Source organism: Arthrobacter zhangbolii (assembly GCF_022869865.1).
GTDB lineage: Bacteria > Actinomycetota > Actinomycetes > Actinomycetales > Micrococcaceae > Arthrobacter_B > Arthrobacter_B zhangbolii.
On the sequence record NZ_CP094984.1, the window covers coordinates 2,526,309 to 2,755,279 of the forward strand.

The following is a 228,971-nucleotide window of genomic DNA, read 5'->3' on the forward strand; positions in this document are numbered from 1 at the left end:
CCGGAGAACGGCCTGCTCCGGATCGGAGGGTTCCAGGGCTGCCGCGCCAGCCGGATGCACGTCCGCCGTCAGGGCATACAGACGCTCAAACTGCACAGTGCGGCCCGCGGAGCTGACGCGGCCGGAGGCGAACAGATCCTCCAGCACCCGTTTGACCGCGTTCCAGTTCCACCCCCAGTGCCCGGCGTCCCGGACCTGCCGGTGACCCAATGCCTCTGCTGTCTGCCGGGCCGTCAGCGGCTGCAGCGACGTGGCGAGAAGTTCAAGGACCCGCTCCCGGAGGTCCTCCGCCACATCGGGAGGAAGGGAACCGGCAGTCATCCAGGTGCGCCGCTGAACAGCCCGCAGATCGGCAAAAAGGTCCGGACGCACGAAGCTGGCCTCATGCGCCCAGTATTCGACCATCCGCCGGGGCCGCCGCGTGGCCATGCGGTCCACGATGGCCCGGTCATAGGGGCCGAGCCGGGAAAACAGCGGAAGGTAGTGGCTGCGTGCCAGGACATTCACTGAATCGATCTGCAGAAGTGCCAGCCGCTCAAAGATACGGCCCGCCTGCCTTGCGTTAACAAGGCCGGCGGGCCGTTCACGGGCCAGTCCCTGTGCCGACAGTGCCGCCCGGCGGGCCTGGCGGAGCGACAGTCTGGTTCTCATGCCCTCATCCTAGGCCCGCCCGGAAGATGGCGGGCGGGCCCGTGGGCGACGGGATCAGGCTGTGGCGCGCTCCCCGGTTTCGGTGACGCGGTATCCGCGCGTTTCCTCCCGCGGATCCTCCATGCCCTCGGCGCACTTTGAATCCAGGGTGATCACGCCGTAGGTCCAGCCGCGGCGGCGGTAGACCACCGACGGCGCCCCGGTCGCGGAATCCACGAACAGATAGAAGTCGTGGCCGACCAGCTCCATGTTGTCGACGGCGTCGTCAAGGCTCATGGGGGCACCCGGGAAAACCTTGCGCCGAATCAAAACGGGGCAGTCGCCGGCAGCGTCTTCATTCTCGGCTGTGTCGGCCTCGGTTGCTTCCGCTTCCGCCGCGGCGGCAACCTGTTCGTGGAGCGGTTCGGAGGTACTTACGGGACCAAGATCAGCGGTGGCTACCCGGACGGGAATCGGGGCGTGGCGTCCGTGGTGGACCTTGCGCCGGTCGCTGGCCCGGCGCAGCCGTTCGAGCAACTTGCCGTAGGCGAGGTCGAAGGCTGCGAACTTGTCGCCGGACGTTGCCTCGGCGCGGACAACCGGGCCGCGTCCGGTGACGGTGATTTCCACAGTCAGGGCACTGTCTGCATCACGAACGTTGCCCTGCTTCGTCACTCGGGCTTCCACCCGCTGGACCTTGTCGCCGAGCGCTTCCACCTTGCCGATCTTCTCTTCGGCGTACTCGCGGAACCTGTCCGATACTGCAACATTGCGCCCGCTGATCATGAATTCCATGGTGCCCTCCAATAGATTCGGTGACACAACAACGGCCGCTGCCAGTTTCCTTCACGGCCGTTGCCGCAGGATAACTCCGCTTCTTGAAGCTATCCATACCAACACGTTAGATCACCGCCGACCTTTATTCACGTCCCGTGATTCCGTTTCCGTTACCGGCTGCCGCGCTCCCCGGCACCGCAGCGGAGGAGGGAGAAGTGTTACGTGCCGGGGCAGGTGTGACGGCGATGACAACGGCCCCGCGAACAACGGCTCCCGCGGAACGAAGCGCCCGTACCGTTTCCGCGAGGGTTGCCCCGGTGGTCAGGACATCATCCACCACCACGCAGGTGCAGCCCTCCAGACTCCCGGCGGGTCCGGCGGTCATGGAGCCGTGTACGTTGCGGCGGCGGCCGGAGCGGCCCAGCCCCTTCTGCGGACCGGCCACCCGCCCGCGGCTGAAGTCAAGGCCCCGGAAACGGGCAGCCGAAATGCCCGGCGGGCCGGGCGCGTGCCTGACGAGGGACGCCAGCCTGGACCCTGCAGGCAGCAGCCGCCGCCGTTCAATCAGTCTCATCAGCAGCATCAGCGGCTGGTAACCGCGTTTGCGCAGTGACCGCGGCGTACCCGGCACGGGCACCAGCACCACATCCGGAGCGCCCGGCTCGGGGCAGGCACTCCGCACTGCGGCATGCAGCGCGCCCGCCAGTACCGGTGCAAGGAAAACCGCAAGGTCCGTGTGCCCCCGGTTCTTGAAGGCGAGCAGCGTCCGGGCGAGTCCTCCGGCATAGGTTCCCGCGGCAAGCACCGGAAGAGGGACAAAACCGGTGTCTTCCCTGCTGCGGTCCTGCGGCGGGAGGTATCCGGGCTCCGGTTCCGCAGCCGGCAGCGCGGCCGCACCTTCCTCCGCAGGGTAGGGATGCAGCGTGGCCCGGCGGATTCCCGCCGCACAGCCGCTGCACAGGCTCCGGTCCGGCGTTTCACAGACAACGCAGGAAACAGGCGCCACGGCGGCGGCCAGCCCGGTGACAGCCTCGGCCGCTGTCCGGCCTGCAGGCGAGAACAGCAGCCTGTCCAGCCGTGCGGGTAGTTTTGCCACCTGTGCGGTTAGTTTCACCATCCACCCAGACTTGCCCGTCCCGGAGGAAACACCGACGCTTCCCGGGGCCTTCGGCGGGCCGGCCGGCCTGCGCGCTGCGCCGGCCGGAGGCTGTGGAGGAAAAGCCGTATTCGCCGGCCGGTCCTACCCGGGGAAGGCGGGGTCCCGCACTCCTTCGGTCCTCAGCGGCCAGCTGCTGCCGACCTTGTTGAAGATGCCGGCATCGGTCTGGATGAAGATGTCCTCAACCCCGTTTCCGGCACTGAGGCCTTCGATCCCCTCCTTGGACGCCAGCAGTTCGGGCTCCCGTCCCGCACCCAGGATGACCGGTGTGCCCTCCTCCGCACCTGCCCGAACGGCAACCACGGTATCTTCCGAAGCCCACTTCACCCTGTTCACGGCGCCGGCATCCCCGGGGACCTGCAGCGTCAGGGGTGCGGTCAGGGACATCGGGACGCCCTCCGGGGAACGGACAATTCCGGCAATCATCACGGCGCTGTCGCCATTCTGCCCGGCGGCGAAAAGAGCCCGGCTGCCGTCCCGGGAAATCCGTACCTCCGTAACCGAGAGGCCTTCGAGCCACGCAGCTGAAAGCACTGCTGCGGAGTCCTGGTTTCCTCCCGGTGGAATGGCCAGCACTTCGGATCCGGTTCCGGACGGCCGTGAGGTCCATACCCACTGCCGGTTGTCGACGCTTGGCGCCGTGAACCGGCTGCCGTCAGCGGCGGTCCGGACATCCTGTCCCCGCCCGGTGACCAGAAGAGTGTCCTGCCCGCCGTCCAGGAACGCTATGGTTTCGCCGTCCGAGGACATGGCCGGGTTGCGCGGGGAGTACTCCGCCACCGACGGCACATCCTCAATGTCGGCGGGGCCGTCACTGTAGAAGGCAAGCTCTCCCTGATAGACCACAATCTGCGTTGCACCCGCGGACGGGTCACTGATTGCCGACTGCACCTCGCCGTTCCCCTTGCCCAGGTCCACCGGGCGCTGCTGGGCTGTCAGATTCACAGAGGTGACGTTGTTCAGTCCGCGCAGGTTTACTTCCAGCTGCTTCACCATCTGCTGCCGGTTCAGATCCGACGATTCGGACAGGGGTTCCGATAAGTCCACCGACGCCTCGCCTGAGGCTACGGGGACGGCGTCCCGGGCCAGGGCGGTACCTGCCGGGAACGCACTGACGACGGCGCCTTCCAGATACGGTGCCGGCCCCACGAGGAGGGCACTGACGATGTTGGCTGCTATGCCGGGACGCTGGATGAACCACCGGGTGTCCGGCACCCAGTACTGGTAATCACTTGAATAGAAATACAGGTTGTGCGCCTTGAACACGAGCGGGAAGGTGGCCGAAGAAAGCATGATGCCGTCGGGGATGCCGCTCACCCGCCACTGTCCGTCCACTTCCTCGAGCCGGACCGGAATGGTCTCGGTGCTGCCCTCCGGGACATCGGTGCGGACGCCCTGCGAGCTGACGCTTCCCTGCACTTCAAGCTGGATCTGGAAAAGGTTGGGTTCGGGCATGGCAACAATGCGCGAAGAGCGGTAGACGGTAACCTTCTGGCCCGGTGACCAGGCCTCGGCCAGTTCCGGACTCAGAAACTGGCGCGCAACACTGTAATCGTCCGTAGCGCCTTTTCCCGCCTCCATAAAACCGCGGATGATGTCCTGCGGGGACGCGTCCTGCGCCGGGCCCTCGGGTGAGAACACGGCTTCCGTCTGCGCTTCGCTGCCGCTCTCGGCCGACGCCGTACCAACGGGGCCCACCGTCGGTATTGATGAACACCCGCCCAGGAACAGGGCGGAGCCGACCAGGACCGCCAGCAGCCGTGCCGCCTTTGCATGCACGGGCCGCCTGTCCTGCCCGGGCGTGCTCTTGCTACAAGACATCCGATTCCTCCTCGGCGGTCACGGCCGCCGCGCTGAGTGCGCGGGGGCCCCCGGCGTCGTGCGGTGAGAGCGGCACGGGAGACGAGTCGAACGTCCCTCCGTGGCGGAGCGGCAGGGTCAGCCGGAAACATGACCCGTTGCCCGGATCACCCCAGGCCTCCAGCCGGCCCCCGTGCAGCCGGGTGTCTTCGGCAGCAATGGACAGTCCAAGGCCGCTGCCGCCCGTAGTGCGCGCCCGGGCCGGATCCGCCCGCCAGAAACGGTCAAAGACCCGGCCGGCGGCTTCCTCAGTCATGCCGATACCGTGGTCGCGGACGGCGATGCCCACCGCATCGGCGTTCACCGCCACGGCAATCTCGATCGGCTCTCCTTCGCCGTGCTCCAGCGCGTTGACCAGCAGGTTGCGCAGGATCCGTTCGATGCGGCGCGGATCGGCGTCCACCACGCAGCTGGATTCCTTGGATACCACCAGCACCTCGGAGCCGCTGTTGTTCGCCAGCGGTTCCGTGGCGTCCATGACATCGCGGACAATGTGGAAGACATCGGTGGGCTCCAGGTCCAGCGCCGCTGCACCGGCGTCGAACCGCGAGATCTCCAGCAGGTCCGCGAGCAGCGCCTGGAACCGTTCCACTTGGTGGTAGAGGAGTTCCGTGGAACGCCGGTACATGGGGTCGAAGCTCTCGCGCGCCTCATAGAGCACCTCAGCGGCCATCCGCACCGTGGTGAGCGGGGTGCGCAGTTCGTGCGAGACGTCGGAGACGAATACCTGCTGCATGCGTGAAAGCGTCGCGAGCTGGGTGATCTGGTCCTGCAGGGTCCCGGCCATGTGGTTGAACGATGCCGCAAGGCGCGCCACTTCGTCCTCGCCTTTGACCTCCATACGCTCCTGCAGTTCGCCGGCGGCAAGCTTTTCCGAGACGGCCGCTGCGTCGCTGACAGCGCCCAGGCCCGCCTTGGTGACCACCCAGGCAATGGTTCCGCTGATGGCCAGCAGGAGGAAACCCGCGATCCAGAGGATCCGGTGGATGTCATCCAGAGTTTCCTGCATGGAGGAGAGGTCATAGATCAGGTAGAGGGCGTACTCGGCGCTGTCCGGGGGCAGCGTGACCTTCGTAGCGAAGGCGATGCCGGGTTCCCCGTGGGCAAGTTCCAGCGGCGCCCAGTACACGTAATCCGTCTCAGCGTCCCCTACGGCGCTGGCCGCAACCGCATCGCTGAGCGCCACCGGGATGCCGCTGGCAGTGATGTTTCCGGTGTTCACCGACGAGGGGACATAGAGGGGGTCGGAGGTGGGCAGGGGCGTCAGCAGGTATGTCCGCTGGGCGTCGGCGCCCTTGCCCTCAAGCAGGGGAAGGGTGTCCATGACCAGCCGGTCGGTGCTCTCCCTGTCCGTGGCCGTGGTCTCGCGGAAGTTGTCCTTCACATTGGAAAGGCCGGCGGTGGCTTCGGTCCGGAACTGGGCCAGCCGCTCCTCGTAGAGGGACCCGGCTATCTGATGGGAGAGAAACGCGCCGATGCCGGCACCGGCGAGCGCCACGAGCAGCAGCGTGGACATGATCGTCTTGAACTGCAGGGACCGCCGCCATAGGCGGGCGATCCGGTGAAAGGTGGCCCGGCGGAAGGAATGCCGCAGGCGTCGAAGATGCTCCAGGGCCCTGGCAATTCTTTCGGACTTCCCGGCCGCCCCGGCCAGGAAACCCGGCAACTTAGCTCTGTCCCGCTTTATATCCGACACCGCGCACCGTCAGTACTATCTCGGGTGCTTCGGGGTCGCGTTCAATCTTGGAGCGGAGCCTCTGCACATGCACGTTGACCAGCCGCGTGTCGGCGGCGTGGCGGTAGCCCCACACCTGTTCCAGCAGCATTTCACGGGTGAATACCTGCCACGGCTTGCGGGCCAGCGCCACGAGCAGGTCGAATTCCAGCGGGGTCAGCGAAATGTTGTCCCCGCCCCGGGACACGGAGTGTCCCGCCACGTCGATGGACACTTCACCAATCCGCAGGGTCTCGGGTGACTTCTGGTCCCCCGGGCGCAGCCGGGCACGGACACGGGCCACCAGTTCCGCCGGCTTGAACGGCTTGGGTACATAGTCGTCGGCACCGGATTCGAGTCCGCGAACGACGTCGGCCGTGTCGGCCTTGGCGGTGAGCATCACAATGGGGGTGTCGGATTCGTTGCGGATCTGGCGGCACACTTCAATGCCGTCAATCCCCGGCAGCATGAGGTCAAGCAGCACCAGGTCCGGCTTGCTGTTGCGGAAAACATCCAGCGCCAAGGAGCCGTCTGCGCAGAACACCGGATCGAATCCGTCGTTGCGCAGCACTATGCCAATCATTTCGGCAAGGGCTTCGTCGTCGTCTACGACCAGTATGCGTGCCTTCATAACTCCCTGTTCACTGCTTGCGTCCGTCCGCGCGCAACCGCGCGCCGGGGTCAGCAGTCATAGCGGCTGCCGCTCCCCCAGGCGTGCAAAGCCGCCTAAGTCAATCCCTATCATCCTAAGCGACACAAATCCGGCCGCGGCTCGCCCCGGATGCCGAATGACCGCGCTGTCACTATAGTCGAGGTAACAAAGTCAACTGCCTGCAGGGGGATACGGGTAAAGATGAGCGAGCAAGAACACAAGGGTCAGCAAGACGGACCACAGGGGCCCGTGCCGGGCCCGCCGCCGCCCCGCCTTCAGGACCAGCCCCCCGCCGCTCCGTGGAATCCTGCTCCTCCGCCGCCCGGCGCATGGCAGTCCCCGCAGGGAGGGGCGCAGCAGCCGCCGGCGAACCCGTGGGCACAGCCGCAGCAGGGCTCCGCCTGGGACAGCCCGAATCCCTATGCCGCTGCCGGCCCCGGCTTTCCGCAGCAGCACGGCTATACCCCGCCGCCCAAGCCGGGCATCATTCCGCTGCGCCCGCTCGGACTAGGGGAAATGATGGACGGTGCGTTCCAGGCCTGCCGCCGGAACGTGCTTGCCGCTTTCGGTAACTCACTGCTCATCCAGGGCATTATCACGGCCCTGACCGTCGGACTGGGCTTTGGCATGATCTCCACCCTCGAGGACGCAGCGCTGAGCGGCGCCTCGGATGATGAGCTGGCCGGCCCGGTATTGGGGGCGCTCACCGGGTTCGTCGGGCTGGGCATTATATCCCTGGTCGGAGTAATGGTGGTGCAGGGCCTGCTGGTGGTCCCGGTGGCACGGGCCACCCTGAACCTGCGGACCGGGTTCAGCCAGATGTGGCGGATTGCACGGCGGAGCATCCTCCGGTTGGCCGGACTGGCGCTGGTGCTGCTGGCAGCGTCAGCGGTTGCGGTTACCGTCCTAGTCCTGCTGTTCAGCCTGATCATCTATCTGCTCGGAGATGCCGGGATTGCCGTGGTGGTGATAGCCGTGCTGGCCCTGGCGGCAGTCACCGCCTGGGTATCGGTCAAGCTTGCACTGGCCCCGGCAGCACTGGTACTCGAGGGCACCGGCATCTTCCGGTCCATCGCACGGTCCTGGCAGCTAACCGGCCGGAACTGGTGGCGTACCTTCGGAATCCTCATTCTCACCAGCATGATCGTCGGCATCCTGACGCAGATCCTGACCATCCCCTTCAGCTTCATCATCGGCTTCGCCGGCGCATCAACTGAGGACCCGGCCGCCCTCGTGGCCAGCAGTGTGCTGCTGATCGCCGTCACCCTGCTCGTTTCGGCCGTCGGGTATGCCTTCCAGGGCGCAGTCACGGCCCTGCTGTATGTGGACCTGCGCATCCGGCGCGAGGGATTCGATCTGGCCCTGATGAAGGACCAGGAGGGTCCGCATACCCAGGACCCCGATTTCCTTCCTGGCCGCCACGCCGTGCCTATGTCGCGTAAGGCACCCGTCGGGCCTCCCATGGGTATGCCCTAGGCATGCTGTTCCCCGTACGGCTCCCGGCCGGTTTTCCTCTCGAACGGTTGCCTGTCCGGTTGCCGGGAGACGTTCCCGTTGAGCCGGACGCGGACCAGGCCCGTGACTGGGCGCGCGAGGAGCTGGCCGGACGGATCTATGAAGAGGCGAAGCCCGGCCTGGCGGAGCGTGTACTCCAGTCCGTGCTCGACTGGCTCGGCGACGTGCTGAACGGGTTGGGCGGGCTCGGCACCGGCCCCGGGGTCCTGATTCTCGCGGCGACCGCCGTCGTCCTGATCGCGGTCCTGGTGCTGGTGGTCCGTCCGCGGCTTAATGCAAAGGCAAAAAAGAAGAAAACGTCCGAAGTGTTCGGCTCGGATCTGGTGGAAACTGCGAACGACCACCGGGCACGCGCCGACGAAGCAGCGTCGGAACAGCGCTGGGATACAGCCGTTGCGGAGCGCTTCCGCGCCATGGTCCGTTCCGCGGAGGAGCGCGTCATTTTCGAGGTGCGTCCGGCGCGGACAGCGGCTGAAGCCGCCACCAGCCTCAGCGGTGCTTTCCCGGGTTCCGGGACCGACATCGCATGGCTTGGTCATCGCTTCGATGAGATTCTCTACGGGGACAAGGCAGCCCGCGCCTCGGACTACCAGCGCGCCGTTGAACTGGATTCCACCCTGATGCACACCCGGCCGGCCATGGCGGATTCCGCTTCCCTGCCCGGAATGGCGGTACCCCGATGAGCACATCCCCCGTGCAGGATGCTTCCCCCGGGCCGGACGGCACCGGCAGCGCCCCGGCTCAGCCGGTGCCGGATCAGCCGGTGCCGGATCAGCGCGAAGCTGCAGGGCACCGCACTCCCCTGCGCAGGGCTGCTGGCTGGTTCCGGCAGCACCGTGTCGTCATTCTCCTCATCCTTCTGCTCTGCGGCATGGTGGCGCTTTCCCTGTGGGGCCGTACGGACGCGGACGGAGTTGCGCTCTCACCGGATAATCCGGCACCCGACGGCGGGATGGCCGCTGCGCAGATCCTCTCCGGCCAGGGCGTGGAGGTACTGCAGCCGCAGGACATTGACGAAGCACAGACTGCGCTGGAGGAACATCCCGGCGCCACACTGCTCTACCTTGACCCCAACGGGTTCCTGGACAACAGCCAGATGGAGGAGCTCGCGGACGCCGCAGGCCGGACAGTGCTGGTTGCCCCCACGTTCGCGCAGCTCGCAGCCATCGCCCCGGACATCCGCCAGGCCGGGCTCCTGCCCGCCGATCCCGGGCAGCACCTCCTTGAGTCCGGGTGCCGGAACGAGGATGCACTCGCTGCAGGCAGCGTCGCCACCGGTGGCCGGACCTACCGCGGTCCGGTGACCTGTTTTCCGTTCACGGAAGGGGGTGAATCCGACGCCGGTGAAGCTGCCGGCTCCTACGCCGCCACCCGTGACGGCTCCACGGTTGTGCTGGGCAGCCCGGACCTTATCGCCAACAAAGCGCTGGCATCAGAGGGCAACGCCGCGCTTACGCTGCGGACCCTGGGCCCTGACGAAACGCTGGTGTGGTACCGGGCCGTTCCGGCCGATATCCCCGTCACGGACCAGCCTGCGGACCCCTTCGCCTATCTGCCGGCATGGGTCGGCCCGCTGATGCTCTGGCTTGTGCTCGTAACGGCGCTTGCCGGTTTCTGGCGCGGCCGGCGGCTCGGTCCGCTGGCGGAGGAGCCCCTGCCGGTAGTCGTCCGGTCTGCCGAAACGGCTGAAGGGCGGGCCCGCCTCTACCAGGACAGCCAGGCAGTGGACCATGCCGCCGCCACACTGCGGGCCGCGGCCATGACGCGGCTGGCTGCCCACCTGCGGCTGGGACCGGGAGCCGGCACCGAGGCCGTAACCCGCGCCACAGCCGAAGCGACCGGCCGCAGCTACGCGGAAACCGACATACTTCTCAACCAGCAAAGGCCCGGCACCGGATCCGAATTGGTCCGCTGGGCACAGGACCTGCACGACCTAGAGGAAGAAGCCACTTCATCATGAGCCAGCAGTTCGATACCTACCCCGTGCCGCCCGGAGCGGCTGACGGTACGGCACCGGCACCTCCGCTTCCGCCCGGAGAGGACCCGGTCCGCGCCGCGCTGACACAGGTGCGGCAGGAAGTTGCCAAGGCGGTGGTGGGACAGGACGCCGCTGTCACCGGGCTGATCATCGCGCTGCTCGCCAAGGGACACGTGCTGTTGGAAGGCGTCCCCGGCGTGGCGAAAACACTGTTGGTCCGTACCCTCTCCGCCGCCCTTGACCTGGACACCAAACGGGTCCAGTTCACCCCGGACCTGATGCCCGGCGACGTCACCGGTTCGCTGATTTATGACGGCCGTTCCTCGGAATTCTCCTTCCGGGAAGGCCCCGTCTTCACCAATATCCTGCTCGCCGACGAGATCAACCGGACGCCGCCCAAAACCCAGGCATCCCTGCTCGAAGCCATGGAGGAACGCCAGGTCACGGTTGACGGCGCCACCCGCAGGCTGCCCGAGCCCTTTATTGTCGCTGCCACGCAGAACCCGGTGGAGTACGAGGGAACCTATCCCCTTCCGGAAGCCCAGCTGGACCGGTTCCTGCTGAAAATGACGCTGGATCTGCCCGGCAGGGACGACGAGATTGAAGTGATCCGCCGGCACAGCAGCGGCTTCGATCCCCGCGACCTTGCCGCTGCCGGTGTCCGGGCAGTGGCCTCGGCACGCGACCTGGAGCTGGCCCGCAAGGCTGTATCCGAAGTATCCGTTGCCCCGGAGGTGCTGGCCTACATTGTGGACATTGTCCGGGCTACCCGTTCGGCGCCGTCGTTCCAGCTCGGGGTCTCACCCCGCGGCGCCACGGCGCTGCTGAATACCTCCCGCGCGTGGGCCTGGCTATCGGGCCGGAGCTTCGTGACGCCCGATGATGTAAAGGCGCTGACGCTTCCCGCCCTGCGGCACCGTGTGTCCCTGCGCCCCGAAGCGCAGATGGACGGGGTCAATGCTGACCACGTGCTGGGAAGCATCCTCTCCACCGTCCCGGTCCCCCGGTAGCCGGGGCCGCGCGCATGGCTGTCTCCGGCCGGTTCGTCCTTCTGGCGGCTCTGGGAACCGTTGCGGTGGTGCTGTACCCCGGCGCCGCTTCCTTCCTGCTGTGGCTGGCATTCCTGACTGCGGCGGCGGCAGCCGACCTGCTGCTGGCAGTGTCCCCCAAGAAGCTGCAGGTCCAGCGGCAGCTACCGGACAGTGTGCGCCTGACCGAGTCCGCCCTCAGCGCGCTGGTGGTGCGTAACGGCAGCGGCAGGGCGCTGCATGCGGTAATCCGCGACTGCTGGCAGCCCTCCGCCGGGGCCCGCAACCCCGAACAGCGCCTCACCGTCCCCGCAGGTGAGGCACGCAGGATGGCCGTCGATTTGGAACCCTCCCGCCGCGGTGTCCTGCGCAGCGGGTACATCGGCGTGCGCAGTTTCGGTCCCCTGGGCCTGGCCGCCCGGCAACGGACCCTCAGCCTGCCCGGTGAGATCAGGGTGCTCCCGCCGTTTTACGCCAAACGGCATCTGCCGTCCAAGCTGCGCCGCCTGCGTGAACTGGATGGAAACGCCTCCGTGCAGCTTCGCGGCGCAGGTACCGAGTTTGATTCGCTGCGTGAATACGTCCGGGGCGATGACGTACGTTCCATTGACTGGCGAGCCACCGCCCGCCGCCGCGACACCGTGGTGCGGACCTGGCGTCCGGAACGGGACCGGAGGGTAGTCCTCCTTCTGGACACGTCCCGGACCTCCGCCGCCCGGATAGATGATGAGCCGCGGCTGGACACGGGGATCGAGGCCACACTGCTGCTGGGTGTGCTCGCCGCCGGCGGAGGAGACCGGGTGGATTTCCTCGCCTTTGACCGCAGGGTCCGCGCCCGCGTGGATTCCGGCGGCAAAGGCAACCTGCTCAGCAGACTGGTCAACGCCGCCGTCCCCCTGGAACCGGAGCTTATCGAAGCGGACTTCTCGCTTCTTCCCGGGGCCGTGCACGCCGTGACGGCGCGCCGGTCCCTGGTGGTCCTGATCACCTCCCTGGATTCCGGCGCAGTGGAGGAAGGCCTGGTCCCCGTCCTCCCCCGACTTTTGGAGAAACACGTGGTTGTTGTGGCCTCGGTCCGCGACCCCGGCCTGAATGATCTGCGCACCGCCGGTGGCAGCACCCCGGCGGTGTTCCGCGCCGCAGCAGCCGAGCGTGCCCTCCTGGACCGGGCAGCGGTGACCGAGCAGCTGCGCGCCATGGGAGCCGAGGTGGTGGACGAACCGCCGCACGAACTGGCGCCCAAACTGGCCGACATGTATATCCGGCTCAAGGCAGCAGGAAGGCTCTAGCCATGGCATCCGCGTCCATTTACCGGCAGGTCCTGGGCGCAGACTATGCCCGGTTGCAGCCTGAGCTGCAGGACTACTTCGATCCCGGCGAGGGGGCCGGCCAATACGGAGCAGGCAGCGGCATCTTCGCCCGGGCCGGATGTCCGCGTCCGTGGCTGCGGCCCCTGCTGCGGCTGGTTCCGGTCTCCAACGCCTTCTTCCCTGACTACGGAACCGAGGTTCCGTTCACCATCCGCAACTACCCGCACCGCGATCCCTGGGGACGTCAGGCACTCACGGCGGTGCGCTCCTTCGGATTCCCCGCGGGACCACGGATTTTCGAAGACACAACGGTGCTCACTGCACCCGGCGTCCTGACGGACTATCTGGGCAGGCAGCGGAATCTGGCCACGAACCTGGTTCTGCAGGTCACGGATGAGGGGCATCTGCGGATGAATTCCCCGGCCAGCCGGCTTTTCCTGGGCCCGCTGCGGCTGCCGCTGCCCGGCTTTGCCGCGGCCGAAGCGCACGTTGAGCAGTGGTGGGATGAGGCTGCCGGATCCTTCCGGATCCGCACACAGGTGATCCAACGCCAGCTGGGTACCGTTTTCGAATACGACGGCATGTTTCACTACGCCCTCCGCCCGTTCGACGGCGTCCTGCCCGGCGACGTCGAACCGGACAGGTGGGAGCACCGGGTCTAGGGAGCACCGGGTCTAGCCCTCGCCGACCACCTGATCCAGTGCGGCAGCTGTTCCGGTCAGCCGGGTGAGGACCCTGCGGGCTGTTTCCGGCGACACATCGGCAAGGCCGGAGGCGGGGGTCAGGCGGAGCGCGGGCAGGCTCGCGGCGGGAAGTCCAAGCTTGTTCCACGGGCGCAGGACACTCTCCACCAGCCGGGTGACCTGGGGCAGTTCACCGCCCTCACGCGGAACCGGCAGGATACCCAGCCACACCCGGTCTCCATCTTCCACTGCCTCGGCGATGCCCTCCCAGTCGCGGGCGGTCAGGGAGTCGGCCGCCAGCGCGACGCCCTGCGCCCCGGCCTGCCGGGCCAGTTCGAACGGTGATTTGGTGCCCTTGCGCAGCGGACCGAACGCGTCCGCCCGGGGCAGGGCGAACACCGTGTCCGCTCCGGCGGCTGTTATTGCTGAGCACATCTGTTCCCAGGCGGCGGAGACCTCCGATGACGGCACGGAGCGCAGCGTGCGGTATCCGGAGGCGGTGGGAATGCCGCCGCCCAGCACCGCGGCTATTTCCGGTTCATCCACCTGGATGGTGATCTGTGCTCCGGGAACCGATGATGCAGCGCGGGAAATATAGGATCCCACCCCGGCGACGAGTGACTGGAGCAGGTCCCGGCGGGCTCCGGCGTCGGAAAGCGCCCGCTCGCCGTTGTGCAGGTACAGGTTGGCGGCGAGCGAGAGCGGTCCGCGCAGGGAAATCTTCAGGTCCCCGCCCGGGTGTTCCCCGGCGACGTCGGCCAGGGCGTTGATGTCCTGGTTGAGCAGCGACACTGCCCTCCTGTGGTCCTTGCCTGGGCGTTCGACCAGCCGCCAGCCGTGCGGCTGGGTGTCCACGAAAATGTCCACCAGCAGGGAGGCGCTGCGTCCCACGGGATCCGCTCCGGGACCGCGCTGCGGGAGTTCAGCCAGGAAGGGAAGGTGCGGGGCACCCAGTTCGCCGCGGATCACCCGGCTGGATTCCACCGGGTCGTTTCCGGGCCAGCTGCCCAGGGCCGTCGCGGCCACCGTGCCGCTCACCGCCTCCGGGCGGGCAGCAGGCCCGGCCGGGTCAGGATGCTGCGGCATCTGTTCCGCCGTTGCGGGTCTGGGAGATGGCCTGATGGTGCCGGATGACCTCACGGATGATGAAGTTCAGGAACTTCTCGGCAAAGGCGGGGTCCAGGTGCGCGTCCTCGGCCAGCCGGCGCAGGCGCGCTATCTGCGCCACCTCACGGCCGGGATCAGCCGGAGGAAGGTTGTGCTCAGCCTTCAGGTGGCCCACCCGCTGCGTGGCCTTGAACCGCTCCGCAAGCAGATAGACCAGGGTGGCGTCGATGTTATCGATGCTGCTGCGCATGGCAAGCAGTTCCGCCATCACGTCATCGGCAACCTTCCCGGAGAGGGAACTTGCGCGCGGATCGAACTCATCGTCCGAAGAATTGCTCATAGGTCCTGTCTGGCTCATTCGTCCAGTTTAGGGTGTAGCGGCGCCCCGGCCGGAGCAGGTTACGCTGCCCTCTCCGGACCGGCCGCACCGGAACCCGTCAGGAGACGGCTGCCGGGTTCCATTCCAGGGAGCGTGCGGAGTCGATCGTGGCCTGGCCCAGCACGCGCGTGCCCTGGTACAGCACCATCGACTGGCCGGGGGCCACCCCGCGCATCGGTTCGGTGAGCCGGACCACCAGCTCCTCGCGGGCGGTTCCGGTTTCACTGTCCGTGGTGTCTTCCATCCAGCCGGTGGCCGCGACGGGATCCCCGTGCGCACGGACCTGGACCATGCAGTCGAAGGTGGACCGGTTGCCGATTTCGGCGATGGGCCGGCCGGCCCAGGAAATCTTGATGCCGCGCATCTGGTCGATGTTCAGCAGCTGCTCCGGTCCGACAATGACCTTGTTTTCCTTGGGCCGGATTTCCAGCACAAAGCGCGGCTTGCCGTCGGAGGCCGGGGTGCCCAGCTTCAGGCCGCGGCGCTGGCCCACGGTGTAGGCATTGGCGCCGGGGTGGGTGCCGAGCTTTGCGCCCGTCTCGTCCACAATGTCGCCCTCGCTCATTTCAATGCGCTCTTCAAGCCAGCCGCGGGTGTCGCCGTCGGGAATGAAGCAGATGTCATGGCTGTCCGGCTTGTTGGCCACCGACAGGCCACGGCGCTCCGCTTCAGCCCGAACCTCGGCCTTGGACGGAGTTTCAGCCAGCGGGAACATGCAGTGGCGCAGTTGCTCTTCGGTCAGCACGCCGAGCACGTAGGACTGGTCCTTCGCCCAGTCGGCGGCACGGTGCAGTTCCGGGTTGCCGTCCGCATTGGTCAGGACCTTGGCGTAGTGACCGGTGCAGACCGCGTCAAAGCCCAGGGCCAGCGCCTTTTCCAGCAGTGCGGCGAACTTGATCCGTTCGTTGCAACGCATGCACGGGTTCGGTGTGCGGCCGGCTGCGTATTCCGCGACGAAGTCATCCACCACGTCTTCCTTGAACCGCTCCGAGAAGTCCCACACGTAGTACGGAATACCCAGGATGTCGCAGGCACGCCACGCGTCACGGGAGTCCTCGATGGTGCAGCAGCCGCGGCTGCCGGTGCGCAGGGTCCCGGGCATCCGGGACAGCGCGAGGTGGACGCCGACGACGTCGTGCCCTGCCTCGACTGCCCGCGCCGCTGCCACGGCGGAGTCCACTCCGCCGCTCATTGCTGCCAAAACCTTCATGAAATAAAACCTGTTCCTGCTGTCTGGATGCTGCTTACGTGTCCGGCCATGCCGGCCTTCTTTGCCCGTTCATACGCTTCGGGCAGTACCTGCAGTAACGTGTCAACGTCTTCAGCCGTGGTTGTATGCCCGAGGCTGAACCGCTGCGCTCCGCGGGCCTCGGTTTCACTCAGTCCCATGGCCAGCAGAACGTGCGACGGCCGGGGCACACCGGCGGTGCAGGCCGAGCCGGTGGAGGATTCAACGCCCGCCAGGTCCAGCAGGAAAAGCAGCGAATCCCCTTCGCATCCCGGAAAGGTGAAGTGGGCGTTGCCGGGCAGGCGGCGGCCCTCGCCGTCGCCGTCGCGCGCCCCGCGCAGGACGGCGGCCGGGATGGCCCGTTCGACGCCGGTGATCAGGTAGTCCCGCAGGGTACGCAGCCGCTCTGCCTCATCGGTCAGGTGCTCCACGGCCTCCCGCGCGGCGGCGGCAAACGCCGCGATGCCTGCCGCGTCCAGCGTGCCGGAACGGATGTCGCGTTCCTGCCCTCCCCCGTGCAGGACCGGAGTGAGTTTCACGGCGCGCCCCACAACCAGTGCGCCCACGCCTACCGGTCCCCCGATCTTGTGGGCACTGATCGCCATCGTGTCCAGGCCGGCAGCCCGGAAATCCACCGGCAGGGCACCGAAGGCCTGCACGGCGTCCGAATGCACCGGAACACCGAATTCGTGGGCGAGCGACGCCAGGGCACGCACGTCCTGGACCGTCCCGACCTCGTTGTTCGCCCACATGGCCGTCAGCAGGGCGGTGGAATCAGCGTTGGCTTCAAGTTCACGGCGGACCGCGTCCAGGGAGATCACCCCGTCGCTGTCCACCGGAATCCACACGGGAACAGCGCCCTCATGCTTTTCCAGCCACTCAACGGTGTCCAGCACGGCATGGTGCTCAACGCCGGAGACCAGGATCCGGGTGCGCCGGGGATCGGCATCCCGGCGGGTCCAGTACAGTCCCTTGACCGCCAGGTTGTCCGCCTCCGTGCCGCCGGAGGTGAAAATGATCTCCGAGGAGTGGCAGCCGGCGGCAGCGGCAAGGATCTCGCGGGATTCCTCCACGACCATCCGGGCGCGGCGGCCCGAACCGTGCAGCGACGAGGGGTTGCCGCTGCGGCTGAGTTCTGTGGTGAGTGCGGCGAGGGCCGAAGCCGAGATCGGCGTGGTCGCCGCGTGATCTAGATACACGGGCACCAGCCAATTCTAACCGTCATGGCGGCTCCTGCCGATTCGGGCGGCTGAGACTTTCCTGATCATCCGGCACTTGCCCTTCCCGCCGCCCTTCCCCCAACCGGGCTCCCCTGCGATGTGCACCGGATGCGCTGCAGGAATCCGGACAGTCGGTAGAATTGCTCCACTTAGCCCCGCCCGAGCATCCCCGCCCGAAAGGAACCGCCGTGAGCCCGTCAGGCCCGACACTCTATGAGGTCCTGGGACTGACTCCAGCGGCATCAGCTGCGGAGATCAAATCGGCATACCGGAAGGCAGCACGGGAAACCCATCCGGACCACGGCGGAGACGGCGAGAAGTTCCACCGCGTGACGAACGCCTACCGCGTCCTGTCCGATCCGGGGCAGAAGGAATCCTATGACCGGACGATCGGCAGCGGAGGCAGTGGCAGCGGCAGTGCCGGCCGCCCCGCGGGCGGTACCCCCGGACCGGCGAACCCCGCAGCACGCCGTGCTGCGGCCGGAAACACCGCCGGGAGGACCCCTGCTGCGGATCTGGACACCCCGCCCGTTTTTGTCCCGGACTTCTCCCCGCGCAACCCGCCCCTGATTCCCTTGACACTGGCCGGCCAGCAGGTCCACGGGTCTCCCCGCCGTCCCGGTTTACTGTCCCGGTTCGGTGCCGCCGCCGGACGGTTTGATGCCGAGAACCGCACTATTCGGCTGCTGGACCGGGAACTGCTCGACGAATACCCGGCAGCACGCCTGGTCAACGGCCTCCACATCCCGGACGCCGGCCCGGGCGGAGGCAACCTCGACGTCGGGCACGTACTGCTGGGCGGCTACCGCATGGCCGTGCTCGGGTCTTTGATGGCATCTCCGGGCAACTACCGGTGGGACGGCAGGCACCTGCAGCACCGCGGGCGGGAAGTTTCCACCCTCCGCCTTGCCGACGCTGTCCGTACACTGCAGTCACGCTTCCCGGACTGCAATGTTGCAGGCTGGCTGGTCCTCCACAGCCCGAACGGTAACCCGTTTGAACCGATCATTGACTATCCGCCCTCCCTCAGCCGCTCCGCGCCCGCCACCCTGCACGTGGCCAACCCCGGCGGGCTGGTCCGTGAGCTGCGCCGCTTCTTCGCCGAGGGGCCCACACCCAGCGTTGTCCAGCTGCCGGTGCTGGCACCGCTCATCGACGCCTCGTCGCGCTGACCGGATGCGGCCCGGCCCGGGTACGCGGGCATAGGATATAGCTGTGTTCCGCATCCTTTTCCATACCCCTGAAATCCCGGGCAACACCGGGAACGCCATCCGCCTTGCCGCCATCACGGGCGCCGAGCTGCACCTGGTGGAGCCATTGGGCTTTAGCCTGGAGGATTCCAAGCTGCGCCGGGCGGGCCTGGATTACCACGACCTCGCCGTGCTCCATGTGCACAAGACGTTGCAGGACGCCTGGGATACGCTGCAGCCGGAACGCGTTTTCGCGTTTACGTCCGACGGCGATACCTCCTATACCGATATCGAGTACCGTGCCGGTGACGTCCTGATGTTCGGCCGCGAGTCTGTCGGGCTGCCGGCGGAGGTCAAGGAGGACCCGCATGTCACCGCCCGCGTACGGCTGCCCATGCTTCCGTCGCTGCGTTCGCTCAACCTTGCCAACTCCGCCTCCATTGCCGTTTACGAAGCCTGGCGCCAGCACGGCTTCGCCGGCGCCCAGCTCTAGCGAAGGATCCACCCATGTCTGAACACCCGCTCGGGGCCACTTACGACGACGGCGCAGCCGACTTCGAACGCCTCGCCCCGTCGCTGTGGAATCCGATGGGCAACGCCCTGGTGGCGGCCGCAGACATAGCCCTGGGTGACCGGGTCCTGGATGCCTGCTGCGGCAGCGGAGCCACCACCATCCCGGCGGCACAGTTCGCCGGGCCGGACGGCGAGGTGCACGGGGTGGATCTCAGCGGGGAACTGCTGGCACTGGCCCAGGCCAAGGCAGACACCCTCTCGCTCAACAGCGTGCAGCTGGCGAAGGCGGATGTTACCGAGTGGGCAGCAGAGGCCCCCTATGACGCAGTGCTGTGCGCCTATGCGGTGTTCCTGCTCCCGGACATGGACGCCGCCGCTGCCGGCCTGGTCTCCTCGCTCCGCAGCGGAGGACGCTTTGCCCTCAGCACCTGGCAGGAAGGCGCTGCAACGCAGTTCAACGAACTGCTGTGGAAGGCATGCCGGCTGGAGCGTCCGGACCTGGCTGAAACCGCCGCCCATCCCGCCGTTGAGAACCTCAGCCGGCTGGACTCGGTGGAAAAGCTCACGGCCTGGCTGCAGGGGCTGGGGCTGCAGGATGTCACTGTGGCGCCCACCCCGGGCCGGGTGCAGCTCAGCGGTTCCCTGGCTTGGTCGCTGGTGCTGGGCAGCACCTACCGGACGCTGCTGCCCGCCGATCCGGCGGCCGTGGAACGGGTACGCCAGGCATTCCTGGCCGAGCTCGGCGATGATTTCGAGCTCAACACCGACACACTGATCGCCACCGGCGTCCGTCCCTAGCCATTAGCTGTCCGCCCGTCCGGGCCGGATGCCGGTAGCCGGTGTCCCGGACGGGGCCGAGCCGGCGGTCAAAAACCGGCGATGGTTTGCTCTGTGTTCACGCCAACAGCGTGGAAAACCTCTGCACTGGAGCCCTCGGGCAGGTGATGCCGTTGGGCGTTCTCCTGCAGGAGCCGGCGGACGGTGGCGTCCATGCCGTCAATATCCGGGTGCTGGCTGGCATGGACCCGGATCGCGGCAAGCTTCGCGTCCACCGTCCCGGTGACGTCCACGGCAATGTTTTCGCGTTCGCGGGGAGCACCGTAGAACCACAGCCACGGCACTTTGTACGCCTCGAGGCCCTGCTCCGCCAGTTCGGGATAGGCAAAGGGGTTTTCCGCGGCCGGATAGACGGCACGGGTCACGATCTCGCCGCAGGCGAGGTGGTCCGGATGGCTGGCCTGCAGCCTGTCCCAGTTCCGTTCCGGATGCATCGACAGAACCACGTCCGGCCGGACCCGGCGGATCAGTTCCACCGCCCGGGCAATGACCGCATGGTTAACCTCCAGGTAGCCGTCCCGCTCGCCCAGGAACACGACGTCCCGGGCACCGACCTGCCGGGCCGCCTCCCGTTGTTCGTCACGGCGCAGCCCGCTCACATTGGAGCGGTCCGACGGATCGAACCCGCCGGCGTCGCCGGAGGTCATGATGCAGTAGGTGATGTCGGCGCCGTCGCGTGCCCAGCGGGCCACAGTGCCGGCAGCACCGAAGTCGATGTCATCCGGATGGGCAGCGAAGGCCAGGACCCGGGCCGGCGTGGAGACGGACGCAGACGCCATCCTAGGACCTGCGCTTCCGGATCTCTTCGGCGGCCTGGGGCAGCACGGAGAACAGGTCCCCGACGACACCGAAATCCGCAATTTCGAACACGGGCGCGTCGGCGTCCTTGTTCACGGCGACAATGACCTTGGCGGTCTGCATGCCGGCCTTCTGCTGGATGGCACCGGAGATACCCACGGAAATGTACAGCTGCGGGGACACCGTCTTGCCGGTCTGGCCCACCTGCGCCGAGTGCTCGATCCAGCCTGCATCGGTGGCGGCGCGGGAGGCACCCACGGCGCCGCCGAGCAGATCCGCCAGTTCCTCCACCGGCCCGAAGTTTCCTTCCACGCCGCGTCCGCCCGCAACAATCACCCGGGCTTCTGAAAGTTCCGGACGCCCGCTGACGCGTTTGCCGGTGCGGCTTGTCACGCGCGCGGCGGGACCGGGTTCGGGCACCGGCAGCTCGACCAGTTCCGGAGCCGGAGCGCCTTCCTGTTCCGGTGCCGGCTCGATGCTGTTGGCCTTGACCGTGATGATGGGCGTGCCGCTCTGCACGCGGCAGGTGGAGGTGTAGGAACCGGCGAGGACGGATTTGGTCACGGCCAGGTCCGGGGCAACCGCCACCGCATCGGTGACAACTCCTGAACTGAGCTTGATGCCGGTACGTCCGGCAATCTCGCGGTCTTCAAAGGAGTTGCCCAGCAGGATGGCCGCCGGCTGTTCAGCCGTTGCTGCGGCCGCCAGGAAACCGGCCTTGGCAGCCACCAGGACGCCGTCCAGTTCTCCGGCGGGTTCGTAAACCTTGCCCGCACCATAGGAGGCGAAAGCGGCAAGAAGCTCCGGGTCCGGGCGGCGGGCCGCGGCGACCACCGGCTCTCCTATGCTGCCGGCCAAGGTCAGCAGTTCACGGGCGGCACGGGGCAGGGGTAGATCGGGGACATCTAGAAAAACCAGAACGGACGCCATGAATGCGCTCCTTTGGGACGTGGACGGTGGCGCGTGACCGGCGCCGGTTAGAAATGATCGGGTGCGCTAGATGAGTTTCTGCGCCGCGAGGTAGTCCACCAGCTGAACGCCGGCAGTACCGTCGTCAGTGATGACGGTCCCCTGGGCGCGCGGCGGCCGCGGCGCCGATGCCGCAACCGACGTCCAGGCACCCTCCAGACCTACCTGCGAGGGCTCGAGGCCGATATCTGCGAGGGAGAGGACCGTGATGGTCTTTTTCTTCGCTGCCATGATGCCCTTGAAATTCGGGTACCGGGGTTCGTTGGCCTGATCCGTCACGGAGACCAGTGCGGGCAGGGGTGCCTCGACTGTTTCCGTAAAGGAGTCGCCGTCGCGGCGTGCCTTCACCATGGCGGTGCCGTCCGTGTCAGTGACCTCAAGTTCCGAGGCGAAGGTGACCTGGGCCAGCTGCAGGCGCTCGGCCAGCTGCGCAGGGACAAGAGCGGTTTCGCCGTCTGTGGAGGACATGCCGGTGATCACCAGGTCCACCGGGCCCAGGGTCCGGGCTACGGATTCAATGGCGGCGGCCAGCGCCAGGGACGTTCCGGCGGCATCGGAGCCGGCGAGGGCGGCATCGCACAGGTGGACCCCGGTGTAGGCGCCGATCTGGAGGGATTTCTTGACCGCATTGACGGCGGCTTCGGGCCCCATGGCGAGGGCAGTCACCCGGTTTCCGGCTGCCTCGCCGCCGCGGGCCTCGGCCAGGGTCAGCGCGGCTTCCAAGGCGTATTCATCCAGTTCCGAGAGAATGCTCTCCGAGCGGTCGAGGGTATGGCCGGGGCCGGTGAGGTGCCGGTCGAACTGCGCGTCGGGGACGTGCTTTACCAAGACAACAATATTCAGCGGACGGTTGGCTGAGTCCTGCATTCCGGCCTTTCCGGTTGGAAGATCAGTTCCCGACGGCCCGGAGGTTCTCCTGCCGACGTTCCCGCCCGTTGGGCGGTGCGTTTAAAGCTAATCACACCCCGGAAGGCCATTGTGCCCGTTACAGGCGGAAGGGCCGCCCCGGATACGTCCGGGGCAGCCCTTCGTCCTGTTTTCTGGTCCACCCGGTCCGGGTTACTGGCTGGCGGAATCCCCGAGGGTCACCTCGGTGCTGGAGGCTTTGCCTCCGCGGGTGTAGTCCACGGTGGCCTTACCACCGGCAGGCTGCATCCGGATGGCTGCGGTCAGGGACTGGGCATCGGTGATCGGGATACCGTTCACCGAGGTCACCACGTCACCGGCACGAAGTCCTGCCTTCTCCCCCGGTGACCCCTGAACCACTTCGGCTACTTCTGCACCCACCGTGAAGGAAGAGGACGAGTTCGACGCCGTGGCCGGCTTCACGGAAACCCCGAGGTATCCGTGCGTCGCGGAGCCGTTGTCGATAATCTCCTCCGCTACCCGTTCCGCGTAGCTGATGGGAATGGCAAATCCAACGCCGATGTTCCCGCTGTCTTCACCCGCGGTACCTGAGGCGGCCGAGGCGATGGCCACGTTGACGCCGATCACGTCCCCGTCAGTGTTCACGAGGGCACCGCCGGAGTTGCCATGGTTGATGGCAGCATCCGTCTGCACCACGTTCAGGTAGATCGAGCTCTCCGCTGAGGACTGGTTCTCCGAGGAACCGTCCGGCGGTGCGAACCGGAAGCCGAAGCCGTCATCCTCGGGTTCCTCCGAGCTGTCCGTTTCCCCCTCCGGAGCGGCGGAGGACTGAACGCTGATGGTCCGGTTAAGCGTGGACACAATACCGTCAGTGACCGTGCCGGACAGCCCCAGCGGGGCACCGATGGCGATCACGGTGTCGCCGACGTTCAGGTTTCCCGAGTCGCCGAGTGACGCCGGCGTCAGGTTGGCTCCGTCCACCTTGATGACCGCAAGGTCGGAGACGGGGTCAGTGCCCACGATGGTGGCCGGCAGCACCCGCCCGTCGGACGTCTGGACCTCAATGCCGGGGTCACCGGTCAGACCGCCCAGGGTCACCACGTGGGTGTTGGTGAGGATGTGCCCGTCATCGTCCAGGACAATTCCGGAGCCCGTGCCGCTGCTGCCCGAGGCGGCAACCTCAATGGTCACGACGCTCGGGGAGGCCTTTACCGCTGCCGCAGTGACCGCATTGACGCTGTCTTCATTGTTAACCACAACGGTCTGTGACTGGCCGGCCTGGCCCGCAGTTCCGTTCCCGTCATCCATCAGTGCATTGGCACCCACTGCCACACCGCCGCCGACGAGCCCGGCAAGGAGCATTCCCCCGACCAGGGTTCCGGCGCCGAACTTTTTTGCTGTGGACCGTCCCGACGGCGAAGCAGCCGGGGGCTGCTGGAACGAGCTGCCGGTGGACTCGCCGAAGGTCTGCGGCCCGTAAGGGGTGGCGCCGTGCGCTGACGGGGCCTGCGGGGATGAGCCGTGCGCTTCCGCGCCCTGAGTGGCATCCGTGCCGGCGTTCTCACCGGCACCATGTGCTGCCGGGTCGTTCAGCGGGTCGTTCAGCGGCTCGGTCAGCGGTCCTGTCTGCGGCCCGGTCTGCGGATCGCTCTGGGCGGAGCCGGCGGAGGACGGCGGTGCCGGCGGGCGGGGCGGCAACGGGCGTGCAGCGCCGTCGTTTCCCCCGTGGTGCTCAGTCATGTGGGCTGTCCTTTCGAAGTTCGATGTACCCATGGTGTAGCCACAACGTTCTGTACCTACTATGACAGCGCTTGCTGGGACATATGAGGATGGATGCTGAACATCGGCTGTGAAAACCCCGAATGTCCGGTAGACAGCAGGTTCGACCTCCGGACGGTAAACGGGCAGGTCAGACAGGGGTGCGGCCACCGTCCGGAGACAGGGGCGGGGCCCTGACGTGGTGGACGCCGCATAGGGCGGCCCCTAGAATCGGTACCAACGATTGCTGGGACCTGAACCCGGGGCGAGATGCAACCAAAGGATTATTTATGCGGTCACGGTACAGGTTGGCAGCCATTCTAGGCCTGGGTGCTCTGGCGGTCGTGCCTCCGGCGGCGGCTTTCGCCGGCACGGTACCGGCACATACCGTTCCTCCCCTGGCGATTCACGGATCATTGCCCGCTGCCCCCGCTGTTCCGGCGGAATCCCCCGTGACCATCCCGCCGGGAGAATACGTTGTGGATCCCGCCGATGTGCTGGGGAGCAACGCCGCAGAGGTGAAGCAGGCAATTGCCGATGTACAGGACAGCACCGGGTACACCCTGTACGTGGTTTACGTGGACTCCTTTACCAGCCCGACAGATCCCGTCGCCTGGTCCCGGGATGTAGTGGAGAGCAAGGGCATGGGAGCCAGGGAGGCCCTGCTCAGCATTGCCACAACGGACCGGAAGATCCAGGTTTCCACCGGCGACCAGAGCGTCCTGAACCAGGAGCGGCGGAATGCCATCCTGGCGGCGGCCACCGATCCCCTGTTGGGTTCACAGAACATTACGTCCTCCCAATGGGCGGATTCGGCAGTGGCCGCGACAGAATCGCTGGAGGACATTGCCGGCGGAGGAGACGGGGACGTTGCGGCCGCCGGTTCCGGCTCGGGCATTGCCCCGTTGGTGGTAGGCGGCCTGGTGGTGGCCGGCGGTGTGGGCACTGCCCTGCTGATGCGTAACCGCCGGAAGAAGAACGCCGGGACCCTGGAACCGGGCCGGCGCCAGGGACCCGCCGCACCGGTGGACCCGCTGGACACCATGAGCGTTCCCGACCTGCGGAAACGGGCAGGAAGCCTGTTGGTTGCCGCAGACGATGCCATCAAGTCCAGCGAGCAGGAACTGGGCTTTGCCATGGCCGCCTACGGCGAGGATGCCGTCGCGACCTTCTCGGAGGATCTGGCCTCTGCCCGGAACCATATGGGCGAGTCCTTTAAGCTGCAGCAGCAGCTGGATGACCACATCCCCGACACCGAAGCACAGCAGCGGAGCTGGCTGAAGGAAATCATTCGCCGGTGCGAAGCGGTCAACGAGTCCCTGCAGGCGCATAAAGAGGACTTCGATGCCCTGCGGGAACTGGAGAAGAACGCGCCGGCCGCGCTGGCTTCCGCCCGCGAGTCAGCCGGACAGGCATCCGCGCGGCTCAGTGCTGCCGCCGCGACTCTGGACGCGCTGCGCTCGCGCTACGCGGCGACGGCGGTACAGCAGGTCAGTGACAACATCGACCAGGCCAATGAACGCCTCGCCTTCGTCACCAATACCGCCGCAGAGGCCGAGGAAAAACTCGCTGAACAGGACACCTCCGGTGCGGTGGTGCTGGTCCGCGCTGCCGAAGAGTCCGTCCATCAGGCCAATGTGCTGCTGGACGCGATCGACAAGCGGTCCCGGGAGCTGGATGCAGCACGTACTGAGCTGCAGCGGGCCGTGGCCGATGCCCGGCAGGATCTCGCCCAGGCAGATGCATTCTCCGCGTCCGGGGCCTCCCCCGGCCTCGCCGGCCCCGTGGCCGGCGTGCGGGCAGCCCTGGAGGAGGTGGAGCAGGCAATGCAGTCCGGCCCGTATGATCCGGTGGAGCTGCTCCGCCGGCTGGAAACCGCGAACACCCAGCTCGACACGGCGCTGGAAGGCATCCGCGACCGGCAGGAGCAGGAGCGCCGGGCAAGGGACTCCCTCCAGCACGCCATCATGGCCGCCCAGGCCCAGATCTCCGGCACCTCTGACTACATCAGGGCGCGCCGCGGCGGAGTGGGCAGTGAGGCACGCACCCGCCTGGCTGAGGCCGAGCGCAACCTGCAGCAGGCTGTCGCCATGCAGTCCTCCGATCCGGTCAGTGCCCTGGCCTATGCCCAGCAGGCCAACGCCCTGGCAGCACAGGCCGCTGACATGGCCCAGCAGGATGTCGACGGTTTCGGTGGCGGCGGATTCGGCGGAGGCTTCGGCGGCGGACGCGGGAACGGGATGGGCGGTGCCATCCTGGGCGGCATCCTGATTGATTCCATCCTCCGCGGCGGCTCCCACGGCGGAGGCTGGGGCGGCGGCGGTTTCGGCGGCTTCGGCGGAGGCGGCGGTTTCGGCGGAGGCGGCGGCGGTTTCGGATCCTCGGGAGGCAACTTCTGATCCACCCGGGCGGATGCGCGGGAAGGGCACCAAGATGTACCGTACGGGTCTCATGGCCGGTGCGGGGCAGTACTTACACACAGCAGATTGAAAGGCAGACATCGTGGTTAAGCAGTCGATTTTCGGACGTATCACCCAGTTGGCGAAGGCCAATATCAATGCCATCCTCGATCAGGCCGAGGACCCGCAGAAGATGCTCGACCAGATGGTGCGGGATTACAGCAACAACATTGCCGAGGCTGAAAGCGCCGTCGCACAGACCATCGGCAACCTGCGCATGCTCCAGGACGACTACAACGAGGACATCCAGAACGCGCAGAACTGGGGCAACAAGGCTCTGGCCGCCTCCCGCAAGGCCGACGAGTTCCGCGCCGCGGGCAACGCCGTCGACGCTGAGAAGTTCGACAACCTGGCCAAGGTAGCCATCCAGCGCCAGATCGCCTCCGAAAACGAGGCCAAGGGCGCCCAGCCGACCATTGCCTCCCAGGAAGAGATCGTTGAGCGCCTGAAGACCGGCCTGAACCAGATGAAGGGCAAGCTGGATCAGCTCACCAGCAAGCGGGACGAGCTGGTTGCCCGGTCCCGCAATGCCGCTGCCCAGACCCAGATGCATGATGCCATGAAGAGCATCGACGTGATGGATTCAACGTCCGAGGTGGGCCGTTTCGAGGAGAAAATACGCCGTGAGGAAGCCCGTGTGCGCGGCGCCAACGAGCTGGCGTCCTCCAGCCTGGACGCCCAGTTCGAAAGCCTCGAGGACCTCGGCGAGCAGACCGAGGTCGAAGCGCGCCTCGCTGCGTTGAAGTCCGCCTCCGGCGGCAAGCAGTCCGCTATCGAGGACTAACTCCGACCGTTCCCTCCGCCGCCGTCCGAAGGGCGGGCACCCCGCTGGGGGTGCCCGCCCTTCGGCTGTCTGCGGATGGCTGACTGGCGGCTGTGATTGCGGTTGCGGTTGCGTAGTGCCCGGCGGCGCAGGCGTAGCGGCAGGAGCAGCCACAGCAGCCCCACTGCTGCACCCATCGCCAGCGCCGCCACGGCTCCGGCCATGCCGGAAAGCACAATGTCGAAAATCAGCCCGATGGTGCCGATCAGGATGAGGCCGACCAGTACCAGGGTGGCGCGCAGCAGGACGTCCGAACTCCGGACCAGATCCCGTTTAATCCCCTGCCGGAAGAAGGTCCGGTGCATGACCACCGTAGAGATCAGTACCGCGGTGACCAGTACCGACAGCACGACCAGACACAGGTAGATGGCCACTTGGACCCGGGTTAGTTCGGCAAAACGTTGCTGGAACGGCAGGGTTAGCAGGAAGCCGGTCAAAATCTGGATACCGGTCTGCAGGACCCGCAGTTCCTGCAGCAGGTCCGTCCAGTTGCGGTCCAGTTTCTGCAGCAGGGTTTCACCGCGGTCCGGATCGCGTGCTGCGGGGGTATGGCCCATGGGGGAAGTGTAGTTCGCCCACCGGCAACGGGCCGTGCCGTACGGAAACTGTTCGGGCGCCTCCATGCGTCCGGATCCCCGTAACCGTTCCCGGGACCCGGCGGGGCCTGGGGCCTGGGGCCTGGCAAGCAAGGGCAAACAAAAGTCCCCCGAGGTTCCTTGCGGATCCTCGGGGGACTTTCCTTGGTTGCGGGGGCAAGATTTGAACTTGCGACCTCTGGGTTATGAGCCCAGCGAGCTACCGAACTGCTCCACCCCGCGGCGTGATACTCAACTCTACCCGCCGCGGGGGCCCGGCGCAAACCGGGATCATTTCACGCGCCTAGTCGCCGCCCTCACCGTCAGCCGAATCGGTGGCAGCGTCGCTGGGTTCAGCCGTGGCACCGTCGCCGGCGGTGTCGCCTGCCGCGCTGTCCAGCTGTTCCTGCGCAGCGGTGGCCCGTGCAATGGCGTCCTTGAGCTGGTTCTGCGTTTCCCCGTAGGCGGCGAAGTCACCGCGTCCAAGGGCAGCCTGCCCGTCCCGGATCGCCTTGCCTGCATCCGCGAGGGCTGTAGCCAGCTCGGACGCGGCCGTTGCGTCTCCGCCGGCACCCGGGGTTTCCGGGGTAGCGCCGACGTTCCCGGTGTCGCCGGTTTCCGCACCGGAGTCGCCGCCGAAGATCTGGTTCAGTGCTTCGTCGAGCGTCGGAGCGAATCCGACCTTCTCGCCGAAGTTGACCAGCACCCGCTGCAGGGTCGGGTAGGAGGAGGCGCCCGAAGACTGGACGTACACCGGCTGGACATACAGGATGCCGTCGCCGACCGGCAGGGTGAGCAGGTTGCCGTTGATGACTTCAGATGCACCCTGGCGCAGCAGGTTCAGCGCGTTGGACACCGTGGGGTCGGAGTTGAAGGTGTTCTGTGCCTGGCCGGGGCCCGGCACAGCAGTGTCCGTGGGCAGGGCCAGGAGCCGCAACTTGCCGTAACCATCACCCTTCACGCCATCCTCGCCGGTGCCGGCATCCGCGTCTGCGGAGAGGAAGCCGTACAGCACGTTGCGGGCCTCGCCGTTCTCCGTCACGAACGGGATGAACGGTGTGGTCAGCGAGAACGTGGCCTCGTCCTGTCCCGGCATCTGCAGGGAGAGGTAGTACGGCGGCTGCTTGACGTTGCCGTTGCCGCCGGTGGGATCACTGGGAACGCTCCACGCGTCGTCGTTCTTGTAGAACGAGTCCGGGTCAGTCACGTGATACTTGCCCAGCAGTTCGCGCTGGACCTTGAACTGGTCCTCCGGGTAGCGGACATGTGCCATCAGATCGGCAGACATCTCACTGTAGGGCTTCAGGGTGGACGGGAATACCGCCTGCCAGGACTTCAGCAGCGGATCCTCGTCATCCCAGGCATACAGCGTGACGGAACCGTCGTACGCGTCAACGGTGGCCTTGACCGCGTTGCGGATGTAGTTGACCTGTTCCTGCGGCAGGGCTGCCGCTCCCGGAGTCAGCGAGTCGGTGGTGGCGTCCTGCAGCTCCTGCTGGGTGGAGTACGGGAAGTACTTGCTGGTGGTGTAACCGTCCACGATCCACTTCACGCGGCCGTCGACAATGGCCGGGTACGCGTTGCCGTCAACGGTCAGGTACGGTGCTACCTTTTCCACACGCTCGGTGGGGTCCCGGTCATACAGGATCTGGGATTCCTCATTGATGGCATCCGCAAGCAGCAGCTCGGTGGACTGGAACTTAATCGCGTACACCAGCTGGTTGAAGAGGTTGCCCACGCTGGGGCCGCCGTTGCCGCTGAAGGTGGTCTGCGACTCCTCCTCCGAGTTGCCGGTCTGCGGACGGTCGATTTCCACTGGCGGGGTGCCTTCCGGCGCGCCGACCACAGAGTACTGCGGTGAGTTCTCGCCGAAGTAGATGCGCGGCTCGTAGGATCCGCCTTCGGTGAGCACACCGGTGGAGGGGATCCCCGATTCCATGAAGCTGGGCTTGCCGTCCGCCTCAACCGTGGAGCCGCGTGCGGCCACCACGCCATAGCCGTGGGTGTAGAGGATGTGCTCGTTCACCCAGCCCGAGGGCACGCCGCCGACGTTCAGCTCACGGACCGCGATCACAGTGTCCTGGACTTCGCCGTCAATCTCGTAGCGGTCCACGTTCAGCGTCTGCGGGAACTGGTAGTACTGGCGGAACTGCTGCAGCTGGCTGAACGCGTCGGAGACCACGTTGGGGTCCAGCAGACGGATGTTGGTGGTGGTGCCCGCATCCTGGGCCAGGGCGCCGGCATTGGCGTTCACCGTGGCGTCATACGGGATGACCTCGGTGTCCGACAGTCCGTAGGCCTCACGCGTCATATCGATGTTGCGCTGGATGTATTCGCGTTCCAGGCTCAGCTCCGACGGCTGCACCTGGTAGCGCTGGACAATCCAGGGGTAAACGCCGCCGGCCACGATGGCCGTGATGATCAGCATGGCGGTACCGATGATGGGCAGGCGCCAGCGCCCGATGACGGCGGAAAGGATAAAGAGGACAGCGACAATGACCGATGCCACGGCCAGGATGGCCTTGGTGGGGATCACGGCCTCGACATCGGTGTACAGGGCACCGGTCCAGGTTCCGGAGGTGCTCAGCAGCGTGTCATAGCGGTCAAGCCAGAAGTTGATGCCCTGCAGGATGAGGAAGGCTGCGGCCACGACGGCCAGATGAATACGCGCGGGCCGGCTAACGAACACGCCCTTCTCCTCGAGGCGGATACCGCCGTAGAGGTAATGCGTCAGCAGTCCGGCAATGCCGGCAATCACTACGACGCTGATGAGGAAGCCGACAAGGAAACCAATGAACGGCAGCGTGTTCAGGTAGAAGCTGTAGTCCATGTTGAACTCGGGATCGGTCTTGCCGAAGTCCCGCCGGTTGAAGAACAGCAGTGTCTGCTGCCACATGGACATGGCCGCGGTGCCCGCGAAACCGCCCACAACAATCGGGATGCCGATCATCAGCAGTTTACGGATGGGCTCCAGCTGGGCCTGGTACCGGTTGAGGTTGTCCTGGAGCGCACTGTCCGGGGCGTAGATGGGCCGCGAGACGTAGGCGACCCGGATACTGGCGAAAACACCAGCGGCCATCACCAGGAAGGCTGCCAGGAACATGCAGATCCGGGTCAGGTTCTCCTTGAAGAAGACTTCCAGATAACCCAGCTGGTTATACCAGAGGATATCTGCATAGACCTGCGAGAAATACACAAAGCCAATGACGAGCACGGCAACCACAATCAGCGTGGCAATCAGCGGGCTGCGCCGCCGTCGCCTTCCGCTGGACGTGGCCGTGCCGGGTCGGGAAAATGGGCCGTTTGGTCCGGAAGTCACAGTTACCTCATCGTTCGGTGCGTCGGCTCGCGGCATTGCCGGCCGCACCGGAGGGACTTGCTGCCGGGGGCGGTGCCCCGTCGCATACATGTCCCCGCCGGATGGCCCGGAAGCCGTCCGTAGACCATTCTGCCTTGGAATGCTCTCCCGCTGCTACTTCTCCAGGGAGCCGGAGAGAACCTTGTCCCGATCGTAACGAGGCACGGCCGCACCTGCCAGTGCCTGCGGCCGCTGCCCGGCTATGAGGTGCACTGCGGCAGATCCGCTGCACTGCCGCCGGCAGCCAGTTTCTGCACCGCGTCCAGCGCCTCTTCGAGGGTGGAAACACGGACAACGCCCAGGCCCTCGGGCACGTGGCCTACAACCTCGGCGCAGTTCGCGGCCGGTGCCAGGAAGAATTCGGCTCCGGCGTCCGAGGCGCCGATGAGTTTCTGCCGGATGCCGCCGATCGGTCCCACATTCCCGGCGGCGTCGATGGTTCCGGTGCCGGCAAAGTGCTTTCCTTCGGTGAGCTGCTCCGGGGTGAGGCGGTCGATGATCCCCAGCGCGAACATCATTCCCGCCGACGGTCCGCCCACCCGTTCCATGCCCTGGCCGATTTCGACGTCAAAGGGGAAATCGAAGGTGGTCGCCAGCTCAATGCCCAGCTGGTAGGTACCTGCGTCTTTTGGCGCGGGCGTCACGGTCTCCACCTCCTCCGCGCCGTCACGGCGAACGGTGACCTCCGTGGGCGAGCCGCCGACGTCGTTCAGCGCGTTGCGCAGGGTGTCGATGCCGTCTATCCGGGTGTCCCCCACCGCCAGCACGGTGTCCCCGGGCTGCAGCAGGCCTTCCGCCGCCGCGCCTTCCACCACGGCAGCGACGGTGAGTTCCTGCGTGTACGGAATCTCGAGCTCCGTCAGGGCAGCGGCGACCGCGGCTTCCTGGGATGAGGTCATGGCGGCGGCGTTTTGCTCGTCCACCTCGTCGCTGGTGGTTCCCGGGGCGTAGAGGAACTCGGTGGGGTACACAACGTCGTCAGGGTTCAGCCAGCCGCCCACGGCCTGGAAAATGCTGATGTTGGTGCTGGGACCGCCGGACACGTACACCGTGGTCAGGTCCAGTTCGCCGTCGGCCGGGTAGCTGGTGCGCCCCTCGATTTCGATGATGTCCTTGTCCCCGGCGCTGCCCAGCGTATTGAACGTGGGGCCCGGGGATTCCACTACGTATTGTGCCGGCAGCAGTACGGCCGCTGCGCCCAGCAGGAGTGCCAGCGCACCGGAGACAAGCATTGCCCGTGCGCGCGGCGTACGCCGGCCCGGAGCAGGCTGTCCCTGCCCCAGCCCCTGGTACGGGTAGACGGAGTAGCTGCCGTCCGGCTGCGGGGCGGGAACCGGCATGCCGGGGCGCCCGTCGCCGGGTCCGGCGTTCCCTGCGGCACCGCTTTTGCCATAGGGGGCACTGCTGTCGTCATGAGAGGGGCGCAACTGACCAACCTTTTCCTGCGCTCGTACGGCATGTTCCCGGCGCCGTGGTCCGGCGGCCAACCCTGCAAGCCTACGCCGCGCAGGTGCGTGCAGGCGCGCAGGTGCGCAGCCCCGGCTTTGCCTACAGCGAACGATCAGCGTCGTACAGGACACACATTAGGCACTGCCGGTAACGTAAAGGGAACATGTCCGGCAGCGCCGGGCACCGTAAGGCACTATCTTCTTCCACAGGACCGGTGGTATCCCATGAGCTCCAACCCATCCGACCGAGGGGACAACCCGCAGGATCCCCTGTCCGAGATGCTTGCACGCCTGTTCGGCGGCGGCGGCGCCGGCGGCATGGATCCCGCTGAACTTGCCAAAGCCGCAGGCCTGCCCTCCGATCCCAATGCCATGGCCATGATCTTCCAGCAGGTCCAGGCCATGTTCAGTGCTTCCTCAGACGGTCCGGTGAACTGGCAGCTGGCCAAGGACAATGCCAGGCGGGTGGCCGCCACCGGGAGCGACCCCTCCACCGGCCCCACGGCTGCCCGTGAGGTCGACGAGGCCCTGCACCTGGCCGGCCTCTGGCTTGATCCGGTTACCGACTTTGCCGCCACGTCCACCCTCGGCCGGGCATGGTCCCGCGCGGAGTGGGTTGAAGCCACCATGGATTCCTGGCGCCGGCTCACGGAGCCCGTGGCCGTAAGCATCTCCGAAGCACTCTCCAACGCCATCACCACCCAGATGCCGGAGGAAATGAAGTCCATGATGGGCGGAGCCTCCTCGATGCTCGCCAACATGGGCGGTGCAATGTTCGGCATGCAGCTCGGCCAGGCGGTAGGCGCCCTGTCCAAGGAAGTGGTCAGCTCCACCGACATCGGGCTGCCGCTGGCGTCCGGAACCATGGCCCTGCTGCCGGCCAATGTTGCCGCCTTCGGCGAAGGACTGGACGTTCCCGAAGCGGAAATCCGGCTCTACCTCGCGGTCCGTGAAGCCGCCCATGCCCGCCTGTTTGCGCACGCCCCCTGGCTGACTGCCCACCTTTTCGGTGCCATTGAGAGCTATGCGCGCGGCATCCACATTGATATTTCCAAGATCGAGGAAGCTGCCCGCGACATCGATCCCGCCAATCCGGAATCCATCCAGTCGGCGCTGTCCGGGGGCGTATTCCAGCCGCAGCGGACCCAGGCGCAGGAAGCTGCACTGGAACGTCTGGAAACCGCCCTGGCCCTGGTGGAGGGGTGGGTGGACGAGGTCACTGCAGCGGCCACCGCCAATCTTCCTTCCGCGGGCGCGCTGCGTGAGATGATCCGCCGGCGCCGTGCCAGCGGCGGACCTGCCGAGCACACCTTCGCCTCGCTGGTGGGCCTGGAACTGCGGCCGCGCCGCCTGCGGGATGCCGCAGCCCTCTGGGCGCACCTGACCGAAGAACGCGGAATCGAAGGCCGCGACGCCGTGTGGGAGCATCCGGACCTGCTGCCGACGTCCGAGGACCTGGACGATCCCAAGGGCTTCGGCAAGCGGCGCCAGCTCATCGAAGCAGCTGACTCCGACGTCGATGCCGCGCTGAAGCGCCTGCTTGACGGCGGCTTTGATACTCCGGAGGAGACGGACAAGCCCACCGACGCGTCTTCCGGTGAAAGCACTGACGGGACCGCCGGTGAAGGAACCGTTCCTGAGGGCGGATCCCGGAATGACGACGACGGCGGGGCCGGCGACGGAACCGACGGGACCGACGAACCCGGGAAGCCGGGTTCCAACTAACCTGTTCCGGCCGTCAACCGGGCGGAATGATGGAGGACTGGTGCAGCGCCCGCAGGGGCATTGCGCTAGTCCTCCCCCATTTCCCCCTTAAGTCCGCGTGAACTGGCAAAGGCGGCTCCCGAGAGGAACGCCTTCGCCGTTTCCGTCTGCGGATAGTTTTCCAGCAGCCGCCAGAAGGCCGGGCCGTGTGACGGGACCAGGAGGTGGGCCAGTTCGTGGAGCAGCACGTAGTCCACCACCCATTGCGGCATCCCCTTCAGCTTGTCTGACAGCCGGATGGTGCCCCGGCCGGGCGTGGCCGATCCCCAGCGGGAGTTCTGGTTACTGACCCACCGCACGGATGCAGGCCGTGCGTGCCCGGAGAGATAGCGGCTGGATAGTTCGGCTGCCCGGCGCATCAGGTCGTTTTCGCTGGCGGCCTCATCGGGTTCCGTGGAAACACGCTGTTCGAGCCGTGCGACCATACGCTGCACCCACTCGGCTTCCTGCGCGGCGGAGAAGTGTGCCGGGATGGACACCAATGCCACACCGTCCCGGAAAACCGCATTCACGGTGCGCTTGCGGCGGGCGGATCGGCGTACCTGGATGGGGATTCCGCTAGTGGTGGTTGCCGGTATCGAGGCGTCGGCGGTCCGGGACGGGGAAGGCATGTTTCAAGCCTAACCTCCCGCCCTGACGGCCCTGCAGCCTGTGGATAACCGCCGGCCCCGCGGGCCCGCGTGCCAGCATGGTCTGCAGTTGGGCCGGCTGGGGGCGGCGTCGTGCACACCGCAGGGAGCAGACCATGCGCATCAATCCGGGAATCCATGTACTCAACATTTCGCCGCGGGCCAGGCAGCTGGGGATAGGCTCCGGTTCCTTGCTCCTGCGCAATCTCCAGGATGCCGATGTTGCCTTCCTGGGAGCGCTTCGCGGCGGGGTGCCCGACGGTACGGAAGCCGCTGCTGCGTCCGCGCTGCGGGTGCCCCGGGAGCGGGCAGCAGCACTGATAGAGGCGCTCCGCCCCCTTCTGGTCCCGCATGAGGTCTCTGCCCCGCCGGTTCCTTCGCTGCGTTCCGAACGCCTGGCTCCCGATGGCCGGCGCCTTTCCGCTGCCTATGGCATCAATGGCGAGGAACCCGTCCGACGCCGGTCGCAGGCAACGGTTTTTATTGACGGTCTCGGCCGCGCCGGGGCACTGCTGGCCCGTACGCTCGCCACCGCAGGGGTAGGCCGGCTGCTCCTGCGCGATCCTGCCGTGGTGGCCCCTGCCGATGTGGGCACCGCCTATGCGGTGACGGATATCGGGATGAACCGGGCTGCAGCGGTTAAGCGGCATCTGTTCCGGATTGATCCCACCCAGCAGGTGCTGACGGTCACCGATGGCGGGGAGCGCACGGAGCCCCGGGCAGTGGATCTCGCGGTGACGGTGAGGGCTGTGGGGGCCGTTCCCCGAGGCAGCGAACCGGGGACGTCGCCCGGCGTGCCCAGCCTCCTCCTGTCCGTCAACGAAACCGGCTGGGATGTCGGCCCGCTGCTGGTGCCGGGAGCAACGCCGTGCCTGGAATGCCTGGACCGGCGGCGCGCGGACTCGGACCCGGGCTGGTACGCGGCGGTCGAGGCCCTCGCCGGCCAGGACAGGCAACGCTCAGGCGCGGGTCCTGTCCGGAGTCCCGCCGGGAACGCGGAGTGTGCCATCCCCGAAGGTGAGGAAGCGGCAGGCGCGGCCCTCGCGGCGGGAGCGGCATCCCTGGCGGCCCTGGTCTTCCTCGACGGCATCAACCAGCCCGCCCTGCTCTCCGCAGTCCTGTCACTGCGTACCTCGGACGGCTTTTCGCGGCTGCAGGAACTGGACTACCACCCGGCCTGCGGGTGCCGGCTGCAGCACCGCGAAACCCGTGCCGGGCGGCCGGGGCATGCAGCCTAGGAGTCGGTGCCCTGGGAGAGTACCTGCAGCACCGCCTCGCCGTAGCGCTCCAGCTTCGACGGACCGACGCCGGGCAGCGTTGCCAGCCGGTTCAATGACGGCGGGCGGTCTTCGGCAATGGCCACCAGGGTCGCATCGGTGAACACAACAAAAGCGGGGATCCCGGCCTCCTGCGCCGCTTCCCGGCGCCACTCCCGCAAAGCCTCAAAGGTCGCTTCTTCATAGGTCACCGGGCAGTCACCGCAGCGGCCCACCTTGCGTTCGGCGCCGGTGGTGAGCAGAGCCCCGCAGCTGCGGCATTTTGCCGGCCCGGTGACCTTGCGCCTGGGCTGCTTCGCCGGGCCCGCCGTCCGGACAGTGTCACGCTCGGTGCGCGGACGCAGCCCGTCGAGGAACCTGGACGGTTTCCGGTTGGCACGGCCGCCCGGCGTCCGCGCCGTGGACCAGGACAGTGCCAGATGCTCACGGGCACGTGTGATGCCCACGTACAGGAGCCTGCGTTCCTCATCAACGGCCTCAGCGGTGTCGGCAAAGGAGATCGGCATCAGTCCTTCGCTGAGCCCCACCAGGTACACCGCGTCCCATTCCAGACCCTTGGCGGAGTGCAGGGAGGCAAGCGTGACGCCCTGGACCCGGGGGGCGTGCTGCGCTGCCGCCCGTTCCTCCAGCTCGGCCACGAAATCCTGCATGGTGAAGATGCTGTCCGGGTCACGGGTACGGGTTACCTGCAGTTCCTCGGCCAGCGCCACCAGGGCAGCCAGTGACTCCCAGCGTTCCCGGGTGGCTCCGCCGCCCGCCGGTGCCTCCGGTGTGTAGCCGAGCGAGGCCAGGATGTCCCGCACCAGCTGCGGCACCGGTTCGTTGCCCACGGACCGGGATGCCGCCCGCAGCTGCAGGACCGCGTCGCGGACCTCGCGCCGGGCGAAGAACCTTTCACCGCCGCGCAGCTGGTAGCCGATCCCCGCGGAGGCCAGGGCCTGCTCATAGGCCTGCGACTGTCCGTTGGTGCGGAAAAGGACCGCGATTTCGCTGGCCTGGACTCCCTGGGCTATCAGGGCCTTGATGGAGGAGGCGACATGCGCGGCCTCTGCCTCGTCGTCGGCGCACTCGGTGAAGGTGGGTTCCGGCCCGGCCGGACGCTGTGCCACGAGCTCCAGCGGTGTGGGCCAGGACGGAGCGTTCCGGTTGCGCTCCCCCTCGGCCGTACGCGCTGCAAGGATCCGGTTTGCCAGCCCCACCACCTGGGGAGTGGAACGGTAGTCACGGACCAGTTTGACGACGTCGGCGTTCGGGAAGCGCTTGGTGAACTCAAGCAGGTGCCGGGGCGTGGCACCGGTGAAGGAGTAAATGGTCTGGCTTGAATCGCCCACCACGCACAACTCGTCGCGGGCACCGAGCCACAGGTCAAGGAGCCGCTGCTGCAGCGGGGAAACGTCCTGGTATTCGTCCACCACGAAGTGCCGGTACTGGTCCCGCACCATGGCAGCGACCCGCTCGTCCTCCTGGAGGATGCCCACCATAATCAGCAGGACGTCCTCGAAATCGATGATGTTCCGGTCCACTTTCACGTCCTCATAGGACTGGAAAATGCGTGAAATGGCCGTGAGGTCAAACCCAGCCGGGGGCTCACGGTCAGCAGCTGCACGGACATAACTGTCCGGTGTGAGCATGGAGACCTTGGCCCACTCGATTTCCGCGGCCACGTCGCGGATGGCGGCCCGGTCCGTGGACAGCCGAAGCCTGCGGGCTGCTTCGGCGATGATTTGTGCCTTGTGGTCCAGCAGCCCCGGCAGGGCTCCGCCAACAGTGTGCGGCCAGAAGTACTGCAGCTGCTTGAGCGCTGCGGCGTGGAAGGTTTTGGCCTGGACGCCGTGGGCGCCGAGGTCACGCAGCCGGGTACGCATTTCCGCCGCCGCCCGCGCCGTGAAGGTCACGGCCAGGACCTGCTGCGGTTTATAGACGCCTGTGGCCACCCCGTAGGCCATCCGGTGGGTGATGGCACGGGTTTTGCCGGTACCGGCACCGGCCAGGACGCAGAGCGGGCCGGTCAGGGTGGTGGCCACTGCCCGCTGCTCGTCGTCGAGGCCGGACAGGATGCGTGCTTCGGGTGATTCGCTGCTCATGCGCGGGCGTTGGCCTCCGGTTCGGTGATGGGCCCGCCGTACCAGCGCTCGATCAGGTTCCGGGCGATGGAGATGGGGCCGGCAATGGTAATTTCGCCGCTGGACACGGCGTCGGCAAGGTCGGTGCGGCTGAACCAGCGGACATCGGACATCTCCACGCCGTCGGCCTGCGCCACGGAATCCCCGGCCCGGGCAGTAAACCCGAGCATCAGTGAACACGGGAACGGCCACGGCTGGGAACCGAGGTACTGCGGGGAGTGGACAACCACACCCGACTCCTCCTCCACCTCACGGATCACCGCCGCCTCCAGCGACTCGCCCGGTTCCACGAAACCGGCGAGCGTGGAATAGCGGTTGCCGGGCCAGGCTGCCGCGGAACCGAGCAGGATCCGGTCCTGGGCGTCGATAACGGAGACGATGATGGCCGGGTCGGTGCGCGGGAAATGCGAGCTGCCGTCCTCGGGACAGCGGCGGACCCAGCCGCCCTGCTCCGGAACGGTTCCGGCGCCGCAGCGCGGACAGTGGGTGTGCCCCGCGTGCCAGTTCGCGATGGCCGCGGCCTCCACGAACAGGCCCGCATCCAGGGCACCGAGTTCCGTGGCCGCATGACGAAGGCTTACCCAGGCTGCGCCGTCTACCGCGAGCGCAGGATCGGGCTCGGCCAGTGTTACCAGCACGACGTCGGTCCCCAGCGGCACCTGCGCTGCCTCCAGCGTGCGGCCAAGATAGACGGGCACCTCGCCGAAACCGGTTTCAGGCGGCTCCTGCAGAACCAGTACGGAGTCCCGGACGAGCGTCCTGCCCTGGGCGAAGTACATAACCCGGGTTCCGGCCGCACCGCGGATTTTCTCGAAAAGGTCAGGGGCGACGCGTCGCGCGGAGCCGCGGTCCACGGCTGTCCGGGCCAGCGGTAACAAGCCCAGGGGGGAAACTTCTGCTGCCGGTGCCGGGATACTCATACCACCACCGTACTGACTACTCCCCCCGAAACTGTAGTTGGGCCGCAGGGCACTACCCGGCCTGAGGTTTTCCTCACGGTTTGGGCGACTCGCCGCCGCACAATGGTTATTCGGGACACATCTGCCCATACGGTTGAAGATGTGAAACGGACCCCCATGGAATTGGCTGCAATGGCCAGCGCTGCCGTCCCAGGGCTGACCCCCACCGGCGTTGCCGGTTCCCCCGACGACGCCGCGGATTTCGACGCCGCGCTGCTGGTTGACGATGCCGGGCGCCGGTGGCGCGTCCGGTCCCCCAAGCACCTCGAAGCCAGCATGCGGCTGGAAACCGAGCTGCTGGTGCTGCGCACCTTCGTGCCTGCGGTCCGGGCTGAATTGCCGTTTGCGCTTCCCTATGTTGCCGGAACTGTCCGTCAGGGCGAGCTGTGCACGTTCGTTTATTCCCATCTGCCCGGAGCCACGCGCAGTATCGATCAGCTGATGACTGCCGGAAAGTCCGTGGCGGCGGAGATCGGACGGGCCATGGCCGCCGTCCACGCCCTCCCCCGCGACCTGGTTACCAAGGCGGACCTTCCCAGCTACAGTGCCAATGAATTCCGCCAGCGCCGGCTGAACGAGTTGGACCAGGCCGCCACCACCGGAAAGATCCCCTCCGTGCTGCTGCGGCGCTGGGAACATGCCCTCGAGGATGTCTCGCTCTGGCGGTTCAAGCCAACAGTGGTTCACGGTGACCTGCATGAAGACAACATCCTGCTCACCGGCGAGCGGGTCAGTGCCGTTACCGGCTGGACGGATCTTCGCGTCGGCGACCCGGCTGACGACTTCGCCTGGCTGATTGCCGCCAATGATCCAGGCTTCACCCGGAACGTGCATGAGGCCTATCTCGAAGCCGGCAAGGATCCGGAGGATCCGCACCTGATCCGCCGTGCCGCCCTGTCCGCCGAGTTTGCCCTGGCCCAGTGGCTGGTGCGCGGCGTTGCCGCGGAGAATGACGCCATGGTGGACGAAGCCGTGGAGATGCTCCGCACCCTGGAAGAGGACGTGCGTGCCCAGGAAGCCGCCGACAAACGCTCGGGGCAGGCCCGGGCAGCAGAGGCACGCGCTTCGGTCGCCCGGCCGGAGGGAACGGTAACCCCTGCATCGGAGTCTTCACCGGCGGCCGCCTCCACGGCGGAACGCCCTGCCTCCACCACCGGGACCACCGGCGTCGAAACCTCCGTTGCTTCGAAGGGGAAGGCCAAGGTAACGGTCGCCCCGATAGCGCCGGACTCCGCTCCCGCGATCACCCGCCCGGATGCTCCCGGCGAGGACACCTCCGCCGGGAAAACCGCCGGATCGGATGAACCCCTGGCCGAGGTCATTGCGCTGCCGGCCCGCGCTGATGGCACGGAACCCGAAACGACAGCACCGGATACTACGGCACCTGACGCCGCGGAAGCGGACACGGACCCGGCGGAACAGGACAAGGCCGGATCCTCACCCGCCGGGGACACCGGCGACGAAGAAAAGATCGCCGCCGACGCAGACACCGCACGCAAACCGAAGAACAGGCTCGGGGATACGGCGGAGCCGGGCAGCCCGGAAGACGGCGACGGCACGGCGGGTAAGCCCGGCCCTGCCGGCCCTGCCACCACGTCCCTGCCCCTGGCTCCGGTCCCGGACAAGTAGTCCGCCGGATCCTCCACTAAAAGGTGCCCCGCCCCGGCGGGGCACCTTTTTTGCTGCCCTAAGACTTTTGCTGCTGAGACTTTTGCTGCCCTGAGACTCTTGCTGCCCAGAGACTTCTGCTGTGCGGTGACGCCTGCCGAAAACCCGTGGGGCAGGAGTCTTGCCTCAACCAGACAATGGTCCTATGGTTAGTTACACAAGTAATGAACCAAATAACCACCCGGGCGGGATTCGTGTTCGATCCCGGGTACCCAGCGCAGGAGCCGCTTTGATTGATGACAGCAGGCCGATCTTCCAGCAGATCGCAGAACGCGTCGAAGGCGACATCCTTGACGAAATCCTCAGAGAGGAAAGCCAAGTGCCGTCCACCAACGAGTTCGCCGCCTTCTACCGGATCAACCCGGCAACCGCAGCCAAGGGGATCAACCTCCTGGTCGATGAAGGCATCCTCTACAAGCGCCGCGGCATCGGCATGTTTGTTGCCCCCGGCGCCCGGGAAGCCGTTCTGAAGAAGCGCCGCGAGCAGTTCTATCAGCAGTATGTCCGTCCGCTGACTCTCGAAGCCCGGAGGCTCGGGATCGATGACGAGCAGCTCTCCGGCTTAATCCACCGCAGCACCGCCGACACCGAAGGGAGCATGGCGCCATGACCGCCGGCACCGAGAACGTGATAGAAACCCGGAACCTGACACGCCGCTACCGGGACCAGCTAGCGCTCGACAATGTGAACCTGAGCATTTCCGGCGGCCGGATTTACGGGCTGCTCGGCCGCAACGGGGCCGGTAAAACCACGCTGATGTCGATCCTGACCGCCCAGGGGTTTGAGTCCGCGGGTGAGGTGCGGGTCTTTGGGGAACACCCCTTCGAAAATGAGCGGGTGCTGCGCAGGCTGTGCTTTGTCCGCGAGTCGCAGAAGTATCCGGATGACTTCACGGCCGCGAATGCCTTCGCGTCGGCCCGGCTGTTCTACCCCAATTGGGACGCCGGATACGCCGCCTCCCTCGCGGAAGACTTTCACCTCCCGTTGAAGCGCCGGATCAAGAAACTTTCCCGCGGCCAGCTCTCCGCCGTCGGCGTGATCCTCGGACTGGCTTCGCGCGCAGACATCACGTTTTTCGACGAACCCTATCTGGGCCTCGACGCCGTTGCCCGCCAGATCTTCTATGACCGGCTGGTTCAGGACTTTGCCGAACACCCGCGCACCATCCTGCTTTCCTCACATCTGATCGATGAGGTGGCCAATCTGCTGGAACACATCATCGTGATCGACGACGGCCGGATAGTCCTGGACGATGACGCCGAGAACATCCGGGGCAGTGCCATCACCGTGACCGGAACGGCGGAAGTCGTGGAGGCCTTCGCTTCCGGCCGGACGGTGTTGCACCGCGAATCCCTGGGATCGCTCGTGTCGCTGACCCTGGAGCACCGAATGGACGACGGCGAGCGCCGGGAAGCCGCCGAACTCGGACTGCAGCTGACACCCGTGTCCCTGCAGCAACTCGTTGTCAGGAAATCCCTGCAACCCGATGGCCTGGAGAAACCCGGCACCGGCGCACCTAGCCTGGAGGCGTTCAAATGAACCAGTCACTAGCCGTTGCAAGGATGCAGCTGACCAACAAGTGGATCTACCTGTGGACCCCGCTCATCATCCTCGTGGCCTCAACATTGATTTCCCTGGCCATCTTCGCCATGGTCCCTGATGACGCCACCACCGTCATTTCAGGCTCCGGGCAGGCCGTGATGTGGTATTTCTTTGCACTCGGCATCCAAGCCATGACACTGCTCTTCCCTTTCTCCCAGGCCATGAGTGCCAGCCGGCGTTCCTTCTACATGGGGACCGTGGGGCTGTTCGCCGGTGTGGCCCTGGTACTGGCAGTTGTGTACTGGATCCTGGGGCTGATCGAGCAGGCCACCGACGGGTGGGGCATGGGCGGAGCCATCTTCGCCATCCCGTGGATTGCGGACGGCGCCTGGTACACCCAGATCCTGTTCTACTTCGCAGTCACCATCCTGTTGTTCCTGGCGGGCTTCTGGAGTTCGACAATCTACAAGCGGTGGCGGACCGTCGGCCTGACCACGGCTCTGGTCGGAGTCGGGGCAGTGCTGCTGGGAGTCATCGCCCTGATCACCTGGCAGGACGCCTGGCCGTCAGTGGGTGCCTGGATCATGGAACTGACACCGCTCTCCCTCGCCGGCTGGGTGCTTGCTGCCGGAGCGCTTCTTGCGCTGACGTCCTACGCCACCCTCCGGCGGGCAGTCCCGTAGGCGAAAGCCCCAGCCACCCTGTCCGCCGGGTCAGAATCCGGCGGACGGGGTCTTCGCTGCCTCACCGATGATGCGCTCCAGCTCGGCTTCCCCGGCCAGGTTGAACGGCCGGATAAGTTTGTCCGCCGCCACGTAATAGAACGCGGCGCGGACCTTCTCCAACGCCACACCCTTCAGCCGGGACCAGGCAAGCCGGTACACGGCCAGCTGCACGGCGCGGACGTCCAGCTTCGAGGACGACGGCGGGGCACCGGTTTTCCAGTCGATCAGGTCCCAGGTGCCGTCGGCGTCCTGGAAAACCGCGTCGATACGCCCTCGGACAACCACGGCGTTCACCTTGGTTTCCACCGGAACCTCAATATAGGCGGGCGTCCGCTGCGCCCATTCGGATGCCTCGAAGGTCGCCATCATGTCCTCGAGCTGGTACGCCTCATCCACGTATGCGTCGGCAGCCCCGGGGTACTCGTCGATATCCAGCATGCCGCTGCTACCGAAGAACTCCTCCACCCAGGCGTGGAAAGCGGTGCCCTTGCGGGCGGCCATACCGGGCTGGCGGGGAACCGGACGCCGAAGCTGACGGGTCACCTCAGCCGGATCATCCTTCAGGTCCACCAGCATGGACGCCGAGATGTGGGCGGGGAGTTCCACCTGCACCACTTCATTCGGCGGCCGGTGCCGAGCCAGCAGCAGCTCCGTTTCCCGCCCCCAGCGGCCGTCCGGCACCGGGACATCCGCGCCGTCCGGGGACAAGGCACGGTCAGCGGCCTGCCGCTCCGCAGCAGCCAGGACGGACCGGGCCGCCGCTTCCATCCGCGGGCGGCGCGCTCCCAGCGGATCCAGCGGCCAGCGCGCCCGTTCCGCTTCAGCGTTCGCCGGGTTCTCGGTCCCTTCTTCCTCGGGACTGACCCATTGCAGGAGCCGGTAACCGGCTGCGCCCTCCTGCTCCAGGTCATAGAGGTCCCTTAGGTACCGGGATGGTGCCAGCGGTTTGGAGCGTCCGCCGCCCCAGGCGGAGGAAGTGCAGATCAGCACCGATTTGGCGCGCGTGAAGGCCACGTAGGCAAGCCGGCGTTCCTCCCGCTCTGCGTGCCCCTTCGCATCTTCGCTGAAGAGCTTTTCGCTCTCCAGCCAGGTCTTCTGGTCAATTTGGTCCCATTCCCACTGCGGCAGGTCCAGGCTGTCCCCCCGAAGGGTCCAGGGCACGGCCGCGTCGCCGCTGCTCCAGCGTGAATCCTTATCGCTGGGGAAGGATGCTTCATTCAGGCCGGGGACAACCACAATGTCCCATTCCAAGCCCTTGGAGGCGTGGACGGTGAGCAGCTGCACCGCTTCGCGGCTGGGTTCCAGCGGCGTGACGGGCAGGCCGTTTTCCTCACTGTCGGCGGCTTCCAGCCAGGCCAGGAACGCGGCCAGGTCCACCCGTTCCGCAGCAGAACTGAACGTGGCTGCAGCGTCAATGAAGGCGTCCAGGTTGCGGCGGGATTCGTGCAGCGTGACACCGGGCTTGGCCGCCACTTCAATGTCCAGCAGGATCCGCCGCTCCACTTCCCCGATCAGTGTGGTCAGGTCCTCGCCCACAAACCCGCGCAGGTCCCGCAGTTCATCACGCAGCACTGTCAGCCTGCGCAGGCCCTCTTCGGAAAGGGACCGGCCCGCATTGGAAACCCAGCCGGGCCGCGGCAGGGAATCCACAGCTTCCACAAGGCTCCCTGCCTCCACGAGATCGGCCTCCACCACGAGGTCCGGCGCTTCGTCCGGACCGTGAATCTCCGCAGCATCGGCCACCCGCACTGCCCGTTCCCGGACCCGGACCAGGTGCCGGGACCAATCAGCCAGCGCCATCAGATCTGCCGGGCCCAGACGCCAGCGCGCCCCGGCCAGGATACGCAGCATCGAGTCCGAACGCCCCGGATCGCCCAGCACCCGCAGGACAGCCAGGAGGTCCACGACTTCCGGTGTTGACAGCAGTCCGCCGAGTCCAACGATCTGCACGGGAATGCCGCGCAGTTCCAGTTCCTTCCGAATGGGTTCGAACTGCTTCCGTCCGCGGCACAGCACAGCCACGGTCGGCCGGACCCCCTGGTTCCGCTCATCGCGTTCGAAGAACCGCTCCCGGTGGTAGGCCACCTGCTCTGCCACGGCTTCAGCTTCTCCGAGAATCCGTTCCGGGTTGCCCTTGCCCGGTTCCACCGATACGTCGCACAGGTAGCGCCCCAAATAGACTTCGCCGACCGGCGCGTTCGGCTTGGCTTCGAGTGCGGGCACGTTCGGGAGCCGCTGGTGTTTCAGCCAGGGGGCAGCATCGTTGAGCTGCCCGGCAACCGTGTTGGCGGCGGCCAGCACGGATGTGGAGTTACGCCAGGCCACTGACAGGTTCGCGAGCGGCGCCAGGTCCCTGCGGTGTTCGCCTATCAGCGGGAACTTCTCGCGGAACGTCCCCAGCTGGCCGGCGGAGGCGCCACGGAAACCGTAGATGGACTGGTGCGGGTCGCCTACGGCCGTCACGGCCCGGCCGTCACCGAACAGGCTGGAGAAGAGCACCATCTGCGCGTGGGAAGTGTCCTGGAATTCGTCCAGCAGGACCACCTTGTATTTGGCACGTTCCATTTCCACTGCTTCGGGAATGGTGGCGGCAATCCTGGCAGCAAGCTCCACCAGATCACCGAAGTCCAGCTGCCGGCGCTCGGCTTTGGCCCGCCGGTACGCTTCCACCACTTCCGTTACCGTGATGCGCGTACGCAGCCGGTTGAGCAGCTTCCGGGCAGCCTGCGTGGGCTCCTTGGGTTTGCCGAAGTGATACGGCAGCGCAGAAACCGCATCTACGTGCGTCTGAAGCTCGGCCCGCACCTCGGCTGGTGTGCGCAGATGCTCGGAGCACTCCCCCGCCATTTGCAGGACGGCATTGACCAGGGTGGATTTCGCGGCAGTGAAATGGTCGTATTCGCCGGAGTAGGCTTCCACCACTTCGTTGGCCAGCTGCCAGGCCTGGGCACCGCCGAGCATCACCGAATCACGTTCCACCCCGATCCGCAGACCGTAGTCGTTGACGATTCCGTTGGCGTAGGAGTGGTAGGTCGAAACGCTGGGGTCCAGGCGCTCGTCACCGCCGGGACCTGGTTCCCCGTTGTCTCCGGCCTGCCCCTCGGCCCCGTCCAGCTGCCGGTACAGCAGGTTCAGGCGTCCCCTGATCCTGCTGGCGAGTTCGCCCGCCGCTTTCCGGGTGAAGGTCACGCCCAGAATCTGTTCCGGCCGGACCAGCCCGTTGGCCACGAGCCAGACCACCCTGTCGGCCATGGTTTTGGTTTTCCCGGACCCGGCGCCGGCGATCACCAGCAGGGGCTCCAGCGGACCTTCGATAATGCCGATCTGGTCCGGTGTGGGGTACTGCACCGAGGAATGGGGATCGGTGTGCAGCAGTTCGGCAAGCTCGCGGGCGCTGTACTTCGGCGCCTGTGCAGCCTCCGGCGCTCCGCTGGAGCCCTCGTCAGTGACGGCACTCATTCAGTGACCTGCTTTCCTTCAGCACACAATGGACAGATTTCCGGCAGCCGGCAGCCGTTGCCGCCGAACCCGCTGCGGCCGGGATCGTGAACCGTTTCGAAGAACGCTGCCGACATCAGCCGGGCGGCCTCCCGGACCATGTCACGTGCCGAGGTATCCTCCGGATCCAGCGGTGGCTGCTCCTGGACGGAAACGCCCTTGTTGGTGGTACCCAGCTGCACCAGCGCCGCACCGCCGGGGGCCTGTGATGCCTCCGGGAAGGCACCCTCACGGATAGCCTCCTGATAGGCCGCCAGCTGCGGATGGCCCGCAAGGTCATCCTTTTTCGGCGCAGACTTGCCCGTTTTCAGGTCCACAATGAACAGCCGTCCGTCAGCGTCTTTCTCCAACCGGTCAATCTGGCCGCGGAGCAGGGCCGTACGTTCGGCACCGTTGATCTCCACCGGCAGCTCCACCTCGAAGTCCTGTTCCACGCCGGCCAGGGACCGTCCGCTGCGGCGCATGCTGATCACGTATTCGGCGAGCTTGCGGACCATTGTCTCGGCCCGGTGGAAGTCCATCTGGCCTTCCCAATTCTCCTTCATGCCCAGCGACGGCCAGCGCTTCTGCAGCTCGGCTACGTATTCGCTGCCTGCGGCGTCGGGCATGTCCTGGGCAATGGCGTGCACCAGCGTCCCCAGTGAGCGGGCAAAATCCGTCGCCTGCTCACCACCCGCTGCGGAAACGAACCAGCTCAGCGGCGACTTCAGGACGGCATCGACCTTGGAAGGGGACACGGGGATCGGGGCATCCGGCGGGAGGATCGGCTCGTCCGTGGACTGCGACGCCAGGCCCCACCACGAATCAGGGTGCGCGCCCGGAACGGGAACCTGGTGATTGAGCATGGTGCCCAGCCGGTACACCGCTTCATCCGCCGCACCCCGGTCGGCGTCGGGCTGCTGGGCGTACCTGCGCAGTTCCGCCACCAGCGAGCGCAGCGTGCTGGGCCGCAGTACCTCGGTGCGTGCGCGTTTCTCGGCGCCCGGTTCCAGCGGCGCCACCAGGTCCAGGAACTGCGAAGGCTGTTCGTCCTCGGAGGACACCGCGGTACAGATCAGTACCTCTGTTGCCCGCGAGATGGCAGTGGAAAAACTGCGCAGCTCATCAAAGCGGATGGACTGCATCAGGGTCAGCGGGTCGCGGTGGGCCCGGAAGCTGTCTCCGTGCTCCACCGCCGCCACCAGTTCCCCGCTTCCCAGCAGTTCCCCGCGCAACCGCAGGTTGGGCCAAACATCCTGCTGGATCCCGGCCACTATGACCATTGGCCACTCACGTCCTGCCGCGCTGGCGGGAGTAAGCAGTTCCACCGCTTCCCGGCGCTGGGCCCGGGCAGCCAGCGTATCCATCGGCAGCTCCGAGCTCGTGAGGTAATCCAGGAACTGTGCAGGAGTGGAGCCCGGCAGCTGGTCGACGTAGCGTTCAGCAGTCTGGAACAGGGCCATGATGGCGTCCAGGTCCCGGTCCGCACGGGACGCGGCGGGACCGCCCGCCAGCGCCGTCTCGGCCCATTTTTTGGACCAGCCCGATGCTGACCAGAGCGCCCAGAGAACTGTTTCCGCGGTGGCCCCGGGTTCTGCTGCTGCCTTCCGTCCGGCGATGAGCATTCCGGCGATGCGCCGGGCCGCGGTTCGGGCATCCCATTGCAGGCCGGCAAGCGCCAGCCCTGACGACGATTCCGGGTCCAGCAGCGATTCCACCAGGAGCACGTCGCTGGTGCGCCCGCCGCCGCCGCTGAGTTCCTCGCGCCGCAGCGCCTGCCGCAGCCGGCGCAGTTCCAGGGTGCTGGCACCGCCGATGCGGGAGGTCAGCAGTGAAACAGCAAGTACCGGCGTCAGCAGGTCCGGATCGAGGACGACGGCGAAGGCGTCCAGCAGCGGACGGACGGCGGCTTCGTCGCGGACCGCCTTTTCGGCAACCGGAACCTTGACCTCAATTCCCTGGCCCGAGAGATAACGCTGCAGTGCGGCCAGCTGCGCACCGGTCCGGACGATCACTGCCATGTCCTCCAGCGAGCGCCCCTGCAGCAGCTGGGCTTCGAGGATCCGCTGGGCAACATAGCGTTGCTCATGCATGGGCGAATCCACGACGTGGGCTTCGGCGGCGGGGACCAGGGCGGGAGCGGGTGCTTCGTCCCCGGAATCGGGCAGATCCGGAGTTCGGGCCGGATCCGCAGCTTCGGGCAGGTCCGCGGCGCCGGCAGCCGCAGGGCCTGCGGCTGCCTTGTGGAACGGGAACCGGGCATCGGCAACCGCAGTGCGGTAGGACGGCAGTGACCCCACCACGGATATGCGTGCGGCGGTCCGGGTCCAGGCCCCGGCCAGTTCACCGGTCAGCCGGTGCGAAGTAGTGAGGACGTGCGTTTGAATACCGCCGGGGAAACGGTTGCCCAGCTTGCCCACCAGGTCCGGGCGGGCACCGCGGAAGCCCTGGACCACAGTGTCCGGGCACGCCGTGGCCACGGAATCCCCCGTGCCGGCCAGAAGTGCGAAGAGGCTGTGGATGGCGGGGTTGGCTTCCTGCAGGTCATCCACCAGCACCAGTTGCTGGCGGTCCTGCTCGGCGGCCAGGAACTCCGGATCGGAGCGCAGGATGTTTAGCGCGGAGGTAATGATGCCCGCCGGGTCGAAGGACTCCGGCATCCGCAGGTCCAGGACATCGCGGTACTCGGCATAGAGGTCTCCCGCCGCCACCCAGTCGGGGCGGCCGTACCGTTGTCCGAGTTCCCGCAGCTCCTGGGCGGAAATGCCGTATTCGATGACCCGGTCGAAAAGCTGACGGATTTCCTGCCGGAACCCGCGGGTGCCCAAAGCAAGGTCCAGGCTCTCGGGCCACGGCAGCTGCGGAACGCCATGCTGCCCGTGTCCGGCCAGCAGTTCCTTGATGATCACGTCCTGTTCGGCACCGGAGAGAAGTTTCGGCGCACGGGTGAGGTACGGGAGCCTACCTTCGGTCTTGGCGCGGCGGATCAGGTCGAAGGCGTAGGACGCCCAGGTCCGCGCCGGAGCGGTGCTTAGTGTTCCCTGCAGCCGCGCGGACAGTGCATCGCGCAGCCCCGCCGCGGCAAGCCGGGTCGGAGCGAGCATCAACAGGTTCGCGGGATCCAGCCCGTCCCGTTCGATGCGGGCGACGGCGGCTTCCACCAGGACGGTGGATTTACCCGTTCCAGGTGCCCCGAGCACCAGCACCGGACCGCTTCCGGCGGGAAGGTCCACCACGGCCTGCTGGTCAGCACTGAGCTGCGGGGCACCGGCTGCAGCAGCAGCCGGTGAAACGAGTTGGAGTTTAACGCTCATGGCTCCACTTCATCATGACCCACTGACATTCCTGTTATCCGCCGAACCCGCGTGTGGTGCGGCGCCGGGTACGGGATCCGCAGCCTGGCGAAGCCGGTTCCGGAGCTCATCAAGGAACCTCCACTGCTCCTCCGTCGGCTGCCAGCGCGCCGTACCGATCAGCACCCGGTAACCGTTGCCGCCGTCGTCGGCCGTTCCCCGAACAGGGGTGCCCTCCCGCCGGTAGTGTTCCCATGCCTGCCCGCCGTGGCACCGGGGCGGCTGACCGGAGGCACGCAGTACCCGCCACCAGCAGACCTCCGATCCGCGGGCGGACATCACCGCACCGACCTGGCGGGGGCCGCCTGTTCCGAGCAGTTCGGCTATGTCGCCGTAGGACAGCACCTGGCCGGACGGAATGAGATCCGCTACTGACAGCACCGCATCCGCATACTCCGCCTGCATATCCAGTAGGGTACCGAGGCCGCGGCACACCCCGCCAATTCCGGGATTGTCGGTGCCCGCCGGTACGTTTGATGCATGAACAGCTGGCATGAACTCCCCCGGGCCGCCTTCGATTTGGAGACCACGGGCCGGGACCCGCAGACCGCGCGGATAGTCACCGCGTCCATCATTCTGGTCAACGGCAGGGGTGACACGCTGCAGCACCATGAGTGGCTGGCCAATCCGGAAATACCCATTCCCGCGGAAGCGGCCGCCATTCACGGGATCACCACCGAGCGTGCCCGTGCAGAGGGCGGATCGCCGGCATCCGTGACCGCGGAAGTCGCCGAAGTGCTGGGCGGCTTCTTCGCCGCCGGGATCCCGGTGATGGCGTTCAACGCCTGCTATGACTTCACGGTCCTGGCACGGGAATGTGAGCGCTTCGGCCTCACCGCCCCGACCCCGTTCCCGGTGATTGATCCGTACATCCTGGACAAGCAGGTGGATCGGTTCCGCCGCGGCAAGCGCACCCTCACGGCCATGGCGGAACACTACGGTGTCGGTTTTGAGAATGCCCACACGTCGGCTGCGGACGTTGCCGCCACGCTGTCCGTGGCAGCGGTCATGGCAGCGAAGTACCCGGAACTGCAGTGCGAAGCCGCACAACTGCACCAGTACCAGATCGGATGGGCCGCCGGCCAGGCTGCCAGCTTCCAGGAATACCTGCGGCGCCGGGATCCGGAGGCCGTGATCGACGGCGCCTGGCCCCTGCGCCAGGCACCGGACCTTGATCCGCTGGCGGTGCCGGCCCCGGCCTGACCTGTCTTTGGCCCGTCGTCACAGGCCGTCACCTTGGCAGGACGCCTGTTGGTGTCATGAGATACTGGTAGTTGTGTCAGGCGCTGATGGCGCCCGGGCGTACCCGCGCACCATGCGCGCGCATCCCGCCCCGCGCCACGAGATTGGCGGGCACCCTCCGCACGGCCGGCCCTTGGCCACGGCACCCCTGAGTGCCCTCTCCAGGCACGCCCCTGTCCGGCCGCTTACGCACATGACGAGGACCAATGATCACAGTTACCGACCTCCGCAAGGTCTACCGGCAGGGTGAGCGCGATGTCACCGCCCTGGACGGCGTCAGCCTCAGCGTGCCGAAAGGCTCCATCCACGGCATCATCGGGCATTCAGGTGCCGGTAAATCCACGCTGGTGCGCTGCCTGACCCTGCTGGACCGGCCGACGTCGGGCTCCGTGACCATCGACGGACGCGAACTGACGGCCGTAAAGGACTCTGAGATCCGCGCGGCCCGACGCCGCATCGGCATGGTGTTCCAGCACGCGAACCTCATGGATTCCCGGACTGCGGCAGCCAATATCGCCCATCCCCTGGAACTGGTGGGAACCAAAAAGAGCGTCATCGACGCCAAGGTGCGGGAACTGCTGGGCCTGGTGGGACTGGAAGGTTTTGCCGGCGCCTATCCCGCCCAGCTCTCCGGCGGCCAGAAGCAGCGCGTCGGCATTGCCCGGGCACTGGCCTCGGATCCTGATGTCCTGCTCTGTGATGAGCCCACGTCCGCCCTGGACCCGGCAACCACCGATGACATCCTGGATCTGATTTCGGACCTGACCCGCCGACTGGACCTGACGGTGCTGATCATTACCCATGAAATGAACGTGGTGAAGCGCATCTGCGATTCCGTCTCCCTGCTGGAGGCGGGCCGCGTCGTGGAGCACGGACCGCTGCGCGAGGTTGCCTCGGATCTGCGCGGCCGGCTCGCCAAGCAGCTCATTCCCCTGCCGGCCACTCCCCCGTCCCCGGGCGGACCGGTGCTGGAACTGCTGTTTACCGGCCAGACCACGTCGGACCCGGTGCTCTCGGCGCTGACCCGCCGCTTCGACACGGACGTCAACGTCCTGGCAGGCAGCGTTGAGCTGCTGGCCGGTACCCGCTTTGGGCGGCTGCGCATCCAGCTGGACACGCACACCGACATGACCGCCGTCCATGAATACCTCGCCCTGCAGGGCGTCACCGTGGAGGTGGCCGCATGAACTTCCTGAACGAGCTTTTCGACAATCCCGGTATTACCAAGGCACTGCCCGAAGCAGTGGTTGAAACCCTGCAGATGGTTGGCATCTCCGGCTTCTTTACGCTGCTGATCGGCCTGCCGCTGGGCGTGTTCCTGCACACCAGCGCACCGGGCGGGCTGCGGCCGCTGCGCATCACGAACCGGATTGTCAGCGACATCATCGTGAACATCACCCGGTCGGTGCCGTTCGCGATCCTGGCCGTCACCCTCATCCCGCTGGCCCGGCTGGTTACCGGAACCTCCATCGGCCCGGTGGCCGCGTCCGTGTCGCTGAGCATCGCCACCATTCCGTTCTTCGCCCGCCTGGTGGAAAACGCCCTGCGTGATGTCTCCGGCGGCAAGATCGATGCCGCCCTGGTAATGGGCTCCACCAAGATGCAGGTGGTCTCCAAGGTCCTGCTGCGCGAGGCCATGCCCGGCCTGGTGGCTGCCCTGACCACCACCATGGTGACCCTGGTCGGATACTCGGCCATGGCCGGCATCATCGGCGGCGGCGGCCTGGGCCGGCTGGCCTACAACTACGGCGTCCAGCGTTTCGACACGCAGGTAATGCTCGTGACCATTGTCGTCATTGTGGCGCTGGTACAGATCATCCAGCTGGTGGGCGACTTGTTCTCCCGCCGGGTGGACCACCGTTCAGCCTCGGGCAGCAGCAGGCGCCGCCGTCCGGCCGCCGCTGTCCCGGGTACCGACGCCGAAGCAGCCGTGCGCCCTGCCGGCGGAGCGGACCGCGAACGGGACGGTGCCGCAGTCTGATTCCCTCAGTTTTCCGCACAGTCCGGGCAGCGTCCGGACTGATTCCCGGATCTGCAGCCAGTAGCCGCTAGCTGCACCCCACCCGCGGGCGGAGTTCCGTCACGGGTTTCGCGAAAGGAACGCACTCGATGCGTAAAGCACTAACCCTCGTTGCCACCGGTGTGGCCACGGCTCTGGCGTTGACGGCTTGTGGTGGATCCGATTCCGCCCCCAGCGCCGTGGAGAGCCTTGACCCCGCCAATCCGGTAACCCTGACCGTGGGCGCCAGCCCGACGCCGCACGCCCGGATCCTGGAATTTGTCCGTGACAACCTCGCCGAAGAGGCCGGGCTGGAACTGGAGATCCAGGAATTCGACGATTACATCACGCCGAACATCTCCCTGAATGACGGCGACAGCGACGTCAATTACTACCAGCACCTGCCGTACCTGGAATCCCAGATGGAAAGCCAGGGCTACGACTTCGAGCACGGTGCCGGCATCCATGTGGAGCCGTACGCCGCCTTCTCGGAGAAGCACAAGGACGTCTCCAGCATTGAAGACGGTGCCCGCGTCATGGTCACCAACGATCCCTCCAATCAGGCCCGTGCCCTGAAGATGCTCGAAGATGCAGGCCTCGTCGAAGACATTGCCGAGGATTCCTCCGTGCTCACCCTCACCGACGAGCAGAACCCGAAGAACCTGGACTTCCAGGAAAACCAGCCCGAACTGCTGGTCAACGATCTCAGTGATCCCACGGTGGACCTGGCTATCATCAACGGCAACTACATCCTCGAGGCGGGGCTGAGCACCGATGACGCCCTGCTGGTGGAGTCCGTGGAGGAGAACCCCTACGCGAACTTCCTGGTCTGGAAGACCGGCAGCAAGGATGCCCGGATCGACAAGCTCGAAGAGCTGCTGCACTCCCCCGAGGTCAAGGCCTTCATTGAAGAAACCTGGCCGAACGGCGACGTGACCGCTGCGTTCTAGCCCACAGGCACAATAAAAAACCCCGCACCTGCCAGGTGCGGGGTTTTTTATTGTCAGGATCCCGGGATCAGGGCTGCGCCTGAGCGGCCGCCTTGGCGGCTGCCGGCAGCGCCGCGTAGATGCGGTCCATCGCGGCGTCGTCGTGGGCACCGGAAAGGAACCATGCCTCGAAGACCGACGGCGGCAGGTACACCCCGGAGTCCAGCATGGAGTGGAAGAACGGCCGGTACCGGAACGCTTCCTGCGCCTGGGCCTGCTCGTAGTTGTGCACGCCGGTGGCGGAGGTGCCGAAGGCGACACTGAACAGGCTGCCTGCGCGCTGGATGCTGTGGTCCACGCCGGCCTTGTCCAGTTCGGCGGATACCGCGGCGGAGAGCTCCGCGCTGCGGGCGTCCACCGTGGCGTAAACCTCGGCGGTGGCTGCCTTCAGCGTGGCGACGCCGGCGGCCATGGCGATCGGGTTACCGGAGAGGGTTCCGGCCTGGTAGACCGGTCCCAGCGGGGCCAGATAATCCATTACGTCGGCGCGGCCGCCCAGGGCCGCCACGGGCATGCCGCCGCCGATGACCTTGCCGAAGGTGAACAGGTCCGGCGTCCAGCGCTCCGCCGCGTCGGCTGCGCCGCCGGTGAGGCCCCAGTAGCCGGCCGGCCCGGTGCGGAAGCCGGTGAGGACCTCGTCCAGGATCAGCAGGGCACCGTGCGAGGCGGTGATGCGGGACAGTGCGGCGTTGAAGCCCTCGTCCGGGGTCACCACGCCCATGTTGGCGGGGGCAGCCTCGGTAATGACCGCGGCGATGTCGGAGCCGTGCTCGGCAAAGGCCTTTTCCACGGCGGCAACATCGTTGTACGGCAACACCAGGGTCTCGGCAGCGGTGGCTGCCGTGACGCCGGCGGAGCCGGGCAGGGCCAGCGTGGCCAGGCCGGAGCCGGCGGAGGCCAGCAGGCCGTCCAGGTGTCCGTGGTAGCAGCCGGCGAATTTAATGACCAGGTTCCGGCCGGTGTAGCCACGGGCCAGCCGGATGGCGGTCATGGTGGCTTCGGTGCCGGTGGAAACCATGCGCAGGCGCTTCACAGCCGGCACGCGGTCCATGACCAGCTGCGCCAGCTCTGCCTCGGCGGGGGTGGAAGCGCCGAAGGAGAGCCCGTTATCGACGGCCGCGTGCACGGCGGCCAGTACGTCCGGGTGCGAGTGGCCCACCAGCGCCGGACCCCACGAGCAGACGAGGTCCACGTAGTCGCGGCCCTCGGAGTCGGTGATGTACGGCCCCTTGGCGGAGACCATGAACTTCGGCGTGCCGCCCACCGAGCCGAAGGCCCGGACCGGGGAGTTCACGCCGCCGGGCATCAGGGCCCGGGCACGGTCGAAAAGCTCGTCATTGGAGGACGGTGTTACAGGTGAGGACATTACTTGCTTTCCTTCAGCCAGGCTGCCAGCTCGGCGGCCCAGTAGGTGAGAATCATGTTCGCGCCGGCCCGCTTGATGCCCAGCACCGACTCTTCGATGGCCCGGCGGCGGTCAATCCAGCCGTTGGCGGCGGCAGCTTCAATCATCGCGTACTCGCCTGAAATCTGGTAAGCGCCCACCGGCACCGGTGACATCGCGGCCACGTCGGCCAGCACGTCCAGGTAGCTCATGGCCGGCTTGACCATCACCATGTCGGCGCCTTCTTCGAGGTCCAGCTCCACTTCCAGAAGCGCCTCACGGCGGTTGGCAGCTTCCATCTGGTAGGTCCGGCGGTCGCCCTTGAGCTGGGAGTCCACCGCTTCACGGAACGGTCCGTAGAACGCCGAGGCGTACTTGGCGGCGTAGGCGAAGAGGGAAACGTCCTGGTAGCCGGCCTCGTCCAGAGCCTGGCGGATAACGGCTATCTGGCCGTCCATCATGCCGGACGGGCCCAGGACGTGGGCGCCGGCGCGGGCCTGCTCCACAGCCATCCGGCCGTAGATTTCCAACGTGGTGTCGTTATCCACCACGCCGTTGTCATCCAGCACCCCGCAGTGTCCGTGGTCGGTGAATTCATCCAGGCAGACATCGCTCATAATCACCAGCTCGTCGCCCACTTCTTCGCGCACCGCCGCGATGCCGCGGTTGAGGATGCCGTTGGGGTCCGTGCCGGCGCTGCCCACGGCGTCGCGTTCAGCGGGGATGCCAAAGAGCATGATGCCGCCCACCCCGAGTTCCACTGCTTCCGCGGCGGCCTTCTTCAGGGAGTCCATGGTGTGCTGGACAACGCCGGGCATGGAGGTCAGCGGATTGGGTTCGGTAATCCCCTCGCGAACAAAGGCGGGCAGGATCAGCTCGGCCGGATCGAGCCGGTATTCGGCGGTCAGGCGGCGCATGGCGGGTGTGGTGCGCAGCCGGCGGGGACGGTGCTGGGGGAAGCTCATAGAGGTAAGTCTGCCTTCCGGTATTGGTGGAGCTAGTTTTTGGAGCCCGTTGACATAGCAACGGACAGTGCCTGCGCTATTCCCTTGGGAGTCGGGTGTTCCGCCACGGCATGCAGCGGCAGGTGAAGCCCGCGCATCTGCGCGGCTGTGCTGTCTCCGATCGCCACCAGCAGTGTGCCCGCAGGTACCGGGGAACACCGCGTCGCGAAACGCAGGGCAATGCTCGGGGAGGTCAGGACGACGGCACGGGGCCCGGCAGGCGCCAGGGCGCGGAACGCCGAAGCGTCCAGGAGTCCGTCAGCGGGAACCTCAGGGGTGAAGCGCATTCCCGGCGCCGGGAAATCAACGGTGCAGTAAGCGGTGACGGCACGCACCTCCCAGCCCAGGGCGGTCAGCGCGTCATGCAGCGAAGGGTCGGCAATGTCCGCCTGGGGCAGCAGGACCCGCAGGTCTCCCCCTTCGGGGTCTGAGCCGGAGGGGTCCGGCCAGGACGCAGCCAGTCCGCGGGCAGACTGGTCCGAGTCGGGCATAAAATCGACGTCGAAACCTGCCTCCTCCAAGGCATGCCGGGTGCCCGCACCCACCGCCGCGATCCGGGTATCCGCCGGAACCACGGATCCGGGGAGGATCCCCAGGGCAGCACACCGGTGCGTGACGGCCCGGACGGTTGTCACGGAAGTGAACACCACCCAGGCGAACCGGCCTGCCCTGAGCGCATTCAGTGCTCCGTCCAGTGCCGCCGTGTCCGCGGGGAACTGGAAGTCGATCAGCGGCATCAGCGCTACCGCTGCACCGCAGTCCTCCAGTTCCCGGACCATGGCCGAGGCCCGGTCCGGGGTACGCGGAAGCACCACGCTGAGTCCGGTGAGGTCCGGACCGTTATGCCTGGTGGCTGCCATCTCAGCAGGACCCGTGGAGCATCAGCTGGCGGGCAGATCTGTGAGCTGCCCGGCGCCGGCTGCCAGCAGTTCCTCGGCAACCTGCACGCCGAGGGCGCGGGCTGCGTCTTCGCTGAGGTCCGCGACGGCGGCGCTGCGCCGCAGCAGGCGGGTTCCATCATCGCTGCAGACCACTGCTTCGAGGCTGATGGTGCCTTCCTCCACATGCGCCAGTGCGCCTACGGGGGCGGTGCATCCGGCTTCAAGCCTGCCCAGCATGGCGCGTTCAGCGGCCACGGTGAGCCTGCTGTCCCGGTGGTCATATGCCTGCAGTGCCTTCGCCAGCGCACCGTCTTCGGCATCGGCGGTACGGCACTCCACGGCCAGGGCGCCCTGGCCCGGGGCAGGTAGCATCACGGCGGGATCAATGAACTCGGTGACCACACCCAGACGGCCCAGCCGGGCCAGTCCGGCCGCGGCGAGCACCACGGCGTCGAGGTCTCCCGGCGCGCCTGCCACGAGTCCTGCCACGCGTCCCAGCCGGGTATCCACGTTGCCGCGGATGTCCACGATCTCCAGGTCCGGGCGGGCGGCCCGCAGCTGTGCGGCACGGCGCGGCGAGCCGGTGCCGATTTTGGCTCCGGCCGGAAGCTCCGCCAGGGTCAGGCCGTCACGGGCGCAGAGCACGTCGCGTACGTCCACGCGTTCGGGAATGGCGCCTAGCGCCAGGCCCGGGGCCGCAGCCGTCGGAAGGTCCTTGAGCGAATGCACGGCGACATCGCAGTCCCCCCTCAGCAGCGATTCGCGCAGTGCAGCGACAAAAACCCCGGTTCCGCCGATTTGGGACAACGCGGCACGGTTGATGTCCCCCTCGGTACGCACGCGCACCAGTTCGACGTCGAACCCGCCCAGGGCCGAAAGCGCTTCGGACACCGTGGTGGTCTGCGTAACGGCGAGGGCACTGCCGCGGGTCCCGATCAGGACGGGCGAGTGGGCCACTATTCGACACCCACAGTGGAATCAGCGCCGGCGATGGTCGGCTTTTCGCCGCGCAGGTTCGCGCAGCAGCCGGGACGGCAGACGTCGTACCACGGACCGAGCGCGGTCAGCGCGGGACGGTCGGCAATGTTGTTCTCCACCGTGCGCTCCTGGACCAGGTCCACCAGGCCGGAGACAAAGGTGTCGTGGATGCCCGGTGTCGGAGTGCGGTCTGCAGCGAGGCCAAGTTCCTTGCAGGTATCCATGGCTTCGGTGTCCAGGTCCCAGAGGACTTCCATGTGGTCGCTGACAAAGCCGAGCGGGACAATCACCACGCCGTTGACGCCCTTGGCCGGCAGTTCGGCAATGGCATCGTTGATGTCCGGTTCCAGCCAGGGAATGTGCGGGGCGCCGGAGCGGGACTGGTAGACCAGCTGCCAGTCCAGGCCTGCCGCTTCGGGGATCCGGTCCATGATGGCGCGGGCGTTGGCCAGGTGCTGGGCAACGTAGGCGCTGCCTTCTTCGAACTCCCGGTCGCGGGGGCCGGAGGCCTCGGCGTCGGCAGTGGGAATGGAGTGAGTGGAGAAGAGGATTTCAATCTTCCCGTCCGTGATGCCCCGGGCCTCCAGCTGTTCGCGGACCTTGGCGACCGACTCGCGCACGCCTTCGACGAACGGCTCCACAAACCCCGGGTGGTCGAAGTACTGACGTACCTTGTCCACCTGCAGCTTCTTGTCCAGGCCGGTCTTGAGCAGGTTCATGCCCAGGTCCTCCCGGTACTGGCGGCAGCTGGAGTAGGAGGAGTAAACACTGGTGGTGACCATCAGGATCCGGCGGTACCCGGTGTCATAGGCGTCCTGCAGGACATCCTTGATGTAGGGCGCCCAGTTGCGGTTGCCCCACAGTACGGGCAGCTCCACGCCTCGGCGTTCCAGCTCAGCCTCGAGTGCAGCCTTCAGCGCACGGTTCTGGGCGTTGATGGGGCTGATGCCGCCGTTGGCCCGGTAGTGCGTGGCGACTTCCTCCAGCCGCTCATCGGGGATACCGCGGCCGGCGGTGACGTTGCGCAGGAAGGGAATTACGTCTTCCTGGCCTTCCGGGCCGCCGAAGGATGCCAGCAGGATGGCGTCGTAATGCTTCGGTTCCATGCGCCCGTTTTCGTCAACCCCTTCCAGCGGGTTGAACGCAGCGGGCTCGTGGGAAAGGTCGGATGTCATTTAAGTACCTCGGCAACTTCGGCGGCCGGGATACGCCGGCCGGTATAGAACGGAACTTCCTCGCGGACATGGTTGCGGGCTTCAGTGGAGCGCAGGTGGCGCATCATGTCGACCAGATCAACCAGATTGGGGGCCTCCAGGCCAAGGATCCACTCCCAGTCGCCCAGGGCGAAGGAAGCTACGGTATTCGCAAGGACCTGGGGGAATTCGCGGCCCAGCATACCGTGGTCGCGCAGCATCTTGCCGCGCTCCTCGGCGGGCAGCAGGTACCACTCGTAGGAGCGGACAAAGGGATAGACGCAAATCCAGGCCTCGGGCTCGATACCGCGGGCAAAGGAAGGCCAGTGGTTCTTCGAGAACTCCGCATCGCGGTGCACGCCCATGGCGGACCAGGCAATTTCGGTGTTCGCAAACAGTTCCGTGCGCCGGATCCGGCGCAGGGCTGCCTGCAGCGCTTCGGCCTTGCTGCCGTGCAGCCAGACCATCACGTCCGCGTCAACGCGCATGGCGGACACGTCGTACAGGCCGCGCAGTGTCACGTTGTCGGCGCCGAGGTCCTTCGCGAGGGTTTCAAAGGCCTCCACTGCACCGTCGGAGACCGGTGTCGCGGGCGCCCCGGACCGCTTGAATACGGTCCAGAGGGTAAAGAACTGCTCTTCGTTTTCAGCCGCCCCGGAGGCGCTCTGATCCATCGTCTCAGTCATGATTAACAGTCTGCCCCTTGCTTGTGGGTAAATCGAAACACAGAACTTCTACAACTTGTAGAAAGTGGTTAATGTCACACCTGCTGCAGCGCCCGCGCCAGAGCCGCCGTCCGGGTCCGGGTATCCGCGGTTACCGCGGCCAGCCCGGTACCGGCCAGCCAGGCGCCGACCGCTTCCAGCCCGGATACTTCTGCCACGGCTGCCCGGACCGCAGCCACCCGGTCACTGTGGCCCACTGCTGCGGACGGCAGTGCACCGACCCAGCGCACCACGTCGGCGCCCACCACATCCTCGGCACTGAGGGAAACCTGCAGCAGTGCGGAGGCATCCGCCACGGCCTGCCGGAGGAGGTCCTCGTCAGCGCGTTCGGCGTGGGCGGGTTCGCTGGCCGCGTCATCAGGTGAAAGTGCCCGCCCGTAGGAAAGGCGCAGCACATGCGTGCCGGGTCCGGTGGAATCCGCGAGCCACTGCCACTTGGCGGTGGCATGGGTCAGTGCCTTGGCATCCACGCCTTCCACCTCCCGGTCAACCAGGACGCCGGTGCCGCGCGGCATGGCATCCAGTTCCGGCCGGTCCACTACCAGGGTGACCAGTGCGACGCCGGGTCCCGGCGAGGGCTTGTACGCGGAGAGCTCGGGCAGGGCCCCGGACATCAGGTCCACGGCTGCCGGGCCGTCCGTGGCTACCACCACGGCATCGGCGCTGAGTTCCCGGGTGTCGCCGTCGCCGTCAGCGACGCGGATCTGCCAGCCGTCGTTATGCCGGCTCAGTTTTTCGGCCCGCGTTCCGGCGAGCAGCAGCACGCCCGAGGCTTCAAGATCGGCTGTCAGCGCCTCGGCCAGGCGGCCCATGCCGCCCTCCAGTCCGGCCACTGCCGAACCGGCCGGGGCGGCGGCGCGGATGGCCCCCACCGCAGCAGCCAGCGAGCCGTGTTTGGCAATGGCCGCACGGAGCCCGGGGGCAACGGAATCCACATCCAGTACATTCGGGTCCGCTGAATAGACGCCGCCAACCACCGGGGTGACCAGCCGGCGAAGCACCGCTTCACCCATCCGGCTGCGGACCACCTCCCCCAGACTGACGGATTCCCGGCGCTGCAGGGCACCCACCGGAAGAACCTTGTCCAGGGCTGCACGGGCAGCCCCCACCCGGCCCAGGGCACGGACTATGTCCGGATCGCGCGGATCCGCCGGGATGCCCAGGATCCCGCTGGCAGGCATCCGCTGTGCGCCGGCGGGCAGGTCAGCGGCGGCCAGCTGCAGCCAGGAACCGGCAGGGTTCGGCTGTACGACGGCACCGGAGAGGCCCAGCTCGCTGATCAGCTCGGGCACGGCAGTGGATTTGGTGGCGAAGGATTCAGCTCCGCTGTCCAACCGGATACCAGCCACCTCATGCCGCCCCACACATCCGCCGAAGGAGCCGGTGGCCTCCAGGACGGTGACGCGGATGCCGGCCCGGGCGAGGTCACGCGCGGCGATCAGGCCGGAGATGCCCCCGCCCACAACAACGGCGGAAGGGGTGTTTTCAGGCGGGACGGCGCCGGACTCAGTGCTTCTGCCGGGCCGGGCTGCCCGTCCGGTTTTGGCGGCAAAACGGTGCGGCATAGTTACGGCTCCACCGAATGAATCAGTTCAACCACCCGGGTCAGCACTGTGGCGTCGGTTTCCGGGGGAACACCGTGGCCAAGGTTGACTACGTGGCCGGGAGCCGATGCGCCGGCGGCGAGAACCTCACGGACGTGGGCTTCCAGGATGGGCCACGGGGCGCTGAGCAGAGCGGGGTCGATATTTCCCTGCAGCGGGGTCCGGCCGCCGAGCCGGCGGTTGGCTTCGTCCAGCGGAAGCCGGTAGTCAACGCCCACTACGTCCACGCCGACGTCGCGCATGGCCACCAGGAGTTCGGAAGTGCCGGTGCCGAAGTGCACCAGCGGGGCCCCCAGGCCGCGGACGTGGTCCAGGGCGCGGGCGGAGGCCGGGGCAACGTGCCGGACGTAGTCCGCCAGGCCCAGGGAACCGGCCCACGAATCGAACAGCTGTCCGGCACTGGCACCGGCTTCAAGCTGGGCGCGCAGGAACATGCCGGAGGCGTCGGCTGCCCAGGCGGTCAGCGCCTGCCAGGCATCCGGATCCGCGTGCATCATGGTGCGCGGGCCGAGGTGGTCGCGGGAAGGCTTGCCCTCCACCATGTACGCCGCAAGCGTGAACGGGGCGCCGGCAAAGCCGATCAGCGGCTTGGACCCGAGTTCGGCAACGGTCAGCCGGACTGCCTCGCGGATCGGCTCCAGGGCTTCTTCGGTCAGCCGCGGCAGGGCGGCAACGTCCGCTGCGGTGCGCACCGGGGAACCAAGCACGGGACCAACGCCGGGAACAATGTCCACGTCCACCCCGGCGAGTTTCAGCGGGATGACAATGTCGGAGAAGAAGATGCCCGCATCAACATCGTGACGGCGCACCGGCTGGAGGGTGATCTCCGCGGCAAGTTCCGGCCGCAGGCAGGAGTCGAGCATCCCGATTCCCTCGCGCGCCTTCAGGTACTCGGGCAGGGAGCGGCCTGCCTGGCGCATAAACCACACCGGGCGGCGCGTCGGCGTGCCGCCCCGGTAGGCGGTGATCAGGGGGGAATCGGCCGTGCGGCCATCCAGCAGCGGATGAGTGGCGCTAAGAGTCATACTTTGATTCTCTCCAAAATCCGCGGCAATCGATAACCGGGGCCATCCGGGCCCCCCTGGTGTCCCTTCTCACATCCCCGCAGGCGTGATTCCGGCCCGCCCGGTTGAAGGGAACCTGCCGGGGGTGGCTAGTATTGACCTACTGTGGTTCTACTTTCCCTTATTGCTACGCACACCGACGTAGACCTGGAGACTGTCGCCCGCCTGAGTGCCGGCGCGTCCGAGGTCCCGTCTTCGCTGGTCGAATCCGGAACCGCCGTTACCGGCTCCGTGGTCCTTGCCACCTGCAACCGGCTGGAGGTGTACTGCGAAACGAAGTCCGATGACGACGTCGAGGCCGCACGTTCCGCCGTGGTCGCAGAGATCAGCCGGCTCTCCGGCATGAGTGAGGACCAGGTGTCCCGTTCCTTTGCCACCAATACCGGTGAATCCGTTGCCCAGCACCTGTTTGCCGTGGGCGCGGGCCTGGACTCCGCCGTGGTGGGCGAACGCGAAATCGCCGGCCAGGTGCGCCGGGCGCTGATTGAAGCCCAGGAATCCGGCACGGTCAGCGGCGGGTTGAGCAGATTGTTCCAAACCGCTTCCCGCACCGCGAAGGATGTTGGTGCCATGACAGCCCTCGGTAAGCGGGGGCTTTCCATTGTGTCCGTTGCCCTCGGCCTGGCTACCGACCTTTCCGAAGATACCGACTGGTCAAAGAAGTCAGTGGTGGTCTTCGGCACCGGCGCCTATGCCGGCGCCACCATGGCCCTGCTTAAGGACCGCGGCTGCACTGACATCAGCGTCTACTCCTCTTCCAACCGGGCCGAGTCCTTCGCCGCCTCCCGTGGCGGCCGGCCGCTGACGCGCAAGTCCCTTCCGGACGCGCTGACCAACGCCGACGTCGTGATCGGCTGCAGCGGCAGTGACAGCCAGGTCAGTGCCGACGATGTCCGCCGCGTCCGCGCGGCAGCCGGCAAGCCGCTGATCATCATCGACCTTGCCCTCACCCATGACTTTGATCCCGCCGTCCGCGAGATCGACGGCGTCGAACTCATTACCCTGGAATCCGTCCGGCTGGCAGCCCCCGCGGAGCAGGCCGAGTCGCTGAAGCAGGCCAGCAGCATTGTTGCCGAGGCAGCCAGGAATTTCTCCAAGCAGCAGCTCAGCCGTGAAATGGATTCCGCGATCATCGCGCTGCGCCGGCACACCCTGAACGTCCTGGAGTCCGAGCTGGAAAAGGTCCGCTCCCAGCACGGTTGCTCCGGCGCGGCCGAGGAAGTGGAGTTTGCCATGCGCCGCATGGTCAAGCAGCTGCTCCACGTGCCCACGGTCCGTGCCCGCGAGCTCGCTGCCAGCGGCCAGCAGGAGGACTACATCCGCGGACTCGAAGCCCTGTACGGCATCACCGTGGACCGTGCGGACACGGCAGGCAATGCCACACCGGCTGCTCCCTCCTCCGCCGCCGAAACGGACGCAGAGGACGCCGGCCGGAATGAACCCAGGTCCGCGTAGTCTCCTGCACCGTCCCGCATAGTCCTGGCCCGCCCCCCTGGCCCTGCCACCGTCCGTAGCCGGATTCGTCAGTACAGCGGTTTCTCCGGTTCCACCCGGCGCACCCATTCAAGAATCCCGCCGGTGACGTTATAGACCTCCGGGTAGCCCTCGCCCCGCAGATAAGCAGCCACTTCCGCAGACCGGCCGCCGGATTTGCAGTGCACGTACACGGGGCGGCCGGGATCGGGCCGGAACCCGCCCGCCAAAACCGTGCCCCGCGGCACCAGCCGCGCCCCTTCGATGTTGACAATCCCGTATTCCCCCGGCTCGCGCACGTCCAGAAGTTCGAAGTCGCGCTGCCCGGCGGAGCGTTCCGCGAGCAGTTCCTGCAGGACCGCCACGTCCACCTCCGGGCCGGCCGGTGCTGCCGCCGGCGCCACCCCGCAGAACGCCTGGTAATCGGTGAGCTCCGTGACCGGTTCGGCGGCCGGGTCGCGGCGGACCCTTACCTCGCGCCAGCTCATTTCCATTGCATTGAAGACCAGCACCCGCCCCAGCAGGGTCCGGCCGGTACCGGTAATCAGCTTGATGGCTTCGTTGACCATCACGGAACCGATCTGTGCACAGAGCACACCAAGCACTCCGCCCTCGGCACAGGAAGGCACCGATCCGGGTTCGGGTGCCTGCGGAAACAGGTCACGGTAGGTCGGCCCGTGCAGGCCCCAGAAGACGCTGACCTGGCCGTCAAAGCGGAGAATGGAACCCCACACGTACGGCTTGCCCAGGATCTCCGCCGCGTCATTGACCATGTAGCGGGTGGCGAAGTTATCCGTGCCGTCCACAATCAGGTCATAGCCGGAAAAGATATCGAGCACGTTTGAATTATCCAGCCGCTCCCGGTGCAGGATGAGATTCACCAGCGGATTCAGCTCGGCCACGCTGCGGGCCGCGGATTCCACCTTGGGACTGCCCACATCCGAGACCCCGTGGATCACCTGGCGCTGCAGGTTGGAAAGATCAACCACGTCGTCGTCGACAACACCGAGGGTGCCTACTCCCGCGGCCGCCAGGTACAGCAGCGTCGGGGATCCCAATCCGCCGGCCCCGACCACCAGCACCCGGGCGTTCTTTAGCCTGCGCTGGGCCTGGACCCCGAACCCGGGGATGATCAGGTGCCGGGAGTAGCGTTCGGTTTCTTCACGGGTGAGTTCCGCTCCCGGCGCCACCAATGCGGGTAGTTCCGTGGCAGGAACCGGTGAACTTGCTAAGGTCATGAAGTCCAATCTAAGCCACGGGTATGGCTCTTGGACCTGTCGCTACAAACACCCGCAGGTAAAATAATGGTCATTGTCCGTGCAGCGGACCGCGCCGGAACTGTTGAAAGGTCCATCAGTGAGTAACCAGGCAGCCGGCAAACCGGTTCGACTCCCGCGGGAGGAACGCCGCCGGCAACTGCTGAGCGCCGCTCAGGAGGTGTTCGTAACGCACGGTTTCCACGGTGCGGCAATGGACGAGATCGCCGAGGCCGCGCATGTCAGCAAGCCCGTGCTCTACCAGCACTTCCCAGGCAAGCGGGAACTGTATATGGCGCTGCTGGATAACCACCTCAATACCCTCACCGAATTCCTGGATACGGCGCTGAAGTCCACCACGGATAACAAACTGCGCGTGCGGGAAACCATGCGGGCCTATTTCCGTTTCGTCGCCCAGGACAGCCAGGGGCACCGGATGGTCTTTGAATCCGATCTGACGTCCGATGCCGAGGTCAGCGCACGCATTGAGGAATTCAATGCCCGGTTCGCCAGCAGTATTGCCGGTGTAATCGCCGAAGACACAAAGCTCTCCCATCTGGAAGCCACCCTGCTTGGGCGTGCGCTGGCCGGCATGGCGCAGGTCAGCGCACGTTACTGGCTGGAAACCGACGGCGGATTGGACATCGATGCCGCGTCCGAGCTGGTCTACCGTTTAGCTTGGCGCGGAATCAGCCGGTTCCCCAAGGAGATCTAGAGTAGATTTCGAGAAGTTCTTAATCGTTTACAGGAGGCACCACGGTGGAAGTAAAAATCGGCATTCAGAACGTAGCCCGCGAGATTGTCTTCGAGTCCGGCCAGAGCGCCGATGAAGTTGCCGACGCCGTGGAGCAGTCCCTGGCCAGCGGCGCGCTGCTGCGCCTGAAGGATGTCAAGGGCCGCCTGATCGTGGTGCCCGGAGCTTCCATCGGCTATGTGGAGATCGGCGCCGAAGAGGTCCGCCGCGTCGGTTTCGGCGCACTCTAGCCGCACCGCCGCCGGATTATGCTCAGCCTGATCCTCGTTACCCTGACCGCCGCGGCGGCCGGTCTTGCCGTCTGGGCTGCGGACCGGCACCGGGACAGATACGGTGTGCTGCTGCTCCCGGGCATCGCCGTCTGTGCCGCGATCCTGACCTGGATTGCGTTCCAGATGGCCGGGGCCGCGTCCTTTGAATCCGCATGGATCGGATGGGCGGTGCCGGCCGCGGTAGCGGTCCTGGCCCCGCTCATCGCAGCCGTACCCATCGGCCGCAAACGGGCAGCTGCCGACACAGCAGAGCAGGACCGGATCCTCCGGCTCTGATCCAGCCTCGCCGAGAAGGCCCGGCCCGTGCACGTTCGGGGAAATCATGCCGGGCGAGGCTGAGACGCCAATCAATAAGGTGCTGCTCCAAAAAAAACACAGCTCCAAAAGACACAGCTCAATAGGACGCAGCTCAACAGGACGCAGCTCAATAACGGGACGGCACTTCGGTGCCGTCCCGTTTGCCGTTTCCGGTTCCGGTTCCGGCCGGGGACCGGCTGCCCGTCCGGGAGGCGGGCGTCCTTCCGGGTGCCCGCTGCCGCTTACTGCAGGGCACGCGCCGGCCGGCCCGAGGAAAAGCCGCTGTCCACGGGCGCGATGCGTTCTAGTTCGCGGGCCAAAACCCCGGCTGTCCTGGCGTGGCCTTCGGGGCTCAGGTGCCTCCCGTCCGGCCGCATCGCCCCATTAAGGCCGTAGCGGGCCCACCAGTCCCCCGGGCTGAGGAATTCCAGCCCGGCTTCTGCTGCGGTAGCCGCGAGCAACCGGTCCACGTCCTTCCGCGGGCCGGTGCCGTCTCCGATGACTCCGACCATAAGGATCCGTGCAGAAGGATAGCTCTGGCGTACATCGCTGATCAGCCGGCGGACGCCGCTTTGAATCTCTGCCGCTGAATGTGCGGTGTCGTTGCCGCCGCCCTGCAGGATGATCAGCGCGGGCTCTCCCCACGGCAGCAGCCACTGATGTGACTCGAGTGCCTGGGCATATGCGGAGACCGTTCCGTTCCCGTGGGCGAATCCGGTGCCGTTGGCACCCCGGAGGATGGGCCGGTAACCGGCCTGGACCAGGCCCTGTCCAACCCAGGTCTTTATCGAAGTCTGGGAATCGCCGATCACCAGGGCGGACTCATCGACGCCGGGAACCACGCTCATTACCCGTCCGGTCACGGGGTCATACATCAGCGAACCGTTCTGGAAGTCAGTGCGGAATCCGTTCCCATGGGGGTACTCGGAGCGTATCGGAAACCCGAGGGATGCCCCCTCGGGGGTGTTCCAGACGCGATGGACGGCGTCGCGGACCAGATGCGCGCCGGTGTCGGCATTCCACAGTTCCAGGCGCGCACCGATCTGCCGGCTGCACCCGGCAGCATTACAGGTCACCTTCCCTGCCTGCACGGCCGGTGACAGCCCCGCTTTCCGCTGGGTTTCCGCCAGCACCTGCAGGTCCCGCCAGGCTTCCCTGGGAACGCCTGCGGGCGCAAGGCCGGCTTTGAACGATCCCGAATTCAGGGTCTTGGCGGCTGCGGCAGGCTTGGCGTATCCCGGCCGGTCCGATCCGCCGGGGCCGGGAAACGGGCTGCACAGGAGCAGGCAGGTCAGCACGGCAACACCCGCAAGCCGCCGCGCATGAAGGACTGGCCCCATTCGTTCCTCCGCGTTGGTTCCCCCGTAGCCGCCGGTCCTGGCCATTGGCTCCCTATGGGGGAAGCGTAGCGGCCGTCAGGCAGTTAACCCCAGAAGACTCATACGTTTCGAATGATTACGTGTCAGCTGTGCGATGAGCGCCTTGATTTCGGCGTCGACGGCCTCGCGCCCCTGCCCCTCAAGCAGGCTCCCCGGGAAGGCACGTTCCACCACTACGCGCTGGGCCTGGGTCAGGGCCTCGCCCACCAGGCGCCGGCCCCACAGTGCCAGCCGGGAGGCAAGCCGCGGATCGTCGGCCAAGGCTACCTTCAGCCGGCCCTGAAGGATCTCCCCGGGCTGTTCCGTGGCTTTTAGTCCCTGGATCAGGCTGTTGGTCTCTGCATCCAGCCAGGAGGCGACAGCCTGGTAGAAGTCATCGGAGATGGCATCCGTGACGTAGAACTTCATCAGTGACTCGTACCAGTCCGCGGGCCGGGTCCGGTCATGGAAGGCGTCCACCGAAGCCTGGAAGGGCCGCATGGCTTCTTCCGGGTCCACGCCCATGGCGGTAAGCCGCGTGCAGATCACTTCGAAGTGCGCGTATTCGTGCACCGCCAGCCGTCCGAGCGTGGCGCGGTCATGCAGCGTGGGGGAAAACCTTGCGTCGGAGGACATCCGTTCAAAAGCGGATAGCTCCCCGTAGGCGATAGCCCCGAACAGATCCGTCAGGAACCGCTGATACGTCTCCGAGGCGTCCTGTGCGTCCGTTGCGGAAGAGGCCGGCAGATCCGAATGATGCCCGTTAGTCATAACGGCCAGCGTACCCGGCGCCGGAGCCCCGAAGCACGGCGGCGGCGCGCCCGGGCCCCTCCACGTGTCACGGATGCAGGGCGATCAGCGGGTGCCGGGTAGACTGGTGAGGTAGTAACTGGATGCCCGGTCGTCTGTCGTATAAGTAACGTATGAATAGTCACGTGACCTGCTCACGTGAAGTTATTGTTTTGACCAGACCCGCAAACCCTACGCGATCTTGAATTTTCGGCCGCCGCCGTGGCCAATGGAGCACAGGCGGCCCGCAGTTGTTAGCCCGCGATCGGCTTCCGCTGGACGCGCACCGCGTGCGTGCCATCCGCTCCGGGATGGGCTGTCTCAGCCACTCGTCGAGCCTGGCACCCCGCGCTGCCTAAACTGAACGGTATTTAATTGAACACTGAACTTTCCCAGGTTGAGGACGATCGTCACCTCACCGCAGATGACAGCAACGAAGAACTGACGGTTGCCGACAGTCTGGCCACCAAGGCCGAGGCTGCGGAAATCCCCGAACTGACCTTCGCCGATTTCGGCGTTCGTGCCGACATCGTGGAATCCCTTTCCGATGCCGGAATCACCCACCCCTTCCCGATCCAGTCCATGACCCTGCCGGTTGCACTCGGCGGGCATGACATCATCGGCCAGGCCAAGACCGGTACGGGTAAGACCCTCGGCTTCGGCATCCCCGCCCTGCAGCGCGTGGTGGCGCCCGACGACGAAGGCTATGCCGACCTCGCGGTCCCCGGTGCCCCGCAGGCCCTGATTGTGGTGCCTACCCGCGAACTGGCTGTCCAGGTGGCCGGCGACCTCACCACCGCGGCCCGCCGCCGCGGTGCCCGCATTGTCACCATTTACGGAGGCCGTGCCTACGAACCGCAGATCGAGGCGCTGGCTACCGGCGTCGAAATTGTTGTCGGCACCCCCGGACGCCTGATCGACCTCTACAACAAAAAGCACCTCTCGCTGAAGAACGTACGCATTGTTGTCCTCGACGAGGCCGACGAGATGCTGGACCTCGGCTTCCTGCCGGACGTGGAAACCCTGATGGCTGCCACCCCGGCGGTCCGCCAGACCCTCCTGTTCTCGGCCACCATGCCCGGCGCCGTCGTCTCCATGGCACGCCGCTACATGACCAAGCCCACCCACATCCGGGCGGCCGATCCCGATGACGAAGGCCTGACGAAGAAGGACATCCGGCAGGTGGTCTACCGGGCGCACAACCTGGACAAGGCCGAGGTGGTGGCCCGCATCCTGCAGGCCCGCGGCCGCGGCCGGACCATCATCTTCACCAAGACCAAGCGCACCGCGGCGAAGCTCTCCGAGGAACTCGTGGACCGCGGCTTCGCTGTTGCCGCCATGCACGGCGACCTGGGCCAGGGCGCCCGCGAGCAGGCCATGCGCGCCTTCCGCAACGAGAAGGTGGACGTACTGGTGGCCACCGACGTCGCCGCCCGCGGTATCGACGTCGACGACGTCACGCACGTGATCAACTACCAGTGCCCCGAAGATGAAAAGACCTACCTGCACCGCGTGGGCCGCACCGGCCGCGCCGGGCACAAGGGCACCGCGGTAACCTTCGTGGACTGGGACGATGTTCCCCGCTGGGGCCTGATCAACAAGGCCCTGGGCATGGACCAGGCCGAGCCGGTGGAAACCTACTCCTCCTCCCCGCACCTGTACACCGACCTTGATATCCCCGAAGGCACCAAGGGCCGGCTGCCGCGTGACAAGCGCACGCACGCCGGTATTGACGCCGAGAAAATCGAGGATCTGGGCGAAACGGGCAAGTCCGGCGGACGCAGCGGCTCCACCCGCGACGGCGGCCGCGGCCGTTCAGAGCGCAGCGGGTCGGCCCGCTCCGGCTCCCGGGAAGGTTCCCGCAGCTCCTCCCGCGAAGGATCCCGGCGCGGCGAGTCCCGCTCCGAATCCCGCAGTGCCGACCGTCCGGCCGAATCGCGGCAGGCAGAGGCACGGGCGGCAGCGCCCGCAGCCGACAAGGCCGCGGACCGGCCCCGCCGCAGCCGCACGCGCCGCCGCAACGGCGAGGTAGTGGCCAAGTCCGGCCCCGCCGCCGAATAGCCGCAGCACTGCTATGAGCACCCCTTTGTGGACGCCGGACGGCGGGTCGCTGGTGGTACACGCGGACAACGCGGAGTTCCTCCCGACCCTGCCGGACGGCTCCTTCACCATGATTTACGTGGACCCGCCCTTCAACACCGGGCGCGCCCAGCGCCGGCAGCAGACCACCATGGTCCGCAGCATCGACGGCAGCGGCGACCGGATCGGTTTCAAGGGCCGCAGCTACAGCACGGTCAAGGGGCTGCTCTCCAGCTACGACGACGCGTTCGAGGACTACTGGGCGTTCCTCGAACCCCGGCTGGCCGAGGCCTGGCGCCTGCTCGCCGACGACGGCACCCTCTACGTGCACCTGGACTACCGCGAGGTGCACTACGCAAAGGTGATGCTGGACGCCCTGTTCGGCCGGGACTGCTTCCTGAACGAAATCATCTGGGCGTACGACTACGGCGGACGGGCGAAAAACCGCTGGCCGGCCAAGCACGACAACATCCTGGTCTATGTGAAGAACCCGGACGCCTACCATTTCGACAACGCCGAAGTGGACCGCGAACCGTACATGGCCCCGGGCCTGGTCACCCCGGAAAAGGTGGCGCTGGGCAAGCTGCCCACCGATGTCTGGTGGCACACCATCGTCTCCCCCACCGGCAGGGAAAAAACCGGTTACCCCACCCAGAAGCCGGAGGGCCTGCTGCGCCGTGCCGTGGCCGCCAGCAGCCGCGAGGGCGACTGGGTGCTGGACTTCTTTGCCGGGTCGGGCACGCTCGGCGCGGTGGCAGCAAAGCTGGGCCGCAAATTCGTCTGCGTGGATGCGAACCCGCAGGCCATAGAGGTCATGTCCCGGCGGCTGGGCTCCGCCGCATCCGTGGTGTCCGCCGAAACGGGCCGGCCGCTACCTGCTGCGGGCGCCTGACCAACGCGGCCCCGGTGCCGGGGCAGGCTTCCGGTTCAGTCCGGCACGGTGCCGGGGCAGGCTTCCGGTTCAGTCCGGCACGGTGCCGGGGCAGGCTTCCGGTTCAGTCCGGCAGGGTGCCGACGACGGCGCTGCCGGTGCCCAGTTCCGCGATGCGTACCAGCACGGCCGGGTCGGTGGTGAATTCCGCCAGCCGGTTCGGCTTGCCGGTTCCGTGGTAGTCGCTGGAGCCCGTGACCAGCAGCGAGTTTTCCCCGGCGAGCCGGCGCAGCCATTGCCGGCCCTCTTCCGGATTGTCCCGATGGTCAACCTCCACACCCAGCAGCCCGGCGTCGATCATCTCGTGGAAGGTGGCCTCGCCGACCACCCGCCCTCGTGAGGACGCCACGGGGTGCGCGAACACAGGCACTCCCCCGGCCTGCCGTACCAGTTCCACGGCGCGGGCCGGCTCCGGCGCATAGTGCGCCACGAAGTACGGGGACCGCGCAGTCAGGATCCCGCTGAATGCCGCCGAGCGGTTCGGCACCACGCCGGCCGCCACGAGGGCATCGGCGATGTGGGGCCGGCCGATAGTGGCTCCGGGCGCTACCTGCTCCTGCACCGCTGCCCAGTCGATGGGAAAGTCCTCGGCCAGGCGGGAAACCATCAGTTCCGCGCGTGAGACCCGGGCCGCGCGTGAGCGGGCGATTTCCTCCAGCAGCCCGGGATGCTCCGGATCATGCAGGTAGGACAGCACGTGCACGCTGATGCCCTCCGCACTGCGGCAGGAGACCTCCATGCCCGGCACGAAGGCCAGGCCCAGCTTCGCAGCCGCCGCCGCGGCTTCGGCCCAGCCGGCGGTGGTGTCATGGTCCGTCAGGGCCACGACGTCGAGCCCGGCGCCGGCAGCTGCGGCCATGACTTCGGCGGGCTGTTCGGTGCCGTCCGAAACGCTGGAATGGGTATGCAGGTCTATTCTCACGATTCCAATCTAACGCCCCGCTCCGCCTTCTCTCCGCTGCACCTGCGGGTGCCGGCGGGAAAGGGTGTTTTGCCGCTTAGCGGGGCGGTGAGACGATGGAGGGGTGACTACAGACGCTAAGGCCTTCCCCGAGAAGGCATTGACAGAGAACACCCTGCCCGAGCCCTCCGAGGGCCAGCCGCTCGAGGACCGGGTCAACAACCGCTCACAGCGGCCCTCCTCCGAAGCGTTCAAGAAGTTCATGTCTTCCGGCTGGGCCCCCGAGTCCGGCGAACTTCCGGAGCGCGACGCCGTGGCTGATTTCGCTGCACGCCGCCGCCTTGCCCTCTCCGGGCGTTTCCCCGGCGAACGGCTGGTCATCCCCGCCGGTCCGCTGAAGGTCCGCTCCAACGACACCGACTACCGCTTCCGCGCGCACTCCGGCTTCGCCCACATGACCGGCCTTGGGCTGGACCGCGAACCTGACGCCGTGCTGGTGATGGAACCGGTGGAAAACGGCACCGGTGACGACGGCGGCAACCACACCGCCGTTCTGTACTTCCGTCCCCTCGCCGGCACCGACAGCGACGAGTTCTACTCCAACGCCCGTTACGGTTCCTTCTGGATCGGTGACCGCCTGGGCCTGGAGGCCGTCAGCAGCATGCTCGGCCTGCCCGTCCGGCACCTGGACGAAGCGGAAACCGCCATCACCAACAATGTGGGCGATCCGCAGTTCGGCGGCGTCTCCGTCCGGCTGCTGCGCGGCGTCGACGAAATGGTTGACGCCCTGGTGGACACCGTCCGGTACAACACAGCGCTGGATCCGGAGAACGCCGATCTCAGCGCACTGGATGCTTTGGACGGCGAGCTCACCGAGGCCCTTTCCGAACTCCGCCTGATCAAGGACGAGTGGGAAATCGAGCAGATGAAGGCCGCCGTGGCCGCCACCGTCAACGGCTTCACCGAAGTGGTCAAGGCCCTGCCCCGCGCCATTTCCCACCCCCGCGGCGAGCGCGTTGTCGAGGGCGCGTTCTTTGCCCGGGCCCGTGAAGAAGGCAATGACCTGGGCTACGACACCATTGCCGCGGCAGGGAACAATGCCACCGTGCTGCACTGGATCCGCAACAACGGTGCGGTGCGTGCCGGTGAACTGCTCCTGCTCGACGGCGGAGTGGAAGCCGAAAGCCTCTACACCGCCGACGTCACCCGCACCCTGCCGATCAACGGCACCTACACCGAGGTCCAGCGCAGGGTCTACCAGGCCGTCCTCGACGCAGCCGACGCAGGCTTCGCCGCTGCCCTGCCCGGTGCGAAGTTCCGCGACGTGCATGCTGCATCGGTGAAGGTCCTGGCCGAGCGCCTGGACGCGTGGGGCCTGCTGCCCGTTTCGCTGGAGGAGGCGCTCTCCCCCGAGGGCCAGCAGCACCGCCGCTGGATGCCGCACGGCGTCAGCCACCACCTCGGCATGGACGTACACGACTGTGCCCAGGCCCGCGCCGAGCTGTACCTGGACGGCACCATCACCGAGGGCATGGTGTTCACCATCGAGCCCGGCCTGTACTTCAAGGACACCGATCTTGCCGTGCCCGAGGAATACCGCGGCATCGGCGTGCGGATCGAGGATGACATCCTGATCACCGCGGACGGTCCGGTGAACCTGAGTGACGCCCTCCCCCGCAACCCGGGCGACGTCGAGGACTGGATGGCCGGTATCTACGCCGCAGAGTAACCACTCGTCAGCCCCGGCCGGGTACGCAGAAGGCCCGCACTTTGATAAGTGCGGGCCTTCGGCGTACCTGCCGTTTCTTAGCCGCGGTGGCGGCCTTCGCCGTTGTCATCGGATCCGGAGGCGGCGGGCTGCTGTTCGGGGCTGCCCGGTTCCTCCGGTGCCTTGTCCAGCGTGGGTGCCTGTCCGGGGGAAACCTGGGCCTGTGAATCCCGTGCCGGCGACTCGTGTCCCGGCGCATCCGACGCCGGAGCCGGCCGGGGCGTGCGGCGGATGCCGTACTGGGGACGGCCGTCCGGCAGGTCCGGGAACTGGCCGCGCCGGGTCGTTGCCCGGGCGGGGTTTTCGGTTGCCGAAGCGCCGGCGGGAGCCTGGCCGGAGGTCTTCGGTTCCTCCGGAGCGGTGTCCGCTGCCGGCCGGCCGTAGGGGTTGGCCCAGCCGGAGGGACGCTCGGGAGCCTGTCCCTGCGGGCCGTTGACCGGCGGCTGGAAGGTGGGTGCGTTCGGTCGGGCGCCAGGCGCCTGCGGGTGGCCGGCCTGGCCGACCATGGGCAGCTGGTGCAGCAGCCGGCGTGCCTCATTGGCTGCCTCCGGGGCCACAATCACGTCGTAACTGGTGGCTATGACCTGGCTGGTGGAGGTGAAGTCCCTGCGCCCGCGCTGCAGTGCGTAGGCGAGCACGCCGAAGAGTACCCAGAACACGGCGCCGAGTGCCATGGACGGAATCAGGGAAATACCCGCGCCGCTGCCGCCGAAGAGCATCAGGGCAAGGCCCACAAAAAGGCCGAACCAGGCACCGGTGGCTGCACTGGAAAGCGCCACCCGCGGATACGTCAGCCGGCCCGTGACCCGTTCCACTGACTTCAGTTCGTTGCCGACAATCGAAACCATCTGCACCGGGAACTTGCTGTCAGCGAGGTAGTCCACTGCTTTCTGGGCGTCCAGGTAGGCGGTGTACCGTCCTACGGTTTCGCCCTGGGGCAGGCTGCGGCCTGTGTCCGGCTTGGGTGTGGCACCAAATAGGTTCGACATTTCCCCATTCTCTCGCATGGGCGTCCCGGAAGGGTAACGTATCGCTGGCAGTGAACGGTCCGCTGCCGGCCTACCTCTTAATACGGCGTTAGCTGCGGGCACAAAGTAGCCTAATGATGTGAGCACAAATCCTACCCGCGTCTTTATCGCGCGCCTGCTCGGCCTTGATGTCTTCGATCCGCTCGGTGACCGCCTGGGCCGGCTGCGCGACGCCGTCGTGCTCGACCGCGGTCCCGGCCGGCCGCCGCAGGCGGTGGGCATTGTGGTGGAGGTACCCGGCAAAAAACGCGTTTTCGTTCCGCTGACCCGCATCACCTCCATGGACCCGGGGCAGATCATCTGCACCGGGCTGGTCAATCTGCGCCGGTTTGAACAGCGCGGCGCGGAGATGCTGGTAGTCGCAGAGCTCTTTGACCGCCGGGTCAAGCTGCGTGACGGCAGCGGCGACGCCACCATCGAAGACATTGCCATTGAACAGAACCGTGCCGGGGACTGGCACGTGTCCAACCTTTTTGTGCGCCGCGGCGGGTCGGCGTCCCGGCTGGGGTCCCTGCGCCGGCGCGGCGAGCAGATGATCGTGGATTGGAAGGACATCGTCCACTGGGACACCTCCGGGCCCCAGGCTGCGACCTCCTTCGTGGCGCAGAATGATGATCTGAAGGCCGCCGACTTCGCCGAGGCGCTGCACGAGATGAGCGGAAAGCGCCGTATCGAAGTCGCCAGCGAACTGCAGGACGAGCGCCTCGCAGACGTGCTCCAGGAACTCCCCGATGATGACCAGGTCGAGATCCTGCAGTCCCTCCATGTGGAACGGGCGGCCGATGTGCTGGAGGAGATGGATCCCGATGACGCGGCCGACCTGCTCAACGAGCTGCCGGAGGAGCAGAAGGAAGAACTGCTGCAGCTGATGGAGCCCGAAGACGCCCGTGACGTCCGGCGCCTGATGAACTATGAGGAAGACACCGCCGGGTCGCTGATGACCCCGGTCCCGGTCATCCTGCCGCCCGAAGCCACGGTGGCCGAAGCACTGGCCCATGTGCGCCGGGAGGAACTCACCCCCGCCCTGGCCTCCTCCATCTACGTGTGCCGCCCGCCGCTGGAGACGCCCACCGGGAAGTATCTCGGCGTGGTGCACATCCAGCAGCTGCTCCGTTCCGCTCCTCCGGAGGCACTGGGCAACATCCTGGACACGGACCTGGAACCGGTCCGGGACTACGCCACCATCAGCGAGGTGTCGCGGATGCTGGCCACCTACAACCTGAATTCACTGCCGGTCATCAGTGACGCCGGACGGCTGGTCGGGGCGGTGACGGTGGACGATGTGCTGGACCACCTGTTACCGGACGACTGGCGCGTTTCCGACGAGACCGGCCCGATAACGCAGCAGGGAAGGAAAAATGGCTGAGAAGATCAAGTCGACGACCAGCGGCCTGGATACTCCCCGCACTGCACGTACGCGATGGCTGCCCCGGCTCTCCCCCAACCCGGATGCCTTCGGCCACGCCACGGAGAACTTTGCCCGGTTTATGGGCACCCCGCAGTTCCTGGTCTACATGACCGTTTTCTGTGCGGTCTGGCTCATCTGGAACACCTGGGGTCCGGAATCGGCCCGGTTCGACAGCGCTGCGCTTGGCTTCACCGTCCTGACGCTGATGCTCTCGCTGCAGGCCTCCTACGCCGCACCGCTGCTGCTGCTGGCCCAGAACCGGCAGGATGACCGTGACCGTGTCTCCGTCCGTCAGGACCGGGAACGCGCCGAACGCAATCTGATGGACACCGAGTACCTCACCCGGGAAATCGCCGAGCTGCGCATTGCCCTGCGCGAAGTTGCCACCAGGGACTATGTACGGTCCGAAATCCGCGGACTGCTCGAAGAACTGCTCGAAGCCAATGACGAGGACGGCGGCAGCAGGCGGCGCCGGCGTAATGGCGAGGGAGCCGATGCCATGCCCAAACTCAATCCCGGCGGGAGGGACAGCTAGGCCGTGACACTGCCCGAACCCGCTTCCCCTCTGGAAGCACAGGTACTGCGTGCCCTCGACGGCGTCCAGGATCCGGAGTTGCGCAGGCCCATTACCGAGCTTGGAATGCTCAAAGGCGTCACCGTGGACGACGCCGGCAATGTCGCGGTCCAGGTCCTGCTGACCATCGCCGGCTGCCCGCTGCGCGGCACCATCACTGCCGACGTCGAACGTGCCCTTGCCGCGGTCCCCGGAGTCGCCAGCGTGGGCGTGGAGCTGGACGTTATGACGCCCGAACAGCGCAACGCCCTGAAGGACCGGCTGCGCGGCGGCGACCCGGTGCGCACCATCCCGTTCAACCGGCCGGATTCACTCACCCGCGTCTACGCGGTGGCCAGCGGAAAGGGCGGTGTCGGCAAGTCCAGCGTCACCGTGAACCTCGCTGCAGCCATGGCGGCCCAGGGACTGCGTGTGGGAATTGTCGACGCCGATGTGCACGGGTTCTCCGTGCCTGGCCTGCTGGGCATTACCCAGCCGCCCACCCGCGTGGATGAGATGATCCTGCCGCCGGTGGCCTACGGGATCAAGACCATCTCCATCGGCATGTTCGTGGACGGCAACCAGCCGGTGGCCTGGCGCGGGCCGATGCTGCACCGCGCGCTCGAACAGTTCCTGACCGATGTGTACTTCGGCGACCTGGATGTGCTGTTCCTGGACCTTCCCCCGGGCACCGGGGACATTGCCATTTCCGTGGGCCAGCTGCTTCCCGGGTCGGAAATCCTGCTGGTCACCACTCCGCAGAGCGCGGCAGCCGATGTCGCTGAGCGGGCGGGCAGCGTGGCCCGGCAAACCGGCCAGAAAGTCACCGGCGTGATTGAGAACATGTCATGGCTGGCATTGCCGGGCGGTGAACGCCTGGAGGTCTTCGGCTCCGGCGGGGGCGCAGCGGTTTCCGGCCGGCTGGGTGACGCGCTCGGGTACCCGGTGCCGCTGCTCGGAAGCATTCCCCTGGACGTTTCCCTGCGCGAGGGAGGCGACAACGGCCGCCCGGTGGCGCTGGGTCCTGACGGCGGCGCCGGAGATGACGGCCGCGGAAAAATCGGTACCGTGGAAGACGGGGACAGGGAAGATACTGTCGGAGCAGATACCACCGGGGAAGATACCGCCGGGGAAGATACCGCGGCGGCTGAACTCCGCCGCATTGCACGGAATCTGGCACGCCGGCCCCGTGGGCTGGCCGGCAGGAACCTGGGCGTCAGCCCCGTCTAAAACCGGGCAGGCTGCCTCCGCGGGGGCGGAACGGCTGCCGGACGGGCGTGCCTCGCTCAGTGCCCCTAGGTGGCCTCGATGTCAAAGGGCGCGCGCTGACCGGCTGCCAGCCGCTCAAGCGGTTTTACCGCGGGCGGGCGGGATGCAGCAGGCGCGGCCGGAGCCTTAGCCAGGCTCGGGGCCGCCCCGGGGCCTGCCGGTGCCGGAGCCGCAGGCCGGGCAGCGGCCGGTTTGGCGGTGTCGTCGAAGTCATCAAGCAGCGCTTCCTTGATGATGCGGCGGGGATCGTACTGGCGCGGATCCATCTTGCGCCAGTCCACCTGGTCAATCTCCGGCCCCACTTCTTCCCGCAGCTGCTCGCGCGCTCCGGTGGCCATCCTGCGGACTTCCCGAACCAGCCGGGCTAGCTGCGAGGCGTATTCGGGCAGGCGCTCAGGACCCAGTATCACCACGGCGATAATCGCCAGGATGATGAACTCGTAACCGTTGATTCCTACCACTCTTGAAGACTACCTTTTCGCGGGAGCCGGGAGCCACTTGCCGCCATTTAGAGCGCCCACCCGGTGCGCGAGAACACGGCCAGCCCGCGGACTATCCGCTCCATGGGTTCGGGCTCGGCGGGCGGCCGGTCCAGGCGGGCGGATTCCATCACCGAGATCTCCTCCACGGCACGTGGCAGGGTCTTCACCGGCAGCGTGGATTCAAAGGTGTAGGTGACGCTTCCCGCGGCTATCACCGTCTGTCCCGGATTCCCGTCCGCGCCGAACACTGCGGGTCCTTCGGTGGAGCCGGTGACCCTGAATCCGTCGGCAGCGACCGCCCGGCCGCTCACCGCGTTGATAACCGGCTGCCGGTCTTCACCGGGCAGCGGATGCTGTTCCACCAGCCGGATCTGTTCTCCGTTGCCGGTAAACCGCATTTCGACGGCGGGGCGGCCGGCCACTTCCAGGGAGCGGGCGGACTCCAGCGTCAGGCCCAGATCCGCAAATTCAGGGCAGGACCATCCGTGCGCCCGCAGCGAGGCGAGCTGCTCCTGTCCCAGTGTGTCGGAGCCGCGGGTTACCGTATGCCAGCCCGCGGCCATGGCTGCCGGTGTTCCGGCGACGGCGGGAACCTCCAGCAGGGTGCCGGCAAAGTAGGCCCCGGCCAGCAGCACCGCTCCCGCTGCGGCCACGGCGCCGGCAGCGGGAAGCACATGGCTGCGTCCGTCCAGGCCGGGCTCGGGTGGCGCAGTACCCGTCCCGGTTCCAGCGCCGGCTCCGGCTGCGGCGCTGGCCACGCTGAGGTTGATCCTGTCCTTGAGTTCCGGGCCGGCACCCGGAACCCTCAGGGAGCGCAGGCGGCTGCGGAGCCGCCGCTCTTCGGCCACTCGGGCACGGCACAGGGCGCACCGGGACAGGTGCGCTTCGATAGCCTGCATGCGGCGGGGAGGCATTTCAGCATCAATGTAGTCGCGGAGGTGCCGCGTAGGGTGTCGCACTGCTCAGCTGGCTCCTGCAACCCGGGGAAGCTTCAGGCGCGGCATGCCCGCCGGGCGGGCCTGCGGATCCCTGTGGGCGAGCTTTTCCTTCAGCATCGCCCTGCCGCGGTGGATCCGTGAACGGACGGTCCCCAGTTTCACGTCCAGGGCCCGGGCCACTTCGTCATAGGAGAGACCCTCGAGGTCGCATAGAACCACGGCGGCCCGGAAATCAGGGGGCAGTTCCTCCAGCGCCCTGGCAATATCAACATCGAGGTTGTTGAACTCGAAACTGCGTTCGGGACCCGGTCCGCTGCTCGGCAGGCGGCTCTGGGTCTCTTCGGTCATGCCGTCAAACCGGATGCGGCTGCGGCGCCGGGCCTGGTCAAGGAACAGGTTGGTGGTTATCCGGTGCAGCCACCCGTCGAGGGTGCCCGGCTGGAAGTTCTCCAGGGAGCGGAAGACACGCACGAAGACTTCCTGCGTCAGATCCTCTGCGTCATGCTTGTTGCCGGTCAGGCGGTAGGCCAGCCGGTAGACCTTGGCCGAATGCGCCTCCACAACTTCCTCCCATGTGGGGCGTACCCACTGGGCAGCGGTATCGGTTGCAGCGGTGTCGGCTGAAGTCCTGTCCGCTGCAGTGCTTTCCGGCGTAGTCGCCATGGCCTTCCTCCTTCCGTCCAGCCCTGCCGCTTCCCTGCACAGCCAGCCGTCCCTGGCCCTGTCATACCGGTACAGGCCCATCACGGCGGCTCAAAAGATCCCTGCGGATCGGGAAACGGAATCAGCGTTACCGGATGCGGCAAACCCCCGGACTTCAGTTCCAACCCGCCCGTGACGTCCGCACATCCAATTAACAATGTTTACGCATGAATCTGGGAGTTGGCTGTTAGCACGCAGTCAGTACGTAGACAAGACGCTCCGGCCGCGCGTACGCGGTTAGTCCGCCGCTGGCCTTAAGCTTGTCAAAGCAACAACCCCCTCCGGACCGAAAGTGAACCCCCATGCGCGCCGACAAGCAGACCAGTTGGTCCTACACGGAGGCCCTGCCTACCGAGGATGAGGTGCTGCTCCGCGCGCGTGAGAGGTCCTACGAGCTTGGCGTCAGTGCCGTCTCCAGCGGGGTGGGTGCCGCGCTAACCGTGCTGGCAGCCGCCAGCAAGGCTGCCACCGTGGTGGAAGTGGGCACCGGGGCCGGGGTGTCCGGCGTCTGCCTGCTGCGCGGACTGGGCCGCAACGCTGTCCTGACCACCATCGATTCAGATGTTGACCATCTGCGCGCCGCCCGCGAAGCCTACGCGGAGGCCGGAATTCCCGGGAACCGCACCCGCACCATCTCCGGCAGGGCCGCGGAGGTACTCCCCCGGCTCACCGATGCTGCCTATGACATGGTGTTTATCGACGCAGACAAAGCCTCGTTCCCGCTCTACGTCGACCAGGCCGTGCGGCTGCTCAAACGCGGCGGTCTGCTGGTGGTCAATGACGCCCTGGATCACGGCAAGGTGGCCGATCCGGCGGTGCGCGAAGCAACCACCAATACCCTACGGAAGGTCGGCAAAGCCATCCGGGAGAACGAAAACCTTGCCTCCGCCATGCTCCCCACCGGCGACGGGCTGCTGCTGGCCGTAAAAACCGCCTAGCGCCGGTGCCCGGGATCCAGTCCCGGGCACCGTCCCTGCCCCCGGCGCCTTAGCGTCCCTTCAGGCCTTGGCGTCCCTAAGCGCCGGGCTTCGGCTGGCCGGCCAGGTAGGACAGCAGTAGCCGTACGCCGAACCCGGTGGCTCCCTTGGTGAGTTCACGGCTGTCCTTGCCGATGCGTGCGGGACCGGCAATATCAATGTGGGCCCAGGGCACGCCTGCGGTGAATCTCTGCAGGAACAGCGCTGCGACAATGGCCCCGGCACCGAACTTCGCCTTTACGGGCGCGATGTGCGCAACATCGGCTATATCGGAGTCGAGTATGGACGCGTAGTCGGAAACCAGCGGCAACTGCCAGACGGCGTCGCCGGAAGCCGCACCTGCAGCTTCCAGCCGGGTCAGCACCTCGGGATCGTCTCCGAACAGCGCGGCGTGATTGTTGCCCAGCCCGACGGCGGCCGCACCCGTCAGGGTTGCCACGTCAATCAGCACGTCCGGCGCGAGTTCAGCTGCGGCGTAGGCCAGGGCATCGGCCAGCACCATCCTGCCCTCGGCATCGGTATTGCCCACTTCGACCGTGGTGCCGTTGTAGGTTCGCACAACGTCGGCGGGACGGTAGGAAGCAGCTCCAATGGCGTTCTCGGCAAGGGCCAGCACAGCGGTTACCTTCACCGGAAGCTTCAGCTCCGCGGCGGCCGCCACCACTGCCAGCACGGCGGCAGCACCTGCCATGTCCGTTTTCATGGTCATCATGGCGTCCCGCGGCTTCAGCGAAATGCCACCGGAATCAAAGGTGATGCCTTTGCCGACAAGGACCACGTGCTCAACGTTGGCCGAGGCGCCCTCGGGAAGGTACGAAGCCTCCACCAGCCGCGGCGGATGCTCGGACCCTGAGCCCACCGCAAGCAGTCCGCCGAATCCTTCAGCCCTGAGTTCGTTTTCGGTGCGTACGCGCACCGACAGTCCGTTCCGCTCGCCCAGAGTCCGGGCCTGGTCCGCCAGCCATGCGGGGGTGGCTGTCTCAGCGGGGATGTTCGTCAGGTCCCGGGCCGTCCATACGGCCTGCGCGGTAATCAGCGCCCGGGACACGGCGGCGGTGTCCGCGCCGGTCAGTTCAAGATGCGCCGCAATCGGGGCGGGCGCAGGGGTCACGCCTGCACGGGGCACCCGGTAGCCGCCGAGCAGGAAGCCCTCGATGAAGGCCTCCTGCGCTGCCGGCTGAAGCCCGTCCACGGCAGCGGCCCGCACGCGTACGGCCCCCATGGTGGCCCGTGCCAGGGATGCGCCTGCGCGCCTTAGTGCGGCCGGCGACTCATCCCCGACTCCCACGTAGATCAACTTTCCGGGCAGTTCCGGGGCGTCCCGCGGCGGTTCGATGACCAGGATTTCGCCGGGTTTGCCCGTGACCCGGGCGTTCCGGGCCCGTACGGCGACGTCGGCACCGTAGCGGACTGCGGCCTCCACGGCGCCGGGGCGCGGCTGCGGAACCGGAGCTTCTTCGTCCTCGTCCTGTCCCGAACCGGCAGCCGGCGCCGGCGCCATGGCTACTGCCAATACATCCACTCCCTCCCCGGCAGCGGGATGCAGTCCGCTGCCGGGCTCCTTCGTCCCGTCAGCAGAACCCAGCGTCGCCAGGGCAGTGACTTCAGGCAGTGACGCTGTGAGGAAGGGAGAGGCCGCACCGGCGGCCTTGGACGAGGGCTTGGAAGGCAGCTGCATGGGTTAAAGGCTAGCCCGTAACTCCCAAAAGGCATTCCCTCAGCTTGCCGGCCTCTTCAACGTTGAGCTCAACCACCAGACGCCCGCCGCCATCAATCGGCACCCGCAATATGAGGCTGCGCCCCTCCTTTGTAACCTCCATGGGTCCATCACCCGTACGCGGTTTCATCGCAGCCATTTCTAAGATTCCCCTTTCACAGTGCGCCGGTTTTACCGGATCACCTGTAATCCGCTGCCTGCGAAATAAATGATCCCGCGGGCAATTGCTGTCATTATTCCGCACAAGTGCCAGCCAGAGGAAATTTCGTGTGTTCCGTGCCACAAACCTACGGCGGATAGTCCCCGCCTGCCGGAAGCGGCGTCCACCGCCAGAGCCAGGCAACCCAGACAATCTGCAGCACGGCGAAGGTCAGTGCCACGGTTCCCCGGTAGGCACGGGAACGGCTAAGCCACGCGGTGGAAAGCGCCAGCGGGAAAAGCGGCAGCAGCAGGCGGAAGGTGCTCGTCTGCGGGTTCAGGAACACCAGCAGGTACAGCAGGTACGCTGCGCACCAGAGCTGGAGTTCCAGCCCCAGCCGCCGCACCGGCGGTGAGGTGAGGTACAGCGTCACGGCAAGGAGAAGGGCTGCCAGCAGAACGGGGCCAAAAACCGGGCCGACCAGGTTCCGGGCCATGGTCAGCCAGGGCATGAACGGGACCAGATCCCCAAACCGCCAGGCACTCTCGGTATCCGTGTAGGCGCGCAGGTCCCCGGTTGCAGCCCAGGCAAGGGCCGGCCAGGCCAGCGCTGCCGCGCCCGCAGCTGCCGCCAGGGCAGTAAGGCGCCAGGCTTCCGGGGCGGGGAACCCTGCCCGCCGGCGTCGTGCAAGGCGGATGAGCAGAATCAGCCCCACCGTCAGGGCAAAGGGAACACCCACCGGCCGGGACAGGCACATCAGCAGCACCACCGGGATGGCCGTGAGGTAGCGGCGTTCAAGGAGCAGGTACAGGGCACCCGCCAGCAGCAGGAGGTTCAGGGCCTCGGCGTAGGGAATCTGCAGGATGGGTGAAACCGGGAAGACGGCAACAAACAGCACTCCCCACAGGGCGCTCCCGTGGCTTGCCCGCAGCCGGAACAGCCGGTAGATCACCAGGGCCGCGGCAGTGCCCGCCGCCATGGCAACAATCGGCGCCAGCAGGTTCCAGCCGAGGCCGGTCACCGCATCCAGGCCCCGCACCAGCAAGGGAAAAAGGGCATAAAACGCCCACTCGTTTTCAAGCGCGTTCCCGGCATCGTCCCTGGGGACGGTGTCCGGATAGCCGGTCTCATAGATACGCGAATACCACTCCGCGTCCCAGATATTTATGAACTGCCAATATGACGGGGACGGGCCCCACCACGGCCCGGCCGGTTGGAACCGTGCAACAGCCGCCAGGACCGCCAGCGAGAAGAGCCTCGCACCCACCCACAGGGCGAGGACCTGCAGATACCAGGGCCACCGGAAGAAGACGGCGGCGCTCCGCCGCGCAGCAGTCCGCAGCCGGGCGTGCACCCGGCCGGTTGTGTCCGGGGAGGTTTCCTGCATGCGGTCAGCCACCGTGACGGACCCAACAGGAGGCAAGGTGGTCATTGACGTACCCGGTGGCCTGAAGCATGGCGTACGCGGTAATCGGGCCGACAAAACGGAACCCGCGTTTCTTCAGCGCGGCGGCGAGCGCCGCGGATTCCGGTGTGGACGCGGGAACCTCCGCGGAGGTCCGGGGAGCCGGCCTGCCTGCCGGGGCCCGGTAGCGTTCGAGCAGGCCGCCAAGTCCGCCGGCATCCGGAAGCGCCAGCAACGCCCGCGCATTGGCTATCACAGCATCAATCTTCGCGGCATTGCGTACGATGCCGCGATCAGCCAGCAGCCGCTCCCGGTCGGCGTCGCCAAAGGCGGCGACCGCTGCCGGCTCGAAGTCCGCGAAAGCCGCGCGGAAAGCCTCCCGCTTGCGCAGGATGGTGATCCAGCTGAGGCCGGATTGGAAGGCTTCCAGGCTGAGCCGTTCAAAGAGGGCGCGGTCGCCCTCCACCGGCCTGCCCCACTCGGTGTCGTGGTAGTGCTGGTAATCCGGGCTTGCCAGCGCCCACCCGCAGCGCAGCTGCCCGTCCGCGCCGGGCAGGGCGCTCACGCGGACTCTCCGTTTGGCGCCGCGTCCTGACCGTGCCCCCGGCGTTCAGCCTCAAGCCTGCCGATCCGCGCGTCCTTCTCCGCCAGGGCCTGGGCCAGCCGCTCCAGTACCGCGTCCACCTGGTCCATCCGGTACCCACGGGGGGCCACGGAGAGGCGGAGCCGCGAAATGTCATCCGCCCCCGGATCCTGCGGCAGCAGCACCGGGGGAAGCCGAGGGTCCGGCTCGGCCAGGCCCTGCACCTCCGCCGGGCCCCGGACTACCCCGGAATCCTGCTCAGCTGAAGCCGAACGCAACCGCCCGGAGGAGAACGCCGCCGCCACGCCAAGGACGGCAATGGCAAGGAATACCAGAAGGAGTGTCACAGGACCATCGTGCCAGATGCGCGCTACGGAGAGACGTGGCCGGCGCTGTCCGCAATCATCAGCCGCACTGCCTCGGCCGGGTCATCCACCACGTGGATGAGCTTCAGGTCGGTTTCCGCCACCATGCCCTCGGCCAGCAGCGTCTCGCGGATCCAGTCCAGCAGCGGGTTCCAGAACTCGGAGCCGACCAGCACAATCGGGAAGGAGGTTACCTTCTGTGTCTGCACCAGGGTCATGGCCTCAAACAGTTCATCCAGCGTGCCGAAGCCTCCCGGCAGGACAATGAAACCCTGGGCGTACTTCACGAACATGGTCTTCCGCACAAAGAAATAGCGGAAGTTCACGCCGAGATCCACCCATTCGTTCAGGCCGGTTTCGAAGGGCAGCTCAATGCCCAGTCCCACCGACAGCCCGTCCGCGCCCACGGCACCCTTGTTCGCCGCCTCCATGGAACCAGGCCCGCCCCCGGTGATCACGGCCAGCCCGGCTTCCGCCAGCAGCCGGCCAACTTCCTCGCCAAGCTTGTAATAGCGCGAGCCCGGCACGCTGCGGGCTGATCCGAAGACACTGACTGCCGGCCCGAGTTCGGAGAGGGTGCCGAATCCCTCCACGAACTCGCTCTGGATCCGCAACACCCGCCACGGATCGGTATGCGTGAAATGGCTCGAGCCTGCGGAGTCCAGCAGGAACCGGTCCGACTGAGGCGTCAGGGCGGCGCCGCGCCGCAACTCCACCGGTCCGCGCTTCCGCGGGGCGTTCTGGGTCAGGTGCTCTTCACTCGTAGGCATGCCTCTAGGCTAGCCGCGATGGCGCCGCTGGCAACGCGATCATACTCATCGGCCCGCATCATCCGATTTAGGTTGCTCTTGAGTCACAATTACCGCTCCAAGTGGCCCCTGACACATGCCTGCAACATAATCTGGTTAGATTTTCCTTATGACCAGTGACACAACCCCAGGCACGTCCGCGCCTGAATCCGCTGCACCGCTTGTTTCGCTGAAGAACGTGAACAAGCACTTCGGGGACCTCCACGTCCTGCAGAACATCAATCTCGACATCGCCCGCGGTGAGGTCGTCGTCGTGATCGGTCCCTCGGGATCCGGCAAGTCGACCCTGTGCCGTGCGATCAACCGTCTCGAAACCATCGACGACGGCGAGATTACCGTCGACGGCGCTGTCCTGCCGGCCGAGGGCCGCGCCCTGGCCAAGCTCCGCGCCGACGTCGGGATGGTCTTCCAGTCCTTCAACCTTTTTGCGCACAAGTCCATCCTGGACAACGTCTCGCTGGGGCCGGTGAAGGTCCGCAAGTCCAAGCCGGCCGAGGCAAAGAAACTGGCCATGGAGCTGCTGGAGCGGGTCGGCGTTGCCAACCAGGCCAACAAGCTTCCGGCCCAGCTCTCCGGCGGTCAGCAGCAGCGCGTGGCCATCGCCCGCGCACTCGCCATGAAGCCCAAGGTCATGCTCTTTGATGAGCCCACCTCGGCGCTGGACCCGGAAATGATCAACGAGGTCCTGGACACCATGGTCGGCCTGGCCAAGGAAGGCATGACCATGGTGGTGGTCACGCACGAAATGGGCTTCGCACGCAAGGCCGCAGACCGCGTCATCTTTATGGCCGACGGAAAGATCGTCGAAGAGGCAACGCCCGAGGAATTCTTCACGAATCCCAAGAGCGGCCGGGCCAAAGACTTCCTGGGCAAAATCCTTTCGCACTAGACCGTCCACGTAATACCGGCAGTACCGCAATACCGGGGTTTCACCAGTTGGGGGAAATCCTTATGAGGCTAGGTGCCCCGTTTCACCGGAGCACCGCAATGCAAGGAGAAATCATGCGCAAGACCCGTTACGCCGCGGCCGCAATCGCTGCCGTTGCCGCACTCACCCTGTCCGCCTGCGGCGGGGATTCCGGCTCGGATTCCGGCAGCACCGAAGGCTCCGGCGAGAAGATCCGCATCGGCATCAAGTTCGACCAGCCGGGCCTGGGCTTCAAGGACGGCAGCGAGTACACCGGCTTCGACGTAGACGTCGCCAAGTACGTGGCCAACGAGCTGGGCTACCCCGAGGACCAGATCGAGTTCATCTCCAGCCCCTCCGCACAGCGCGAGAACATGCTCGAGAACGACCAGCTGGACATGATCTTCGCGACGTACTCCATCACGGATACCCGCAAGGAGAAGGTTGCCTTCGGCGGACCGTACTTTGTGGCCGGCCAGGACCTGCTGGTTCCCTCCGACAGCGACATCTCCGGCCCCGAGGACCTGGACGGCAAGAACCTGTGCTCCGTCACCGGCTCCACCTCCGCCCAGAAGATCAAGGACAACTACGCCGCCGGCGTGAACCTGCTGGAACAGCCGAGCTACGCCGAGTGCGTTACGGCCATGCAGGGCGGCTCCATTGACGCCGTGACCACCGATGACATCATCCTCGCCGGCCTGGCCTCCACGGACGCCAACAAGGGCAAGTTCAAGGTAGTGGGCAACACCTTCTCCGAAGAGAAGTACGGCGTGGGCCTGCCGAAGGAAGGCAGCCTCGTGAAGTGCGAGGACGTCAACACCGCGATCACCAAGATGATCGACGACGGCGCCTGGGAAGAAGCCATCAAGAAGAACACCGAGGGAGCCGACTACACCTTCAACGCGGAGCTGAACCCGCCGACGATGGATGCCTGCGCCTAACCAGTACCTCCGGTGCCTGAGGCACCGTCCGTTCCACCCCGCGGCCGGGAAAGCACTCCGCTTTCCCGGCCCGGGCTTCGTCCACCATAAAGAGGTGAAACATGGAGGGTTTTACTGCCCTCTTCGAGCAGTACGACGTCGTCGGCGCTTTCTGGGTTAACATCCAGCTCGCGTTCTGGGCGGCTCTCTGGTCGCTGATTCTGGGCACCGTCCTCGCAATGATGCGGATCTCCCCGATCCCCAGCCTGCAGTGGTTCGGTGCTGCCTACGTGAATATCTTCCGGAACACCCCGCTGACCATCATCATGGTGTTCGGTTCGCTCGCCCTGTGGTCGCAGCTGAATGTCAGCCTGTCCTCGGACTTCACCACCAACTTCTTCCGCCTGGCGGTCCTGTCCCTGACGGTCTACCACGCGGCCTTTTTCTGTGAAGCCATCCGCAGCGGCGTCAACACGGTTCCGCTGGGCCAGGCGGAAGCCGCCCGGGCCATCGGCCTGGGCTTCCTGCCGGCCGCACGGATTATCATCATGCCGCAGGCCTTCCGCGGCGCCATTGCCCCGATGGGCAACGTGCTGATTGCCCTGGTGAAAAACACCACCGTGGCTGCCACGGCCGGCGTTGCCGTGGAAACCTCCAGCACGATGAAAACAATGATTGAGTTCTACCCCAACCTGATGACGCAGATCTTCCTGACCTTTGCCATCGGCTACGTCATCATTGTCATCCCCATCGGCCTGCTCACCACCTGGGCCTCGAAGAAACTGGCGGTCGCACGATGAGCGCACAGAACGTCCTGTTTGATGCTCCGGGACCCAAGGCACGCCGGAACATCCGAATCGCCAATATCCTGGGCATCCTGCTGGTCCTGGGGCTGCTCTGGGTGGCAGGATCCGGGTTGGCGGAAAAGGGCCAGTTCGAGGCCGCCAAGTGGACGCCGTTCCTGGAATGGGGCACCTGGCAGTATTACCTCCTGCCGGGCCTGCTTTCGACTCTGAAGGCTGCCGCCGTCGCCGTGGTCGCCTCCATTGCCTTCGGCCTGCTCTTCGGCATCGGCCGGCTTTCCACCTTCAAGCCGATCAGCTGGGCCTGCGGGATCGTGGTGGAATTCTTCCGCGCCGTACCGGTGCTGCTGATGATGGTGTTTTTCTACCAGTTCCTCTCGAAGTCCACGTCGGTGGATCCGGCACAGGTGCCGTTTTGGGCCGTGGTCATTGCCCTGACCCTGTACAACGGTTCGGTCATTGCCGAACTGGTGCGCTCCGGCGTGTTCGGCCTCCCCAAGGGCCAGCGTGAGGCGGGCCTGGCCATTGGCCTCACCCCGGGACAGTCACTGCGCTCCATCGAAATGCCGCAGGCGCTGGTGGCCATGCTCCCTGCACTGCTGAGCCAGTTTGTGGTGATCCTGAAGGACTCGGCACTGGGTACCTTCATCGGCTACACCGAGCTCCTCGAATATGCCCGCCGCCTGGCATCCGGCGAAGGCAATATCCTGCCGGCACTGCTGGTCACGGCGGCGATCTTCATCCTGCTGAACTTCCTGCTCACGTTCGCGGCGCAGCGCCTCTCCCGGCGTCTTGGTGCCCGGGCCGGGAAGCTGCTCAAGATCGAAGACACCATCGAACCCGAAGGAGTCGAGGCTCCCGCTCCGGTGAAATAGCCGACGGACCCGGAACGACACGAAAAGGGGAGGACAGGTGTACTGAACTGGTCCCCGAAAGTTGGACTGGCCAAATAAAAGTCTAGGCCGCGAGGGCCTGAGCACGGTATTGCACCGGGCTCAGGCCCTCGAGCTTTGTCGAGATACGTTCAGTGTTGTACCAGCGGATGTACTCATCCAGCTGGGCCCTCAGGGCATCGGTGTTCAGGAACCGGACCCGGTGGAAGAGTTCCTCCTTGAGGTGTCCGAAGAAGTTCTCCATCACCGCGTTGTCGTAGCAGTTGCCCTTGCGGGACATCGATTGGACCGCTCCGGCGTTCTTCAGCAGCGTCCGCCACGAGACGTGCTGATACTGGAATCCCTGATCCGAATGCACGAGCGGCTGCGCCCCGGGCTCGAGACCGGTGAGGGCTTCACGCAGCGAGGAGTTAGTGAGCTCCAGATTCGGGGATAACCCGATCGAGTACGAGATGATCTGCCGGTTGAAGAGGTCCATCACCGGGGAGAGGTAGAGCTTGCGGTCACCGACGCTGAACTCGGTCACGTCGGTCACCCACTTCTGGTTCGGTGCAGCAGCTTCGAACTCCCGGTTCAGCAGATTCGGTGCCACCACGCCCTGTTCACCGCGGTAGGAGACGTAACGCTTCCTTCGCCGTACTTTGCAGACCAGCCGCAGCGAACGCATCAGCTTCAACACGGTCTTTTTCGCCACCGTCCACCCGTGCTTGAGCAGCTCAGTATGAATGCGGCGGTGCCCGTACCGGCCGTGGTTCTTCTCGAAGATCTCCCTCACGGCAGCCTTAATCTCAGCTTGCGGGTCTGGGCGCTGGAAGCGGGCCTGATGATAGAAAAACGTCGAACGGGCCAGGCCCGCGACGTCCAGGAGCACGTCCAGCCGGTGTTCGGCCTTGAGAGCGATGACAGCGCGGACCTTTACGGCCGTTCCTCGTCCCTCAAGGCCTGCACTTTTCCCAGGAACGCGACCTCTGCCCGCAGACGCTCGTTCTCGCGGCGCAATCGTTGTATCTCTGACTCTGGCTGCGTCGATGCCTCAGGATTTGTCTTCGGGCGGCCCTTGGGCTTCGCGCGCAGTCCGTCTTCGCCTTCCGCCCGGTACTGACGTGCCCACTTCTCGATCAGCTGCGGAGAGGACAGCTGGAGCTCTTTAGCCAGGGCGACTTTGCTCTCTCCAGCTTGAAATCGGCGCACGGCATCGAGTTTGAACTCGAAGGAGAACAAGCGTTTGGTTGGCTTGGCCACTAGCGTCGAACCTCCGCGAACTCTCCACCGGTCGTATAGCCGGCGGATTGCTTTCACGCGCACCCCGAGCCTTGTTGCTACGGAGTTGGGACCCCAACCGGTCTCGAACAACGCTACCGCGGCCTTGCGTTGTTCCTCGGATAACGAACTGCTCTTCTGCAAAAACTGCTCCCCGAAAGTCAGAACTGATTTCTCAGTCCAACTTTCGGGGAGCAGTTCATACGCCTGTCCTCCCCTTTTCGTGCGTCCTTTTTGAGCCTCGTCCCGTCCCGGACGGGCAGGCTCAGCTCAGCCAGGTGCGCAGCGACGCCAGGCACGTGCGGATGGCGGCGGCGTCCACATGTTCGTTGTCCGTGTGGGCCAGCAGCGCATCCCCCGGCCCGAAGTTCACCGCGGGAACTCCCAGCGCGCTGAACCGCGCGACGTCGGTCCATCCGTACTTGGGCTTCGGCTCTGCGCCCACGGCGGCGACGAAACTCGCTGCTGCCGGTAGGGTCAGGCCCGGACGGGCGCCGGCTGCCGCATCGGTGCGGACCACGTCGAATCCGGCCAGCAGGTTCCGGACATAGGCTTCGGCCTCCGCGACGCTCTTATCCGGGGCGAAGCGGTAGTTGATTTCCACCGTGGCGGCATCGGGGATGACGTTGCCTGCTGTTCCGCCCCATACCTTTACCGCGTTGAGCGATTCCCGGTAATCGAGTCCCTCCACCGATACCGTGGCGGGTGAGTGGTCGCGCAGCCGCACCAGGATTTCAGCGGCGGCGTGGATGGCGTTCTCCCCCATCCAGGCACGGGCGGAGTGTGCCGCCCTGCCGGTAGTGGTGGCGTGGAAGCGCATGGTGCCGTTGCAACCGCCCTCCACGGTCCCGTTGGTGGGCTCCAGCAGGATCGCGAAATCCGCCCTGAGCCACTCGGCGTGGGACTCGGCCAGGCGTCCGAGACCGCTGAGGGACGCATCCACTTCCTCGTGGTCATAGAAGATGTAGGTGACGTCCCGGGTGGGATCGGTGAGCGTGGCTGCCAGTGCCAGCTGGACCGCCACCCCGCCCTTCATATCCGTTGCGCCGCGGCCGTACAGGACGTCCCCGTCCCAGGACGGCGGCACGGTTCCCCGCGAGCCGGGGACAGTGGGCAGCGGCACGGTATCCAAGTGTCCGGCCAGGATGACCCGCTCGGTCCGTCCGAGGTTGGTCCGGGCCACCACGGAGTCCCCGTCCCGGGACACCTCCAGGTGCGGGTAGGCGCGCAGCGCGTTCTCCACGGCGTCGGCAATGGTCTTCTCGTTGCCGGAGACGCTCTCGATAGCCATGAGTGCGGCCGTAAGTTCCGCTACGTCGTCGGTAAGGTTCAGGGAAGGCACAGCTGTATCAGTCACCGTCCCACAGTACCGCTCGGTAGACTGGAGCCCATGACTTCAAGCTCTGCCCCCACCCCCGCCGAAACCACAGACAGCCGCACTGCCTCGGGCCTTGGCCTGGCTACCGTCACTTCCGACGGCGCGGTGCTCGATGTCTGGTTCCCCCGCCCCGTTCTGGGCACCTCCGAGGCTGACGCCGCACTGCGCAGCGACCTCGACGCCGCTGCCGAAGCCATGGCCGATGGCATCCGCGGCACGCACGGAGAAGTGCTGGAAACCCGGATCGACCTCGACGCCGCCCCCGCGGACACGGCCGACGCCTACCTCCGGCTGCATCTGCTTTCCACCCGCCTGGCCGCACCGAACAGCATCAACCTGGACGGCATCTTCGCTTCCCTGCCCAACGTTGTCTGGACCAACCACGGCCCGTGCGCCGTGGCTGACTTCGAGGCCGTCCGCCTGCGGCTGCGCAGCCGCGGCCCGGTCACCGTGTACGGGGTGGACAAGTTCCCCCGCATGACCGACTACGTGCTGCCCTCCGGCGTCCGCATTGCCGACGCCGGGCGGGTGCGCCTTGGCGCCCACCTGGCCGAGGGCACCACCGTGATGCACGAAGGGTTCGTGAACTTCAACGCCGGGACGCTGGGCACCTCCATGGTGGAGGGGCGCATCTCCGCAGGCGTCGTGGTTGGCGACGGGACCGACGTCGGCGGCGGCGCCTCGATCATGGGCACACTCTCCGGCGGCGGCAAGGAAAAGATCACCCTGGGCGAACGCGTGCTGCTGGGCGCCAATTCCGGTGTCGGTATCAGCATCGGCGATGACAGCGTGGTGGAAGCCGGCCTGTACGTTACCGCCGGAACCCGCGTCAGTGTTGCCTCTGCTGACGGCGGTGAGGCACGGGTGGTGAAGGCCTCCGAGCTTTCGGGTGTGCCGAACCTGCTGTTCCGGCGCAACTCCGCTACGGGCGCCGTGGAGGCGCTGCCCCGCAACGGACGCACTGTGGAACTGAACTCCGCACTGCACGCCAACTGATACCCCGGCACACGCTTCGACGGCATGATATTGCTCCGGCAGCAGGAGACCCGCAGCTTTCGGCTGCTGGTCCTGCTGCTGGTGCTCTGCGTGCTGGCCTTCGCGGTGCTGTTCGCGGTGTCCGCCCTCTCGGGAAAGAAGCAGACGCCGGTGATCTCTGAACGCTGTGTGGCGGCTGTGGGCGGCGCGGAATACTCCCTGACGCTGGAACAGGCCACCAATGCCTCCATCATCTCCGGCGTGGGCGTTGCCCGCGGCCTGCCCCCGCGGGCCGTCTCCATTGCCCTGGCAACGGCCCTGCAGGAATCCGGACTGCGCAACGTGAACTACGGCGACGACGCCGGTCCGGATTCCCGCGGGCTGTTCCAGCAACGCCCGTCCCAGGGATGGGGCAGCGAGGAACAGGTGATGGACCCGGTATACGCCGCCAACGCCTTCTACAACGGGCTGGAGCAGGTCCCGGGGTATCTTGACCTGCCCATCACCGTGGCGGCGCAGGCCGTGCAGCGCAGCGCCTTCCCTGACGCCTACGCCAAGCACGAAGGCCCGGCACGCGCCTTTGCCTCCGCGCTGACCGGGCAGACCCCCGCTGCACTGTCCTGCACCCTGCGGGCGCCGGTGACCACCTCCGACCCTGCGGCCGGCGCCTCGGCTGTCGAGGCGATCTACGGACCGCTGGGCGGCACGGTGCTCGGCCCGCTGTACCTGGCCGACGTCAGTGGAACCTACGGCTGGTCGGTGGCCTCCTGGTTCGTGGCCAATGCCAAGGCCCTGGGCATTGAATCGGTAGCCTATGAGGGGCGGACCTGGCATGTGGGGACGGCCGTCTGGGAGGAATCCCCCGCCGCCGCCGGGCAGGTAGCCGTAACCGTTTTCAGCCCACCGGAGGAGTAAAACCCGGTACTGGGGCCCAGTAACGACAGCGCATCCCCGACGCGGAGCGTTTAGGCTTAGGACCATGCGCATTCTAGTCACCGGTGGCACCGGTTATATCGGATCCCACACCACCCTCGCCCTGCTTGAAGCCGGCCACGATGTGGTGGTGCTGGACAACCTCATGAATTCCAGCGAAGAATCCCTGCGCCGTGTTCAGGAACTGACCGGCCGGAAGGCCGAATTTGTCCGCGCCGATCTGCTGGACACAGCGGCCCTCGAGGAAGTATTCGAAGGCGGCAGCATTGACGCCGTCATCCACTTCGCCGGGCTCAAGGCCGTGGGCGAATCGGTGGCGAAGCCCCTGTTTTACTACCACAACAACGTAGTGGGAACCATCAACCTGCTTGAGGCAATGGACCGGCACAACGTGCGGACCCTGGTCTTCTCCTCCTCCGCCACGGTCTACGGCGCCTCCGAAGAGGTGCCCCTCACCGAGGATGCTCCACTGGACGCGGTGAACCCGTACGGCCGGACCAAGGAGCAGATCGAGGATATCCTCAGCGACCTCGGTGCCGCGGACGGGCGCTGGAACATTGCGCTGCTGCGCTACTTCAATCCGGCCGGAGCCCATGAATCGGGCCGTATCGGTGAAGACCCCACCGGCATCCCCAACAACCTGCTGCCGTTTGTGGCCCAGGTTGCCGTGGGACGCCGCGAAAAGGTGCTGGTCTTCGGCAACGACTACCCCACCCCGGATGGCACCGGTGTGCGTGACTACATCCACGTGGTGGACCTGGCCGCCGGGCACCTCGGCGCCCTGGACTACCTCCGTGGAAACGCGGGTGTCTTCCGCTGGAACCTGGGCACCGGCAACGGTTCCTCGGTCCTGGAGGTGCTGACCGCTTTTTCGGAAGCTGCGGGCAAGGATATCCCCTACGAATTCACCGACCGACGGCCCGGCGACGCCGCCGTCAGCTACGCCGACCCCTCCGCCGCGCACCGGGACCTTGGCTGGCGCGCCGAGCGTTCACTGGCCCAAATGTGCGAGGACCACTGGCGCTGGCAGAAGAACAACCCCGAGGGTTACGCCGGATCCTAGCCGCCCCCGCCGGCGGGCGTTGGAGCGGGTTCCAGCCTGCGCGAACGCCCGCCGGCAAGCAGGAGCGCAGATAGGCAGACAGATAAAGGCAACATAAAAGGGAAGGTCCCCGGAATTTTCCGGGGACCTTCCCTTTTATGTTGTTCGCATTCCTGCCGTGCCCGGAGGCCGGGACCGGCGGAACCGTTAGCGCTGCGGGTAGTTACGCTCCGGAGCACCCGTGTACAGCTGACGCGGACGGCCGATCTTCGTCTGCGGATCCTGCATCATCTCGCGCCACTGGGCAATCCAACCCGGGAGGCGGCCAATGGCGAAGAGGACGGTGAACATCTTCTCCGGGAAACCCATGGCCTTGTAGATCAGGCCGGTGTAGAAGTCCACGTTCGGGTACAGCTTGCGCTCGATGAAGTAATCATCGGCCAGGGCCTTCTCTTCCAGGCGCATGGCGATATCCAGCAACTCGTCATTGCCGCCGAGCTTGGACAGGATTTCGTGGGCCGTGGCCTTGACGATCTTGGCCCGCGGATCGTAGTTCTTGTAGACGCGGTGCCCGAAGCCCATAAGCTTCACGCCGTCTTCCTTGTTCTTGACCTTTTCCATGAAGGTCTCCGGGGCCATACCGGTGCCCTGGATGTCGCGCAGCATGTTCAGCACGGCCTCGTTGGCGCCGCCGTGCAGCGGGCCGAAGAGTGCACTGATGCCGGCCGAGACGGAGGCAAACATGTTCGCGTTGGAGCTTCCGACCAGACGGACGGTGGAGGTGGAGCAGTTCTGCTCGTGGTCCGCGTGCAGGATCAGGAGCAGGTCCAGCGCCTTCACCAGGTCCGGATCGATTTCGTACGGCTCGGCCGGAAGGCCGAAGGAAAGCCGCATGAAGTTCTCCACCAGGTTCATGGAGTTGTCCGGGTAGAGCATCGGCTGGCCGATGGACTTCTTGTGTGCGTAGGCGGCAATCACCGGGAGCTTCGCCATCAGGCGGACCGTGGAGAGTTCCACCTGTTCTTCGTCGAACGGGTCCAGGGAATCCTGGTAGAACGTGGACAGCGCGCTCACCGCCGAGGACAGCACCGGCATCGGGTGGGCGTCGCGCGGGAAGCCGCCGAAGAAGCCCTTGAGGTCTTCGTGCAGCAGGGTGTGGCGGCGGATCCGCTGGTCAAAGTTTTCCAGCTCGGTGGGGGTCGGCAGTTCCCCGTAGATCAGCAGGTAGGAGGTCTCGAGGAAACTCGAGTGCTTGGCCAGCTGCTCAATCGGGTAACCGCGGTACCGCAGGATGCCCTGGTCACCATCAATGTAGGTGATCGCGGACGTGGTGGCCGCCGTGTTCATAAAGCCGGGGTCAAAAGTGACGGTGCCGGTCTGCTTCAGCAGCTTGGAAACGTCGAATCCGTCGTTTCCTTCCGCTGCGGCAACACGGGGCAGCTCAAGCTCATCTTCCGGTTTTGGGCCGTACTGAAGCTTGGCACTGGGTTGCTCAGTCATTAAGTCTCCTTTAGGAGTTTTCGAAACCGCCGCTATGTACATCCGCTTCCGACTGACATAGTGCATTCCGCTAAACTATTTCGCTAAAACGCTACCGGTTTCAGTGCCCTTACCACTAATCGGTGCAGGCACTGTTGTACAAGCGCAACATGGACAGGGGCCCGTCCGGTGCAGGCCCCCGCCTTTTTCCGTGCCGCGTTACTGCTGTGACGCCGCTTCCAGCCGCTGCGCTGCTGAGCGGACATCGTCATCCGTGCCGGTCAGGGCAACCCGGACGAAGCCTGCGCCGGCGTCTCCGTAGAACACACCGGGGCCTACTACTATGCCCAGCTCGGCGAACCGGCCTACGGTGGCCCAGGTGTCTTCACCCGCTGACGCCCAGAGGTAGAGTCCGGCCTCGGAGTGTTCAATGGTGAGCCCGAAGGATTCAAGCGCCGGCACCAGCAGGTCCCGCCTGGCACGGTACAGCTCCTTCTGGGCGGCCACATGCGTATCATCGCGCAGGGCCGCGGCCATGGCAGCCTGCACCGGGGCGGGAACAATCATGCCCGCATGCTTGCGGCTGTTGACCAGGTTCGCGATGATCGCCGGGTCTCCGGCGGTGAAGGCAGCCCGGTAGCCGGCCATGTTGGACTGCTTGCTGAGCGAGTACACCGCCAGCAGGGATTCATGGCTTCCGCCGCTCACGCGCGGATCAAGGATGCTGGGCACGGGTTCCCCGTCCCCGGACGGGTCCCAACGGCCCCAGCCGAGTTCTGCGTAGCATTCGTCGGAGGCCACCACAGCCCCTACCCCGCGGGCCTGTTCCACCAAGGCAGCCAGCGACTCCGCTGAACGGACAATTCCGGTGGGGTTGCCCGGCGAATTGACCCAGACCAGCCGGACCCGGGCACGCGTCTGCTCATCGAGGTCATCGAGGCTGTCTGCGGCCACCGCCGTCGCGCCGGCAAAAACCGCTCCCATGTCATAGGTGGGGTAGGCAACCACGGGGCGGACGACGACGTCGCCCTCCCCCAGTCCGAGCAGCAGCGGCAGCCAGGCCACCAGTTCCTTGGACCCGACCGTGGGCAGGATTGCCGCAGGATCAAGCCCGGGCACACCGCGGCGCCGGGCAAACCATTCCGACACCGCTTCCCGCAGGTCGGCGGTCCCATGGGTGGTGGGGTATCCGGGGGCGTCTGCCGCCTCTGTGAGGGCATCACGGACGATTTGTGGTGTGGGATCCACCGGCGTGCCGATGGAGAGATTTACGGCGCCCCCGGGATGCTCCGAGGCGCGGCGCTGGTACGGCGCCATGGCGTCCCAGGGGTACTCCGGCAGGTTCAGGCCGAAGGCCCGGGAAACGGCCGGGCTCATGCCTGGTTCTGCGGAGGGAGTGCAGCGATGATGGGGTGGTCCTTGTGCGTGTTGCCGACCTTTGCGGCACCGCCCGGAGAACCCAGGTCATCAAAGAACTCGACGTTGGCCTTGTAGTAGTCGGCCCATTCCTCGGGAGTGTCATCCTCGTAGTAGATGGCCTCAACCGGGCAGACGGGTTCGCACGCACCGCAGTCAACGCATTCGTCCGGGTGGATGTAGAGGGAGCGTTCGCCTTCGTAGATGCAGTCCACGGGGCATTCTTCGATACATGCCTTGTCTTTTACATCCACGCACGGCTGCGCAATTACGTACGTCACGTCCCTTGCCTTCCTGATCTGCGGACCGCCGCCGTTTCCGGCGGGGTTCGCTTGGGGTGTTGGTTCCACGTTAGTAGCCGAAACCATTATCTCCCAGTCGGGACGCCCCGGCTGCATCCGGACCCGGACGTAGGATGGAGGCATGAACCCCGAGCACCCTGCCGATCTCCTGCAGCGGCTGGCACCCGGTGAGCGCGTGGTGGTGCGCTACCGGATTGAGGGCGGCTTCACGGACGCCCTGGGCGTCCTGCTCCGGGCCGGCAGCGGCGACTGCACCGTCTCCACCCGGCGCGGCGACGTACTGATCCCCTATCCGCTCATAACGGCTGCCAAACCGGTTCCTCCGGCCCCGCCTCGCAGGGAACGGAAATTCCCCGCCTGAGCACCCTCTCCAGGCGGAAGTGCCCGTCGGGCAGACGTGCCGGCCGGATAATGCCAAAGGCCGCCGGAAGGTATCTTCCAGCGGCCTTTGCCGATACATGGGATTTTTGCCTGTCAGGGCCCTGCCACGGGCGGGCGCCCGGCATTGCGGTCCCTGCCCAGCACCCGTGCGCAGATCAGCACGGCAGCGATGGTGGCCACGGCCTGCCCGAACAGCCACAGCAGCCCGGCGGTTACCACTGGAGGCTGCTCCTCGGCGCTGGCGCCGGTGACAATCAGCGGCGCCTCGTTCAGCAGATCGAGGGAGAACAGGCCCAGCACCAGATAGGTCACTGCACCTGTGACGGCACTGAGGACGGCGTTGCGCCGCCACAGGCCCACCAGCAGTGCCACGGCGCAGCTGAACACCACGGCCAGAAGCGCACCCACCGGCAGCCCGGTCTCTCCCGCATACACCACGTGGTTATGCAGAGAGGTGCCGAGCACCGCGGCAAGGATGCCGCCAACCACAGCGGCAAGAGGCCCCCGCCAGCGCGGGGACCTCTTGCCGGAATCTGCCGAAGTGGAGATGGTGCTAGTTCTTTGCGCGGGCGCGGTAGGCCTTGGCGCGCTCATTGGCGTCAAGGATCAGCTTGCGGATACGGATGGACTCCGGCGTGACCTCCACGCATTCGTCCTCACGGGCGAATTCGAGGGATTCTTCCAGGGTCAGCTTCCGCGGCGGGGTGAGGTTCTCGAAGGTGTCGGAGGAAGCTGCACGCATGTTGGTGAGCTTCTTTTCCTTCGTGATGTTCACGTCCATGTCATCGGCGCGGGAGTTCTCGCCGACGATCATGCCTTCGTAGACCTCGGAGGTGGGCTCCACGAAGAAGGAGCCGCGTTCCTGCAGGTTGATCATGGCGAACGGGGTCACCACACCGGCGCGGTCGGCGATCATCGAACCGTTGGTGCGGTACTCGATGGGGCCGGCCCACGGCTCGTAGCCTTCGGCGATGGATGCGGAGATACCGGCACCGCGGGTTTCCGTGAGGAAGCGTGTGCGGAAGCCGATCAGGCCGCGGGCGGGGACGATGAATTCCATCCGGACCCAGCCGGTGCCGTGGTTGGCCATGTTGACCATCCGGCCCTTGCGGGCGGCCATCAGCTGGGTGACGGCGCCGAGGTATTCCTCGGGTACGTCAATGGTCATGTGTTCCATCGGCTCGTGGATCTTGCCGTCGATGGTCTTGGTGACCACCTGCGGCTTGCCCACGGTCAGCTCGAAGCCTTCGCGGCGCATCTGCTCCACGAGGATGGCCAGGGCGAGCTCGCCTCGGCCCTGGACTTCCCAGGCATCCGGACGCTCGGTCGGCAGGACCTTGAGCGAGACGTTGCCGATCAGTTCCTTGTCGAGGCGGTCCTTGACCTGGCGGGCGGTGACCTTGGCACCCTTGACCTTGCCGGCCAGCGGCGAGGTGTTGATACCGATGGTCATGGAGATCGCGGGATCATCCACGGTGATCAGCGGCAGCGGCTTGGGGTTGTCGACGTCGGTCAGGGTCTCACCGATGGTGATGTCCTCGATGCCGGCAACGGCCACGATCTCGCCGGGGCCGGCGGATTCGGTGGGTACGCGCTCCAGTGCCTTGGTGGCGAGGAGTTCGGTGATCTTAACGGTCTTCATGGTGCCGTCCTGGCGGGCCCAGGCAACCTGCTGGCCCTTGCGGAGGGTGCCGTTGAAGATACGCAGCAGGGCGAGGCGGCCCAGGAACGGAGATGCGTCCAGGTTGGTGACGTGCGCCTGCAGGACACCTTCGGGATCGTAGGTCGGGGCCGGGATGTGCTCCAGAATGGTCTGGAACAGCGGTTCCAGGTTGTCATTCGCGGGGGCTTCGCCGTCGGCCGGCTGCTCCAGGGAGGCGGCACCGACGCGGGCTGCGGCGTAGACAACGGGAACGTTCAGGACCAGGTCAAGGTCGAGGTCCGGAACTTCGTCCGCGAGGTCGGAGGCCAGGCCGAGCAGCAGGTCCATGGACTCGCTGACAACTTCGTCAATCCGGGCATCGGGACGGTCGGTCTTGTTGACCAGCAGGACTACCGGCAGCTTCGCGGCAAGTGCCTTGCGCAGCACGAAGCGCGTCTGGGGCAGCGGGCCTTCCGAGGCGTCAACCAGCAGGACAACGCCGTCGACCATGGACAGGCCGCGCTCGACCTCGCCGCCGAAGTCGGCGTGGCCGGGGGTGTCAATAACGTTGATGGTGATGGTTTCGCCGTTGGCAGCCGGGCCGTTGTAGAACACAGTGGTGTTCTTGGCCAGGATGGTGATGCCCTTTTCGCGCTCCAGGTCACCGGAGTCCATCACGCGTTCTTCCACGTCTCCGTGGGCGGCAAACGAGTTCGTCTGCTTCAGCATGGCGTCGACGAGGGTCGTCTTACCGTGGTCAACGTGGGCCACAATAGCAACGTTGCGGAGATCGCTTCGCACTGCGCTGTTTACAGCCGTGTTGGTTTCTGACATGCGTGAGGACTCAATTCATAGGAGATCAGTTCGGGGTGTTTCATATCGGCCGGGTTTGGTCCCGGCGTATCCGGCTGTTCTGTACGAATGCTGATTCAATCTCTTGCTCAATCACCAGTCAGAATCCACCGAAGGCCCCGCCGTCAGCGGGCACGCTAACATTCTAGTCCCAAGACCATATCTTCCCTAATGCGGGATTTTAACCGCCCCCTTCGCCGGACACAGAGAAGGCGGGGAACCGTACCGGTCCCCCGCCTTTCTGCCGAACCGCCGGCTGCTAGGCGACCTCGGGCGGCAGTTCGAGCCGCGACCCGGGAATGGCTGCCAGCAGGGCCTGGGTGTAGGCCTCGCGCGGATTGTCGAACACGTCGTCCGTGCTTCCGGTTTCCACCAGCTTGCCCTTTTCCATGACACAGACGTAGTCCGCGATCTGGCGCACCACGGCCAGGTCATGGGTGATGAACAGGTAGCTCAGCCCCAGTTCGGACTGCAGGTCCGCGAGCAGGTTCAGGATCTGCGCCTGCACCAGCACGTCGAGCGCCGAGACGGCTTCATCACAGATCACCACTTCGGGGTCCAGCGCCAGGGCCCGGGCAATAGCGACGCGCTGGCGCTGACCGCCGGAGAGCTCGTTCGGGAACCGGCGCATCACCGAGGAGGGCAGGGCCACCTGGTCCAGCAGCTCACGCACCTTGGCCTCGCGGCTCTTCGCGTTGCCGATCTTGTGCACCCGCAACGGCTCTTCAATGGTGCGGAAGATGTTGTACATCGGGTCCAGGGAGCCGTAGGGATCCTGGAAGATCGGCTGTACCCGGCGCCGGAACTCGAACAGGCGCTTCGAGTTCAGCGTGGTCATGTCCACCCCGTTGAACAGGATGGAACCGCTGGTGGGCGTCTCCAGGTTCAGGACCATCCGTGCCACGGTGGACTTGCCCGAACCGGACTCACCCACGACGGCGGTGGTGGTGCCGCGCTTGATGTTGAAGGACACGTTGTCCACGGCCGTGAAGTCCGTGGACTTACCCAGCCCGCTGCGCAGCTTGAAGACCTTGGTCAGATCCTTGACCTCAATGACGTTGTCCGCTGCCTTCAGCTTCGTTTCGTCCTCCGAGGTCAGCAGGTCCGCGCTCTCCAGGCCCAGGCTCTTCGCGGAGTCAATCCGCTTGGAGGCCAGGGACGGTGCTGATTCGACCAGCTTGCGGGTGTACGGGTGCCTCGGGTTGGTGAGGATCTCCAGGGCGGGCCCGGACTCGACAACCTGGCCCTTGTACATCACAACAACCTTCTGGGCGCGTTCAGCAGCCAGGCCAAGGTCGTGCGTGATCAACAGCACGGCGGTGCCCAGTTCGTCGGTCAGGGTGCCCAGGTGGTCCAGGATCTGCCGCTGGACAGTCACGTCCAGCGCCGACGTCGGCTCATCAGCAATCAGCAGACGGGGGCGGCAGGACAGGCCGATGGCGATGAGGGCACGCTGACGCATACCGCCCGAGAATTCATGCGGGTACTGCTTTGCCCGCCGTGCGGCATCCGGAAGTCCGGCCTGCTCCAGCACCTTGGCAATGTCCGCCGGGGCGTGCGGCAGCCCGTTGGCCCGCAGGGTTTCCTTGACCTGGAAACCGATCTTCCAGACCGGGTTCAGGTTGGACATCGGGTCCTGAGGCACCATGCCGATGGAGCTGCCGCGCAGTTCCTGGATCCGCTTGGGGCTGGCTTGGGAGATGTCCTCCCCGTCAAAGATGATCTGTCCCCCGCTGACCCGGCCGTTGCCGGCGAGCAGGCCGATGGCGGCCAGGGCGGTGGTGGACTTGCCCGAACCGGACTCACCAACGATGGCCACGGTCTCGCCGGGCATAACCGTCAGATGTGCGTTCCGGACAGCTTCAACCTCGCCGTTGGCGGTGGAGAAGCTGATCGCAAGGTCGCGGATTTCCAGCAGCGGCTGGACGGCCGCCGTCTTTTCGGTATTGATGGTCATCGTTTGCGCGCCTTCGGATCAAGAGCATCACGGACCGCGTCGCCGAGCATGATGAAGCTCAGCACGGTAATGGACAGTGCGGCGGCGGGCCACAGCAGCGTTGAGGGGTTTGACCGCAACGAGGTCTGTGCAGCCGAGATGTCATTGCCCCACGACATGATGCTGGGCGGCAGTCCGATGCCCAGGAAGGACAGCGTTGCCTCGGCAACGATGAACGTACCCAGGGAGATGGTGGCGATAACGATCACCGGGGCGAGGGAGTTCGGGATCACGTGCTTCATCAGCGCGGAGAACTTCGAAACACCCAGGGAACGCGAGGCCACCACAAAGTCCGCGTTGCGGACGGAGATCACGGCGCCGCGGGTAATACGTGCCACCTGCGGCCAGCCGAATATCAACAGCGTAAAGACCACTGTGATGATGGTCCGGTTCTCCCGGAAAGCCGGCAGCTGCATGATGATGATGGCGCCGAGGATCAGCGGCAGTGCGAAGAAGATGTCGCCGAGGCGGGCCAGGATCGCGTCGAGCCAGCCGCCGTAGTAACCGGCCAGCGCACCCAGGATGCCGCCGATGACAACAACGGCAATGGTGGTCAGCAGGCCGACCAGGACGGAGGCACGTGTGCCGTAGATAACCCGGGCGTAAACGTCACAGCCCTGGAAGGTGTAGCCGAGCGGGTGCCCGGCGGCGGGGCCGCCGTCGGAGTTGGCCAGCAGGCAGCCTTCATCCGGGGAAGCGCTGGTGAACAGGCCCGGGAACGCGGCCACGGTCAGGATCAGCAGAATCAGCAGGGACGAAATGATGAACAGCGGCTGCGTGCGCAGGTTACGCCAGGCTTCGCCCCACAGGCTCAGCGCCTTGGTCTCTTCCTTGACACTGTCGGTTTCGGCCAGAGGGGTTTCCTCCAGCGGTGCCACATAATGCTCGGTGCTTGCGGTGTCTTTATGCATAACGGATCCTCGGATCAAGCCAGGCGTACAGGAGGTCTACGAGAAGGTTGGCGATGACGTAGACGAAGACGAGGACACTCACGATCGACACGATCGTGGGTCCTTCTCCCCTGATGACGGACTGGTAAAGTCGCTGCCCCACGCCGGGGACGTTGAAGATGCCTTCGGTGACAATGGCGCCGCCCATGAGCGCACCCAGGTCTGCCCCGAGGAAGGTCACAACGGGGATCAGTGAGTTGCGCAGAATGTGCACGGTAACCACGCGCGGCCGTGACAGGCCCTTGGCGGTGGCGGTACGGACATAGTCGGCATTCATGTTTTCGATCACGGAAGTGCGCGTCAGGCGCAGCACATAGGCGAAGGATGCCAGGCCCAGTACCAGGGCCGGCAGTATCAGGTCCGTGAACCCGGCATCGCCGCCGACGGTGGGAGAAGTCCATTGGAGCTTGACGCCCACGATGAACTGCAGCAGGAAACCGAGGACGAACACGGGAATGGCGATGACGATCAGGGAAACAACCAGGACCGTGCTGTCGAAGATCTTGCCCTTCTTCAGACCGGCGATCAGGCCGAAGATAATGCCGAAGACGGCTTCGAAGATCAGCGCCAGAATGGCGAGGCGGATGGTCACCGGGAAGGCCTGGGCCAAAACGGCGGAGACCTCACGTCCGGAGAAGTCGACGCCGAGGTCGAAGGTCACCAGGTTCTTCAGGTACAGCAGATACTGCACGATGAAGGGCTGGTCCAGGTTGTACTGGCTTCGCAGCTGCGCGGCGACGGCCTCATTGACCGGCTTGTCACCGAACAGGGCGGCAATCGGATCGCCGGGCAGGGAGAAGACCAGGAAATAGACAAGGAATGTTGCCCCGAAGAATACGGGGATCATTTGAAGTACACGTCGAAGGACGTAGCCGGCCATTAGGGGTGGCCTCCTGCCAGCTGGGGGGGATTTAGGTCTCGCATGTTTGTATACCTGTTCTTGGTAAGAACCCGAATACAAGCCGGGGCCCGGCCTTCTGGCCGGGCCCCGGATCGGTCGGTCTAGATGAGGCTACTTGGCCGTGACGTTGTAGTAGACCGGGACGCCGTTCCAGCCGGTTTCAACGTTCTCCACGTTGTTGCTCCAGCCGGACTGAGCCACCTGGTACCACAGCGGGATAACGGGGAGGTCCTTGAGCAGGACTTCCTGTGCCTGGTTGAAGATCTCGGCACCCTCTTCAGGAGTGGAAGCCGCGAGGCCTTCGCTCAGGAGGTTGTCGAACTCTTCGCTGGAGTAGTCACCGTCGTTGGAGCCCGCCCCGGTGCCGTACAGCGGGCCGAGGAAGTTGTTCAGCGACGGGTAGTCTGCCTGCCAGCCGGTGCGGATGGCGCCGGCGAGCGTCTTGGCAGTTGCGTCTGCGCGCAGTTCCTTGAACGTTGCGTAGGGCTTGCCTTCGGCGTTGATGCCGAGGTTGTTCTTCAGGCCGTTGGCTACTGCGTCCACCCACTCCTTGTGGTTGGCGTCAGCGTTGTAGCCGATGGTGAAGGGCTTGTCAGCGGGCCAGGGCTCGATCTTCTCGGCCTGCTCCCACAGCTCCTTGGCCTTCTCGGGGTTGAACTCCAGCACCTCTTCACCGGGGATGCTGTCGCTGTAGCCCTCGATCACCGGAGCGGTGAATTCCTTGGCCGGTTCACGGGAACCGGAGAAGACCACCGAGGTGATCTCTTCCCGGTCGATGGCCATGGAGATGGCCTGGCGGCGCAGCTGGCCGGCCTCACCGGAGAACTCGGGCAGGTAGCCCGGGATGGTGATGGTCTGGTTACCGGCGTAAGCCTTCTCGGAGTAGCGGCCCTCACCCAGATCGGTCTTGAACGTCTTCAGTGCCGCGTTCGGCATGGTGTCCAGGATGTCCAGGTTGTCCGACTGCAGGTCTGCGTAGGCAGCATCGAAGGAGGAGTAGAACTTGAAGGTCACTCCGCCGTTCTGCGGGACACGGGTTCCGGTGTAATCCGGGTTTGCAACGAGGTCAATCTGGACCTCGTGCTGCCAGGCATCGTCGCCGTCGAGCATGTACGGACCGTTGCCGACGGGCTTTTCGCCGAAGGCGGCCGGATCCTCGAGGGCTGCAGCAGGCAGCGGGAAGAAGGCCGTGTAGCCGAGGCGCTGCGGGAAGTCAGACTCCGGCTGGCTCAGCTTGACGGTGAACGTGTTGTCATCGACAACCGTCAGGCCGCTCATGGTGTCTGCCGTGGCACCTTCAGCGCTGACCTCGTCATAGCCTTCGATGCTCTCGAAGAAGTACGAGTTCAGCTGGGCGTTCTTGGCAGCGGCACCGAAGTTCCAGGCATCCACAAAGGACTTGGCGGTTACCGGGTCACCGTTGGTGAACTTCTGGTCCGCCTTCACCTTGATGGTGTAGGTCTGGGAATCTTCGGTCTCGATGGACTCGGCCAGCTCGTTGACCGTGTTGCCGTCAGCGTCGTAGCTGACCAGGCCCTCGAAGAGAAGGTCCATGATGCGTCCGCCGCCAACTTCGTTGGTGTTGACCGGCATCAGCGGGTTCTGCGGTTCGGTGCCATTGGCAGTAATGATTGCGGTGTTGTCGCCTTCACCGGAGCCTTCGGCCGATTCGTCGGATCCTCCACCGCAGGCGCTCAGCGCGAGTGCGGCAACAGCCGCTACGCTCAGCATTTTGGAAGTGCGTGTGACGCGCATTCCGCCTCCTAAGTTCTGTTCGGTTCCGGCGTTGTTACGCCGGTGTTGCGGCTCCGCCAAATGGTGAACCGACTCACAAAGCCAACAGCATAAGCCCAAGTTGATTCGCGGCGGTAACAAAGTAGGGGTGCCGCCCTGACACAGGGGCATCTGTCACCATCGGCCGGCAACGAAAGACGCTCCCCACATGGGATTAAAGCGCATCAAAGCGGCTGGTAACAATTTGGCATACCGGCGGCGGATTACATGCAATGACATGTCACATTTGCCTGTTTGGTGTGACACTTGTCCGCTGTTTTACCGGTGTCACAACCACAATGCCCACCCCGTAGAGTGCGGGCTGCACCCCGGAACCGTGCGCGGGTTGTGCGCACCGGTGAGGGGTCCGGCCCGCGGTAAAATCGCAGCGCAGGTGCACCGCGCGCCCGACAACGGGAATAGAGGATTCAGTGAAGATCACGATTATCGGCGGGTCAAAGGGCACTGGCGCACAGTTGGCGGACCTCGCCCGCACAGCAGGCCACGAGGTGACTGTCCTCTCCCGAAGCGGGACGGCCACAGACGGCGTGACCGTGCTTACCGGCAATGCCACCGATCCTGCGGCTGCCGCGCGCGCCGTGTCCGGGGCGGACGCCGTCGTCGTCACCGTTGGCGGCGCCAAAGGTGTTTCCCGTCAGCGTGCCGAAGTCACCAGGACTGTCATCACGGCCATGCAGGAACAGGGCGTGAACCGGCTGTTGGTGCAGTCTTCCCTGGGTGCCGGGGACTCGGGTTCCCAGCTGCCCGCGCCGTTCCGGCTGGTAATGAAAGCGGTGCTCGCGAAGGCTCTGGCGGACCACAACGAGCAGGAAGCTGCGGTGAAGGATTCGGGGCTGGCCTGGACCATCATCCGGCCCACCGGGCTGACTGACAAGGAACCCGCCGGTAAGTGGAAGGCACTGGAAACCACCGACGCCGGCCAGCTCGGCGGGTCGATCCCGCGCCGGGACCTCGCTGCGTTCATGCTGCACACCCTTACCGATGACTCCACCGTGGGGAAGGCCTTTGGAGTCAGCAGCTAGGAGGCCGGGCACCTCAGGCGGGCGGTGACTTCAGACCAAGGCCGAGCGGACCGCCGCGAGGATGGCCCGGTGGTCGCTGCGGAGACGGTGCATCGCGGACAACACGAGGTTCATATAGCCGTGCCCTACCCACTCCGCGTCATCCCGGAGCGCCTCTTCAACGGCCGCCTTCGTCATCGGGATGAAATCGAGTCCGTTCGATTCCCAGTCATCCGGGCCCATGCCGAGCCGACGGGCCGCGATGAAGGACGCGTTGGTCCACCCCGTCTGGGTCAGATTGACGTGACCCAGCAGGGCCCATTCATACCGGGTGACGTCGCAGATAAGGCCGTGGAACGTGATCCGGTTACGAATATCCGGTTCATTCTCAAGATCGATTCCGAGTTCCTCTGAGATTCCCCGCAATGCCGTGCGGTAGGGATCCGGAAGCCCGGTTTTGGGGTCCAGGTCCATCAACGCCATGCCTTCATTGACCGAGATGTGCCGCAGGTTGCGGCCGCCGGAGGTTTTCGCACTCCGACGGGTGAGGAGCAGATGATCATCTGCCGTTTCAATGGTCAGGTTAATGCCAAAGGAATGCGACAGGCCCGGCAGTACGTCCAGTAATTCTTCACCAAGGATTTCACCACCCGCCAGGCCTTCAGCGAAGCGCTTCTCCCATTCCGAGGAGATCACCTGGAAGGACGCATAATCGGTTTTCGCGTAGTGGAGTTTTAATGCAGGCAACTCGTGGGAACCCACCCGCGAGACCTCCAACCGGCGCAGCGCAAGCATCTCAGCGTTCCAGGCTCCCGGTGCGGCGTCCAGCTCCCTGCGTTTATCCTCGATCATCCGTTCCAGATCCGCAGCTCCGCCTGGCTGCAGCCTCGTTGGCAACCTGTCAACAAGTCCACCGGCAGACTGTGCAGGCAGAGTTGCGGAGAACAGATGCTCCGGGCGGAAACCGTCCACGGCAAACTGCCTGACGTAGATCTCATGTTTGGCCGCGCCCACGGCAAAGGTTTCTCCGGAACCGAGGAGCCGGGTTTCCCTGCGAAGCCGGCGTTGCCGGTGGATTCGGCCAAAGGTTTTATACCAGAGCGGCTGGACCAGCCTGCCGGATATATTGAGGAATTTCTCAGCGACCACTCCGGCGGACGCACTTAGCAATAATGCGAAACTGTAGGACCACGCGCCGGAAACCCATTCAAACATGGGTTCATCCTAGGTGCTTTTGGAATTATGACCTGCGCATCAATTCCCCGCGGGTACAGCCTCTTTCTCTTTGCGGGCCCGGAATGCCTTAATGGACGGTCCGCTGAACCACAGTGCCGCGCCTGCGAGGACCCAGATCCCCAGGGTCAGGGCCGCGGCCCCGCCGCCGACGCCGCCAAAGTAGGCAACGGAGCGCACAAGCGTACCGGCAGCGCCGGGAGGTAGGAGCTGGCCAATTACTGCAACCCCGCCCGGAAGCCACTGGGCGCTGGTGGCAATGCCGGCAAAGGGATTGCCAACAAACATCATGGACATAGCCGCGATGGTGAAACCTTTTGTGCCAAAACACTCGTTGAGACCGGCCAGCGGCAGTGCCAGCGCGGCGATACCCAGCGCCACACTTGCCGCGACCGGAACCAGCGGTCCCTCGATGCTGCCGAACAGATATTTGAGGACCGCGGCGACAACAAATCCCCCCGCCACGGAAAAACCGGTAAGCCCGGCAAAGATCCACCAGCGCTGCCCGGACAGCATTGAGCGGAACGCCACGGCCGGCACAATGCCGCCGAACACCAGCGGAAAGGCCAGCCCTCCGATGCCCACGCCGGTGGGGTCGCCCGGGGGAAGCGGAACCACGTCTACGATCTCCGCTGTCTGTCCCATGCCGCCCGCCATTGTGGCCCCGACGTTGCTGACCGTTCCTGACACCGCCGTGGAACCGGCACTGGCAACATAGACGGTCATATCCGGATCCGTGAAGTCGAACCCGCCGACAATCTCCCGGTCCCGGATTCCTTCCTGGAGCTCATCTGCGCTCCCGTAGGACTGCACCGTGAAGGCACCCGGTGACTGGTCCTCCAGCGTCTCGGCGACCGATGCTGCCCGGTCCTGGGATCCCACCACGCCAAGGGCCAGATCCCGCGGCCCGGAGTGGAGCGAGGGTGAGATGAACAGCATCAGCAGCGCCAGCAGAATGACGGAGAGCCCGAGGGTCAGGCCGGCCCACACGGCCGCGTGCTTTCGATGCGAGCCGGAGGACGGCGGGAGGGATGACATGGTTCCTTCTTCTTTCCGGAGGTATTTCCTCCGCTTACATGGACGATATTCCTCCGGTTTAGACTGAGGGTCAACTTGAGGGAGGCATGGATGCGAGCCGACGCTGTACAGCGAAGAGAAGCGATCATCGGCCATGCGAGACATGTGTTTGCCGCGCGAGGCGGTGACGTTGCCTTGGAAGCAGTGGCCGCTGCCAGCGGCGTTGGTATTGCGACGCTCTACCGGAACTTCCCGTCCCGGGACGACCTGATCCGGGCGGTGATCGAGGATATGGTCCGGGAGATCCTGGCGATCGTTGCCGAGGCCCGCGCCGCTGCCGCAAAGGACCCGGCGGAGGCCTGGAAGGGCTTGCTGGCCAGGTTGATGGAGATGGAACTCGGAGCCCTGACCGATGGTCTTGTCCTGCAGGCCGGTGCAGGAACAGACGCAGCAGGCGCATCGCCGCTCGTGCAGATCCAACAGCCCGCACTCGACGCCTTGGAAGAGCTGCTGACGATTCTGAAGCGCACCAATGCCGTGCGGACGAGCATCACTGCCCCCGGGGTCATTGTGGCGGTGGCCACCATTACCCGCCCGCAGGCGCCGGCCATCCGCGACGCGGCTCCCGGTGTCCCGGGAGAGCTCGCCGAGGCCTACCTTCTCTGGAGCAGCGCCGGATAAACCCGCGATAAGTTGCGGCCCCGCCCCGGCATTGACGGGCCGCATACGGCCCACGACGCCCGAGCCCCGGGCCGGTGACCTGCTAAGATTGATGCGGCCTATGGCCATCACGGCATCGATGACACGACACGCGGGGCACTGCAAAAAGTACCTTCTGACACGGCACGGTCGATCGCCTCCACACCGCCGACTGTCAGGAGACTCCATGGCGCCCTCTTCAATTTCCCGTCCCGATATCAAGGGACGCGCAGGTGGAATGATCGCGGTCGCAGCGGCCGCTGCGTTCCTCGCCACCTTCAACGAGACGTTCCTCAACGTAGCCTTCACGCCGATCATGCAGGACTTCGGCGTCAACATCAGTACCGTTCAGTGGCTGACCACGGGTTACCTGCTTGTCGCAGCCGTGTTCGTACCCGTCGCCAACGTTCTGTACCACCGGTTCCCCACCAGACCGCTGTTCGTCGCCGTCGTCGCCATCATGGTTGTCGGATCGGTGGTGGGAGCCCTTGCGCCCACCTTCGAAGTGCTGCTGATTGCCCGCTTGCTGCAGGCCATCGGAACCGGTCTGCTCACCCCCATCGGCATGAACATCACGCTTGCCGTGTCGCCCCGCGAAAAGCTGGGGCTCAACATGGGCATTATGGCGGCGATGACCACCCTCGGCCCGTCGCTGGCCATCGTCCTGTCCGGCGCCATTCTGACCGTCGCTCCCTGGACCACGCTGATGTGGGTATTCGGCGGCCTCACCCTCGCCGTGCTCCTCGCCGGTGCCTTCGTTGTGCGGAACGCCGCTGAGCTGGGCCGGCCGGTTCTCGACATTCTCTCGTTCATTCTTGTTGCTGCCGGTCTGGTCGGGATCCTCTACGGCGTATCCAGCGCCTTCGAGGGATCTGCCCTTTACGCAGGTATCGCCGGCATCGTTGGATTGCTCGCCATGTGGCTGTTCGTCCTCCGTCAGCGCCGCATCGCTAATCCGCTGATCGACATGCGCCCGTTCTCCAACGCACCTTTTGTGCTCGGTGTACTGATGACGATGCTCGGCCTGGTCTTCGTCTTCGCCATGAACGTGGTTATCCCGCTGTTCCTCCAGGGCGCGCTGGACATGCCGCCGCTGGGCGCCTCGCTCACCCTCGCCCCCGGCATCCTCCTCACCGTAGGCATGGGACCGATTGCCGGCCGCATGTTCGACCGGCACGGCGGCCGCTGGTCCATTCCGCTCGGGTTCCTCGTTATGGCGGTCTTCGTCACGCTCGTCGGTGTTGCTGCGGGCCACTCGTCGGTCTGGATCTTCGGCATCCTCTACGTTCCGGCAGTGCTGGCAACGGCATTCGTCGTCGGGCCTGCGCAGACGTTCGCGCTGTCCAACCTCGACCGTGAGACCAGCCCGCACGGCGTCACGATTGTCTCCACCAGCTTCCAGATCGCCGGCTGCGTGGGTACCTCGCTCGCCACCGGTATCTACGGCGCAGTGATTGCGGCGAAAGCCGGTACCGGGATCAGCGACACTGATTCGCTGCTGGCCGGGTTCCACGGCGCCGTCGCCTTCGTGGTCGCCACCTCGCTTCTCGGCATCCTCCTCGCGTTCCTGGCCTACCGTTCGGTGCGCTCACGCCGCAGCACTGAAAGTGTGCAGCACCCGGCTTCCGCCCTGGATACGCTCATGAAGTCCGACGTGTACGCCCTGTCCTCGGAACAGTCCGTCCTCGACGCCCTCCGGACCTTCGCTGAGCGCGGTATCTCGGGAGCACCGGTTCTCAACGCGGACGGCACGCTGGCAGGCTTCCTGTCCGACGGCGACGTCCTGCGCTATCTCTCGGCAACCCACCCGTCCTCGACGTCGATCTACTCCTACGCCATCGGGGCCGAGGACGATTTGGAACAGGCCATGTCCGATCTGGCGAACCTGAACGTCATGCGGCTCGCAACGCACGACGTCGTCACTCTCGACGCCGGCGCATCGCTCAGTGACGCTGTGGCTGCCCTGTCCGACGCGCGGCTCAAGAAGGTTCCGGTGGTCAACGGGGCTGATTCCCGTCCCATCGGCATCGTAAGCCGGTCCGCGGTCAACCGCCTGGCGATCGCAACGTACCTGCGTTCGCGCGGTGAAACTGCGCAGACTGAAGCCGGTACCCCGGCGTAGCCCCGCGAAATAGTGAAGGCCAGGCCCGTCGGGCCTGGCCTTCACTATTTACCGGTGGTCTTCCCTGCCATTAGCCAGCCCGCCGGTAGTGCACCGAGATGGCACCATTGCCCATCGGTTCAGCGGAGATCAGTTCGAGACTGCGGGTGCTGTTGAGAAGGCCCCCGTACAGGGTGGGACCGTGGCCGGTAATTCTGGGGTGGACGAGGAAAATGTACTCATCAACCAGGTCCAGCCGGTCCAGACCGGACGCCAGCATGCCGCTGCCGAGAAGAACACCGTCCGGGGTCCTGTCCTTGAGGTCCAGTATTGCCGTCCGCAGATCCCCTTCGATGTGGTGGCTGTTATTCCACGGGAAGTCGCTGCGCGTCGCGGACACCACGTACTTGGGTTTGTTTTCCAGCGTGAGGGCCCAGTCCCGCATTGCCGGCGGTGCTTTCACCTCCCCACTGGCAACCAGCGGCCAATAGTCCTCCATCATTTCGTACGTGGTGCGGCCCCAGAGCATGGCGCCGGCCTCGTCCAGGAGGGCAGTGAAGTGCGCGTGTGTCTCGTCGTCGACAATGCCCGCCCGGTGGTCGATACAACCGTCAAGGGTGACGTTGATACTGAAGGTGAGCCGGCCCATACACTGATTCTTCGCGTCGCCGGCGCTCGTGTGCAAGGGCTGCCGGTTATTCCAGGGCCTGCCCTGCGCCAAACGTCCTGAATCGGGTCACAATACAGTGACGGCGACCGGCAACTGCGAACTGTTTCGTTTCCCGTACCGACATATACGTATGTGGACGGATCTACCTGAAGAAATACATCGACAAGCGGAAACCGAACGGGATCCCTTGAACGGAACATTAGCTGCGCTGACGCCGGCGCTGGAAAAGGAACTCTCGTGGAAAACACTCACCAAAACGGTGACGCCAGGGCCCAGCTTGAAGGCTTTCTTTCGCATCTCCAAAATCTGCTGCGATACATTGACGCACGGTTACAGGAGAAGGGGACGATCGCGCAACGTTACCAGCCGCTGGAGCCACTCAATCCGAAGTGGGGAATCCTGCCATTAGTGCTGTTGACTGTTGGTCTCGTGGTCCTTCTTACCGCAATCGGGACGCCGATCATTCAGGCATGGGCGAAAGCTGATGCGTATGCACAAGGACAAATCTTCTACTCGAATATCCAGCCGCTCAGCGTCGCCATTCTCGCAAGCCCGGTTGCCCTCGCCTTGGCATCGGCCATCTGGCTCGTTCGCAACAGGCTCGTTCTTCCCCGGCTGCACGCCCGGACAGAACAGATCAATCAGCAGCGAGTGACGCACAACCAGGCCGTATCGGCTGACGAGCAGCGAGTGGATGCCCAACTCACCCAGGCCAGCCGTGACTTTGCCTCGGACATCGGCAACCGGTTCCCTCAGGCCTACCTTTATGACGAAGCAGTCGGCTTCTGCCTCCAACTGGTGCGCGATCACCGGGCCAGCACCATTCACGATGCGATCAACCTCTACGAGACCGAACGTTACCGTCAGCGGATGGAAAACCTGCAGGCCTGGCAACTGGCGGAAGCACAGCAGACGCGTAAGCTCATGGCTCTCGGCACCGTGGTCAACGCAGCGATGCAGGGCGCGATGATTGGGACCGTGCGACACGAAGGTGCACAGACTCGTGCGGCCCTACGCAAGCCCGTCAATGTGAACGTCAGGGTGCGCTGAGGTCCGGCCACCACCAGCGGTGCCGTGACCGGCGCTTTTGTGCACGCTCTGCCCTGCGTCGGGCGGCGTCGAAATAGTCCTCGCGCGCCGCATCAAAGACCGGCTGGGGCAGGGCCAACGGAGCACGGTCCAGCCGTCGTCCTGCCAGGATTTCGCCGATAGCACCCGGAATCATCCGCATTCCCTGAGCCCCCTTGATGGACCGCCTGATCCGTTCCCCCTCCGCCGTGAGCAGCATCCCCCACGACGAGTCCACTTCAGCCAGACCGGAACCGACCAGGATCGACATTGCCGTCTCCATCCGTTCCCGCGAAGGGACGTCGGCCTGCAACATGTCCCACCCCGGCAGCAGCGTCCGGAGCGTCGAGGGGCGCTTCCCAGGATGCAGCAAGGTCATAAGCGTTGCGGCATCGGAGATATCCAGGTTTCTACGGTCCATGCCGGTCACGCTAGCGCATTTCGAGAAAGCTTGTTGTGAGCACCCCCACTGTTCCGGTACCAGCTCGATACTGGCGTGGGACTGACGTTGCTTTAGGTCAGAAGACGGTACGTTCATTGCCCTTCAAGAAACTCACAGCCCCTGAAGGATAGCCTACCCAGTCCGAACGATTCTGGAGAAAGAGTTCCTTGGCCTTATCGAGGCACATATAGGCATCGGTTCGTGAGTGGTCTTTATCAGGAACGAGCGCTTTAAGTAATTCGACTGTATCCAGGTGTATCTCTCGGCCTTGATCGTCAATAAGCGCATACTCCCAATTATGAGATAATCCGAAAAGACCAGATCGCCGATGCTCTACTGCTTTCAGATATCTTTCCTTATACGCCATATTGACTACCCAAATCCCATGCTGCTTGTGGATCCTGACTATAGTTAGGATACCCCGACACCCGAGCCAACTATTCCTGAATCATCGGCATCGGCTTTGACCCTCCTGTGTTCGAGGACACCCTCGAGAGCAACAACGCGCTTAGCTGGCTGGCACCCGTCAGCCGTTCAACTTCGCATGATCAACAACATTCTCGGCGACGATAACAAGCAGAAGTACATCGGCGAAAATGAAGCAGCGTTGAAAGAGCAGACCAAGGTGTTCCGCTCCGGGATCATCGCAACCGTCGATCCCGAGATCACCATCGACTTTGAGTTCGCAGGGTAGATGCCAGCACCGTGTCCTGGCTGAAACTAGTCGTCGTCCTTCGAGGACAACTCGGCCATCGTTTGCTTCATCGGTTCAAGCTACCAAGGGACAAGCGAGAAGGGGTCGTTGAGAACATGTGTTCTCAACAGCCCCCTCCGAGTCCCATAATCAGGAACTAAACATTGAACCTAAACTCCACCACGTCGCCGTCGGCCATAACGTATTCCTTGCCTTCGATGCGGACCTTGCCGCGGGACTTGGCTTCGGCCATGGAACCGGCTTCCACCAGGTCATCGAAGGACACTACTTCAGCCTTGATGAAGCCGCGCTGGAAGTCGGAGTGGATCACGCCGGCCGCCTGCGGTGCGGTGTCGCCCTTGCGGATGGTCCATGCACGGGTTTCCTTGGGACCGGCCGTCAGGTAGGTCTGCAAGCCCAGGGTGTGGAAGCCGACGCGGGCCAGCTTGTCCAGGCCGGACTCTTCCTGACCGCTCATCTCCAGCATTTCCCGGGCTTCTTCCTCATCCAGCTCCACCAAGTCGGCTTCGAGCTTGGCGTCGAGGAAGATGGCGTCCGCCGGGGCAACGAGTTCGCGCAGTTCGGCCTGGCGCTCCGGGTTGCCCAGCACGGCGTCGTCCACGTTGAACACGTAGATGAACGGCTTGGCGGTGAGCAGGCTCAGCTCGCGGAGGTGCTCCATCTCCAGCTTGTCCTTCTCCACCGAGGAGAAGATGGTGTCGCCGCGTTCCAGCACGGCCTGCGCAGCCTGCATGGCGGTCAGCTGCGCCGCCTCGCGCTTCTTGATCTTGACTTCCTTTTCCACCCGCGGGATCGCCTTTTCCAGCGTCTGCAGGTCGGCCAGGATCAGTTCGGTGTTGATGGTCTCCATGTCGGAGCGCGGATCCACCTTGCCGTCCACGTGGATGACATCGGGGTCATCGAACACACGGATAACCTGGGCAATGGCCTCGGCCTCGCGGATGTTGGCCAGGAACTGGTTGCCCAGTCCCTCACCTTCGGAGGCACCCTTCACAATGCCGGCAATGTCCACAAAGGACACGGTTGCCGGGAGGATGCGCGCCGAACCGAAGATCTCGGCCAGCTTCGCCAGCCGCGGATCCGGAAGCGAGACGACGCCGACATTCGGTTCGATGGTGGCGAACGGATAGTTCGCCGCCAGCACGTTGTTGCGGGTCAGCGCATTGAACAGGGTTGATTTGCCGACGTTGGGCAGGCCGACGATGCCAATAGTAAGAGCCACGTTAGTAAATGATACCGGGCGCTAGGACTCGTCGGCACGGCGGCGGCCGCCAAGCCCGCGGGAGGAATCCCCCATGGCCTTCAGGGTGGCCCGGATTTCCTTGGGCAGCGAGAAGATAATGTCCTCTTCGGCCGTTACTACCTCTTCGACGTCGCCGTAGCCGTACTCGGCAAGCAGGTTCAGCACATCCTGGACCAGGTTCTCCGGCACGGAGGCTCCGGACGTGACACCCACGGTGGCCACGCCCTCGAACCAGCTTTCATCCACTTCGTTGGCAAAGTCCACGCGGTAGGAGGCCTTGGCGCCGTATTCAAGCGCCACTTCCACGAGCCGGACGGAGTTGGAGGAGTTCGCCGACCCCACCACCAGCACCAGATCCGCTTCCGGGGCAATCTTCTTGATGGCCGCCTGGCGGTTGGAGGTGGCGTAGCAAATGTCGTCGCTGGGCGGATCCTGCAGGGTGGGGAAACGTTCCCGGAGCAGGTTCACGGTGTGCATGGCTTCGTCCACGCTCAGGGTGGTCTGGGACAGCCAGATGACCTTCTCCGGATCCCGGACGGTGACCTTGTCCACGTCTTCGGGTCCGTTCACAATCTGCATGTGCTCGGGAGCTTCGCCGTAGGTGCCCTCGACCTCTTCGTGCCCTTCGTGTCCGATGAGCAGGATGTCGAAATCGTCGCGGGCAAAGCGCACTGCTTCGCGGTGCACCTTGGTGACCAGCGGGCACGTGGCATCGATGGTCTGCAGGTTCCGATCCTTGGCGGACTGCACGACGGCGGGTGAGACTCCGTGGGCGGAGAAGATCAGCCGGGCGCCTTCCGGCACCTCGTCGGTCTCATCCACAAAGATGGCGCCCTGTTCCTCCAGGGTGTGGACCACATGCAGGTTGTGGACAATCTGCTTACGCACGTAGATGGGTGGGCCGTAGGCCTCCAGCGCCTTCTCGACGGCGATCACTGCGCGGTCCACTCCGGCGCAGTAGCCCCGTGGCGCCGCCAGCAGGACACGCCGGGGCCCGTACACCGGAGCAGCGGAAGCCACGTCCTCGGGGGTGCGGCGCCGCCGGGGCACGGTGGGCATAGGCACGGAGACAACTGTGCTGGTCATGCACCCATGCTATCGGGTATGCCCTGCCTCGCCGGGCCACAGCGGGGTGGGTACGCTCACAGCAGAGCTACCGACGGGCAGCACTCAGTCCCCGGAGCAGCAGCCCCACCACGAACACCGCCGCCCCGGCCAGCATCAGGGCCACCGTCCACGCTGACAGGCTTGCGGCTGCCTGTCCGGCGAACGCATTGGCGAAAGCCGATGCCACCGGGCTGCTGAACTGCTGGGCTGACACCTGTTCCGGGATCCGTTCTGCTCCAAACCACAGCACGGCACCTGCGAGCGCCGCACCCAGGCCCATCAGGGCGAAGGTTGTGGACCGCCGCCGCGCCGTCAGCAGGGCCAGGATCGCTGCCGCGGCGGCGGCCAGAGCCAGTACCGGCCAGGCCTCCCCTGCACGTTCCACGTTGCGCAGCAGGTCAGGATGCCCCGCTCCGCCAATCTGCACCGGCACCTGCTCCGGGGCGGGAACATCCACGTTCAGCTCGCTTCCCACCGTTTCCGTGACCAGCCCGACAAGGGGCGCAACGTCCAGGGTCAGGTTTCCGGACGGCTCTCCGCCGTTTTCGGCAGAGAACGTGAGCGCATGCGAGCGGCGCAGCGACTCGCTCCAGGCTTCCGGATAGTCCGGCAATGCCTGGACATTTTCCACCGCGGAGGTGATCACCGGTGTCACCAGGTCCGCCAACGGTTCCGGCACATCGGCAGAGGCGGCAGCCTCCGTGGCCAGAGAGGAGGCAAGCTCGCGCTGGAACGCCTCATCCTCGGCCAGCGGCGCTCCCAGGGCGACAAACCCGCTTTCGGTCACGACGTTGGTGTTAAGCCAGGCTCCGCAGAAGGCAGCGGCTGTGAGCAGCACGGCCAGCAGGCCCAGGATCGCCGAGGCGAGGGTGCGCATAGGGGGTTCCTTGTCTGTTGCGGTCCGGCGGCATGCCGGCTGTTTCGGCCCGCGTCGGGGTCCGGTTGGAGCAGGACAGGGGGACGCACCTGATACACATTAAGCTGTACCGGTTTCCACTCCGGTTCCAGTGCCACATCCAATCCACCGCGGGAGCCTCCAGATGCAAGACGACAGCGGGCCGTTGAGTCCCGAGAATACCCCGGAGAAGACCACACTGCCCGCAACGGCCGCGCAGACCTCACCGGAGAATCCGTGGCCGCTGGCACTGCTCTCCAAGAACCTGAAGAGCTACATTGACCGTGCTCCGGCCACCTGGGTGGAAGGCCAGGTCATCGAGCTGAACCGGCGTGCCAACGCCTCCTACATCACCCTGCGCGACGTCGACGCCGAAGTTTCGCTGTCGCTGACGGCATGGAGCGCAGTGATGAACAGGCTCGAGCTTCCCTTGGAGCGGGGTGCCCGGGTGGTGGCCCTGGTCAAACCCGACTTCTGGGTGAAAACCGGGCGGCTGTCCATGCAGACCCGGGACATCCGGCCCGTGGGGCTGGGGGATCTGCTGGCCCGGATCGAACGGCTGCGGCAGGCACTGGCCGCCGAAGGCCTGTTCCGGGAAGACCGCAAGCTTCCCCTGCCGCTGCTGCCGGGCCGGATCGGCCTGATCACCGGCCGCAACTCCGATGCCATGAAGGACGTGATGCGCAACGCCGCCCTGCGCTGGCCAGCTGTCGCCTTCGAGGTACGCGAGGTAGCGGTCCAGGGCGTCAACGCCGTCGCAGAGGTGAGCCGGGCTCTGGCCGAGCTGGATGCCATGCCCGAGGTGGACGTCATCGTGATCGCGCGCGGCGGCGGATCGCTGGAGGATCTGCTGCCGTTCAGCCACGAGGACCTGGTCCGCGCGGTATCCGCCGCGCTCACCCCTGTGGTCAGTGCCATCGGCCACGAGGCGGACCGTCCGCTGCTCGACGACGTCGCCGACCTGCGTGCCTCGACCCCCACGGATGCTGCCAAACGAATTGTCCCTGACGTGGGCGAGGAACTGACCCGGGTCCGGCAGTCCCGGGCCCAGCTGCGCCGCGTGATTCAGACGCTGCTTGCCCGGGAAACGGACCGGCTGAACCATATCCGGTCCCGGCCGGTGCTGGCCGCACCGCTTTCCATGGTCGAGTACCGGGAAGAGGAGATCTCCCGGCTGCGCGGCAGGGCCCTCTCTGCTGTGACCGCCGAAGTACGGCGGGACACGGACCGCATCGGGCACCTGCGAGCCCAGGTTCGCGCGCTTTCGCCGCAGAACACCTTGGACCGCGGTTACGCCGTGGTGCAGCTGAAGGACGGTTCAGTAGTACGCGACGCAGGCACGGTGCCCGCAGAAGCCCCGCTAAGGATCCGCGTGGCAGTCGGTGAGCTCACCGCCACCGAAGGCACGCGCTGACCGGACTCTCCCGTGGACCCGTCCGGGCCGCCACGAACACCATTCACACCAAGACACAGCACGCCAGCAAGCATTGAGGACAAGACATGAGTGAAACACCGGCAGTACCGGCAGACATCGAGGCCATGAGCTACGAGCAGGCCCGCGACGAACTGATGGCAGTGGTGGGACGGCTCGAAACCGGCGGCGCCAGCCTGGAGGAATCACTGGCCCTGTGGGAGCGCGGCGAGCACCTGGCCAGCCGCTGCGAGTCATGGCTTCAGGGCGCCCGGGAGCGCCTGGACGCCGCCCGGGAACGGGCTGCCGGCGAATAACGCCGGCAGCCCGTCGTCACGCCCGGAAACCAGCTACTTCCGGTACCCGGCGAGGAACTCGCCCAAGCGCGTCATGGCATCCTCGATGTCCTCCACGCTGGGCAGGAACACCATGCGGAAATGGTCCGGCCGTACCCAGTTGAAGGCCGTGCCCACGGAAATCAGGATTTTCTGCTGCTTGAGCAGGTCCAGGGCAAACTGCTCGTCATCCTTGATGGGGTAAACATCCGGATCGAGCCGCGGGAACAGGTACAGGGCACCCTGGGCCAGTTCGCAGCTGACCCCGGGAATGTCGTTGAGCATCTGGTAGGCCTTGTCCCGCTGGGCGCGCAGCCGGCCGCCGGGCAGGATCAGGTCATTGATGCTCTGGTAGCCGCCGAGGGCGGTCTGGATGGCGTGCTGGGCGGGAACGTTGGCGCACAGCCGCATGTTCGCCAGCAGGTTGATGCCCTCGATGTAGTCCGCGGCATCCTGCTTGGGGCCGGAGATGGCCATCCAGCCGCTGCGGTAGCCGGCAATCCGGTACGCCTTGGACAGGCCGCTGAAGGTCAGGCAGAGGACGTCATCCCCCGTGAGGGAGGCGGAGTTGATGTGCACGGCGTCGTCGTAGACGATCTTTTCGTAGATTTCATCCGAGAAGATGATCAGGCCGTGCTTGCGTGCCAGTTCAACGATCGACTTCACCACGTGTTCGGGGTAGACCGCACCCGTGGGGTTGTTCGGGTTGATCAGCACAATGCCCTTGGTCCGGTCGGTGATCTTCGCTGCGATGTCATCCACATCGGGCCACCAGTGCTCCGATTCATCGCACATGTAGTGCACGGCTGTACCGCCGGCCAGGGAGACCGACGCCGTCCAGAGCGGGTAGTCGGGGGCGGGCACGAGGATCTCGTCGCCGTTGTTCAGCAGCGCCTGCAGGGACAGCGTAATGAGTTCGCTGACGCCGTTTCCCAGGTAAACGTCATCGACGTCGATGTTGTTGATACCCCGGCCCTGGTAGTACTGCACCACGGCAGTGCGGGCGGAGAAGATGCCGCGGGAATCGCTGTACCCCTGTGCCTTGGGCAGGTGGCGCATCATGTCCACCAGAATGGCCTCGGGTGCCTCAAAGCCGAACGGGGCGGGGTTGCCGATGTTCAGTTTCAGGATGCGGTGGCCGGCCGCCTCCATGCGCTGCGCGTGTTCCAGCAGCGGTCCGCGGATGTCATAGAGGACGTTATGGAGTTTGTGCGACTGCTTGAATTCTGCCATTTCTTTAGGATGCCATAGCGCAGCACCCCCGCAGCGTATGTGTCACTGCGGGGGTGCCGGATGCGCACCGGGGAACCGGCCGGGGCTCAGGCGAGGCCCTTTTCCTCCAGCCAGTCCTGCGCTGCTTCGCTCGGATCCAGTTTCTGGTCGCCACTGACGGCCTGGTTCAGGGCAATCAGGTCCTCAGTGGTCAGCTGGGCTGAAACACTGTTCAGGACCTCGCGTGCTTCCTCGCTGACCCGGTCATCGGCAATCAGGGGGATGACCTGCTGGGCAGGCCAGTTCTGCTTCGGGTCTTCCAGGACCACCAGGCCGTTTTCCTCGATGGCGGGGCTGGTGGTGTAGATATCGGCCACCTGCACGTCGTCGTTGATCAGGGCATCGACCGTCAGCGGTCCCCCGCTGTCACCGATGGCAGTGAATTCCTTGAACTCGCAGCCATACTTCTCCTTCAGCCCGGCCAGGCCCTGGGTGCGCTCGGCGAACTCGGCCGGTGCGCCGAGGGTAAGTTCCCCGCACACCTCGGCCAGGTCCTCCACGGTCTCCAGCTGGTACTTTTCGGCAGTGGCCGCAGTGACCACCATGGCGTCCTTGTCCTGGGCATCCGACGGTTCAAGAACCACCAGGTTTTCCGGCAGCTTCTCCCCCAGTGCATCGACAATTTCGCCGGGATCCACCAGAGCGGTTTCCGGGTCCACCTCCACCAGCAGTGCGCCGGTGTATTCGGGGATCAGGTCAATCGAGCCGTCTTCCAAGGCCGGGATGTACACTTCCCGGGACCCGATCCCGAGCCGCGTCTCCGCCGGAACACCGGCAGCGTTCAGGGCGCCGGCATAGATCTCGGCAATGGTGCTGCTTTCCGGGAAGTCCGCGGACCCCACCACCAGCGTCTGCTCGCTGCTGCTGCCGGAGGCGGCCGGAGCGCTTTCATTCTCCAGCGGATCGCCTCCTCCGCTGCAGCCGGCCAGGGCCAGTGCCATCCCGCCGGCGAGGACCGCCAGGGCCTTCCGCCGGGGATTCCGGCTCGCGTGCTGCATCATGGTTTTCCTCCTTGTGCGCCGGCCGCGGGAACTCCGCTGCCGGTCGATGTGCCGGACGCCTGCCGGCGCCCGAGTCCTTTGGGGATCAAAAAGTGCGAGGCCAGGGCAATAACGGCGTCCACTGCCAGGGCCAGCAGGGCGATAATGACCGCCCCGCCGAACACCCGGCCGTAGTCGCCCACAGCCAGTCCGTCGATCAGGTAGCGGCCCAGCCCGCCAAGGTTGATGGTGGCCACCACCGCTGCAGTGGCCACCACCTGCAGGGTCGCGCCGCGCAGCCCGCCCAGCAGCACCCGCATGCCGTTGGGCAGCTCCACCGTGAACAGGATCCGGGCTTCGGTCATCCCCAGGCTGCGGGCGGCATCCACCACGCTGCGGTCCACGGCGGCCACTCCGGCGTAGGTGCCGGCGAGCAGCGGTGGAACCGCCAGCAGCACCAGTGCCCAGATGGGCGGCATCAGGCCCAGGCCCGCCAGGAGCACAAACAGGGTAAGCATGCCCAGCGTTGGCAGGGCCCGCAGCAGGCCTGAGAGCGCCACCACGGTCACCTGGCCGCGGCCGGTATGCCCTATCAGCAGGCCCACCGGGATGGCGATGGCCGCGGCTATCAGCAGGGCCAGGCCCGTGTACTGCAGGTGTTCCAGGGTCCGTACCGGGATTCCGGCGGCACCGCTCCAGTTGGCAGGGTCGGTCAGCCACTCCCAGCCCTGGCCAAGGGCGTTGGTGCTGGTGTAGTCGGTGAGGGGCAGTCGCAGGGACGGATTCACGGACATGGTCAGGCCCCCTTCAGCGCGGCATCAGGGGCTGCGTCGAGCGAGGCGGGCCGGGACGACGACGCCGGTGCGGGGCTCCCGCTCCCGTCCGGGCGTCCGCTTCGCTTCCGTCGCCTGCCCGTGCCGCCGGCAGCACGCATCCACGGTGTCAGGAAGCGCTGAAGCAGCACCAGGATCAGGTCCATCAGGAAGGCGAGGACGAGGGTCGCGAGGATGCCCACCACAATCTCGGTGACGAAGTTCCGCCGGAGGCCGTCGCTGAAGAAGAAGCCCAGGTTCTGGACCCCGATCAGGGCGCCCACACTCACCATGGAAATGTTGCTGACCGAGACAACGCGCAGCCCGGCGATGAGGACCGGCACCGACAGGGGCAGGTCAACGGTGAGGAAGCGGCGGAACGGGCGGTACCCCATGGCTACCGCAGCCTGCCGGACGCCGTCGTCCACTGAATCGAAGGCATCCACCGCTACGCGCAGCATCAGGGCAACGGCGTAAATGGTAAGGGCAACAATGATGTTGGCCAGGTCCAGGATGCGCGTGCCCAGGATCGCGGGCAGGGTAACGAACAGCGCCAGCGAGGGGATGGTGTAGAGCAGGGAGCCGGCGGACAGCACGAAGGTGCGGATCTTCCGGCGCCCGCGCACCAGCTGCGCCGCGGGCACGGCAATCAGCACGCCGATCACCAGCGGCACCACCGACTGGTACAGGTGCAGTCCGCTCAGCCGCAGCACGTCATCGATATGGGAAAGGAACCACTCCATTTCAGGCTCCGCTCCGCTGCACCCGGGCCGCTTCGATCAGCGCCAGGATTTCAGCAGGGCGGACGACGCCGGTGACCCGGCCCCCGGCGTCCACGGCCACACCCAGCCCCGACGGCGAGGACAGGGCAGCGTCCAGTGCGCGGCGCAGGCTCTCGCCTTCCGGATACAACGATCCGCCCGGGATCAGCGACCCGGTGCCGGTGATCGAGCGGCGGGCCGTGGCGGGCACCCAGCCCAGCGGGGCGCCGTCGGCGTCCACACACAACGCCCAGCCGTCGGTGACGTTCACGGCGGGATCGGCCAGCTGATCGGCGCGGAGCAGCTGCACGGGATGGACGGGCACGCTGCCGCCGTCCTGGAAGGACAAATGCCGGAAGCCGCGGTCGCGTCCCACGAATCCGGCGACAAAGTCATCCACCGGAGCGCGCAGGATCTCTTCGGGGGCCGCGTACTGGGCCAGGCGCCCGCCGGTGGCGAAAACGGCCACCTTGTCCCCCAGGATGGTGGCCTCGTCAATGTCGTGGGTGACAAACACTATGGTTTTGGACAGGTCCTGCTGCAGCCGGAGCAGTTCCTGCTGGAGTTCGTGCCGCACCACCGGGTCCACGGCGCTGAAGGGCTCATCCATTAGCAGCACCGGCGGGTCCGCGGCCAGCGCCCTGGCCACGCCCACCCGCTGCTGCTGGCCGCCGGAGAGCTGTGCGGGGTACCGGTTGCCCAGCGTGGAGGCCAGCCCGACGACGTCGAGCAGTTCCGCGGCCCGGAGCCTCGCCTCGCGCCGGGAGGTGCCGTTCAGCCGCGGCACGGTGGCCACGTTGTCCAGCACCGTCCGGTGCGGCAGCAGGCCGGAGGACTGCATCACGTAGCCCATGGACCGCCGGAGCTGCGCAGCGGGGCCCTGGGCGATGTCCCGGCCGTCCACCTCGATGGAGCCGGAGCTGGGCTCGACCATCCGGTTGATCATGCGCAGCGACGTCGTTTTGCCGCAGCCGGACGGGCCAACGAAAACGGTCACTGACCCGCGCTCAATGTCCAGGTTCAGGTCCTTCACCGCCGGGGCGGCGTCGCCGTAGGTTTTGGTGACGGACCGGAATCGGATCATGGGTGTCGCTGCCTCCTGCCCGGGGCGGACCGCGGTGGCGGGCCTGCCGGTGGCGGGGGCTTCGTGGTTGAATGCAGGGTCTGGCGGCGGGGTCATGCTGCGTGCCTTCCGTGAGGGATGCCGGTGCACTGGCAGGTCGCGACGTGCCGTGAAGGATCACGGTATTTCACGGCTGCCGCGCTAGTCCAGCAGGATGCGTCTCGGTAATGGATACGTGTGCTGCGTTCCGCGGGGTGAAACAGGTGCCGGCGGCTAACCTGCTCTGGTGCCGGGACCGCTGTGTGCGCCGGGGCTCCCGAACAGGCGAAGTCCGGCATCCACCAGCTCGGTCCGGTCCAGGGAGGCGACCTCCTCCAGCGGAAACCAGGCGGCCTGATCGGTGCTGCCGCCCGTTTCGTGGCGCAGTGCTCCGCCGGTAATTTCCGCGGCGTAAATGATGCGCAGGCCGTGCAGCAGCCGGGGTTCCCCGCGCATCCGGCGCCCGGGCGGAATGAAATGGCTGTCCACCCCCAGCAGGGCGCCAAGACGGACCTCGAAGCCGGTTTCCTCCCGGACTTCGCGGACAGCCGCGGCGGGCGCGTCCTCGCCGAGTTCGAGCCCGCCGCCCGGAAGCGTCCAGCGTGAATTGCCGAACTGGTTCCAGTGCGCCAGGAGTAGTTCACCGTCGCGGATAATCACTGCGTATGCGCCCACCCGGACATCGAAGTCAGCTGCCATGTCCGGCCCGCTCCGTGCCGAGAAGATACGCCGTACCGAGGACGGGGTCCTGGTTCAGGTACCGGACATCTGCCAGTCCCGCTGCGTTCAGCCGGGTCCGCAGCAGGTCCTGGAACAGGGGCTGGTGCATGCCCAGCCCGCCGCCGACCACCACCGGTCCGGAGATTTTCAGGAGCCGGGCCACGTCGGTGGTCAGCCCGGCCAGATGCTCCGCTGCCGTGTGCACTATGTCAGTGGCTGCGGGGCTGCCGGCCCTGGCCGCCTCGAACACCAGTCCCGCCTTGCCTGCCCAGTACCGGCGGTCGGTGCCGCCGTGGAACAGCCCGATCAGTTCAGTGGGGTTACTCAGGTCCACAGCCTGCAGCAGGGCGGTGCTCAGGGCATCCGGTTCCCGGCCCAGATTGTTCAGGCGCAGGGAGTGCCGGACGGCTTCGCGTCCTATCCAGTACCCGCTGCCTTCATCTCCCAGCAGGTAGCCCCAGCCGCCGGAGCGGGCCTGGCGTCCGGCCGCATTGGTTCCCCAGGCCACCGACCCGGTGCCGGCAATGACGGCGATGCCCTCCGAGGCCGATCCGGCGGCGAGGATCAGCCGCGTGTCGTGGACGACGTCGACGGCGGCGTCGGGCACGTGCGTGGAGATCAGCGCGCGCAGGGCAGCGGCGTCCTGTTCCGTGTCCACTCCGCCCGAGCCGGCAATCACGCGGGTTACCCCGCGGGTGCCGAGCCGGGTGAAGACGTCCGCCAGCGAGGCCCGGGCCGCTTCCACGGACACGTTCTGGACGTTGGCGCTGCCGGCGACCGCTTCAGCGATGACGGCACCGTTCCGCAGACGGATGCCGTGGGTTTTGGTACCGCCGATGTCCAAACCGATGGCGTCGGATCCGGGACCTGCCCCGACGGTTCCCTCCGGTCCTGTTCCCTGTGGTCCTGTTCCCTCTGACCCTGGGCCCTCCGGTGCGGGAGTGGAAAATGCATGCATCCGTCCAGCCTACTTCCCGCAGCGGGCCGGCGTACCGGCACTCAGCCCTAGGCGGAGATGCTGCGGCGCCGGGCCCGGACCAGGCTGAGGACGGCCAGGAACAGGCAGGCTGCAGTGATGAGGCCGGAGAACCAGGCCACGGACGGCCCCAGCCCCCAGAGGGCACCCGCGGCGCCCAGGCCCAGCACGGGCAGGGCGCTGCCCAGATAGGTGATGACGTAAACGGTGCTGATGATCCGGGCATGCTCGGAGGCTTCCACTGCCGCGGCCACCTCGTTGAAGACCACCCGGAAAGCCATGCCCTGGCCGAACCCGGCCAGCAGGCAGGCGGCGACCAGCAGGGCCAGGCTGCCCGTGGCGCCTGCCACCGGGATGAGGGCGATTCCGGTGCCCATCAGGGCCAGGCCGGCCGGCGCGGTGTAGCGGCCCCGGATGCCGGTCAGCTGGCTGACCGCAGAGGCACCAAGGGCGAGGGCCGCCAGCAGGCCGATGGCCGGCCGCCAGGTGGTGCCGGCAATGTCCGAAAAATACGAGGGCGCCAGCGACAGGCAGAAACCGAAAGCGGCAAAACTGAGGAACCCGGTGGCAGAAGCCACCCAGAACTGGGTGCGGGCACGGTGGGAGACAGCGGGCTTGCGCGGCCGCAGCATGGCCAGCGGCCTTCCCTCCGTCAGGGAGATGGCGGGGCGGGCCTTGAGCAGGCACAGCGGCACCAGCAGACCCGCCAGCACCGCGGAGTGGATCAGGAACGGCGTCAGAGTGGGTGCCGGGAGCAGCGAAAGCAGTCCGCCAATCACCGGACCGGCAGCCACACCACCGGCCGAGACCAGCAGGGTGAAGCGGGTGGCCCATTCGGGCCGGTGCGGCAGCAGCTCGCGCAGCGCGGCCGAGCTCGCTCCGGTGGCCAGTGCCACGGAAGCGCCTTGCAGCGCACGGCCTATCATCAGCGCCCCGACGTCGGTGGCGGTGCCGAAGATCAGCCCGCCGGCCAGGGACACCACACCGGCGACCACGAGGGCGGCGCGGCGGCCGATGTAATCCGACCAGTGCCCCACCAGCAGCAGGCCAGCCACCAACACCAGCACGTACGAGGCGAATGCCAGCGTGACGCCAAAATAGGACAGACCCAGCGAAGCACCCAGCAGCGGATACAGCGGGGTGGCCAGATTGGCGCCAATAAGCAGGGTGGACATCACGGCGAGCGTAAGGATGAGCCGGGGACGTATGGCGGCGTCCCATTCCTTCCGCGTGGTCCGGGCGGCGGGCTGCATACGCAGCTCACTGAGCACTGTCAACTGGTACTTCCATCCTATTTGTAGCTAATGCTCCTACAGGATGGGGTGTCGCACTGCACGGAGAACACATTAGAGTGTTCTTTTGACCAATCCGCTCAATATGCTCGCTCCCCACTGACAGGAGATGCGCTAAATGGCCAATCTGGACGCACTGGACCGCCGCCTGCTGCTGGAACTGGTAAGGGATCCCCGGGCCCAGATCAGCGACCTGAGCGAGAGACTGGGCGTGGCCCGCAACACCGCGCAGAGCCACGTGCGGCACCTGCTCCGCGCCGGCGTTATCCGCACTGCCGGACGCGAAGTCGATCTGGCGCAGCTGGGCTACGATGTGCAGGCCTTCGTCACCATCGAGGTAACCCACCGGGAGCTCGACGGCGTGATCTCGGGGCTGCGCACCCTCCCCCAGGTGCTGGAGGTCCACGAGATCTCGGGCCGGGGGGACGTCTGGTGCCGGGTCACGGCCACGGACACCCAGCAACTGCAGCAGGCCCTGCGTTCGGTTCTGCGGCTCAAGGGCGTCATCCGTACCGAGACCGTCCTGGCCCTCCACGAACATATTCCTTATCGCACCGAGCCGCTGTTGGAAAAGCTTGTCCCGACCGTCGAGTGACGGCGGGATCACGCTACTCCGAGGCGGCGCGGAGCAGGCGCTGAGCGGTTCCCAGCCGCAGCCTGGCACTGTGGACGCGTGCACCGCGGTGACCGCCGCGCGCCCCGGCAACGAGCGAGAGCACCACGCCGGCAGCCCTGGCATGCAGCGCCGCCGGGTCAACTGCGGTTTCGAACACCCGCCGGTACTCCTGCAGGGCATGGTCCAAGTGGGGCCGTGAGGGGTTGGCAGCAGCCAGCACCGCCAGGTGGCCGATCAGGCACGCCAGATCATCCACCCGGTGTCCGGGACCGAGGGCATCGACGTCGAGCAGGCCGCTGACCCTGGTGCCCGTCATCAGCAGGTTGCCCTCGTGGAAGTCGCCGTGCACGGGCACCACGGGTCCGGCCGGCGTGGATTCGAGTGCCTCCTGCACCCCGGCTGCCAGTGCACGGATACGGACCGCTTCATCAGGCAGCACCGCCGCGGCTGCCGCTGCGTAACCGTGGGCACCTTCGGCCCAGGACCGTCGCCGGGGCAGCTCTGCAGCCTGCACGGGGAGGGTATCCAGCAGCTCGAGAAACTGCTCGGGTGCTACTCCGGCGGCTCCGTCCTCCACCAGCAGCCGGAAAAGGGAGGCGCCGGGCAGGGCACTGAGCATCAGCACACCCCGGGCCGTGGCTTCAGGTGCCGCGAGCAGCCGCGGGGCCGGAACTCCGGCGGTCTCGAGCAGAAGGTGCCGCCGGCGCAGGGCGGGCAGCTGTTCTTCGGGAAGCAGTTTCAGGTAGGCGCTGCCGCGGGGGTGCTCCACCTGCACCACGGCTCGGCGCAGTGGCCGGTAGGCAAGCAGGTGCAGACGCGCCGGTTCGGCGGAGGCAAAGGCGTCCCGGCCCACCGCTGGGGCATCCGTGGCCCAGGGCAACCCCGGCAGGGCGGGATCGTGGGGATGGATCCACATCCGCAGCCGGAGTCCGGCAATGCGGGCGGAGGCCGTGTGCGGTCCGTCCGGCCAGGCCGCCGCGTCCGCGGTGGTAGCGCCGATATGCAGTACCAGCGCTGCAGAGGCAGGAACGTCCGGCCCGGTGCCGGAGGACGTCGGTGCGGCCGTCCGGCAATGAACCCGGTAGAGCGCCGAGACTGATCCCCCGGGCCTGTGGTGGGTGCGCAGGTGCTGCCAGCGTTCCAGCCGCAGGCCGCGGGGCTTCAACAGGTCCTGCAGTGGGCCACGCATGGCGGCACCGGCGAGGACGGACACCACATCGGCGGCGCGCCCGGGAGCGGTATGCTCGGTCACCATCCGGCAGCCGGAAAGTCCGCGGGCTTCTAGGCCCGGCGGCGCTGCAGAACGTCGTCGAGGTTGATCTTGCCGGTCTCCGGGCGTTCCTGCGCCGAGGGAACCGCAGGCACGGCGCCGGGGCGAAGCGGGGTCTTGGTCATCGGCCGCGGAGGCTCCGGCAGGACAATCGGTTCGGGTGCGGGGCGGGGGGCCTTGGGCGCGTCAACGTAAACGGGCTTCGGCACCTCTACCGGCTCCCACGGGGTGCTGCCGGTCTTGGGCGGCAGCACCGGTGCCTTTGGGGCTTCGGGCTCCTTAGCCTCCGCCGGCGGGGTGGTGAGGGCTGCCGGCACGGCATCCACAATGGCGTCCGGTGCCGGTGCGGCCTGCAGATCGAACAGGACCGTCTCGCGAAGCGGCTGCGGCGGCGCTGCCGGGGCGGCTTCCTCCGGCTCCCCGAGCACCTGGTCCGCCGGGGAAACGAACCCGGTCCGGTGCTGAAGGTCCGGCCCCATGGCGTCCCGGAAGGCGTTCTGTACCCGGCGCCGCCGGTCCCGGAGCGCGAGGCTGCGCAATCCGATCACTGAAGCGGCCGCCGCCGCCAGGCCTGCTGCGGGAATCAGCCAGGAAACCGCGGTGGCCGCGGCGAGGACCCCTCCGACCAGCACGGTGACAAGGGCCAGCAGGCCGGTAAGCGCCAAGGCAACCCGGCCCTTGCGGATGCGGAAGGCAGCGGGCGGAGTCTGGCCGCCGGGCCTGCCTGCATAAGACTGTGTAGACCCGCCCCCGCTGGGTGTAGTGCTCGTGTTGTACATAGTGTTCCTCTGGGACCCCTTGTCCGGGGAAGCGGGCGGATGATTGGCGGTAGAGGACGTGGGAGCGGCGGACTGCACGGCTGCGCGCCGGAAGATATAGGGACCAACCCACAGCAGCCACAGCGCAACGGCGAGTGCCAGCACAAGCGAGCTGTTGAGAGAGCTGTTCAGAGGGAAGTCCACACCTACGACGGTAGAAGCTTCCGGCCTGCCGCCCGCGTATTGGAGCCGGTGTGTCGGCGTGTCGGATGTGAAAAAAGTTGCCTAACGGGCCCGCCGCGACATCCAGCGGTTCAACAGCCCTTCCGGGACCTCTTCCGCAGTCAGGGCGAAACTGCGGTGATCCGCCCATTCCCCGTTGATGTGCAGGTATTTCAGGCGCATCCCTTCATCCCGGAAACCCAGCTTTTCCACTACCCGCAGGCTCGGACGGTTCTCCGGACGGATGTTGATTTCCATCCGGTGCAGCCCCAGCTCCGAAAAGCAGTAATCGGTGGCGAGGGCTACAGCCGTGGGCACTATTCCGCGCCCGGCACGGGCCTGGTCCACCCAGTAACCAAGGGTCGCCATCCGCGCGGATCCCCAGACAATGGTGGATACGGTCAGTTGCCCCACGATCGGCGGGACCCGGCCCGGATCCTGCCGCTCGGTAATCACGAACGGCAGGGCCGAGTCCTGGCGTGCCTGGCGGTTCAGGCTGCGGACCATATCCGCGTACGTCGGCGGCGCTCCGCCGCGCAGCGGATTGGTGGCTTCCCAGGGCCCTACCCAGCCGGCATTGCGGGAACGGACCTCGGTCCATTCCCGCCTGTCCCGGAGCCGGATCGGCCGCAGAATGACGTCGTCACTCTCAAGCGTCACCGGCCACACGGCCGAGCCCCACACGGCAGTTAGCCTTCGAGGCTACCGGTGAAGTCCTTCAGCCACTCGCGCAGGCCCGGGCCCAGGTCTTCGCGCTCGGAGGCGAGGGTCACCACGGCTTTGAGGTAGCTCATCTTGTCTCCGGTGTCATACCGGCGGCCGCGGAACACCACACCGTAGACGCCGGATCCTTCACCGTCGGCTGCAGCCAGGGTCTGCAGGGCATCCGTCAGCTGGATTTCCCCGCCGCGGCCGGGTCCGGTTTCCTCAAGCACATCAAAGACAGCCGGGTGCAGCACGTACCGGCCGATCACGGCCAGGTTGGACGGCGCTTCATCAACGTCGGGCTTTTCGACGAGCTTGTTCACCCGCACGTAGTCCTCGCCCTCAACAACGGAGATGTCGGCGCAGCCGTAAGCGCTGATCTGTTCCGGATCCACCTCGATCAGGGCAATGACGGAGCCGCCGGTCTTGGCCTGGACTTCCACCATCTTCTCAAGCAGGGGGTCGCGGGCGTCGATCAGGTCATCACCGAGCAGAACGGCGAACGGCTCATCACCCACATGCAGCTTGGCACGCAGCACGGCGTGTCCCAGCCCCTTGGGATCTCCCTGCCGGAGGTAGTGGATCTCACCGAGTTCGGACGCAGCGCGCACCATGGCGAGCTTTTCCAGGTCACCCTTGTCTTCCAGCGTTTTTTCAATAAACGGAACGCGGTCAAAATGGTCTTCCAGGGAACGCTTGTTGCGTCCGGTGATCATAAGAATGTCCGGCATGCCGGCGTTTACGGCTTCCTCAACCACGTACTGGATTGCAGGCTTATCCACAACCGGGAGCATTTCCTTCGGCATCGCCTTCGTGGCTGGCAGGAAGCGTGTACCCAGGCCTGCGGCGGGGATTACGGCTTTGGTTACGGTGGGGCGTGCTGTCGTCATAGTGGTAAGAGTACCTAAGTGTGCTTCATTTGCACCAAATACGCGGAGGTATTGGGACAATGGTCCGTATGCACCAAATGAGCAAGATCCAGGCCCGTGCAGAGTTCCTGCAGTCCCGCCGCGACCTGACCGACGCCGATCGCCGGCACGCAGCTGAGGCACTGGCTAAAGAGGGCATGACTGCCGTGGCGGGCATGCTGCCCGCGGGTGCAACGGTGGCCGGGTATCTCTCGGTGGGCGGTGAACCCGGCACGGCCGGCCTGCTGACCGCCCTCACGGACGCGGGCTACCGGGTGGTGGTCCCGATATGCGAACCTGACCGCCGCCTGTCCTGGAGCTACTGGACCCCCGGCGTCGAGATGGCGCCGGGGCTTTTTGACTCCCTGCTGGAACCGGCAGGAGCACGCTATACGGCAACCGACCTGCCCGGCCTTGGCCTGATCCTTGTGCCCGCCCTCGCGGCCGATGACGCCGGCGGCCGGATGGGTAAGGGCGGCGGGTACTATGACCGGTTCCTCGCCCGGTTGCGGGCATGCGGCAACGCCACCCCGGCGGTGGCGGTGGTGTATGACCACGAATTTGTGCCCGCCGGACGTTTCGAAACCACTCCCCTGGATGCACCCGTGGATGGCGTCCTGACCCCCTCCGGCTGGCATGAACTGCCCGCTAAGCGCATGTATACTTAGCACTCAAGGCCATAGAGTGCCAAGGAGGAGTTACAGAGTGCCCACGTACGCGTATGCCTGCAAGGACTGCACCCATTCATTCGACATCCAGCAGTCGTTCAGCGAGGATTCCCTGACCGTCTGCCCCGAATGCGGCGGCCGCCTTCGCAAGAAATTCAACAGCGTCGGAGTTGTTTTCAAGGGTTCCGGCTTCTACCGCACTGACTCCCGGGATGCCGCCTCCACCGTACCGGCGGCAGCCTCCAAGAATGACTCCGCCAAGGCCGATGCAGCGAAGCCTGCCGCCAAGGCCGAGAGCGGCAGCGGTTCAGCCCCGGCCACGGCAGGATCCGCCGGCACCTCCGCCTGAGGTCTCCATGCCGCAGCGGGGATGCGGCACCCGGGGCGTCCGGGTCCCCGCCGCGCAACCTGCCCGGACCCGTCCTCCACATAGTGGTTTTCCGGGCACGGCATGGGCGGTCCGATCCCCCGGGACCGGGACACTAGGAAACCAGCGCCACGGACCGTCCTAATCTGGCGACATGCGCCCCCGCTTCCGCACGCTTTCCCGCACCCTTTCCGCTCCGGGCCACATCCCGGCCGCACGGCTGCGGCGGTTCCTCACCCGCCACCGCCGTATTCTTGCTGCCCTGGCCTGCTGCGCAGCCATCGGATGCACGGTCCAGGCACTGGTACCCCCGGAGACCGAGCATGTGGTTGTGGTGAGTGCTTCGCGGGACCTGCCCGTCGGTGCCGTGCTGGACAACACTTCCCTGCAAACCGTCCGGACTCCCGCCGGCTCCGTGCCTCCGGGGGCCTACGACCGTGCCGAGGATCTCCTGGGCCGGCGCCTGGCCACACCCTTGCTGCAGGGCAGCCCGGTGACAGATGTTTCGCTGGCCGGTTCGGGACTGCTGGCCGGAACTCCGCCGGGGACCGTTGCCATTCCGCTGCGCCCCGCGGACCCCTCGGTATTGGACCTGCTTGGACCGGGGCAACTCGTTAATGTGGTTACCGGAGCAGATCCGGCAGGGGTGCCGGAAGACGCCGGGCGGAGCTCAGGTGCAGAGGTCCTTGCCACGTCCGTGCCCGTGCTCTGGGTTTCCGGGACGGATACCGGCGGCGGCTGGCCGGCGACCGGAGGTGACGGGCTGGTGGTGGTTGCGGCCAGCCGCGACAATGCCGCCCGGCTCACCGCGGCCTCTGGTGCCGGGAGCATCTATCTGGTGCTCACCGAAGAATGACCACCGGCACCGCTCCGGTTCGGCTAGCCCCAGTGCGGCGGGCGCTGCTCCAGGAGCCAGGAATCTCTGTCTTCCGGACTGTCGCCCCACACACGGGGATCATCCTCTTTGGCCTTCCCCGGCAGCAGCCCGGCCGGGCCGGGTGACCCGGCGCGGCGGTTTCCGCGTTTGCGTACCGGCGGTGCAACCCTGGGCCGCCCGCCCTGCTGCGCCGCATCGGCCTGTGGAGCACTGCCTTTCACGGCTTCGGCAGCCTCCGCAGAGTCGGCGTCGTCCGTGGCTGCGCCACCCTCCGAACGTTTGCCGGGCGCCGCGGGCTCATTTGACTCCGCCGGCCCGGTCTCTCCAGCCGGCGCATCCACCCGGTACTCCGGCGACGTATACGCCCGGCGCTCCGGCTCCTTGTTGTCTGTCCCGGTCATGCTCACTCTCCTTCGCTGCGCTCGGGGAGGGACCCGGACCTCCGTTCGCGCATGCGGCTGCTTCCGTGCGGGGTTACCGTGACCTGCCGGCCGTGCCGGGCGGTTGAATCGTTCGGTGCTGCAGCCGTCTCCGGCGTTCCGTCAGCCTTAGCACCGGCTCCTGCCCGGGGGCCGGTTTCCACAGCCGCGGAATCGGGCAGGTTGAGGTACCGGCTCACCAGATCCGCGCAGGCGGACGGGTCGCTGAACACCTCAATGGTCCACAACGGCATGTACCTCCAGCCGCGGCGTTCGAGCAGCTGCGGGCGCAGCCGGCTGCGTTCACGCACCGACATGGCACGGTACCGTTCGGTTCCGTCTGATTCGATGGCCAGCGGAATCGATCCGGCGGGATCACCGTTCCCGGGGGCAGCGGCAACTATGTCAATGGCGCCGTCGTAGTGGTCCCAGACCTTGGCGCCGCGCTCACGCAGCCTGCCCACCAGATCGGCCACCAGCGGGTCTTCGTCCATGATGCCGCCGGCGGTGGGGGTTTCCACCGCTGCCTTGGAGGCCTCCGCAGCGGCTGCCGCAGGATCAAGTTCGCGCCGGATGAGCTCGTAGAAATCCAGCGCTCCGTAGCCCAGGCGGGTTCTGTCCAGGTCAGCGGGCTGGAAGCAGGTCAGCACGTGCTGTTTGTAGCGGGCGCGCGTCATGGCGGTCACGAATTTCTTGCGTCCGTCCGGCGCCGAAAGCGGGCCGAAGTTGTGCAGTGCCCGGCCGTGCGGGGTGCGTCCGAAACCGAGGGAGAAGATGACGCAGTCGCGCACCATACCCACGGCGCGGTCCACCGGGACCACCCGGAAGGACTCGGCCTTGGCAGTAAAGAAGTCCGCTGCCCAGGGGAAATTCGCCATCTGTACGCGGATGGCCTCGGCCACCCGCACTGCATGGCGGGGACTGGCCGTGATGACGCCCAGGGACTGGTGCGGGCGGCGCCGAATGTGTTCAAAGACCAGGTCCACGACACGGTTCACCTCGGCGGCAACGCTTTCCACGCCTTCATGGTCGGCGCTGGGCATCCCCGTGCCGTCCGCTAGGTATTCCACGGAGAGGGACCGGTGGCCGTTGGCCACCTCATCAGCGCCAGGCACCATGGACAGGCGTCCGCCGTAGAAGGAGTCGCTCAGCTGTTTCAGCAGGGCCTTGTCGGTTCCGCGGTACACGGTGGAGAGGCTGCGCGTCGGCAGGACACGTTCCAAGGCCTCAAAGGCACTGGGCAGTTCAGTGTTCTGCCCCTGCGCACCGGCCGGTTCCACCCCGATGGTGAACGGCCGCGGACCCCCCAAACGGGAATCACCGAAGGCGACAACCTGCCCGGCACGGGCCAGTGCCGGAACCGCCGACTGCAGGCTGGTCGATTCGGCATCCAGCAGCACCACAGTGTCAAAGCGCCGGCCTTCGGGCAGGACCATGGGCAGCACCAGCGGGCTCGCGGCCCATACCGGCAGCAGTGCGGAAACCAGTTCCTCGGACTGTTGGCACAGGCTGGCCAGGGAAAGCTCGCCGTCCTTGATCAGCTCGCGCAGATCCTGGGCGGCGGCTTTGGATTTCTCGACGCCGGAGCTCCAGCGCGAGGCCAGGCTCCAGCGCAGACGGGAGCTGCCGGAAGCAATGTGGGCGTTGTCGGCAAGCCGGTATTCGGCTTCGAGCCGGCGCAGGCTGTTGCCGTCGGACATGGCCAGGTAGTCATCGCCGCTGATCATGGCTTCCAGTGCGGACTGCCACCAGGCCAGTTCCAGCTCGTAGCCCACGTGGCGCGGCTGTACCTCGCGCTCGCTCAGGTCATCAAGCAGCTCACCCAGGCCCTGGGCACGCATCTCGTCCAGGAGCAGGGTCCGCTCAGGCAGCGTTTCAAGCGTTTCGCGGTCCCCTGCCAGCTGGCTCAGCTGCTTTTCCAGTTCATCCAGCGGCAGTGACGCGAGATCCGGGTGCAGCGGCGTTTCAGTCAGGATGTCCGTCAGGGTGTCCAGCTGCCGCTTCACCAACAGGTAGGAGCGGTTGATCTCGGCCAGTCCCGTGGGAACCGAAGGGTGGCGCTGTGTGGTGGCATACCGCGTCCAGGTGGCCCGCTGCTGCTGCACCTCGAGGAGGGACGCATGCAGATCGGAGATGTGCACCCCGGGGCGGATGTATTCCTTGGCCACGCGGCGCAGCCGGGAGCGGGTCATGGAGCTCATGTCGATGCCGCGTTCACGCCGCCAGGAGGAGGACGCGGTGGCCGAAATCAGGTCGGTCACGGGGCGGTCGAAAATGTCCGGCGTGAACTTATCCAGGCTTTCCCGGACAGCCACCAGCAGTTCCAGCTGCTCGCCCCACTGGGCGAATGTTTCGCCCAGGCGGATCTGCGAGTGTTCCGCCACGTCCTGCACCTTGGCACGCAGGGCGGGCAGGTCGGTGGCAAGGGTCTGGGTAAGCGCGTAGGCTTCCTCGGTTTCCTTGCGGTTCAGCAGCTTGGCACCGTACCAGGGACTGGTGGTAGCGGCACGGCTGAAACTGCCCAGCTCGGCGGCCCGGCGCAGCCGTCCGGTGAGCTCGGTGCGGTCGGTAATGCTGTCCAGGACGCTGCGCTTGAGCCGCACGGTCGTGGCCGGGGCAGGATTCATGGACGTCAGTTCAGCCAGGGACTGCATGGCCTGGTACGGCGAGCATCCCCACCGCCGGCGGACGTTGTGCAGGCTCTTAACATGGTCCCGCAGCTGGTGGCGGTTCTCCTGCAGGACTTTGTGCAGGCCGGCCAGTTCGGGTGCCTTCGCCTTTTCGTTCCGGACAATGGCCCGGACCAGCTGGTCCTTGAGCTGCTGGCGGGTGAGCCCGGCGTTGACCTGCAGCACAAGCGAGCCAAGCTGCAGGGCGTCAAGTTCAGAGACGAACTGGTTCAGGGTGCCGCGGCGTTCAGCTACCACCAGCACGGATTTGCCGGCATTGGCCAGCGACGCGACGGCGTTCAGCGCCGTCTGGGTCTGTCCGGTGCCCGCGGGGGCGGAAACCACCAGGGACTGCCCGGCGTTGATGAGATCCAGCACTTCCTGCTGCTGCCGGTCCGCATCCAGGATCAGCAGTTCATCCGCCGGGTCCCGGTCATCCAGCGGCGGCAGGTCCAGGGCCCGGGCGGCCGGAGGTTCGGCCGAACCGTCACGGGCGGCATCGATCAGGGCGCGGAGGATCGGATGGGCGGGATCCAGTGCGGGATCCTCTGAGAGGTCGGCGAGGTCGGCGAAGGTGGATACCAGCAGGCGGTGTTCGATGTTGATGCCGCGCACGCTGCCGGTGACGGCGCGGAGCTTCTCCAGCACCGGGTGCGGGTCGAAGCGGGCGGTGCCGTAGGCCAGCCGGGTCAGGGCATCGACGTCGATCTCCAGACCCTGCTCCTGCTGCAGATGGCGGACCAGGGCCGGGTTGAGCGCGGCCTTTTCGGTCAGCTGAAGCTCATAGTCGTCCTGGGATGCGTGGACGGTGAGGGCCACCGGGGTGAGCAGGACGGGGGCAGTCAGCGACTCGGGGCGCAGTGCCTCATCCGAGGCGTAGCGCCAGGACGCGGTCCCGGCAGCAATGTAGCCGACGTCGATGCCGCGGTCGGTGCCGAGTTCGTAGATTTTGGCGCGGAGCAGGCGCCCGGCCTTCATCGCGGCGCCGTACTGGTCCGGATCACGCAGCAGGGTGGAGAGCCTCGTCCGGCGACCGGCGAGCAGCTGGGCCAGGCCGGAGGGATGCGCGTGCGTGAGGTCAATGCTGTTGGCAGCGGACGGGGTGAAATGCAGCAGGGTGTCCGTTCCGGCGTGCTGTCCCAATTGTCCCAGCCACGGCAGCAGGAAGTCCGAGGGATTCTCCCCGGTATTCTGCTCAGACACTAGTGCCCTCTTTTCTGCACTTCCGCGCGTTTTTGACCAAATTGGCATACGTTCAAAACTATCGCGTCGGACCCGGTTTCCCGAACATAGCAACGCGGGGAACGGCAAAGGGGACGGCCGAAACGGCCGTCCCCTTTATCCTTACGCTATTCCCACTCGATTGTTCCCGGCGGCTTGCTGGTTACGTCCAGCACCACGCGGTTGATTCCATCCACCTCGTTGGTGATCCGGTTGGAAATCCGGGCCAGCAGATCGTACGGCAGGCGTGACCAGTCGGCCGTCATGGCGTCCTCGCTGGACACCGGGCGGAGCACAATGGGGTGTCCGTAGGTCCGGCCGTCACCCTGGACGCCCACGCTGCGGACATCGGCCAGCAGGACCACCGGCATCTGCCAGACTTCGTCGTCCAGGCCTGCTGCGGTCAGCTCGGCCCGGGCAATCGCGTCGGCGCGGCGCAGCAGGTCCAGGCGTTCCTGGTTGACCTCGCCGACAATGCGGATTCCGAGTCCGGGGCCGGGGAAGGGCTGGCGGCCGACAATTTCGGCCGGCAGGCCCAGCTCGGCACCGACTGCGCGGACCTCGTCCTTGAAGAGCGCCCGGAGCGGCTCCACGAGTTCGAACTTCATGTCCTCGGGCAGGCCGCCCACGTTGTGGTGGCTCTTGATGTTGGCTGCGCCTTCACCACCGCCGGATTCCACAACGTCCGGGTACAGGGTGCCCTGGACCAGGAAGCGGATGGGCTCACCCTCTGCTTCAGCCTTGGCCATGATGGCCCGCTCTGCTTCCTCAAAGGCACGGATGAATTCACGGCCGATGATTTTGCGCTTGGTTTCCGGGTCCGAGACGCCGGCCAGGGCGCTGAGGAAACGTTCCTGCTCGTTGGCAACGTACAGGTTGACGCCGGTCGCCGCCACGAAGTCGCGTTCAACCTGTTCCGCTTCGCCCTCGCGCAGCAGTCCGTGGTCAACGAAGACACAGGTCAGCTGGTCGCCCACCGCGCGCTGCACCAGTGCTGCAGCAACAGCGGAGTCCACCCCGCCGGAGAGCCCGCAGATGACCCGGGAGGAACCCACCTGGGCACGGATGCGGGCAACCTGCTCTTCGACAATGTTGCCGGTGGTCCAGCTGCGTTCAATCCGGGCGCCCTTGAACAGGAAGTTCTCCAGGACGGCCTGGCCGTGCGCTGAGTGCTTAACCTCGGGGTGCCACTGGACGCCGTAGAGGCCCTTTTCCTCGTTGGCGAAGGCGGCAACGGGCGCTCCTGCGGTGCTGGCCAGCACATCGAAGCCTTCAGGGGCTTCCTGCACGCTGTCGCCATGGCTCATCCAGGTGTTCTGTTCATCCGGAGTTCCCTCCAGGATGGAACGGGCGCCGCCGACGACGCGTGCGTCGGTGGATCCGTACTCCCGCAGGCCGGTCTTGGCTACCTTGCCGCCGAGGGCGGCGGCCATGGCCTGGAAGCCGTAGCAGATGCCGAGTACCGGCACGCCGGCCTCAAACAGATCCGTGTGGACCTTGGGGGCACCTTCGGCGTACACGCTGGAAGGTCCGCCGGAAAGGATAATGGCAGCCGGGTTCTTCGCCAGCAGCTGCTCAGTGCTGTAGGTGTGGGGAACCACCTCGGAGTAAACGTCTGCTTCGCGCACCCGGCGGGCAATTAGCTGGGCGTACTGCGCTCCGTAGTCCACAACGAGGACGGGCCGCTCTTCAATGGGGTCAGTCGCGGGATTAGTCACGTTCCAAGGATAGTCGTCCCGCCACCGGCCGTGCACACCCGGTTCAAGACGCCTGCGGCGGGACCCGCAGGCGCCAGCCTTCGCTTAGTAGCGCTTCGCCGCTTCAGGATGGGCTTCCAGCTCCGCTACTACCTGCTTGTGCACGCGGCCCTCGACAATAAAGGAGAGGAAGGGCACACAGCCGCCCAGTGCCAGGATGATGAATTTGGAGAACGGCCACCGCATCAGCTGCCACAGGCGGAAGTCAGCCAGCAGGTACACCACGTAGATCCAGCCGTGCAGGATCAGGACACCCACGGACAGATTGACGCCGCCCACAATAACCTCGGTGCCGAAGCCGTACTTGACGATCATCTGCACCACCAGGGCCAGCAGCAGGAAGCCGGTGACGTAGGCGAAGACCTTGTAGAAGGTCAGCGCCGAGCGGATCTGCGCATGGGTGCCGCCAAACCGGCGCTTCTTTTTCCTCGGTGCCTTGGCGGTGCTGGTGGAATCGCTCACTTGGTTACCTCGCTGCTGGGATGTTCGGTATCGGGTTCGGTTGCCTCGTCGTAGCCGTCTTCATAGTCGTCTTCGTACTCGTCCTCTTCGAGGCTGCGGCGGTACTCGTCGGCGACCAGCCGCCACCAGAGGAAGACGGAGAAGCCCGCGAAGATGATCCATTCAAGGGCGTAGAAAATGTTCAGCCAGTTGACCGGGGTTTCCTCCGGCTGGCCGGCCACCGTCACGGTCTGCATGTCACCGGAGTCGGGGGCGGCGCCGTCCACCGTGATCTCTTCGGCGGTAACGAACGCGGAGTATGAGGTGACGTCCCAGATATTGATCAGTTCGGCGGCGGAGAGCGAGGGAAGGATCCCGTTCTCATGCGGTTCGGGCAGCGGCGCCTCGGACGGCAGCAGGCGTCCGACGACGGCGGCTGTTCCGGCCTGCGCGGGCACGGCATCCCCGGGATCCTCAACCCATCCGCGGACCACGGGAATGTAGGCGTCCCCGGGGGCGCCGTCGACCTGGAACGCGGTCACCACCCAGTAGCCCTGCTCGCCGTCCTGGAGCCGCTCGTCAACGAGCACGGTTTTGTCCGGGTCGAAGGAGCCGGTCATGGAGACCATCTGATCGGCTTCGGTCTCATACATGGGCTTGCCCGGAACGAACGCATCGGTCAGCGGCCGGACGGTTTCCGTGGCTTCCGGATCCGTGGCCTTCTCCGATTCGGCGCTGGAGAACTGCCATTGGCTCAACAGCACAAAGACCGTTGAGATTGCTAGGGCGAAAAGCAGGCCGGCGATCCAGCGCGGCTTCAGGGCAGTTTTGAGCACGGGTTAACGGTACTTCGTCCGGCTGTAGAAAACCCAATGCCGGGGCGCCGCAGTCCTAGTGGTCGAAGAACACGAGGGAGGAATTAATGAGTTCCGCGATGACCTCGGCGTCGTTCGCTCGGCGCAGGGAGTCGCGGAACGACGGGCGGAACAGGGACCTGGCGATCGTGGCCAGGACCTCCAGGTGCTGGGAAAAGGAAGCGGCCGGGGTGGCAATGAGCAGTATCACGGTGGCCGGACCGTCGGAGGCTCCGAAGTCCACGCTGTGACCGTAGCGGGTGATGCCGACGGCAATGGAGGTTTCCCGCACAAACTCGCTGCGCGCATGGGGCAGCCCGATCCCGCCGGGCAGCCCGGTGGCCATCTGGTGCTCGCGCGCGCTGACCTGCTCGAGGAACCCCGCCAGGTTGGTGATGCGGCCGGCCCGATGCATCCGTTCGGCCAGCTGCGTGGCGGCGTCGTACCGGTCAGCGGCCTCCATTTCGAGGATTACCAGGTCCGGTTCGGTGAGGACCGCGCCGGTTTCGCTCAGGGACAGTTCTTCGGTCACTGCTGTTCTTCACTCACTGGTTTGTCGGGGATCCGGTTCATCAGATCCTGGGGGTAATGTCTTCGGCGGCCAGCCGGGCACTGTCGGCACTCTTGTCGTCGGGCTGCTCCTGGCTGAGCCGTTCGGCTTCCACCCTGGCCAGATAGTGGGCCACTTCGCTTTCCACCCGTGCCGGGTCCCAGTTCAGCAGCGGGGCCATCAGTTCCGCTGCCACCGGTGCCGCGGAGACACCCCGGTCCCAGGTCTCGATGGAAATGCGGGTCCGCCGGGCCAGGACGTCCTCGACGTGCCGGGCCCCCTCATGGGTGGTGGCGTAGACAACTTCGGCCCGCAGGTAGTCATCCGCGCCGGGCAGCGGCTCGGCCAGGGACTGATCGGATTTAATCAGGTCCAGCACGTCATAGGCCATGGATCCGTACCGGTTCAGCAGGTGCTCCACCCGGGCCACGTGTACCCCGTACTCGTCGGCGGTGCGGTGCCGCCGGTTCCAGGCTGCCTTGTACCCCACTGCGCCCAGCAGCGGAATGGTGGAGGTGCAGCTTTCGGGCACCTTTTCGTCCAGGGCCCGCGCTGCCTCGTCCACGGCGTCCTTGGCCATCACCCGGTAGGTGGTCCACTTGCCGCCGGCGACGACGACGAGTCCCGGCACCGGGTGCGCCACCACATGTTCGCGGGAGAGCTTGGCGGTGGAGTCGTTTTCCCCGGCGAGCAGCGGCCGCAGGCCTGCATAGACTCCTTCAACGTCCTCCCGGGTCAGCGGCGTCTTCAGCACCAGGTTTACGTGCTCCAGGATGTAGTCGATGTCCGCCGAGGTGGCAGCCGGATGCGCCTTGTCCAGGTTCCAGTCGGTGTCCGTGGTGCCGATGATCCAGTGCCGTCCCCACGGGATGACAAACAGCACCGACTTTTCGGTCCGCAGGATCATGCCCACGGTGGACTGGATCCGGTCCTTCGGGACCACCAGGTGCACGCCCTTGGAGGCCCGGACCTTCAGCTGGCCGCGGTCGGTGACCATGGCCTGGGTTTCATCGGTCCAGACACCGGTCGCGTTCACCACCTGGCTGGCGGCGATATCGAACTCGTCGCCGGTTTCCTGGTCCCGCACGCGCGCCCCGACCACCCGCTCCCCCTCGCGCAGGAAGTCCACCACGGCCAGCCGGTTGGCCACCGCGGCGCCGTAGTGGGCCGCGGTCCTGGCCATGGTGGCCACATACCGGGCGTCGTCGACCTGGCCGTCGTAATAGCGGATGGCGCCGACCATGGCGTCGTCCTTGAGGCTGGGTGCCATGCGCAGGGTCTGCTTGCGGGTCAGGTGCTTTTGCATGGGCACCCCGCGTGAGTTGCCCGAGGTCATGCCCATGGTGTCGTAGAGGAAAATGCCCGCACCCACGTACGGCCGCTCAATAAACCGCTTGGTCAGCGGATACAGGAAGGCCACGGGCTTCACCAGATGCGGGGCAATACGCTGGAGCAGCAGGCCGCGCTCCTTCAACGCCTCCTGTACCAGGGCAAAGTCCAGCATTTCCAGATAGCGCAGGCCGCCGTGAATGAGTTTCGAGGACCGTGAGGAGGTCCCTGACGCCCAGTCCCGGGCCTCCACCATGCCCACTTTCAGTCCGCGGGTCACCGCGTCCAGGGCTGCCCCGGCACCTACTACCCCACCCCCGACAATCAGGATGTCCAGCTCGTTGCCGGGCTTGGTGGTGGCCCGGAGCCGATCCATCGCTTCGTTCCGGTACTCGGGGCTCAGGGCGTCTGCAGACATGGTCGGGGTTCCTCTCTAGGGTCCTGCCGTAGCTGCGTCCACTCTAGGCAATCCGCGCAGGTTATTACAGGTTGTACTGGTAGGGGGACACCAATACCTCAATACGCTGGAACGCCTTGAGGTCCGAATACCCGGTGGTGGCCATGGCCCGGCGCAGCGCACCCATCAGGTTGGACGTTCCGTTCGTGTGGTGCGAGGGCCCCCACAGGACTTCCTTCAGCGACCCGACGGTATCCAGGCGGACCCTGTCGCCGCGGGGAAGCTCGCTGTGGTGCGCTTCCTGGCCCCAGTGCCACCCCTGCCCGGGAGCCTCTTCGGCGCGGGCCAGTGCGGAACCGAGCATCACGGCGTCGGCGCCCATGGCCACGGCCTTGATGATGTCACCGCTGGTGCCCATGCCGCCGTCGGCGATCACGTGCACGTACCGGCCGCCGGACTCATCCATGTAGTCCCGGCGGGCTTCGGCAATGTCGGAGATGGCGGTGGCCATGGGTGCGTGGATGCCCAGGGCACGGCGGGTGGTGGTGGTCGCGCCGCCGCCGAAGCCCACCAGGACGCCTGCGGCACCGGTACGCATCAGGTGCAGGGCCGGGGTGTAGCCTGCCGCTCCGCCAACAATAACGGGGACGTCCAGTTCGTAGATGAACTGCTTCAGGTTCAGCGGCTCCACGGTCTTGGACACGTGCTCGGCGGACACCGTGGTGCCGCGGATAACGAAGACGTCGACGCCGGCGGCCAGGACGGTCTTGTAGAACTCCTGGGTACGCTGCGGGGTGAGTGAACCGGCGACGGTCACACCGGCCTCGCGCATTTCGGCCAGGCGGGAGCTGATCAGCTCGGCACGGATGGGTGCGTCGTAGATTTCCTGCAGCCGGCGGGTGGCGGCGGGATTGAAGTTGTCACGGCTGAGCTGGGCAATTTCGTCCAGCAGGGGCTGCGGATCCTCGTACCGGGTCCACAGGCCTTCCAGGTTCAGGACACCCAGTCCGCCAAGTTTGCCCAGCGCGATGGCGGAGGCCGGGGACATAACGGAGTCCATGGGAGCGCCGATGACGGGCATCTCAAACTGGTATGCGTCTATCTGCCAGTTGATCGAGACATCCTGCGGGTCGCGGGTACGCCGCGAGGGCACAATTGCCACGTCGTCCAGGGAGTAGGCTCTGCGCCCTTGCTTGCCACGGCCAATTTCAATCTCGTTACTCACGCTCCCTAGGTTATCCCAGCAGGCGCCGGGCACATGAAAGCTGCCGGTAACCGTAACCTTCCGCAGCAGGTAAATGTCCTGTCCGCACGGGTGGTTAAAGACCGGAGGCAGCTCCTGCGATGTCTGCAGGAGCTGCCCCTTGGCCGGAAAACGGGTCCTAGCGGCGCGAACCGTAGTTCGGTGCCTCGACCGTCATCATGATGTCGTGCGGGTGGGATTCCTTCAGCCCGGCCGGGGTGATCCGGACGAACTTGCCCTTGGCCTTCAGCTCCGGGATGGTGCGTGCGCCGGTGTAGAACATGGTCTGGCGCAGGCCGCCCACCAGCTGGTGTGCCACGGCGGAAAGCGGGCCGCGGTACGGCACCTGGCCTTCGATGCCTTCCGGAATCAGCTTCTCGTCGCTGGGCACGTCCGCCTGGAAGTAGCGGTCCTTGGAGTAGGAGGTGTTCTTGCCCCGGGACTGCATGGCGCCCAGGGAGCCCATGCCGCGGTAGGACTTGAACTGCTTGCCGTTCACGAAGACCAGGTCGCCCGGGCTTTCGGCGGAACCGGCGAGCAGGCCGCCGAGCATTACGGTGTCGGCGCCGGCCACGATGGCCTTGCCGATGTCACCGGAGTACTGCAGGCCGCCGTCGGCGATCAGCGGAACGCCGGCGGGAATGGCCGCCTTGGACGCTTCGTAGATGGCGGTGATCTGGGGAACGCCGACGCCGGCCACCACGCGGGTGGTGCAGATGGAGCCGGGGCCCACACCTACCTTGATGGCGTCCGCACCGGCGTCGATCAGAGCCTGGGCGCCTTCGCGGGTAGCTGCCTGGCCGCCGATGATGTCCACGTGCGCCGCGGCCGGGTCCTTTTTCAGGCGGGCGATCATATCCAGCACGCCGGCGCTGTGGCCGTTGGCGGTGTCCACCACCAGGATGTCCACGCCGGCCTCGACCATGGCCATGGCCCGCTCGTAGCCGTCTCCGAAGAAACCGATGGCGGCACCGACGCGAAGCCGGCCTTCATCATCCTTGGTGGCCAGCGGGTACTGCTCGGCCTTGTCGAAGTCCTTCACCGTGATCAGGCCCTGCAGCTTGCCGGCGTCGTCCACCAGCGGCAGCTTCTCGATGCGGTTCTTGCCGAGCAGCTCCACGGTTTCCTCGGCGCTGATGCCCACGCGCCCGGTGATGAGGGGCATGCGCGTCATGACCTCTTCGACCTTGCGGTTGGGGTACTCGGATACCGGGATGAAGCGGGTGTCGCGGTTGGTGACGATGCCCAGCAGGGTGTTTTCGGCGTCGACCACCGGCAGGCCGGAAACCCGGAAGTGGGCGCAGAGATCGTCCAGTTCCTGCAGGGTCGCGTCGGGGGAAATGGTGACCGGGTTGGTGATCATGCCCGATTCGCTGCGCTTGACCCGGTCCACGTGCTCGGCCTGGTCGGCAATGGAAAGGTTGCGGTGGATAACGCCCAGCCCGCCCTGGCGTGCCATGGCAATCGCCATCCGGGATTCCGTCACCGTGTCCATCGCTGCGGAGAGCAGCGGGGTCTGCACGGTGATGCGCTTGGACAGCCGCGAGCTGGTATCGGCTTCGGAGGGGATGACATCCGTCGGGCCGGGCAGCAGGAGGACGTCGTCGTACGTCAGGCCGACGAAGCCGAACGGATCATGTTCTGGGTACTGCTGACTCAAAGCTGCGCCTCTTTCGGGGGATGAGGAAGGAGAAGGCCCGAATAAGCCTGTTCCTATCCTAAAACGAAAGCGGGGCCGCCCCTATTCCGCCGGTTCGTATCCCTTTGCCTTCACCGGTATGCCCGCCCGTCCGGTGCAAGCCAGGATCCGCAGGGACAGCGCCCCGCCGTAGTCAGCAGACCCGCAGACAGGTCCTCCCCGGATGGTCGCCTGCCCTTTAAACAGGCATGTTTCCAGGATTCCCGGCAGCCGTCCGCGCTGCCCGGCGTCGGCAAAGGACAGCACGCCTTCCTCCTGACCGGGGACCGGTTTCCCGTCCGGAGAGCTTTCGCGTGTGAGCGAAGCCACGGCAAAACCGTCGGGTGCGGTGCCCGGCAGGTACTGCGCCGTGGCGGCGTTCGCCTTCCCGTCCGGACACACAAAAGGCCCCGTCCGCGGAACGGTGTCCGCGGGCGGGGCCTTCGCGTGAAGCGAGGGGTTACCGGCTAGTGCTGGTGTCCGTGATCCTCATCCTCTTCGGCCGGCTTCTCCACCACGAGGGCTTCGGTGGTGAGTACCAGCGAAGCGATCGAGGCGGCGTTGCGCAGTGCCGAGCGGGTGACCTTGACCGGGTCGATGATGCCGGCGGCGATCAGGTCCTCGTACTCGCCGGTGGCGGCGTTGAAGCCGTTGTTGACCTTCAGGTCGCCCACCTTGGATACAACAACCATGCCTTCGGCCCCGGCGTTCTCGGCGATCCAGCGCAGCGGCTGGGCCAGTGCACGGCGGACCAGTCCGACGGCAGTGGCGGCGTCGCCTTCCAGCTTGGCCACCTCCGAGTCGGTGTCCAGCGCCTGTGAGGCGTGGACCAGCGCGGAACCGCCGCCGGCCACAATGCCCTCTTCCAGGGCTGCACGGGTGGAGGAAACAGCATCTTCGATGCGGTGCTTCTTTTCCTTCAGCTCCACCTCGGTGGCTGCACCCACGCGGATGACGCCGATGCCGCCGGAGAGCTTGGCCAGGCGTTCCTGGAGCTTTTCGCGGTCCCAGTCCGAGTCCGTGCGCTCAATCTCGGCACGGATCTGTGCCACGCGGTCGGCGACGTCGGCTTCGGAGCCGGCGCCGTCAACAATGGTGGTGTTGTCCTTGGTGACCGTGATGCGGCGGGCGGAACCCAGGACTTCCAGTCCAACCTGGTCCAGCTTCAGGCCCAGGTCGGGGCTGACCACCTGCGCACCCGTGAGGGTTGCGATGTCCTGCATCATGGCCTTGCGGCGGTCGCCGAACCCGGGAGCCTTGACGGCAACCACGTTCAGGGTGCCGCGGATCTTGTTGACCACCAGGGTGGAGAGCGCTTCGCCGTCCACGTCTTCGGCAATGATGAACAGCGGCTTGGAGGCCTGCAGTGCCTTTTCCAGCAGCGGCAGGAACTCGGCCACGGAGGAGATCTTGCCGGAGTTGATGAGGATCAGCGCGTCTTCGAGGACGGCTTCCTGACGCTCCGCGTCCGTGACGAAGTACGGGGAGAGGTAGCCCTTGTCGAACTGCATGCCCTCGGTGATGACCAGTTCGGTCTGCGTCGAGGAGGATTCCTCGATGGTGATGACGCCGTCCTTGCCGACGGTATCGAAGGCCTGTGCCAGCAGTTCACCGATCTCGGTGCTCTGCGCCGAGATGGCAGCCACGTGGGCCACCTGGTTGCCTTCAACCGGCTTGGCGTTTTCCAGCAGACGCTTGGCAACAGCATCCACGGAGACCTCGATGCCGCGCTTGAGCGCGCCGGGAGCTGCACCCGCGGCAACGTTGCGCAGGCCTTCCTTGACCAGCGCCTGTGCCAGCACGGTAGCCGTAGTGGTGCCGTCGCCGGCAACATCGTTGGTCCGGGTGGCTACTTCCTTGGCCAGCTGTGCGCCGAGGTTCTCGTACGGATCCTCCAGCTCAACTTCGCGGGCAATGGTGACGCCGTCGTTGGTGATGGTGGGGGCGCCCCAGGTCTTGGCCAGGACAACGTTACGGCCGCGCGGGCCGAGGGTTACCTTGACTGCGTTGGCCAGCTTATCGACGCCGGCTTCCAGCGAGCGACGGGCGGAGTCATTGAACTCCAACTGCTTTGCCATGTGTGTGTCCTTTCCGACAACTACATCTGCACCTACATCAGAAAACCCCGGCCAGAATGGTGGCCGGGGTTTTCAAGGGGAACTACTTTACGACGACGGCCAGCACGTCGCGGGCGGACAGCACCAGGTATTCCTGGCCGCCGTGCTTGACTTCGGTTCCACCGTACTTGGAGTAGATGACAACGTCGCCTTCGGCAACGTCAACCGGAACGCGGTTGCCGTTGTCGTCAACGCGGCCGGGTCCAACTGCAACTACTTCGCCCTCCTGGGGCTTTTCCTTGGCAGTGTCCGGGATAACGAGGCCGGAAGCAGTGGTCTGCTCAGCTTCGAGCGGGCGGACAACAATACGATCCTCAAGCGGCTTAATAGAGACCGACACTCGGGCTCTCCTTTGCGTAGTTTCTAACGGGTTTGGGGCCGTCGGTTGGCGCTGGCCGTCGTCGCGGTGCCGGTTCGCGCTTCCCTTCGGGGAGTTAGCACCCTCACGTGCGGAGTGCTAAGTCAGACTTTATGCATTGGTTAGCACTCGGTCAAGGTGAGTGCCAGAGCTGCGTGGATCACGCGCACAGGATTACGCCTCCGGGGTACCAATGACGTAAACCGAATTTGCTTAGGCTTACCTAACGGGATAGTTTTCATCTGCGCGCACCATTAGAAAACATTTCTGTGTCCTATTCCTGCGGTAGGCACATCGACTCTCACCGGAGCCCCCATGATCACCAAGTCCCGCCTGCTGGCCGGAACCGCCCTCGTGTCCCTCCTTGCGCTCAGCGCCTGCTCCACCGAAGCAGCAGAAGCCGACGCCGACTCGACCTCCGACTCGACCGTTACGGTTGAGCATACACAGGGCAGCACCGATGTTCCGGTCAACCCGGAGACCGTCTACACCTTCGACCTCGGCGCACTCGACACCCTGGATGCCCTCGACATTGACGTTGACGGTGTCCCGGCCGCAAACTTCCCGGAAAGCCTCTCCAAGTACGGCTCGGATGACTACGCCAAGATCGGCAGCATGAAGGAACCCGATTTCGAGGCCATCAATGCCGGCGCTCCGGACCTGATCATCATGTCCGGCCGCACTGCCGATTACTACGATGAGTTCTCCAAGATCGCCCCCACGATCAACCTCAGCACCGATGCCGCGGATCCGTGGAACTCCTTCATCTCCAACACCGAAATCATCGGGGAAATCTTCGGCAAGGAAGCCGAGGTCGAGGACAAGCTCGCCGCCCTGGACGCCAAGGTCGAAGAGACCAAGGCAACCGCGGCGGACGCCGGCAACGGCCTCATCATTATGACCAGCGGCGGCGAGCTGACCGCCTACGGAGCGGGTTCGCGCTTCGGCCTGGTGCACGACGTCCTCGGCGTTGCCACCGCGGCTGACATCAAGTCCGAAGCCCAGCACGGCGAACGCGTGGGCTTTGAATACATCGCGGAAAAAAACCCGGACAACCTCTTCGTGATTGACCGCGACGTCGCCGTCGGCAACGCAGGCGAGGTCGCCTCCGCTGTCCTGGACAACGAGCTTGTGCAGGGAACCGCAGCAGCGCGCAATGACCGCATCACCATGCTGGATTCCTCCAGCTGGTACCTCGTGGGCTACGGCCTGAACAACGTCGACGCCATGGTCAGCGCAGTTCAGGACGGCATTTCCTAACCCGCTTCCACGCTCCTGCTAAATCCTCGCCGGCCGGCCTCCCGCATCAGGGAGGCCGGCCTGGTGCGGAAGATGGAAAAGCAACATGACTGCAATCCTCTCCCCTCCGGCTCCGGCACCTGCCGGAGCTGCCGGCGTTGGCCGGCGGCGTCCCGGCCCCGGGGCAATGCTGATAGTGGGCGGAACCGCCGTCCTGGTGCTTGCCGTTGTGTCCATGTTTGTCGGTGTCAGCGACGTGTCCCTGCCCGCCCTGCTTGCCGGGGATGAACATGCCTGGCACATTTTCTGGATCAGCCGCCTCCCGCGGACCCTGAGCATCATCCTGGCCGGCATGGCCCTCAGCGTCGCCGGCCTCATCATGCAGCTGATGGCCCGCAACAAGTTCGTTGAACCGTCTACCGTGGGCACCGTGGAATCCGCATCCCTCGGCATCCTGGTGGTGACGGTGTTTATCCCCGGCGCCTCACTGCTGGCCAAAATGTCCACTGCCACGGTGTTCGCCATTGCCGGAACCGCACTCTTCCTGCTGGTCCTGCGCCGGATCCCGCTGCGGAACACGCTGATCGTGCCGCTGGTGGGCATTATGCTCGGCGGCGTGATTGCTGCCGTCACCACGTTCTTCGCCTACCGGTTCGATCTGCTGCAGACCCTGAACAGCTGGATGGTCGGCGACTTCTCCGGCGTACTGCGGGGTCGTTATGAACTGCTCTGGATTGTCGGCGCGCTGACCCTCATCGGATACCTGGCTGCTGACCGCTTCACCGTCGCGGGCATGGGCCAGGATTTCACCACCAACCTCGGCCTGAACTACAACCGCGTGATGACACTGGGGCTGATCATTGTGTCCCTGATCAGCGCCGTTGTGGTTGTCAGTGTCGGCTCGGTGCCGTTCCTCGGCCTGATCGTGCCCAACCTGGTCTCGCTGATGATCGGGGACAATGTACGCCGGGCCATCCCCTGGGTCGCCATCTTCGGGGCGGGGTTTGTCCTCGCCTGCGACATCATCGGCCGGACCATCCGCTACCCCTACGAAATCCCGGTGGGGGTCATTGTCTCGGCCATCGGCAGCGCCCTGTTCCTTTACCTGCTCCTGAGAAAGCGCTCCGCCAGTGCCTAGCAGTCCCGCCAGCGTCCTTCCCTCCGCCCTTACCGTGCGGCGCCGCCGTCCGGTGCGGAGCCTCTCCCCCCGTTTCTGGCTCATCCTGCTTTCGGTTCTGGCAGCAGCCCTGGTCACTGTATTCATGACCATCGAGCTGCGCGGGAACATCGGTTATGTCCTGCCTCGCCGGGCCATCAAGGTGGGTTCGATGATCCTGGTGGCGTACGCCGTCGGCGTCTCCACCGTGCTGTTCCAGACGGTAACGGCCAACCGGATCCTGACGCCGTCCATCATGGGTTTTGATGCCCTGTACGTGCTCATCCAGACGCTCCTGGTCTTCGCCTTCGGCGGCGGCGTGGTGCTCGCCATGTCCGGCCCGCTGCGCTACGGCATGGAGGTGGCCCTAATGGTGGGCTTCTCCTTCCTGCTGTACCGATGGCTCTTTACCGGCGGCGGCAAATCCCTGCACCTGATGCTGCTGGTCGGCATTGTGCTGGGCACGCTTTTCCGCGGCATTTCTTCCCTGCTGCAGCTGCTGATCGATCCCAGCGAGTTCATCATCCTGCAGGACCTGTTCTTCGCCAGCTTCAACAACGTGGACGGCAAGCTGCTCGCCTACTCGCTGATCGCCGCGGCAGCCGTGAGTATTCCGGCCTGGCGCCTGAGGCACCAGCTCGATGTCCTGTCCCTGGGCCGGGAGACCTCGATCAACCTGGGCATCAACCACAAACGCACCGTGACCCTGGTGCTGGTGATCTGCTCGGTGCTGGTGGCCGTCTCCACCGCACTGGTGGGGCCGGTGACCTTCTTCGGCCTGCTGGTCGCGTCCCTGGCCTATCAGCTCTGTTCACACTTCCGGCATGCCGCCGTTGTTCCAATCGCCGTCCTGCTCGGCATCATCGCCCTGGTGGGCGGCCAGCTCGTGCTCGAACGCGTCTTCGCGTTTGATACCGCACTGAGCATCGTCATTGAATTTGTAGGCGGGATCGTCTTTCTGATCCTGCTCCTGAAAGGCTCCGTCAAATGATCCAGGCAACCGGCGTCACCAAAAAGTACGCCGCCACCACGGTTGTGGACGGGGTGAGCTGCACCATCAAGGATGGCGGAATCACCTCGATCATCGGCCCCAACGGCGCCGGCAAATCCACCTTCCTGTCCATGATCAGCCGGCTGCTGGGGATGGACGCCGGAACGGTTTCCGTGGACGGGCTCGACGTCGTCTCCACCCCGGGCCGGGACCTGGCCCGGAAGATGGCTATCCTGCGCCAGGACAACCAGCTGACTGTCCGCCTGACCGTCCGGGACCTGGTGGGATTCGGGCGCTACCCGCATAACGGCGGGCGGCCCGGACCCGACGATAAAGCGCACATTGACCAGGCCATGGCGTACCTGGACCTGACCGCGCTGGCAGACAAGTTCGTGGACGAGCTTTCCGGCGGACAGCGCCAGCGTGCCTTCATCGCCATGGTGCTGGCCCAGGACACGGACTATCTGCTGCTCGATGAGCCCCTGAACAACCTGGACATGAAGCACTCCGTGGAAATGATGCGGCTGCTGCGCCGGCTCACTGACGATTTCGGCAAGACCGTGGTCCTGGTCATCCACGACATCAACTTTGCCTCCTGCTACTCGGACGACATCATCGCCATGTGCAACGGACGGCTGATCCATCAGGGCCCGCCGGCGGACATCATGCGCCCCGAAATCCTGCGTGACATTTACGAGATCGACATCCGGATTGAAGAGATCGACGGCAACCGGATCGGCGTGTATTTCGCCTAAGCAGGCAATCCGGTACCGCGCCCGTTCGGGCTGGCCGGAACGCGGACCCGCACCCCGTTCGGGTACGAAGTAGCCCCCTGCAGGACCGGAAATCGCCAATGTGCATTGCACCACGCCGCAGCCCTCTCCTAGGTTGAAAGACCCACATATCCGGTCTTTCGGGAAGGGCTTGCCATGGAGGAGTCGAAGCTGCGCGTGGCGGTCCGGCTTGATCTGAACGCCCGGCAGGCACGCCTGGTGGTGCGCGGGCGGGTCACCGAGCAGAACAGCAAGGTGCTGTACGTGCTGGCCCGGCGGGCCAATGCCGCGCTTCCCGGCCTTGCGGTGGTGCTGGACCTTCGGAAGGCGTCGGCCACGGAGGAAGCGCTGGCTGGCCTGCTGCGCAGTTCGGAAACGGGTGCCCTGCCGGTGCTGGCCGGCCGCACCGCACCTCAGTCACTGGCGCCGCGGCAGCTGAGTATCCTGGCGCCTGCCGCGTAGCTCTGCAGCGCCGCAGCTCCCGTGGCAGCAGCCCTTCCGCTGCGCAAGCTGCACCTCCCGTCCGTGCGTTTATCGCGCCCCGGCGTTTATCGCGCGGGCGGCGTCACCGCAGCCAGCCGCCTCACCGCCTCGGTGAGGACCTCGGGTGAGCAGGCAAAATTGAGCCGGGCGAAACCCGCTCCCTGCCGGCCGAAGCGAACCCCCGGTTCCAGGGCAACCCGTGCCTGGTCCAGGGCAAGGGCTGCCGGGGCGTCGCCCCAGCCCGCCGGGCCGAAGTCCAGCCAGGCCAGGTAGCCAGCGGCCGGCCGGAGGTACCCGACTCCGGGCAGGTGTTCCGCCAGCAGATTCCCCAGCAGCTCCCGGTTCGCGGCCAGTGATTCCATCACGCCGGACAGCCAGGGACCGCCGTCGTTGTAGGCTGCCACGGATGCGTGCAGCCCCAGGATGCTGGTCCGGGCCTGGACCTCCTCCGGCATCGATGCCAGCTGCAGTCTGGTCCGGCTGCTCTGCGCCACCATCACCGCGCACTTGGTGCCGGCGATGTTCCATGCCTTGCTGGCTGCGGTGACCGTAATCCCATAGTCGCGGGCATTCTCCGAGACGGAGAGGTACGGAGTGAAGGAGCCGGGGGAATAAGCCAGCGGGGCATGGATCTCATCGCTGATGACCGCCACACCGTACTTCACCGACAGGTCCGCGAGCGCCCGGAGCGTTTCGGCGGAGTGGCAAAGGCCCAGCGGATTGTGCGGATTGCACAGCAGCAGCGCATCCGCGCCCCGGATGAATGCCCGTTCGATACCCGCCAGGTCCAGCGCCCAGCCCTCATCGGCCGCGAGCAGGGGCACTTCCACCACGGAGGCGTCCGCTTCCACGGGCAGCTCGAAGAACGGCGGATACACCGGAGGGGTGATCACCACGCTGCCGTCCACGGGCACTACCTGGCGCAGGGACTCCACAATTGCCACACTCACATCCGTGGTGCACCCCACGTCCTCCGCGGCGACGGCCCAATTCCAGGTCCGGGACGCGAAGCCGGCAAAGGCTTCGGCCACCGGCCCGGGGCCGGCGACGTACCCGGTATCGGACGCCAGTACCCGGCTGATCACGGCCTGCTGCACGGGCTCGGCCAGCGGATAATCCATCTCCGCGACGAACAGCGGCAAAACGTCCGCGGGATAGGTCTGCCATTTGTAGCTGGTCCGGGACCGCAGTGCGGCCAGCGGCTCGGCGGAGATCCTCGTCATGCCGCCCAACCTACAGCTAACGTGCAGGTGCGCAGAAGAACTAGGCTGGAGGGCATGCCTGATACTTCCCTTGCACATGTTCTGAGCCCCGAGGGATGGCAGCTGCTGAACTCGCTTCCGCCGTACCTCGAATCCGAGTCCCTGAAGCTGAACACGGACCTGCGCAAGGCAGGGCACTCCCCCGAGCTGGTGGCTGCCGTCCTGACCCAGGCAAAGCTGCGGATGAAGGCGCGGGCCAAGTTCGGCCCGTTCGCCGAACACATGGTGTTTACCGCCCCCGGCCTGGAGCAGGCCACCCGGCTCAATGTGGCGGCCCTGCACGCCCGCCGGTACCAGGAGGCAGGGCTGGAGAAGGTGGCGGACCTGGGCTGCGGCATCGGCGCCGACTCCCTGGCGCTGGCCACCCTGGACCGACAGGTGACCGCCGTTGAACTAGATGAGATCACCGCAGCCGCGGCGACCATCAACCTGATGCCGTGGCCCGAAGCGACCGTGGTCCAGGGCAGGGCCGAGGAGTTCGACCTGACCGGGTTCGACGGCGTGTGGCTGGATCCGGCGCGGCGGACCACGTCCACCTCCGGTACCACCCGCATTTTCGATCCGGAGGCCTTCTCACCGCCGCTGTCCTTTGTGGAGTCACTGGCGGACTCCGGGCTGCCCGTGGGCGTGAAGATGGGGCCGGGCATCCCGCATGAGGCGCTGCCGGCGAACTGCGAGGCACAGTGGGTCTCCGTGGACGGAGACGTCACCGAGGCTACCCTCTGGTTCAACACGCTGCGCCGCGAAAACGTCCGGCGGGCGGCACTGGTGATCGGTTCCGGCGGCGCCGCTGAACTCACCTCACCGGTGGATTACGACGCCGGGGCCCAGGACGTGGAGCTGGGGCCGGCCGAGGGGTACCTCTATGAGCCTGACGGCGCCGTGATCCGGGCCGGGCTGGTGGCCGATGTTGCGCGCACCTTGGACGGGCACCTGCTGGATCCCCACATTGCCTACATCTGCGCCCCCGAACTGCGTGAGACGCCCTTTGCCCGGGCGTACCGGATCCTGGAGGTTCGCCCGTACAACGTCAAGGCGCTCAGGTCCTGGGTGAAGGAGAACCACATCGGCGTGCTGGACATCAAAAAGCGGGGTATGTCCGTTACGCCGGAGGAACTGCGCAAGGCCCTGCTCACCGGCACCGGCAAGGGCGGAGCCAAGGGGCAGAACAAGGCAACCCTGGTCCTCACCCGGATCGGCGAGGACCGCGTGGCACTGGTGGTTGAGCCGGTTCCGGAGTCCTGACGGCACCGCCGCGCGGATGCGGCACCGGCCCGTCAGCCGGCGGCTGGCCGGTCAGGCGCGGGAGAACTCGCTGGCCGCCCGGACCTGCTCGGGTGTGGGCCGCACCCCGGTGTAGAGCACAAACTGTTCCTCCGCCTGGATGGCAATCACTTCGGCGCCGGTGATGACCTGCTTTTCCGCCTTCCGGGCAGCGGCTATCAGCGGCGTCTCAGCGGGCAGCGCGACGACGTCGAACACCACCTTGGCGGCAGCCACGGCGTCGTCGGTGAAGGACTGCACGGACTCATCGGTGCCCGCCATGCCCAGCGGGGTCACGTTGATCAGCAGATCCGCCGTGGAGGTGCCCGGCTCGGCCTGCCAGCTGAAGTCGTACAGATCCGCCAGGGCCCGCCCGGTTCCCTCGTTGCGGGCCACCACCGTGACGTCGGAGAAGCCTGCATCCCGCAGCGCTGCGGCCACCGCTTTGGCCATGCCGCCGGATCCGCGCAGCAGCACCGAGTGCGAGGCAGGCACGCTGTGGTCCCGCAGCAGCCGGGCGATGGCCAGGTAGTCCGTGTTGTAGGCCGTCAGCACGCCGTCGTCGTTCACGATGGTGTTCACCGAATCGATGGCCCGGGCGGAGGGATCCATCCGGTCCACCAGGGCAATCACATCCTCCTTGTACGGCATGGACACCGCCGCGCCGCGGATGGGCAGCCCGCGCACCCCGGCAATCGCCTGCGCCAGGTCAGCCGGCGCAAACGCTTTGTATACGTAGTTCAGGCCCAGCTGGTCATAAAGGTAGTTATGGAAGCGCGTCCCGATGTTGCTGGGCCGGGCGGCCAGCGAGATGCACAGGGTCATGTCTTTGTTCAGGATCGGCATCTACCCATTATGGCCGTGCCCGGCCGGTGGCCCGGCACCCGGACGGGTTTTCGCCGGCGGTTCGCCCGGACCCGCGGCGGTTATAGGATTGTGAAGGTTCTCAAGCGCAAAGATGCGGGTCCGGGCGCTGTTATTTGGTATTGCATGAAGCAGGAGACAGTTTGGAAATCGAGTTCGCCAAGTCCGCGCAGTCAACCCTGGGAGTCGAGTGGGAACTCGCCCTGGTGGACGGCCGCACGGGTGACCTGGTCTCCGTGGCAGACCAGGTGCTGTCCGGTGTCAACGCCAACGATCCGGCGATGCGCGCGGATGAGGAGCACCCGCACATCAAGCAGGAGCTGTTGGAGAACACCGTGGAGCTGGTGACCGGGGTGTGCACCACCGTGGCCGAGGCGAAGGCGGATCTGACCCGCTCCCTCGAAGCCGTCCGCCGGGTCACTGACCCCATGGGCGTGGAGCTTTTCTGCTCCGGCTCCCACCCGTTCAGCGCGCCGAGGTCACAGCCGGTGACGGACAAGGAACGGTACGCAAAGCTCATTGACCGCACCCAGTGGTGGGGCCAGCAGATGCTCATTTACGGTGTGCACGTCCACGTGGGACTGGACAGCCGGGACAAGGTCCTCCCCGTCCTGGACGGACTGGTGAACTACTTCCCGCACTTCCAGGCGCTCTCCGCCTCGTCGCCGTTCTGGTCCGGGGAGGACACCGGGTACGCCTCGCAGCGGGCCATGATGTTCCAGCAGCTGCCCACGTCCGGGCTGCCTTTCCAGTTCGCATCCTGGGCGGAGTACGAGTCCTACGTGGCGGACATGCTCACCACCGGCGTGATTGACTCCATCAGCGAAATCCGCTGGGACATCCGGCCGGTTCCGGGGCTGGGCACCATCGAGATGCGGGTCTGCGACGGTCTGGCAAGCCTGCAGGACATCGGCGCGGTGGCAGCGCTGACCCAGTGCCTGGTCCACGAGTTCTCCTCGATCATCGACGCGGGCGGCACCATCCCCACCATGCCGCCGTGGCACGTGCAGGAAAATAAATGGCGGGCTGCCCGCTACGGGCTCGAAGCCATTGTTATTCTCGACGCCGCGGGCAACGAAAAGCTGGTTACCGAGCATCTGCTCGAAGATGTCCTGCCCCGGCTTGAGCCCATTGCGGAGCAGCTGGGCTGCAGCAACGAGCTGAACGACGTCCGCACCATTATTGAACGGGGCGCCGGCTACCACCGCCAGCGCCGTGTCGCCGCGGAGAACGACGGCGACCTGCGCGCCGTCGTCCTGGACGGCATCGCCCAGCTGCGCGGGGCCTGATCCGGCGGAGTCTGCCAAAAAGCATGAAGGGCCCCGGCGGGATAACCGCCGGGGCCCTTCTGCCAGGACTGAAGTTGCGGGGCGCGGATGCGCCGTCTGCCGTCTGCCGTCGAACGCTACGCGCCGGCGAACGCTACGCGCCGGCGGGAGCCAGATGGATGCTGGTCACGGGCAGGGACGGGTCCGTGCCGAAACCGATGCCGGAGGGTTCCCCGCCGGCCATTACCACCTGCGCGCCCAGGGCAGCCACCATGGCGCCGTTGTCCGTGCACAGGGAGATGGGCGGGACGCGCAGCGTGATTCCTGCGGCGGCGCAGCGTTCCCCGGTCAGCTCCCGCAGCCGGGAATTCGCCGCCACTCCCCCGCCGAGCAGCAGATTGGTGATGCCGTGCTCGGTGCAGGCCAGGACGGCCTTGGCGGTGATGACGTCCACTACTGCCTCCTGGAAGGACGCGGCGATGTCCGCCACCGGCAGCTCCTGCCCGGCGGCCTCGTACTGCTCCACGCAGCGGGCCACGGCCGTCTTGAGGCCGGAGAAGGACCAGTCGTAGCGGTGCGGGCCCGGGGCCTCGGCGGTGCCCATGTACTTGGGCTGGGTCAGGCCGCGCGGGAAGCGGATGGCTTTCGGGTTCCCTTCACGGGCCAGCCGGTCAATGGCCGGCCCGCCCGGGTAGCCCAGCCCCAGGATGCGTGCCACCTTGTCATAGGCCTCGCCCGCGGCGTCGTCAATGGTGGAGCCAAGCAGTTCAACATCACTGGTGAGGGAGGCAACGCGCAGGATTTCCGTGTGTCCGCCGGAGACCAGCAGCGCACCGAGGTTATCCGGCAGCGCGCCGCCGTCGAGCACGCCCACTCCCACGTGCGCCACCAAATGGTTGATCGCGTACAGCGGCTTGCCGGTGGCCAGGGCCAGTGCCTTTGCGGCGCTGACGCCCACCATCAACGCGCCGGAGAGCCCGGGCCCGGAGGTGACGGCGATGGCGTCCAGGTCCGCGAGGCTGACGCCCGCATCGGCCAGGGCCGCCTGCAGGGCCGGCACCACGGCATCAAGATGGGCGCGGGAGGCGATTTCCGGGATCACCCCGCCAAACCGCACATGTTCCTCCATGGAGGAGGACACCGTGTTGGTCAGCAGCTGCGTGCCCCGGACAATGCCGACGCCGGTCTCATCGCAGGAGGATTCGATGCCAAGCACCAGCGGGTCGGTGCGGTTCATTTGCTGTCCTTTTGCTGTTGTTCGGATGCTGCGGGGCCGGGCGCCCCGGTCCAGGCGGCCAGCGGCAGGCGCATGATGAGTGCGGAAGCGCCGTCGCGGTAGTAGCGCGGGCGGATGTGGATCTGTTCGAAGCCGAACCAGCGGTACAGCCGCTGGGCACGGGGATTGTCATCCCGCACCTCCAGCAGCACGTCTTCGGCGCCGCGCTGTTTCGCCTCCTCCACGAGTATGGCCAGCAGCCGGGAACCGATGCCGGATCCCTCATTTTCGGGCACAACCGCGATGGTCTGGACGTCCGCGATGGGCAGGACACACATGAGGCCGGCGTAGCCGATTACCGTGCCCGCCGGATCTTCCGCCACGTAGTAGGAGCGGGTGTCCGTCTGGGCGAGTTCATCGTGGAACATCTGCAGCGGCCACGCGTCGACGGGAAAAAGCCTGCGCTCCAAAGCATCCACCGCGGGGATGTCCTCGGTGGTCATGGGACGGATGGAGATGGCCGTGTTGCTCACAGGGCACGCTTCCGGGGGCCCGGGACCTTGGCATCGGATTCGCGCAGGTACAGCGGGGTGCTGGGCAACAGCGGCAGGCCACGCACCAGGCGGGCGGCCGCGGTGCGGCCGAGGGCCTCAGCGGTGGGCTGGGCGTTGGCGAAATCCTTTACGGCGTGCAGGACCTCCGGGTAAAGGCCCGCACCGGCGCCGTAGACCGGCAGGGCCGGAACCTGCGCCGGATCAGAGACATGCGGACCGTCGAGAAGCTCGGGTGTCCCGCCGGTGCTGCGGTAGGCAGCCCAGTAGACCTCCTTGCGCCGGGCATCGGTGGCGACGGCAAACTCGTCAATCCCCAGCCGCCAGGCGTCCAGGGCCGCATCCACGGCTATGGCGTCCAGGCTCATGACCCCGTGCAGCGGCTTGTCCCAGGCGAAAGCCAAGGTGCGGGCGGTCGCGATGCCGGCGCGCAGGCCGGTGAACGGCCCGGGGCCGACACCGGTCACCACGGCATCAAGGTCCGCACCGGTCACGCCTGCCCCGGCCAGCAGCCCGGCGATGCCCGGCGCGAGGACCTCGGCGTGGGAGCGGGTGTCTTCGGTGGCGAAGGACGCAATTACTTCCCCCTCCCCGGTGAGCAGTGCCGCGCTGGCTATGGCGGAGGTATCAATGGAGAGGATAAGCACGGTTTCCATTCTACGGCGCGTGCCGTGGTGCCCGTGGTGCGGGACCCGGCCTGCCCCCTCAGCGCAGGTCCGGTGCGTCCTGCCAGCGCGGACCGTAGCCGGCGAGCCGGAGGACGCGCTCCTCATCGGCGTCGTCGTCTGAAAAGTCGGTCCCCGGCGCGGTCCCGGCGGCCAGGGGGCGATCCCCTCCGACCTCCCGGACAAGGGTTATCTCCAGCCGGCTGTCCGCCAGGTGTTCCACCAGGCCGTGGCCCCACTCGACCACGGTGACGGCGCGGTCCATCGACGCTTCGAGATCAATATCATCAACTTCGCCTTCGGAGGCCAGCCGGTAGGCGTCCACATGGACCAGGTCCGGACCGTCGCCGAGGTTGGGGTGTTCCCGAACCAGCACGAAGGTGGGCGAGATGATCCCGGGCCGCACTCCGAGGCCTTCGCCCAGGCCCTGGGTGAAGGTGGTTTTACCCGCACCCAGTTCCCCGGTGAGCAGCACCAGATCCCCGCGGCGGAGGGTCCGGGCAAGACGGGCGGCCAGGGTCTTGGTCTCTTCGGCTCCGCGGGTCCGGTATTCAGCTTCCCACTGTGCAGACTGCGTCACTGTGCCCGGACCGCCTCGGCCCCGTTTGCTTCCGCGGTTCCGCCCGGCACGTCACCGGACGGCGCTACACCGGACGGCACTTCACCGGACGGCGCTTCGGGGACGGCTTCCAGCGCAATGGGCCCGGTTCCGGATGCTTCGGCGGTTCCTGCGGCGCTGTCGATGTAGGTGCGGGAAACCCGCTCACTGATCCGGGTGATGATTTCATAATTGATGCTGCCGGCGGCCGAAGCCCATTCGTCCACCCCGGGCAGGCCTTCGCCGCCGAAGAGAACCGCTTCCCTGCCGACCAGGGAATCCTCGGTACCGGCGATGCCGGTGCGGCCCAGGTCAATGACCATCTGGTCCATGGCGATCCGTCCGACCACCGGATACACCTGCCCGTCCACCTGGACGGGACCGCCGGTGGCTACGCGGGGGACGCCGTCGGCGTAGCCCAGCGGCACCAGGGCCAGCGTGGTGGGTTCCTGGGTGCGGTAGTGCAGCCCGTAGGAGACTCCCTGCCCGGCGGGGACCTCCTTGCAGGCGGAGATGGTTGTTTTCAGCGTCATGGCCGGGCGCAGTCCCAGCTCGGCCGGGGTCTGTCCGGCAAACGGAGACAGGCCGTACATGCCCAGCCCGATTCGGACCAGGTCGAAATGGGCGTCGGGGCGGGAGAGGGCGCCCGGGGTATTGGCAATGTGCCGCACCTCGCGGTCCACACCGGCGTCCTCGGCCACGGCGACGGCGATGCGGAACTTCTCCAGCTGCTGATCGGTTTCCGGCCGGTGCGGTTCGTCAGCCACGGCGAAGTGGGAAAAGATGCCCACCACCCGCAGCAGTCCCTCTTCCTGGTAGGCCAGCGCACGGCCCACGAAGGCTTCCCAGAGTTCCTCCGGGCAGCCGTTGCGGCCCAGGCCGGTGTCGATTTTCAGGTGCACCCGTGCCGGGATTTCCAGTTCGCGGGCGGCAGCCACCACCGCGTCCAGGTCCCAGCCGGATACTCCGACGTCGATGTTCTCCCGGATGGCTTCGTCGAACTTCGTCTGGTGCGTGTGCAGCCAGGCGAGCACCGGCGCGGTAATTCCGGCGGCACGCAGTTCCAGCGCCTCGCTGATGTGTGCCACTCCCAGCCAGGCTGCGCCTGCCTCAAGTGCGGCCCGGGCGGTCTGCACGGCACCGTGACCGTAGGCATCCGCCTTCACCACGGCCATGACCCGGGCGGGACTGACAATGTGGGAGAGGTGGCGGACGTTGTGCCGGATGGCGGCCAGGTCGATGACGGCGGCACGTTCTGCCGGGGAAGGGAATTCAGGGTAGTTCACGTCCCTATTCTTTCACTCCCGCACGCTTTCGCCGTCCCGGTCCGGCGCCGTTTCACCCTCTGTCAGCGAACGGTGCATGATGTGCAGTCCGGTCAGGCCGTGCCGCGGGTGCCGGAATGCCTCCGGCACGGTGGCGAGGATCCGGAAACCCAGCGACTGCCACAACCGCACTGCCCGGGTGTTGGTTTCCACCACGGCGTTGAACTGCATGGACCGGTAACCGCGGCGGGCTGCCTCGGCCAGCACATGCTCGGCAAGCGCACGGGCGATGCCGCGTCCGGTGAACGCCGTCCCGGTCATAAACGACGCGTTGGCCACGTGGCTGCCGTTGCCGGGGCGGTTTGGGTGCAGCTGGGCCGTGCCCGCTACGGTTCCGTCCAGTTCAGCGACGAACACGACGGCCGGGGCAGGCTCCAGCCAGAGGGGCCGTGCTGCGTCCTCCGAAGCGGTGGTGTCCCAGCAGTAGGTCTCCCCGGACCGAAGCACCGGTTCCATGATGGCCCAGAGGCCCGGCCAGTCTCCCGGCCGGGCCTCCCGGATGTGCAGTCCCTCCACTACGCCTCGAGGGCGGCGGCCCACAGGTTGATCTTGGAATCCACTGCGTAGTCGTCGATCCGGCGCAGCTCGTCGTCGCTGAATTCGAGGTTGTTCACGGCGGCCAGGGAGTCCTCCAGCTGCTTGACGCTGGAGGCTCCGATCAGGGCGGAGGTGATGGCGGAGCCGTCCGGCTGAGTACGCAGGACCCAGGCGATGGCCATCTGCGCCAGGGTCTGGCCCCGGGATTCCGCAATGCTGTTCAGCCCCCGAACCCGCTCCAGGTTCTGATCCGACAGCTGCGAGGGGTCCAGCGACTTGCCGGCGGCGGCCCGGGAATTATCCGGCACCCCGCCCAGGTACTTGTTGGTGAGCAGGCCCTGGGCCAGCGGTGAGAACGCGATGGATCCCGCGCCGACCTCACGCAGCGCCGCGAAGAGGTTGGGGTCCCCCTGTTCCACCCAGCGGTTGAGCATGGAGTAGGAGGGCTGGTGGATCAGCAGCGGGGTGCCCATCTCCCGCAGGATCCGTGCCGCCTCGAGCGTCTTCTCCGGCGAATAGGAGGAAATACCCGCGTACAGGGCACGGCCGGAGCGTACGGCGGTATCCAGGGCCCCCATGGTTTCCTCCAGCGGGGTGTCCGGGTCCGGACGGTGGCTGTAGAAGATGTCCACGTAATCCAGCCCCATGCGTTCCAGTGACTGGTCCAGGCTGGAGAGCAGGTACTTGCGCGATCCCCAGTTGCCGTAGGGGCCCGGCCACATGTCATAGCCCGCCTTGCTGGAGATCACCAGCTGGTCCCGGTACGGGCGGAAGTCATCGCGCAGGTGGCGGCCGAAGTTGGTTTCCGCGGAACCGTAGGGCGGTCCGTAGTTGTTGGCCAGGTCAAAGTGCGTGACGCCCAGGTCGAAGGCACGGCGAAGAATGGCCCGCTGGGTGTCAAAGTCCTTGTCGTCGCCAAAGTTGTGCCAGAGCCCCAGCGAGACGGCCGGCAGTTTCAGCCCGCTCTCGCCAACCCGGCGGTACGGCATGGAATCGTATCGGTTTTCCGCAGCTTCATAAGTCATGGCCCCCATAATGCCACCGTGCCCCACGCGGCGCTGCGTGCGGGTCCGCTCATGTCACGGCTCCCAGCTGCCACGGGACAAACTCATCCTCTCCGAGTTCCAGTTCCTCACTCACGGTCTGCCGGCCCGAGGCGGTGGCCAGGATCCGGTGGAAGATCCGCTCCCCCATCTCCTGCAGGTCGGTTCCGCCGTCAATGATTTCGCCGCAGTTGATGTCGATGTCTTCCGCCATCCGGCGGTACAGCTCCGTGTTGGTGCCCAGTTTGATGCTGGGCACCGGGCGGCAGCCCAGCACCGAACCGCGTCCGGTGGTGAAACACACCACCGTGGCCCCGCCAGCCACAATTCCGGTGACGGATACCGGGTCATAGCCCGGTGTATCCATAAAAACGAGCCCGGGCCCGCGGATCCGGTCCGCATAGCCAATGACATCGGTGAGCTCGGCACGGCCTGCCTTGGCAACGGCGCCCAGCGACTTTTCCAGGATGGTGGTCAGTCCGCCCGCCTTGTTGCCCGGCGACGGGTTATTGTCCAGGCTGCCTCCGCCGCGGAGCGCGTACTCCTGCCACCAGCCCAGCCGGTCCAGCAGCCGCTCCCCCACAGTGCGGGTTACCGCCCGGGCGGCAAGGAGGTGTTCCGCACCGAAAACTTCCGGTGTTTCAGCCAGGACGGAAGTGCCGCCCCAGCCGACCAGCCGGTCCGAGGCCACGCCCAGTGCCGGATTGGCGGTGATGCCGGAGTAGCCGTCCGATCCGCCGCAGTTCATCCCCAGGACCAGCTCCGAGACATCGATCGGTTCGCGCCGGCATTCGTTCAGCACCGGCAGCATGCGCCGGACTGCCTCCACGCCGGCACGTACCGATGCCCGCACCCCGCCGGATTCCTGGATGACCAGCCGCTCAACCAGCTCGGCGGATATCTCCGCATCGATCAGGCGGTCGGCCTGCAGCATTTCGCAGCCCAGCCCCACCACCAGCAGTCCGGCGAAGTTCGGATGGTGGGAATAGCCGGACAGGGTCCGGAAGAGAATCTCTGCACCTTCACTGCCAGCCACCAGGCCGCAGCCGGAGGAATGCGTCAGTGCCATCACGCCGTCGATATTGGGGAAGGCATCAAGGACCGGGCCGCGGAACTGGTCCGCGATCATCCGGGCGGTGCTCGCGGAGCAGTTGACGGAGGTCAGGATTCCGATGTAATTCCGCGTCCCGGCACGCCCGTTGCGCCGTCGGTAGCCCTGGAAGACCGGCCGCGGACCGTCCGGCGCCGGCGGCTGGAAGCGTGCCGTGCCGAACTCAATGTCCTGCCCGGCTTCTGCCATCGCCAGGTTGTGGCTGTGGACATGGTCTCCGGCGGTAATCGGTGTGGTGGCCTGCCCAATGACCTGCCCGTATTTGTGTACCCGGTCTCCCGCGGCGATATCCGCCAGCGCCAACTTGTGCCCCTGCGGAATGTTGGCGGCGGGAACCAGGACGGACCCTCCGGGCCCCTCCACCGGCTCCCCTGCCGGGAGCAGGCGCAGGGCTACGCCTACTTCGTCCCCGTCAGCGAGGCGCAGCACGGCGGTGTGCCGTGCGGGTCCGCTCTGCGGGTTTTCGCTGTGCGGGCTGTCGCTGTGCGGGCTTTCGCTGTGCGGCTCGGCGGTACTGCCCGCCGGCGCTCCGGGAAGGCTGCTCACCAGTCGTGCACCGTCCCGTCCAGCAGCCGGTTGACCGGCAGGTACGCAGGTGTGTAGTCAAAGGATTTGGCGGCCTCGTCGTCGTAATCCACGCCCAGTCCCGGAGCCTCCCCGGGGTGCAGGAGCCCGTCCCTGAAGCTGTAGCCGGTGCGGAAGACGCGCAGGGTGTCCTCGGAGTGTTTCATGTACTCCTGGATCCCGAAGTTGTGCAGCGCCAGGCCCAGGTGCAGCTGGGCGGCCTGGCCCACCGGGGAAATATCCGTGGGTCCGTGGAACCCGGATTTGATCGAGTAAACGGCCGCGAAGTCCATCAGCTTCCGCAGCGCGGTGATGCCGCCGGTGTGGGTGACGGCCGAGCGGACATAGTCAATCAGCTGCTCGGTAATGAGTGTCTGATAGTCGTACACACTGTTGAACACTTCCCCGATGGCCAGCGGAACCGTGGTCTGCGAGCGCACGCGGCGCAGCGCCTCCTGGTTTTCCCCCGGTGTGCAGTCCTCCAGCCAGAACAGGTCATAGGGTTCCAGCGACTTTCCGAGCCCGGCAGCCTGGTTGGGGGTCATCCGGTGATGGCCGTCATGCAGCAGGACCAGTTCCGGACCGAACTCAGCCCGGACATCGGCGAAGACCTGGGGAATGTGGCGAAGATACGCCCGCGTGTCCCAGGCTTCCTCGGCGGGCAGCGGAGCCCGCAGCGCTGGTTCGTAGTCGTAGCGCTGTCCGGGCCGCTGGTCCGCGGCGACCCCGTAGATCTGGCCCAGTCCGGGGACTCCCGTCTGGACCCGGATGGCCCGGAAGCCCTGGTCCAGGTGATTGCGGATGGAGGTGAAGAGTGAATCCCGGTCGCTGCCCGAGGCATGGCCGTAGGCCAGGCAGCCCGTGCGTGACGCCCCGCCCAGCAGCCGGTAGAGCGGCAGCCCGGCCTCCTTGGCCAGGATGTCCCAGAGCGCGACGTCGACGGCGGCAATCGCTGCCATGGTGATCGGGCCGCGGCGCCAGTACGCCCCGCGGTACAGGTACTGCCAGGTGTCCTCGATCCGGCGTTCATCCCGGCCGATCAGCAGCGGCACCACGTGTTCCTTCAGGTAGGCGGCCACCGCCAGTTCACGGCCGTTGACGGTGGCATCGCCCAGCCCGACCACCCCGGAATCGGTGGTCAGCCTGAGCGTGACGAAGTTGCGGCCGGGGCTGGTGACCAGCACTTCTGCCGAGCGGATTGCCATGGTCTCTCCTTGGTAGGGGTGGTGCTGATAGGGGCGGTGCCGGTAGGGGTGGCTGACAGGTGTGGCGCCGGTAGGGGTGGAACTGAGCGGGATGAAACCGTGCGCCCGGTCGCGGTTTTCAGGGCCGGGGCGCGTAGGACTGCAACGGAAGGTTGTAGGCGAGGTCTATTCCGGTCTCCACGGCCTCTGCCGCCGCCAGCCTGCCTTCCGCGACCAGACGGGCCAGGAAACCCGCATCGATCCTTCGGGCCAGGTCATGCCGGGCGGGGATGGACGCCAGCGCACGGGTGTCGTCAACGAAACCGCTGGTGTTGTAAAAGCCCGCGGTCTCCACCGCCGATTCGCGGAACCGGCGCATCTGTTCGGGGCTGTCCAGGAACCACCAGGGCGCACCAAGCCGCAGGGCGGGATAGGCGCCGGCCAGGGGCGCCAGCTCCCGGGAGTACACCGTTTCGTCAGTCGTGAAGACAATCATCCGGAAACCCGGATCCATGCCGAAGCTGTTCAGCAGGGGCTGCAGCGCACGGGTGAATTCCACCCGCACCGGAATATCGAACCCCTTGTCGGTTCCATAGCGGCTGCGGACGGCACTGCTGTGGTTGCGCAGCACCCCCGGATGCAGCTGCATCACCAACCCGTCCTCGGCGGACATGCGCGCCATTTCATACAGCATTCCGCCGGCGAAGGCTTCGGCTGCCGCCGCATCGGACTCACCGCGCAGCGCGGCGGCAAAGATGCTCCGGGCGTCGGCCGGATCCAACGGCTCGGCCGACGCGCTGAGATGTCCGTGGTCCGTGGCCCTGGCACCCGCCTGCAGGAACGCTGCCCGGCGTTGCCGCAGGGCCAGCAGGAACGAGTCGTAATCCCCCGCTTCGATGCCGGAGACTTCCGAGAGCCGGCGGACGTCGGCCGCCCAGCCGGGCCTGCGGATGTGCAGCAGGTCATCGGGACGGAACGTGGGCAGGATCCGCTGGCGCCCTTCCTGCTCTGCAAGCTTCCGGTGCCCTGCAAGGCCGGAGGCGGCAGAGTCGGTGGTGGCCAGCAGTTCCACGTTGAAGCGGTCCAGCAGCGCCCTGGGGCGGGACTCGTCCCGGGCCAGCCGGTCAAGAAGAAAATCGTAAAGCCCGTCGGCGGTTTCCTCCGAGGGAGGTGCAGGAGCCTCGAAGACCACCGCCAGTTCGTGTTCCAGCCAGTAGCGGGTGGGGGTTCCCCGGAAGAGTTTCCAGTTGCGGCAGAACCGGCGCCAGACCTCGCGGGGATCCGTCTCGTACGGGGATCCGTCCTGTGTGGGGATACCCAGTGCTGCGGGGCTTTCCCCCTGCGAGACGAGCATACGCACGAGGTAGTGGTCCGGGATCACGAACATCTCGGCGGGATTGGCAAAGGGCTCGTCCTGCACCAGCAGGTCCACGTCCACGTGCCCGTGCATCGACACAATGGGCAGTGCGGCGGTGGAGGCGTAGATTTCGCGGGCCAGGGCCCGGACGCCGGGCTCGGCCGGCAGGGCCCGATCCGGGTCCAGCTGCCAGGCGGTGCGCTGTTCAGTCACGTTGATGCCTCTCCTTTGAAACACGACGTTTGCAACAAATGCCACGCCCTGCACGGCCTGGTGCACTCCAATATGCGGGTGAATGCCTGAGAAGGCAAGGCCTTTCCGGGAGCGAATCAGCTTTGGAAAATCCGAACGGCGAAAGTATTGACACGGTTTGCAAACGATTGCATTGTGTGGTGTACGCCACACTCCGGTGGCCGCGACAACGAGGTGAGGCGGGTCCTGCAATGGCGGGTGCGGTAACTGTCAGGGATGTAGCGAGACTGGCCAGCGTCTCCGCATCAACGGTTTCACGTGCCCTCTCAGCATCGAACCTGGTCGCCCCGCACACCCGCGACCGCATCCTCGCCGCCGCAGCCCAGCTCGGGTACAGCGTGAACACCTCCGCACGCGGCCTGATCACCGGACGCACCAGCAACTTCGGCCTGGTGGTGCCGGATCTGGAAAACCCGTACTTCGCCTCAGTCACCAAGGGTGTGCAGGGCCGGGCCCTCAGCGAGGGCTACGCCGTTTTCGTGGCGGACTCGGACGAGGACGTGCGTGCGGAAATCGAGCTCGTACGGAAACTGGCCTCCCAGGTCGACGGGCTGATTCTCTGCTCTCCGCGCATGTCGGATGAGGATCTCGGGCAGATCGCCCGGGACACCACCATGGTGCTGATCAACCGGCGGCTGCCGCAGGTGGACAGCATCACTGTCGATGACACCGAGATTGTCCGCCAGGCGCTGGGACACCTTTACGCCCTGGGGCACCGTACGGTGTCCTACGCCGGCGGACCGGCGACGTCGTGGTCGGACAGCCAGCGTCGGAACGGCATCCGCCTGGCCCTCACCGATCTGCCGGGGCTTGAGGTGGTCAGCATCGGCTCCTTCCCGCCGGTTTTCGACGGCGGACTCTCCGCAGCTGACCTGGCGGCGGCGTCGGGCGCAACCGCGGTGCTGGCCTACAACGACCTCATGGCACTTGGCATCCTCTCGCGCCTGCAGGCGCGGGGCATACGCGTACCGGAGCAGATGAGCGTGGTGGGCATCGATGACGTCAGCGCCGCCACCCTGGTCTCGCCGGCGCTCACTACCGTCCGCGCTCCCCTGCGCAAGGTCGGAACCGCGGCCGTGGACGCGCTGATCGACCGCATTCTTCCCGAACGCCGGGATCTGCCGCCCGAGGCCCTGCCCATCCACCTGATGATCCGCGATTCAACATCCGTTCCCCACCGTTCAGCAGTGCCCCTCACGTCCCGCGAAGACGCAGGACTCAATGAAAGGTCAAGCAATGCGAAACAGTAAGAAATTGCAGATGGTTTCAGTCTTCGCGGCGACTGCGATGCTCGCAGCAGCCTGCGGGGCGCCCGGAGGAAATGCCGGCGGGGAAGAGCTCGCCACGAGCGACGTTCCCGATGCCCCGTCAGAGGCGGTGACGCTGAACATTCTCGACGTTGCCGGCAACAAACAGCTGACCGAAGGGATCTTCGACTCCTTTGTCAGCGAGCACCCCGATGTTGTCTCGGGAGTTACGTGGGAAACTGCGGGTGCACCGGATATGGCGGGGAAGGTCAAGGCCCAGCAGCAGGCAGGGAACCTGCAGATTGACCTGGTGCTCACCGGAACCGACGGCCTGTCCGCAGGGATCAGCGAGGATCTCTTTGTCCCCATCGCCGCGGACTACAAGGACCGGCTCTCGAATATGGACAACTACCAGGAGCCTGCAGCGGAAATGCAGAAACTGGCCGAGGACAAGGGGGTGGCCCTGACGTACTACCCCTCGGGTCCGCTGTTGGAGTACAACCCCGAGAAGGTTCCCAACCCGCCCACCACGGCCGAGGAACTGCTGACCTGGACCCAGGAGAATCCCGGCCGGTTCGGGTACGCGCGCCCGGCAAACTCAGGTCCCGGCCGCACCTTCCTGATGGGGCTGCCCTACATCCTTGGCGACGACGATCCCAAGGACCCGGCGAACGGCTGGACGAAAACGTGGGACTACCTCCAGCAGCTGAACCAGAACATCAGCTCCTACCCCACCGGCACCGGCGTCACCATGAACAACCTGAAAAACGGGACCTGGGACATGGCACTGACCACCACCGGCTGGGACATCAATCCGAGGGCACTTGAGCAGGTGCCGGCCAACTTCGAGGTGCAGGCGCTGGAAGGCTTTACCTGGGTGACAGATGCCCAGTACGCGGTTGTCCCCAAGGGCGTGTCTGCGGACAAGATGTCGGCCATCCTGCAGGTCCTGCAGTATGCCCTGACCCCTGAGCAGCAGGCGAAAACCTATGACAGCGGCTATTTCTACCCGGGTCCGGCCGTTGAAGGCGTGACCCTGGACATGGCCCCGCAGAGCAGCCAGGACGTCATCGCCAAATTCGGCCGTCCTGAATACGACGCCCTCATTGAGGACAACCCCAAGGCAACCCCGATCAGTGCCGAGGATCTGGTCACGGCCTTTAACACCTGGGATACCGACGTGGCGAGCGGAAAGATCGAAGAAAAGAAATGAGCATCCAGGCAACTTCCTTCAAGACACTGGAGCTCGAGCACGTCGCCAGGAATTTCGGCGGACAGGCGGCTCTGAGCGACCTGAACCTGAATATCCGCAGCGGCGAATTTATCGCCCTGCTCGGACCCTCCGGCTGCGGAAAGTCCACGGCGCTGAACTGCCTGGCCGGGCTGCTGCCCCTCACCGGCGGACGCATCCTCATGGACGGCCGCCAAATAGACCGGTTGGTGCCGGAAAAACGGGGCTTCGGCATGGTATTCCAGAACTATGCGTTGTTTCCGCACCTGAGCGTGGAGAAAAACATCGCGTTCGGGCTGGAAATGCGCAGGATCCCCCGGGCCGAGATCAAAACCAGGGTGGCGGAGGCCATCGAGCTGGTCCAGCTCGGCCCGCATGCCAGGAAACTCCCCGGGCAGATGTCCGGCGGACAGCAGCAGCGGGTCGCCATCGCGCGCGCCGTAGTGCTGCGTCCCCCGCTGGTGCTGATGGATGAACCGCTCTCGAACCTGGATGCGAAGCTCCGGCTGGAGATGCGGACCGAAATCCGCCGCCTGCACCAGTCCCTCGGCCTGACCACGATCTACGTCACCCATGACCAGGAGGAAGCACTGTCCCTCGCTGACCGCCTGGTGGTGCTGCGCCAGGGCGAAGTCCAGCAGGTGGGCACGCCCCAGGACCTGCATGAGCACCCCGCCAACTGGCACGTTGCCGACTTCATGGGGTACCGGAACCTGCTCGACGGCGTCGTGGAGCATACGCGCGGCGGCATGGCCACTGTCTCCGTAGCGGGCACGGGCATCACCGGCGCCACCCGGGATCCGCTTGCCCCGGGAGACGCAGTGAAAGTGGGGATCCGCCCCGAGGACTTCGAAATCACCGATGCTAGCGGCCCGGACGCCGGCCATACCCGGCTCGAAGCGGTGGTCGAAGTGGTCGAATACCAGGGCCGGGAATTCGCGGTCGAAGCCCGGACCGACACCGGCCAGGCACTCCACATCCGGACCCACCGCACGGCCGAAGCAGGGCAGCGGATCACGGTCTCGGCGCCCCACGAACGGGTCCTTGTTTTTGCTTCAGCCCTGACGGCTGCGGCGCCCGTCCCGGAGCTGCAGGAGGCCACGCCATGACCCAGGCGCCCGGGAGGTCCCGCAGCGCCGCCCCGGAAAAACCCGGAACCCGCCCCGCACTCTCCCACCGGCTTGCCGAGCGCGGCATTGACCGGCTGCTCCTGCTGCTGGTGCCGGCCCTGCTGTTCGCCCTGGTGCTGTTTGTGTATCCGTTTGTCTACGGCCTCGGGCTGTCCTTCCAGCCGCGTGAAGGCGGCCTGTTCGGCGCCTACGTCAAGTTCTTCACGGATCCCTCCATGCGGGGACTGGAATCCATCTGGATCACGCTGAAGCTCGCAGTCCCGGCCGCCGTCTTTAACGTTGCCGCCTCAATTCCCATCGCCTACAAGATGCGGGGAAAGTTCCGCGGCAAGCGGGCGCTGACCACCGTTCTGGTCATTCCGATTACCCTCGGCACCGTGCTGACGGCCGAAGGGCTGCTGAACTTCTTCGGCCAGCGCGGCTGGCTCAACCGGTTCCTGGAGATTTTCGGTTTCGGTCCCCTGGACCTGGTGCAGAACTACTGGGGAGTGCTGTGGTCCCTGATCATCTCGGGGTTTCCTTTCGCCTTCCTGCTGATCCTCTCCTACCTCTCCGGAATCGACCCCTCATTGGAGGCCGCCGCACAGACGCTGGGCGCGGATTGGAAGCAGAGGTTCCGGAAGATCACGCTGCCGCTCCTGGCTCCCGGCCTGGCCATCACCTTCTGCCTGACCTTTGTCCTGGCCTTCAGCGTTTTTCCGTCGGCCATCCTGGTGGGTGACCCGTCCGGCTCCACCCGGGTGATCGCCTACGTTGCCTACAACGCCTGGGGGCAGCAGTTCGACTATCCCCTGGCATCTGCCGCCGCAATTGTCATGGGTGCGGTGGAACTACTCGTCATTATCCTGGTGCTGCTGTGGCGGTCCCGGATGTACAAGGGAAGCACCGGAGGCAAAGGCTGATGAGCGCAACCACCCTCAAGGACACCGAGGCACCGCCGGTACCGGAGCCCGGACGGCGGCAGTTGAAGGCCACCCCCGGAACGTTCCTGGTCTGGGGCGGCATGGCCCTGTTCCTGATTCTCCTTTTCGGCGTTGTCGCCTCCGTGGTGGTGAACTCCTTCGCCGGCCAGTGGTTCGACTCCTGGTTCCCCTCCGGCTATACAACCGCCTGGTACGGGGAAGCCTGGCAGCAGTACGATCTCACCCAGGTGGTCAGCACCACCGTGATTGTCGCCGTGGCCGTCGTCGGCATTTCGGTCCTCATCGGTGCGCCCGCCTCCTATGTCCTTGCCCGGCGCAGTTTCCCCGGCAAGAACATAGTCATGCTGGTCTTCCTCCTGCCGATCATGATGCCGCCGATCACGTACGGCATTCCGCTGGCGACACTGCTGACCTACTACCATCTGGCACCTGGCCTGACCGGGGTCATCCTGGCCAACCTGGTGCCTTCGGTACCGTTCGTCATCCTGACCATGACGCCGTTCATTGAACAGATCAACCCGTCCATCGAGTCCGCCGCGCGCATGTGCGGAGCCAATATGACACGGTTGTTTACCCGGATCCTTGCACCGCTGCTGATTCCGGGGGTGCTGGCCGCGGCTGTGCTGGTCCTGGTGCGCACCGTCGGAATGTTTGAACTGACCTTCCTCACCTCCAATTCAAGTTCCGACACCCTGGTGGTGGCACTCTTCACGGCGATGACGGGGGCCGGCATCCGGGCACAGCAGTCGGTGGACGCCATGGCCGTGATTTACATGCTCATGATGATGGTGCTCCTGGTGGTTGCGCTCCGGTTCGTGAATCCCACGCAGCTGGTTTCCCAGGTGCGTGAAGATGTGGACTGAGACCGGCCCGCAGATCCCTCCTGCCGGGAAAGCGGCTCCGCGGTTGAGCCGGGCGTCCCTTGCGTCCGCCGGATGCGGTTCCGCGCTCGGTCCCGCGGTGGATCCGGGCAGCCTGCGGACCGGAATGGTCCATCTGGGGCTGGGGGCCTTCCACCGGGCACACCAGGCGGTGTACACCGAAGACGCTGCCGCTGCCACCGGCGACACCGGCTGGGGAATCCTGGGTGTGACCGGCAGGAGCGCCCGGGTGGCCGACACGCTGAAACCGCAGGACGGGCTGTACACGGTGCTGACGAAAGCGCAGCCCGGTGCGGGCAGTGCGGCAGATGCATCACTTCGGATCATCGGATCGCTGCGCGGCGCTGTGTTTCCCGGCCGTGACACACCACTGCTGCTCCGGGCACTGGCAGAACCGGACACCCGGGTGCTGACCCTGACGGTGACGGAGAAGGGCTATCCCCGGGATGCCTCAGGACATCTGGCCATGGCCGACGGCGTGGCAGCGGACCGGGCCGCCCTTGCTGCTGACAGCCGGCAGCGCCCGGCGTCCTCCGACGTCGCCGCCCGCACCCCGCTGGGCCTGCTGGCACGCGGCCTGTTTGCACGCTACCGCTCATCGGGTGCCCCGCTCAGCGTGGTGTCCTGCGACAACCTCATCAGCAACGGTGCCCTGACGCGAACACTGGTCACGGAGCTCGCGGAAGCCGGGGGCACCGGCTTTTGTGCCTGGCTGCAGGAATCGGTGGCGTTCCCCTCCACCATGGTGGACCGGATTGTCCCGGCAGCCACGGAAGCAGACCGGCAGCTGGGCAGTGGCATACTCGGGCTCCGGGACGAGGCACTCGTGGTGGCGGAGCCCTTCGGCCAGTGGATTCTGGAGGATGCCTTCGCCGCCGCCCGCCCGGCCTGGGAACTGGCCGGGGCGGTCCTGACCCCTGACGTGGCCCCCTTCGAAGCAGCGAAGCTGCGCCTGCTCAACGGCACCCACTCACTGCTGGCATACCTGGGTGCACTGAAGGGCCATGCCACCATCGCCGACGCGGCAGCGGATGAGGACCTCGCCGCTGACGCGTCCGCGCTGCAGGCGGAGGCCATCCGCACCCTGGTTCCGCCCCCGGGGGTGGACCTGCAGGAATACTCGGCTTCCATCCTGGCCCGGTTCCGTAATCCGGCCCTCGGCCACACCACACTCCAGGTGGCCATGGACGGTTCCCAGAAGCTTCCGGTCCGCGCCCTGGCGACGGTGGCGGACCTGTTGGCTCTGGGTACGGTTCCGGAGGCCCTGGCCCGGCTGGTGGCCGCGTGGATGGTGTTCGTTTACCGGCAGCGGAATGTCCACGGTTCCGTGCTGCCGCTGGAGGACCCGTTACGGGAAACCCTGGCCGCACAGGCTGCCGGCCCGGAATCCGGGCTTGTCGACAGGCTCCTGGACCTCTCCGCGGTGTTCCCGCCCCCGGTGGCCGGCCACCCCGGTTTCCGTGCAGCCGTCAAGGTCCATGCCGCTGAGCTGCTCGCCGCGGTTCCGGGGCGCTAGGGCCGTGTTGCGTGCCCGGTCCACATGCCGAAGGACACCCCGGTTGGATCTCGAAAAATGCCGAACCACCGATCGGCGCCACCCAAAGCAACCCGGGATCGCTCTACCAGGCCGCCGAGCGCTGCAACACGGTCGAGCCCTGCCTCAAGGTCATCGACCGCCACATACAACCGCGGTCCTGCAGACGGAGGAGGTGCCGACGGGTCCGCCCGCTGAAGCCCGCCTATTCCGCGATCGCCTGCCTTGATGATCCAGTAGTCCGCTCCGAGCTCCGTGTCCTCGAAGGCAGGCTCAAAAGACCAGCCTGAGAGCGCCGCGTGGAACTGCTGAAAAAGCTCCGGATCTGTCGTCTCGACTTCCCACCACACCACCTTGTCCATGGCCTCATGCTATGGACTAGCGGACTGGCCACGTTCCTCAACACGCCCTGGCGGTTCCCGAAGGCCAGGCAGGCCGCCGGGCAGCACGCGCCCGGGGACACCGCAGGAGCCCGATACGGCGAAGGCCGGCGGCGCAGGGCTTTTGCCCCGCACCGCCGGCCCACGGATCCGGTGTAGTGCGCCGGTGCCCGCAGGCCGTCAGTTCCCTGCTGCGCCCAGCACTGCAGCGCCGTAGCCGGGCAGCTGCAGTGCGTCGCCGTAAAGCTCCGACGGGCCCGTCTCAAGCAGGACCTGCGCTGCTGTACCCAGGGGAACCGGAACTTCCCGCGCCGTATCGGCGAAGTTCAGCGCCACGGCGGTGTCTCCGCGCCGGAACACCAGCCAGCGTCCCACCTCGTCGAAGTCCACACTCGTAGCGTCCATATCCGGGTCGGTCAGGTCCGGACGGTTCCGGCGCAGGTCCAGGAGTTGCCGGTACAACCCCAGCAGCCGGCCGTGGCCATCACCTTCAGCTTCGGACCAGTCCAGCTTCGAATTGGCGAAGGTCTGCGGGTCCTGCGGATTCGGTACGGTGTCCGGATCCCATCCCATCCGTTCGAATTCCCGCAGCCGTCCTTCCGCCGTCGCCTTGCCCAGCTCAGGTTCCGGATGCGAGGTAAAGAACTGCCAGGGAGTGGACGCCCCGAATTCCTCGCCCATAAAGATCATGGGCGTAAACGGCGACGTCAGGTTCAGCACGGCCGCCAGCGCCAGCTGCGGGTAGTCCAGGCTCGCGCTGAGCCGGTCCCCTGCCGCCCGGTTGCCGATCTGGTCATGGTTCTGGGTGCAGACCACCAGCTGCCGGGCGGAAACCCGGTCCTTGTCGATGGGCCGTCCGTGGGTTCGTCCGCGGAAGGATGAAAAGGTGCCGTTGTGGAAGAAGCCTTCCTGCAGCACCTTCGCCAGGGCTTCGACGGAATCGAAGTCCTCGTAGTAGCCCCCGTTTTCCCCGGTGAGGTTGGTGTGCGCGGCGTGATGGAAGTCATCGGACCACTGCCCGGCCAGGCCGTAGCCGTTCACGTTCCGCGGCGTGATCAGCCGGGGGTTGTTCAGGTCGGATTCGGCAATCAGGAACAGCGGTTTGCCGAGTGTTTCCGCGCACTCATCGGTGGCGGCAGCAATCTCTTCGAGGATGTGCACCGCCCGTTCGTCGTGCAGTGCGTGGACGGCGTCCAGGCGCAGCCCGTCCACGTGGTAGTCGCGGAACCACATCAGCACGTTCTCCACGATGTACTCGCGAACGGTGTCCGACAGCGGTCCGTCCAGGTTCACCGAATCCCCCCAGGTGTTGGCTTTCCCTTCCGTGAGGTAGGGGCCGAACATGGGCAGGTAGTTGCCGCTGGGACCAAGGTGGTTATAGACCACGTCCTGGATAACGCCCAGGCCCGCCCGGTGCGCGGCGTCGACAAAGCGCTGGTAGGCCTCGGGCCCGCCGTAGGTTTCCTGCACGGAATACCACAGCACGCCGTCGTAGCCCCAGTTGTGTGTCCCGTTGAAGGAGTTCACCGGAAGCAGCTCCACGTACCGCACGCCCAGCTCCGCCAGGTAGCCCAGCCGCTCGATGGCTGCATCCAGGGTTCCCTCGGGGGTGAAGGTGCCAACATGCATCTCGTAGATGGCCCCGCCGTCGAGCCCCGGAGACACCCAGTCCCCGTCCTGCCAGTCGAAGAGCTCCGGGTCAAACGTCCGGGACAGCTCATGCACGCCCGCCGGCTGCCGGCGGGAGCGCGGATCAGGCACCGGAGTCCCGGCGTCGTCAATGAGATAGCCGTAGTCAATGTCCTCGAGCAGCTCGGCATGCTGGGCGTGCCACCAGCCGTTCTCACCCCGGCTCATGGACAGGCGGCGCCCGTCCGCCAGCAGGGTCATGGTGTTGGCTTTGGGAGCCCACACATCGAAGTTCGTCCTCACTCGCCGTCCTCCCGAACCAGCAGCGCCACCGGGTAGCTGCCGAACAGATCTGCGACGGCCACCCGGCCGTCGCTTGTATGGGTAGTTCCCGTAATGACGTCGCGGTAGGTTCCCGCGGGCAGCAACACACCGGTTTCCTGCCAGCCGCCCTGCACCTGCAGCCCCACCGGGAGGCGGGTCACCAGGGTCACTGCTCCGCCGCGGTCAAAACCGAAAAGGTGCCGGGCTGCCGGGCCCTCCGCTGTGACGGGAACGTAGCCGCTGAAGAGCTCGGGCCGGCCGCGCTTGAGCTGGAGCGCGCGGGTGGTGATCAGCAGTTTTGCCGCTGCGTCCTCATCAACTTCCGGGGCTCCGGTTCCGGCGAACGACGCCGCCACGTCCCGGCGGCGCTGGAAGTCCACCTCGCGCCGGTTGTCCGGGTCCACGAGGGACCGGTCCCAGAATTCCGTGCCCTGGTAGACATCCGGAACGCCGGGCATGGTCAGTTGCAGCAGCTTGGCCGAGAGCGAGTTGGAGTATCCCGCGGTGCGGATCCGCTCCACCAGGGAGGTAACCAGGGTATTCACCTCGGCGTCGTCAAACGCGGCGTCGATCGCGGCGTGCATCCGGGCTTCGAACGCTGCGTCGGGGGCCGTCCAGGTGGTGCTGGCAGATGCCTCCCGTGAGGCTTTTTCCGCGTACGCATGTGCACGGTCCCGGCTGAGCGGCCAGGCGCCGATGACGGCCTGCCAGAGCAGGTTCGCCATCGGCTCGTCACCCATGGGCGCCAGTGCCTGCAGTTTCCCGAAGGCGGCTGCCCACTCGTCGGGGATTTCCGAGAGAACGGAAATCCGGGCGCGGGTGTCTTCGCTGCGCTTGGTGTCATGCGTGGTCAGGGCTGTCATGGCGGCGGGCTGTTCCAGCTGCCGCCGAAGCAGCCTGGCATGCAGCTCAAACGGCGTGACGGCGAAGTGCGCCGGATCGGCACCCACTTCGTTCAGGGAGGTCAGGCGTGAGTAGCGGTAGAACGCGGTGTCCTCCACGCCTTTCGCCATCACCATCCCGGAGGTCTGCTGGAACCGGACCGCGAGTTCTCCGAGGTCAGCCAGCGGGACAGTGGACGTCTCCCCTGCCGGCAGCGGGTTCAGCAGCCGGTGCAGGATGTGCAGGGCACCGGCAAGGTCCGGCCGACGAACGGTCGCGGCAACCACGGCGTCCGTGAGGTATTCACTCCCCTCGGGCAAGTAGCTGCGGTAGACCGGGAAGCAGGCCAGCAGCTCCGCCAGGGCGTCCGCTGCGGTTGCCGGATCCAGCCCTGAGTCCGCGGGCAGGAGCCGCACCAGCCGCTGCACCTCCGAGTTCAGCAGCTGATCCGCGATGCCGCGCTTGGTGCCGTGGATCATGTCGGCGTAGGGCTCGGTAGGCACGAGGGCGGTGAGTGTCTCCTCGCCGGCCGGGTCGGTGAAGAGACGGTCGACGTCGGCGAGCGCGTCGTAGCCTGTGGTGCCTTCGGTTTCCCAGTCCCGGGGCAGGGACTCTCCCGGTTCCAGAATCTTTTCAACCAGGATGTAGGCGCCGCCGGTAAGTTCCCGCAGCCGGGCGAGGTAGCCCTTGGGGTCCGCGAGTCCGTCCGGGTGGTCGATCCGCAGTCCGTCCACGAGCGACTCGTCGAACCACCGTCGGATCTCGGCGTGGGCCTCGTCGAACACCCAGGGCTCCTCCACGCGGATGCCTGCCAGGGTGTTGACGCCGAAGAACCGGCGGTAGTTCAGCTCGCTGTCGGCCCGCCGCCAGTTCACCAGTTCATAGTGCTGACGTGCGTGGACCTCCTGTGCCGAATCCCCGTCCCGCGCCGTGCCGGGAGCCACCGGGTAGCGGTTCTCGTAGTAGTGCAACTCACCGTTGACCAGCTTGAGCTGCTCCAGTTCGTTGTCGCCGTCGCCCAGGACGGGAAGGCGCAGCTTTCCGCCACCCGCTTCCCAGTCAATGTCGAAGGCCTCCGCGTACCGGGAGCCGCGGCCGTGTTCGAGTACCGACCACCACCATTTGTTCCGGGCAGGCGTGGCGACGCCCATGTGGTTGGGCACAATGTCCACCAGCACCCCCATCCCGGCTGCGTGGGCGGCCTCCGAGAGTGCCTTGAGCCCGTCAGCTCCGCCCCTGGCCGGATCGACGGCGGAGGGGTCAACCACGTCGTAGCCGTGGTCGGAGCCCTCCTCCGCTGTCAGGATCGGCGAGAGGTAGACCCAGTCCACGCCGAGGTCCGCCAGGTACGGGACCAGGGCGGCGGCGTCGTGGAGGGTGAACGACGGGCGGATCTGCAGGCGGTACGTGGACAGCGGGGTCCTCATTCGGCCGTCCCGGGGTTCTGCTGTGCCTTCGACCCGGCCAGTGCCGCGAGCGAAGCGGCCACGGAGTGGTCGTGTTCCTCTTCTTCGGCATGGGCCCGCAGCACCGCCATGGATTTGGCAGCCACACTCAGCTGGCTGTCCGCCGGTACCGGGTCCGCATCAGCATATTCACCGGCAGTGTCAATGACTACATCCCACATGGGGGCGTACTCCTTGGCCGGGACGGTGACCTTCACGGCCTCGTCGTGCGCGTTGAAGTAGAGCAGGAAGTTCGCGTCGGTGATCCGCTGTCCGCGGGCGTCCTTGCCGCGGATTCCCTGCCCGTTGAGGAACACGCCCAGGGACCGGCTGACCGGGGTGTCCCAGTCATCCGGAGACATGGGGGTGCCGTCCTCGGTGAGCCAGACGATGTCCGGCAGCGCTTCGCCCTCGCCGCGCCGCACGGGCCGTCCGTCGAAGAAGCGGCGCCGGCGGAACGTGGGATGTTCGGCGCGCAGCGTGTTGACCGCAGCAGTGAACTCCATGAGCGGGGCGTCCATGGAATCCCAGTTGATCCAGCTCAGCTCGGAGTCCTGGGCATAGGTGTTGTTGTTGCCCTGCTGGGTCCGGCCCAGCTCGTCGCCGTGCGCGATCATGGGCACGCCCTGGGAGAGCAGCAGCGTGGCAAGGAAGTTTCTCTGCTGCCGGGCGCGCAGGGAGAGCACGTTGGGATCGTCGGTGGGTCCCTCGGCTCCACAGTTCCAGGACCGGTTGTGGGACTCGCCGTCGTTGTTGTCCTCACCGTTGGCTTCGTTGTGTTTCTCGTTGTAGGACACCAGGTCTTGCAGCGTGAAACCGTCGTGGGCGGTAACGAAGTTGATGGAGGCAACGGGCCGGCGGGCCGAGGACTCGTAGAGGTCGGCGGACCCGGTGATGCGGGAGGCGAATTCGCCAAGGGTGGATGGCTCGCCGCGCCAGAAGTCGCGGACCGTGTCGCGGTACTTGCCGTTCCACTCGGTCCACTGGGGCGGGAAGTTGCCCACCTGGTAGCCGCCGGGTCCGATGTCCCAGGGCTCGGCAATCAGCTTCACCTGGGAAACTACCGGGTCCTGCTGCACCAGTTCGAAGAACGTGGACAGCTTGTCCACATCGTAGAACTCGCGGGCCAGAGTGGAGGCGAGGTCGAAGCGGAAACCGTCAACGTGCATTTCCGTCACCCAGTACCGCAGCGAGTCCATGATCAGCTGCAGGGAGTGCGGGTTGCCGACATTCAGCGAGTTGCCGGTGCCGGTGTAGTCCATGTAGTACCGCTTGTCATCGTCCACCAGACGGTAGTAGGACGCGTTGTCGATACCGCGGAAGGAGAGGGTGGGGCCCAGGTGGTTGCCCTCGGCCGTGTGGTTGTAAACCACGTCCAGAATCACTTCGATGCCCGCAAGGTGCAGTGCGCGCACCATTGCCTTGAATTCCTGGACCTGCTGCCCGTGGTCGCCCGTGGCGCTGTAGACGTTGTGCGGTGCGAAGAAGCCGATGGTGTTGTAACCCCAGTAGTTGGACAGCCCCTTCTCCTGCAGGGTCGAGTCATTCACGAACTGGTGGACCGGCATAAGTTCAATCGCGGTGATGCCCAGTTTCTGCAGATGGGCGATCACCGAGGGGTGTGCGACGCCGGCGTACGTGCCGCGCTGCTCTTCCGGAACGTCGGGGTGCAGTTCCGTCAGGCCCTTGACGTGGGCCTCGTAGATCACTGACTGGTGGTACGGGGTCTTGGGCTTCCGGTCCCCGTCCCAGTCGAAGAACGGGTTGATCACCACGCCCATCATCATGTGCGGTGCCGAATCCTCGTCATTGCGTGAGTTTTCGTCACCGAAGTTGTAGCCAAACAGCGCCTGGTCCCAGTCGATTTCCCCGGCCACGGCCTTGGCATACGGGTCCAGCAGCAGCTTGTTGGGGTTGCACCGGTTCCCGTTCTCGGGATCATTCGGTCCGTCGACACGGAACCCGTATTTCTGCCCCGGCATAACCTGCGGCAGGTAACAGTGCCAGACGTATCCATCCACCTCGCTCAGGCGGATCTGTTCCTCATTGCCGTCCTCATCGAACAGACACAGCGTTACGGAGTCCGCCACTTCGCTGTAGAGCGCGAAGTTAGTGCCGTTTCCGTCGTAGGTTGCACCCAGCGGATAGGCATCTCCCGGCCAAACTTCCATGTAGAGCTCCTGACTAGTTCAGTGACAACACCAAATTGATATGTCTGCTTACTTTTCTACCCCAGACTTGGAGCTTACTTGAATTCCCGGCCCCGGATGGGCGGTGAATTCCGCGACAAGCGATCGGATCTGCGGGTCAAGGCGGGATGGGGCCACCGGGCCGGCGGCTGCTGCGAGGCTGCCGGCCCGGCCGTGCAGGCTCGCAGCTGCTGCGGCCAGACGGGCGTAATGACCGGGTCCGCGCCGGTCCGCAGGCGTGCGGTCCGTGGCGAGCAGGGCGCCAAGGATGCCCGAGAGCGTGTCGCCGCTGCCCGCCGTCGCCAGCCACGGTGTTGCCTCGGCCTGGCTGTACAGCTCTCCGGTGGGCGCTGCTGCCAGCGTGGCCCAGCCCTTGAGCAGGACGGTGGCACCGGTGCGTTGGGCAGCGAGCCGGGCAAAGCGGACCGGGTCGCCCTCAATATCGGTGCGTGAGACCTCCTCCCCCATGCTGCGGAGCAGGGCGGTGAGTTCCCCGGCATGGGGGGTCAGCACGACGGCGGGATGAAGTCCCGGACCCGCGGCGGCCACTGCGTCGGCGTCGATCACTGCGGGCAGGCCCGAAGCCATGGCGTCCACGGCGCGGCGACGCTGCTCTTCGTCATCCCCGGCTCCCGGCCCGGCAAGCCAGGCCTGGACATGGGTTCCGTTGACCGTGCCGGTGCTGCACACAGCTTCCGGATGGGCCAGGTTGATCAGCCGGGCCACACCCTCCGGGCCCAGATAGCGGACCATTCCGACGCCGGTCGCCAGGGCTGCGCCGGTGGCCATCAGCGCCGCGCCGGGGTAAGCGGAGGAACCTGCGGCGATGCCAAGGACACCGCGGCTGTATTTGTGGTCAGCCCGGTCCGGGACCGGCAGGATACGGGCCAGCTCCGCCTCCTGCAGCCGGTAGGCGTCCGGGGTGCCAAGGTAGTCTCCGAGGCCGATGTCGATGCAATGGATGGATCCGGCGGCCACGGCGCCGGGGCCGGCCAGGAGCCCGGTTTTGACCGCGCCGAAGGTCACTGTCATATCAGCGTGCAGGCAGGTTCCCGGCATCCGCCCGGTGTCTGCGTCCACACCGCTGGGCAGGTCGCAGGCAATTACCAGCGGGCCGGCACCCCGCTCCCGTGCGGCGTTGAGCTCTTCGGCAAGCGCCCGGACCGGGCTCCGCAGTCCGCCGGATCCTCCGGTGCCCAGGACCCCGTCCAGCACTGCGTCCGCCGCCAAACACGCTGCCGCACACTCTGCGGCGTTTACTTCGGTCAGCTCCCGGACCGTACCACCCTGCGTGCGAAAGGCGGCCAGTGCCTCCGGATGCGCTGTCGGCGCGGTGAGCACTGCTTCTGCCGCTACTCCGCGCGCGGCCAGCCGGGCGGCTGCGTAGAGGGCATCGCCTCCGTTGTTACCGCTGCCGGCCAGCACCACGAGGCGGGCGCCGTAGAGCCGTCCCCTGCGGGTTTTGAGGGCGGACGCAGCAGCAGCGTGCAGCCCGTAGGCTGCACGCTGCATAAGTTCTGCTCCGCGCCCCTCCGCAAGCAGCGGGGCCTCGGCACGGCGGACGGCGGTTCCGGTATAGGCACTGATCATGCGCTACACCTTAGCCCTCGGCGACGACCATTGCTGTAGCTACATCCCCGTCATGACTGAGGGACAGGTGCCAGACCTGCACGCCCTTCCCGGCGGCCACGGCCGCTACCGTTCCATCGATCTGCAGCTGCGGCGCTCCGGCGGGATCCAGCCGGACCTGGCAGTCCTGCCAGTTCATTCCCGCAGGGGCTCCCAGGGCCTTGGCCACGGCTTCCTTGGCAGCAAACCGCGCTGCAAGGGAGCGCAGGTTCAGTTCCCGCTCCGCCGGGGCGAACAGGCGCGCCCGCAGGCCGGGGGTGCGTTCCAGCTGCCGCCCGAAGCGCGGTACGTCCACTACATCGACGCCGATCCCGATGATCATCTGCGGCCGCTTCCTACTCGACCGTGACGGACTTGGCGAGGTTGCGCGGCTGGTCCACATCAAAGCCCTTGGCCGTGGCCAGTTCGCAGGCGAAGATCTGCAGCGGCACGGTGGTCAGCAGCGGCGCCAGCAGCGGCGGCGTTTCCGGCACGTAGAAGATGTGCTCGGCGTAGGCCTTTACGGCGTCGTCGCCCTCTTCGGCAATAACGATCGTCTTGGCGCCGCGGGCACGGATCTCCTGGATGTTGGAAACCACCTTGGCGTGCAGCGAATCCCGGCCGCGCGGTGAGGGGACCACCACGAACACGGGCTGGCCTTCCTCGATCAGGGCGATCGGGCCGTGCTTCAGCTCGCCGGCGGCGAATCCTTCAGCGTGGATGTACGCCAGTTCCTTCAGCTTCAGCGCACCTTCCATCGCTACTGGGAAGCCGACGTGGCGTCCCAGGAAGAGCACCGAGCCGGTCTCCGACATCAGCTGCGCCAGTTCCTTGATCTGTCCCGAGTTATCCAGCACCTGCTGGATCTTGTCCGGTACCTTGGACAGGTCCGCCAGGATGTCCTTGATCTCGCCCTGGAACTTGTTGCCCCGGATCTGTGCCAGGTAAAGGCCCAGCAGGTAGGCGGCAGTGATCTGCGCCAGGAAGGCCTTGGTCGAGGCAACGGCGATTTCCGGTCCGGCGTGGGTGTAGAGCACCGCGTCCGCTTCGCGCGGAATGGTGGAGCCGTTGGTGTTGCAGATGGCCAGCACCTTGGCGCCCTGCTCCTTGGCGTAACGCACCGCCATGAGGGTGTCCATGGTCTCGCCCGACTGGGAGATGGCCACGATGAGCGTGTTCGCGTCCACGATGGGGTCCCGGTAGCGGAACTCGTGGCTGAGCTCTACCTCGACCGGCAGGCGGCACCAGTGCTCAATGGCGTACTTGGCTACCTGGCCGGCGTAGGCGGAGGTACCGCAGGCCAGCACCATGATCTTGTTGACGGATTTCAGTTCCTCGGGGCTGACCCGAAGCTCGTCCAGGGTCAGGCGTCCGTCAGCGTCGGAGCGGCCCAGCAGGGTATCCCCCACAGCCTGGGGCTGGTCGTTGATTTCCTTCTCCATGAAGGAGTCATAGCCGCCCTTTTCGGCTGCCGCGGCATCCCAGTTCACGTGGAACTCGGTGCCTTCGGCCGGCGTGCCGAAGAAGTCGGTGATCTCCACGGAATCGGGGGTGATGGTCACCACCTGGTCCTGGCCCAGCTCCACGGCCCGGCGGGTAAAGTCGATGAAGCCGGAGACGTCGGAACCCAGGAAGTTCTCGCCCTCGCCCAGACCGACGACGAGGGGGGAGTTGCGCCGTGCCGCCACCACGGTGCCGGGGGAATCGTTGTGCACGGCAAGGAGGGTGAAGGCACCCTCAAGCTGCTGGCAGGCAAGCTGCATGGAGCGGGCCAGGTCTCCGGCGCCTTCGCCGCGGTAGATCGAGCCCAGCAGGGCGGCGGCAACCTCGGTGTCGGTTTCAGAGACGAAGACGGTGCCGGCGGCGAGCAGCTGCGTCTTCAGCTCGGCGAAGTTTTCGATGATGCCGTTGTGGATCACGGCAAGGCGGCCGTTGTCCGCCAGGTGGGGGTGCGCATTTTCGTCGGTGGGTCCGCCGTGGGTGGCCCAGCGGGTGTGGCCGATGCCGGTGGAGGCGGCCGGAAGCGGCGAGGCTTCCAGTTCGGCTGTCAGGTTGGCCAGTTTTCCGGACTTCTTGCGGACCTGGATGCCTTCGGGGGTCAGGACGGCGACACCGGCGGAGTCGTATCCGCGGTATTCCAGGCGCCGGAGACCTTCCATCACGACGTCGAGGGCGCCGTGGCTCCCGGCCAGTCCGGATTCTGCTGCGGCTTCAACGCTTGCGGCGGCTCCGGGGCGGCCTGCATATCCAATAATTCCACACATACCACTAAGCGTACCGGCCAGCGGCCCGGCTTACCGAAACCTGCCTGCCGGCGGCGGTGCCATGCCGCGCTCTGCGCGGGCACACCGTTTGGGATTGCCGCCGCTACAGGGCAGAATTCCTAGGGTGTCAGAACGCCATATGAAGTCCTCCGGGGCCCAGTCGCCTGAGAGCAGCTTCACGCCTTTTGTGGAGCTCGACCGGAAGACCTGGTCGCGGCTCTCCCATGAGATCCGTTCTCCGCTCAACCAGGAGGACATCCTGCGGCTGCGCGGGCTCGGTGACCAGCTGAACCTGGACGAGATCCGGGAGGTCTATCTGCCGCTGTCGCGGCTGCTAAACCTGTATGTCGCTGCAGCGGGCCGCCTGCACAGCGCCACCACCACGTTCCTGGGTGAGAAAACCACGCGTACCCCGTTTGTCATCGGTGTGGCCGGTTCCGTGGCGGTGGGCAAATCCACCACCGCGCGTGTGCTGCGAGAGATGCTGCGCCGCTGGCCGGACACACCCAATGTCGAACTGATTACCACTGACGGTTTCCTCTACCCCAACGCCGAACTCGAGCGCCGCGGGCTGATGCAGCGAAAAGGCTTCCCTGAGTCCTATGACCGGCGCCGGCTCCTGCGCTTTGTCAGCGAGGTGAAAAGCGGCGCCGAGGAAGTCCGTGCTCCCCGGTACTCCCACCTCACCTACGACATTGTTCCGGGCGAGGAGATTGTGGTGCACCGTCCGGATGTGCTCATTGTCGAAGGGCTGAACGTCCTGGCACCGGCCCGCCCGCGCGCGGACGGGCGCTCCGGCCTGGCCCTGAGCGACTTCTTCGACTTTTCCATCTATGTGGACGCCCGGACCTCCTACATCGAGGAATGGTACGTCCAGCGGTTCCAGTCCCTGCGCAGCGGCGCCTTCGCTGATCCGGCGTCGTACTTCCACCGGTACGCCGATCTCACGGATGAGGAAGCCCGGGCCACTGCCCTGGACATCTGGAAACGCATCAATGAACCCAACCTGGTGACCAATGTCCTGCCCACGAGGGGCCGCGCCCAGCTGGTGCTGACCAAGGACGCGGACCACTCGGTGACGAGGATGCTGCTGCGCAAGACGTAGCAGCGGGCGGGATCAGACCGAAGCCCCTGCCTCAGCGTTGAGCGCCAGGTTTCCTTCAACGGCTGCGGCCAGCGTGCGGGCCGTGGATGCGGCCGTCTCCATGTCTGCGGCCTCTACCATCACCCGGACTACCGGTTCGGTGCCGGAGGGACGCAGCAGTACGCGGCCGGTTTCCCCCAAGGCTGCCTGTGCCTGTTCCACGGCCTGGCGGACCGGCTCGTTGGTCTGCACACCGGCCTTGTCCACGCCCTTGACGTTGATGAGCACCTGCGGGAGTTTCTGCATGACACCCGAGAGCTGCTTCAGGGTGCTTCCGGTGCGGGCCACCTGTGCGGCCAGCTGGAGCCCGGTCAGCACGCCGTCGCCGGTGGTGGCGTATTCGGAGAAAATTACGTGTCCTGACTGTTCGCCGCCGAGGCTGTAGCCGCCGGAGCGCATGCCTTCCAGGACGTAGCGGTCCCCCACTCCGGTTTCAATCAGATTGATGCCCGCCTCCCGGAGGGCCAGCTTCAGCCCGAGGTTGCTCATCACGGTGGCTACGAGGGCGTTGTCCTTCAGCTTGCCGGCGTCCTTCATGGCTATCGCCATGATCGCCATGATCTGGTCACCGTCAACGACGTTGCCCTCGTGGTCCACGGCCAGGCAGCGGTCGGCGTCGCCGTCATGCGCAATGCCCAGGTCTGCGCCATGGGCCACCACGGCGGCCTGCAGTGCCTCCAGATGGGTCGAACCGTAGCCGTCATTGATGTTGATCCCGTCCGGTTCCGCACCAATGACCACTACCTCGGCCCCGGCGTCGGCGAATACCTGCGGGGAACAGCCGCTGGCCGCGCCGTGTGCACAGTCCAGGACTACCTTAAGGCCTTCAATCCGGTTGGGGAGGGTCTGCAGCAAATGCACCACGTACCGGTCTTCGGCGTCGGCAAAGCGGTGGATCCGTCCCACGTCGCTTCCGGTGGGCCGGAGGCCGGGGCGTGACATTTCGGCTTCGATCGCGTCTTCGACGGCGTCGTCGAGCTTCTGCCCGCCGCGTGCCAGGAACTTGATCCCGTTGTCCGGGGCAGCGTTGTGGGATGCGGAAATGACGACGCCGAAATCGGCGTCCAGGTCGGCTACGAGGAACGCAGCCGCCGGAGTGGGCAGGACGCCGGCGTCGAAGACGTCAACACCGGAACTGGCCAGGCCTGCTTCCATGGCCGCAGAAATGAAGTCTCCGCTGATCCTGGGGTCCCGTGCCACAACGGCGACCGGCCGGCGGCCGTTCTCCACGCGGTTGTGGCCCAGTACCACGGCGGCGGCCTGGGCAAGGCCGAGGGCGACTTCGGCGGTGATCAGCCCGTTGGCCAGTCCACGGACGCCGTCCGTTCCAAATAATCTTGTCATTGCGCATCCTCAAGCAGGTTGTGGCCACAGCGGAGTACCGCTAAACGGGCAACTTACTGGCCCATTCTGCCACCGCTTCCCCCGTCCCTCCGAAACGGGTGGGTCAAAACTATGCGGAGGGCAGCCAAATCGGCATCCGTGGGTGTGTCCAACGTGACGCTTACCGGGCCGCTTAACGCCAAAAAAGGCACCCGCCGAAGCGACTGCCTTTTTGAACCAAGCACCGATCCGGCACCGCCAAATTAGCGCTTGTGAACCCAACCGCCAAATTAGCGCTTGTGAACCCAACCGCCAAATTAGCGCTTGTGGAGCCAAGCGCCCGATTAGCGCTTGTGGAGCCAAGCGCCAATTCAGTGCGAGGGCCCCATGGTGCATTCGCTCCAGCGAATGCACCATGGGAAGCGCTGAATTAGCGCTTGGAGTACTGCGGAGCCTTGCGTGCCTTCTTGAGACCGGCCTTCTTGCGCTCGATGACGCGGGCGTCACGGGTCAGGAAGCCTGCCTTCTTCAGGGCGGGGCGGTTGTTCTCGCGGTCGATCTCGTTCAGCGAACGGGCGACACCGAGACGCAGTGCACCGGCCTGGCCGGAGGGGCCACCACCGTGGATGCGGGCGATGACGTCGTAGGCGCCTTCGAGTTCAAGAAGCTTGAACGGCTCGTTGACTTCCTGCTGGTGCAGCTTGTTCGGGAAGTAGTCTTCGAGCTCGCGGTCGTTGACGATCCACTTGCCGGTACCCGGAACAACGCGCACGCGGGCGATGGCCTGCTTGCGGCGGCCGACGGCGGAGCCGGCGACGGTCAGGGCGGGGCGTTCCTTGACTGCGGTCTGTGCCGAGTCAGAGGATTCCGAGGTGTAGCTGGTGAGCTCCTCGGTGTTTTCATTCAGCTCTTCAGTGTTCTGAGCCACGATTCTCCTTGAATTAATTCTTTAGTTGGCGGGCCAGAACTACTGGGCGACCTGGGTGATTTCGAAGGTCTTGGGCTGCTGCGCGGCGTGCGGGTGCTCTGCACCGCGGTACACCTTCAGCTTGCTGATCTGGTCAGCAGCCAGGGAGTTCTTGGGCAGCATGCCGCGGATGGCCTTCTCAACTGCGCGCACCGGGTTCTTCTCCAGCAGTTCGGCGTAGTTGACGGAGGACAGGCCGCCCGGGTAACCCGAGTGGCGGTAGGCACGCTTCTGTTCGAGCTTGGCGCCGGTGAGGGCAACCTTCTCAGCGTTGATGATGATGACGAAATCGCCCATGTCCATGTGGGGAGCAAAGGTCGGCTTGTGCTTTCCGCGCAGCAGTGTTGCGGTCTGGCTGGCAAGACGGCCTAGGACAACGTCGGTGGCGTCAATGACGTGCCACTGGCGGTTGATGTCGCCGGGCTTCGGGGTGTACGTACGCACGGTTTTTGCCTTCGTTTCTTCTTCTTAGGTGGCGCGCTGTCCATGGATGCCATGGTCAGTGCAGCTTCTCTATGCGTTACCGGATGGTCAGGTGAGGACTGAATTAACCAGTGGTCCTGAGATCTCGGCTATTTCCCCGGGGCCAGGTGGCTCTGCAACTGAGCCGCTCCCGTGGGCATAGGCCTATCGAGGTAGGACACGCACAACGACTATAAACAATAGCCTGCTTGCGGGGTCAGGTCAAAAGCTGTCGCAGCAGCTGTTCGTTTCAACAGCCGCGGGCACCGGTATTCGATTTGCCTTCATTTTATGCCGCGACGTTCCATCGCGCTATCCGCGGTGCGCCCGGGTGAGGTCGGCGCGGTCCTGCAGGCCGGCGTCGGCGGGATACCTGACCTCTTCCAGCACCAGAGGATGGGGCGGCGCAAGGATGGATTTGGAGTCCCGGATCATGGCCGCGAGCCGCTCGGCCAGCCACTGGGGCCGGCGCTCCCCCGCACCCACCAGCAGTGACCCTCCCACCAGGGAACGCACCATGTTATGGCAGAAGGCGTCAGCCTGGATGTGGGTGGCTATGATGCCGTCGCTGCCTCTGGCAAAGCTGAACTCCTGCAGCTCCCTGATGGTGGTGGATCCGGTCCGTGGCTTGCAGTAGGACAGGAAGTCCCGGATGCCCAGCACACCCTCCGCCGCCTCGTTCATCCGGTCCGTGTCCAGCGGTGCCTTGTACCAGAGTGTGGTGTGACGGGAGAGCGGGTCGCGGGTTTCGGGCAGGTCGGCTATGCGGTAACTGTAGCGCCGCCACAGGGCCGAGAACCGTGCATCGAAGCCGTCAGGGGCGGGAGCGGCCGAACGGATTTCAATGGCTCCCCCCAGGGCATCCACTACCCGTCGCTGGCGTCCTTCGCGTCGGCCGGGGGCGGTGAGTTCCTTGTTCAGCACCCCGTGCAGGCGGCGGCGCAGTGAAACCCCCGGGTCCAGGTCCCGGCCGCGGGCCAGTGCGTCCCATTCGGCCCGGGTGAGGTCAAAGTGCACCACCTGCCCGCGGGCATGGACGCCGGCGTCTGTCCGCCCGGCGACCGTGAGGCGGACCGGGCGGCGCAGCAGTACGGCCAGGGCGTCCTCCACCATCCCCTGCACAGTCAGCAGGCCGGGCTGGGCAGCCCAGCCAGAGAACGGTGCGCCGTCGTAGGCGAGGTCCATCCGGACGCGGAAAGGCCCGCCGTCCATTTCCGGGACAGCGGGCCTTTCAATAGTCATAGCACCCATATTAAGGGCACCGGGACGTCAGCGAAGAATTACTTCTTCTCTTCGGTCTCCACGACTGCCTCATCAGCGGAATCAGCTGATTCAGCGGAGTCGGCCGACTCTGCGGAGTCAGCGGAATCTGCCGAATCGGCGGAGTCAGCGGACTCTGCAACCGGAGCCGGTGCGGCTGCGGCAGCTGCGGTGTTGGCCTCGGCCACTACCGACTGCTTGGCAGACAGCGGTTCCAGGACCAGTTCGATGACTGCCATGGGGGCGTTGTCGCCCTTGCGGTTGCCGATCTTGGTGATACGGGTGTAACCGCCGTCGCGCTTCTCGACTGCCGGAGCAATGTCGGTGAAGAGCTCGTGAACGATGCCCTTGTCGGAGATCAGGGCGAGGACGCGGCGGCGGGAGGACAGGTCCCCGCGCTTGGCGAACGTGATCAGGCGCTCTGCGTAGGGACGCAGACGCTTGGCCTTGGTCACCGTGGTGGTGATCTGCTTGTGCTCGAACAGCTGCGCGGCAAGGTTCGCCAGCATCAGGCGCTGGTGTGCCGGGCTGCCTCCGAGGCGCTTACCCTTGGTGGGTGTAGGCATTACTTTTTCTCCTCAAACGGTGCCGTGCGGTGCATCAAATGCCCGACGGCAAGAATTTGCTTCAGTTAGAGCTCGTCGTCCGAGTATTCGGACTCGTCCTCTTCAATAGCTGCGGCGTGGGCGGCCAGATCAAACCCGGGAGGGGAATCCTTCAGGGACAGACCCAGTTCAACCAGCTTTGCCTTCACCTCGTCGATGGACTTCGCACCGAAGTTACGGATGTCCATCAGGTCAGCCTCGGAGCGGGCTACGAGTTCACCCACCGTGTGGATGCCTTCGCGCTTGAGGCAGTTGTACGAACGCACAGTCAGCTCGAGGTCTTCGATCGGCAGGGCCATGTCGGCTGCCAGTGCGGCATCCGTGGGGCTCGGACCGATTTCGATACCTTCAGCGGCGGTGTTGAGTTCGCGTGCCAGGCCGAACAGCTCGACCAGGGTGGTGCCGGCAGACGCGACGGCGTCGCGCGGTGCAATGGCATCCTTGGTCTCGACGTCGACGATCAGGCGGTCGAAGTCGGTGCGCTGTTCAACACGGGTGGCCTCCACGCGGAAGGTCACCTTCAGGACCGGCGAGTAGATGGAGTCAACCGGAATACGGCCGATCTCCTGGTCACCGGACTTGTTCTGGCTGGCGGACACGTAGCCGCGGCCGCGCTCGATGGTCAGTTCGAGTTCGAACTTGCCCTTCGAGTTGAGCGTGGCGATGTGCAGGTCGGGGTTGTGGAACTCCACGCCGGCCGGCGGAGCGATGTCCGCAGCCGTAACCACGCCGGGGCCCTGCTTGCGCAGGTACGCCACAACGGGCTCGTCGTGCTCGGAGGAAACCGAGAGGTTCTTGACGTTCAGGATGATCTCAGTGACATCTTCCTTGACGCCGGGAACCGTCGTGAACTCGTGCAGCACGCCGTCAATCCGGATGCTGGTGACAGCAGCACCGGGAATGGAGGAGAGCAGGGTACGACGGAGGGAGTTACCAAGGGTGTAGCCGAAACCGGGCTCCAGCGGTTCAATGATGAACCGTGAGCGGTTGTCGGCTACGACTTCTTCAGTGAGGGTGGGGCGCTGTGCAATGAGCACTTGCATTTCCTTTCAGCGAGCATCCGCTATATGACGCAACACAAATGGTGGAAACGACGACGACGGGTCTTCCGCGGGCGTCTTGGACGGCTAACAGCCAGCCCGGGACCGGATCCCTCCGGCGGGCAGGCCACCGAAGTGGAGTGCCCGCCGGAGGGATCCGGAACCGCAGTGCTGCTTATACGCGGCGGCGCTTCGGGGGACGGCAGCCGTTGTGTGCGCTCGGGGTGACGTCCTGAATGGAGCCAACCTCCAGGCCGGTGGCCTGCAGCGAACGGATAGCGGTCTCGCGACCCGAGCCCGGACCCTTCACGAAGACGTCGACCTTGCGGACGCCGTGCTCCTGTGCGCGCTTGGCGGCAGCTTCAGCAGCCATCTGAGCAGCGAACGGGGTGGACTTGCGGGAGCCCTTGAAGCCAACCTCACCGGCGGAAGCCCATGAGATAACAGCACCGGACGGGTCCGTGATGGACACGATGGTGTTGTTGAAGGTGCTCTTGATATGCGCCTGGCCGAGCGCGATATTCTTCTTATCCTTGCGACGCGGTTTGCGGACCGCTCCACGAGTCTTGGGGGGCATTACTTCTCCTACAAAGAGTTTGGTTTAGGTGGCCCGGATTCGGGCCTTGGCCGTAGGACCGCTTATTTAGCGGCCGGCCTTCTTCTTACCGGCAACGGTACGCTTCGGGCCCTTGCGGGTACGAGCGTTGGTCTTCGTGCGCTGACCGTGGACGGGCATGCCGCGGCGGTGCCGGATGCCCTGGTAGCTGCCGATCTCGACCTTGCGGCGGATGTCGGCGGCCACCTCACGGCGGAGGTCACCCTCAACCTTGAAGTTGCCCTCGATGTAGTCACGCAGCTGAACGAGTTCAGCGTCGGTGAGGTCCTTGACGCGAGTTTCCGGGCTGATGCCGGTCTCCACAAGGGTCTGCTCTGCACGGGTCTTGCCCACGCCGTAGATGTAGGTAAGCGCAATCACTACCCGCTTTTCGCGGGGAATGTCAACGCCAGCGAGACGTGCCATATCGGCGGTTCTCCTTTGGTTATTACCGGAGGTCTGAAGCAGTGCGTCCCTGTTGCCAGGTCCCCGGCCTCCGTACCGGGGGTGTGCGTCACGCGTATTGACGCTGCACTGCCATATTCAATTAACTACGCGTGGGCTGTTCCCTGGTGTCAGGGGCCCTCTATCCGGTGCCCGTAAGGACCCCGGCGTTAGAGCGGCTGATTAGCCCTGGCGCTGCTTGTGGCGCGGGTTCTCGCAGATCACCATGACTCGACCGTTACGGCGAATCACCTTGCACTTATCGCAGATCTGCTTGACGCTCGGCTGGACCTTCATGGTTTTCCTTTGCGTGGTTGCAGGGTTGAGCTTCAACGGGCGGCCAACCGGCAGTGCCGGCTGGCTTTCCGTCTTTGCAGCGGTTTATTTGTAGCGGTAGACGATCCGACCCCGGGTGAGGTCGTACGGGCTAAGTTCCACTACAACGCGGTCTCCTGGGAGGATGCGAATGTAGTGTTGACGCATCTTTCCCGAGATGTGTGCGAGCACAATGTGGCCGTTGGCCAGCTCAACGCGGAACATCGCGTTGGGCAGGGCTTCGTTGACCGAGCCCTCGATCTCAATGACGCCGTCTTTCTTGGCCATATCCTCCGCTAACGTCTGTGTCCCCGGCTAAGACCGGAAACGGTTTTCGATTGTGGCTTTCCCTGCCGTATCCGCCCGCCGATCCCGGGGCACAAGCCATCGAGATCGGTCAATCAGGGCACAAACGTAGAGACAACCAACAGATAACTCTACGGGAAGAGGCCGCATAAGTTAAATCGCTGCCGCTGTCCAGTTTCCCAGGTACCGTTTTGCACCGCAGTTGCAATGGCGGAAAAGACTGCAGGCCCCGCTCCCCAAAGGGAACGGAGCCTGCAGTCCTTGTCCGGTATCCGGCTGCTAGGGAATCGGGACCGGTGTGACACCGAGCGGTTCGAGCCGGGAGGCCCCGCCGTCCGGAGCCGTCAGCACCCAGATTCCCTTTTCATGGATGGCCACCGAGTGCTCCCACTGGCTGGACCGGCTGCCGTCAACCGTGATGACCGTCCAGTCATCCTCAAGGGTTTTGGTTTCGATCCCGCCACGCACGAGCATGGGCTCAATGGCCAGGCACAGCCCGGGCCGCAGCTTCGGTCCGCGATGGCTGGTGCGGTAGTTCAGGACGTCCGGCGCCTGGTGCATTTCGGTTCCGATGCCGTGTCCGACATAGTCCTCGAGGATGCCCAGCCGCTTGCCCGGCACGGAGCTGACATAGTCATCAACCGCCGCACCGATATCGCCCACGAATTTACCCTTGGCTGCGGCGGCAATACCGTGCCACATGGCGTTTTCGGTGACATCCGAGAGACGCTGGTCCTCGGGGTCGGGCGTGCCCACGATCACCGTGCGTGCCGAGTCCGAATGCCAGCCGCGGACTACTGCGCCCCCGTCAATGGAAATGATGTCGCCCTCCTGCAGCACCCGGTCCCCCGGGATGCCGTGGACAACTTCCTCATTCACCGAAGTGCAGACCGTTGCGGGGTAGTCGTAATAGCCAAGGAAATTGGAGGTGGCTCCGGCTTCCTTCAGCACCCCGGCGAAAACCGCGTCGATTTCCCGCGTGCTGACTCCTACCTCTGCGGATTTCACGGCCGCGTCGAGTGCGGAGATCAGCACCAGGCCGGCTTCGCGCATGATGCGCATCTGCTCGTTGGTTTTGTATTGGATTCGAGGCTGGCCGAACATGTGTCTTCTAACTTTCTGGCGGATAACTTTTAGCGCAGGTCCTTCAGTGCTTCCATCACGCGCTCGGTGACTTCGTCGATGCCGCCCAGTCCGTCGACGCGGGTCACGATGCCGCGGTCCTGATAGCGGGAGACGACGTCGGCCGTCTGCTGCTTGTAGAGGTCCAGCCGGTGCCGGATGACGTCTTCGGTGTCGTCGCTGCGGCCCTCGAGTTCGGCGCGCTTGAGCAGGCGGGCAACCAGTTCGTCGTCGTCGGCGGTGAGCAGCAGCACGGCGTCGAGCTTCTGGCCCTTGCCGGCCAGGATGTCGTCGAGTTCATCGACCTGTGCCACGGTGCGCGGGTAGCCGTCCAGCAGGAAGCCGGGCTCGACGTCGTTGTCCTGCAGCCGGCTGCGGACCATGCTGTTGGTAACGCTGTCCGGAACAAAGTTGCCGGCATCGATGTACTTCTTGGCCTCCACGCCCAGGGGCGTGAGTTCCTTGACGTTGGAGCGGAAGATGTCGCCGGTCGATATTGCCGTGACGCCGAGGCGCTCCGAAATGCGGGCGGCCTGAGTTCCTTTACCGGCACCGGGAGGCCCGATAATGAGCATTCTTGTCATCGCAATAACCCTTCGTAGTGACGTTGCTGGAGCTGTGCGTCAATCTGTTTGACCGTTTCCAGTCCCACACCAACCATGATGAGGATTGACGTTCCGCCGAACGGGAAGTTCTGGTTAGCTCCAACCAACACCAGAGCAATCAGCGGGATCAGGGCGACGAAGCCCAGGTACAGGGCGCCGGGCAGCGTGATCCGTGAGAGCACATACTGCAGGTATTCGGCGGTGGGGCGGCCGGCCCGGATGCCGGGAATGAAGCCGCCGTACTTCTTCATGTTCTCCGAGACCTCGTCCGGGTTGAACGTGATGGAGACGTAGAAGTAGGTGAAGAAGACGATCAGGAGGAAGTACACCAGCATGTACAGCGGGTGGTCGCCGCTGACCAGGTAGTTGTTGATCCAGACCACCCATTCCGGCGGCGTGCCGGTGGCGGGGGTATTGAACTGGGCCAGCAGGCTGGGCAGGTACAGCATGGAGGAAGCGAAGATCACGGGGATCACGCCTGCCATGTTCACCTTGATCGGGATGTAGGTGTTCGTCCCGCCGACGGTGCGCCGGCCGACCATGCGCTTGGCATACTGCACGGGCACGCGCCGCTGCGACTGTTCCACGAAGATCACCAGTGTCACGGTGAGGACACCCACGGCAAGGACGGCCAGGAAGATGGTCCAGCCCTGTGCGGTGAGGATGGCGCCGAGGGCGCTGGGGAAGGAAGCGGCGATGGAGGTGAAGATGAGCAGCGACATGCCGTTGCCCACGCCCTTCTCCGTGACCAGTTCGCCCATCCACATGATGACGCCGGTGCCGGCGGTCAGGGTGATGATGAGCAGGAGGATGGTGACCAGGCTGTCATCGGGGATGACGGGCAGCGCGCACTGGTTGTTGAACAGTGCCCCGGAGCGGGCCAGGGAGACCACTGTGGTGGCGTTGAGCAGGCCAAGCGCAATGGTGAGGTAGCGCGTGTACTGCGTGAGCTTGGACTGGCCCTGCGCTCCTTCTTCATGGAGTGCCTGGAAGTGCGGGATCACCACGCGCAGCAGCTGGACGATGATGCTGGCCGTAATGTACGGCATGATGCCCAGGGCAAAGATGGAAACCTGCAGCAGGGCGCCGCCGCTAAAAAGATTGACGAATTCGTATATGCCACCCGAAGTGGCACCCAGAGCCAAGCACTGCTGCACATTGCCGTAGTCAACACCCGGGGCCGGGATAAAAGCACCCATGCGGAAGATAGTGATGATACCCAGCGTAAACAACAGCTTGCGTCGCAGGTCTGGCGTCCGGAAAGCCCGGCCAATAGCGCTAAGCAAGCGTCCTCCTGAAGTTTGAAAGTCCCATGCGGACTTGTGACAGAAACAGAGTCTAGCCGCTCGGACCCCGTACTGCGTTAACGGCGTACGGGCGGCGGTAGTTGCGTTAAACGAAACTGAACTCCTGCCAGACCGTTCTATCGGTCCGCCAGGAGTTCAGTCACTTCACACGGGGAGTCGCACGCCCCTCCCCCGCCGTCCGCTCAGGGCGTCCGGCGGGGAAAGGAGGCTGATCCGCCACAAGGTTCTAGACCTCGGTGGTGGATCCGCCCGCTGCGGCGATCTTCTCAGCTGCGCTGGCGGAGAAGGCGTTGGCCTGCACATCAACCTTGACGGTGATGTCGCCGGATCCAAGAACCTTCACGGGCTGGTTCTTGCGAACCGCACCCTTGGCAACCAGTGCTTCGATGGTCACGGCGCCGCCTTCGGGGAACAGCTCCGAGATCTTGTCCAGGTTTACAACCTGGAACTCGACCCGGAACGGGTTCTTGAAGCCGCGCAGCTTCGGCAGGCGCATGTGCAGCGGAAGCTGCCCGCCTGCGAAACCGGCCTTGACCTGGTAGCGGGCAGCCGTACCCTTGGTACCGCGGCCTGCCGTCTTACCCTTGGAACCTTCACCGCGGCCTACGCGGGTCTTGGCCGTCTTGGCACCGGGTGCCGGACGCAGGTGATGAACCTTCAGAGCTTTGTTATCTTCGGGCATGTTACTTCGCCTCCTCAACCTTCACGAGGTGCGGAACCGTGTTGATCATGCCAACGGTCACTGCATCGGCAGTACGGACGACGGAGTCGCCGATGTGCTTCAGGCCCAGTGAACGCAGCGTGTCGCGCTGATTCTGCTTACCACCGATGGTGGACTTAATCTGAGTGATTTCCAGCCGTGCCGAGCTAACGGCAACGTTCTTCGGAGTCGACATCAGGCACCTGCCTTCTGCATGTTGCGGAGCATCGCGGCGGGAACAACCTCGTCGAGCGGAAGACCGCGGCGTGCAGCCACAGCCTGGGGCTCTTCGAGACGCTTCAGCGCATCCACCGTGGCGTGCACGATGTTGATGGCGTTGGAGGACCCGAGCGACTTGGACAGCACGTCGTGGATACCGGCGCATTCGAGGATGGCGCGAACCGGACCGCCGGCGATAACGCCGGTACCGGGGGAAGCCGGACGCAGCAGGACAACGCCTGCAGCTGCTTCACCCTGGACGAGGTGCGGAACGGTTCCACCGATGCGGGGGACGCGGAAGAAGGACTTCTTGGCTTCTTCAACGGCCTTCGCGATAGCGGAGGGAACTTCCTTTGCCTTGCCGTAGCCAACGCCGACCATGCCGTTGCCGTCACCGACAACTACGAGGGCGGTGAAGCTGAAGCGACGGCCACCCTTGACCACCTTGGCAACACGGTTGATGGTAACGACGCGTTCAATGAACTTGTCCTTATCATCGTTGCGTCCGCCATCGCGGCCACCGCGGCCACCGCGTTCGCCGCGGCCTCCACGGTCGGAGCGCTGCTCGCCGCGACGTCCGCCGCGGCGGTCGTCGGTACCGGTGGCTGCGGCTTCCTTGGTCTCAGTTGCCTCAGCAGCTGTAGCTTCAGTCACCTGATTTTCCTTTTCCTTGTTTACCTCGGTCACAGTGCCAGCCCACCTTCACGTGCGCCGTCTGCAACTGCAGCAATACGGCCGTGGTAGCGGTTGCCGCCGCGGTCAAAGACAACGGCTTCGACGCCGGCGGCCTTGGACCGCTCAGCGACGAGTTCGCCGACGCGCTTGGCCTTGGCAGTCTTGTCGCCGTCCAGTGCACGCAGATCCGCTTCCATGGTGGAGGCGGATGCCACGGTTACGCCGCGGGTGTCATCGACAACCTGGACGAATACGTGGCGGGAGGAGCGGTTGACCACGAGGCGCGGACGAGCCGTGGTCCCGGAAATCCGCTTGCGGATACGCAGCTGGCGACGGCTGCGGAGGGCAGCCTTGCTCTTGCTGTTTCGCTTCTTATTGATGCTGATGGCCATGGTTACTTACCAGCCTTTCCGACCTTGCGGCGGACAATCTCGCCGGCGTAACGAATACCCTTGCCCTTGTAGGGGTCGGGCTTACGCAGCTTGCGGATGTTGGCGGAAACCTCGCCCACCTGCTGCTTGTCGATACCGGACACGGTGACCTTCGTCGGGCCGACCACGGTAAGCGTGATGCCTTCCGGGGCGGTGACGGGGACCGGGTGGCTGTAGCCCAGGGCGAACTCGAGGTCCGCTCCCTTGGCGACAACGCGGTAACCGGTACCAACGATTTCCAGATCCTTCTTGTAGCCTTCGGTCACACCGGTGATCATGTTGCTGATCAGGGTGCGGGTCAGGCCGTGGAGGGAGCGGGATTCACGCTCGTCGTTCGGGCGGGTAACGGTAATGATGCCGTCTTCCAGGGAAGCCGTGATCGGGCTGGGCACAGTGTGGCTCAGCTCGCCCTTGGCGCCCTTGACGGACACAACGTTTCCGTTGATGGCGATATCTACTCCGGCAGGAACCGGGATGGGCAGACGTCCAATACGTGACATTTTTCTTTCCCTTCCCTGCTACCAGACGTAGGCGAGGACTTCCCCACCTACACCCTTCTTGGCGGCCTGGCGGTCGGTCAGGAGACCTGACGACGTCGACAGGATTGCGATACCCAGACCACCGAGCACGCGCGGCAGGTTGGTGGACTTTGCGTAAACGCGCAGACCGGGCTTGGAGATGCGGCGAACGCCGGCGATGGAACGCTCGCGGTTCGGACCGAACTTGAGGTCCAGGGTCAGCTTCTTGCCGACCTCGGCTTCTTCTTCCTTCCAGCCGGCGATGTAGCCTTCGGCCTTCAGGATGTCAGCAACGCGCGCCTTGAGCTTGCTGTAGGGCATAGACACGGAGTCGTGGTATGCCGAGTTTGCATTGCGCAGACGCGTGAGCATATCTGCGACAGGATCTGTCATTGTCATTTGGGCTCTTGCCCTCCCTCGTAACGGTTTCCTGCAGGATTCCCGTGCGGCGTCGCCTCACGGATGTCCGTCGGACCTGTTACGTAGTAATTAATCTTCGGATTTGAACGGGAAGCCGAGCGCCTTCAGCAGCGCGCGTCCCTCGTCATCGGTCTTTGCAGTGGTAACCACGGTGACGTCCATGCCGCGTACGCGGTCGATCTTGTCCTGATCGATTTCGTGGAACATCGACTGTTCGGTCAGACCGAACGTGTAGTTGCCGTTGCCGTCGAACTGCTTGCCGTTCAGGCCGCGGAAGTCACGGATACGGGGCAGAGCCAGGGTAACCAGGCGGTCCACGAACTCCCACATCCGGTCGCCGCGCAGGGTAACGTGCGCGCCGATCGGCATGCCTTCACGCAGCTTGAACTGCGCGATGGACTTGCGTGCCTTGGTGACCTGGGGCTTCTGGCCCGTGATCTGGGTGAGGTCCCGGACAGCACCGTCAATGAGCTTGGAGTCCTTGGCGGCATCTCCAACACCCATGTTCACGACCACCTTGACGAGGCGGGGAACCTGGTTGACGTTTGCGTAGTTGAATTCGTCCTGCAGGGTCTGCTTGATCTCCGCTGCGTAGCGGGTCTTCAGACGGGGAACGATCTTGGTGACAGTCTCAGTCATTAGAGGTCCTTCCCAGAGCCCTTGGCCACGCGGATACGCACTGTGCGCTCACGGCCATCTTTTTCGACGGTTTCAGTGCGGAAGCCAACACGGGTCGGCTTCTTGGTTTCCGGGTCGACAACGGCGACGTTGGAAACGTGGATCGGGGCTTCAACAACCTCGATGCCGCCGGTCTTGGAACCACGGGAGGACTGGCCAACCTTGGTGTGCTTGGTGACGCGGTTGATGCCTTCAACGAGAACGCGGTTGCTCTCGGGGAAAACCTTCAGAACCTTGCCCTGCTTGCCGCGGTCTCCGCCGCGCTCAGCCTTTGCACCGGTGATGACCTGAACGAGGTCACCCTTCTTGATCTTTGCCATGGACTACAGCACCTCCGGAGCCAGCGAAATGATCTTCATGAACTTCTTGTCGCGAAGTTCGCGGCCGACCGGCCCGAAGATACGGGTACCACGGGGGTCGCCGTCGTTCTTCAAGATCACTGCAGCGTTCTCATCGAACTTGATGTAGGAACCGTCCTGGCGGCGGCGTTCCTTCTTGGTACGGACGATGACGGCCTTGACCACGTCGCCCTTTTTGACGTTGCCGCCGGGAATTGCATCCTTGACGGTGGCAACGATGGTGTCGCCAATGCCTGCGTAGCGACGGCCGGATCCACCGAGAACGCGGATGGTCAAGATTTCCTTGGCACCCGTGTTGTCGGCGACCTTCAGTCGCGACTCCTGCTGAATCACTTATTACTCCTGTCGTCGCGCCGGTTCTCAAATATGAGCCTTGCGGAACGGATATGGGTGGACCCCGTAATACTGGTACTCAACGCCTGCCCGCCGGCCGCACGCCAGTGCGGGCCGCCTTCAAGGCGTCGAACAAGATTATCGGGCTTTTGTCTCATTCGGCGGTGAGGAAACCGGCTCGGAATTCCGGCTCGAACACGGCCGTTCTCCGGGCACACTTCCGCACCACACAGACAAGATTTCAAGTTTATCGCGAAAAGGCCCCGGATGCGAAATCGTAGATGATAACGCGGCCGGGGCCCTTACGCTGTGGACGGGGCCGGCATGTTCTTCACGCTCCGGGGAGCCTGGCGAACACACCGGCGGTCCGGCCGGTATTGCTTACTACTAGGTTACTTGGCCTTTTCGAGGATCTCGACCAGGCGCCACCGCTTGGTAGCGGACAGCGGCCGGGTCTCGGCGATCAGCACGAGGTCACCAATGCCGGCAGCGTTCTGCTCGTCATGGGCCTTGCGCTTCTCGGTCCGGCGAATAACCTTGCCGTAAAGGGCGTGCTTCACGCGGTCTTCAACCTGGACAACGATGGTCTTGTCCATCTTGTCCGAGACCACGTAGCCGCGTGCGGTCTTCCGGTACCCGCGGGCATCGGCGCCGTTTGCGTCAGTTGTCACTGCTGCCTCATTCTTGTTTTCGCTCACTTGGCATCATCCTCAGCGACCTTGGCTTCAGCTTCAGACTCAGTAGCCTTCTTCTTGGACTTCTTCGGTGCCTCGGGTGCTGCTTCCTCAACGGGAGCAACTACCTCGGGACGAATGCCCAGCTCGCGCTCACGCAGCACCGTGTAGATGCGGGCGATATCGCGCTTGACTGCACGCAGACGACCGTGGTTTTCCAGCTGGCCGGTGGCCGACTGGAAGCGGAGGTTGAACAGCTCCTCCTTGGACTTGCGCAGTTCCTCGACGAGACGGTCCTTATCGAAGCCGTCCAGCTGCTCAGTTGTCAGCTCTTTTGATCCAACTGCCATTTCTATTCACCACCCTCGCGACGCACAATGCGTGCCTTCAACGGCAGCTTATGGATCGCCAGGCGCAGGGCCTCACGAGCTACCTCTTCGGAAACACCGGAGAGTTCGAAGAGAACCCGGCCCGGCTTGACGTTTGCAACCCACCACTCCGGAGAACCCTTACCGGAACCCATACGGGTTTCAGCAGGCTTCTTCGTCAGCGGACGGTCCGGGTAGATGTTGATCCAGACCTTGCCGCCACGCTTGATGTGGCGTGTCATGGCAATACGTGCAGCTTCAATCTGGCGGTTGGTGACGTATGCAGGCGTCAGAGCCTGGATACCCCACTCGCCGAAGCTGACGGCAGTGCCGCCGGTTGCAGCGCCGGAGCGACCCGGGTGGTGCTGCTTACGGAACTTGACTCGACGTGGGATAAGCATTTAAGCCTGTCCTCCTTCTGCTGCGGGGGCAGCTGCCTCAGCGGCCGGAGCCTCTGCAGCAGGCGCGGCGGCCTTGTCGCCGCGGTCGTTACGACGACGGCGGTCGCCGCCACGGTCGCCACGGTCGGCGGGGCCGCGGCCCGGACGGTCGTTGGAGCGTCCGCGGGACGGTGCAGCAGCCTGCTGTGCAGCCAGTTCCTTAGCGGTGACGTCGCCCTTGTAGATCCAGACCTTCACGCCGATGCGGCCGAAGGTGGTCTTGGCTTCGAAGAAACCGTAGTCGATCTGCGCGCGGAGGGTGTGCAGGGGCACACGGCCTTCGCGGTAGAACTCCGAACGGCTCATTTCAGCGCCGCCCAGACGGCCGGAGCACTGGATACGGATACCCTTTGCACCTGCACGCTGTGCGGACTGGATGGCCTTCTTCATCGCACGGCGGAAAGCCACGCGGGAAGAGAGCTGCTCAGCAACACCCTGGGCAACAAGCTGTGCTTCCATCTCGGGGTTCTTGACCTCAAGGATGTTCAGCTGAACCTGCTTGCCGGTGAGCTTTTCGAGCTCGCCGCGGATGCGGTCAGCTTCGGCGCCGCGGCGACCGATCACGATGCCCGGACGTGCGGTGTGGATATCCACACGAACACGGTCACGGGTGCGCTCGATCTCAACCTTGGCGATGCCGGCGCGATCCATGCCGGTGGACATCAGCTGACGGATCTTGATGTCCTCGCGGACAAAGTCCTTGTAACGCTGGCCCGGCTTGTTGCTGTCAGCAAACCAGTGCGATACGTGGTCAGTGGTGATGCCGAGTCGGAACCCGTGCGGGTTTACCTTCTGTCCCACTTAGCGTTCCTCCTCGATCGTAGGGGTTGCGACTACCACGGTGACGTGGCTGGTCCGCTTGTTGATGCGGTAGGCGCGGCCCTGGGCCCGCGGCTGGAACCGCTTCATGGTGGGTCCTTCGTCAACGAATGCTTCGCTGATGAAGAGGTCACCTTCGTCGAAGGCCACGCCGTCACGGTCCGCGAGGACACGTGCATTGGCCATAGCCGACTGAACTACCTTAAGTACCGGCTCCGAAGCTGCCTGGGGGGCAAACTTCAGAATTGCCAGAGCCTCATTCGCTTGCTTGCCACGAACAAGGTTGACGACGCGCCGGGCCTTCATAGGCGTTACGCGGATATGACGCGCAATTGCCTTGGCTTCCATTGCTTTCCTTCTCTCGTCTTCTGCCGAAAGAGCAGCGCCTAGCGGCGCTTGCCCTTGCGGTCGTCCTTCACATGGCCGCGGAATGTCCGCGTCAGAGCGAATTCGCCGAGCTTGTGCCCGACCATCGACTCGGTGACAAACACCGGAATGTGCTTACGTCCGTCGTGTACGGCGATCGTGTGCCCGAGCATGTCGGGGATGATCATCGAACGGCGGGACCACGTCTTGATGACGTTCTTGGTGCCCTTTTCGTTTTCGGCCGCTACCTTGAGAAACAGGTGCTGGTCGACGAAGGGGCCTTTCTTCAGGCTGCGTGGCATGTTTCCAGGCTCCTATCGCTTGTTCTTGCCGGAACGACGGCGACGCACAATGAGGTTGTCGCTCTCTTTATTGGGGCGGCGGGTGCGGCCTTCGCGCTTACCGTTCGGGTTGACCGGGTGGCGTCCACCGGAGGTCTTACCTTCACCACCACCGTGCGGGTGGTCAACCGGGTTCATGGCGACACCGCGGACGGTCGGGCGTACGCCCTTCCAGCGCATACGGCCGGCCTTGCCCCAGTTGATGTTGGACTGCTCGGCGTTGCCAACCTCGCCAATGGTGGCGCGGCAGCGAACGTCAACATTGCGGATTTCTCCGGAGGGCAGACGCAGCTGGGCGAAACGGCCTTCCTTGGCAACGAGCTGAACAGATGCACCGGCGGAGCGGGCCATCTTGGCGCCGCCACCCGGACGCAGTTCAACTGCGTGGATGGTGGTACCCACGGGGATGTTGCGCAGCGGCAGGTTGTTGCCGGGCTTGATGTCAGCCCCGGCGCCGGCCTCTACGAAATCGCCCTGCTTGAGCTTGTTCGGAGCAATGATGTAACGCTTGGTGCCATCAACGTAGTGCAGCAGCGCAATGCGGGCGGTACGGTTCGGATCGTATTCGATCTCGGCAACGCGAGCGTTGACGCCGTCCTTGTCGTGGCGACGGAAGTCGATCAGACGGTACTGACGCTTGTGTCCACCACCCTTGTGCCTGGTCGTGATCTTACCGGTGTTGTTACGGCCGCCCTTCTTGGGCAGCGGACGTACCAACGACTTTTCCGGCGTCGACCGCGTGATTTCGGTGAAGTCGGCTACGCTCGAGCCGCGACGGCCCGGGGTAGTCGGCTTGTATTTACGGATTCCCATTATTTATTCCTCGTTAAAGTGGTCTCCGCCCTAGCTGAGCGGACCGCCGAAGATGTCGATTGTGCCGTCCTTGAGGGTGACAATGGCGCGCTTGGTGCTCTTGCGCTGTCCCCATCCGAACTTGGTGCGCTTACGCTTACCGGCACGGTTGATGGTGTTGATCGAGTCGACCTTGACGGAGAAAATCTTCTCCACGGCCAGCTTGATCTCGGTCTTGTTCGAGCGGGGGTCGACCAGGAAGGTGTACTTACCTTCGTCGATCAGGCCGTAGCTCTTTTCCGAGACGACGGGTGCAAGCACTACGTCGCGCGGGTCCTTAGCGGTGGTCGCGCTCACTTGGCGTCCTCCTTGACAGTGTTCTTGCCAACGAACTCGTCGTAGGCAGCCTTGGTGAAGACCACGTCGTCGGATACCAGCACGTCGTAGGTGTTCAGCTGATCTACGTAGATCACGTGAACTTCCGGGACGTTGCGCACGGACAGTGCAGCAACATCGTTGGCGCGCTCGATAACAACGAGCAGGTTCTTGCGGTCGGAGACCGAACGCAGGGCGCTCAGTGCATCCTTGGTGGACGGCGTGGTGCCGGCAACCAGGGTCTCGAGGACGTGGATACGGCCGTTGCGTGCCCGGTCGGACAGGGCGCCGCGCAGTGCAGCAGCCTTCATCTTCTTGGGGGTGCGCTGGCTGTAATCGCGAGGCGTCGGTCCGTGGACCACGCCGCCGCCGGTCATGTGAGGCGCACGGATGGAGCCCTGACGAGCCCGGCCGGTGCCCTTCTGCTTGAACGGCTTGCGGCCTGCACCGCTCACCTCGGCGCGGGTCTTCGTCTTGTGCGTACCCTGGCGGGCGGCTGCAAGCTGAGCAACTACCACCTGGTGGAGCAGCGGTACGTTCGTCTGAACGTCGAAGATCTCTGCGGGGAATTCAACAGTGGTTTCGTTAGCCATGAGACTAAGCTCCCTTCACGGCGGTGCGTACGAGGACGACCTGGCCGCGGGCGCCGGGAACGGCACCCTTGATCAGCAGGAGCGACTTCTCGGCGTCCACACCGTGAACCGTGAGGTTCATCGTGGTGTGACGGACGGCGCCCATACGGCCAGCCATCCGAACGCCCTTGAAGACGCGGCCCGGGGTGGATGCGCCACCGATGGAACCCGGCTTACGGTGGTTCTTGTGTGCACCGTGGGAGGCACCGACGCCGTGGAAGCCGTGACGCTTCATGACACCGGCAAAGCCCTTGCCCTTGGAGGTTCCGACGACGTCGACCTTCTGGCCGGCTTCGAAAATCTCAACAGAGAGTTCCTGGCCCAGCTCGTAGGTGTCGGCGTCTGCGGTACGCAGTTCAACTACGTGGCGGCGCGGCGTAACGCCGGCCTTTTCAAAGTGGCCGGCCAGCGGCTTGGTCACCTTGCGCGGGTCGATCTGGCCGTAGCCGATCTGAACGGCGGTGTAGCCGTCCTTTTCCGCGTTGCGCAGCTGCGTGATGACGTTGGAGTCAGCCTGGACGACGGTTACGGGGATGAGCTTGTTGTTCTCGTCCCAAACCTGGGTCATGCCGAGCTTGGTGCCCAGCAGTCCCTTTACCTGGCGTGTAAGTGAAGTAGACATATTATCCGCTCCCCCCCTACAGCTTGATTTCGATGTTCACGTCTGCAGGCAGGTCAAGACGCATCAGCGAGTCAACGGCCTTAGGCGTGGGGTCAATGATGTCGATCAGGCGCTTGTGCGTGCGCATTTCAAAGTGCTCGCGGCTGTCCTTGTACTTGTGCGGCGAACGGATAACAACGTAAACGTTCTTTTCCGTGGGCAGCGGCACGGGGCCTACTACCGTTGCGCCTGCACGCGTGACCGTCTCAACGATCTTCCGTGCTGATACGTCGATGACCTCGTGGTCGTACGACTTCAGCCGGATGCGGATTTTTTGTCCCGCCATGGCGTCGTGCCTCTTTCTTCGAGTAATGCTCTCTGTACAGTTTTTGCGCCGAACTGCCTTACGGCCAGGCGCCCCTCCAACAGACTGAATCCGGATGAATCCGGGTTCCTCACCCTGTCGAGGCTCCGACCCCCGCGCTCGGGCGTGTCGTGGTGATGAAACCAACGACGCCCAGCAAGAATGGGGGCGGGTTATATATGGGCTCTTCCCCTGAAGGATCCGACCCTGCACCAGGCATTATCCTGGCCGGGACTGAATCTCAACACTTCCCTGTTCCTGCTGTACAGCCGGAACGTGGGCGTGTGTGGGCACAAAAGCGCTTGAACAACTTCTCTAGTCTGCCAGACCTCGGCGCAGATGGCCAATCCGGCTTTTCCCCTGCGGCGCAGCCGCATCGGAGAGCTTGACCTGATCAGTCTAACGCAGAGGGCGGCGGGCCGGAAAGTTCGTGCCGGCCGTCACGGTTTGCGGAAAATCCGTGCCGGCTGCCACGCCTGGCCGGAAAGTCAGGGCCTGCCCTCCCGGTTGGCACGCCGGATCCGCCGTGCCCGGTCAATTTCCGGACGGAACCGGCGGCGGGCCCAGCCAATCCCTGCCGCCGCAGCTGCGGCAATGGCCAGGAAGATAAGAAATTCCATCCTCCGAGCCTAACCGAGGGCCCAGGTGCACGTCAGTAGCCCCGCTCCTCCCCTGCCCCGGTCAGCGGAGCCCGGGATCCCTCCGCCGGGCCTGCCTGGGCGTTCTCCGGGCCGGGCTCCCCCTCGCCGCGACTGTCCTTCCGCTCCGGCTCATCGGAGCGCACCCGTGTGAGCCGCCAGACGGCCAGCGCGATCAGGCCGATACCCAGAAGTGCCAGCCACAGGAAGGTGTAGCCCCGCAGGTACCACAGCACCGCCAGCACAACGCCGGCTGCGCCCCAGAGCGTAAAGAGTCTCCTGCTGGCAAGCAGGCCGAAAGCCAGCAGCCCGGCGTGGGCCACCAGTGCCCACAACTGTTTGCCCGCACCGCCGCTGATGATGGTGGAGAGCCCGCTCAGCGAGAGGATTGCCGCCGCGGCCGCCAGGACAATGGTGCCCCGGTTTTCTCGTTTCCGGAGGTACTCGTAGGCGGCCAGGCCGGCCAGGACGCATGCCCAGTACTGCAGGGACCAGAAGCCGTTGACGTCTCCGAGGAGAAGCCATGCAATGCGCTGGACCGCCAGCGCCGTGAGGAGCGCCGCTGCCTGTACCGCCGGTTCCCGGAACCTTGCCGGCACCTCGATCAGCCCAACGCCCAGCGCCGCGGCCAGGGTCAGGGAACCGGCCGCCGCCGAAGCATCGGGTGCCATGGCCGGGACCGCTGCCAAGGTCAGGATGAGGGAGGCACCGGCGCCGATGATGTGTCTCCGCAGGACACCGTCCCGGTGCTTCGCTCCCGCTTCCGCAGCGTGCCCCGGGATCAGCAACCGGATTGCCAGCAGCACCGCTGCGGCAGCCCACGCAGGGACCAGCGCGGCATACCCCGTCTCCAGCAGCCCGCCCAGCGCCGAGCCTGCCGTGGACCAGCTCAGGAAAAGCATGCCTGCCGCCACCAGGGGTGGCAGCCCGACCGCCAGCCAGGGACGCTGTCTGGAGAAGGACAATGCCAGAAAGAGGGCACCGGCAAAGCCGAAGACTGCCGCTGCCAGCAGGGCGCTGCCCGATGCTGCCGCCAGAAACAGGGCCGCCGCCGTATACGCTGCCGAGATTGAGAGCAGTGCCGTGCGCAGGGGTATCTCCAGGGTGTGCCGGAACTCGCCCCATAGCCCGGCAGCGGCCAGTGCCAGCAGGGTTGCTCCGGCTGCCACCGGGCTGAGGACCGGTTCCGGGAGCAGCCCTGCTTTGTCAAAGTCCGGCAGGCGGGTCAGCACTACGGGCAGTGTGCCGAGTGCCAGGCCGGCGATATAGATGACCCACTGCGAGCGCGGCTGACGGTCTGCATTCCACCGGATAAAGGCAACTGTGGCACTGAGCAGCAGCAGGATCAGTTGGACGGTCACGACGTCCCGTCTGACGCCGGGTCCTGCGTTAATTGCATATCCCAGAGGCGCCAGCAGCAGGAGGCACAGGCTGACCCACCCCGAGACTTCGGCGTATCCCAGATTGCCGAAATGCCGGTCCAGAAGCGTCCGGATGATGTGCTGGGCAGCGAGGACGGCGGTTCCGGCAACGAATGTCCCATGCCGTCCCGCACCAAGGTCCACAGCCACGAGAACAGACAGGAGCACCACGAGTGCCTGGATACCCAGAAGATACAGGCCACGCGTGGTGAGCTCCCGGTTCAGTGCCAGCGAGGCACAGTAGACGAGGGCTGCCAGCGCCAGCACCTCATAGCCGTGTATCCCGAAGACTCCACCGCCGAGCATCGCTGCCGCGGTGAACCCCGCCGGTGCTGCCACCTCGTACGAGGCGAATCGCAGCAGTACCAGCGAAATGGCGATGTTCGCTGCCAGCCCTCCCCAGATCAATGCCAGGCTCCACACCACCGGCGCATCAATGCCTCGGGACGCAGCGGCGGCAATCACAACAATCAGTCCGGCCGACAGCATCAGTGCAGCCGCGAACGGCAGGGCTGTACCCCGCCGCACCCGCATCGCGGTGGACAACTGGATCAGGACAGCCACCGCAGCGGCGGTGGTCAGGAGGAACATAGGGGTTCCGTCCTGTCGCCCGGAACCCATCAGGACCACATAGGCCAGCGCTACGGTTCCGGCGGCACACAGGCTTCCCCACTGGGCAGGACCGGCCAGGCCCAGCGGTTCCAATTGGCGGGCGAAAAGTACCCGCAGCACTTCGCAGACGGCGATGCCCACCGCAGCCGCGGCAAAGACACTGTGAATTTCCCCGGTCAGGTCTGCCGTCACCAGGGCGGCAAGAACAATCAGGAGAACCTGCGCCGCCAGCAGATAGGCACCACGGAACGGGTTGGTGCGTCCGAGGACAAAATAGACGCAGTAGATCAGTGCGGCGGAAACCAGTACCTGATAGCCGCGCACCCCCAACAGCCCTGCCCCTGTGGCAGCGGTAGCCACAAAACCGGCAGGAGCCAGCAGAACCGGCCAGGAATGCCGCAGCAGCAGTGCAGTGAGAATATTCAGGGCCAAGGCTCCTGCGAGGACAGCAAGGGCGACGGTCCCGTCAGTCGCGTCCACGGTGCGGACGCTTACGCTGAGCAGCAGCGCCAGCGCCGAAGCGGCGGTGGTGGCTGCGAGCGCGGCGTGGCCGGCTCCCCGGTCCGGACCGGCAGCCGCAGCGCGGGGGCGTACGGCGGGGGCAGGTGTGGTGAAGGGGCCGGCCGCGGGGACGACGGGACCGGAAACGGGGACGACGGGACCGGAAACGGGGACGACGGCTGCCGCCCCGGTGTCCGGGCTGACCCGGGACCGACCTGCCGCTGTGAAGGCGGCTACGCCCTGCGTGATCAGTGCAGAAGTGACGGCAATGACGAGCAGTGCCAGTCCGGTTCCGGGCCGGGCCGCCGTATCGGTCAGGATGTAATAGGCCGGTGCCGTCATTGACAGCGCCGTCAGCGTTGCCCACATAAAGGTCCGGGCCAGTCCCAAGGGCCGCAGGCGTCTATGCAGGACGATCCTGGCGAGATGCTGGACGGCGAGTGATGCCGCCAACGCCGTGAAGATGCCGTGCACATCCATGCCCAGGTCCGCTGCCGCCAGCCCCGTCAGGACGGTTATCAAAACCTGTCCCACGGCTATGTAGAAGGTACGGTGTCCGCGCGGCCCAAACTTCCGGACCATGAGCACGCAGTACACCAGTGCCGCCGCAACCAGAAGCTCGTAGCCGCGCACGCCCAACAGCCCGGCACCCATCAGGGCAGCGGCCATGAAGCCCAGCGGGCCGGCCGTCAGGAACCGGCTGCGGGCAAGACGAAGCGTGGTCAGGATATTGACGGCAACCAGTACCCAGAGCGCAGCCACGGCATGGGTTGGCTCCAACCGCGGTTCGAAGCACAGCACCAGGACACCAGCGGCGGTTCCCGTTGCCGAAGCGAGGATCACCCACCCCGGGACGTACTCCGGTTTCCCTGCGGATACCCGGATAACTGACGCCGTCTGATTGGCGGCCATGGCCACTACGGCGGTTAACAGCGCCCAGGACCAGCCGTCCGCTCCCCCCGCGCCCGACACCGACGCCAGCACGGTCAACGGGAGCAGCAGAACACCAGCGGCCCTGGCTCCAAGCACAAACTGCATGCGTGTTGCTTCTCCCCTGGCACGCACCATCAGGTACGCAGTAAGCGCCGCCGTGACCAGGACGGATGGCCACAATGGTTCCTTCGCCAGCAAAGCATGAGGGACAAAAGACAGGCCCAGCGGAACAATGGCGGCGAATTCCAGCAGCCCGCCCACTGTCCTTGCCGCTGCAAGATAGGTGCCCAGGACCACCAGGATGGTGGCCGAGAAGATCATTGTGCTTCCCGATGATTCCGATGTGCCAAGGGCCTGGAACAGCCCGGCGGCAAGACCCGTGGCAGCCTGCATCACCAGCAGGGCGGCCACGTCTGTGCGGAAGAACCTGCGCGCCCGGATTTCCGGCTCCACGGCCGGTTTCTTCGCAAGGCTGACCCCGCCCGCGGCGGGAGCCGGGTCCGGCGTTCCGCGGCGCGGCACTGCTCCGCCGGCAGCCTGCCCGCCCGAAGGTACGCCCGTTGTTCCTGCGCCGCGCCGACCAGCTGCTGCTTCTGCGTCCAATCCCTCGTCCAGGGGCAGTCCTGCAGTCCGTGAGGCGATCTGCAGCAGAGCCGCTGCTCCATACACCGGTTTCCGCAGCAGGATGCCGGACAGCTGCGCTGCGATCTGTATGGCGAACGCCAGCAGCGTCGCCTGCGTACTGCCGGTGAAGGAGTAGCAGAGGGCGGTGAGGCCCACGGTTCCAGCGGCGCGCAGGCCGTAGCTGTTGGCCAGCTGGTTCCTCGCCGGGCCCTGCCACATCATGACTGCGTAGTGGAGAGCGAAGGCCAGGAACAGGATGGACAGCTGCCCCGCCGTCAGGTCCCCGGATATCTGGACCGCGGCAATGGCCGCGGCAGGAACCAGGTACCGGTGCGACCTCACGAAGGCGTCGAGATACAGATTGTTCAGCCACTTCGGCCGCCGGATCGCGGCAAGGCTGATCAGGGTTGCGAGCACTACGGTAAACAGGAAATACCAGATGATCCCCGACCGGAGGACAGCGCCCGAGGCCAGTCCGGATGACAGCAGGAACGTCAGTGCCAGGTAGGTAACTACCCGGCTGTCAATCCTCGCGGCGGCAAAGGCAAACGCCACGGTGCCCGCCAGCGACGTGATAAGCCATGCGGCCGGACCGTCCTGCAGGACCACTGTGTGCAATGCCAGCCCGACAACCGGTATCAGCGCCAGTCCCGTACCGGTGAAGGCCACGGCAGCCGGACGAAGGCGGCGGCTGCGGGCATGCACAACAAGCCCGGATACATAGAACAGTGCGGTGACCCCCACAACGCCGAGGAAGCGTGCCCCGGCCGGGATGGCCAACCCAATAAACAGGGCCGCGGCCGCAACGAGCAGCAGACTCGCGGAGTACAGCGTGATGTTGATGTTCCGCAGGTCCCTCCGCCGTTTCTCGGCCTGCAGCTGTGCCTCGGTTTTGACCGGAGGAGCCGGCCTGGCGGGCCTGGGCGGCACGGGAGTTGAGGGAGTCGCGGGCGGGAGACCACGGCGTCCGCCTGTTCCTATTGAGTGTACCGGAGCACCCGTGCTGCCCGGGGCCGGAACATAAGGGGATTGTGGTGCTGAGGACACCGGGGTGGAGGCCGTACCGCTCTGCCCGGCCGGGGTAACGGGAGAGGCAGCCGGGACGGAGGGCGGGGGTACCGGCCGTGACGGCGCGGGTGCCGAGGGGGATGCCCATACCGGGGGAACCGGCTGTCCGGGCTGCCCTGCGCGGCGGTCGGCATGCCCCGGACCCGCGGGCGGGCCGGCAATCCCCTGCCCGGCCTGTACCGCGTCCCGGGGAGCGGCCGGCCCGGCTGCTGCAGGACCCGTCACTGGATTTCCTGTCGCCGGCTGTCCCTGCCCGGCCGCCACCCCGGCGCCTGCCTGCCCGTAACGCGCTGCGGCGGCGGCCAGCCCCGCACGGTAGCCCTCGTCATAGATCTGCGCCGGCGGCGGCACCCGGCGGCCCAGCAGGTCCGTGCCCCGGCCCGCCTTCACACCGACGACCCGTCCCACGAAGAAACTGGCTGTTATGGCAGCCAGGAATAGCAGGAAGACCCCCATGTCACTGCTTCCTTCCGGTTGGCGTAATTGCTGCCCATCCTAAGGTGCGGCACGCCGCCCGCAGTGGCACCCGCGCCCGCGGTTGTGTATAACGCCGCCGCTATGCGCCGCCGGGGACTCCTGTGGAGGAGAACAGGCAGCACCACCGTGCAACAACTGATTCGCACCGGCTGCGATGCGTCTCGGGCAGACCTGTTCCGGCCCGCAGACCCAACTGGTAGCGTCATCGGCGCACGAGGGTAGCGGTAACCACGCAGACGACAGAAAGGCCCTCACGGCCATGTACCTTTCGGTCCTCGGAACCCACAGCGGCATGGACACCGGCAGCATCACCGGGACGGTGCAGGTTCCCAACTCCAAATACCACGCCCACCGAGCATTGATCCTGGCGTCCCTGGCACCGGGCACCAGCCGGATTTCCGGCCTCACCGACGCACGCCACGTGCAATACACCGTGGCCATGCTCCGCCGGCTGGGCACCGGGATCGATGTGCAGGACGATACCTTCGTCGTCCACGGCGGCCCCTACCAGCCGCGCAGTGCCGCCGTGTCCGCGGGCAGTTCCGGCACCACTCTTTACTTCATGGCCGGACTTGCGTCGCTGGCCTCCCGCGACGTCGTCGTGACCGGCCAGAAGTACTTCCAGCGCCGTCCCGTCGGCGCCCTGCTGGCCGCGCTGCGCCAAATGGGGGTGGACATCTGGGCACCCAATGACTGCCCGCCGCTGCACGTCACGGCCGGCCGGCCGCACGGCGGAGAAGTGCATATCCCCGGCACCCTGTCGCAGTGGATATCCGGGCTTCTGCTGCTGGCGCCTTTTGCCCGCAGCCACACCACGGTGGTAGTTGACGGCGAGCAGAATGAGAGCAGCTACATAGAACTGACGGTAGCCATGATGCAGCGTTTCGGCCTGCAGGTGGACGTCTCCGAAGACTTTCGCCGTTTCCGGATAGCCCCGGACCAGCAGGCTGTCCCCACAGATCTGCGGATGCCGCCGGATATCGGATCCGCTGCCTTCGGTATCGCTGCGGCGGCCCTTCACCCGGCGGATGTGACGCTTGAGGGACTCCCCGCCGTCTCTTCTGCCGGATCGGACCACCCCGAAGCGGACTTCCTGGACCTGGCAGCGGAGATGGGGGTGCCCATGGTGGCCGACGCGACAGCCGGCTCCGTCAGCATCCGCCACAGCGGACTGCAGTTGGCGCCCATCGACGTCGACTGCCGGCGGGTGCCTGACATGCTCCCGGTCCTCTCCGTGATGGCATGCCTGGCCCGGGGCCGCAGCACGTTCCGGAACATTGACCACGTGCGGATGAAGGAATCGGACCGGGTCGCTGCCATGCTGCAGTTGAATTCGATGGGGGCCAACCTTACCGTGGAGGGCTCCACGCTGATGATCCACGGCGTCTCCGGGCTCAACGGGGCGGATCTCTCCTCGTTCAACGATCACCGGGTCCTGATGTCCCTGGCGCTGGCTGCCACCGCTGCCGAGGGCCGCAGCACCCTGAGCTACCCCCACGCCTACCGCATCTCCTACCCCGAGTATCTTGCCGCCATGACCACGTTCGGGCTGCGGATGCAGGTGGAGGAGGGGGTTATCCGTCGGCCCCGCATCACCCGCCCCGTCCGCACTGCCAGGGGCAGCCGGCCGCGCACCATCACCGGTCAGGCCGGGGTGGAAGCCGCCGCGTCGGTCACTGGGCCCGAATGGGTCCGGCGGTGGTCCGCAGAACGGCCCAATGAAAGCGCAGTGATCGACGGCGGCGCCGGCACCGCCGGCCATCTGACCTGGGCGGAACTGGACGCCCGGGCTGACAGGGTTGCAGCAGCCCTGCTGGACCTGGGGATCCGGCCGGGCGACCGCGTGGCCTTCCAGCTCCCCAACCGCAGCGAATTTGTCATCCTCGCTGTCGCTGCCCTGCGCATCGGCGCCGTCGCTGCCCCCATTATGCCGATTTTCCGCGAACGCGAGGTGGCGCTGGCCCTGCACCGCGCCCGTGCCCGGCTGTTCGTGACGGTAGAGGAGTTCCGCGGCCGCCGCCCCGCCGAAGAACTCGCCGGGCTGCTGCAGCGCGCGGGCGGGACCGACCCGGGAACGGCAGCCAGCGTTGAACGGGTCCTGGTAGTGCGGGATACACCCTCCCGGCGGCCCCTTCCCCGGGTGCCCGGCGGCCCGGAGTTCGCTGACTGGACGGACACTCTGGAACGTGCACGGCCGGACCACCGGGTGCTGGCGCAATATGCACCGGCGGCCAGGGACGCCGCGCAGCTTCTGTTCACCTCCGGCACGTCCGGCGAGCCTAAGGGTGTTGTGCACCGCCATTCCACGCTCAGCCGGGCCGCCGCCATGGAAGTGACCCATCTGGGCCTGACCAGTGATGATGCCGTCTTCATCCCCTCCCCCCTAGCCCACCAGACCGGCTTCCTGTACGGCATGTGGCTTTCCTTTGTCCTGGGCTGCCCGCAGGTCCTGCAACCCGTCTGGGATGCAGAGCGCGCCCTGGCGCTGATGAGCGGCTGGCGGGCCACGTTTGTCCAGGCTGCCACCCCGTTCCTCTCGGATCTGGTCCGGGCGGTGGATACGGGTGCGCCGGCACCCTCCAGTCTGCGGATCTTCGTGAACACGGGCGCTGCCGTTCCCCGGCATCTGGCTGAGCGTGCCACCCGCGTCCTCGGTGCCCGGATTTGCGGCGCCTTCGGCACCACGGAAACCTGCCTTGGCACCCTGGCTTCCCCGCGGGACGAACCGGTGAAGGTGTGGGGCACCGACGGACGCGCACTGGCGGGGGTGCAGACACGGATTGTCGACGACGACGGGAGGCTCCTTCCTGACGGGGTCGAAGGCAACTTCGAGCTGGACAGCCCGACTGTCTTCGAGGGCTACCTTGACCGCCCCGACCTGACCAAGGAAGTCTTTACCGAAGACGGCTGGTACCGCACCGGCGACACCGGCGTCATCGATGCGGACGGATTTCTGCGCATCACCGGCAGGGTCCGGGACATCATCAACCGCGGAGGGGAGAAAATCCCGGTGGCTGAGATTGAGCAGTTGCTGTACCGGCATCCCGCCGTAGCTGACGTGGCACTCGCGGCCATGCCGGATGACCGGCTGGGTGAGCGGGCCTGCGCCTTTGTGGTTCCCGCGCCGGGAAACCTGCCCCGGCTGACAGACCTCACCGCGTTCCTGGACGGACACCAGGTGTCCAAGCACTATTGGCCCGAGCACCTTCACCTGCTGGAAGATATTCCGCGCAACGCGGTGGGCAAGGTGCAGAAGTTTCTGCTGCGTGAAATGGCACGCAGTTTCACCGACGGTGACAGTGTTTCTTCCGCTTTACCCTCCCCGGATCGGAGCAGCTTGTGAGCGTCACCGGCATCACCGCAGACGGCAGGGGCAGCAGCGTTTCCGACACCCGGTACCGTGAGCTGCTTTCAGCCGTCACGTCCTGGGTGGAGGGGCCCGGCGAGGAGTGGGCCGGACGCATTGAGGCCACCGGGCAGGTTCCTGACTCGCTGTGGAAGGAGCTGCGCGAGGCAGGTTTCCTCTCCCTCGCAGCGCCCGTGGGACTGGGCGGACAAGGGCTGAGCTTTGTGCAGTGGATGGGGCTGATGGAGGTTTTCTCCCGTTCCCACGCCTCCGTGCGCATGATCGTGCACGTGGTCAACGGCACCTGGCGTGCCATGAACCCGCACGCGGATGAACAGCAGCGGGAAAAGTTTGTCCGGCCCTCTGTTGCGGGCGAGCTGATCGTTGCCTTCACACTGACGGAACCGGGCAACGGCACCGGCGCCGACATCACCTCCAGCGTCCGGCGGGACGGGGACACCTACTACCTGACCGGACGCAAACACCTGATTACCTTCGGCGTACGCTGCGACTACTGGCTGTTGTTCGCCCGGATTGAGGGCAGCTCCGGCAGCGACGGCACGGTGGCGCTGCTGGTGGACAGGCATGCCCCCGGTGTGGTTGTTGAGAACACCTCCGAGACGCTCGGGGTGCACGGAACGGACCATGCCTCATTGACCTTCACGGACACACCTGTTCCGGTGTCGCACCGGCTGGGCGCCGAAGGGGACGGGCTGGCGGTCGCGTTGGGCGGCTTCCTGACCCCGAGCCGGATTTCGGTGGCCATGAGCTGCGTTGGCCTGGCCGGGCGGGCGCAGCAACTGGCCGTGGCGTACGCCTTGGAGCGCACCACGTTCGGCAAGCCGCTGGCTTCGCGGCAGGCCATCGCCTTTTCGCTGGCCGAGAATGAAGCCGATATTGCTGCGGCCCGCGCTCTGACTCTGCAGGCAGCGGAAGACTGGCAGAAGGGCTCGGGCGCCGCCCCGGCGCTCTCTTCCATGGCCAAGCTGACCGCAGTGGACATGCTCACCCGTGTCACCGACAAGGCGTTGCAGGTCCACGGCGGCATTGGCTACTGGAAAAGCATGCCCATTGAACGGGTGTACCGGGACGCGCGTGCCCAGCGCTTCGAAGAGGGCACCAACGAGATCCAAAAGACGGTCATAGCCCGCGATCTTTTCCGCCGGGCGTCGGCTGGTGCAGCTGAAGCTGCCGCCGCAGCGGATGTCCCGGACCCGGCAGCGGCACCGGAATCACTCGGCTGACGGTCAGGCGCCCACCGATGCCGGACAGGGTCTTCACACCCGTTTCCCTGGGCCCGCTGCGGCTGGCCCACCGGATCATGATGGGCTCCATGCACCTGAACCGGGAGGACGATCCGCAGGCGCTGGCCGCCTTCTACCGGGAACGGGCTGCCGGAGGCGCAGCGCTGATAGTCACCGGCGGGGCGGCGGTCAGCCGTACCGGGGCAGGCGGCCCTAACTACCTGCTGATAAACGAACCGGAAGCCGCTGCCGTCCTCTCCCCCACTTTGGAGGCCGTGCACGGTGCCGGCGGGAAGATCGCCCTCCAGCTCTTCCACGCAGGCCGGTACGCCTTCGAGTCCAGCTACGGACTCCGCCCTGCCGCCCCGTCGGAGGTCTACTCAGGCTTCTCCCGCGCCGTGCCGGCCGCCATGACCCAGCAGCAGATTGAGGCCGTTCTCGCCGACTTCGCTGCGGGAGCTGCCCAAGCGCAGTCGCTGGGCTTCGACGCCGTGGAAATCATGGGCTCGGAGGGTTACCTGATCAATCAGTTCGCCTCACCGCTCACCAACCTTCGCACGGACGGGTGGGGCGGTGACCCGCAGCGTCGGCAGTCGTTCCCGTTGGCGGTTCTTGCAGCGGTACGCGGCGCCGTCGGTCCCGCATATCCGGTCATTTACCGCACGTCCGGAGCTGATTTCGTGGCCGGGTCCAGCACTCTGGAGGAATCCCGTGCCCTCGCGGTTGCCCTGGCAGCGGCCGGCGCGGACGCCCTGAACATCGGGATCGGCTGGCACGAGTCACGCGTGCCCTCCGTCCAGGCGCTTGTCCCGCACGGGCACTGGATGGGTATTGCCGGCAGCATCCGTGCCGCCCTTGCCGGGGCCGGCGTGCAGGTACCGGTGATCGGCAGCAACCGGATCAACTCGCTGCATCTGGCCGAACAGGCCCTGTCCGCCGGCCAGGCCGATGTGGTCTCCATGGCCCGTCCCTTCCTCGCGGATCCGGAGATTGTGGCCAAGACCCGGCGTGGGCAGGCGGAGCTGGTGAACACCTGCATCGCTTGTAACGAGGCCTGCATAGACCGCTCGCTCGGCACGGAAGCGGTCTCCTGCCTGGTAAATCCGCGGGCCGGCCGTGAGCTCGCGTTCCCGCTGGTCCGTTCCGTTTCCGCACCCGACCTGCGCGTCGCCGTCGTAGGCGCAGGACCGGCGGGCCTGCAGGCGGCAGCCACGCTGGCGCAGGCCGGGGTGCCCGTGGACCTTTATGAGGAGAGCGACGGAATCGGCGGCCAGTTCCGTCTGGCCGGAACCGTGCCGGGAAAGGAAGATTTCCTGCAAACCATCAGGTACTTCCGCAACGAGCTTCCGCGGTTGGGCGTCCGGATCCGGCCCTGCGAATCCCCCGGGGCGGAGGCGTTATCCGGTTATGCCCACGTAATCCTTGCTACGGGTGTCCGTCCCCGGCCGGTGCCGTTGCCCCGCACCGGCCGGCTGCCCGTCCGGGACTACCGCGAGGCATTTGCCGCGCCCGCAGACCTGGGCCGCCGAGTGGTGGTCATCGGAGCCGGAGGAATAGCCGTGGACCTGGCCCGCCTGCTCACGGGGACCCCTGGAGGGCCGGCCGACGTGACCCTCCTCCGGCGCGGACACCGGATCGGAGAGGGAATCGGACCGTCCACGCGCTGGGCCGTACTGCAGGAGCTCGCCGCTGCCGGGGTGCGCACCCTTCCCGGAACAACGCCCCTGGAAGTCACTCCTGAGGGACTGCTCGTGGCCACCGCGCAAGAAACCGTGCTGCTGCCGGCGGACACCGTGCTGCTGGCAGCCGGGCAGGTGCCGCACAATCCCCTCCACTCCGCCCTGCTGCACCAACGGATTCCCTGCACCGTCATTGGCGGAGCACTGGACGCCTCCGGCCTGAACGCCGTGCGCGCCTTTGATCAGGGACTGGAAACGGGCTCACTGCTGGCCAGGGAGCTGCAGCAGCCTTCCGGGGTTAAACGCAGCAGGACCCCGCTGCCGTAGCAACGGGGTCCTGCTAAGAACCGAAGAGGTTCAGGCTAGAACATCAAATTACTTGATGATCTTGGTGACGCGGCCTGATCCAACGGTGCGGCCGCCTTCGCGGATAGCGAAGCCGAGGCCCTCTTCCATAGCGATGGGCTGGATGAGCTCAACGGTCATCTCAGTGTTATCGCCGGGCATAACCATTTCAGTGCCCTCGGGGAGGGTGATGACGCCGGTTACGTCCGTGGTACGGAAGTAGAACTGCGGGCGGTAGTTCGAGTAGAACGGGTTGTGGCGTCCGCCTTCATCCTTGGACAGGATGTAGACGTTGGCTTCGAAGTCGGTGTGCGGGGTGATGGAACCCGGCTTCACGACAACCTGGCCACGCTCTACGTCTTCGCGCTTGATGCCGCGGAGCAGCAGGCCACAGTTCTCGCCGGCCCATGCTTCGTCAAGCTGCTTGTGGAACATCTCGATACCGGTAACCGTGGTCTTCTGGACCGGACGGATGCCGACGATCTCGACCTCGGAGTTGATGGCGAGGGTACCGCGCTCGGCGCGGCCCGTGACAACGGTTCCACGACCGGTGATCGTGAAGACGTCCTCGATCGGCATCAGGAACGGCTTGTCCTTGTCGCGAACGGGGTCCGGCACGTTTTCGTCAACGGCTTCCATCAGCTCTTCGACGGAAGCAACCCACTTGGGATCGCCTTCCAGAGCCTTCAGGCCGGAAACGCGGACGACGGGAGCGTTGTCGCCGTCGAAGTCCTGGGAGCTCAGCAGTTCGCGAACTTCCATTTCCACGAGGTCGAGCAGTTCTTCGTCGTCAACCATGTCGGACTTGTTCAGTGCGACCAGCAGGTAGGGAACGCCAACCTGGCGGGCGAGCAGAACGTGCTCGCGGGTCTGGGCCATCGGACCATCGGTAGCGGCAACCACGAGGATTGCGCCGTCCATCTGAGCTGCACCAGTGATCATGTTCTTGATGTAGTCAGCGTGGCCGGGGGCGTCAACGTGTGCGTAGTGACGCTTCTCGGTCTGGTACTCGATGTGCGAGATGTTGATGGTGATACCGCGCTGGCGCTCTTCAGGTGCAGAGTCGATAGCAGCGAAATCGCGCTTTTCGTTCAGATCAGGGTACTTGTCAGCAAGCACCTTCGAAATGGCAGCGGTCAACGTGGTCTTGCCATGGTCAACGTGACCAATGGTGCCGATGTTGACGTGCGGCTTAGTCCGCTCGAACTTTGCCTTCGCCACGGGTTCCTCCTAGAGAGTTAGAAGACTCAATCTTCAGCCGCGCTTTTCGCAACTGAAACTGATGTAAGTCTACTGGGGGCTGTTTATTTGATGAAATTGCCGATTTCCGCAGCAGCCTGGCGAGGCCGCTCAGTCTGGCTATGCAGCGGGCTTCCGGCCGAAGCCCTGGCCCGCTGCACACGGTCGGTGTTCCGAGGTTCCCCGGAACACCGACCAGGGTTTTATTCGCCGCGCGTCTTCTGGATGATCTCGTCGGCTACTGCCTTCGGGACCTCTGCGTAGCTGTTGAAGGACATGGAGTACACGGCACGGCCCTGGGTCTTGGACCGCAGGTCGCCGATGTAGCCGAACATGCCGGACAGCGGGACGTGTGCCCGGATGACCTTTACGCCGGCTGCATCTTCCATGGACTGCATCTGTCCGCGACGGGAGTTGATGTCACCGATAACTTCACCCATGTATTCCTCAGGGGTGCGGACTTCAACATCCATCATCGGCTCCAGCAGAACCGGGCTGGCCATCCGTGCAGCTTCCTTGAAGGCCTGGCGTCCGGCAATCTTGAACGCCATTTCCGAGGAGTCGACGTCGTGGTAAGCGCCGTCAAGCAGCGTCGCCTTGATGCCGACAACCGGGTAACCGGCGAGCACACCGTCGGTGAGGGCGCTCTGGATACCCTGGTCAACGCTGGGGATGTATTCGCGCGGAACACGACCACCGGTGACCTTGTTCTCGAATTCGTAGAACGTGCCGTCGGAAGTATCCAGCGGCTCGATCGCGATCTGGATCTTTGCGAACTGACCCGAACCACCGGTCTGCTTCTTGTGCGTGTAGTCGTGCTTGGCGACTGCACGGCGGATGGTTTCGCGGTAAGCAACCTGGGGCTTGCCCACGTTGGCTTCGACGCGGAACTCGCGGCGCATACGGTCAACCAGAATGTCCAGGTGCAGCTCGCCCATACCGGCGATGATGGTCTGGCCTGTGTCTTCGTCGAGGGAGACCTGGAAGGTCGGATCCTCTTCGGAGAGCTTCTGGATGGCGGTGGAGAGCTTCTCCTGGTCACCCTTGGTCTTCGGCTCGATGGCCACGGAAATCACGGGCTCCGGGAAGCTCATGGATTCCAGCACGATCGGGTTCTGAAGATCGCACAGGGTGTCGCCCGTGGTCGTGTCCTTCAGGCCGATGGCGGCGTAGATGTGGCCAGTCGTGATTTCCTCGACCGGGTTTTCCTTGTTGGCGTGCATCTGGAAGAGCTTTCCGATGCGCTCCTTCTTCTGCTTGGTCGCATTCATGACCTGGGCGCCGGAAGCAGCGTGACCGGAGTACACGCGGATGTAGGTCAGACGGCCGAAGAACGGGTGCGTCACAACCTTGAACGCCAGCGCGGAGAACGGAGCGTTGGCATCGGCGGCGCGTTCGAGGATGACCTCTTCGTCGCGGATGTCGTGGCCCTTGATGTTCGGCACGTCAAGCGGGCTGGGCAGGTAGTCGACGACGGCGTCAAGCATGGGCTGAACGCCACGGTTCTTGAACGCGGAGCCGCAGAGAACCGGGTAGACCAGCGAGTTGATGGTCAGGTGGCGGATGCCGGCCTTGATTTCCTCGATGGTGAGTTCTTCACCTTCGAGGTACTTGTTCATCAGCTCGTCGCTTGCCTCGGCAACGGTCTCGATCAGCTGTGCGCGGTACTCTTCGGCCTTTTCCTGCAGTTCTGCGGGGATCGGTTCGATTTCGTACTTGGCGCCCATGGTGACATCACCCTTGGCGTCGCCGCGCCAGGTGAGGGCACGCATTTCGAGAAGGTCAACGACGCCCTCGAATTCGCTCTCGGCACCGATCGGCAGCTGCAGAACCAGCGGCTTGGCACCCAGGCGGTTGATGATGGTGTCAACGGTGAAGTAGAAATCAGCGCCGAGCTTGTCCATCTTGTTGACGAAGCAGATGCGCGGGACGTTGTACTTGTCAGCCTGGCGCCAGACAGTCTCGGACTGCGGCTCCACGCCTTCCTTGCCGTCGAACACGGCTACGGCGCCGTCGAGCACGCGCAGGGACCGCTCAACCTCGACGGTGAAGTCAACGTGACCCGGGGTGTCGATGATGTTGATCTGGTTGTTGTCCCAGTAACACGTGGTAGCTGCGGAGGTAATGGTGATACCCCGCTCCTGCTCCTGTGCCATCCAGTCCATCGTGGACGCACCGTCGTGGGTCTCGCCGATCTTGTGGTTGACACCCGTGTAGAACAGGATGCGCTCGGTAGTCGTCGTCTTGCCGGCATCGATGTGGGCCATGATGCCGATGTTGCGGACCTTGTTCAGGTCGGTAAGCACGTCAAGTGCCACGGTTTCTCCCTATATTTGGTGTTTGCCGTTTCGACTGCGTTTATCTGCTTCGGGCCCTGCACCCCGCCGTAGCGGAATGCAGGGCCTTGAAGGAGGGGCCGCCGTCGGCCGGGCTTATTACCAGCGGTAGTGGGCGAAGGCCTTGTTGGACTCGGCCATCTTGTGGGTGTCCTCGCGGCGCTTCACAGCTGCACCGAGACCGTTGGAAGCGTCCAGGATTTCGTTGCGCAGGCGCTCGGTCATGGTCTTCTCGCGGCGGGCCTTGGAGTAGCCAACCAGCCAGCGCAGTGCCAGTGCAGTTGCACGGCCCGGCTTGACCTCAACGGGGACCTGGTAGGTGGCGCCGCCAACGCGGCGGGACTTGACCTCAAGGCTGGGCTTGATGTTGTCCATGGCCTTCTTCAGGGCTGCAACCGGATCCTGTCCGGTCTTCTCCTGGGCGCCTGCAAGTGCACCGTAAACGATGCGCTCTGCGGTGGACTTCTTGCCGTCGATCAGGACCTTGTTGATCAGCTGCGTGACCAGCGGGGAACCGTAGACGGGATCCAGTACTAGCGGCCGCTTGGGGGCCGGACCCTTGCGGGGCATATTACTTCTTCTCCATCTTCGCGCCGTAGCGGCTGCGAGCCTGCTTGCGGTTCTTGACACCCTGGGTATCGAGGGCACCGCGGACGATCTTGTAGCGAACACCGGGAAGGTCCTTCACACGACCGCCGCGCACCAGCACGATGGAGTGTTCCTGAAGGTTGTGACCCACACCGGGGATGTAGGCGGTTACTTCGATGCCGCCGTTGAGGCGGACACGTGCAACCTTACGCAGAGCCGAGTTCGGCTTCTTCGGGGTGGTCGTGTAAACGCGGGTGCAGACACCACGGCGCATCGGGCTGCCCTGAAGGGCAGGAGCCTTGGTCTTGGAGACCTTGGGTGAGCGGCCCTTGCGGACCAGCTGCTGAATCGTAGGCACTTTCGTGTTCTCCGTTTTTTCTCGAGATAATTCTCTGGTTGCCCCGCCCCGCTGACGGCTGGAAGCCGGCTCAGGGCGGTGCGCTTAAAGTCGTTGCCGCAATGCCCCGAGAAGTTCCGTGTTCTCGCCGAAAGCGACCGTAGGCGTGCAAAAGTGTGGCATTCGTTGCGCAAGAAGCCCGCAACCCGGAAACAGGCCCGCCCATTCCTTTCGGAATGCATTCCCCCGAGTATCTCACCACGGAGGGCACGCGAGCGGCCTTCATCCACTGCCACACAAACAATTGGTTTTCAGTCTAGCAGACTTAACGCCTTCCGCGGTGACGTGAGGCCAGGATCACTAACTGCGGGCCGCCAGGGCATCAGTGATGGTGGCCGATGCCTGCTGCAGATGCGGCAGCACGCGGGCCGCGGCATCTTCCAGTGTAGGCCCGCCCAGCCCCATCGTTGCCTGCATGGAGGTATTCAGGGCTGCGCAGACCCTGCCCTGGGGGTCGTACACGGGGACGGCGACAGAGCGCAGGCCCTGTTCGAGTTCCTGGTCCACCACTGCCCAGCCCTGTTCCCGGACGCCGGCAACCAGTTCGCGGAGCCGGGCAGGGTCGGTGACGGTGCGGTCGGTGAGCGGTTGCAGGTCCACTGTGGTGAGGTAATCCTCGAACCGGTCTTCGGGCAGCCCGGCGAGCAGGACCCGCCCCATGGACGTTGCGTAGGCCGGGAAGCGCGTGCCCACGGCAATGCCCACGGTCATCAGCCGGCGGGTATGGATGCGGGCTATATAGACAATCTCGCTGCCGTCGAGCACGGATGCGGACGTGGACTCGGA

General features: G+C 65.8%; 215 protein-coding genes, 1 tRNA gene and 1 pseudogene (2 of these 217 cut by a window edge). 69 read left to right on the forward strand and 148 right to left on the reverse strand.

Annotated elements, in window-relative coordinates:
• The 6 genes from MUK71_RS11690 to mtrA all read right to left on the reverse strand — a co-directional run.
• Window positions 1-651 carry the 5' portion of a winged helix-turn-helix domain-containing protein gene (locus MUK71_RS11690; RefSeq protein WP_227929580.1) on the reverse strand. Its footprint begins 564 nt before the window's first position, so only the first 651 of its 1,215 coding nucleotides appear in the window; its start codon is at window positions 649-651; the stop codon falls past the left edge of the window.
• A 54-nt stretch (window positions 652-705) separates the two neighbouring features.
• Complete coding sequence (gene hpf, locus MUK71_RS11695; protein WP_227903506.1) at window positions 706-1,425, reverse strand: ribosome hibernation-promoting factor, HPF/YfiA family; 720 nt, start codon at window positions 1,423-1,425, stop codon at window positions 706-708.
• A 124-nt stretch (window positions 1,426-1,549) separates the two neighbouring features.
• Entirely contained in the window at window positions 1,550-2,524 is a 975-nt protein-coding gene (locus MUK71_RS11700; protein ID WP_227929579.1) for a ComF family protein, read from the reverse strand.
• Between the two features lie 123 nt (window positions 2,525-2,647).
• Window positions 2,648-4,387, reverse strand: a complete 1,740-nt coding sequence (locus tag MUK71_RS11705) for an LpqB family beta-propeller domain-containing protein (RefSeq protein ID WP_227903509.1) — start codon at window positions 4,385-4,387, stop codon at window positions 2,648-2,650.
• The gene (gene mtrB / locus MUK71_RS11710) at window positions 4,377-6,050 is read right to left on the reverse strand and encodes an MtrAB system histidine kinase MtrB (protein ID WP_423723758.1); all 1,674 of its coding nucleotides are present in this window, start codon (window positions 6,048-6,050) and stop codon (window positions 4,377-4,379) included. The genes MUK71_RS11705 and mtrB overlap by 11 nt, the downstream gene beginning before the upstream one ends.
• Before the next feature lie 43 nt (window positions 6,051-6,093).
• A complete protein-coding gene (gene mtrA / locus MUK71_RS11715; RefSeq protein WP_227903514.1) occupies window positions 6,094-6,771 on the reverse strand; it encodes an MtrAB system response regulator MtrA in 678 nt (225 codons plus the stop codon).
• Between the two features lie 222 nt (window positions 6,772-6,993).
• On the opposite strand from mtrA, the gene MUK71_RS11720 reads away from it, so the two are divergent.
• Genes MUK71_RS11720 through MUK71_RS11745 form a run of 6 tightly spaced genes read left to right on the forward strand, consistent with a single transcriptional unit; the run spans window position 6,994 to window position 13,285 of the window.
• A complete protein-coding gene (locus tag MUK71_RS11720) occupies window positions 6,994-8,268 on the forward strand; it encodes a DUF7847 domain-containing protein (protein ID WP_227929578.1) in 1,275 nt (424 codons plus the stop codon).
• Window positions 8,269-8,327: 59 nt separating this feature from the next.
• Window positions 8,328-8,990 carry a DUF4129 domain-containing protein gene (locus tag MUK71_RS11725; protein WP_227903517.1) on the forward strand — a complete coding sequence of 221 codons (663 nt, stop codon included), beginning with the start codon at window positions 8,328-8,330 and terminating at the stop codon, window positions 8,988-8,990.
• A complete protein-coding gene (locus tag MUK71_RS11730; protein ID WP_227929577.1) occupies window positions 8,987-10,267 on the forward strand; it encodes a DUF4350 domain-containing protein in 1,281 nt (426 codons plus the stop codon). The genes MUK71_RS11725 and MUK71_RS11730 overlap by 4 nt, the downstream gene beginning before the upstream one ends.
• Window positions 10,264-11,295: an AAA family ATPase gene (locus tag MUK71_RS11735; RefSeq protein WP_227903519.1), complete on the forward strand. Its 1,032-nt coding sequence runs from the start codon at window positions 10,264-10,266 to the stop codon at window positions 11,293-11,295. The genes MUK71_RS11730 and MUK71_RS11735 overlap by 4 nt, the downstream gene beginning before the upstream one ends.
• Window positions 11,296-11,309: 14 nt before the next feature.
• Entirely contained in the window at window positions 11,310-12,602 is a 1,293-nt protein-coding gene (locus MUK71_RS11740) for a DUF58 domain-containing protein (protein ID WP_227903520.1), read from the forward strand.
• A gap of 2 nt (window positions 12,603-12,604) precedes the next feature.
• Window positions 12,605-13,285, forward strand: a complete 681-nt coding sequence (locus MUK71_RS11745) for a DUF4166 domain-containing protein (RefSeq protein ID WP_227929576.1) — start codon at window positions 12,605-12,607, stop codon at window positions 13,283-13,285.
• A 12-nt stretch (window positions 13,286-13,297) separates the two neighbouring features.
• Here the strand turns inward: MUK71_RS11745 and MUK71_RS11750 are convergent, their stop codons facing one another.
• From MUK71_RS11750 to MUK71_RS11765, 4 genes are all read right to left on the reverse strand, one after another.
• Complete coding sequence (locus MUK71_RS11750; RefSeq protein WP_227929575.1) at window positions 13,298-14,392, reverse strand: uroporphyrinogen decarboxylase/cobalamine-independent methonine synthase family protein; 1,095 nt, start codon at window positions 14,390-14,392, stop codon at window positions 13,298-13,300.
• Entirely contained in the window at window positions 14,376-14,753 is a 378-nt protein-coding gene (locus MUK71_RS11755) for a chorismate mutase (RefSeq protein ID WP_423723752.1), read from the reverse strand. Before MUK71_RS11755 ends, MUK71_RS11750 begins: the two co-directional genes overlap by 17 nt.
• Before the next feature lie 97 nt (window positions 14,754-14,850).
• Window positions 14,851-16,002, reverse strand: a complete 1,152-nt coding sequence (gene mnmA, locus MUK71_RS11760) for a tRNA 2-thiouridine(34) synthase MnmA (protein WP_227929574.1) — start codon at window positions 16,000-16,002, stop codon at window positions 14,851-14,853.
• Window positions 15,999-17,225, reverse strand: a complete 1,227-nt coding sequence (locus tag MUK71_RS11765) for a cysteine desulfurase family protein (protein ID WP_227929573.1) — start codon at window positions 17,223-17,225, stop codon at window positions 15,999-16,001. Before MUK71_RS11765 ends, mnmA begins: the two co-directional genes overlap by 4 nt.
• A gap of 203 nt (window positions 17,226-17,428) precedes the next feature.
• Here MUK71_RS11765 and MUK71_RS11770 point away from each other — a divergent pair, with 203 nt between their 5' ends.
• The 3 genes from MUK71_RS11770 to MUK71_RS11780 are packed head-to-tail and all read left to right on the forward strand — an operon-like array spanning window position 17,429 to window position 19,741.
• Window positions 17,429-18,412 (forward strand): J domain-containing protein, encoded by a 984-nt coding sequence (locus tag MUK71_RS11770; RefSeq protein ID WP_227929572.1) that lies wholly within the window; start codon window positions 17,429-17,431, stop codon window positions 18,410-18,412.
• A gap of 43 nt (window positions 18,413-18,455) precedes the next feature.
• Entirely contained in the window at window positions 18,456-18,923 is a 468-nt protein-coding gene (locus MUK71_RS11775; protein WP_227929571.1) for a tRNA (cytidine(34)-2'-O)-methyltransferase, read from the forward strand.
• Window positions 18,924-18,937: 14 nt separating this feature from the next.
• Complete coding sequence (locus tag MUK71_RS11780) at window positions 18,938-19,741, forward strand: class I SAM-dependent methyltransferase (protein ID WP_227929570.1); 804 nt, start codon at window positions 18,938-18,940, stop codon at window positions 19,739-19,741.
• A 68-nt stretch (window positions 19,742-19,809) separates the two neighbouring features.
• On the opposite strand, the gene MUK71_RS11785 is transcribed toward MUK71_RS11780, so the two are convergent.
• From MUK71_RS11785 to MUK71_RS11800, 4 genes are all read right to left on the reverse strand, one after another.
• A complete protein-coding gene (locus MUK71_RS11785; protein WP_227903541.1) occupies window positions 19,810-20,559 on the reverse strand; it encodes a PIG-L deacetylase family protein in 750 nt (249 codons plus the stop codon).
• A gap of 1 nt (window position 20,560) precedes the next feature.
• A complete protein-coding gene (locus MUK71_RS11790) occupies window positions 20,561-21,508 on the reverse strand; it encodes an electron transfer flavoprotein subunit alpha/FixB family protein (RefSeq protein WP_227903542.1) in 948 nt (315 codons plus the stop codon).
• A gap of 66 nt (window positions 21,509-21,574) precedes the next feature.
• On the reverse strand, window positions 21,575-22,414 hold the full coding sequence (locus MUK71_RS11795; protein ID WP_227929569.1) for an electron transfer flavoprotein subunit beta/FixA family protein: 840 nt from the start codon (window positions 22,412-22,414) through the stop codon (window positions 21,575-21,577).
• 192 nt (window positions 22,415-22,606) lie between these two features.
• Window positions 22,607-24,154: a S1C family serine protease gene (locus MUK71_RS11800; RefSeq protein ID WP_227929568.1), complete on the reverse strand. Its 1,548-nt coding sequence runs from the start codon at window positions 24,152-24,154 to the stop codon at window positions 22,607-22,609.
• 470 nt (window positions 24,155-24,624) lie between these two features.
• Here MUK71_RS11800 and MUK71_RS16250 point away from each other — a divergent pair, with 470 nt between their 5' ends.
• Both MUK71_RS16250 and MUK71_RS11815 read left to right on the forward strand, forming a co-directional pair.
• Window positions 24,625-26,571, forward strand: a complete 1,947-nt coding sequence (locus MUK71_RS16250) for a TPM domain-containing protein (RefSeq protein WP_341482050.1) — start codon at window positions 24,625-24,627, stop codon at window positions 26,569-26,571.
• A 103-nt stretch (window positions 26,572-26,674) separates the two neighbouring features.
• On the forward strand, window positions 26,675-27,415 hold the full coding sequence (locus MUK71_RS11815; RefSeq protein WP_227903552.1) for a PspA/IM30 family protein: 741 nt from the start codon (window positions 26,675-26,677) through the stop codon (window positions 27,413-27,415).
• On the opposite strand, the gene MUK71_RS11820 is transcribed toward MUK71_RS11815, so the two are convergent.
• The 4 genes from MUK71_RS11820 to MUK71_RS11835 form a co-directional block, all read right to left on the reverse strand.
• Entirely contained in the window at window positions 27,412-28,011 is a 600-nt protein-coding gene (locus MUK71_RS11820) for a DUF6328 family protein (RefSeq protein WP_227929567.1), read from the reverse strand. The genes MUK71_RS11815 and MUK71_RS11820 overlap by 4 nt on opposite strands.
• 184 nt (window positions 28,012-28,195) lie before the next feature.
• Window positions 28,196-28,272, reverse strand: a tRNA-Met gene (locus tag MUK71_RS11825).
• A 61-nt stretch (window positions 28,273-28,333) separates the two neighbouring features.
• Complete coding sequence (locus tag MUK71_RS11830; protein ID WP_423724631.1) at window positions 28,334-31,348, reverse strand: UPF0182 family membrane protein; 3,015 nt, start codon at window positions 31,346-31,348, stop codon at window positions 28,334-28,336.
• A 239-nt stretch (window positions 31,349-31,587) separates the two neighbouring features.
• On the reverse strand, window positions 31,588-32,814 hold the full coding sequence (locus MUK71_RS11835) for a YlbL family protein (protein ID WP_227929566.1): 1,227 nt from the start codon (window positions 32,812-32,814) through the stop codon (window positions 31,588-31,590).
• A 246-nt stretch (window positions 32,815-33,060) separates the two neighbouring features.
• Between MUK71_RS11835 and MUK71_RS11840 the strand changes: the two genes are divergently transcribed.
• On the forward strand, window positions 33,061-34,560 hold the full coding sequence (locus MUK71_RS11840; protein WP_227903559.1) for a zinc-dependent metalloprotease: 1,500 nt from the start codon (window positions 33,061-33,063) through the stop codon (window positions 34,558-34,560).
• 65 nt (window positions 34,561-34,625) lie between these two features.
• On the opposite strand, the gene MUK71_RS11845 is transcribed toward MUK71_RS11840, so the two are convergent.
• Window positions 34,626-35,210, reverse strand: a complete 585-nt coding sequence (locus tag MUK71_RS11845) for a M48 metallopeptidase family protein (RefSeq protein ID WP_227929565.1) — start codon at window positions 35,208-35,210, stop codon at window positions 34,626-34,628.
• 134 nt (window positions 35,211-35,344) lie between these two features.
• On the opposite strand from MUK71_RS11845, the gene MUK71_RS11850 reads away from it, so the two are divergent.
• A complete protein-coding gene (locus MUK71_RS11850) occupies window positions 35,345-36,466 on the forward strand; it encodes a ThiF family adenylyltransferase (RefSeq protein ID WP_227929564.1) in 1,122 nt (373 codons plus the stop codon).
• Here MUK71_RS11850 and MUK71_RS11855 read toward each other — a convergent pair.
• Both MUK71_RS11855 and nudC read right to left on the reverse strand, forming a co-directional pair.
• Entirely contained in the window at window positions 36,463-38,589 is a 2,127-nt protein-coding gene (locus MUK71_RS11855; protein ID WP_227903565.1) for an ATP-dependent DNA helicase UvrD2, read from the reverse strand. The genes MUK71_RS11850 and MUK71_RS11855 overlap by 4 nt on opposite strands.
• Complete coding sequence (nudC, locus tag MUK71_RS11860) at window positions 38,586-39,548, reverse strand: NAD(+) diphosphatase (protein ID WP_227903567.1); 963 nt, start codon at window positions 39,546-39,548, stop codon at window positions 38,586-38,588. The genes MUK71_RS11855 and nudC overlap by 4 nt, the downstream gene beginning before the upstream one ends.
• A gap of 156 nt (window positions 39,549-39,704) precedes the next feature.
• Between nudC and MUK71_RS16285 the strand changes: the two genes are divergently transcribed.
• From MUK71_RS16285 to MUK71_RS11880, 4 genes are all read left to right on the forward strand, one after another.
• Window positions 39,705-41,216: a phosphotransferase gene (locus tag MUK71_RS16285; RefSeq protein ID WP_341482049.1), complete on the forward strand. Its 1,512-nt coding sequence runs from the start codon at window positions 39,705-39,707 to the stop codon at window positions 41,214-41,216.
• Window positions 41,217-41,484: 268 nt separating this feature from the next.
• Window positions 41,485-41,865 carry a GntR family transcriptional regulator gene (locus MUK71_RS11870; RefSeq protein WP_227903570.1) on the forward strand — a complete coding sequence of 127 codons (381 nt, stop codon included), beginning with the start codon at window positions 41,485-41,487 and terminating at the stop codon, window positions 41,863-41,865.
• Window positions 41,862-42,794 (forward strand): ABC transporter ATP-binding protein, encoded by a 933-nt coding sequence (locus tag MUK71_RS11875; protein WP_227903572.1) that lies wholly within the window; start codon window positions 41,862-41,864, stop codon window positions 42,792-42,794. The genes MUK71_RS11870 and MUK71_RS11875 overlap by 4 nt, the downstream gene beginning before the upstream one ends.
• Window positions 42,791-43,480: a hypothetical protein gene (locus MUK71_RS11880; protein WP_227929563.1), complete on the forward strand. Its 690-nt coding sequence runs from the start codon at window positions 42,791-42,793 to the stop codon at window positions 43,478-43,480. The genes MUK71_RS11875 and MUK71_RS11880 overlap by 4 nt, the downstream gene beginning before the upstream one ends.
• A gap of 30 nt (window positions 43,481-43,510) precedes the next feature.
• Here the strand turns inward: MUK71_RS11880 and MUK71_RS11885 are convergent, their stop codons facing one another.
• The 3 genes from MUK71_RS11885 to MUK71_RS11895 are packed head-to-tail and all read right to left on the reverse strand — an operon-like array spanning window position 43,511 to window position 50,757.
• Window positions 43,511-46,981 (reverse strand): ATP-dependent helicase, encoded by a 3,471-nt coding sequence (locus tag MUK71_RS11885; RefSeq protein ID WP_227929562.1) that lies wholly within the window; start codon window positions 46,979-46,981, stop codon window positions 43,511-43,513.
• Window positions 46,978-50,313, reverse strand: coding sequence for an ATP-dependent helicase (locus tag MUK71_RS11890; protein WP_227929561.1), 3,336 nt, complete (start codon window positions 50,311-50,313; stop codon window positions 46,978-46,980). Before MUK71_RS11890 ends, MUK71_RS11885 begins: the two co-directional genes overlap by 4 nt.
• A 12-nt stretch (window positions 50,314-50,325) precedes the next feature.
• Window positions 50,326-50,757 carry an MGMT family protein gene (locus MUK71_RS11895; protein ID WP_227929560.1) on the reverse strand — a complete coding sequence of 144 codons (432 nt, stop codon included), beginning with the start codon at window positions 50,755-50,757 and terminating at the stop codon, window positions 50,326-50,328.
• A gap of 75 nt (window positions 50,758-50,832) precedes the next feature.
• Between MUK71_RS11895 and MUK71_RS11900 the strand changes: the two genes are divergently transcribed.
• The 4 genes and pseudogenes from MUK71_RS11900 to MUK71_RS11915 all read left to right on the forward strand — a co-directional run bounded on the left by MUK71_RS11900 (window position 50,833) and on the right by MUK71_RS11915 (window position 54,543).
• Window positions 50,833-51,555, forward strand: a complete 723-nt coding sequence (locus tag MUK71_RS11900; protein WP_227929559.1) for a 3'-5' exonuclease — start codon at window positions 50,833-50,835, stop codon at window positions 51,553-51,555.
• Between the two features lie 245 nt (window positions 51,556-51,800).
• Complete coding sequence (locus MUK71_RS11905; RefSeq protein ID WP_227929558.1) at window positions 51,801-52,781, forward strand: methionine ABC transporter ATP-binding protein; 981 nt, start codon at window positions 51,801-51,803, stop codon at window positions 52,779-52,781.
• A pseudogene (locus MUK71_RS11910) lies at window positions 52,778-53,455 on the forward strand (methionine ABC transporter permease); the annotation flags it as partial. The gene MUK71_RS11905 and the pseudogene MUK71_RS11910, both read left to right, overlap by 4 nt.
• 248 nt (window positions 53,456-53,703) lie before the next feature.
• On the forward strand, window positions 53,704-54,543 hold the full coding sequence (locus MUK71_RS11915) for a MetQ/NlpA family ABC transporter substrate-binding protein (protein ID WP_227903592.1): 840 nt from the start codon (window positions 53,704-53,706) through the stop codon (window positions 54,541-54,543).
• 67 nt (window positions 54,544-54,610) lie between these two features.
• On the opposite strand, the gene hemL is transcribed toward MUK71_RS11915, so the two are convergent.
• The 8 genes from hemL to hemE all read right to left on the reverse strand — a co-directional run bounded on the left by hemL (window position 54,611) and on the right by hemE (window position 63,376).
• Entirely contained in the window at window positions 54,611-55,948 is a 1,338-nt protein-coding gene (gene hemL / locus MUK71_RS11920) for a glutamate-1-semialdehyde 2,1-aminomutase (protein WP_227903595.1), read from the reverse strand.
• Window positions 55,948-56,931 (reverse strand): porphobilinogen synthase, encoded by a 984-nt coding sequence (gene hemB / locus MUK71_RS11925; protein WP_227903598.1) that lies wholly within the window; start codon window positions 56,929-56,931, stop codon window positions 55,948-55,950. Before hemB ends, hemL begins: the two co-directional genes overlap by 1 nt.
• 32 nt (window positions 56,932-56,963) lie before the next feature.
• Window positions 56,964-57,830: a uroporphyrinogen-III synthase gene (locus MUK71_RS11930; protein ID WP_227929556.1), complete on the reverse strand. Its 867-nt coding sequence runs from the start codon at window positions 57,828-57,830 to the stop codon at window positions 56,964-56,966.
• Window positions 57,831-57,851: 21 nt separating this feature from the next.
• Entirely contained in the window at window positions 57,852-58,808 is a 957-nt protein-coding gene (gene hemC, locus MUK71_RS11935) for a hydroxymethylbilane synthase (RefSeq protein WP_227903601.1), read from the reverse strand.
• Complete coding sequence (locus MUK71_RS11940; protein WP_423724630.1) at window positions 58,808-60,004, reverse strand: ferrochelatase; 1,197 nt, start codon at window positions 60,002-60,004, stop codon at window positions 58,808-58,810. The genes hemC and MUK71_RS11940 overlap by 1 nt, the downstream gene beginning before the upstream one ends.
• Window positions 60,001-60,708, reverse strand: coding sequence for a hydrogen peroxide-dependent heme synthase (gene hemQ, locus MUK71_RS11945; protein WP_227903603.1), 708 nt, complete (start codon window positions 60,706-60,708; stop codon window positions 60,001-60,003). Before hemQ ends, MUK71_RS11940 begins: the two co-directional genes overlap by 4 nt.
• A gap of 74 nt (window positions 60,709-60,782) precedes the next feature.
• Entirely contained in the window at window positions 60,783-62,312 is a 1,530-nt protein-coding gene (gene hemG, locus MUK71_RS11950) for a protoporphyrinogen oxidase (protein ID WP_227929555.1), read from the reverse strand.
• Window positions 62,313-62,314: 2 nt separating this feature from the next.
• Window positions 62,315-63,376 (reverse strand): uroporphyrinogen decarboxylase, encoded by a 1,062-nt coding sequence (hemE, locus tag MUK71_RS11955; RefSeq protein WP_227903608.1) that lies wholly within the window; start codon window positions 63,374-63,376, stop codon window positions 62,315-62,317.
• Between the two features lie 144 nt (window positions 63,377-63,520).
• Between hemE and MUK71_RS11960 the strand changes: the two genes are divergently transcribed.
• Window positions 63,521-64,870, forward strand: a complete 1,350-nt coding sequence (locus tag MUK71_RS11960) for a glutamyl-tRNA reductase (protein WP_227929554.1) — start codon at window positions 63,521-63,523, stop codon at window positions 64,868-64,870.
• A gap of 68 nt (window positions 64,871-64,938) precedes the next feature.
• Here the strand turns inward: MUK71_RS11960 and moeB are convergent, their stop codons facing one another.
• Complete coding sequence (moeB, locus tag MUK71_RS11965) at window positions 64,939-66,126, reverse strand: molybdopterin-synthase adenylyltransferase MoeB (RefSeq protein WP_227929553.1); 1,188 nt, start codon at window positions 66,124-66,126, stop codon at window positions 64,939-64,941.
• 118 nt (window positions 66,127-66,244) lie between these two features.
• On the opposite strand from moeB, the gene MUK71_RS11970 reads away from it, so the two are divergent.
• Genes MUK71_RS11970 through MUK71_RS11980 form a run of 3 tightly spaced genes read left to right on the forward strand, consistent with a single transcriptional unit; the run spans window position 66,245 to window position 67,446 of the window.
• A complete protein-coding gene (locus MUK71_RS11970; protein WP_227903614.1) occupies window positions 66,245-66,859 on the forward strand; it encodes a TetR/AcrR family transcriptional regulator in 615 nt (204 codons plus the stop codon).
• A gap of 44 nt (window positions 66,860-66,903) precedes the next feature.
• Window positions 66,904-67,128 carry a DUF3107 domain-containing protein gene (locus MUK71_RS11975; RefSeq protein ID WP_227903616.1) on the forward strand — a complete coding sequence of 75 codons (225 nt, stop codon included), beginning with the start codon at window positions 66,904-66,906 and terminating at the stop codon, window positions 67,126-67,128.
• Between the two features lie 18 nt (window positions 67,129-67,146).
• On the forward strand, window positions 67,147-67,446 hold the full coding sequence (locus MUK71_RS11980; RefSeq protein ID WP_227903617.1) for a hypothetical protein: 300 nt from the start codon (window positions 67,147-67,149) through the stop codon (window positions 67,444-67,446).
• Between the two features lie 263 nt (window positions 67,447-67,709).
• Here the strand turns inward: MUK71_RS11980 and MUK71_RS11985 are convergent, their stop codons facing one another.
• Together MUK71_RS11985 and MUK71_RS11990 are read right to left on the reverse strand one after the other, a co-directional pair.
• On the reverse strand, window positions 67,710-68,807 hold the full coding sequence (locus tag MUK71_RS11985) for an SGNH/GDSL hydrolase family protein (protein ID WP_227929552.1): 1,098 nt from the start codon (window positions 68,805-68,807) through the stop codon (window positions 67,710-67,712).
• Window positions 68,808-68,882: 75 nt separating this feature from the next.
• Window positions 68,883-69,596 carry a ferritin-like fold-containing protein gene (locus MUK71_RS11990; protein WP_227929551.1) on the reverse strand — a complete coding sequence of 238 codons (714 nt, stop codon included), beginning with the start codon at window positions 69,594-69,596 and terminating at the stop codon, window positions 68,883-68,885.
• Window positions 69,597-70,055: 459 nt separating this feature from the next.
• Here MUK71_RS11990 and MUK71_RS11995 point away from each other — a divergent pair, with 459 nt between their 5' ends.
• Both MUK71_RS11995 and MUK71_RS12000 read left to right on the forward strand, forming a co-directional pair.
• Entirely contained in the window at window positions 70,056-71,675 is a 1,620-nt protein-coding gene (locus tag MUK71_RS11995; protein WP_227929597.1) for a DEAD/DEAH box helicase, read from the forward strand.
• A gap of 13 nt (window positions 71,676-71,688) precedes the next feature.
• Window positions 71,689-72,585, forward strand: a complete 897-nt coding sequence (locus MUK71_RS12000) for a DNA-methyltransferase (protein WP_227903624.1) — start codon at window positions 71,689-71,691, stop codon at window positions 72,583-72,585.
• Window positions 72,586-72,688: 103 nt separating this feature from the next.
• On the opposite strand, the gene MUK71_RS12005 is transcribed toward MUK71_RS12000, so the two are convergent.
• Window positions 72,689-73,546: a PHP domain-containing protein gene (locus tag MUK71_RS12005; RefSeq protein WP_227929550.1), complete on the reverse strand. Its 858-nt coding sequence runs from the start codon at window positions 73,544-73,546 to the stop codon at window positions 72,689-72,691.
• 139 nt (window positions 73,547-73,685) lie between these two features.
• On the opposite strand from MUK71_RS12005, the gene MUK71_RS12010 reads away from it, so the two are divergent.
• The gene (locus MUK71_RS12010) at window positions 73,686-75,254 is read left to right on the forward strand and encodes an aminopeptidase P family protein (RefSeq protein WP_227929596.1); all 1,569 of its coding nucleotides are present in this window, start codon (window positions 73,686-73,688) and stop codon (window positions 75,252-75,254) included.
• Between the two features lie 77 nt (window positions 75,255-75,331).
• Here the strand turns inward: MUK71_RS12010 and MUK71_RS12015 are convergent, their stop codons facing one another.
• Window positions 75,332-76,282, reverse strand: coding sequence for a general stress protein (locus MUK71_RS12015; protein WP_227929549.1), 951 nt, complete (start codon window positions 76,280-76,282; stop codon window positions 75,332-75,334).
• A gap of 118 nt (window positions 76,283-76,400) precedes the next feature.
• On the opposite strand from MUK71_RS12015, the gene MUK71_RS12020 reads away from it, so the two are divergent.
• From MUK71_RS12020 to MUK71_RS12030, 3 genes are read left to right on the forward strand one after another with little or no spacing between them, the layout of a single operon-like run.
• Window positions 76,401-77,687, forward strand: coding sequence for a magnesium transporter MgtE N-terminal domain-containing protein (locus MUK71_RS12020; RefSeq protein WP_227903627.1), 1,287 nt, complete (start codon window positions 76,401-76,403; stop codon window positions 77,685-77,687).
• Window positions 77,680-78,264: a DUF1003 domain-containing protein gene (locus MUK71_RS12025; protein WP_227903628.1), complete on the forward strand. Its 585-nt coding sequence runs from the start codon at window positions 77,680-77,682 to the stop codon at window positions 78,262-78,264. The genes MUK71_RS12020 and MUK71_RS12025 overlap by 8 nt, the downstream gene beginning before the upstream one ends.
• 9 nt (window positions 78,265-78,273) lie before the next feature.
• Window positions 78,274-79,512 (forward strand): Mrp/NBP35 family ATP-binding protein, encoded by a 1,239-nt coding sequence (locus MUK71_RS12030; protein ID WP_227929595.1) that lies wholly within the window; start codon window positions 78,274-78,276, stop codon window positions 79,510-79,512.
• 65 nt (window positions 79,513-79,577) lie between these two features.
• Here MUK71_RS12030 and MUK71_RS12035 read toward each other — a convergent pair whose 3' ends face one another.
• From MUK71_RS12035 to sigE, 3 genes are read right to left on the reverse strand one after another with little or no spacing between them, the layout of a single operon-like run.
• On the reverse strand, window positions 79,578-80,012 hold the full coding sequence (locus MUK71_RS12035; protein WP_227903630.1) for a twin-arginine translocase TatA/TatE family subunit: 435 nt from the start codon (window positions 80,010-80,012) through the stop codon (window positions 79,578-79,580).
• 47 nt (window positions 80,013-80,059) lie between these two features.
• Window positions 80,060-80,992, reverse strand: a complete 933-nt coding sequence (locus MUK71_RS12040; protein ID WP_227929548.1) for an anti-sigma factor family protein — start codon at window positions 80,990-80,992, stop codon at window positions 80,060-80,062.
• Window positions 80,993-80,995: 3 nt separating this feature from the next.
• Window positions 80,996-81,634 (reverse strand): RNA polymerase sigma factor SigE, encoded by a 639-nt coding sequence (sigE, locus tag MUK71_RS12045; protein WP_227929547.1) that lies wholly within the window; start codon window positions 81,632-81,634, stop codon window positions 80,996-80,998.
• A 341-nt stretch (window positions 81,635-81,975) separates the two neighbouring features.
• Between sigE and MUK71_RS12050 the strand changes: the two genes are divergently transcribed.
• On the forward strand, window positions 81,976-82,611 hold the full coding sequence (locus MUK71_RS12050) for an O-methyltransferase (RefSeq protein ID WP_227903644.1): 636 nt from the start codon (window positions 81,976-81,978) through the stop codon (window positions 82,609-82,611).
• A gap of 76 nt (window positions 82,612-82,687) precedes the next feature.
• Here the strand turns inward: MUK71_RS12050 and MUK71_RS12055 are convergent, their stop codons facing one another.
• From MUK71_RS12055 to MUK71_RS12080, 6 genes are all read right to left on the reverse strand, one after another.
• Window positions 82,688-84,328 carry a leucyl aminopeptidase family protein gene (locus MUK71_RS12055; protein ID WP_227929546.1) on the reverse strand — a complete coding sequence of 547 codons (1,641 nt, stop codon included), beginning with the start codon at window positions 84,326-84,328 and terminating at the stop codon, window positions 82,688-82,690.
• A gap of 10 nt (window positions 84,329-84,338) precedes the next feature.
• Complete coding sequence (locus MUK71_RS12060) at window positions 84,339-84,506, reverse strand: DUF3117 domain-containing protein (protein ID WP_227903647.1); 168 nt, start codon at window positions 84,504-84,506, stop codon at window positions 84,339-84,341.
• A 148-nt stretch (window positions 84,507-84,654) separates the two neighbouring features.
• A complete protein-coding gene (locus MUK71_RS12065) occupies window positions 84,655-85,893 on the reverse strand; it encodes a hypothetical protein (protein WP_227929545.1) in 1,239 nt (412 codons plus the stop codon).
• A 4-nt stretch (window positions 85,894-85,897) separates the two neighbouring features.
• The gene (locus MUK71_RS12070; protein ID WP_423724629.1) at window positions 85,898-86,476 is read right to left on the reverse strand and encodes a DNA-3-methyladenine glycosylase I; all 579 of its coding nucleotides are present in this window, start codon (window positions 86,474-86,476) and stop codon (window positions 85,898-85,900) included.
• Window positions 86,473-86,841, reverse strand: a complete 369-nt coding sequence (locus MUK71_RS12075; protein ID WP_227929544.1) for a DivIVA domain-containing protein — start codon at window positions 86,839-86,841, stop codon at window positions 86,473-86,475. The genes MUK71_RS12070 and MUK71_RS12075 overlap by 4 nt, the downstream gene beginning before the upstream one ends.
• A gap of 23 nt (window positions 86,842-86,864) precedes the next feature.
• Window positions 86,865-87,629, reverse strand: coding sequence for an LOG family protein (locus tag MUK71_RS12080; RefSeq protein ID WP_227903653.1), 765 nt, complete (start codon window positions 87,627-87,629; stop codon window positions 86,865-86,867).
• Between the two features lie 148 nt (window positions 87,630-87,777).
• Here MUK71_RS12080 and MUK71_RS12085 point away from each other — a divergent pair, with 148 nt between their 5' ends.
• From MUK71_RS12085 to MUK71_RS12100, 4 genes are all read left to right on the forward strand, one after another.
• Window positions 87,778-88,557, forward strand: a complete 780-nt coding sequence (locus MUK71_RS12085; RefSeq protein WP_227929543.1) for an amino acid ABC transporter ATP-binding protein — start codon at window positions 87,778-87,780, stop codon at window positions 88,555-88,557.
• Window positions 88,558-88,670: 113 nt separating this feature from the next.
• On the forward strand, window positions 88,671-89,516 hold the full coding sequence (locus tag MUK71_RS12090; protein ID WP_227929542.1) for a glutamate ABC transporter substrate-binding protein: 846 nt from the start codon (window positions 88,671-88,673) through the stop codon (window positions 89,514-89,516).
• Window positions 89,517-89,617: 101 nt separating this feature from the next.
• Window positions 89,618-90,295: an amino acid ABC transporter permease gene (locus MUK71_RS12095; RefSeq protein WP_227903660.1), complete on the forward strand. Its 678-nt coding sequence runs from the start codon at window positions 89,618-89,620 to the stop codon at window positions 90,293-90,295.
• On the forward strand, window positions 90,292-91,173 hold the full coding sequence (locus tag MUK71_RS12100) for an amino acid ABC transporter permease (protein ID WP_227903662.1): 882 nt from the start codon (window positions 90,292-90,294) through the stop codon (window positions 91,171-91,173). Before MUK71_RS12095 ends, MUK71_RS12100 begins: the two co-directional genes overlap by 4 nt.
• An 82-nt stretch (window positions 91,174-91,255) precedes the next feature.
• Here the strand turns inward: MUK71_RS12100 and MUK71_RS12105 are convergent, their stop codons facing one another.
• The 3 genes from MUK71_RS12105 to dapE form a co-directional block, all read right to left on the reverse strand.
• Window positions 91,256-92,062: an IS3 family transposase gene (locus MUK71_RS12105; protein WP_244802774.1), complete on the reverse strand. Its 807-nt coding sequence runs from the start codon at window positions 92,060-92,062 to the stop codon at window positions 91,256-91,258.
• Window positions 92,063-92,106: 44 nt separating this feature from the next.
• A complete protein-coding gene (locus MUK71_RS12110) occupies window positions 92,107-92,433 on the reverse strand; it encodes a helix-turn-helix domain-containing protein (protein WP_244802772.1) in 327 nt (108 codons plus the stop codon).
• 283 nt (window positions 92,434-92,716) lie between these two features.
• On the reverse strand, window positions 92,717-93,808 hold the full coding sequence (gene dapE / locus MUK71_RS12115) for a succinyl-diaminopimelate desuccinylase (protein ID WP_227928842.1): 1,092 nt from the start codon (window positions 93,806-93,808) through the stop codon (window positions 92,717-92,719).
• Window positions 93,809-93,841: 33 nt separating this feature from the next.
• Between dapE and dapD the strand changes: the two genes are divergently transcribed.
• The 3 genes from dapD to galE all read left to right on the forward strand — a co-directional run bounded on the left by dapD (window position 93,842) and on the right by galE (window position 96,800).
• The gene (dapD, locus tag MUK71_RS12120) at window positions 93,842-94,825 is read left to right on the forward strand and encodes a 2,3,4,5-tetrahydropyridine-2,6-dicarboxylate N-succinyltransferase (protein ID WP_227928841.1); all 984 of its coding nucleotides are present in this window, start codon (window positions 93,842-93,844) and stop codon (window positions 94,823-94,825) included.
• 24 nt (window positions 94,826-94,849) lie between these two features.
• Window positions 94,850-95,719, forward strand: a complete 870-nt coding sequence (locus tag MUK71_RS12125) for a transglycosylase SLT domain-containing protein (protein WP_227928840.1) — start codon at window positions 94,850-94,852, stop codon at window positions 95,717-95,719.
• Between the two features lie 64 nt (window positions 95,720-95,783).
• Window positions 95,784-96,800 (forward strand): UDP-glucose 4-epimerase GalE, encoded by a 1,017-nt coding sequence (gene galE, locus MUK71_RS12130; RefSeq protein WP_227928839.1) that lies wholly within the window; start codon window positions 95,784-95,786, stop codon window positions 96,798-96,800.
• Between the two features lie 186 nt (window positions 96,801-96,986).
• Here galE and MUK71_RS12135 read toward each other — a convergent pair whose 3' ends face one another.
• The 3 genes from MUK71_RS12135 to fdxA all read right to left on the reverse strand — a co-directional run bounded on the left by MUK71_RS12135 (window position 96,987) and on the right by fdxA (window position 99,955).
• A complete protein-coding gene (locus MUK71_RS12135; protein WP_227903677.1) occupies window positions 96,987-98,279 on the reverse strand; it encodes a citrate synthase in 1,293 nt (430 codons plus the stop codon).
• Between the two features lie 198 nt (window positions 98,280-98,477).
• Complete coding sequence (gene dapC, locus MUK71_RS12140) at window positions 98,478-99,635, reverse strand: succinyldiaminopimelate transaminase (RefSeq protein WP_227903678.1); 1,158 nt, start codon at window positions 99,633-99,635, stop codon at window positions 98,478-98,480.
• Window positions 99,632-99,955 (reverse strand): ferredoxin, encoded by a 324-nt coding sequence (gene fdxA, locus MUK71_RS12145; RefSeq protein WP_227903680.1) that lies wholly within the window; start codon window positions 99,953-99,955, stop codon window positions 99,632-99,634. Before fdxA ends, dapC begins: the two co-directional genes overlap by 4 nt.
• A 142-nt stretch (window positions 99,956-100,097) precedes the next feature.
• Here fdxA and MUK71_RS12150 point away from each other — a divergent pair, with 142 nt between their 5' ends.
• The gene (locus tag MUK71_RS12150; protein ID WP_227903681.1) at window positions 100,098-100,337 is read left to right on the forward strand and encodes a putative acetyltransferase; all 240 of its coding nucleotides are present in this window, start codon (window positions 100,098-100,100) and stop codon (window positions 100,335-100,337) included.
• A gap of 113 nt (window positions 100,338-100,450) precedes the next feature.
• Here the strand turns inward: MUK71_RS12150 and MUK71_RS12155 are convergent, their stop codons facing one another.
• The 6 genes from MUK71_RS12155 to MUK71_RS12180 all read right to left on the reverse strand — a co-directional run bounded on the left by MUK71_RS12155 (window position 100,451) and on the right by MUK71_RS12180 (window position 108,453).
• Window positions 100,451-100,822 carry a hypothetical protein gene (locus MUK71_RS12155; RefSeq protein WP_227903683.1) on the reverse strand — a complete coding sequence of 124 codons (372 nt, stop codon included), beginning with the start codon at window positions 100,820-100,822 and terminating at the stop codon, window positions 100,451-100,453.
• An 88-nt stretch (window positions 100,823-100,910) separates the two neighbouring features.
• Entirely contained in the window at window positions 100,911-102,833 is a 1,923-nt protein-coding gene (gene typA, locus MUK71_RS12160) for a translational GTPase TypA (RefSeq protein WP_227903685.1), read from the reverse strand.
• A 277-nt stretch (window positions 102,834-103,110) separates the two neighbouring features.
• Window positions 103,111-104,808 (reverse strand): ABC transporter ATP-binding protein, encoded by a 1,698-nt coding sequence (locus MUK71_RS12165; protein ID WP_227903687.1) that lies wholly within the window; start codon window positions 104,806-104,808, stop codon window positions 103,111-103,113.
• Window positions 104,805-105,758: an ABC transporter permease gene (locus MUK71_RS12170; RefSeq protein ID WP_227903690.1), complete on the reverse strand. Its 954-nt coding sequence runs from the start codon at window positions 105,756-105,758 to the stop codon at window positions 104,805-104,807. The genes MUK71_RS12165 and MUK71_RS12170 overlap by 4 nt, the downstream gene beginning before the upstream one ends.
• A complete protein-coding gene (locus MUK71_RS12175; protein ID WP_227903691.1) occupies window positions 105,751-106,677 on the reverse strand; it encodes an ABC transporter permease in 927 nt (308 codons plus the stop codon). Before MUK71_RS12175 ends, MUK71_RS12170 begins: the two co-directional genes overlap by 8 nt.
• Window positions 106,678-106,809: 132 nt before the next feature.
• Window positions 106,810-108,453: a peptide ABC transporter substrate-binding protein gene (locus MUK71_RS12180; RefSeq protein ID WP_227903692.1), complete on the reverse strand. Its 1,644-nt coding sequence runs from the start codon at window positions 108,451-108,453 to the stop codon at window positions 106,810-106,812.
• A 449-nt stretch (window positions 108,454-108,902) separates the two neighbouring features.
• Between MUK71_RS12180 and MUK71_RS12185 the strand changes: the two genes are divergently transcribed.
• A complete protein-coding gene (locus MUK71_RS12185) occupies window positions 108,903-109,514 on the forward strand; it encodes an NAD(P)-dependent oxidoreductase (RefSeq protein ID WP_227928837.1) in 612 nt (203 codons plus the stop codon).
• Between the two features lie 30 nt (window positions 109,515-109,544).
• Here the strand turns inward: MUK71_RS12185 and MUK71_RS12190 are convergent, their stop codons facing one another.
• Together MUK71_RS12190 and MUK71_RS12195 are read right to left on the reverse strand one after the other, a co-directional pair.
• Window positions 109,545-110,708, reverse strand: a complete 1,164-nt coding sequence (locus MUK71_RS12190) for a hypothetical protein (protein ID WP_227928836.1) — start codon at window positions 110,706-110,708, stop codon at window positions 109,545-109,547.
• Window positions 110,709-110,747: 39 nt separating this feature from the next.
• Window positions 110,748-111,764 carry a hypothetical protein gene (locus tag MUK71_RS12195; protein ID WP_227903698.1) on the reverse strand — a complete coding sequence of 339 codons (1,017 nt, stop codon included), beginning with the start codon at window positions 111,762-111,764 and terminating at the stop codon, window positions 110,748-110,750.
• Window positions 111,765-111,854: 90 nt separating this feature from the next.
• Between MUK71_RS12195 and MUK71_RS12200 the strand changes: the two genes are divergently transcribed.
• Together MUK71_RS12200 and MUK71_RS12205 are read left to right on the forward strand one after the other, a co-directional pair.
• Window positions 111,855-112,424: a TetR/AcrR family transcriptional regulator gene (locus tag MUK71_RS12200; RefSeq protein WP_227903700.1), complete on the forward strand. Its 570-nt coding sequence runs from the start codon at window positions 111,855-111,857 to the stop codon at window positions 112,422-112,424.
• 205 nt (window positions 112,425-112,629) lie between these two features.
• Window positions 112,630-114,564 (forward strand): MFS transporter, encoded by a 1,935-nt coding sequence (locus tag MUK71_RS12205; RefSeq protein ID WP_227903701.1) that lies wholly within the window; start codon window positions 112,630-112,632, stop codon window positions 114,562-114,564.
• Between the two features lie 70 nt (window positions 114,565-114,634).
• Here MUK71_RS12205 and MUK71_RS12210 read toward each other — a convergent pair whose 3' ends face one another.
• Window positions 114,635-115,192, reverse strand: a complete 558-nt coding sequence (locus MUK71_RS12210; protein ID WP_227903702.1) for a dihydrofolate reductase family protein — start codon at window positions 115,190-115,192, stop codon at window positions 114,635-114,637.
• Window positions 115,193-115,450: 258 nt separating this feature from the next.
• Between MUK71_RS12210 and MUK71_RS12215 the strand changes: the two genes are divergently transcribed.
• Entirely contained in the window at window positions 115,451-116,263 is an 813-nt protein-coding gene (locus tag MUK71_RS12215; RefSeq protein ID WP_227928835.1) for a hypothetical protein, read from the forward strand.
• Here MUK71_RS12215 and MUK71_RS12220 read toward each other — a convergent pair.
• Entirely contained in the window at window positions 116,250-116,702 is a 453-nt protein-coding gene (locus tag MUK71_RS12220; RefSeq protein ID WP_227928834.1) for a hypothetical protein, read from the reverse strand. The genes MUK71_RS12215 and MUK71_RS12220 overlap by 14 nt on opposite strands.
• Window positions 116,703-117,267: 565 nt before the next feature.
• Between MUK71_RS12220 and MUK71_RS12225 the strand changes: the two genes are divergently transcribed.
• Window positions 117,268-117,417, forward strand: coding sequence for a hypothetical protein (locus MUK71_RS12225; protein ID WP_227928833.1), 150 nt, complete (start codon window positions 117,268-117,270; stop codon window positions 117,415-117,417).
• A gap of 157 nt (window positions 117,418-117,574) precedes the next feature.
• Here MUK71_RS12225 and ychF read toward each other — a convergent pair whose 3' ends face one another.
• From ychF to MUK71_RS12240, 3 genes are all read right to left on the reverse strand, one after another.
• On the reverse strand, window positions 117,575-118,660 hold the full coding sequence (ychF, locus tag MUK71_RS12230) for a redox-regulated ATPase YchF (RefSeq protein WP_227903709.1): 1,086 nt from the start codon (window positions 118,658-118,660) through the stop codon (window positions 117,575-117,577).
• 21 nt (window positions 118,661-118,681) lie between these two features.
• Entirely contained in the window at window positions 118,682-119,767 is a 1,086-nt protein-coding gene (locus MUK71_RS12235; RefSeq protein ID WP_227928832.1) for a 4-hydroxy-3-methylbut-2-enyl diphosphate reductase, read from the reverse strand.
• 67 nt (window positions 119,768-119,834) lie between these two features.
• Window positions 119,835-120,665 carry a hypothetical protein gene (locus MUK71_RS12240; RefSeq protein ID WP_227928831.1) on the reverse strand — a complete coding sequence of 277 codons (831 nt, stop codon included), beginning with the start codon at window positions 120,663-120,665 and terminating at the stop codon, window positions 119,835-119,837.
• 163 nt (window positions 120,666-120,828) lie between these two features.
• On the opposite strand from MUK71_RS12240, the gene xseA reads away from it, so the two are divergent.
• Window positions 120,829-122,097, forward strand: coding sequence for an exodeoxyribonuclease VII large subunit (gene xseA / locus MUK71_RS12245; RefSeq protein ID WP_227903714.1), 1,269 nt, complete (start codon window positions 120,829-120,831; stop codon window positions 122,095-122,097).
• 86 nt (window positions 122,098-122,183) lie between these two features.
• Complete coding sequence (locus tag MUK71_RS12250; protein WP_227903715.1) at window positions 122,184-122,411, forward strand: exodeoxyribonuclease VII small subunit; 228 nt, start codon at window positions 122,184-122,186, stop codon at window positions 122,409-122,411.
• Window positions 122,412-122,444: 33 nt separating this feature from the next.
• Here MUK71_RS12250 and MUK71_RS12255 read toward each other — a convergent pair whose 3' ends face one another.
• From MUK71_RS12255 to MUK71_RS12290, 8 genes are all read right to left on the reverse strand, one after another.
• The gene (locus MUK71_RS12255) at window positions 122,445-123,662 is read right to left on the reverse strand and encodes a pyridoxal phosphate-dependent aminotransferase (protein ID WP_227903717.1); all 1,218 of its coding nucleotides are present in this window, start codon (window positions 123,660-123,662) and stop codon (window positions 122,445-122,447) included.
• Between the two features lie 86 nt (window positions 123,663-123,748).
• Window positions 123,749-124,702, reverse strand: a complete 954-nt coding sequence (locus MUK71_RS12260; protein WP_227903718.1) for an ABC transporter substrate-binding protein — start codon at window positions 124,700-124,702, stop codon at window positions 123,749-123,751.
• Window positions 124,699-125,475, reverse strand: a complete 777-nt coding sequence (locus MUK71_RS12265) for an ABC transporter permease (RefSeq protein ID WP_227903720.1) — start codon at window positions 125,473-125,475, stop codon at window positions 124,699-124,701. The genes MUK71_RS12260 and MUK71_RS12265 overlap by 4 nt, the downstream gene beginning before the upstream one ends.
• A 2-nt stretch (window positions 125,476-125,477) precedes the next feature.
• On the reverse strand, window positions 125,478-126,236 hold the full coding sequence (locus MUK71_RS12270) for an ABC transporter permease (protein WP_227928830.1): 759 nt from the start codon (window positions 126,234-126,236) through the stop codon (window positions 125,478-125,480).
• Between the two features lies 1 nt (window position 126,237).
• Window positions 126,238-127,338: an ABC transporter ATP-binding protein gene (locus MUK71_RS12275; RefSeq protein ID WP_227928849.1), complete on the reverse strand. Its 1,101-nt coding sequence runs from the start codon at window positions 127,336-127,338 to the stop codon at window positions 126,238-126,240.
• Window positions 127,339-127,590: 252 nt separating this feature from the next.
• Complete coding sequence (locus tag MUK71_RS12280) at window positions 127,591-128,055, reverse strand: NUDIX hydrolase (protein WP_227928829.1); 465 nt, start codon at window positions 128,053-128,055, stop codon at window positions 127,591-127,593.
• Window positions 128,045-129,034: an N-acetylglucosamine kinase gene (locus tag MUK71_RS12285; protein WP_227928828.1), complete on the reverse strand. Its 990-nt coding sequence runs from the start codon at window positions 129,032-129,034 to the stop codon at window positions 128,045-128,047. Before MUK71_RS12285 ends, MUK71_RS12280 begins: the two co-directional genes overlap by 11 nt.
• Before the next feature lie 47 nt (window positions 129,035-129,081).
• A complete protein-coding gene (locus MUK71_RS12290) occupies window positions 129,082-130,329 on the reverse strand; it encodes an MFS transporter (protein WP_227928827.1) in 1,248 nt (415 codons plus the stop codon).
• 133 nt (window positions 130,330-130,462) lie between these two features.
• On the opposite strand from MUK71_RS12290, the gene MUK71_RS12295 reads away from it, so the two are divergent.
• Complete coding sequence (locus MUK71_RS12295; protein ID WP_227903728.1) at window positions 130,463-130,939, forward strand: Lrp/AsnC family transcriptional regulator; 477 nt, start codon at window positions 130,463-130,465, stop codon at window positions 130,937-130,939.
• A 13-nt stretch (window positions 130,940-130,952) separates the two neighbouring features.
• Here MUK71_RS12295 and MUK71_RS12300 read toward each other — a convergent pair whose 3' ends face one another.
• The 4 genes from MUK71_RS12300 to galU all read right to left on the reverse strand — a co-directional run bounded on the left by MUK71_RS12300 (window position 130,953) and on the right by galU (window position 134,805).
• Window positions 130,953-132,212 carry an aminoglycoside phosphotransferase family protein gene (locus MUK71_RS12300; protein ID WP_244802776.1) on the reverse strand — a complete coding sequence of 420 codons (1,260 nt, stop codon included), beginning with the start codon at window positions 132,210-132,212 and terminating at the stop codon, window positions 130,953-130,955.
• Window positions 132,213-132,241: 29 nt separating this feature from the next.
• Window positions 132,242-133,009, reverse strand: a complete 768-nt coding sequence (locus MUK71_RS12305; RefSeq protein WP_227928825.1) for a hypothetical protein — start codon at window positions 133,007-133,009, stop codon at window positions 132,242-132,244.
• A 264-nt stretch (window positions 133,010-133,273) separates the two neighbouring features.
• A complete protein-coding gene (locus tag MUK71_RS12310) occupies window positions 133,274-133,894 on the reverse strand; it encodes a GNAT family N-acetyltransferase (protein ID WP_227903732.1) in 621 nt (206 codons plus the stop codon).
• A gap of 5 nt (window positions 133,895-133,899) precedes the next feature.
• Entirely contained in the window at window positions 133,900-134,805 is a 906-nt protein-coding gene (gene galU / locus MUK71_RS12315) for a UTP--glucose-1-phosphate uridylyltransferase GalU (RefSeq protein ID WP_227903737.1), read from the reverse strand.
• A gap of 77 nt (window positions 134,806-134,882) precedes the next feature.
• On the opposite strand from galU, the gene MUK71_RS12320 reads away from it, so the two are divergent.
• The 3 genes from MUK71_RS12320 to cpaB all read left to right on the forward strand — a co-directional run bounded on the left by MUK71_RS12320 (window position 134,883) and on the right by cpaB (window position 136,714).
• Window positions 134,883-135,491, forward strand: coding sequence for a 5-formyltetrahydrofolate cyclo-ligase (locus MUK71_RS12320; RefSeq protein ID WP_227903739.1), 609 nt, complete (start codon window positions 134,883-134,885; stop codon window positions 135,489-135,491).
• 37 nt (window positions 135,492-135,528) lie between these two features.
• Window positions 135,529-135,840, forward strand: a complete 312-nt coding sequence (locus tag MUK71_RS12325) for an FmdB family zinc ribbon protein (protein ID WP_227903741.1) — start codon at window positions 135,529-135,531, stop codon at window positions 135,838-135,840.
• A 172-nt stretch (window positions 135,841-136,012) separates the two neighbouring features.
• On the forward strand, window positions 136,013-136,714 hold the full coding sequence (gene cpaB / locus MUK71_RS12330) for a Flp pilus assembly protein CpaB (protein ID WP_227903743.1): 702 nt from the start codon (window positions 136,013-136,015) through the stop codon (window positions 136,712-136,714).
• Window positions 136,715-136,737: 23 nt separating this feature from the next.
• Here cpaB and MUK71_RS12335 read toward each other — a convergent pair whose 3' ends face one another.
• From MUK71_RS12335 to groES, 12 genes are all read right to left on the reverse strand, one after another.
• Window positions 136,738-137,136 carry a hypothetical protein gene (locus tag MUK71_RS12335; RefSeq protein WP_227903745.1) on the reverse strand — a complete coding sequence of 133 codons (399 nt, stop codon included), beginning with the start codon at window positions 137,134-137,136 and terminating at the stop codon, window positions 136,738-136,740.
• 2 nt (window positions 137,137-137,138) lie between these two features.
• A complete protein-coding gene (locus MUK71_RS12340; RefSeq protein ID WP_227903746.1) occupies window positions 137,139-141,074 on the reverse strand; it encodes a DUF4011 domain-containing protein in 3,936 nt (1,311 codons plus the stop codon).
• A 98-nt stretch (window positions 141,075-141,172) separates the two neighbouring features.
• On the reverse strand, window positions 141,173-142,762 hold the full coding sequence (gene guaA, locus MUK71_RS12345; protein WP_227928824.1) for a glutamine-hydrolyzing GMP synthase: 1,590 nt from the start codon (window positions 142,760-142,762) through the stop codon (window positions 141,173-141,175).
• Between the two features lie 84 nt (window positions 142,763-142,846).
• Window positions 142,847-143,263 carry a DUF3817 domain-containing protein gene (locus tag MUK71_RS12350; protein ID WP_227903749.1) on the reverse strand — a complete coding sequence of 139 codons (417 nt, stop codon included), beginning with the start codon at window positions 143,261-143,263 and terminating at the stop codon, window positions 142,847-142,849.
• A complete protein-coding gene (locus MUK71_RS12355) occupies window positions 143,260-144,078 on the reverse strand; it encodes an SURF1 family protein (RefSeq protein ID WP_227903752.1) in 819 nt (272 codons plus the stop codon). Before MUK71_RS12355 ends, MUK71_RS12350 begins: the two co-directional genes overlap by 4 nt.
• Before the next feature lie 55 nt (window positions 144,079-144,133).
• The gene (locus tag MUK71_RS12360; protein WP_227928823.1) at window positions 144,134-144,628 is read right to left on the reverse strand and encodes a PTS sugar transporter subunit IIA; all 495 of its coding nucleotides are present in this window, start codon (window positions 144,626-144,628) and stop codon (window positions 144,134-144,136) included.
• Window positions 144,629-144,668: 40 nt separating this feature from the next.
• On the reverse strand, window positions 144,669-146,393 hold the full coding sequence (locus MUK71_RS12365; RefSeq protein ID WP_227928822.1) for a glycerol-3-phosphate dehydrogenase/oxidase: 1,725 nt from the start codon (window positions 146,391-146,393) through the stop codon (window positions 144,669-144,671).
• Window positions 146,394-146,457: 64 nt separating this feature from the next.
• Window positions 146,458-147,597, reverse strand: a complete 1,140-nt coding sequence (locus MUK71_RS12370; RefSeq protein ID WP_227903755.1) for a GuaB3 family IMP dehydrogenase-related protein — start codon at window positions 147,595-147,597, stop codon at window positions 146,458-146,460.
• 157 nt (window positions 147,598-147,754) lie between these two features.
• Window positions 147,755-149,275, reverse strand: coding sequence for an IMP dehydrogenase (gene guaB / locus MUK71_RS12375; RefSeq protein WP_227903757.1), 1,521 nt, complete (start codon window positions 149,273-149,275; stop codon window positions 147,755-147,757).
• A gap of 81 nt (window positions 149,276-149,356) precedes the next feature.
• Window positions 149,357-149,623 (reverse strand): hypothetical protein, encoded by a 267-nt coding sequence (locus MUK71_RS12380; protein WP_227928821.1) that lies wholly within the window; start codon window positions 149,621-149,623, stop codon window positions 149,357-149,359.
• A gap of 137 nt (window positions 149,624-149,760) precedes the next feature.
• Complete coding sequence (gene groL, locus MUK71_RS12385; RefSeq protein WP_227903758.1) at window positions 149,761-151,371, reverse strand: chaperonin GroEL; 1,611 nt, start codon at window positions 151,369-151,371, stop codon at window positions 149,761-149,763.
• Window positions 151,372-151,453: 82 nt separating this feature from the next.
• Entirely contained in the window at window positions 151,454-151,750 is a 297-nt protein-coding gene (gene groES / locus MUK71_RS12390; protein ID WP_087076694.1) for a co-chaperone GroES, read from the reverse strand.
• A gap of 333 nt (window positions 151,751-152,083) precedes the next feature.
• Between groES and MUK71_RS12395 the strand changes: the two genes are divergently transcribed.
• From MUK71_RS12395 to MUK71_RS12415, 5 genes are all read left to right on the forward strand, one after another.
• Window positions 152,084-153,028, forward strand: a complete 945-nt coding sequence (locus tag MUK71_RS12395; RefSeq protein WP_227928820.1) for a siderophore ABC transporter substrate-binding protein — start codon at window positions 152,084-152,086, stop codon at window positions 153,026-153,028.
• Window positions 153,029-153,113: 85 nt separating this feature from the next.
• Window positions 153,114-154,145: an ABC transporter permease gene (locus MUK71_RS12400; RefSeq protein ID WP_227903760.1), complete on the forward strand. Its 1,032-nt coding sequence runs from the start codon at window positions 153,114-153,116 to the stop codon at window positions 154,143-154,145.
• Entirely contained in the window at window positions 154,138-155,154 is a 1,017-nt protein-coding gene (locus MUK71_RS12405) for an iron chelate uptake ABC transporter family permease subunit (RefSeq protein ID WP_227903761.1), read from the forward strand. Before MUK71_RS12400 ends, MUK71_RS12405 begins: the two co-directional genes overlap by 8 nt.
• Window positions 155,151-155,909: an iron ABC transporter ATP-binding protein gene (locus MUK71_RS12410; protein ID WP_227928819.1), complete on the forward strand. Its 759-nt coding sequence runs from the start codon at window positions 155,151-155,153 to the stop codon at window positions 155,907-155,909. The genes MUK71_RS12405 and MUK71_RS12410 overlap by 4 nt, the downstream gene beginning before the upstream one ends.
• 174 nt (window positions 155,910-156,083) lie before the next feature.
• A complete protein-coding gene (locus tag MUK71_RS12415) occupies window positions 156,084-156,389 on the forward strand; it encodes a hypothetical protein (protein WP_227903765.1) in 306 nt (101 codons plus the stop codon).
• Window positions 156,390-156,475: 86 nt separating this feature from the next.
• Here MUK71_RS12415 and MUK71_RS12420 read toward each other — a convergent pair whose 3' ends face one another.
• On the reverse strand, window positions 156,476-157,633 hold the full coding sequence (locus MUK71_RS12420) for a MalY/PatB family protein (RefSeq protein ID WP_227928818.1): 1,158 nt from the start codon (window positions 157,631-157,633) through the stop codon (window positions 156,476-156,478).
• A 54-nt stretch (window positions 157,634-157,687) separates the two neighbouring features.
• Here MUK71_RS12420 and MUK71_RS12425 point away from each other — a divergent pair, with 54 nt between their 5' ends.
• A complete protein-coding gene (locus MUK71_RS12425; protein ID WP_227903772.1) occupies window positions 157,688-158,917 on the forward strand; it encodes a class I SAM-dependent methyltransferase in 1,230 nt (409 codons plus the stop codon).
• Between the two features lie 51 nt (window positions 158,918-158,968).
• Here MUK71_RS12425 and MUK71_RS12430 read toward each other — a convergent pair whose 3' ends face one another.
• Window positions 158,969-159,781 carry a shikimate 5-dehydrogenase gene (locus MUK71_RS12430; RefSeq protein ID WP_227903774.1) on the reverse strand — a complete coding sequence of 271 codons (813 nt, stop codon included), beginning with the start codon at window positions 159,779-159,781 and terminating at the stop codon, window positions 158,969-158,971.
• A 161-nt stretch (window positions 159,782-159,942) separates the two neighbouring features.
• On the opposite strand from MUK71_RS12430, the gene MUK71_RS12435 reads away from it, so the two are divergent.
• Complete coding sequence (locus MUK71_RS12435; RefSeq protein WP_227903775.1) at window positions 159,943-161,088, forward strand: glutamate--cysteine ligase; 1,146 nt, start codon at window positions 159,943-159,945, stop codon at window positions 161,086-161,088.
• Between the two features lie 133 nt (window positions 161,089-161,221).
• Here MUK71_RS12435 and tsaD read toward each other — a convergent pair whose 3' ends face one another.
• The 10 genes from tsaD to uxaC form a co-directional block, all read right to left on the reverse strand.
• Complete coding sequence (gene tsaD / locus MUK71_RS12440) at window positions 161,222-162,304, reverse strand: tRNA (adenosine(37)-N6)-threonylcarbamoyltransferase complex transferase subunit TsaD (protein WP_227928817.1); 1,083 nt, start codon at window positions 162,302-162,304, stop codon at window positions 161,222-161,224.
• Window positions 162,301-162,786, reverse strand: coding sequence for a ribosomal protein S18-alanine N-acetyltransferase (gene rimI, locus MUK71_RS12445; RefSeq protein ID WP_227928848.1), 486 nt, complete (start codon window positions 162,784-162,786; stop codon window positions 162,301-162,303). The genes tsaD and rimI overlap by 4 nt, the downstream gene beginning before the upstream one ends.
• 26 nt (window positions 162,787-162,812) lie before the next feature.
• Window positions 162,813-163,481: a tRNA (adenosine(37)-N6)-threonylcarbamoyltransferase complex dimerization subunit type 1 TsaB gene (gene tsaB, locus MUK71_RS12450; protein WP_227928816.1), complete on the reverse strand. Its 669-nt coding sequence runs from the start codon at window positions 163,479-163,481 to the stop codon at window positions 162,813-162,815.
• A gap of 58 nt (window positions 163,482-163,539) precedes the next feature.
• The gene (tsaE, locus tag MUK71_RS12455) at window positions 163,540-164,079 is read right to left on the reverse strand and encodes a tRNA (adenosine(37)-N6)-threonylcarbamoyltransferase complex ATPase subunit type 1 TsaE (RefSeq protein ID WP_227928815.1); all 540 of its coding nucleotides are present in this window, start codon (window positions 164,077-164,079) and stop codon (window positions 163,540-163,542) included.
• Window positions 164,076-165,383 (reverse strand): alanine racemase, encoded by a 1,308-nt coding sequence (gene alr / locus MUK71_RS12460; RefSeq protein ID WP_227928814.1) that lies wholly within the window; start codon window positions 165,381-165,383, stop codon window positions 164,076-164,078. Before alr ends, tsaE begins: the two co-directional genes overlap by 4 nt.
• A 12-nt stretch (window positions 165,384-165,395) precedes the next feature.
• Complete coding sequence (locus MUK71_RS12465; RefSeq protein ID WP_279326964.1) at window positions 165,396-165,938, reverse strand: GNAT family N-acetyltransferase; 543 nt, start codon at window positions 165,936-165,938, stop codon at window positions 165,396-165,398.
• Window positions 165,938-166,984 carry an L-glyceraldehyde 3-phosphate reductase gene (gene mgrA / locus MUK71_RS12470; RefSeq protein ID WP_227928813.1) on the reverse strand — a complete coding sequence of 349 codons (1,047 nt, stop codon included), beginning with the start codon at window positions 166,982-166,984 and terminating at the stop codon, window positions 165,938-165,940. The genes MUK71_RS12465 and mgrA overlap by 1 nt, the downstream gene beginning before the upstream one ends.
• Before the next feature lie 49 nt (window positions 166,985-167,033).
• Window positions 167,034-168,659, reverse strand: a complete 1,626-nt coding sequence (locus MUK71_RS12475; protein ID WP_227928812.1) for a UxaA family hydrolase — start codon at window positions 168,657-168,659, stop codon at window positions 167,034-167,036.
• Complete coding sequence (gene manD, locus MUK71_RS12480) at window positions 168,656-169,882, reverse strand: D-mannonate dehydratase ManD (protein WP_227928811.1); 1,227 nt, start codon at window positions 169,880-169,882, stop codon at window positions 168,656-168,658. Before manD ends, MUK71_RS12475 begins: the two co-directional genes overlap by 4 nt.
• 118 nt (window positions 169,883-170,000) lie before the next feature.
• The gene (gene uxaC, locus MUK71_RS12485) at window positions 170,001-171,431 is read right to left on the reverse strand and encodes a glucuronate isomerase (protein WP_227928810.1); all 1,431 of its coding nucleotides are present in this window, start codon (window positions 171,429-171,431) and stop codon (window positions 170,001-170,003) included.
• Between the two features lie 230 nt (window positions 171,432-171,661).
• Between uxaC and MUK71_RS12490 the strand changes: the two genes are divergently transcribed.
• From MUK71_RS12490 to MUK71_RS12515, 6 genes are read left to right on the forward strand one after another with little or no spacing between them, the layout of a single operon-like run.
• The gene (locus MUK71_RS12490) at window positions 171,662-172,720 is read left to right on the forward strand and encodes a LacI family DNA-binding transcriptional regulator (protein WP_227903790.1); all 1,059 of its coding nucleotides are present in this window, start codon (window positions 171,662-171,664) and stop codon (window positions 172,718-172,720) included.
• 10 nt (window positions 172,721-172,730) lie between these two features.
• Window positions 172,731-173,930, forward strand: coding sequence for an extracellular solute-binding protein (locus tag MUK71_RS12495; protein WP_227928809.1), 1,200 nt, complete (start codon window positions 172,731-172,733; stop codon window positions 173,928-173,930).
• Window positions 173,927-175,057, forward strand: coding sequence for an ABC transporter ATP-binding protein (locus tag MUK71_RS12500; RefSeq protein WP_227928808.1), 1,131 nt, complete (start codon window positions 173,927-173,929; stop codon window positions 175,055-175,057). The genes MUK71_RS12495 and MUK71_RS12500 overlap by 4 nt, the downstream gene beginning before the upstream one ends.
• On the forward strand, window positions 175,054-175,980 hold the full coding sequence (locus tag MUK71_RS12505) for an ABC transporter permease (protein ID WP_227928807.1): 927 nt from the start codon (window positions 175,054-175,056) through the stop codon (window positions 175,978-175,980). Before MUK71_RS12500 ends, MUK71_RS12505 begins: the two co-directional genes overlap by 4 nt.
• Window positions 175,980-176,864, forward strand: coding sequence for an ABC transporter permease (locus MUK71_RS12510; protein WP_227928806.1), 885 nt, complete (start codon window positions 175,980-175,982; stop codon window positions 176,862-176,864). The genes MUK71_RS12505 and MUK71_RS12510 overlap by 1 nt, the downstream gene beginning before the upstream one ends.
• A complete protein-coding gene (locus tag MUK71_RS12515; RefSeq protein ID WP_244802778.1) occupies window positions 176,854-178,398 on the forward strand; it encodes a mannitol dehydrogenase family protein in 1,545 nt (514 codons plus the stop codon). The genes MUK71_RS12510 and MUK71_RS12515 overlap by 11 nt, the downstream gene beginning before the upstream one ends.
• On the opposite strand, the gene MUK71_RS12520 is transcribed toward MUK71_RS12515, so the two are convergent.
• Complete coding sequence (locus MUK71_RS12520; RefSeq protein ID WP_227928804.1) at window positions 178,395-178,778, reverse strand: VOC family protein; 384 nt, start codon at window positions 178,776-178,778, stop codon at window positions 178,395-178,397. The two genes, MUK71_RS12515 and MUK71_RS12520, sit on opposite strands and share 4 nt — an antisense overlap.
• A 6-nt stretch (window positions 178,779-178,784) precedes the next feature.
• Here MUK71_RS12520 and MUK71_RS12525 point away from each other — a divergent pair, with 6 nt between their 5' ends.
• On the forward strand, window positions 178,785-178,955 hold the full coding sequence (locus tag MUK71_RS12525; protein WP_227928803.1) for a hypothetical protein: 171 nt from the start codon (window positions 178,785-178,787) through the stop codon (window positions 178,953-178,955).
• A 21-nt stretch (window positions 178,956-178,976) separates the two neighbouring features.
• Here MUK71_RS12525 and treZ read toward each other — a convergent pair whose 3' ends face one another.
• Genes treZ through glmS form a run of 6 tightly spaced genes read right to left on the reverse strand, consistent with a single transcriptional unit; the run spans window position 178,977 to window position 189,137 of the window.
• A complete protein-coding gene (treZ, locus tag MUK71_RS12530) occupies window positions 178,977-180,728 on the reverse strand; it encodes a malto-oligosyltrehalose trehalohydrolase (protein ID WP_227928802.1) in 1,752 nt (583 codons plus the stop codon).
• Window positions 180,725-183,058 carry a malto-oligosyltrehalose synthase gene (treY, locus tag MUK71_RS12535; protein WP_227928801.1) on the reverse strand — a complete coding sequence of 778 codons (2,334 nt, stop codon included), beginning with the start codon at window positions 183,056-183,058 and terminating at the stop codon, window positions 180,725-180,727. Before treY ends, treZ begins: the two co-directional genes overlap by 4 nt.
• The gene (glgX, locus tag MUK71_RS12540; RefSeq protein WP_227928800.1) at window positions 183,055-185,247 is read right to left on the reverse strand and encodes a glycogen debranching protein GlgX; all 2,193 of its coding nucleotides are present in this window, start codon (window positions 185,245-185,247) and stop codon (window positions 183,055-183,057) included. The genes treY and glgX overlap by 4 nt, the downstream gene beginning before the upstream one ends.
• Window positions 185,248-185,295: 48 nt before the next feature.
• Window positions 185,296-186,855 carry an NAD(P)H-hydrate epimerase gene (locus MUK71_RS12545; RefSeq protein ID WP_227928798.1) on the reverse strand — a complete coding sequence of 520 codons (1,560 nt, stop codon included), beginning with the start codon at window positions 186,853-186,855 and terminating at the stop codon, window positions 185,296-185,298.
• A 10-nt stretch (window positions 186,856-186,865) separates the two neighbouring features.
• Complete coding sequence (locus tag MUK71_RS12550) at window positions 186,866-187,216, reverse strand: holo-ACP synthase (protein WP_227903810.1); 351 nt, start codon at window positions 187,214-187,216, stop codon at window positions 186,866-186,868.
• Window positions 187,217-187,229: 13 nt separating this feature from the next.
• A complete protein-coding gene (glmS, locus tag MUK71_RS12555) occupies window positions 187,230-189,137 on the reverse strand; it encodes a glutamine--fructose-6-phosphate transaminase (isomerizing) (RefSeq protein ID WP_227928796.1) in 1,908 nt (635 codons plus the stop codon).
• 139 nt (window positions 189,138-189,276) lie between these two features.
• Between glmS and coaA the strand changes: the two genes are divergently transcribed.
• Window positions 189,277-190,242, forward strand: a complete 966-nt coding sequence (gene coaA / locus MUK71_RS12560; protein ID WP_227928846.1) for a type I pantothenate kinase — start codon at window positions 189,277-189,279, stop codon at window positions 190,240-190,242.
• A 12-nt stretch (window positions 190,243-190,254) separates the two neighbouring features.
• Here coaA and glmM read toward each other — a convergent pair whose 3' ends face one another.
• The 35 genes from glmM to MUK71_RS12730 form a co-directional block, all read right to left on the reverse strand.
• Window positions 190,255-191,625 carry a phosphoglucosamine mutase gene (glmM, locus tag MUK71_RS12565; RefSeq protein ID WP_227928794.1) on the reverse strand — a complete coding sequence of 457 codons (1,371 nt, stop codon included), beginning with the start codon at window positions 191,623-191,625 and terminating at the stop codon, window positions 190,255-190,257.
• A 409-nt stretch (window positions 191,626-192,034) separates the two neighbouring features.
• On the reverse strand, window positions 192,035-192,532 hold the full coding sequence (gene rpsI / locus MUK71_RS12570) for a 30S ribosomal protein S9 (RefSeq protein WP_227903822.1): 498 nt from the start codon (window positions 192,530-192,532) through the stop codon (window positions 192,035-192,037).
• Window positions 192,533-192,571: 39 nt separating this feature from the next.
• Complete coding sequence (gene rplM / locus MUK71_RS12575; protein ID WP_146361130.1) at window positions 192,572-193,015, reverse strand: 50S ribosomal protein L13; 444 nt, start codon at window positions 193,013-193,015, stop codon at window positions 192,572-192,574.
• A gap of 330 nt (window positions 193,016-193,345) precedes the next feature.
• A complete protein-coding gene (locus MUK71_RS12580) occupies window positions 193,346-194,275 on the reverse strand; it encodes a tRNA pseudouridine synthase A (RefSeq protein ID WP_227928792.1) in 930 nt (309 codons plus the stop codon).
• Window positions 194,276-194,313: 38 nt separating this feature from the next.
• Complete coding sequence (gene rplQ / locus MUK71_RS12585; RefSeq protein ID WP_227903824.1) at window positions 194,314-194,859, reverse strand: 50S ribosomal protein L17; 546 nt, start codon at window positions 194,857-194,859, stop codon at window positions 194,314-194,316.
• Window positions 194,860-194,924: 65 nt separating this feature from the next.
• Entirely contained in the window at window positions 194,925-195,935 is a 1,011-nt protein-coding gene (locus MUK71_RS12590; RefSeq protein WP_227903826.1) for a DNA-directed RNA polymerase subunit alpha, read from the reverse strand.
• Between the two features lie 178 nt (window positions 195,936-196,113).
• Window positions 196,114-196,515 (reverse strand): 30S ribosomal protein S11, encoded by a 402-nt coding sequence (rpsK, locus tag MUK71_RS12595; protein WP_049829160.1) that lies wholly within the window; start codon window positions 196,513-196,515, stop codon window positions 196,114-196,116.
• Between the two features lie 66 nt (window positions 196,516-196,581).
• Window positions 196,582-196,959, reverse strand: a complete 378-nt coding sequence (rpsM, locus tag MUK71_RS12600; RefSeq protein ID WP_227903828.1) for a 30S ribosomal protein S13 — start codon at window positions 196,957-196,959, stop codon at window positions 196,582-196,584.
• A 201-nt stretch (window positions 196,960-197,160) separates the two neighbouring features.
• Window positions 197,161-197,274: a 50S ribosomal protein L36 gene (rpmJ, locus tag MUK71_RS12605; protein WP_012397712.1), complete on the reverse strand. Its 114-nt coding sequence runs from the start codon at window positions 197,272-197,274 to the stop codon at window positions 197,161-197,163.
• Between the two features lie 84 nt (window positions 197,275-197,358).
• On the reverse strand, window positions 197,359-197,580 hold the full coding sequence (infA, locus tag MUK71_RS12610) for a translation initiation factor IF-1 (protein ID WP_055239372.1): 222 nt from the start codon (window positions 197,578-197,580) through the stop codon (window positions 197,359-197,361).
• Between the two features lie 297 nt (window positions 197,581-197,877).
• Window positions 197,878-198,702, reverse strand: a complete 825-nt coding sequence (gene map, locus MUK71_RS12615; protein ID WP_227903830.1) for a type I methionyl aminopeptidase — start codon at window positions 198,700-198,702, stop codon at window positions 197,878-197,880.
• Between the two features lie 29 nt (window positions 198,703-198,731).
• A complete protein-coding gene (locus MUK71_RS12620) occupies window positions 198,732-199,304 on the reverse strand; it encodes an adenylate kinase (RefSeq protein ID WP_227928790.1) in 573 nt (190 codons plus the stop codon).
• On the reverse strand, window positions 199,301-200,611 hold the full coding sequence (secY, locus tag MUK71_RS12625) for a preprotein translocase subunit SecY (protein WP_227903834.1): 1,311 nt from the start codon (window positions 200,609-200,611) through the stop codon (window positions 199,301-199,303). Before secY ends, MUK71_RS12620 begins: the two co-directional genes overlap by 4 nt.
• 247 nt (window positions 200,612-200,858) lie before the next feature.
• Window positions 200,859-201,314, reverse strand: a complete 456-nt coding sequence (gene rplO / locus MUK71_RS12630; protein WP_227903836.1) for a 50S ribosomal protein L15 — start codon at window positions 201,312-201,314, stop codon at window positions 200,859-200,861.
• A 1-nt stretch (window position 201,315) separates the two neighbouring features.
• Window positions 201,316-201,528: a 50S ribosomal protein L30 gene (gene rpmD / locus MUK71_RS12635; RefSeq protein ID WP_227903837.1), complete on the reverse strand. Its 213-nt coding sequence runs from the start codon at window positions 201,526-201,528 to the stop codon at window positions 201,316-201,318.
• The gene (rpsE, locus tag MUK71_RS12640; protein WP_227903839.1) at window positions 201,528-202,205 is read right to left on the reverse strand and encodes a 30S ribosomal protein S5; all 678 of its coding nucleotides are present in this window, start codon (window positions 202,203-202,205) and stop codon (window positions 201,528-201,530) included. The genes rpmD and rpsE overlap by 1 nt, the downstream gene beginning before the upstream one ends.
• A 29-nt stretch (window positions 202,206-202,234) precedes the next feature.
• Complete coding sequence (gene rplR / locus MUK71_RS12645; protein ID WP_227903841.1) at window positions 202,235-202,618, reverse strand: 50S ribosomal protein L18; 384 nt, start codon at window positions 202,616-202,618, stop codon at window positions 202,235-202,237.
• Between the two features lie 2 nt (window positions 202,619-202,620).
• Window positions 202,621-203,157, reverse strand: coding sequence for a 50S ribosomal protein L6 (gene rplF, locus MUK71_RS12650; RefSeq protein ID WP_227903842.1), 537 nt, complete (start codon window positions 203,155-203,157; stop codon window positions 202,621-202,623).
• Window positions 203,158-203,175: 18 nt separating this feature from the next.
• Window positions 203,176-203,574, reverse strand: a complete 399-nt coding sequence (gene rpsH / locus MUK71_RS12655) for a 30S ribosomal protein S8 (protein WP_227903844.1) — start codon at window positions 203,572-203,574, stop codon at window positions 203,176-203,178.
• Window positions 203,575-203,664: 90 nt separating this feature from the next.
• Window positions 203,665-204,234: a 50S ribosomal protein L5 gene (gene rplE, locus MUK71_RS12660; RefSeq protein ID WP_227903847.1), complete on the reverse strand. Its 570-nt coding sequence runs from the start codon at window positions 204,232-204,234 to the stop codon at window positions 203,665-203,667.
• Complete coding sequence (rplX, locus tag MUK71_RS12665; protein ID WP_227903850.1) at window positions 204,234-204,593, reverse strand: 50S ribosomal protein L24; 360 nt, start codon at window positions 204,591-204,593, stop codon at window positions 204,234-204,236. The genes rplE and rplX overlap by 1 nt, the downstream gene beginning before the upstream one ends.
• 3 nt (window positions 204,594-204,596) lie before the next feature.
• The gene (rplN, locus tag MUK71_RS12670; RefSeq protein WP_055239356.1) at window positions 204,597-204,965 is read right to left on the reverse strand and encodes a 50S ribosomal protein L14; all 369 of its coding nucleotides are present in this window, start codon (window positions 204,963-204,965) and stop codon (window positions 204,597-204,599) included.
• A gap of 392 nt (window positions 204,966-205,357) precedes the next feature.
• Window positions 205,358-205,663, reverse strand: coding sequence for a 30S ribosomal protein S17 (gene rpsQ / locus MUK71_RS12675; protein ID WP_279326965.1), 306 nt, complete (start codon window positions 205,661-205,663; stop codon window positions 205,358-205,360).
• Window positions 205,660-205,989: a 50S ribosomal protein L29 gene (rpmC, locus tag MUK71_RS16255; protein ID WP_269436328.1), complete on the reverse strand. Its 330-nt coding sequence runs from the start codon at window positions 205,987-205,989 to the stop codon at window positions 205,660-205,662. Before rpmC ends, rpsQ begins: the two co-directional genes overlap by 4 nt.
• 2 nt (window positions 205,990-205,991) lie before the next feature.
• A complete protein-coding gene (gene rplP / locus MUK71_RS12685; protein ID WP_146361096.1) occupies window positions 205,992-206,408 on the reverse strand; it encodes a 50S ribosomal protein L16 in 417 nt (138 codons plus the stop codon).
• Complete coding sequence (rpsC, locus tag MUK71_RS12690; protein ID WP_227903851.1) at window positions 206,409-207,248, reverse strand: 30S ribosomal protein S3; 840 nt, start codon at window positions 207,246-207,248, stop codon at window positions 206,409-206,411.
• Window positions 207,249-207,614 carry a 50S ribosomal protein L22 gene (gene rplV / locus MUK71_RS12695; protein WP_227903853.1) on the reverse strand — a complete coding sequence of 122 codons (366 nt, stop codon included), beginning with the start codon at window positions 207,612-207,614 and terminating at the stop codon, window positions 207,249-207,251.
• 38 nt (window positions 207,615-207,652) lie between these two features.
• Window positions 207,653-207,934, reverse strand: a complete 282-nt coding sequence (gene rpsS, locus MUK71_RS12700) for a 30S ribosomal protein S19 (RefSeq protein ID WP_104052734.1) — start codon at window positions 207,932-207,934, stop codon at window positions 207,653-207,655.
• A gap of 12 nt (window positions 207,935-207,946) precedes the next feature.
• Window positions 207,947-208,786: a 50S ribosomal protein L2 gene (gene rplB / locus MUK71_RS12705; RefSeq protein ID WP_146361090.1), complete on the reverse strand. Its 840-nt coding sequence runs from the start codon at window positions 208,784-208,786 to the stop codon at window positions 207,947-207,949.
• Window positions 208,787-208,816: 30 nt separating this feature from the next.
• Window positions 208,817-209,122, reverse strand: coding sequence for a 50S ribosomal protein L23 (rplW, locus tag MUK71_RS12710; protein ID WP_066295939.1), 306 nt, complete (start codon window positions 209,120-209,122; stop codon window positions 208,817-208,819).
• Window positions 209,119-209,733, reverse strand: a complete 615-nt coding sequence (gene rplD / locus MUK71_RS12715) for a 50S ribosomal protein L4 (RefSeq protein ID WP_227903856.1) — start codon at window positions 209,731-209,733, stop codon at window positions 209,119-209,121. Before rplD ends, rplW begins: the two co-directional genes overlap by 4 nt.
• Before the next feature lie 4 nt (window positions 209,734-209,737).
• Window positions 209,738-210,394: a 50S ribosomal protein L3 gene (gene rplC, locus MUK71_RS12720; protein WP_227903858.1), complete on the reverse strand. Its 657-nt coding sequence runs from the start codon at window positions 210,392-210,394 to the stop codon at window positions 209,738-209,740.
• A gap of 16 nt (window positions 210,395-210,410) precedes the next feature.
• Entirely contained in the window at window positions 210,411-210,719 is a 309-nt protein-coding gene (rpsJ, locus tag MUK71_RS12725) for a 30S ribosomal protein S10 (protein ID WP_146361073.1), read from the reverse strand.
• Window positions 210,720-211,225: 506 nt separating this feature from the next.
• On the reverse strand, window positions 211,226-211,357 hold the full coding sequence (locus MUK71_RS16260; RefSeq protein WP_269436327.1) for a hypothetical protein: 132 nt from the start codon (window positions 211,355-211,357) through the stop codon (window positions 211,226-211,228).
• Window positions 211,358-211,389: 32 nt separating this feature from the next.
• Window positions 211,390-216,396 carry a hypothetical protein gene (locus MUK71_RS12730; protein WP_227928789.1) on the reverse strand — a complete coding sequence of 1,669 codons (5,007 nt, stop codon included), beginning with the start codon at window positions 216,394-216,396 and terminating at the stop codon, window positions 211,390-211,392.
• 874 nt (window positions 216,397-217,270) lie between these two features.
• Between MUK71_RS12730 and aroA the strand changes: the two genes are divergently transcribed.
• Genes aroA through MUK71_RS12745 form a run of 3 tightly spaced genes read left to right on the forward strand, consistent with a single transcriptional unit; the run spans window position 217,271 to window position 223,607 of the window.
• Window positions 217,271-220,354 (forward strand): 3-phosphoshikimate 1-carboxyvinyltransferase, encoded by a 3,084-nt coding sequence (gene aroA, locus MUK71_RS12735; RefSeq protein WP_227928787.1) that lies wholly within the window; start codon window positions 217,271-217,273, stop codon window positions 220,352-220,354.
• A complete protein-coding gene (locus MUK71_RS12740) occupies window positions 220,351-221,601 on the forward strand; it encodes an acyl-CoA dehydrogenase family protein (RefSeq protein ID WP_227903862.1) in 1,251 nt (416 codons plus the stop codon). The genes aroA and MUK71_RS12740 overlap by 4 nt, the downstream gene beginning before the upstream one ends.
• Before the next feature lie 17 nt (window positions 221,602-221,618).
• Window positions 221,619-223,607, forward strand: a complete 1,989-nt coding sequence (locus MUK71_RS12745) for an oxidoreductase (protein WP_227903863.1) — start codon at window positions 221,619-221,621, stop codon at window positions 223,605-223,607.
• A 48-nt stretch (window positions 223,608-223,655) separates the two neighbouring features.
• On the opposite strand, the gene tuf is transcribed toward MUK71_RS12745, so the two are convergent.
• From tuf to MUK71_RS12770, 5 genes are all read right to left on the reverse strand, one after another.
• Entirely contained in the window at window positions 223,656-224,846 is a 1,191-nt protein-coding gene (gene tuf / locus MUK71_RS12750; RefSeq protein WP_227903865.1) for an elongation factor Tu, read from the reverse strand.
• 221 nt (window positions 224,847-225,067) lie between these two features.
• Window positions 225,068-227,182: an elongation factor G gene (fusA, locus tag MUK71_RS12755; RefSeq protein ID WP_227903867.1), complete on the reverse strand. Its 2,115-nt coding sequence runs from the start codon at window positions 227,180-227,182 to the stop codon at window positions 225,068-225,070.
• A gap of 117 nt (window positions 227,183-227,299) precedes the next feature.
• Window positions 227,300-227,770 carry a 30S ribosomal protein S7 gene (gene rpsG, locus MUK71_RS12760; protein ID WP_227903869.1) on the reverse strand — a complete coding sequence of 157 codons (471 nt, stop codon included), beginning with the start codon at window positions 227,768-227,770 and terminating at the stop codon, window positions 227,300-227,302.
• Between the two features lies 1 nt (window position 227,771).
• Entirely contained in the window at window positions 227,772-228,146 is a 375-nt protein-coding gene (gene rpsL / locus MUK71_RS12765) for a 30S ribosomal protein S12 (protein WP_104052742.1), read from the reverse strand.
• 339 nt (window positions 228,147-228,485) lie between these two features.
• On the reverse strand, window positions 228,486-228,971 hold the 3' portion of the coding sequence (locus MUK71_RS12770; RefSeq protein WP_227903871.1) for an IclR family transcriptional regulator domain-containing protein. The gene runs 306 nt beyond the window's last position; only the last 486 of its 792 coding nucleotides appear in the window; its start codon lies off the right edge, out of view; it ends in the stop codon at window positions 228,486-228,488.

Bases quoted from the DNA above. Each gene is read 5' to 3' on its own strand.
- hpf (WP_227903506.1), bottom strand. From the start codon at position 1,425: ATGGAATTCATGATCAGCGGGCGCAATGTTGCAGTATCGGACAGGTTC.
- MUK71_RS11700 (WP_227929579.1), bottom strand. From the start codon at position 2,524: ATGGTGAAACTAACCGCACAGGTGGCAAAACTACCCGCACGGCTGGAC.
- MUK71_RS11705 (WP_227903509.1), bottom strand. From the start codon at position 4,387: ATGTCTTGTAGCAAGAGCACGCCCGGGCAGGACAGGCGGCCCGTGCAT.
- mtrA (WP_227903514.1), bottom strand. From the start codon at position 6,771: ATGAAGGCACGCATACTGGTCGTAGACGACGACGAAGCCCTTGCCGAA.
- MUK71_RS11720 (WP_227929578.1), top strand. From the start codon at position 6,994: ATGAGCGAGCAAGAACACAAGGGTCAGCAAGACGGACCACAGGGGCCC.
- MUK71_RS11730 (WP_227929577.1), top strand. From the start codon at position 8,987: ATGAGCACATCCCCCGTGCAGGATGCTTCCCCCGGGCCGGACGGCACC.
- MUK71_RS11735 (WP_227903519.1), top strand. From the start codon at position 10,264: ATGAGCCAGCAGTTCGATACCTACCCCGTGCCGCCCGGAGCGGCTGAC.
- MUK71_RS11740 (WP_227903520.1), top strand. From the start codon at position 11,310: ATGGCTGTCTCCGGCCGGTTCGTCCTTCTGGCGGCTCTGGGAACCGTT.
- MUK71_RS11745 (WP_227929576.1), top strand. From the start codon at position 12,605: ATGGCATCCGCGTCCATTTACCGGCAGGTCCTGGGCGCAGACTATGCC.
- MUK71_RS11750 (WP_227929575.1), bottom strand. From the start codon at position 14,392: ATGCCGCAGCATCCTGACCCGGCCGGGCCTGCTGCCCGCCCGGAGGCG.
- MUK71_RS11755 (WP_423723752.1), bottom strand. From the start codon at position 14,753: ATGAGCAATTCTTCGGACGATGAGTTCGATCCGCGCGCAAGTTCCCTC.
- mnmA (WP_227929574.1), bottom strand. From the start codon at position 16,002: ATGAAGGTTTTGGCAGCAATGAGCGGCGGAGTGGACTCCGCCGTGGCA.
- MUK71_RS11780 (WP_227929570.1), top strand. From the start codon at position 18,938: ATGTCTGAACACCCGCTCGGGGCCACTTACGACGACGGCGCAGCCGAC.
- MUK71_RS11785 (WP_227903541.1), bottom strand. From the start codon at position 20,559: ATGGCGTCTGCGTCCGTCTCCACGCCGGCCCGGGTCCTGGCCTTCGCT.
- MUK71_RS11790 (WP_227903542.1), bottom strand. From the start codon at position 21,508: ATGGCGTCCGTTCTGGTTTTTCTAGATGTCCCCGATCTACCCCTGCCC.
- MUK71_RS11795 (WP_227929569.1), bottom strand. From the start codon at position 22,414: ATGCAGGACTCAGCCAACCGTCCGCTGAATATTGTTGTCTTGGTAAAG.
- MUK71_RS11800 (WP_227929568.1), bottom strand. From the start codon at position 24,154: ATGACTGAGCACCACGGGGGAAACGACGGCGCTGCACGCCCGTTGCCG.
- MUK71_RS11820 (WP_227929567.1), bottom strand. From the start codon at position 28,011: ATGGGCCATACCCCCGCAGCACGCGATCCGGACCGCGGTGAAACCCTG.
- MUK71_RS11840 (WP_227903559.1), top strand. From the start codon at position 33,061: ATGAGCTCCAACCCATCCGACCGAGGGGACAACCCGCAGGATCCCCTG.
- MUK71_RS11845 (WP_227929565.1), bottom strand. From the start codon at position 35,210: ATGCCTTCCCCGTCCCGGACCGCCGACGCCTCGATACCGGCAACCACC.
- MUK71_RS11850 (WP_227929564.1), top strand. From the start codon at position 35,345: ATGCGCATCAATCCGGGAATCCATGTACTCAACATTTCGCCGCGGGCC.
- MUK71_RS11855 (WP_227903565.1), bottom strand. From the start codon at position 38,589: ATGAGCAGCGAATCACCCGAAGCACGCATCCTGTCCGGCCTCGACGAC.
- nudC (WP_227903567.1), bottom strand. From the start codon at position 39,548: ATGAGTATCCCGGCACCGGCAGCAGAAGTTTCCCCCCTGGGCTTGTTA.
- MUK71_RS16285 (WP_341482049.1), top strand. From the start codon at position 39,705: ATGGAATTGGCTGCAATGGCCAGCGCTGCCGTCCCAGGGCTGACCCCC.
- MUK71_RS11875 (WP_227903572.1), top strand. From the start codon at position 41,862: ATGACCGCCGGCACCGAGAACGTGATAGAAACCCGGAACCTGACACGC.
- MUK71_RS11880 (WP_227929563.1), top strand. From the start codon at position 42,791: ATGAACCAGTCACTAGCCGTTGCAAGGATGCAGCTGACCAACAAGTGG.
- MUK71_RS11885 (WP_227929562.1), bottom strand. From the start codon at position 46,981: ATGAGTGCCGTCACTGACGAGGGCTCCAGCGGAGCGCCGGAGGCTGCA.
- MUK71_RS11890 (WP_227929561.1), bottom strand. From the start codon at position 50,313: ATGAGCGTTAAACTCCAACTCGTTTCACCGGCTGCTGCTGCAGCCGGT.
- MUK71_RS11895 (WP_227929560.1), bottom strand. From the start codon at position 50,757: ATGCAGGCGGAGTATGCGGATGCGGTGCTGTCAGTAGCGGATCTCATT.
- MUK71_RS11900 (WP_227929559.1), top strand. From the start codon at position 50,833: ATGAACAGCTGGCATGAACTCCCCCGGGCCGCCTTCGATTTGGAGACC.
- MUK71_RS11905 (WP_227929558.1), top strand. From the start codon at position 51,801: ATGATCACAGTTACCGACCTCCGCAAGGTCTACCGGCAGGGTGAGCGC.
- MUK71_RS11915 (WP_227903592.1), top strand. From the start codon at position 53,704: ATGCGTAAAGCACTAACCCTCGTTGCCACCGGTGTGGCCACGGCTCTG.
- hemL (WP_227903595.1), bottom strand. From the start codon at position 55,948: ATGTCCTCACCTGTAACACCGTCCTCCAATGACGAGCTTTTCGACCGT.
- hemB (WP_227903598.1), bottom strand. From the start codon at position 56,931: ATGAGCTTCCCCCAGCACCGTCCCCGCCGGCTGCGCACCACACCCGCC.
- MUK71_RS11930 (WP_227929556.1), bottom strand. From the start codon at position 57,830: ATGGCAGCCACCAGGCATAACGGTCCGGACCTCACCGGACTCAGCGTG.
- MUK71_RS11940 (WP_423724630.1), bottom strand. From the start codon at position 60,004: ATGACATCCGACCTTTCCCACGAGCCCGCTGCGTTCAACCCGCTGGAA.
- hemQ (WP_227903603.1), bottom strand. From the start codon at position 60,708: ATGACTGAGACGATGGATCAGAGCGCCTCCGGGGCGGCTGAAAACGAA.
- hemG (WP_227929555.1), bottom strand. From the start codon at position 62,312: ATGCCGCACCGTTTTGCCGCCAAAACCGGACGGGCAGCCCGGCCCGGC.
- hemE (WP_227903608.1), bottom strand. From the start codon at position 63,376: ATGACTCTTAGCGCCACTCATCCGCTGCTGGATGGCCGCACGGCCGAT.
- moeB (WP_227929553.1), bottom strand. From the start codon at position 66,126: ATGACCTTAGCAAGTTCACCGGTTCCTGCCACGGAACTACCCGCATTG.
- MUK71_RS11980 (WP_227903617.1), top strand. From the start codon at position 67,147: ATGCTCAGCCTGATCCTCGTTACCCTGACCGCCGCGGCGGCCGGTCTT.
- MUK71_RS11985 (WP_227929552.1), bottom strand. From the start codon at position 68,807: ATGGGGCCAGTCCTTCATGCGCGGCGGCTTGCGGGTGTTGCCGTGCTG.
- MUK71_RS11990 (WP_227929551.1), bottom strand. From the start codon at position 69,596: ATGACTAACGGGCATCATTCGGATCTGCCGGCCTCTTCCGCAACGGAC.
- MUK71_RS12000 (WP_227903624.1), top strand. From the start codon at position 71,689: ATGAGCACCCCTTTGTGGACGCCGGACGGCGGGTCGCTGGTGGTACAC.
- MUK71_RS12015 (WP_227929549.1), bottom strand. From the start codon at position 76,282: ATGTCGAACCTATTTGGTGCCACACCCAAGCCGGACACAGGCCGCAGC.
- MUK71_RS12025 (WP_227903628.1), top strand. From the start codon at position 77,680: ATGGCTGAGAAGATCAAGTCGACGACCAGCGGCCTGGATACTCCCCGC.
- sigE (WP_227929547.1), bottom strand. From the start codon at position 81,634: ATGGCGACTACGCCGGAAAGCACTGCAGCGGACAGGACTTCAGCCGAC.
- MUK71_RS12050 (WP_227903644.1), top strand. From the start codon at position 81,976: ATGCGCGCCGACAAGCAGACCAGTTGGTCCTACACGGAGGCCCTGCCT.
- MUK71_RS12055 (WP_227929546.1), bottom strand. From the start codon at position 84,328: ATGCAGCTGCCTTCCAAGCCCTCGTCCAAGGCCGCCGGTGCGGCCTCT.
- MUK71_RS12060 (WP_227903647.1), bottom strand. From the start codon at position 84,506: ATGGCTGCGATGAAACCGCGTACGGGTGATGGACCCATGGAGGTTACA.
- MUK71_RS12065 (WP_227929545.1), bottom strand. From the start codon at position 85,893: ATGCAGGAAACCTCCCCGGACACAACCGGCCGGGTGCACGCCCGGCTG.
- MUK71_RS12080 (WP_227903653.1), bottom strand. From the start codon at position 87,629: ATGCCTACGAGTGAAGAGCACCTGACCCAGAACGCCCCGCGGAAGCGC.
- MUK71_RS12085 (WP_227929543.1), top strand. From the start codon at position 87,778: ATGACCAGTGACACAACCCCAGGCACGTCCGCGCCTGAATCCGCTGCA.
- MUK71_RS12090 (WP_227929542.1), top strand. From the start codon at position 88,671: ATGCGCAAGACCCGTTACGCCGCGGCCGCAATCGCTGCCGTTGCCGCA.
- MUK71_RS12095 (WP_227903660.1), top strand. From the start codon at position 89,618: ATGGAGGGTTTTACTGCCCTCTTCGAGCAGTACGACGTCGTCGGCGCT.
- MUK71_RS12100 (WP_227903662.1), top strand. From the start codon at position 90,292: ATGAGCGCACAGAACGTCCTGTTTGATGCTCCGGGACCCAAGGCACGC.
- dapD (WP_227928841.1), top strand. From the start codon at position 93,842: ATGACTTCAAGCTCTGCCCCCACCCCCGCCGAAACCACAGACAGCCGC.
- MUK71_RS12125 (WP_227928840.1), top strand. From the start codon at position 94,850: ATGATATTGCTCCGGCAGCAGGAGACCCGCAGCTTTCGGCTGCTGGTC.
- galE (WP_227928839.1), top strand. From the start codon at position 95,784: ATGCGCATTCTAGTCACCGGTGGCACCGGTTATATCGGATCCCACACC.
- MUK71_RS12135 (WP_227903677.1), bottom strand. From the start codon at position 98,279: ATGACTGAGCAACCCAGTGCCAAGCTTCAGTACGGCCCAAAACCGGAA.
- dapC (WP_227903678.1), bottom strand. From the start codon at position 99,635: ATGAGCCCGGCCGTTTCCCGGGCCTTCGGCCTGAACCTGCCGGAGTAC.
- MUK71_RS12150 (WP_227903681.1), top strand. From the start codon at position 100,098: ATGAACCCCGAGCACCCTGCCGATCTCCTGCAGCGGCTGGCACCCGGT.
- typA (WP_227903685.1), bottom strand. From the start codon at position 102,833: ATGTCAGAAACCAACACGGCTGTAAACAGCGCAGTGCGAAGCGATCTC.
- MUK71_RS12165 (WP_227903687.1), bottom strand. From the start codon at position 104,808: ATGACCATCAATACCGAAAAGACGGCGGCCGTCCAGCCGCTGCTGGAA.
- MUK71_RS12170 (WP_227903690.1), bottom strand. From the start codon at position 105,758: ATGCATAAAGACACCGCAAGCACCGAGCATTATGTGGCACCGCTGGAG.
- MUK71_RS12175 (WP_227903691.1), bottom strand. From the start codon at position 106,677: ATGGCCGGCTACGTCCTTCGACGTGTACTTCAAATGATCCCCGTATTC.
- MUK71_RS12180 (WP_227903692.1), bottom strand. From the start codon at position 108,453: ATGCGCGTCACACGCACTTCCAAAATGCTGAGCGTAGCGGCTGTTGCC.
- MUK71_RS12190 (WP_227928836.1), bottom strand. From the start codon at position 110,708: ATGTTTGAATGGGTTTCCGGCGCGTGGTCCTACAGTTTCGCATTATTG.
- MUK71_RS12195 (WP_227903698.1), bottom strand. From the start codon at position 111,764: ATGTCATCCCTCCCGCCGTCCTCCGGCTCGCATCGAAAGCACGCGGCC.
- MUK71_RS12200 (WP_227903700.1), top strand. From the start codon at position 111,855: ATGCGAGCCGACGCTGTACAGCGAAGAGAAGCGATCATCGGCCATGCG.
- MUK71_RS12205 (WP_227903701.1), top strand. From the start codon at position 112,630: ATGGCGCCCTCTTCAATTTCCCGTCCCGATATCAAGGGACGCGCAGGT.
- MUK71_RS12210 (WP_227903702.1), bottom strand. From the start codon at position 115,192: ATGGGCCGGCTCACCTTCAGTATCAACGTCACCCTTGACGGTTGTATC.
- MUK71_RS12220 (WP_227928834.1), bottom strand. From the start codon at position 116,702: ATGGACCGTAGAAACCTGGATATCTCCGATGCCGCAACGCTTATGACC.
- MUK71_RS12225 (WP_227928833.1), top strand. From the start codon at position 117,268: ATGATCAACAACATTCTCGGCGACGATAACAAGCAGAAGTACATCGGC.
- MUK71_RS12235 (WP_227928832.1), bottom strand. From the start codon at position 119,767: ATGACCAGCACAGTTGTCTCCGTGCCTATGCCCACCGTGCCCCGGCGG.
- MUK71_RS12240 (WP_227928831.1), bottom strand. From the start codon at position 120,665: ATGCGCACCCTCGCCTCGGCGATCCTGGGCCTGCTGGCCGTGCTGCTC.
- xseA (WP_227903714.1), top strand. From the start codon at position 120,829: ATGCAAGACGACAGCGGGCCGTTGAGTCCCGAGAATACCCCGGAGAAG.
- MUK71_RS12250 (WP_227903715.1), top strand. From the start codon at position 122,184: ATGAGTGAAACACCGGCAGTACCGGCAGACATCGAGGCCATGAGCTAC.
- MUK71_RS12255 (WP_227903717.1), bottom strand. From the start codon at position 123,662: ATGGCAGAATTCAAGCAGTCGCACAAACTCCATAACGTCCTCTATGAC.
- MUK71_RS12260 (WP_227903718.1), bottom strand. From the start codon at position 124,702: ATGATGCAGCACGCGAGCCGGAATCCCCGGCGGAAGGCCCTGGCGGTC.
- MUK71_RS12265 (WP_227903720.1), bottom strand. From the start codon at position 125,475: ATGTCCGTGAATCCGTCCCTGCGACTGCCCCTCACCGACTACACCAGC.
- MUK71_RS12270 (WP_227928830.1), bottom strand. From the start codon at position 126,236: ATGGAGTGGTTCCTTTCCCATATCGATGACGTGCTGCGGCTGAGCGGA.
- MUK71_RS12275 (WP_227928849.1), bottom strand. From the start codon at position 127,338: ATGATCCGATTCCGGTCCGTCACCAAAACCTACGGCGACGCCGCCCCG.
- MUK71_RS12280 (WP_227928829.1), bottom strand. From the start codon at position 128,055: ATGGCAGCTGACTTCGATGTCCGGGTGGGCGCATACGCAGTGATTATC.
- MUK71_RS12285 (WP_227928828.1), bottom strand. From the start codon at position 129,034: ATGCATGCATTTTCCACTCCCGCACCGGAGGGCCCAGGGTCAGAGGGA.
- MUK71_RS12295 (WP_227903728.1), top strand. From the start codon at position 130,463: ATGGCCAATCTGGACGCACTGGACCGCCGCCTGCTGCTGGAACTGGTA.
- MUK71_RS12305 (WP_227928825.1), bottom strand. From the start codon at position 133,009: ATGTACAACACGAGCACTACACCCAGCGGGGGCGGGTCTACACAGTCT.
- galU (WP_227903737.1), bottom strand. From the start codon at position 134,805: ATGACGACAGCACGCCCCACCGTAACCAAAGCCGTAATCCCCGCCGCA.
- MUK71_RS12320 (WP_227903739.1), top strand. From the start codon at position 134,883: ATGAGCAAGATCCAGGCCCGTGCAGAGTTCCTGCAGTCCCGCCGCGAC.
- cpaB (WP_227903743.1), top strand. From the start codon at position 136,013: ATGCGCCCCCGCTTCCGCACGCTTTCCCGCACCCTTTCCGCTCCGGGC.
- MUK71_RS12335 (WP_227903745.1), bottom strand. From the start codon at position 137,136: ATGACCGGGACAGACAACAAGGAGCCGGAGCGCCGGGCGTATACGTCG.
- MUK71_RS12340 (WP_227903746.1), bottom strand. From the start codon at position 141,074: ATGCCAATTTGGTCAAAAACGCGCGGAAGTGCAGAAAAGAGGGCACTA.
- MUK71_RS12365 (WP_227928822.1), bottom strand. From the start codon at position 146,393: ATGTCTGCAGACGCCCTGAGCCCCGAGTACCGGAACGAAGCGATGGAT.
- groL (WP_227903758.1), bottom strand. From the start codon at position 151,371: ATGGCAAAGCAGTTGGAGTTCAATGACTCCGCCCGTCGCTCGCTGGAA.
- MUK71_RS12395 (WP_227928820.1), top strand. From the start codon at position 152,084: ATGATCACCAAGTCCCGCCTGCTGGCCGGAACCGCCCTCGTGTCCCTC.
- MUK71_RS12400 (WP_227903760.1), top strand. From the start codon at position 153,114: ATGACTGCAATCCTCTCCCCTCCGGCTCCGGCACCTGCCGGAGCTGCC.
- MUK71_RS12410 (WP_227928819.1), top strand. From the start codon at position 155,151: ATGATCCAGGCAACCGGCGTCACCAAAAAGTACGCCGCCACCACGGTT.
- MUK71_RS12415 (WP_227903765.1), top strand. From the start codon at position 156,084: ATGGAGGAGTCGAAGCTGCGCGTGGCGGTCCGGCTTGATCTGAACGCC.
- MUK71_RS12420 (WP_227928818.1), bottom strand. From the start codon at position 157,633: ATGACGAGGATCTCCGCCGAGCCGCTGGCCGCACTGCGGTCCCGGACC.
- MUK71_RS12425 (WP_227903772.1), top strand. From the start codon at position 157,688: ATGCCTGATACTTCCCTTGCACATGTTCTGAGCCCCGAGGGATGGCAG.
- MUK71_RS12430 (WP_227903774.1), bottom strand. From the start codon at position 159,781: ATGCCGATCCTGAACAAAGACATGACCCTGTGCATCTCGCTGGCCGCC.
- tsaD (WP_227928817.1), bottom strand. From the start codon at position 162,304: ATGAACCGCACCGACCCGCTGGTGCTTGGCATCGAATCCTCCTGCGAT.
- rimI (WP_227928848.1), bottom strand. From the start codon at position 162,786: ATGACCACCGAGGACATCCCCGCGGTGGATGCTTTGGAGCGCAGGCTT.
- mgrA (WP_227928813.1), bottom strand. From the start codon at position 166,984: ATGACTTATGAAGCTGCGGAAAACCGATACGATTCCATGCCGTACCGC.
- manD (WP_227928811.1), bottom strand. From the start codon at position 169,882: ATGGCAATCCGCTCGGCAGAAGTGCTGGTCACCAGCCCCGGCCGCAAC.
- MUK71_RS12490 (WP_227903790.1), top strand. From the start codon at position 171,662: ATGGCGGGTGCGGTAACTGTCAGGGATGTAGCGAGACTGGCCAGCGTC.
- MUK71_RS12495 (WP_227928809.1), top strand. From the start codon at position 172,731: ATGGTTTCAGTCTTCGCGGCGACTGCGATGCTCGCAGCAGCCTGCGGG.
- MUK71_RS12500 (WP_227928808.1), top strand. From the start codon at position 173,927: ATGAGCATCCAGGCAACTTCCTTCAAGACACTGGAGCTCGAGCACGTC.
- MUK71_RS12505 (WP_227928807.1), top strand. From the start codon at position 175,054: ATGACCCAGGCGCCCGGGAGGTCCCGCAGCGCCGCCCCGGAAAAACCC.
- MUK71_RS12510 (WP_227928806.1), top strand. From the start codon at position 175,980: ATGAGCGCAACCACCCTCAAGGACACCGAGGCACCGCCGGTACCGGAG.
- MUK71_RS12515 (WP_244802778.1), top strand. From the start codon at position 176,854: ATGTGGACTGAGACCGGCCCGCAGATCCCTCCTGCCGGGAAAGCGGCT.
- MUK71_RS12520 (WP_227928804.1), bottom strand. From the start codon at position 178,778: ATGGACAAGGTGGTGTGGTGGGAAGTCGAGACGACAGATCCGGAGCTT.
- MUK71_RS12525 (WP_227928803.1), top strand. From the start codon at position 178,785: ATGCTATGGACTAGCGGACTGGCCACGTTCCTCAACACGCCCTGGCGG.
- treY (WP_227928801.1), bottom strand. From the start codon at position 183,058: ATGAGGACCCCGCTGTCCACGTACCGCCTGCAGATCCGCCCGTCGTTC.
- glgX (WP_227928800.1), bottom strand. From the start codon at position 185,247: ATGGAAGTTTGGCCGGGAGATGCCTATCCGCTGGGTGCAACCTACGAC.
- MUK71_RS12545 (WP_227928798.1), bottom strand. From the start codon at position 186,855: ATGATCAGTGCCTATACCGGAACCGCCGTCCGCCGTGCCGAGGCCCCG.
- MUK71_RS12550 (WP_227903810.1), bottom strand. From the start codon at position 187,216: ATGATCATCGGGATCGGCGTCGATGTAGTGGACGTACCGCGCTTCGGG.
- glmS (WP_227928796.1), bottom strand. From the start codon at position 189,137: ATGTGTGGAATTATTGGATATGCAGGCCGCCCCGGAGCCGCCGCAAGC.
- coaA (WP_227928846.1), top strand. From the start codon at position 189,277: ATGAAGTCCTCCGGGGCCCAGTCGCCTGAGAGCAGCTTCACGCCTTTT.
- glmM (WP_227928794.1), bottom strand. From the start codon at position 191,625: ATGACAAGATTATTTGGAACGGACGGCGTCCGTGGACTGGCCAACGGG.
- MUK71_RS12580 (WP_227928792.1), bottom strand. From the start codon at position 194,275: ATGACTATTGAAAGGCCCGCTGTCCCGGAAATGGACGGCGGGCCTTTC.
- rplQ (WP_227903824.1), bottom strand. From the start codon at position 194,859: ATGCCTACACCCACCAAGGGTAAGCGCCTCGGAGGCAGCCCGGCACAC.
- rpsK (WP_049829160.1), bottom strand. From the start codon at position 196,515: ATGCCCCCCAAGACTCGTGGAGCGGTCCGCAAACCGCGTCGCAAGGAT.
- rpsM (WP_227903828.1), bottom strand. From the start codon at position 196,959: ATGGCACGTCTCGCTGGCGTTGACATTCCCCGCGAAAAGCGGGTAGTG.
- rpmJ (WP_012397712.1), bottom strand. From the start codon at position 197,274: ATGAAGGTCCAGCCGAGCGTCAAGCAGATCTGCGATAAGTGCAAGGTG.
- infA (WP_055239372.1), bottom strand. From the start codon at position 197,580: ATGGCCAAGAAAGACGGCGTCATTGAGATCGAGGGCTCGGTCAACGAA.
- map (WP_227903830.1), bottom strand. From the start codon at position 198,702: ATGTTCGGCCAGCCTCGAATCCAATACAAAACCAACGAGCAGATGCGC.
- MUK71_RS12620 (WP_227928790.1), bottom strand. From the start codon at position 199,304: ATGACAAGAATGCTCATTATCGGGCCTCCCGGTGCCGGTAAAGGAACT.
- rplO (WP_227903836.1), bottom strand. From the start codon at position 201,314: ATGCCCGAAGATAACAAAGCTCTGAAGGTTCATCACCTGCGTCCGGCA.
- rpmD (WP_227903837.1), bottom strand. From the start codon at position 201,528: ATGTCGACTCCGAAGAACGTTGCCGTTAGCTCGGCACGGCTGGAAATC.
- rplR (WP_227903841.1), bottom strand. From the start codon at position 202,618: ATGGCCATCAGCATCAATAAGAAGCGAAACAGCAAGAGCAAGGCTGCC.
- rplF (WP_227903842.1), bottom strand. From the start codon at position 203,157: ATGTCACGTATTGGACGTCTGCCCATCCCGGTTCCTGCCGGAGTAGAT.
- rpsH (WP_227903844.1), bottom strand. From the start codon at position 203,574: ATGACAATGACAGATCCTGTCGCAGATATGCTCACGCGTCTGCGCAAT.
- rplE (WP_227903847.1), bottom strand. From the start codon at position 204,234: ATGACTGAGACTGTCACCAAGATCGTTCCCCGTCTGAAGACCCGCTAC.
- rplX (WP_227903850.1), bottom strand. From the start codon at position 204,593: ATGGCAAAGATCAAGAAGGGTGACCTCGTTCAGGTCATCACCGGTGCA.
- rpmC (WP_269436328.1), bottom strand. From the start codon at position 205,989: ATGGCAGTTGGATCAAAAGAGCTGACAACTGAGCAGCTGGACGGCTTC.
- rplP (WP_146361096.1), bottom strand. From the start codon at position 206,408: ATGCTTATCCCACGTCGAGTCAAGTTCCGTAAGCAGCACCACCCGGGT.
- rplV (WP_227903853.1), bottom strand. From the start codon at position 207,614: ATGGAAGCCAAGGCAATTGCGCGTCATATCCGCGTAACGCCTATGAAG.
- rpsS (WP_104052734.1), bottom strand. From the start codon at position 207,934: ATGCCACGCAGCCTGAAGAAAGGCCCCTTCGTCGACCAGCACCTGTTT.
- rplB (WP_146361090.1), bottom strand. From the start codon at position 208,786: ATGGGAATCCGTAAATACAAGCCGACTACCCCGGGCCGTCGCGGCTCG.
- rplD (WP_227903856.1), bottom strand. From the start codon at position 209,733: ATGGCTAACGAAACCACTGTTGAATTCCCCGCAGAGATCTTCGACGTT.
- rplC (WP_227903858.1), bottom strand. From the start codon at position 210,394: ATGTCTACTTCACTTACACGCCAGGTAAAGGGACTGCTGGGCACCAAG.
- rpsJ (WP_146361073.1), bottom strand. From the start codon at position 210,719: ATGGCGGGACAAAAAATCCGCATCCGGCTGAAGTCGTACGACCACGAG.
- MUK71_RS16260 (WP_269436327.1), bottom strand. From the start codon at position 211,357: ATGGAATTTCTTATCTTCCTGGCCATTGCCGCAGCTGCGGCGGCAGGG.
- aroA (WP_227928787.1), top strand. From the start codon at position 217,271: ATGTACCTTTCGGTCCTCGGAACCCACAGCGGCATGGACACCGGCAGC.
- MUK71_RS12745 (WP_227903863.1), top strand. From the start codon at position 221,619: ATGCCGGACAGGGTCTTCACACCCGTTTCCCTGGGCCCGCTGCGGCTG.
- rpsG (WP_227903869.1), bottom strand. From the start codon at position 227,770: ATGCCCCGCAAGGGTCCGGCCCCCAAGCGGCCGCTAGTACTGGATCCC.